Annotated in this window: 223 protein-coding genes and 3 tRNA genes (2 of these 226 cut by a window edge); 82 read left to right on the top strand and 144 right to left on the bottom strand. The window is 72.1% G+C overall.

Annotated features, from left to right (window positions below):
• Positions 1-493 carry the 3' portion of a YitT family protein gene (locus G8E01_RS02575; RefSeq protein ID WP_166315434.1) on the top strand. It extends 140 nt beyond the left edge of the window, so the window shows 493 of its 633 coding nt (coding positions 141-633); the start codon falls outside the window, past its left edge; the stop codon is at positions 491-493.
• Here the strand turns inward: G8E01_RS02575 and G8E01_RS02570 are convergent.
• Entirely contained in the window at positions 490-1,989 is a 1,500-nt protein-coding gene (locus tag G8E01_RS02570; RefSeq protein ID WP_166315431.1) for an MFS transporter, read from the bottom strand. The two genes, G8E01_RS02575 and G8E01_RS02570, sit on opposite strands and share 4 nt — an antisense overlap.
• 80 nt (positions 1,990-2,069) lie before the next feature.
• On the opposite strand from G8E01_RS02570, the gene G8E01_RS02565 reads away from it, so the two are divergent.
• Positions 2,070-2,609 carry a TetR family transcriptional regulator gene (locus G8E01_RS02565; RefSeq protein ID WP_166315428.1) on the top strand — a complete coding sequence of 180 codons (540 nt, stop codon included), beginning with the start codon at positions 2,070-2,072 and terminating at the stop codon, positions 2,607-2,609.
• A gap of 7 nt (positions 2,610-2,616) precedes the next feature.
• On the opposite strand, the gene G8E01_RS02560 is transcribed toward G8E01_RS02565, so the two are convergent.
• Both G8E01_RS02560 and G8E01_RS02555 read right to left on the bottom strand, forming a co-directional pair.
• On the bottom strand, positions 2,617-3,861 hold the full coding sequence (locus tag G8E01_RS02560; RefSeq protein ID WP_166315425.1) for a serine hydrolase domain-containing protein: 1,245 nt from the start codon (positions 3,859-3,861) through the stop codon (positions 2,617-2,619).
• A 39-nt stretch (positions 3,862-3,900) separates the two neighbouring features.
• On the bottom strand, positions 3,901-5,268 hold the full coding sequence (locus tag G8E01_RS02555) for an ATP-dependent DNA helicase (protein WP_166315422.1): 1,368 nt from the start codon (positions 5,266-5,268) through the stop codon (positions 3,901-3,903).
• A gap of 83 nt (positions 5,269-5,351) precedes the next feature.
• On the opposite strand from G8E01_RS02555, the gene G8E01_RS02550 reads away from it, so the two are divergent.
• Positions 5,352-6,434, top strand: a complete 1,083-nt coding sequence (locus tag G8E01_RS02550; protein ID WP_166315419.1) for a hypothetical protein — start codon at positions 5,352-5,354, stop codon at positions 6,432-6,434.
• A 4-nt stretch (positions 6,435-6,438) separates the two neighbouring features.
• Here G8E01_RS02550 and G8E01_RS02545 read toward each other — a convergent pair whose 3' ends face one another.
• From G8E01_RS02545 to ykgO, 15 genes are all read right to left on the bottom strand, one after another.
• Positions 6,439-8,412 (bottom strand): bifunctional copper resistance protein CopD/cytochrome c oxidase assembly protein, encoded by a 1,974-nt coding sequence (locus G8E01_RS02545; RefSeq protein WP_338100721.1) that lies wholly within the window; start codon positions 8,410-8,412, stop codon positions 6,439-6,441.
• Positions 8,413-8,510: 98 nt separating this feature from the next.
• Positions 8,511-8,798 carry an HU family DNA-binding protein gene (locus tag G8E01_RS02540; RefSeq protein ID WP_155049155.1) on the bottom strand — a complete coding sequence of 96 codons (288 nt, stop codon included), beginning with the start codon at positions 8,796-8,798 and terminating at the stop codon, positions 8,511-8,513.
• 259 nt (positions 8,799-9,057) lie between these two features.
• The gene (rpsN, locus tag G8E01_RS02535; protein WP_155049153.1) at positions 9,058-9,363 is read right to left on the bottom strand and encodes a 30S ribosomal protein S14; all 306 of its coding nucleotides are present in this window, start codon (positions 9,361-9,363) and stop codon (positions 9,058-9,060) included.
• A 2-nt stretch (positions 9,364-9,365) separates the two neighbouring features.
• Positions 9,366-9,536 carry a 50S ribosomal protein L33 gene (rpmG, locus tag G8E01_RS02530; RefSeq protein WP_155049151.1) on the bottom strand — a complete coding sequence of 57 codons (171 nt, stop codon included), beginning with the start codon at positions 9,534-9,536 and terminating at the stop codon, positions 9,366-9,368.
• On the bottom strand, positions 9,536-9,772 hold the full coding sequence (rpmB, locus tag G8E01_RS02525; protein WP_155049149.1) for a 50S ribosomal protein L28: 237 nt from the start codon (positions 9,770-9,772) through the stop codon (positions 9,536-9,538). The genes rpmG and rpmB overlap by 1 nt, the downstream gene beginning before the upstream one ends.
• Positions 9,773-9,936: 164 nt before the next feature.
• Entirely contained in the window at positions 9,937-10,914 is a 978-nt protein-coding gene (locus tag G8E01_RS02520) for a zinc-binding dehydrogenase (protein WP_166315416.1), read from the bottom strand.
• 106 nt (positions 10,915-11,020) lie between these two features.
• Positions 11,021-12,457 (bottom strand): hypothetical protein, encoded by a 1,437-nt coding sequence (locus G8E01_RS02515; protein WP_166315412.1) that lies wholly within the window; start codon positions 12,455-12,457, stop codon positions 11,021-11,023.
• Positions 12,447-13,196, bottom strand: a complete 750-nt coding sequence (locus G8E01_RS02510) for a TIGR03943 family putative permease subunit (protein ID WP_166315408.1) — start codon at positions 13,194-13,196, stop codon at positions 12,447-12,449. The genes G8E01_RS02515 and G8E01_RS02510 overlap by 11 nt, the downstream gene beginning before the upstream one ends.
• Positions 13,186-14,229, bottom strand: coding sequence for a permease (locus G8E01_RS02505; RefSeq protein WP_166315405.1), 1,044 nt, complete (start codon positions 14,227-14,229; stop codon positions 13,186-13,188). The genes G8E01_RS02510 and G8E01_RS02505 overlap by 11 nt, the downstream gene beginning before the upstream one ends.
• A 7-nt stretch (positions 14,230-14,236) precedes the next feature.
• The gene (locus G8E01_RS02500) at positions 14,237-14,629 is read right to left on the bottom strand and encodes a Fur family transcriptional regulator (RefSeq protein ID WP_166315402.1); all 393 of its coding nucleotides are present in this window, start codon (positions 14,627-14,629) and stop codon (positions 14,237-14,239) included.
• Between the two features lie 9 nt (positions 14,630-14,638).
• Positions 14,639-15,529, bottom strand: a complete 891-nt coding sequence (locus G8E01_RS02495; RefSeq protein ID WP_166315399.1) for a metal ABC transporter permease — start codon at positions 15,527-15,529, stop codon at positions 14,639-14,641.
• Positions 15,529-16,356, bottom strand: a complete 828-nt coding sequence (locus G8E01_RS02490) for a metal ABC transporter ATP-binding protein (RefSeq protein WP_166315396.1) — start codon at positions 16,354-16,356, stop codon at positions 15,529-15,531. The genes G8E01_RS02495 and G8E01_RS02490 overlap by 1 nt, the downstream gene beginning before the upstream one ends.
• 53 nt (positions 16,357-16,409) lie before the next feature.
• On the bottom strand, positions 16,410-17,387 hold the full coding sequence (locus G8E01_RS02485; RefSeq protein WP_166315393.1) for a metal ABC transporter solute-binding protein, Zn/Mn family: 978 nt from the start codon (positions 17,385-17,387) through the stop codon (positions 16,410-16,412).
• 31 nt (positions 17,388-17,418) lie between these two features.
• Positions 17,419-20,652, bottom strand: a complete 3,234-nt coding sequence (locus G8E01_RS12920) for an SNF2-related protein (RefSeq protein ID WP_166315390.1) — start codon at positions 20,650-20,652, stop codon at positions 17,419-17,421.
• A gap of 49 nt (positions 20,653-20,701) precedes the next feature.
• On the bottom strand, positions 20,702-20,824 hold the full coding sequence (gene ykgO, locus G8E01_RS02475) for a type B 50S ribosomal protein L36 (RefSeq protein WP_166315387.1): 123 nt from the start codon (positions 20,822-20,824) through the stop codon (positions 20,702-20,704).
• A gap of 66 nt (positions 20,825-20,890) precedes the next feature.
• On the opposite strand from ykgO, the gene G8E01_RS02470 reads away from it, so the two are divergent.
• Complete coding sequence (locus G8E01_RS02470) at positions 20,891-21,898, top strand: GTP-binding protein (RefSeq protein ID WP_166315384.1); 1,008 nt, start codon at positions 20,891-20,893, stop codon at positions 21,896-21,898.
• Between the two features lie 4 nt (positions 21,899-21,902).
• Here the strand turns inward: G8E01_RS02470 and G8E01_RS02465 are convergent, their stop codons facing one another.
• The 3 genes from G8E01_RS02465 to G8E01_RS02455 are packed head-to-tail and all read right to left on the bottom strand — an operon-like array spanning position 21,903 to position 25,331.
• Positions 21,903-23,216 carry a dihydrolipoamide acetyltransferase family protein gene (locus G8E01_RS02465; protein ID WP_338100802.1) on the bottom strand — a complete coding sequence of 438 codons (1,314 nt, stop codon included), beginning with the start codon at positions 23,214-23,216 and terminating at the stop codon, positions 21,903-21,905.
• 10 nt (positions 23,217-23,226) lie between these two features.
• Positions 23,227-24,207, bottom strand: a complete 981-nt coding sequence (locus G8E01_RS02460) for an alpha-ketoacid dehydrogenase subunit beta (protein WP_166315378.1) — start codon at positions 24,205-24,207, stop codon at positions 23,227-23,229.
• Positions 24,204-25,331: a thiamine pyrophosphate-dependent enzyme gene (locus tag G8E01_RS02455; protein ID WP_166315375.1), complete on the bottom strand. Its 1,128-nt coding sequence runs from the start codon at positions 25,329-25,331 to the stop codon at positions 24,204-24,206. The genes G8E01_RS02460 and G8E01_RS02455 overlap by 4 nt, the downstream gene beginning before the upstream one ends.
• A 137-nt stretch (positions 25,332-25,468) precedes the next feature.
• On the opposite strand from G8E01_RS02455, the gene G8E01_RS02450 reads away from it, so the two are divergent.
• Positions 25,469-27,163, top strand: a complete 1,695-nt coding sequence (locus G8E01_RS02450) for an AMP-binding protein (RefSeq protein WP_166315372.1) — start codon at positions 25,469-25,471, stop codon at positions 27,161-27,163.
• A gap of 50 nt (positions 27,164-27,213) precedes the next feature.
• Here G8E01_RS02450 and G8E01_RS02445 read toward each other — a convergent pair whose 3' ends face one another.
• On the bottom strand, positions 27,214-28,281 hold the full coding sequence (locus G8E01_RS02445) for a histidinol-phosphate transaminase (protein WP_166315369.1): 1,068 nt from the start codon (positions 28,279-28,281) through the stop codon (positions 27,214-27,216).
• 75 nt (positions 28,282-28,356) lie between these two features.
• Here G8E01_RS02445 and G8E01_RS02440 point away from each other — a divergent pair, with 75 nt between their 5' ends.
• Positions 28,357-28,755 (top strand): phage holin family protein, encoded by a 399-nt coding sequence (locus tag G8E01_RS02440; protein ID WP_166315366.1) that lies wholly within the window; start codon positions 28,357-28,359, stop codon positions 28,753-28,755.
• Here G8E01_RS02440 and G8E01_RS02435 read toward each other — a convergent pair.
• Together G8E01_RS02435 and G8E01_RS02430 are read right to left on the bottom strand one after the other, a co-directional pair.
• Positions 28,721-30,091: an alpha/beta hydrolase family protein gene (locus G8E01_RS02435; RefSeq protein ID WP_166315363.1), complete on the bottom strand. Its 1,371-nt coding sequence runs from the start codon at positions 30,089-30,091 to the stop codon at positions 28,721-28,723. The two genes, G8E01_RS02440 and G8E01_RS02435, sit on opposite strands and share 35 nt — an antisense overlap.
• Positions 30,088-30,342: a hypothetical protein gene (locus G8E01_RS02430; RefSeq protein ID WP_166315360.1), complete on the bottom strand. Its 255-nt coding sequence runs from the start codon at positions 30,340-30,342 to the stop codon at positions 30,088-30,090. Before G8E01_RS02430 ends, G8E01_RS02435 begins: the two co-directional genes overlap by 4 nt.
• A gap of 166 nt (positions 30,343-30,508) precedes the next feature.
• On the opposite strand from G8E01_RS02430, the gene purB reads away from it, so the two are divergent.
• A complete protein-coding gene (gene purB, locus G8E01_RS02425; protein WP_166315357.1) occupies positions 30,509-31,900 on the top strand; it encodes an adenylosuccinate lyase in 1,392 nt (463 codons plus the stop codon).
• Between the two features lie 36 nt (positions 31,901-31,936).
• Positions 31,937-32,533 carry a nucleoside deaminase gene (locus G8E01_RS02420; RefSeq protein ID WP_166315354.1) on the top strand — a complete coding sequence of 199 codons (597 nt, stop codon included), beginning with the start codon at positions 31,937-31,939 and terminating at the stop codon, positions 32,531-32,533.
• Between the two features lie 3 nt (positions 32,534-32,536).
• On the opposite strand, the gene G8E01_RS02415 is transcribed toward G8E01_RS02420, so the two are convergent.
• The 16 genes from G8E01_RS02415 to G8E01_RS02340 form a co-directional block, all read right to left on the bottom strand.
• The gene (locus G8E01_RS02415; RefSeq protein WP_240921223.1) at positions 32,537-33,325 is read right to left on the bottom strand and encodes an FHA domain-containing protein; all 789 of its coding nucleotides are present in this window, start codon (positions 33,323-33,325) and stop codon (positions 32,537-32,539) included.
• A gap of 39 nt (positions 33,326-33,364) precedes the next feature.
• A complete protein-coding gene (locus G8E01_RS02410; protein WP_166315351.1) occupies positions 33,365-35,161 on the bottom strand; it encodes a periplasmic substrate-binding domain-containing protein in 1,797 nt (598 codons plus the stop codon).
• A gap of 59 nt (positions 35,162-35,220) precedes the next feature.
• The gene (locus tag G8E01_RS02405) at positions 35,221-36,228 is read right to left on the bottom strand and encodes a hypothetical protein (RefSeq protein ID WP_166315348.1); all 1,008 of its coding nucleotides are present in this window, start codon (positions 36,226-36,228) and stop codon (positions 35,221-35,223) included.
• 4 nt (positions 36,229-36,232) lie between these two features.
• Positions 36,233-36,892, bottom strand: coding sequence for a protein TPRXL (locus G8E01_RS02400; RefSeq protein WP_166315345.1), 660 nt, complete (start codon positions 36,890-36,892; stop codon positions 36,233-36,235).
• Positions 36,885-37,535 (bottom strand): hypothetical protein, encoded by a 651-nt coding sequence (locus G8E01_RS02395; protein ID WP_166315342.1) that lies wholly within the window; start codon positions 37,533-37,535, stop codon positions 36,885-36,887. The genes G8E01_RS02400 and G8E01_RS02395 overlap by 8 nt, the downstream gene beginning before the upstream one ends.
• Positions 37,528-38,655 carry a hypothetical protein gene (locus tag G8E01_RS02390; protein ID WP_166315339.1) on the bottom strand — a complete coding sequence of 376 codons (1,128 nt, stop codon included), beginning with the start codon at positions 38,653-38,655 and terminating at the stop codon, positions 37,528-37,530. The genes G8E01_RS02395 and G8E01_RS02390 overlap by 8 nt, the downstream gene beginning before the upstream one ends.
• A 20-nt stretch (positions 38,656-38,675) precedes the next feature.
• A complete protein-coding gene (locus G8E01_RS02385) occupies positions 38,676-38,996 on the bottom strand; it encodes a hypothetical protein (protein WP_166315336.1) in 321 nt (106 codons plus the stop codon).
• Between the two features lie 77 nt (positions 38,997-39,073).
• Positions 39,074-39,361, bottom strand: a complete 288-nt coding sequence (locus G8E01_RS02380; RefSeq protein WP_166314820.1) for a WXG100 family type VII secretion target — start codon at positions 39,359-39,361, stop codon at positions 39,074-39,076.
• Positions 39,362-39,493: 132 nt separating this feature from the next.
• Positions 39,494-40,180, bottom strand: a complete 687-nt coding sequence (locus G8E01_RS02375; protein WP_166315333.1) for a hypothetical protein — start codon at positions 40,178-40,180, stop codon at positions 39,494-39,496.
• Positions 40,181-40,223: 43 nt separating this feature from the next.
• Entirely contained in the window at positions 40,224-40,850 is a 627-nt protein-coding gene (locus G8E01_RS02370; protein WP_166315330.1) for a protein TPRXL, read from the bottom strand.
• A complete protein-coding gene (locus G8E01_RS02365) occupies positions 40,847-41,491 on the bottom strand; it encodes a hypothetical protein (protein WP_166315327.1) in 645 nt (214 codons plus the stop codon). The genes G8E01_RS02370 and G8E01_RS02365 overlap by 4 nt, the downstream gene beginning before the upstream one ends.
• Entirely contained in the window at positions 41,488-42,234 is a 747-nt protein-coding gene (locus tag G8E01_RS02360) for a hypothetical protein (protein WP_166315324.1), read from the bottom strand. The genes G8E01_RS02365 and G8E01_RS02360 overlap by 4 nt, the downstream gene beginning before the upstream one ends.
• Before the next feature lie 12 nt (positions 42,235-42,246).
• Positions 42,247-43,476 carry a hypothetical protein gene (locus G8E01_RS02355; RefSeq protein ID WP_166315321.1) on the bottom strand — a complete coding sequence of 410 codons (1,230 nt, stop codon included), beginning with the start codon at positions 43,474-43,476 and terminating at the stop codon, positions 42,247-42,249.
• Positions 43,476-43,781 (bottom strand): flagellar protein FlgN, encoded by a 306-nt coding sequence (locus G8E01_RS02350; protein ID WP_166315318.1) that lies wholly within the window; start codon positions 43,779-43,781, stop codon positions 43,476-43,478. The genes G8E01_RS02355 and G8E01_RS02350 overlap by 1 nt, the downstream gene beginning before the upstream one ends.
• A 135-nt stretch (positions 43,782-43,916) precedes the next feature.
• Entirely contained in the window at positions 43,917-48,605 is a 4,689-nt protein-coding gene (locus G8E01_RS02345; RefSeq protein ID WP_166315315.1) for an FtsK/SpoIIIE domain-containing protein, read from the bottom strand.
• 46 nt (positions 48,606-48,651) lie between these two features.
• Positions 48,652-49,974, bottom strand: coding sequence for an RDD family protein (locus tag G8E01_RS02340; RefSeq protein WP_166315312.1), 1,323 nt, complete (start codon positions 49,972-49,974; stop codon positions 48,652-48,654).
• A 126-nt stretch (positions 49,975-50,100) separates the two neighbouring features.
• Here G8E01_RS02340 and G8E01_RS02335 point away from each other — a divergent pair, with 126 nt between their 5' ends.
• Complete coding sequence (locus tag G8E01_RS02335; protein ID WP_166315309.1) at positions 50,101-50,967, top strand: fused MFS/spermidine synthase; 867 nt, start codon at positions 50,101-50,103, stop codon at positions 50,965-50,967.
• On the opposite strand, the gene G8E01_RS02330 is transcribed toward G8E01_RS02335, so the two are convergent.
• The 3 genes from G8E01_RS02330 to aztA form a co-directional block, all read right to left on the bottom strand.
• On the bottom strand, positions 50,968-51,303 hold the full coding sequence (locus G8E01_RS02330; RefSeq protein WP_166315306.1) for an amino acid transporter: 336 nt from the start codon (positions 51,301-51,303) through the stop codon (positions 50,968-50,970).
• Positions 51,303-51,920 (bottom strand): acyl-CoA synthetase, encoded by a 618-nt coding sequence (locus G8E01_RS02325; protein WP_166315303.1) that lies wholly within the window; start codon positions 51,918-51,920, stop codon positions 51,303-51,305. Before G8E01_RS02325 ends, G8E01_RS02330 begins: the two co-directional genes overlap by 1 nt.
• Before the next feature lie 69 nt (positions 51,921-51,989).
• Entirely contained in the window at positions 51,990-52,604 is a 615-nt protein-coding gene (gene aztA / locus G8E01_RS02320; protein ID WP_166315300.1) for a zinc ABC transporter ATP-binding protein AztA, read from the bottom strand.
• 54 nt (positions 52,605-52,658) lie between these two features.
• Here aztA and aztB point away from each other — a divergent pair, with 54 nt between their 5' ends.
• The 4 genes from aztB to aztD are packed head-to-tail and all read left to right on the top strand — an operon-like array spanning position 52,659 to position 56,945.
• Positions 52,659-53,546: a zinc ABC transporter permease AztB gene (gene aztB / locus G8E01_RS02315; protein ID WP_166315297.1), complete on the top strand. Its 888-nt coding sequence runs from the start codon at positions 52,659-52,661 to the stop codon at positions 53,544-53,546.
• 35 nt (positions 53,547-53,581) lie between these two features.
• Positions 53,582-54,787: a YncE family protein gene (locus G8E01_RS02310; RefSeq protein WP_166315293.1), complete on the top strand. Its 1,206-nt coding sequence runs from the start codon at positions 53,582-53,584 to the stop codon at positions 54,785-54,787.
• Positions 54,784-55,710: a zinc ABC transporter substrate-binding protein AztC gene (gene aztC, locus G8E01_RS02305; protein WP_166315290.1), complete on the top strand. Its 927-nt coding sequence runs from the start codon at positions 54,784-54,786 to the stop codon at positions 55,708-55,710. Before G8E01_RS02310 ends, aztC begins: the two co-directional genes overlap by 4 nt.
• Before the next feature lie 26 nt (positions 55,711-55,736).
• A complete protein-coding gene (gene aztD, locus G8E01_RS02300; protein WP_166315287.1) occupies positions 55,737-56,945 on the top strand; it encodes a zinc metallochaperone AztD in 1,209 nt (402 codons plus the stop codon).
• Between the two features lie 121 nt (positions 56,946-57,066).
• Here the strand turns inward: aztD and G8E01_RS02295 are convergent, their stop codons facing one another.
• The 3 genes from G8E01_RS02295 to G8E01_RS02285 are packed head-to-tail and all read right to left on the bottom strand — an operon-like array spanning position 57,067 to position 59,238.
• Entirely contained in the window at positions 57,067-57,846 is a 780-nt protein-coding gene (locus G8E01_RS02295; protein WP_166315284.1) for an LLM class flavin-dependent oxidoreductase, read from the bottom strand.
• 56 nt (positions 57,847-57,902) lie between these two features.
• Positions 57,903-58,367 carry a GNAT family N-acetyltransferase gene (locus G8E01_RS02290; RefSeq protein WP_338100720.1) on the bottom strand — a complete coding sequence of 155 codons (465 nt, stop codon included), beginning with the start codon at positions 58,365-58,367 and terminating at the stop codon, positions 57,903-57,905.
• A gap of 7 nt (positions 58,368-58,374) precedes the next feature.
• On the bottom strand, positions 58,375-59,238 hold the full coding sequence (locus G8E01_RS02285; protein WP_338100719.1) for a LysR family transcriptional regulator: 864 nt from the start codon (positions 59,236-59,238) through the stop codon (positions 58,375-58,377).
• A 78-nt stretch (positions 59,239-59,316) separates the two neighbouring features.
• Here G8E01_RS02285 and G8E01_RS02280 point away from each other — a divergent pair, with 78 nt between their 5' ends.
• Positions 59,317-60,243 (top strand): EamA family transporter, encoded by a 927-nt coding sequence (locus tag G8E01_RS02280; protein WP_166315278.1) that lies wholly within the window; start codon positions 59,317-59,319, stop codon positions 60,241-60,243.
• A 4-nt stretch (positions 60,244-60,247) separates the two neighbouring features.
• Here the strand turns inward: G8E01_RS02280 and G8E01_RS02275 are convergent, their stop codons facing one another.
• A complete protein-coding gene (locus G8E01_RS02275) occupies positions 60,248-61,597 on the bottom strand; it encodes an anthranilate synthase component I family protein (protein WP_166315275.1) in 1,350 nt (449 codons plus the stop codon).
• A complete protein-coding gene (locus tag G8E01_RS02270; RefSeq protein ID WP_166315272.1) occupies positions 61,594-62,184 on the bottom strand; it encodes an anthranilate synthase component II in 591 nt (196 codons plus the stop codon). Before G8E01_RS02270 ends, G8E01_RS02275 begins: the two co-directional genes overlap by 4 nt.
• Before the next feature lie 56 nt (positions 62,185-62,240).
• Here G8E01_RS02270 and G8E01_RS02265 point away from each other — a divergent pair, with 56 nt between their 5' ends.
• The gene (locus G8E01_RS02265; protein ID WP_166315269.1) at positions 62,241-63,017 is read left to right on the top strand and encodes an aminotransferase class IV; all 777 of its coding nucleotides are present in this window, start codon (positions 62,241-62,243) and stop codon (positions 63,015-63,017) included.
• A 4-nt stretch (positions 63,018-63,021) separates the two neighbouring features.
• On the opposite strand, the gene G8E01_RS02260 is transcribed toward G8E01_RS02265, so the two are convergent.
• From G8E01_RS02260 to G8E01_RS02250, 3 genes are all read right to left on the bottom strand, one after another.
• Positions 63,022-63,501, bottom strand: a complete 480-nt coding sequence (locus G8E01_RS02260) for a hypothetical protein (protein ID WP_166315266.1) — start codon at positions 63,499-63,501, stop codon at positions 63,022-63,024.
• 73 nt (positions 63,502-63,574) lie between these two features.
• Entirely contained in the window at positions 63,575-64,528 is a 954-nt protein-coding gene (locus tag G8E01_RS13015; protein ID WP_166315263.1) for a CPBP family glutamic-type intramembrane protease, read from the bottom strand.
• A 67-nt stretch (positions 64,529-64,595) separates the two neighbouring features.
• On the bottom strand, positions 64,596-66,110 hold the full coding sequence (locus G8E01_RS02250) for a SulP family inorganic anion transporter (protein ID WP_166315260.1): 1,515 nt from the start codon (positions 66,108-66,110) through the stop codon (positions 64,596-64,598).
• Between the two features lie 130 nt (positions 66,111-66,240).
• On the opposite strand from G8E01_RS02250, the gene G8E01_RS02245 reads away from it, so the two are divergent.
• Both G8E01_RS02245 and G8E01_RS02240 read left to right on the top strand, forming a co-directional pair.
• On the top strand, positions 66,241-66,591 hold the full coding sequence (locus G8E01_RS02245; protein WP_166315257.1) for a helix-turn-helix domain-containing protein: 351 nt from the start codon (positions 66,241-66,243) through the stop codon (positions 66,589-66,591).
• Positions 66,592-66,629: 38 nt separating this feature from the next.
• Positions 66,630-67,760, top strand: coding sequence for a YcjF family protein (locus tag G8E01_RS02240; RefSeq protein WP_155049082.1), 1,131 nt, complete (start codon positions 66,630-66,632; stop codon positions 67,758-67,760).
• A 9-nt stretch (positions 67,761-67,769) separates the two neighbouring features.
• Here the strand turns inward: G8E01_RS02240 and G8E01_RS02235 are convergent, their stop codons facing one another.
• The 40 genes from G8E01_RS02235 to G8E01_RS02040 all read right to left on the bottom strand — a co-directional run bounded on the left by G8E01_RS02235 (position 67,770) and on the right by G8E01_RS02040 (position 100,901).
• Positions 67,770-69,389, bottom strand: coding sequence for a DUF726 domain-containing protein (locus G8E01_RS02235; protein ID WP_166315254.1), 1,620 nt, complete (start codon positions 69,387-69,389; stop codon positions 67,770-67,772).
• Between the two features lie 255 nt (positions 69,390-69,644).
• Complete coding sequence (gene dnaB / locus G8E01_RS02230; protein ID WP_338100718.1) at positions 69,645-71,033, bottom strand: replicative DNA helicase; 1,389 nt, start codon at positions 71,031-71,033, stop codon at positions 69,645-69,647.
• Positions 71,034-71,467: 434 nt separating this feature from the next.
• The gene (gene rplI / locus G8E01_RS02225) at positions 71,468-71,923 is read right to left on the bottom strand and encodes a 50S ribosomal protein L9 (RefSeq protein ID WP_166315248.1); all 456 of its coding nucleotides are present in this window, start codon (positions 71,921-71,923) and stop codon (positions 71,468-71,470) included.
• Positions 71,924-71,932: 9 nt separating this feature from the next.
• On the bottom strand, positions 71,933-72,187 hold the full coding sequence (gene rpsR / locus G8E01_RS02220) for a 30S ribosomal protein S18 (RefSeq protein WP_110588148.1): 255 nt from the start codon (positions 72,185-72,187) through the stop codon (positions 71,933-71,935).
• Between the two features lie 26 nt (positions 72,188-72,213).
• Positions 72,214-72,753: a single-stranded DNA-binding protein gene (locus G8E01_RS02215; RefSeq protein ID WP_155048892.1), complete on the bottom strand. Its 540-nt coding sequence runs from the start codon at positions 72,751-72,753 to the stop codon at positions 72,214-72,216.
• A gap of 9 nt (positions 72,754-72,762) precedes the next feature.
• Entirely contained in the window at positions 72,763-73,107 is a 345-nt protein-coding gene (gene rpsF, locus G8E01_RS02210; RefSeq protein ID WP_155048915.1) for a 30S ribosomal protein S6, read from the bottom strand.
• A 169-nt stretch (positions 73,108-73,276) separates the two neighbouring features.
• A complete protein-coding gene (locus G8E01_RS02205) occupies positions 73,277-73,990 on the bottom strand; it encodes an alpha/beta hydrolase family protein (protein WP_166315242.1) in 714 nt (237 codons plus the stop codon).
• The gene (locus tag G8E01_RS02200) at positions 73,987-74,481 is read right to left on the bottom strand and encodes a flavin reductase (protein WP_166315239.1); all 495 of its coding nucleotides are present in this window, start codon (positions 74,479-74,481) and stop codon (positions 73,987-73,989) included. Before G8E01_RS02200 ends, G8E01_RS02205 begins: the two co-directional genes overlap by 4 nt.
• Entirely contained in the window at positions 74,478-75,713 is a 1,236-nt protein-coding gene (gene kynU, locus G8E01_RS02195; protein WP_166315236.1) for a kynureninase, read from the bottom strand. The genes G8E01_RS02200 and kynU overlap by 4 nt, the downstream gene beginning before the upstream one ends.
• A 3-nt stretch (positions 75,714-75,716) precedes the next feature.
• The gene (locus G8E01_RS02190; RefSeq protein WP_166315233.1) at positions 75,717-76,571 is read right to left on the bottom strand and encodes a tryptophan 2,3-dioxygenase; all 855 of its coding nucleotides are present in this window, start codon (positions 76,569-76,571) and stop codon (positions 75,717-75,719) included.
• A gap of 73 nt (positions 76,572-76,644) precedes the next feature.
• The gene (locus G8E01_RS02185) at positions 76,645-76,944 is read right to left on the bottom strand and encodes a putative quinol monooxygenase (protein WP_166315230.1); all 300 of its coding nucleotides are present in this window, start codon (positions 76,942-76,944) and stop codon (positions 76,645-76,647) included.
• A gap of 10 nt (positions 76,945-76,954) precedes the next feature.
• A complete protein-coding gene (locus G8E01_RS02180; RefSeq protein ID WP_166315227.1) occupies positions 76,955-77,974 on the bottom strand; it encodes an LLM class flavin-dependent oxidoreductase in 1,020 nt (339 codons plus the stop codon).
• The gene (locus G8E01_RS02175) at positions 77,971-78,258 is read right to left on the bottom strand and encodes a TIGR04076 family protein (protein WP_166315224.1); all 288 of its coding nucleotides are present in this window, start codon (positions 78,256-78,258) and stop codon (positions 77,971-77,973) included. Before G8E01_RS02175 ends, G8E01_RS02180 begins: the two co-directional genes overlap by 4 nt.
• Positions 78,258-78,557, bottom strand: a complete 300-nt coding sequence (locus tag G8E01_RS02170; RefSeq protein WP_240921287.1) for a TIGR04076 family protein — start codon at positions 78,555-78,557, stop codon at positions 78,258-78,260. Before G8E01_RS02170 ends, G8E01_RS02175 begins: the two co-directional genes overlap by 1 nt.
• A complete protein-coding gene (locus tag G8E01_RS02165; RefSeq protein ID WP_166315218.1) occupies positions 78,557-79,804 on the bottom strand; it encodes an acyl-CoA dehydrogenase family protein in 1,248 nt (415 codons plus the stop codon). The genes G8E01_RS02170 and G8E01_RS02165 overlap by 1 nt, the downstream gene beginning before the upstream one ends.
• Positions 79,805-79,825: 21 nt before the next feature.
• Complete coding sequence (locus G8E01_RS02160; RefSeq protein WP_166315215.1) at positions 79,826-80,575, bottom strand: SDR family NAD(P)-dependent oxidoreductase; 750 nt, start codon at positions 80,573-80,575, stop codon at positions 79,826-79,828.
• The gene (locus G8E01_RS02155) at positions 80,572-81,351 is read right to left on the bottom strand and encodes an amino acid ABC transporter ATP-binding protein (protein ID WP_240921286.1); all 780 of its coding nucleotides are present in this window, start codon (positions 81,349-81,351) and stop codon (positions 80,572-80,574) included. Before G8E01_RS02155 ends, G8E01_RS02160 begins: the two co-directional genes overlap by 4 nt.
• Before the next feature lie 19 nt (positions 81,352-81,370).
• The gene (locus G8E01_RS02150) at positions 81,371-82,246 is read right to left on the bottom strand and encodes an amino acid ABC transporter permease (protein WP_166315212.1); all 876 of its coding nucleotides are present in this window, start codon (positions 82,244-82,246) and stop codon (positions 81,371-81,373) included.
• Positions 82,243-83,412 carry an acyl-CoA dehydrogenase family protein gene (locus tag G8E01_RS02145; protein WP_166315209.1) on the bottom strand — a complete coding sequence of 390 codons (1,170 nt, stop codon included), beginning with the start codon at positions 83,410-83,412 and terminating at the stop codon, positions 82,243-82,245. The genes G8E01_RS02150 and G8E01_RS02145 overlap by 4 nt, the downstream gene beginning before the upstream one ends.
• Positions 83,409-84,404 carry an LLM class flavin-dependent oxidoreductase gene (locus G8E01_RS02140; protein ID WP_240921285.1) on the bottom strand — a complete coding sequence of 332 codons (996 nt, stop codon included), beginning with the start codon at positions 84,402-84,404 and terminating at the stop codon, positions 83,409-83,411. The genes G8E01_RS02145 and G8E01_RS02140 overlap by 4 nt, the downstream gene beginning before the upstream one ends.
• Before the next feature lie 29 nt (positions 84,405-84,433).
• Positions 84,434-85,378 carry a transporter substrate-binding domain-containing protein gene (locus G8E01_RS02135; protein ID WP_166315203.1) on the bottom strand — a complete coding sequence of 315 codons (945 nt, stop codon included), beginning with the start codon at positions 85,376-85,378 and terminating at the stop codon, positions 84,434-84,436.
• Between the two features lie 140 nt (positions 85,379-85,518).
• Positions 85,519-85,860 (bottom strand): hypothetical protein, encoded by a 342-nt coding sequence (locus G8E01_RS02130; protein WP_166315200.1) that lies wholly within the window; start codon positions 85,858-85,860, stop codon positions 85,519-85,521.
• Entirely contained in the window at positions 85,857-86,450 is a 594-nt protein-coding gene (locus G8E01_RS02125; RefSeq protein WP_166315197.1) for an alpha/beta hydrolase, read from the bottom strand. Before G8E01_RS02125 ends, G8E01_RS02130 begins: the two co-directional genes overlap by 4 nt.
• Complete coding sequence (locus G8E01_RS02120) at positions 86,447-87,349, bottom strand: PaaX family transcriptional regulator (protein ID WP_166315194.1); 903 nt, start codon at positions 87,347-87,349, stop codon at positions 86,447-86,449. Before G8E01_RS02120 ends, G8E01_RS02125 begins: the two co-directional genes overlap by 4 nt.
• Before the next feature lie 47 nt (positions 87,350-87,396).
• Positions 87,397-88,251, bottom strand: coding sequence for a fumarylacetoacetate hydrolase family protein (locus G8E01_RS02115; RefSeq protein ID WP_166315191.1), 855 nt, complete (start codon positions 88,249-88,251; stop codon positions 87,397-87,399).
• Positions 88,248-88,652, bottom strand: coding sequence for a RidA family protein (locus tag G8E01_RS02110; RefSeq protein ID WP_166315188.1), 405 nt, complete (start codon positions 88,650-88,652; stop codon positions 88,248-88,250). The genes G8E01_RS02115 and G8E01_RS02110 overlap by 4 nt, the downstream gene beginning before the upstream one ends.
• A 23-nt stretch (positions 88,653-88,675) precedes the next feature.
• The gene (locus tag G8E01_RS02105) at positions 88,676-91,045 is read right to left on the bottom strand and encodes a bifunctional salicylyl-CoA 5-hydroxylase/oxidoreductase (RefSeq protein ID WP_166315185.1); all 2,370 of its coding nucleotides are present in this window, start codon (positions 91,043-91,045) and stop codon (positions 88,676-88,678) included.
• Positions 91,042-91,908, bottom strand: coding sequence for an acyl-CoA thioesterase domain-containing protein (locus G8E01_RS02100; RefSeq protein ID WP_166315182.1), 867 nt, complete (start codon positions 91,906-91,908; stop codon positions 91,042-91,044). The genes G8E01_RS02105 and G8E01_RS02100 overlap by 4 nt, the downstream gene beginning before the upstream one ends.
• Complete coding sequence (locus G8E01_RS02095) at positions 91,905-92,336, bottom strand: cupin domain-containing protein (protein WP_166315179.1); 432 nt, start codon at positions 92,334-92,336, stop codon at positions 91,905-91,907. The genes G8E01_RS02100 and G8E01_RS02095 overlap by 4 nt, the downstream gene beginning before the upstream one ends.
• Positions 92,337-92,360: 24 nt before the next feature.
• Positions 92,361-92,564 carry a hypothetical protein gene (locus G8E01_RS02090; RefSeq protein WP_166315176.1) on the bottom strand — a complete coding sequence of 68 codons (204 nt, stop codon included), beginning with the start codon at positions 92,562-92,564 and terminating at the stop codon, positions 92,361-92,363.
• 9 nt (positions 92,565-92,573) lie between these two features.
• Positions 92,574-93,914: a phenylacetate--CoA ligase family protein gene (locus tag G8E01_RS02085; protein ID WP_166315173.1), complete on the bottom strand. Its 1,341-nt coding sequence runs from the start codon at positions 93,912-93,914 to the stop codon at positions 92,574-92,576.
• 87 nt (positions 93,915-94,001) lie between these two features.
• On the bottom strand, positions 94,002-94,244 hold the full coding sequence (locus tag G8E01_RS02080) for a PLDc N-terminal domain-containing protein (RefSeq protein ID WP_166315170.1): 243 nt from the start codon (positions 94,242-94,244) through the stop codon (positions 94,002-94,004).
• Positions 94,245-94,345: 101 nt separating this feature from the next.
• Positions 94,346-95,113, bottom strand: coding sequence for a hypothetical protein (locus G8E01_RS02075; RefSeq protein WP_166315167.1), 768 nt, complete (start codon positions 95,111-95,113; stop codon positions 94,346-94,348).
• Positions 95,114-95,122: 9 nt separating this feature from the next.
• Positions 95,123-95,752: a TetR/AcrR family transcriptional regulator gene (locus G8E01_RS02070; RefSeq protein WP_166315164.1), complete on the bottom strand. Its 630-nt coding sequence runs from the start codon at positions 95,750-95,752 to the stop codon at positions 95,123-95,125.
• A complete protein-coding gene (locus G8E01_RS02065) occupies positions 95,749-96,507 on the bottom strand; it encodes a tyrosine-protein phosphatase (RefSeq protein WP_166315161.1) in 759 nt (252 codons plus the stop codon). Before G8E01_RS02065 ends, G8E01_RS02070 begins: the two co-directional genes overlap by 4 nt.
• Positions 96,504-97,346, bottom strand: coding sequence for a phosphonate ABC transporter, permease protein PhnE (gene phnE, locus G8E01_RS02060; RefSeq protein WP_166315158.1), 843 nt, complete (start codon positions 97,344-97,346; stop codon positions 96,504-96,506). The genes G8E01_RS02065 and phnE overlap by 4 nt, the downstream gene beginning before the upstream one ends.
• Positions 97,343-98,134: a phosphonate ABC transporter ATP-binding protein gene (locus tag G8E01_RS02055; RefSeq protein WP_166315154.1), complete on the bottom strand. Its 792-nt coding sequence runs from the start codon at positions 98,132-98,134 to the stop codon at positions 97,343-97,345. The genes phnE and G8E01_RS02055 overlap by 4 nt, the downstream gene beginning before the upstream one ends.
• A gap of 8 nt (positions 98,135-98,142) precedes the next feature.
• Positions 98,143-99,060, bottom strand: coding sequence for a phosphate/phosphite/phosphonate ABC transporter substrate-binding protein (gene phnD / locus G8E01_RS02050; RefSeq protein ID WP_166315151.1), 918 nt, complete (start codon positions 99,058-99,060; stop codon positions 98,143-98,145).
• Between the two features lie 154 nt (positions 99,061-99,214).
• A complete protein-coding gene (locus G8E01_RS02045; RefSeq protein ID WP_166315148.1) occupies positions 99,215-100,144 on the bottom strand; it encodes a hypothetical protein in 930 nt (309 codons plus the stop codon).
• A gap of 58 nt (positions 100,145-100,202) precedes the next feature.
• Positions 100,203-100,901, bottom strand: coding sequence for a GNAT family N-acetyltransferase (locus tag G8E01_RS02040; RefSeq protein WP_166315145.1), 699 nt, complete (start codon positions 100,899-100,901; stop codon positions 100,203-100,205).
• A 73-nt stretch (positions 100,902-100,974) separates the two neighbouring features.
• On the opposite strand from G8E01_RS02040, the gene G8E01_RS02035 reads away from it, so the two are divergent.
• The 4 genes from G8E01_RS02035 (at position 100,975) to G8E01_RS02020 (ending at position 104,588) form a co-directional block, all read left to right on the top strand.
• Entirely contained in the window at positions 100,975-101,565 is a 591-nt protein-coding gene (locus tag G8E01_RS02035) for an LOG family protein (RefSeq protein WP_166315142.1), read from the top strand.
• Positions 101,566-101,605: 40 nt separating this feature from the next.
• Positions 101,606-103,114, top strand: a complete 1,509-nt coding sequence (locus G8E01_RS02030; protein ID WP_166315139.1) for a hypothetical protein — start codon at positions 101,606-101,608, stop codon at positions 103,112-103,114.
• Between the two features lie 57 nt (positions 103,115-103,171).
• The gene (locus G8E01_RS02025) at positions 103,172-103,807 is read left to right on the top strand and encodes a phosphatase PAP2 family protein (RefSeq protein WP_166315136.1); all 636 of its coding nucleotides are present in this window, start codon (positions 103,172-103,174) and stop codon (positions 103,805-103,807) included.
• 109 nt (positions 103,808-103,916) lie between these two features.
• Positions 103,917-104,588 (top strand): YceI family protein, encoded by a 672-nt coding sequence (locus G8E01_RS02020; RefSeq protein WP_166315133.1) that lies wholly within the window; start codon positions 103,917-103,919, stop codon positions 104,586-104,588.
• A 4-nt stretch (positions 104,589-104,592) separates the two neighbouring features.
• Here G8E01_RS02020 and G8E01_RS02015 read toward each other — a convergent pair whose 3' ends face one another.
• Positions 104,593-104,958: a winged helix-turn-helix transcriptional regulator gene (locus G8E01_RS02015; RefSeq protein ID WP_166315130.1), complete on the bottom strand. Its 366-nt coding sequence runs from the start codon at positions 104,956-104,958 to the stop codon at positions 104,593-104,595.
• Between the two features lie 95 nt (positions 104,959-105,053).
• Here G8E01_RS02015 and G8E01_RS02010 point away from each other — a divergent pair, with 95 nt between their 5' ends.
• Complete coding sequence (locus G8E01_RS02010) at positions 105,054-105,905, top strand: SDR family oxidoreductase (RefSeq protein ID WP_166315127.1); 852 nt, start codon at positions 105,054-105,056, stop codon at positions 105,903-105,905.
• Between the two features lie 154 nt (positions 105,906-106,059).
• Here G8E01_RS02010 and G8E01_RS02005 read toward each other — a convergent pair whose 3' ends face one another.
• From G8E01_RS02005 to G8E01_RS01995, 3 genes are all read right to left on the bottom strand, one after another.
• Entirely contained in the window at positions 106,060-106,443 is a 384-nt protein-coding gene (locus G8E01_RS02005) for a DUF779 domain-containing protein (protein ID WP_166315124.1), read from the bottom strand.
• Positions 106,443-107,990, bottom strand: a complete 1,548-nt coding sequence (gene exaC, locus G8E01_RS02000) for an acetaldehyde dehydrogenase ExaC (protein WP_166315121.1) — start codon at positions 107,988-107,990, stop codon at positions 106,443-106,445. The genes G8E01_RS02005 and exaC overlap by 1 nt, the downstream gene beginning before the upstream one ends.
• Before the next feature lie 88 nt (positions 107,991-108,078).
• Positions 108,079-109,359: a helix-turn-helix domain-containing protein gene (locus tag G8E01_RS01995; RefSeq protein ID WP_166315118.1), complete on the bottom strand. Its 1,281-nt coding sequence runs from the start codon at positions 109,357-109,359 to the stop codon at positions 108,079-108,081.
• A gap of 142 nt (positions 109,360-109,501) precedes the next feature.
• On the opposite strand from G8E01_RS01995, the gene purL reads away from it, so the two are divergent.
• Genes purL through G8E01_RS01975 form a run of 4 tightly spaced genes read left to right on the top strand, consistent with a single transcriptional unit; the run spans position 109,502 to position 113,181 of the window.
• Positions 109,502-111,811, top strand: a complete 2,310-nt coding sequence (purL, locus tag G8E01_RS01990) for a phosphoribosylformylglycinamidine synthase subunit PurL (protein WP_166315115.1) — start codon at positions 109,502-109,504, stop codon at positions 111,809-111,811.
• Positions 111,811-111,990, top strand: a complete 180-nt coding sequence (locus G8E01_RS01985; RefSeq protein WP_166314092.1) for a hypothetical protein — start codon at positions 111,811-111,813, stop codon at positions 111,988-111,990. The genes purL and G8E01_RS01985 overlap by 1 nt, the downstream gene beginning before the upstream one ends.
• 4 nt (positions 111,991-111,994) lie before the next feature.
• Positions 111,995-112,687 carry a hypothetical protein gene (locus tag G8E01_RS01980; protein WP_166315112.1) on the top strand — a complete coding sequence of 231 codons (693 nt, stop codon included), beginning with the start codon at positions 111,995-111,997 and terminating at the stop codon, positions 112,685-112,687.
• A 20-nt stretch (positions 112,688-112,707) separates the two neighbouring features.
• Complete coding sequence (locus G8E01_RS01975) at positions 112,708-113,181, top strand: ASCH domain-containing protein (protein WP_166315109.1); 474 nt, start codon at positions 112,708-112,710, stop codon at positions 113,179-113,181.
• A gap of 98 nt (positions 113,182-113,279) precedes the next feature.
• Here the strand turns inward: G8E01_RS01975 and G8E01_RS01970 are convergent, their stop codons facing one another.
• From G8E01_RS01970 to G8E01_RS01960, 3 genes are read right to left on the bottom strand one after another with little or no spacing between them, the layout of a single operon-like run.
• Positions 113,280-113,771: a hypothetical protein gene (locus G8E01_RS01970; RefSeq protein WP_166315106.1), complete on the bottom strand. Its 492-nt coding sequence runs from the start codon at positions 113,769-113,771 to the stop codon at positions 113,280-113,282.
• Between the two features lies 1 nt (position 113,772).
• Positions 113,773-115,749 carry a primary-amine oxidase gene (locus G8E01_RS01965; protein ID WP_166315103.1) on the bottom strand — a complete coding sequence of 659 codons (1,977 nt, stop codon included), beginning with the start codon at positions 115,747-115,749 and terminating at the stop codon, positions 113,773-113,775.
• 26 nt (positions 115,750-115,775) lie between these two features.
• Positions 115,776-117,257, bottom strand: coding sequence for an APC family permease (locus G8E01_RS01960; RefSeq protein WP_338100717.1), 1,482 nt, complete (start codon positions 117,255-117,257; stop codon positions 115,776-115,778).
• A gap of 204 nt (positions 117,258-117,461) precedes the next feature.
• On the opposite strand from G8E01_RS01960, the gene G8E01_RS01955 reads away from it, so the two are divergent.
• Positions 117,462-118,943: an APC family permease gene (locus G8E01_RS01955; protein WP_166315097.1), complete on the top strand. Its 1,482-nt coding sequence runs from the start codon at positions 117,462-117,464 to the stop codon at positions 118,941-118,943.
• Between the two features lie 13 nt (positions 118,944-118,956).
• Positions 118,957-119,628, top strand: coding sequence for a helix-turn-helix domain-containing protein (locus G8E01_RS01950; protein ID WP_166315094.1), 672 nt, complete (start codon positions 118,957-118,959; stop codon positions 119,626-119,628).
• A 7-nt stretch (positions 119,629-119,635) separates the two neighbouring features.
• Here the strand turns inward: G8E01_RS01950 and ald are convergent, their stop codons facing one another.
• Entirely contained in the window at positions 119,636-120,733 is a 1,098-nt protein-coding gene (gene ald, locus G8E01_RS01945; RefSeq protein WP_166315091.1) for an alanine dehydrogenase, read from the bottom strand.
• A gap of 114 nt (positions 120,734-120,847) precedes the next feature.
• Here ald and G8E01_RS01940 point away from each other — a divergent pair, with 114 nt between their 5' ends.
• A complete protein-coding gene (locus G8E01_RS01940; RefSeq protein WP_166315088.1) occupies positions 120,848-121,357 on the top strand; it encodes an Lrp/AsnC family transcriptional regulator in 510 nt (169 codons plus the stop codon).
• A gap of 33 nt (positions 121,358-121,390) precedes the next feature.
• Positions 121,391-121,630: a hypothetical protein gene (locus tag G8E01_RS01935; protein ID WP_166315085.1), complete on the top strand. Its 240-nt coding sequence runs from the start codon at positions 121,391-121,393 to the stop codon at positions 121,628-121,630.
• A gap of 25 nt (positions 121,631-121,655) precedes the next feature.
• Here the strand turns inward: G8E01_RS01935 and G8E01_RS01930 are convergent, their stop codons facing one another.
• Positions 121,656-122,579 (bottom strand): NAD(P)/FAD-dependent oxidoreductase, encoded by a 924-nt coding sequence (locus tag G8E01_RS01930; protein ID WP_166315082.1) that lies wholly within the window; start codon positions 122,577-122,579, stop codon positions 121,656-121,658.
• Between the two features lie 66 nt (positions 122,580-122,645).
• Between G8E01_RS01930 and G8E01_RS01925 the strand changes: the two genes are divergently transcribed.
• Positions 122,646-123,221 (top strand): helix-turn-helix domain-containing protein, encoded by a 576-nt coding sequence (locus G8E01_RS01925; RefSeq protein WP_166315079.1) that lies wholly within the window; start codon positions 122,646-122,648, stop codon positions 123,219-123,221.
• Here the strand turns inward: G8E01_RS01925 and G8E01_RS01920 are convergent.
• Positions 123,209-123,613: a VOC family protein gene (locus G8E01_RS01920; protein ID WP_166315076.1), complete on the bottom strand. Its 405-nt coding sequence runs from the start codon at positions 123,611-123,613 to the stop codon at positions 123,209-123,211. The genes G8E01_RS01925 and G8E01_RS01920 overlap by 13 nt on opposite strands.
• A gap of 161 nt (positions 123,614-123,774) precedes the next feature.
• Positions 123,775-125,208, bottom strand: coding sequence for an argininosuccinate synthase (argG, locus tag G8E01_RS01915; protein ID WP_166315073.1), 1,434 nt, complete (start codon positions 125,206-125,208; stop codon positions 123,775-123,777).
• A gap of 87 nt (positions 125,209-125,295) precedes the next feature.
• Between argG and G8E01_RS01910 the strand changes: the two genes are divergently transcribed.
• From G8E01_RS01910 to G8E01_RS01895, 4 genes are all read left to right on the top strand, one after another.
• On the top strand, positions 125,296-125,823 hold the full coding sequence (locus tag G8E01_RS01910) for a hypothetical protein (protein WP_155048852.1): 528 nt from the start codon (positions 125,296-125,298) through the stop codon (positions 125,821-125,823).
• 43 nt (positions 125,824-125,866) lie between these two features.
• Positions 125,867-126,799, top strand: coding sequence for an ABC transporter ATP-binding protein (locus G8E01_RS01905; protein ID WP_166315070.1), 933 nt, complete (start codon positions 125,867-125,869; stop codon positions 126,797-126,799).
• The gene (locus G8E01_RS01900) at positions 126,796-127,986 is read left to right on the top strand and encodes an ABC transporter permease (protein ID WP_166315067.1); all 1,191 of its coding nucleotides are present in this window, start codon (positions 126,796-126,798) and stop codon (positions 127,984-127,986) included. The genes G8E01_RS01905 and G8E01_RS01900 overlap by 4 nt, the downstream gene beginning before the upstream one ends.
• A gap of 71 nt (positions 127,987-128,057) precedes the next feature.
• Complete coding sequence (locus G8E01_RS01895; RefSeq protein ID WP_166315064.1) at positions 128,058-129,344, top strand: adenylosuccinate synthase; 1,287 nt, start codon at positions 128,058-128,060, stop codon at positions 129,342-129,344.
• A gap of 9 nt (positions 129,345-129,353) precedes the next feature.
• On the opposite strand, the gene G8E01_RS01890 is transcribed toward G8E01_RS01895, so the two are convergent.
• Positions 129,354-130,466 carry an AI-2E family transporter gene (locus G8E01_RS01890; RefSeq protein ID WP_240921220.1) on the bottom strand — a complete coding sequence of 371 codons (1,113 nt, stop codon included), beginning with the start codon at positions 130,464-130,466 and terminating at the stop codon, positions 129,354-129,356.
• Between the two features lie 103 nt (positions 130,467-130,569).
• Between G8E01_RS01890 and G8E01_RS01885 the strand changes: the two genes are divergently transcribed.
• Positions 130,570-133,776 carry a S41 family peptidase gene (locus tag G8E01_RS01885; protein WP_166315058.1) on the top strand — a complete coding sequence of 1,069 codons (3,207 nt, stop codon included), beginning with the start codon at positions 130,570-130,572 and terminating at the stop codon, positions 133,774-133,776.
• 32 nt (positions 133,777-133,808) lie between these two features.
• Positions 133,809-134,111 (top strand): chorismate mutase, encoded by a 303-nt coding sequence (locus G8E01_RS01880; protein WP_155048846.1) that lies wholly within the window; start codon positions 133,809-133,811, stop codon positions 134,109-134,111.
• Positions 134,112-134,129: 18 nt separating this feature from the next.
• On the opposite strand, the gene G8E01_RS01875 is transcribed toward G8E01_RS01880, so the two are convergent.
• The 9 genes from G8E01_RS01875 to G8E01_RS01835 all read right to left on the bottom strand — a co-directional run bounded on the left by G8E01_RS01875 (position 134,130) and on the right by G8E01_RS01835 (position 142,365).
• Positions 134,130-134,852 (bottom strand): hypothetical protein, encoded by a 723-nt coding sequence (locus tag G8E01_RS01875; RefSeq protein ID WP_166315055.1) that lies wholly within the window; start codon positions 134,850-134,852, stop codon positions 134,130-134,132.
• Positions 134,849-135,757, bottom strand: a complete 909-nt coding sequence (locus G8E01_RS01870; protein WP_166315052.1) for an ABC transporter ATP-binding protein — start codon at positions 135,755-135,757, stop codon at positions 134,849-134,851. Before G8E01_RS01870 ends, G8E01_RS01875 begins: the two co-directional genes overlap by 4 nt.
• Positions 135,758-135,779: 22 nt before the next feature.
• Positions 135,780-136,106 (bottom strand): GntR family transcriptional regulator, encoded by a 327-nt coding sequence (locus G8E01_RS01865; protein ID WP_166315049.1) that lies wholly within the window; start codon positions 136,104-136,106, stop codon positions 135,780-135,782.
• A gap of 144 nt (positions 136,107-136,250) precedes the next feature.
• Positions 136,251-136,565, bottom strand: coding sequence for a monovalent cation/H(+) antiporter subunit G (gene mnhG / locus G8E01_RS01860; RefSeq protein ID WP_166315047.1), 315 nt, complete (start codon positions 136,563-136,565; stop codon positions 136,251-136,253).
• Positions 136,565-136,849, bottom strand: coding sequence for a monovalent cation/H+ antiporter complex subunit F (locus tag G8E01_RS01855; protein WP_166315044.1), 285 nt, complete (start codon positions 136,847-136,849; stop codon positions 136,565-136,567). The genes mnhG and G8E01_RS01855 overlap by 1 nt, the downstream gene beginning before the upstream one ends.
• Positions 136,846-137,427, bottom strand: a complete 582-nt coding sequence (locus G8E01_RS01850; protein ID WP_166315041.1) for a Na+/H+ antiporter subunit E — start codon at positions 137,425-137,427, stop codon at positions 136,846-136,848. Before G8E01_RS01850 ends, G8E01_RS01855 begins: the two co-directional genes overlap by 4 nt.
• Positions 137,424-138,980: a Na+/H+ antiporter subunit D gene (locus G8E01_RS01845; protein WP_166315038.1), complete on the bottom strand. Its 1,557-nt coding sequence runs from the start codon at positions 138,978-138,980 to the stop codon at positions 137,424-137,426. The genes G8E01_RS01850 and G8E01_RS01845 overlap by 4 nt, the downstream gene beginning before the upstream one ends.
• Positions 138,977-139,453, bottom strand: coding sequence for a Na(+)/H(+) antiporter subunit C (locus tag G8E01_RS01840; protein ID WP_166315035.1), 477 nt, complete (start codon positions 139,451-139,453; stop codon positions 138,977-138,979). Before G8E01_RS01840 ends, G8E01_RS01845 begins: the two co-directional genes overlap by 4 nt.
• Positions 139,450-142,365 (bottom strand): Na+/H+ antiporter subunit A, encoded by a 2,916-nt coding sequence (locus G8E01_RS01835; protein WP_166315032.1) that lies wholly within the window; start codon positions 142,363-142,365, stop codon positions 139,450-139,452. Before G8E01_RS01835 ends, G8E01_RS01840 begins: the two co-directional genes overlap by 4 nt.
• 120 nt (positions 142,366-142,485) lie before the next feature.
• Between G8E01_RS01835 and nucS the strand changes: the two genes are divergently transcribed.
• From nucS to G8E01_RS01820, 3 genes are read left to right on the top strand one after another with little or no spacing between them, the layout of a single operon-like run.
• A complete protein-coding gene (nucS, locus tag G8E01_RS01830) occupies positions 142,486-143,181 on the top strand; it encodes an endonuclease NucS (protein ID WP_166315029.1) in 696 nt (231 codons plus the stop codon).
• A 56-nt stretch (positions 143,182-143,237) separates the two neighbouring features.
• Complete coding sequence (locus tag G8E01_RS01825) at positions 143,238-143,906, top strand: HAD hydrolase-like protein (protein WP_166315026.1); 669 nt, start codon at positions 143,238-143,240, stop codon at positions 143,904-143,906.
• A gap of 16 nt (positions 143,907-143,922) precedes the next feature.
• A complete protein-coding gene (locus G8E01_RS01820) occupies positions 143,923-145,146 on the top strand; it encodes a hypothetical protein (RefSeq protein ID WP_166315023.1) in 1,224 nt (407 codons plus the stop codon).
• Between the two features lie 63 nt (positions 145,147-145,209).
• On the opposite strand, the gene G8E01_RS01815 is transcribed toward G8E01_RS01820, so the two are convergent.
• Positions 145,210-145,416: a cold-shock protein gene (locus G8E01_RS01815; RefSeq protein ID WP_166315020.1), complete on the bottom strand. Its 207-nt coding sequence runs from the start codon at positions 145,414-145,416 to the stop codon at positions 145,210-145,212.
• 392 nt (positions 145,417-145,808) lie between these two features.
• Between G8E01_RS01815 and G8E01_RS01810 the strand changes: the two genes are divergently transcribed.
• Entirely contained in the window at positions 145,809-147,998 is a 2,190-nt protein-coding gene (locus G8E01_RS01810) for an MMPL family transporter (protein ID WP_166315017.1), read from the top strand.
• Positions 147,999-148,016: 18 nt separating this feature from the next.
• Here the strand turns inward: G8E01_RS01810 and G8E01_RS01805 are convergent, their stop codons facing one another.
• The 3 genes from G8E01_RS01805 to G8E01_RS01795 form a co-directional block, all read right to left on the bottom strand.
• A complete protein-coding gene (locus G8E01_RS01805) occupies positions 148,017-149,018 on the bottom strand; it encodes a proline racemase family protein (protein WP_166315014.1) in 1,002 nt (333 codons plus the stop codon).
• Complete coding sequence (locus G8E01_RS01800; RefSeq protein ID WP_166315012.1) at positions 149,015-150,001, bottom strand: Ldh family oxidoreductase; 987 nt, start codon at positions 149,999-150,001, stop codon at positions 149,015-149,017. The genes G8E01_RS01805 and G8E01_RS01800 overlap by 4 nt, the downstream gene beginning before the upstream one ends.
• 77 nt (positions 150,002-150,078) lie before the next feature.
• Positions 150,079-150,162 (bottom strand) — tRNA-Leu (locus G8E01_RS01795).
• A gap of 136 nt (positions 150,163-150,298) precedes the next feature.
• Here G8E01_RS01795 and G8E01_RS01790 point away from each other — a divergent pair.
• The 7 genes from G8E01_RS01790 to pknB all read left to right on the top strand — a co-directional run bounded on the left by G8E01_RS01790 (position 150,299) and on the right by pknB (position 159,473).
• The gene (locus G8E01_RS01790; protein ID WP_166315009.1) at positions 150,299-151,039 is read left to right on the top strand and encodes an FhaA domain-containing protein; all 741 of its coding nucleotides are present in this window, start codon (positions 150,299-150,301) and stop codon (positions 151,037-151,039) included.
• Complete coding sequence (locus tag G8E01_RS01785; protein ID WP_166315006.1) at positions 151,036-151,569, top strand: FHA domain-containing protein FhaB/FipA; 534 nt, start codon at positions 151,036-151,038, stop codon at positions 151,567-151,569. Before G8E01_RS01790 ends, G8E01_RS01785 begins: the two co-directional genes overlap by 4 nt.
• A gap of 10 nt (positions 151,570-151,579) precedes the next feature.
• Entirely contained in the window at positions 151,580-152,929 is a 1,350-nt protein-coding gene (locus tag G8E01_RS01780; protein WP_166315003.1) for a PP2C family protein-serine/threonine phosphatase, read from the top strand.
• The gene (locus G8E01_RS01775; RefSeq protein WP_166315000.1) at positions 152,926-154,311 is read left to right on the top strand and encodes an FtsW/RodA/SpoVE family cell cycle protein; all 1,386 of its coding nucleotides are present in this window, start codon (positions 152,926-152,928) and stop codon (positions 154,309-154,311) included. Before G8E01_RS01780 ends, G8E01_RS01775 begins: the two co-directional genes overlap by 4 nt.
• Positions 154,311-155,771 (top strand): penicillin-binding transpeptidase domain-containing protein, encoded by a 1,461-nt coding sequence (locus G8E01_RS01770; RefSeq protein ID WP_166314997.1) that lies wholly within the window; start codon positions 154,311-154,313, stop codon positions 155,769-155,771. The genes G8E01_RS01775 and G8E01_RS01770 overlap by 1 nt, the downstream gene beginning before the upstream one ends.
• Entirely contained in the window at positions 155,768-157,585 is a 1,818-nt protein-coding gene (locus tag G8E01_RS01765) for a serine/threonine-protein kinase (protein ID WP_166314995.1), read from the top strand. Before G8E01_RS01770 ends, G8E01_RS01765 begins: the two co-directional genes overlap by 4 nt.
• A 79-nt stretch (positions 157,586-157,664) precedes the next feature.
• Positions 157,665-159,473, top strand: coding sequence for a Stk1 family PASTA domain-containing Ser/Thr kinase (gene pknB, locus G8E01_RS01760; protein ID WP_338100716.1), 1,809 nt, complete (start codon positions 157,665-157,667; stop codon positions 159,471-159,473).
• A gap of 9 nt (positions 159,474-159,482) precedes the next feature.
• On the opposite strand, the gene G8E01_RS01755 is transcribed toward pknB, so the two are convergent.
• Together G8E01_RS01755 and sigK are read right to left on the bottom strand one after the other, a co-directional pair.
• Complete coding sequence (locus tag G8E01_RS01755) at positions 159,483-160,280, bottom strand: anti-sigma factor (RefSeq protein ID WP_166314992.1); 798 nt, start codon at positions 160,278-160,280, stop codon at positions 159,483-159,485.
• On the bottom strand, positions 160,277-160,864 hold the full coding sequence (gene sigK / locus G8E01_RS01750; RefSeq protein WP_166314990.1) for an ECF RNA polymerase sigma factor SigK: 588 nt from the start codon (positions 160,862-160,864) through the stop codon (positions 160,277-160,279). Before sigK ends, G8E01_RS01755 begins: the two co-directional genes overlap by 4 nt.
• Before the next feature lie 213 nt (positions 160,865-161,077).
• Here sigK and G8E01_RS01745 point away from each other — a divergent pair, with 213 nt between their 5' ends.
• Complete coding sequence (locus tag G8E01_RS01745; RefSeq protein ID WP_166314988.1) at positions 161,078-161,746, top strand: fasciclin domain-containing protein; 669 nt, start codon at positions 161,078-161,080, stop codon at positions 161,744-161,746.
• A gap of 101 nt (positions 161,747-161,847) precedes the next feature.
• Positions 161,848-162,084 carry a cell division protein CrgA gene (locus G8E01_RS01740; protein ID WP_155048825.1) on the top strand — a complete coding sequence of 79 codons (237 nt, stop codon included), beginning with the start codon at positions 161,848-161,850 and terminating at the stop codon, positions 162,082-162,084.
• A gap of 314 nt (positions 162,085-162,398) precedes the next feature.
• Here the strand turns inward: G8E01_RS01740 and G8E01_RS01735 are convergent, their stop codons facing one another.
• Positions 162,399-163,304, bottom strand: coding sequence for a rhomboid family intramembrane serine protease (locus tag G8E01_RS01735; protein ID WP_166314986.1), 906 nt, complete (start codon positions 163,302-163,304; stop codon positions 162,399-162,401).
• A 48-nt stretch (positions 163,305-163,352) separates the two neighbouring features.
• Positions 163,353-163,910 (bottom strand): peptidylprolyl isomerase, encoded by a 558-nt coding sequence (locus G8E01_RS01730; protein ID WP_166314984.1) that lies wholly within the window; start codon positions 163,908-163,910, stop codon positions 163,353-163,355.
• 95 nt (positions 163,911-164,005) lie between these two features.
• On the opposite strand from G8E01_RS01730, the gene G8E01_RS01725 reads away from it, so the two are divergent.
• Together G8E01_RS01725 and G8E01_RS01720 are read left to right on the top strand one after the other, a co-directional pair.
• Positions 164,006-164,518, top strand: coding sequence for a DNA helicase (locus G8E01_RS01725; RefSeq protein ID WP_166314982.1), 513 nt, complete (start codon positions 164,006-164,008; stop codon positions 164,516-164,518).
• A 66-nt stretch (positions 164,519-164,584) separates the two neighbouring features.
• Positions 164,585-165,073 carry an aminoacyl-tRNA deacylase gene (locus G8E01_RS01720; RefSeq protein ID WP_166314980.1) on the top strand — a complete coding sequence of 163 codons (489 nt, stop codon included), beginning with the start codon at positions 164,585-164,587 and terminating at the stop codon, positions 165,071-165,073.
• A 6-nt stretch (positions 165,074-165,079) separates the two neighbouring features.
• Here the strand turns inward: G8E01_RS01720 and aroQ are convergent, their stop codons facing one another.
• Complete coding sequence (aroQ, locus tag G8E01_RS01715) at positions 165,080-165,517, bottom strand: type II 3-dehydroquinate dehydratase (RefSeq protein WP_166314978.1); 438 nt, start codon at positions 165,515-165,517, stop codon at positions 165,080-165,082.
• A gap of 79 nt (positions 165,518-165,596) precedes the next feature.
• Here aroQ and G8E01_RS01710 point away from each other — a divergent pair, with 79 nt between their 5' ends.
• Genes G8E01_RS01710 through G8E01_RS01700 form a run of 3 tightly spaced genes read left to right on the top strand, consistent with a single transcriptional unit; the run spans position 165,597 to position 168,546 of the window.
• Positions 165,597-167,327, top strand: coding sequence for a carbon starvation CstA family protein (locus G8E01_RS01710; protein ID WP_166314976.1), 1,731 nt, complete (start codon positions 165,597-165,599; stop codon positions 167,325-167,327).
• The gene (locus G8E01_RS01705) at positions 167,324-167,584 is read left to right on the top strand and encodes a cory-CC-star protein (protein ID WP_166314974.1); all 261 of its coding nucleotides are present in this window, start codon (positions 167,324-167,326) and stop codon (positions 167,582-167,584) included. The genes G8E01_RS01710 and G8E01_RS01705 overlap by 4 nt, the downstream gene beginning before the upstream one ends.
• A complete protein-coding gene (locus G8E01_RS01700) occupies positions 167,575-168,546 on the top strand; it encodes a TRC40/GET3/ArsA family transport-energizing ATPase (RefSeq protein WP_166314971.1) in 972 nt (323 codons plus the stop codon). The genes G8E01_RS01705 and G8E01_RS01700 overlap by 10 nt, the downstream gene beginning before the upstream one ends.
• Here the strand turns inward: G8E01_RS01700 and G8E01_RS01695 are convergent.
• From G8E01_RS01695 to G8E01_RS01680, 4 genes are read right to left on the bottom strand one after another with little or no spacing between them, the layout of a single operon-like run.
• The gene (locus G8E01_RS01695; protein ID WP_166314968.1) at positions 168,516-170,090 is read right to left on the bottom strand and encodes a threonine/serine exporter family protein; all 1,575 of its coding nucleotides are present in this window, start codon (positions 170,088-170,090) and stop codon (positions 168,516-168,518) included. The two genes, G8E01_RS01700 and G8E01_RS01695, sit on opposite strands and share 31 nt — an antisense overlap.
• On the bottom strand, positions 170,083-171,156 hold the full coding sequence (locus G8E01_RS01690) for a PLP-dependent cysteine synthase family protein (protein WP_166314965.1): 1,074 nt from the start codon (positions 171,154-171,156) through the stop codon (positions 170,083-170,085). Before G8E01_RS01690 ends, G8E01_RS01695 begins: the two co-directional genes overlap by 8 nt.
• A 32-nt stretch (positions 171,157-171,188) precedes the next feature.
• A complete protein-coding gene (locus G8E01_RS01685; RefSeq protein WP_166314962.1) occupies positions 171,189-171,965 on the bottom strand; it encodes a TSUP family transporter in 777 nt (258 codons plus the stop codon).
• A 52-nt stretch (positions 171,966-172,017) separates the two neighbouring features.
• Positions 172,018-172,962, bottom strand: coding sequence for an aldo/keto reductase (locus G8E01_RS01680; RefSeq protein WP_166314959.1), 945 nt, complete (start codon positions 172,960-172,962; stop codon positions 172,018-172,020).
• A gap of 67 nt (positions 172,963-173,029) precedes the next feature.
• Between G8E01_RS01680 and G8E01_RS01675 the strand changes: the two genes are divergently transcribed.
• A complete protein-coding gene (locus G8E01_RS01675; RefSeq protein ID WP_240921219.1) occupies positions 173,030-173,455 on the top strand; it encodes an SRPBCC family protein in 426 nt (141 codons plus the stop codon).
• A 25-nt stretch (positions 173,456-173,480) separates the two neighbouring features.
• Here G8E01_RS01675 and G8E01_RS01670 read toward each other — a convergent pair.
• From G8E01_RS01670 to dnaA, 9 genes are all read right to left on the bottom strand, one after another.
• Positions 173,481-173,553: transfer RNA gene (locus G8E01_RS01670), tRNA-Ala, on the bottom strand.
• A gap of 11 nt (positions 173,554-173,564) precedes the next feature.
• A tRNA-Ile gene (locus G8E01_RS01665) sits at positions 173,565-173,641 on the bottom strand.
• 154 nt (positions 173,642-173,795) lie between these two features.
• Positions 173,796-174,200 (bottom strand): DUF3566 domain-containing protein, encoded by a 405-nt coding sequence (locus G8E01_RS01660; RefSeq protein ID WP_166314953.1) that lies wholly within the window; start codon positions 174,198-174,200, stop codon positions 173,796-173,798.
• Complete coding sequence (gene gyrA, locus G8E01_RS01655) at positions 174,197-176,740, bottom strand: DNA gyrase subunit A (RefSeq protein WP_166314950.1); 2,544 nt, start codon at positions 176,738-176,740, stop codon at positions 174,197-174,199. Before gyrA ends, G8E01_RS01660 begins: the two co-directional genes overlap by 4 nt.
• 31 nt (positions 176,741-176,771) lie before the next feature.
• Positions 176,772-178,841 carry a DNA topoisomerase (ATP-hydrolyzing) subunit B gene (gyrB, locus tag G8E01_RS01650; RefSeq protein ID WP_166314947.1) on the bottom strand — a complete coding sequence of 690 codons (2,070 nt, stop codon included), beginning with the start codon at positions 178,839-178,841 and terminating at the stop codon, positions 176,772-176,774.
• A 119-nt stretch (positions 178,842-178,960) separates the two neighbouring features.
• The gene (locus G8E01_RS01645) at positions 178,961-179,455 is read right to left on the bottom strand and encodes a DciA family protein (RefSeq protein WP_166314944.1); all 495 of its coding nucleotides are present in this window, start codon (positions 179,453-179,455) and stop codon (positions 178,961-178,963) included.
• Positions 179,452-180,630, bottom strand: a complete 1,179-nt coding sequence (recF, locus tag G8E01_RS01640) for a DNA replication/repair protein RecF (RefSeq protein WP_166314941.1) — start codon at positions 180,628-180,630, stop codon at positions 179,452-179,454. The genes G8E01_RS01645 and recF overlap by 4 nt, the downstream gene beginning before the upstream one ends.
• 14 nt (positions 180,631-180,644) lie before the next feature.
• Positions 180,645-181,790, bottom strand: coding sequence for a DNA polymerase III subunit beta (dnaN, locus tag G8E01_RS01635; RefSeq protein WP_166314938.1), 1,146 nt, complete (start codon positions 181,788-181,790; stop codon positions 180,645-180,647).
• 589 nt (positions 181,791-182,379) lie between these two features.
• Complete coding sequence (gene dnaA / locus G8E01_RS01630; RefSeq protein WP_166314935.1) at positions 182,380-183,780, bottom strand: chromosomal replication initiator protein DnaA; 1,401 nt, start codon at positions 183,778-183,780, stop codon at positions 182,380-182,382.
• Positions 183,781-184,054: 274 nt separating this feature from the next.
• On the opposite strand from dnaA, the gene rpmH reads away from it, so the two are divergent.
• From rpmH to G8E01_RS01590, 8 genes are all read left to right on the top strand, one after another.
• The gene (gene rpmH / locus G8E01_RS01625) at positions 184,055-184,192 is read left to right on the top strand and encodes a 50S ribosomal protein L34 (RefSeq protein ID WP_155048808.1); all 138 of its coding nucleotides are present in this window, start codon (positions 184,055-184,057) and stop codon (positions 184,190-184,192) included.
• A 24-nt stretch (positions 184,193-184,216) separates the two neighbouring features.
• Complete coding sequence (gene rnpA / locus G8E01_RS01620; RefSeq protein ID WP_166314932.1) at positions 184,217-184,555, top strand: ribonuclease P protein component; 339 nt, start codon at positions 184,217-184,219, stop codon at positions 184,553-184,555.
• On the top strand, positions 184,552-184,902 hold the full coding sequence (gene yidD / locus G8E01_RS01615) for a membrane protein insertion efficiency factor YidD (RefSeq protein WP_166314929.1): 351 nt from the start codon (positions 184,552-184,554) through the stop codon (positions 184,900-184,902). Before rnpA ends, yidD begins: the two co-directional genes overlap by 4 nt.
• Before the next feature lie 6 nt (positions 184,903-184,908).
• On the top strand, positions 184,909-185,982 hold the full coding sequence (yidC, locus tag G8E01_RS01610) for a membrane protein insertase YidC (RefSeq protein ID WP_166314926.1): 1,074 nt from the start codon (positions 184,909-184,911) through the stop codon (positions 185,980-185,982).
• Entirely contained in the window at positions 185,979-186,458 is a 480-nt protein-coding gene (locus G8E01_RS01605) for a Jag family protein (RefSeq protein ID WP_155048807.1), read from the top strand. The genes yidC and G8E01_RS01605 overlap by 4 nt, the downstream gene beginning before the upstream one ends.
• A 5-nt stretch (positions 186,459-186,463) precedes the next feature.
• Complete coding sequence (gene rsmG / locus G8E01_RS01600; protein WP_338100715.1) at positions 186,464-187,105, top strand: 16S rRNA (guanine(527)-N(7))-methyltransferase RsmG; 642 nt, start codon at positions 186,464-186,466, stop codon at positions 187,103-187,105.
• A 28-nt stretch (positions 187,106-187,133) separates the two neighbouring features.
• On the top strand, positions 187,134-188,138 hold the full coding sequence (locus G8E01_RS01595) for a diacylglycerol/lipid kinase family protein (protein ID WP_166314923.1): 1,005 nt from the start codon (positions 187,134-187,136) through the stop codon (positions 188,136-188,138).
• Between the two features lie 111 nt (positions 188,139-188,249).
• Positions 188,250-188,741: a pyridoxamine 5'-phosphate oxidase family protein gene (locus G8E01_RS01590; protein ID WP_166314920.1), complete on the top strand. Its 492-nt coding sequence runs from the start codon at positions 188,250-188,252 to the stop codon at positions 188,739-188,741.
• A gap of 4,115 nt (positions 188,742-192,856) precedes the next feature.
• On the opposite strand, the gene G8E01_RS01585 is transcribed toward G8E01_RS01590, so the two are convergent.
• A complete protein-coding gene (locus G8E01_RS01585) occupies positions 192,857-193,471 on the bottom strand; it encodes a GNAT family N-acetyltransferase (RefSeq protein WP_166314917.1) in 615 nt (204 codons plus the stop codon).
• A gap of 179 nt (positions 193,472-193,650) precedes the next feature.
• Between G8E01_RS01585 and G8E01_RS01580 the strand changes: the two genes are divergently transcribed.
• From G8E01_RS01580 to G8E01_RS01565, 4 genes are all read left to right on the top strand, one after another.
• Positions 193,651-194,520 (top strand): ParA family protein, encoded by an 870-nt coding sequence (locus G8E01_RS01580; protein WP_166319678.1) that lies wholly within the window; start codon positions 193,651-193,653, stop codon positions 194,518-194,520.
• A complete protein-coding gene (locus G8E01_RS01575; protein WP_166314915.1) occupies positions 194,520-195,548 on the top strand; it encodes a ParB/RepB/Spo0J family partition protein in 1,029 nt (342 codons plus the stop codon). Before G8E01_RS01580 ends, G8E01_RS01575 begins: the two co-directional genes overlap by 1 nt.
• Before the next feature lie 70 nt (positions 195,549-195,618).
• Positions 195,619-195,876 carry a Rho termination factor N-terminal domain-containing protein gene (locus tag G8E01_RS01570; RefSeq protein ID WP_166314913.1) on the top strand — a complete coding sequence of 86 codons (258 nt, stop codon included), beginning with the start codon at positions 195,619-195,621 and terminating at the stop codon, positions 195,874-195,876.
• A gap of 52 nt (positions 195,877-195,928) precedes the next feature.
• The gene (locus G8E01_RS01565) at positions 195,929-196,279 is read left to right on the top strand and encodes a tryptophan synthase subunit alpha (protein ID WP_166314911.1); all 351 of its coding nucleotides are present in this window, start codon (positions 195,929-195,931) and stop codon (positions 196,277-196,279) included.
• A 70-nt stretch (positions 196,280-196,349) separates the two neighbouring features.
• Here G8E01_RS01565 and trxA read toward each other — a convergent pair whose 3' ends face one another.
• Both trxA and trxB read right to left on the bottom strand, forming a co-directional pair.
• Positions 196,350-196,673, bottom strand: a complete 324-nt coding sequence (gene trxA, locus G8E01_RS01560; RefSeq protein ID WP_155048801.1) for a thioredoxin — start codon at positions 196,671-196,673, stop codon at positions 196,350-196,352.
• 24 nt (positions 196,674-196,697) lie between these two features.
• Positions 196,698-197,657, bottom strand: a complete 960-nt coding sequence (trxB, locus tag G8E01_RS01555; protein WP_166314909.1) for a thioredoxin-disulfide reductase — start codon at positions 197,655-197,657, stop codon at positions 196,698-196,700.
• 183 nt (positions 197,658-197,840) lie between these two features.
• Here trxB and G8E01_RS01550 point away from each other — a divergent pair, with 183 nt between their 5' ends.
• On the top strand, positions 197,841-200,015 hold the full coding sequence (locus tag G8E01_RS01550; protein WP_166314907.1) for an alpha-galactosidase: 2,175 nt from the start codon (positions 197,841-197,843) through the stop codon (positions 200,013-200,015).
• 7 nt (positions 200,016-200,022) lie between these two features.
• Here G8E01_RS01550 and G8E01_RS01545 read toward each other — a convergent pair whose 3' ends face one another.
• Positions 200,023-201,051: a LacI family DNA-binding transcriptional regulator gene (locus G8E01_RS01545; protein WP_166314905.1), complete on the bottom strand. Its 1,029-nt coding sequence runs from the start codon at positions 201,049-201,051 to the stop codon at positions 200,023-200,025.
• 116 nt (positions 201,052-201,167) lie between these two features.
• On the opposite strand from G8E01_RS01545, the gene G8E01_RS01540 reads away from it, so the two are divergent.
• The 4 genes from G8E01_RS01540 (at position 201,168) to G8E01_RS01525 (ending at position 206,457) form a co-directional block, all read left to right on the top strand.
• Positions 201,168-202,079, top strand: coding sequence for a carbohydrate ABC transporter permease (locus tag G8E01_RS01540; RefSeq protein ID WP_240921218.1), 912 nt, complete (start codon positions 201,168-201,170; stop codon positions 202,077-202,079).
• 1 nt (position 202,080) lies between these two features.
• The gene (locus G8E01_RS01535) at positions 202,081-203,001 is read left to right on the top strand and encodes a carbohydrate ABC transporter permease (protein WP_166314901.1); all 921 of its coding nucleotides are present in this window, start codon (positions 202,081-202,083) and stop codon (positions 202,999-203,001) included.
• Positions 203,002-203,032: 31 nt separating this feature from the next.
• Positions 203,033-204,361 carry an ABC transporter substrate-binding protein gene (locus tag G8E01_RS01530; protein ID WP_166314899.1) on the top strand — a complete coding sequence of 443 codons (1,329 nt, stop codon included), beginning with the start codon at positions 203,033-203,035 and terminating at the stop codon, positions 204,359-204,361.
• Between the two features lie 104 nt (positions 204,362-204,465).
• Complete coding sequence (locus G8E01_RS01525; protein WP_166314897.1) at positions 204,466-206,457, top strand: beta-galactosidase; 1,992 nt, start codon at positions 204,466-204,468, stop codon at positions 206,455-206,457.
• A 77-nt stretch (positions 206,458-206,534) separates the two neighbouring features.
• On the opposite strand, the gene murJ is transcribed toward G8E01_RS01525, so the two are convergent.
• Together murJ and G8E01_RS01515 are read right to left on the bottom strand one after the other, a co-directional pair.
• Entirely contained in the window at positions 206,535-208,127 is a 1,593-nt protein-coding gene (gene murJ, locus G8E01_RS01520) for a murein biosynthesis integral membrane protein MurJ (RefSeq protein WP_166314895.1), read from the bottom strand.
• A complete protein-coding gene (locus tag G8E01_RS01515) occupies positions 208,124-210,187 on the bottom strand; it encodes a DUF6049 family protein (protein ID WP_166314893.1) in 2,064 nt (687 codons plus the stop codon). Before G8E01_RS01515 ends, murJ begins: the two co-directional genes overlap by 4 nt.
• Positions 210,188-210,357: 170 nt before the next feature.
• Between G8E01_RS01515 and galT the strand changes: the two genes are divergently transcribed.
• Together galT and galK are read left to right on the top strand one after the other, a co-directional pair.
• The gene (gene galT / locus G8E01_RS01510; protein ID WP_420826038.1) at positions 210,358-211,560 is read left to right on the top strand and encodes a galactose-1-phosphate uridylyltransferase; all 1,203 of its coding nucleotides are present in this window, start codon (positions 210,358-210,360) and stop codon (positions 211,558-211,560) included.
• The gene (gene galK / locus G8E01_RS01505; protein WP_166314889.1) at positions 211,560-212,759 is read left to right on the top strand and encodes a galactokinase; all 1,200 of its coding nucleotides are present in this window, start codon (positions 211,560-211,562) and stop codon (positions 212,757-212,759) included. Before galT ends, galK begins: the two co-directional genes overlap by 1 nt.
• Positions 212,760-212,892: 133 nt before the next feature.
• Here the strand turns inward: galK and G8E01_RS01500 are convergent, their stop codons facing one another.
• A complete protein-coding gene (locus G8E01_RS01500) occupies positions 212,893-214,422 on the bottom strand; it encodes a DUF7059 domain-containing protein (RefSeq protein ID WP_166314887.1) in 1,530 nt (509 codons plus the stop codon).
• 67 nt (positions 214,423-214,489) lie between these two features.
• On the opposite strand from G8E01_RS01500, the gene G8E01_RS01495 reads away from it, so the two are divergent.
• Positions 214,490-214,912: an organic hydroperoxide resistance protein gene (locus G8E01_RS01495; RefSeq protein WP_166314885.1), complete on the top strand. Its 423-nt coding sequence runs from the start codon at positions 214,490-214,492 to the stop codon at positions 214,910-214,912.
• A 29-nt stretch (positions 214,913-214,941) separates the two neighbouring features.
• Here G8E01_RS01495 and G8E01_RS01490 read toward each other — a convergent pair whose 3' ends face one another.
• The gene (locus G8E01_RS01490) at positions 214,942-215,478 is read right to left on the bottom strand and encodes a TetR/AcrR family transcriptional regulator (protein ID WP_166314883.1); all 537 of its coding nucleotides are present in this window, start codon (positions 215,476-215,478) and stop codon (positions 214,942-214,944) included.
• Positions 215,479-215,578: 100 nt separating this feature from the next.
• On the opposite strand from G8E01_RS01490, the gene G8E01_RS01485 reads away from it, so the two are divergent.
• Positions 215,579-216,376 (top strand): SDR family NAD(P)-dependent oxidoreductase, encoded by a 798-nt coding sequence (locus G8E01_RS01485; protein WP_205827197.1) that lies wholly within the window; start codon positions 215,579-215,581, stop codon positions 216,374-216,376.
• 37 nt (positions 216,377-216,413) lie between these two features.
• On the opposite strand, the gene G8E01_RS01480 is transcribed toward G8E01_RS01485, so the two are convergent.
• A complete protein-coding gene (locus tag G8E01_RS01480) occupies positions 216,414-217,466 on the bottom strand; it encodes a zinc-dependent alcohol dehydrogenase family protein (RefSeq protein WP_166314881.1) in 1,053 nt (350 codons plus the stop codon).
• Between the two features lie 55 nt (positions 217,467-217,521).
• On the opposite strand from G8E01_RS01480, the gene G8E01_RS01475 reads away from it, so the two are divergent.
• Genes G8E01_RS01475 through G8E01_RS01465 form a run of 3 tightly spaced genes read left to right on the top strand, consistent with a single transcriptional unit; the run spans position 217,522 to position 221,416 of the window.
• Positions 217,522-218,955, top strand: a complete 1,434-nt coding sequence (locus tag G8E01_RS01475) for a CCA tRNA nucleotidyltransferase (protein ID WP_166314879.1) — start codon at positions 217,522-217,524, stop codon at positions 218,953-218,955.
• 50 nt (positions 218,956-219,005) lie between these two features.
• Positions 219,006-220,193: a glycosyltransferase gene (locus tag G8E01_RS01470; protein ID WP_420826037.1), complete on the top strand. Its 1,188-nt coding sequence runs from the start codon at positions 219,006-219,008 to the stop codon at positions 220,191-220,193.
• Between the two features lie 23 nt (positions 220,194-220,216).
• Positions 220,217-221,416: a glycosyltransferase gene (locus tag G8E01_RS01465; RefSeq protein ID WP_166314875.1), complete on the top strand. Its 1,200-nt coding sequence runs from the start codon at positions 220,217-220,219 to the stop codon at positions 221,414-221,416.
• 1 nt (position 221,417) lies between these two features.
• On the opposite strand, the gene G8E01_RS12915 is transcribed toward G8E01_RS01465, so the two are convergent.
• The gene (locus G8E01_RS12915) at positions 221,418-221,546 is read right to left on the bottom strand and encodes a hypothetical protein (protein ID WP_277343607.1); all 129 of its coding nucleotides are present in this window, start codon (positions 221,544-221,546) and stop codon (positions 221,418-221,420) included.
• Positions 221,547-221,635: 89 nt separating this feature from the next.
• Here G8E01_RS12915 and G8E01_RS01460 point away from each other — a divergent pair, with 89 nt between their 5' ends.
• Both G8E01_RS01460 and G8E01_RS01455 read left to right on the top strand, forming a co-directional pair.
• Positions 221,636-222,619, top strand: a complete 984-nt coding sequence (locus G8E01_RS01460; RefSeq protein ID WP_166319674.1) for a helix-turn-helix domain-containing protein — start codon at positions 221,636-221,638, stop codon at positions 222,617-222,619.
• A gap of 81 nt (positions 222,620-222,700) precedes the next feature.
• Positions 222,701-222,809: the 5' portion of an ATP-dependent Clp protease ATP-binding subunit gene (locus tag G8E01_RS01455; protein ID WP_166314873.1), read on the top strand. 2,027 nt of this gene lie beyond the right edge of the window; only the first 109 of its 2,136 coding nucleotides appear in the window; the start codon lies at positions 222,701-222,703; the stop codon falls past the right edge of the window.

The raw sequence follows: 222,809 nt of genomic DNA, 5'->3' as shown, positions 1-222,809 counted from the left end.
CGCGGGGCTCGCCCTCCTCCTCAGCTACGCGACGCCCGTGCCCTTCGGCGTGTTCTTCTTCGCGATCAACGTGCCGTTCTTCCTGCTCGCCATCCGGAGCAAGGGGTGGGGGTTCGTCCTGCGCAGCGTCCTCGCCATCGCGCTCGTCTCCGCCGCATCGACGTTCCACGGATCCGCCGATGCGCTCGGCGCGCTCGCCCTCGACCCGTTCTACGCGGCGGTTGCGGGGTCCACGCTCGCGGGCGTCGGCGTCCTCATCTTCTTCCGCCACGGCGCGAGCATGGGCGGGTTCAACATCCTCGGCCTCGTCCTGCAGGAGCGGTTTCACCTGCGCGCGGGCTACGTGATGATGACGCTCGACACGATCGTGGTGCTCTCGGCCTTCGCCGTGGCGTCGTGGCCCGTCGTCCTCGCCTCGGGCCTCGGCGCCGTGATCATGAACCTCATCATCGCGTTCAACCACCGCCCCGGCCGCTACGTCGCGTCGTCCTAGCGCGAGCCCACCTCCGACGGCACGACCCGCCAGGACACGACCGCGGCGACCGCGACGAGGACCGCCGCCACGAGCGAGGTCTGCTGCATCGCGGCGGTGAACGCCTCGCGCCCCGCCGCGAGGAACGCCTCACCCGCCCCCGACGCCGTCAGCTGCGGCAGGGACTCGCCGGCGGCCTCGCGCACAGCAGCCGTCGCCCCCTCGGGGAGGGAGAGCGACGAGCGATAGATCGCGCCGTGCACGGACCCGAGAACGGCGATCCCGAGCGCGACGCCCAGCTCGTAGGCCATCTCCGAGATCGACGACGCGGCACCCGCGCGCTCGCGCGGCACGGACGTCACCACGGCATCGGTCGAGACAGCCGTCGCGAGGCCCACGCCGATCCCGATCACACCGAGCGCGAGCGCGAGCCCAACATAGCCGGGCTGGGCTTCGGCGAGCGCGAGGCCCGCGAGGCCGACCGCGGCCGCGCCGAGCCCCGCACCGAGCGCGCGCCCCCGTCCGAATCGGCGCACGATCCCGGCGATGAACGCGACGATCACGACCGCGCCGACCGACAGCGGCAGCTCGCCCAGCCCCGCGGTGAACGGCGAATATCCCCGCACGAGCTGGAGGTACTGCGAGAAGAAGAAGATGAGGCCGCTGAACGCGAACACCGACACGAGATTCGCGGCCACGGCGCCCGAGAATGCGGGGATCCGGAACAGCGTCATGTCGACCAGCGGCGTCGCCAGGCGGCCCTGACGCGCGACGAACACCCACCCCGCCGCGACGCCGAGCGCCAGGCCCGCCACCGCGCCCGCGCCGACGTCGCCCCGCGCGATCTGCTTGATCGCGAAGACCACCGGCACGATCGCCAGGACCGAAAGCACGGCGGAGGCGACGTCGATGGGCGCCCTGCCGGATCCGCGCGACTCGGGAAGGAGCACGGCCCCCAGCACGAGAACGACGACCATGACCGGGACGTTGATGAGGAACACCGCGCCCCACCAGAAGTGCTCGAGCAGGGCACCGCCCACGAGCGGCCCCGCGGCGGAGCCCACCGTGAATCCGACCGACCAGATCGCGATCGCGAAGGTGCGCTGCGAGGAATCGCGAAACAGGTCGCGGATGATGGCGAGGGTCGACGGCATGATCGTGGCGCCCGCCGCCCCGAGCAGCGCCCGCGCCGCGATCAGCGCGCCCGCCGTCGGCGCGAACGCGGCGACGATCGACGCCCCGCCGAAGGCGACCGAGCCGACCAGCAAGAGGCGGCGGCGCCCGACGCGATCGGCGAGGTTGCCCATCGTGACGAGGAGCCCCGCGATCGCGAACGAATAGGAATCCCCGATCCACAGCACCTCGGTCGCCGAGGGCGCAAGCGCGCGGGTCAGCGCGGGAATCGCGAGGGCGAGTACCGTCGCGTCGATCGCGAGCACGGTCACGGCGAGGGTGAGCACGCCGAGCGCGGTCCATTCGCGGGTTCCGGCCCGCCTCTCCCGAAGTGTCGTCGTCACGCCATTACTATACCAAACGGTCGGTACAGTAACTCGACGCCAGCGGATAGCCTGGAGCGCGACCCGTCGAGAGGATCCGCATGAACCGCCCCAGCGCAAAGCAGGAGGTCGCCGCAGCGGCCCTGCGCGTGGCCGCCCGCGTCGGCCTCACCGCCCTCACGTACGAAGCGGTCGCCGCCGAGTCCGGCAAGTCCAAGGGCGGAGTGCTCTACCACTTCCCCACGCGCGACGACCTCGCCCGGGCCGTCATCGAGCGGCTGATCGGCCTCTGGGAGGCGGACGCCGAGCGCCACCTCGGGGCACCGTTCGCCGCGGCCTCCGTCGCCGACCGTCGGGCCGCCTATCTCCTGTCCGCCATCGACACCTCGGGCGAGCTCGACCCGCTCGGCGACCTCTCCGCGCTCGTCGACGTCATGCACGACCCCGCCCTCGCCGCCATCTGGACGGCGTTCCGCGACCGCTGGGTAGGGGACATTTCCGCTCTCACGACGACACAGCAGATCGCTCTCGCCGCCGCGGACGGCATCTGGGTCGACGAGGCGATGCAGCAGGCGCCCTACCCGGCGAGCAGCCGCGACGCGGTCGTCGCGGAGCTCCTCCGCATGATCCGGGGCGACTGAGCCGCCGCTACTCCCCCTCGATGGGGCACACCGCCGCGGATCCGACGGCGCTGTGCGCCTGCTCCACTGTCCACGGGAACGTGGTGTCGGGCTGGCCGTCCCCCGGGACCTGCATCGCGATCGCCGCGAGCTCGCGCGCCAGCGCGCCCGCGATCTCGTCGCCCGCCGCCGAGTTGTTCAGCACGACAACGACCGTCAACCCCGTCTCGACGTCGCTGTACGCGGCAGTGCTGTAGCCGACCATCGCCCCCTGCTGCCCGACGAGGGTCCCGAGCATGAGGTCGCCACCGGCGGCGCGCACCCACTGATCGCCCTCCGGATCCGTGGGAAGCGAGTCCTGCCAGCGCAGCTCGACGTCGTCGCCGGATCCCACGCCCGCGGCGAGCGCGCTCGCGTAGTCGCGCAGGTCCGTCACGGTGGACACGACCCCCGAGTTCGCGTAGCCGAAGGTCGGCGACAGCTCCGTGACGTCGCGCGGCTCGCCCTCGCACGCGTTCTGTTGCTGCCCGCTCGACGTGTAGTACCCCGTGAACTCCACCGTGCCCGGAGCGTCGCCCGGGAGCGTCGTCGACGTGAGCCCCGCCGGCTCCGCGACGTAGGTGCGGTACAGCTCGCGCAGGCTCGTGTGCGAGGCGTTCTCCAGCGCCATGCCGAGGAGGAAGTAGTCGCTGTCGGAGTCGCGCCAGCTGTCCGCGGACGCCATGCCGCGCCCGAGGCCCTCGGCGACGAACTCGCGCGGCTCCCAGTTGCGGTCAAGGTTCGACAGGATCGACGACCAGCGCCCGTTCTGGGAGGGCCGCACCCCCGAGAGCCCGTCGCACAGGTCCTCGAGCGTCACCTCGGCCAGCTGCGGCGTGCTGGGGATGTAGGTCGTCACGGGGTCGTCGACGCTGACGGTGCCACGGTCGTCCAGGGCGAAGAGGACGTCGCAGGTCATCGAGCGGGTGATCTCGCCCGCGCGGAAGGTCATCGTCGCCGACGGGGTCTCGCCCGAGCCGATCTCGGTCTCGCCCACGCCCTCGACCCACTCGCCTGCCCACGGCACCCACACGCCGGCCACGGCGCCCGGCGCGCCCGCGCCCTGCATCGCGCGCTCGGTCGCGGCCTCGAGCTGCGCCGCGACGTCGTCGGGAAGCGGATCCGCGAGATCCGCCGGGTTCGGCGCGTCGTCCCCCGTGCATCCGGCCAGGAGCAACGCCCCGACCGCGAGGATGCCGGCCGAGGCGGCAAGACGACGAGACCTGAACACCATGGAACCCCCTGAAGACCGACTTCTCTCGAGTCTAGGTCGTCAGCCCGCGCGCATCGCGTCGCCCTGTTTCTCCCAGGCGTTGCGCATGAACCGGCGCACGTTCTCGTCGACGCGAATGTCGCTCGGGCGCAGCGGGCGGGAGAGGTAGAGCCCGTCGAGCGACGTCAGCCGCGAGAGCGCGACGTAGGTCTGGCCCGGCGCGAATGCGCCCGCGCCCAGGTCGACGACGGCGCGGTCGTAGGTCTTGCCCTGCGACTTGTGGATCGTGACGGCCCACGCGAGGCGCAGGGGAAACTGCGTGAACTCGGCCGCGACGTCGCGCGAGAGCTTCTTCTGGAACGGGTCGTACGCGTAGCGGTACTTCTCCCACACGGCGGGCTCGACGTCGAATTCCTCGCCGTCGACGTCGACGCGCACGCTGTCGCCCAGGATCCGCGTCACCGTGCCGATCGTGCCGTTGACCCAGCGCGGCGGCTCGCCCCCGCTCCCGATGTCGTTGCGCAAGAACATGACCTGCGCGCCGATCTTGAGCTTGAGGTTCTCGTCGGCGGGGTACGCGTCGCCGCGGCCGAAGTCGCCGTTGACCTCCGCAACCGCGGTCTGCTCGCGCCCCGGCAGGTCGGCGAGGTGCTGCGCGTTGATCTGGTTGACGCGGTCGTTGCGCGTGGCGAGCGTGATGACCGGGTCGTCGCCGTCGCGCGGCGGCGTGCGCGCGCCGGCCGCGTTGAGCGCCTCGGCGATCTCGGCGGTGACGCGCCCGTACCGGACCGCGTTCAGCATCGTCTTGAAGGCGTCGTCGTCCTGACGGTGAATCTGCGTGAGCTCGCGGATGTGGAGCTCGGCCCCGTGGCGCCCCATCTCGATGAGGCCGTCCCCCGCCTGTTCGCCGGCCCACACCTTCGCGTCGAAGAACCAGAACGACCGGTAGTGGTCGTCAATGTAGCGCGCCTCGTCTCCCCGGGGCGGGACGGGCGCGAGCTGGTACGGATCCCCGAACATCACGACCTGGACGCCCCCGAACGGTTCGCGCCGGCGCGCGCGGGCCTGGCGCAGCGAGCGGTCGATACCGTCCATGAGGTCGGCGTTGACCATCGACACCTCGTCGATCACGAGCGTGTCGATGGCGTTGAGGATCTTGCGCGTCGCGTCGGACTGATCGAGCTCGCTGTCGGCGATGAGGCCGATCGGCAGCTTGAAGAGCGAGTGGATCGTCTGGCCCTCGACGTTCAGCGCCGCCACGCCCGTCGGCGCGCACACGGCGATCTGCTTCCGGGTGTTCCAGGTGAGGTGGCGCAGGAGCGTCGACTTGCCGGTGCCCGCCCGGCCCGTCACGAACACGTGCTCGCGCGTGTCCTCGATGAGCCGGAACAGGGCCTCCTGCTCGGCGGAGAGAACGGGCTGGGCCATCCCCCCATCGTACGAGGGCACGGTCGTGCAACGACCGGGCCGGCCGACGGGGAGAACACAGCGCCCGTTCCTAGACTGTGTCCATGCCAGCCGGATCCGACGAGCGTCGCCGCGCGCGGCGCCCGCCGAGCCCGGCTCTGCGGGCGATCGCGGGCGTCGTGGCGCTCGCGATGCTGGCCGGCGCGATCGCGGTGGGCTTCCTCTCGCTCTACCGCGAGTTCTGGGGCCCCAGCGCCTTCGCCGAGCGCTACGTGCGCGCGATCGCCGACGCCGACGCGCAGGCCGCCCTCGCGATCCCCGGCGTGGCCCCGGAGTTCTCCGCCCTTGAGGACATCGGCCGGGGGTACGCCTCCGACGCCCTCCTGCGGGCGGACGCGCTCGCGAGCACGATCACGGACGTCCATGCCGTGGCCGAGGCACCGCTTCCGACCGACGAGGGCGAGGTCACCGTCGTGACCGTGGCGTACACGATCGACGGCGTGCGCGACGAGATGGTCTTCCGCGTCGAGCGCGCGGGCATGAGCGGCCTCGTCCCCGCCTGGCGCTTCGAGACGAGCCCGCTGTCGGTCCTCGACGTCACGGTGCGCGGGTCCTGGCAGTTCGCGGTCAACGGCTTCGAGATCGACAAGCGCCAGATCGCCCCGGAGGGCGTGGAGGCGGATCCGCTCGCTCCGGTGACCATGCTCACCTTCTCCCCCGGCAACTACGCGATCGCCGTCGACACGGCGGCGACCCAGGCGGATCCGCGCACGGTGCGCTCGGCGTCGCTCCTGGACCGCGTCGCGATCGACATCCAGACCACCCCGACCGACGAGCTCACGCAGGTCGTGGAGGACAGCGTCGCCGACTTCCTCGAGACGACGTGCACGACGCAGGCGGTCCTCCAGCCGCAGGACTGCCCCTTCAGCTACGACGCCTCGTGGGGCATCGCGCAGCCCGACATCTCGTGGACGATCCTCGACTACCCGCGCACGGCGCTCGTGCCCGACGGCGACGACTGGCGGGTCTCGCCGACGTCGGGCCGCGCGCACGTCACCCTCACGGTCCAGGACTACTTCACGGGCGCGCTCGTGCCCGTCGACGAGGACGTCTACTTCACGATGGTCGCCGAGGTCGACGTCGGCGACGACGGCAGCGTGCACATCACGATCGACCGCGCGACCTGACGGGTCAGAGGCCCCGGGCCTCGTCGCGCTCGGCGATCCGCGCAAGACGCGCGTTGTACTCCGCCAGCTCCGCGTCGCCCGTGCGGTCGGCGTGGCGGTCGCGGCGCTTCTGCTGCCGCTCGTCGCTGCGGCTCCACTGGATCGCCACCGTGATCGCCGTGATGACCGTCGGGATCTCCCCGATCGACCACGCGATCCCGCCGCCGGTGTACTGGTCGTCCATCGGTGTCGGCCCCCAGGCGCGCCCCATGGATCCGTACCACTCGGCGACCATGAGGCCCGACTGGCTCATGATCGCGATGCCGAAGAAGGCGTGCATGGCCATGACGACGATCAGGAGGACGAGGCGCCCCGCGTACGGCAGGCGCCACGGCACAGGGTCGATGCCCACGAGGGTCATCGCGAACAGGTACCCCGTGATGAGGAAGTGCGCCACCATCCACTCGTGGCCGAGGTGGTCGTAGAGACTCCATCGGAACAGGCCCGAGAAATAGAACGCCCAGAGGGATCCGATGAACAGCCCCGCGGCGACGAACGGGTTCGTGAGGACCTTCGCGACGGGGTTGTGGACGAGCCAGAGGATCCACTCCCGGCCCCCGCGCGTGCCGTCCTCGCGCTTGGCGATCGCGCGGCTCGCGAGGGTCACCGGCGCCGCGGCGACGAGCATCAGCGGGATGTCCATGCTGAGCAGCATGTGCAGCAGCATGTGCATGCTGAAGAGGTAATGCCCGTAGGCGTTCAGGGGGCCGTTCGTCACCCACAGCAGCTGTGCCATGCCGAGCATCCAGAACACCGTGCGGAAGACGGGCCAAGCGTCGCCGCGGCGCTTCAGGCGCCGCACGCCGAGGGCGTAGAACGCGATGCCGAAGATCCCCACGAGGAGCCACAGCGGGTCGATCTCCCACTGCGTGAACCACTCCGCGGCGGTGAGCTCCGGCGGGAGCGGCGCGTCGGTGAGGATCTCGGCGGGCGTCTGCAGCGCGGGCGGGATCTCGCTCACGGGCGGGGCCGATCGCGCGAGCGCGGCCGCGGCGCCCGACGCGACGCCCATGAACACGAGCTCGAGGGCGATCACCGCCCAGAACGTCGCGTTCTTCTCGGCGCTGCGGGCGATGAGGCGCCGACGGTACCAGGCTCCGAGCGCCCCCATCGCGACGAGCGCGGCGATCTTCACCACCAGCACGAGCCCGTACGCCGTCGTGACGAGCTGGGAGAGGTCGGCGATCGAGGCCAGCGAGCGCAGGTAACCCGAGATCGCCACGACGATGAACGCCACGAGCGCGACGGAGGAGTACCGCGCCAGCACGGCGCGCATTCGCTCGGGCGAGAGGGCCGGGCGGATCGCGACGAGCACGACGAGCCCTCCCAGCCACACGGCCGCGCCGATGACGTGCAGCGTCAGGGCGGTCACGACGAGGTTGTGGTCGGCGAGGTCGCCCGAGTGCCCCTGCGTGGCCATCGGCACGAGGCTCGCGACGGCCAGCGCGACCGTGACGAGCGTCGTCGTCCACCCGCGCACGGCGAACGCGAGGACGGTCACGATGCCGCCGGCGACGGTCTGGATCAGCCAGGCCTGGCCGATCTCGGTCGTCGTGAGATACTGCCCCAGCTGCGCGCCGAACTCCGAGCCGAGCGAAAGCTGCGGGTTGAACCCGCTCATGTAGTTCAGGAACGTCGTGGCGCCCGACGCGATCGTGAACGCGGCCGCGCCGATCGAGGAGGTGTCGAGCGCGACCCCGAACGCGCGCTCGTCGGGCTTCAGCGCGAACAGGGCGACGACGAGGGATCCGACCATCACGGATCCGGCGATGTTCACGGTCATCTTCGCGACCGGCAGGCTCCACCGCACGACGGCTCCCGGGTCCTGCAGCGCGAGCGGCGCGGCCCCGCCCGTCGCGATCAGCGCGGCGACGAGCGTGGCCCCGGCGGCGACGAGGAGGAGGACGGGCCCGGCGGCCCGCAGGGCGCGGGGAGTCACGCGACCGATCCTAGTTCGCGGCGCCTGGGCGTCTCTCCGAGAACGCGACGCGGGCGCCGCCCCGGAGGGTGGCGCCCGCGTCGCGAGACGTCGTCGTCTTACTTGACGGCAGCCTTGAGCTTCGAGCCCGCGGTCACCTTGACGCGCTTGCCGGCCGGGATGGCGATCTCGGCACCGGTCTGCGGGTTGCGGCCCGTGCGCGCGGCCGTGTCGACCTGCTCGAACGCGATCCAGCCGGGGATCGAGACCTTCGAGCCCTTGGCGACGGCCTCGGAGACGGTCGTGAAGAGCGAGTCGAGGACACCGGAGACGGTGGCCTGGCTCTGGCCGGTCGCGCTCGCGATGCTCGCGACGAGCTCGGTCTTGGTGATGTTCTTGTCGGCCATTGTCTTCCTCCATCGGCGCGGACGCGCCGTGACGAATCGTTGGACCGAGAGCGTGAACCCCCGGCTCGGTCGTGCGACCGAGCACAAAACTAACGCGGCTCGCCCGATTTCCGCGTATTTCCGCGGGATTCGGGCGATTCGACACGGCGTGTCGCCCGCGCGCGGGGCTCGTGTGGCACGTGTGACTGCCGGATCCCCCTGCACACGCGACAGGGCGGGACCCCCGGTATGGGGATCCCGCCCTGAGCGAGAGTCGTGCTTACCAGCTCGACTTGGTGATGCCGGGCAGCTCGCCGCGGTGCGCCATGTCACGGAAGCGGACACGCGAGATGCCGTACTTCGTGAGGACACCGCGGGGGCGACCGTCGATGACGTCGCGCGAGCGGACGCGGACGGGCGACGCGTTGCGGGGCAGCTTCTGCAGGCCCACGCGCGCGGCCTCGCGCTCCTCGTCGGACGCGTTCGGGTTGACGAGCGTCTTCTTCAGCTCGAGGCGCTTCTCGGCGTAGCGCGCCACGATCTCCTTGCGCTGCTCGTTGCGCGCGATCTTGCTCTTCTTCGCCATGATTAACGCTCCTCGCGGAAGTCGACGTGCTTGCGAACCACCGGGTCGTACTTCTTCAGCACGAGGCGGTCGGGGTTGTTGCGCCGGTTCTTCTTGGTCACGTAGGTGTACCCCGTGCCCGCGGTCGAACGCAGCTTGATGATCGGACGTACGTCCTGAGCCTTCTTCGCCATCAGAGCTTCACACCCTTCGCGAGCAGGTCCTTCACGACCGACTCGATGCCGCGGGCGTCAATGACCTTGATGCCCTTAGCGGAAACCGTCAGCGTGACCTTGCGGCCCAGCGACGGAACGTAGTACGTCTTCTTCTGCACGTTCGGGTCGAACCGACGCTTGGTGCGACGGTGCGAGTGCGAGACGTTGTGACCGAAGCCGGGGGTGGCTCCCGTCACCTGGCACACAGCAGCCATGGTTCACTCTCCTTCAATACCGTGATCCGAGAACGGATCACCCAAGATCTCTTGCCTGCGCAGACCGCGCCCCGCCCGTTTCCGGGCTGTGTTCGGGAAGCGACTGCACGAACTGCGCGCAGGAGTGCGCACAGCCAAACAAAGATCCTAGCACACCGGGCGTGTCACGGCCGCAGGAGCACCTTGCCCTCGCGGCCGGGCTCGGCGCTGGCGGCCGCCGCGGCGCGCGCGTCCTCAAGCGAGAAGACGCCGTGGACGGGGAGCGGCACCTCGCCGGATCCGACCCGCTCGAAGAGCTCCGCGAACAGGCGCGCCCGGGTCTCGGGATCCATCGTCGCGCTCACGCGGCTCCCCCAGAAGCCCTTGAGCGTCGCCTGCTTGAAGATGAGGTCGCCCGACGAGACGTCGAGGCGCCCGTCGCCCATGGCGCCGAACGACACGAGCGTGCCGCCCTCGCCGAGCAGCGCGAGCAGGTCCCCCGCCGCGCGGCCGCCCACCGAGTCCACGGCGGCGCGGGGAGCGGATCCGTCAAGGATCCGCTCGGCGCGCTCGCGCCAGTCGGGCTGCGCGGTCGAGACGACGTCCTCGATGCCCGCGGCGCGGAGCTCGTCGACGCCCGCGTCGCGGCGCACGAGCCCGAGGACGCGGACCCCGCGGGAGGCCGCGAACTGCGCCACGAGCCGGCCGACCGCGCCGTTGGCCGTGTTCTGGGCGATCCACTCCCCGGGACGGACGTCGAGGAAGTCGAGGAGGCTCAGGGCGCTGAAGGGCATCGCGATGAGCTGGGCGGCGGTCTCGTCGCCGATCGCGTCCGGCACCGGCACGAGTCCGGCCGCGTCGGCCAGGGCGTACTCGGCCCAGACGCCGAACGTGCCGCCAGTCGCGACGCGCTGGCCGACGCGCAGCCCCGTCACGCCATCTCCGAGAGCGTCGACGACCCCCAGGGCCTCCGTGCCGGCGCGCGCGGGCAGCTCGGGCCGATACCCGTACGTCCCGCGGATCGTCCACAGGTCGTGGTTGTGGATCGGCGACAGCACGACGCGGATCCGCGCCTGTCCCGGGCCGGGCTCGGGGAGCGGGACCTCGCGGGTCTGGAGGACGTCGACGGCCTCGCCGAAGGTCTCGTGCAGGAGTGCGCGCATGGGTGGTGCCTTTCTCTCGCGGTGGTCGGGGGTGCCCGGCCGCGGCGGGGACAACGCCCTGGTGCGGGCCGGTGTTCCCGCTCTCAGGGAGCTCCCCGCAGATTCCTCACCACGGGCCGACCTCGCACCAGCTCGGGTCGAATCCGGGCAGCACGTCGACTTCCTCGCCCGACGCGGCGTCATAGATCCGCGTCTCGACGGTCTCGGGGAGCGGCTGCGGCGCGTCGTCGTACGGGTTGCCTGCGACGTCCGGCGCGACCTGCACGGCCGCGTACTGCGCGCTCGGCGACGAGCAGACGCCGAGAAGCGCGTCGCCCTGCGCCACGGTCGCGACGTCGGTCGCGGCGCCGTCGGCGTCGACCTGGACGACGTGGACGTCCGTGGGGAGGCCGTCGACGAGCTCGGCGTAGGCGCGGAGCGTCCCGCCGTCGGCGGTCGGGATGATCTGGCTGAGGAGGCTCTCGCCCGAAAGCCCCAGGTCGACGTCGTCGAGGTCCGTCTGCTCGCCGGAGGCGAGGTCGAGCTCGACGAGCCGCCCATCGGCGAGCCCGACGAGGGCCGTGTAGGTCGAGCGCGCGACGCCCTCGATGAGGAGCGCGACGCCGAAGGTCGTCGGATCCGCATTCGTCGTGCGGTCCACGAGCGTGAGGTCGCCGTCGAAGTCGTTGAACAGCAGCGAGGAGGTCTCGGGCACGAACCGCCAGGTGTCGATGCTCGGCTCCTCGCCCCCGACTTCCACGGGCTTGAGCCCCGCGTCGGAGGTCTCGGCCGCGTCCCGCAGGGATCCCGTGAACAGCACGCTGACGCGGCCCGACTCCGCGCTGACGTCGCCGTCGGTGAAGGTGAAGCCCACGAGCTGGTCCTGCTCGGACACCTGCAGCGCCTGCACGTACCCGTCGCCCGGGAGCTCGAGCGGGACGGGATCCGCGCCCGGATCCGCCCGGTCGAGGACGAACACGCGCGTCTCGCCCTCCTCCACGACGCTCGCGACGAGGTAGCGGCTCGTCGCGCGAAAGTCGTCGATCTGCTCGGCGCGGAGCACGGCGACGGGATCCGCGTCGGATCCGACGGCGCGCGACGCGATGACGTCGTCGCCGTCGGGGTCGCGCTCGAGGGTGAGGACCTCCGCGCGCGGCGTCTCGAACGTCGTCGTCAGGTCGGCCGACGGGCCGCCGCCGACGCCCGTCACGCCGGACACCGTGATCGTGTAGCGCGTGGCCGCGTCGAGCGCCGCGGGGAAGCGCACGCCGACCGTGCGGCCCGCCGCGTCGACCGTGAAGTCGGCCTCGGGCTCGACGTTCACCTGCGCGGGGTCGATCGCGGACAGCGACTGGTTCGCGGTGAAGATGACGCGGCTCCCCGACTGCCCGATCGCGGCCGCGGGGTCGGCCTGGACGCTCGTCACGCGCGGCCCCTGCGACAGCCCGACCGCCGCGCCCGCGCCGCCGATCACGGCCAGCGCGGCGACGACGACCGCGAACGCGGCCGCGAACCGCCCGCGACCGCGCCGGCGGCGCCGAGCCCGGCGCGAGTCAGTACTCATACGGATCCTCGGGCTCGTCCACGCGCGTTACCGAGGCCGCCTCGATCACGAGACCGCCCGCGTCGTCGACGGCGACGTCGCCGACGAGCTCGATCCACTCCCCCGTCGCGAGATCGGCCGGGAGCCCTGCGCCGTCGGCGACGGGAAGCACGGCCGACTGCGCGTCGATCACGCAGTGGGTGATGACGAGCCGGCTCAGCTGCACGGATCCGTCATCCGCGGGGGTGACGAAGCCCGTCAGCCGGACCGTCTCGCCCGCGTACCGCTCGGGGCTCGTCGCCGTGGCGAACACGGCCGACCAGTCCCCGACGCCGAAGTCCGCCGTGTCGACGACGCCGAGCTGCACCTCGTCGGCGCCCGCGAACAGCACGGGCGCCCCGGTATCGCGCTCCATTGCGAGCTCGGCCGACAGGGTCGCGGGCGGGAGCACGAGCGCCGCGACCGCGACGCCCGAGGCGAGCACGCCCCCGACCGTCGCGGCGATCACCGCGGCCGGGGCGCCGTCGGCCCCGTCGTGCGCGTGGTCGTGGCCGTGGTCGTCGCGCTCAGCGCCGAGCGGCAGCGCGAAGGACAGCGCCGCGCCCGCGAGGAGGAGGACCGACATGCCCACGGCGAACCAGGCCTGCGAGGGGTTGATGTACAGCTGCAGCCGGCCCGTGACCGTCAGCCCCAGCGTCACGACGGCGAGGACGGCCGCGAGCCCGACGCCGAGCCAGCGGTTCGCGAGGTCAGAGAACAAGGTTCATCACCGTCCCGAGCGCGAAGGCGAACAGCAGCACGACGGTCACGATCCCCGCGATGACGCGGCCCGTGAACGTCGTGCGCAGCAGCGCGATCATCTTCACGTCGACGATGGGCCCGACGATGAGGAACGCGACGAGCGATCCGGTCGTGAACGTCGAGGCGAACGACAGCGCGAAAAAGCTGTCGACGTTCGAGCAGATCGCGACCGTCATGGCCAGGAGGATCATCGCGACGATCGAGAGCACGGGGTTCGAGCCGATCGCCACGAGCGCGCTGCGCGGGATGAGCACCTGGACGGCGCCGGCGATGGCGGATCCGATCACGAGCGCGGGCATGACCGCCCGCAGCTCCACGACGAACTGCGCGAGCGTGCGGCGGGCGCGCGAACCGGCCGCGTCGGCGGAGACCTCGCACGCGAGCTGGAAGCGGTCCGTCAGCATGGCCTGCGGATCCGGGTGGCGGCTGTACAGCCACGCGATGAGGAGCGCGACCGCATAGCCGCCCGCGAGGCGCGCGACGAGGATGCCGCTGTCGAACCCGAACGCCTGGTGCGTCGTGATGATGACGATGGGGTTGACGATGGGGGCCGCGACGAGGAACCCGAGGGTGTCCGCGGGGGTGAGCCCGCGCATCATGAGCCCGCGCGCGAATGGCACGTTGCCGCACTCGCAGACGGGGATGAGCATGCCGACCGCCGCGAGCACCATGCGCCGGGGCCACGCGCGCCGCGGCAGGAGGCGGTGGATCACGTCCGCGGGCACCCAGACCTGGATGACGATCGACAGGATCACGCCCAGCGCGACGAACGGCAGCGCCTCGATCAGCACGCTCAGCGCGAGCGTGAGCCCGTCCTGCGCGCGCGTGGGGAGCGGATCCGCGAAGATCCCCGGCAGGAAGGCATCGACCGCGAACAGCGCCGCGATCGCCGCGGCGCCGATGCCGACGAGCGTCAGCGCGCGGCCGCGCGTGCCGCGGTCCGCGCCCTGCGGGGCGTCCGGCCGGCGGGGAGGGGCGGGCGCGTGTGCCATGGGCCGGTCAGCCGCTCTTCGCGGCGCACTCCGCGCAGACGCCGAAGATGTCGACGACATGCTCGGCGTCGGTGAACCCGTGGGTCGACGCCGTCTCGCGCGCCCAGCGCTCGACCGCCGTCGCCTCGATCTCGACCGTGCGGCCGCACCGGCGGCAGATGAGGTGGTGGTGGTGACCGCTCGTCGCGCAGGCCCGGTAGAGGCTCTCGCCGTCGGGGCTCTGCAGGCTGTCGGCCTCGCCCGACTTCGCGAGGCCCGCGAGCGCGCGGTACACGGTCGCCAGGCCGATGCCGGTGTCGTCGCGGATCAGGGCGTGCAGGTCCTGGGCGCTGACGAAGCCGTCGCTCTCGGAGAGCGCCTCGCGGACGCGCTCTCGCTGCCACGTGTTGCGCTGAGCCATGCCCCGAGCCTACTTCGCCGCGCCCGCGGGCACGGTGTGCGCGCCCCGGTCCTCGTGCCGGATCCGCAGGGCGCGCTCGCGGCGCAGGGCCACGAGGCGGCACACGAGGTAGATCGCGAAAGAGATCGTCGTGATGTACGGGCTCACGGGGAGCGTCCCCGCGATCGCCAGGAGGATCCCGCCGACCGCCGAGACGAGGCCGAAGCCGGCCGAGAGGAGCGGCACGACGAGGGGGCTGTTGCTCACGCGCATGGCCGCCGCCGCGGGCGTGACGAGCAGCGCCATCACGAGGAGCGCGCCGATGATGTGAACGGCGGCCGCGACGATCGCGCCGAGCAGGATCATGAAGACGATGCTGAGCCCGCGGGTCGGCACGCCGCGCGCCTCCGCGGCCTGCGGGTCGAGCGACTCGAAGCGCAGCGGGTTCCACACGACGATGAGGCCGACGAGCACGAAGGCGCTGATGAGCACGAGCCAGCCGAGGTCGGGGTTCGACACCGACACGATCTGGCCCGTGAGCAGGCCGAAGCGGTTGGCCGAGCGCCCGCTGTACAGGGAGAGGAAGAGGATCCCGAGCCCGAGGCCGAACGGCATGAGCACGCCGACGATCGAGTTGCGATCGCGCGCACGGGATCCGAGGACGCCGATGAGGAGCGCCGCGACGAGCGCGCCGCCCAGCGACCCGACGACGACGGATCCGCCGAACAGTAGCGCCGCGGCCGCGCCCGCGAAGGAGAGCTCGCTGATGCCGTGCACCGCGAACGCCATGTCGCGCTGCATGACGAACACGCCGATGAGCCCGCCGACGATGCCGAGGGCGGCGCCCGCGATGAGCGAGTTCGTCATAAGCGCGAGGAGCGCGCCGTAGTCCTCGAACGAGAACACGTCCGACCAGCTCATCAGAACACCCCCGCCTCGTCCTCGTCGTGATCGTGTTCGTGATGCGGGTGGTGGGGCTCGGCGTCGGGGATCCCCGCCACGAGCAGGCGGCCCGCGGCGCGGATCACCTCGACCGGCGCGCCGTACAGCTCGGTGAGCACCTCGCTGCGGAGCACCTCGTCCGGGCTCCCCAGCCGGAAGCGCCCGCCCGCGATGTAGAGGATCCGGTCGACGACGCCGAGGATCGGGTTGACGTCGTGGGTGACGAACAGCACGCCGGCCCCGCGCTCGCGGCGCTCGCGGTCGATGATCTGGGTCACGGCGCGCTGGTTGGCGAGGTCGAGGCTCGACAGCGGCTCGTCGCAGAGCAGCAGCTGCGGGTTGTCCACGAGCGCCTGCCCGACCCGGAGCCGCTGCTGCTCGCCGCCGGAGAGCGCCCCGACGGCGTCGTCCGCGAAACGGTCCGCGCCAACAGCCCGGAGGAGCTCCGCCACCCGCGCGGCGTCGCCGCGGCGCGGGACGGGGAGGCCGAAGCGCGTCCCGTTCATGCCGAGCGCGACGAGGTCCTTTGCGCGCATGTTCGTGCCGAGCGGGAACGGGCGCTGCTGCGGGATGTACCCGACGCGGCGGTTGCCGCGGCGGACCGGGGCGCCCGCCACGCGGATCCGCCCCGCGCTCAGCTGCTGTAGGCCGAGGATGGAGCGCAGGAGCGTCGTCTTGCCGGATCCGCTCGGCCCGAGCACCGCGACGAACTCGCCGGGCTGCACCTCGAGGTCGAGGCCCTGCCACAGGTCGCGCCCGCGCAGCCGCAGCCCGGCGCCGGAGATCTGCAGCACGGGATCGGTCATCCCCTCAGTCTACCGCCGGACTGATAATCGTTCTCGCCCGTCGGGCGCGGCGCTCAGCCCGCGAGGGCGGCGTCGAGCGCGTCGACGTTGTCCGTCATCCACTCGACGTAGGTCGAGCCCTCGGGCAGCGTCTCGGCGAACTCGACGACGGGCACGCCCGCGTCGCCGGCGGCCTGGATGAGCTGGTCCGTCTCGGATCCGCCGGTCTGCGCGTTGACGACGAGCACGTCCACGTCGCCGTCCTCGATCGCCGTCAGCGCCGCGAGCAGCGTGGCGGGCGCGACGTCCTGCCCCTCCTCGACAGCCTCCGCGAAGCCCTCGGTCGTGACGTCCTCGAGGCCGGCCTCGGCCGCGAGGTAGCCGCCGATGGGCTCGGTGAAGAACACCGTGGCGCCCGCGTGGGCGTCCTGCACCTCCGCGATGCGACCCTCGAGCGCCTCGAGGTCGGCCCGCACGGCATCGGCGTTCGCGGCGATCGCCTCGGCGTCCTCGGGCAGGTCGGCCGCGAGGTGCTCCTCGAGCTCGGCGACGAAGTGCTCGATCGTGTGCGGGTCGTACCAGACGTGCTCGTTGAAGCCCTCGATGTGCTCGTCCTCGGAGTGCTCCTCCTCGGCGTGATCGTGCTCCTCCTCGGAGTGCTCCTCCTCGGCCTCCGCCGGGTAGGCGTCGCTCAGCTCGGCGACCGTGAGCACCTCGGCGTCGGAGCCGGACGCCTCGAGAAGGTCCTCCATGAACGCGTCGTAGCCGCCGCCGTTCATGATCACGAGGTCGGCGCCGTCGAGCGCGAGCTGGTCGCGCGCGGTCGCCTCGTACTCGTGCGGGTCCTGGCTCCCGGAGTCGATGATCGCCTCGACGCTCGCCGCGTCACCCGCCACCGCTTCCGCGAGCGACGCGTAGACGCTCGTCGACGCGACCACTGTGAAGGCGTCATCGTCGGCCGACGCTCCGGCCGAGCCGGACGCGCACGAGGCGAGCAGGAGGGCGGGCACCGCGATCAGGGGCGCGGCGAGGAGGGTACGACGGGTCTGCATGGCGCCATCGTACGCCGAATGAGAATCGTTATCAATCTCGTGGGGCGTCGCCGAGGATCGCCCGCAGGTCGTCGGGGCCGAGCGCCGCGATCGCCTGCGCGTCGGCGGATCCAAGCACGTCCTCGAACAGACGGCGCTTACGGTCCTGGAGCTCGAGAACCTTCTGCTCGATCGTGCCGGCCGCGATGAGGCGATAGACGACCACGGGGCGCTCCTGGCCGATCCGGTGCGCGCGGTCGACGGCCTGGGCCTCGGCGGCCGGGTTCCACCACGGATCCAGGAGCACGCAGTAGTCGGCCTCGGTGAGGGTGAGACCCACGCCGCCCGCCTTGAGCGAGATGAAGAACGCCGGCAGGTCGCCCGCGCGGAACCTCTCGATCATGCGCTCGCGCTGGCCCTGCGACGCGGATCCGTCGAGGTAGGCGTAGCCGATGCCGCGATCGTCGGCGACCTGGGCCGCGCGGCCGAGGAACTCCGTGAACTGGCTGAACACGAGCACCCGGTGGCCGTCGGCGACCACCTCGTCGAGGAGCGCGCCGAGGACGTCGAGCTTGGCCGAGGGCCCCTCGGCCCCCGCGAAGGCCGGGTCGAGGGCGTGCCGCCGCAGCGTCGTGAGCGACGCGAGGATCTGGATCCGGTTCTTCTCGACGTCCTCGAGGAGCCCGAGCAGCTTCTGTTGCTCGCGGCGGAACCGCTTCTCGTAGGCCCGGCGGTGCTCCGGCGCGAGCGGGACCTCGAGCACCTGCTCGGTCTTGGCGGGGAGCTCGGGGGCGACGGCCTCCTTCGTGCGCCGCAGAAGGAAGGGGCGCAGACGCGCGCGCAGCTCGGCGAGGCGGCGCGCGTCGCCCTCCCGGGAGATCGCGTGGTGGAAGTGCGAGCGGAAGTGCGCGCGGGTGCCGAAGAGGCCGGGCGCGACGAGGGCCGAGATGGCGAAGAGCTCCATGACGTCGTTCTCGAGCGGCGTGCCCGTGACCGCGAAGGTCGTCGGCGCCCCGATCAGGCGCGCGGCCGCGTGGCCGCGCGAGGCGAGGTTCTTCACCTGCTGCGCCTCGTCCAGGACGACGACGCGGAACCCCGCGGCCTGCAGCTCCTCCTGGTCGAGGCGGAGGATCGCGTAGCTCGTGACGACGAGCGTCGCGCCCTCTGTTGCCTCCGCGACCGGCGTGCCGCGCGCGCGGGTCGTCGCGGTGAGCGCGACCGGCGCGAGCCCGGGCGCGAACCGCGCGGCCTCCGCCACCCAGTGCCCCACTACGCTCGTCGGCGTGACGACGAGGAAGCGGGCGCCCGGCTCGTCGAGGCGCGCGTGCTCCAGCGCCGCGAGCACCTGGACGGTCTTGCCGAGGCCCATGTCATCCGCGAGGATCCCGCCCAGTCGGCTGCGCCGCAGCGCATCGAGCCACGCGACCCCGTCCCGCTGGTAGTCGCGCAGGACCCCGCGGAACGACGCCGGCGGATCGCGTCGCGCGAGCGTCTTCTCGCGGAGGTTCCGGAGCGCGTCGAACCACGCGCTCCGCTGCCGCGCGACGATGCCGATCTCGGCGAGCTCGTCCCAGAGGTCGACCCGGTAGCGCCCGATGCGAACCCGGTCGGAGGTCGGATCCTCGAGCGCGCGCGCCTCGGCGAGGATGTCGCGCAGCCGCGCGAAGTTCTCGCCGAGGAGCGGGAACGTCGTCCCGCTGAGCAGCGTGAAGTAGGTGCGACCGTGCGCGAGGGCGCGGATGAGATCGCCGGAGGCCACCGGCTCGCCCTGGATCGTCACGACGATGTTCAACTCGAACCAGTCGCGGCCCGATGCGTGGCCCCCGATCGTGACGACCGGATCCTCCGTCGCGAAGGTGTAGGTCGGCACCTCGTCGTGCAGCTCGACGCGCACGTCGTCGAGCCGGCGGAGCGCGGGGAGCACCTTGGCGAGGAACTCGACCGTCTCGTCGGGGCCGAGGTCGCGCGCGGGCGGGAGCGGGTCGGCCCGCCGGCGGGCGACCAGCCGCGCGAAGGCGCCGGCCGCGGCGTCGACGGCCGCGAGGATCTCGCGCTCAAGGACGGGATCGCGGACACCTCCCGGGCGCTCCCACTCCCAGTAGACGCGGGCGTGCGGATCCGCGTGCCGCACGGCGACGACGAGCGTCGGCCGCGGCGGCGCGGGGATTTCGTAGGACCCGTCGCTCGAGAACACGGGCGCGACCTGCCGCAGGCGCGGCAGGAAGTCGCGGGCAAAGTCGTCGAGGCGGTCGGCGGGGATCGAGAGGTGGCCGGCGCGGCCCAGCGCGTCGAACTCCGCGCTCGCCGGCTCCGCGAAGCGCGCGAGGGACGCGACCTGCCCGCCCGGGCCCCGCCGCGCGACCGCGACCGTGGGCGCGCCCACGACCAGCGGCCGCCCCGCGGCGGGCCCCGGCCCGGCGACGGCCTCCACCCACAGCCGGTCGCGGACCATGCGCAGGTCGATCTGCGGCTTCGCCTCCGCCTCCTCGAGCACCACGGCCGGCTGCCCCGCCCCGTCCGCGACGAACTCCACGCCCGCCGCGTGCGCGACCCCGAGCGCACGCCAGAGCCCCGCGCCCGGCAGCGCGTCGAGCCGGATCCAGTCGGGCGCACCCCACCCCGCGCCGTACCGCGAGCGGTGGCCGCGCGAGCGCAGGCGCTCCCCCACGGCCGCGAAGTTCTCGCGCGAGGCGTGCATCGCCTCGAGGTCGGCGAGGGCCCCGCGGCGGGGGTCGGCCGAGCGCTCCTCCGCGACGTCGCGCCACGACAGCCCCGTGCGGATCCACGCCCCGCGGGCCCCGCGCACGGCCGGTCGGATCGCGACGCCCGCGCCCTGCGGGTCGGCGGAGCCCGCGGCGCGCACCGCGAAGAGCAGGGCGATCTCGCCCGGGTCGTCCTCCGCGCCGGGCGGATCCTCGAGGACGCCGCGCAGCGCGCGCTCCCAAGGCTCGAGCGCGGTCCCCTCCGAGGCGTGTCCGCCCTCCCCGCCACCGCCGACGCGGAACGGATCCTCCCGCTCGGCGAGGACGATCAGCGCCGCGGCCGCGTGCGCGCACCGCCCGGCGCCGTCGTGCGGGCACCAGAACGCGATCGCGAACTCGCCGCCGTCATCCTCGGCCTCGACGGCGACCGCGAGGGACCCGACCGACACCAGGGCCGTCGACACCCGCCGGCCGAGCTCGCAGCGCGTCACGCGGATCGGCAGCTCGGCCGCCAGCATCCGCCCCGCGGCCACGTCGTCCGGCGCGAAGAGCGCGGAGACGGTGGCGGCGGTGAGAACGAGCACGGGCTCACCCTATGCGCGGCCACCGACACCGCGGCCGTGGGGCGGACGCTCAGCCCTGGCGCCCCTTGAAGCGCGGGTTCTGCTTGTTGATGACGTAGACCCGGCCGCGGCGGCGCACCACCTGCGCTCCGGGCTGATTCTTGAGGGACTTCAGGGACGCGCGGACCTTCATGGCAACTCCTTTATTGATAACGGTTCTCATTACTGTAGCTTGAGACACCACCCACGGAAGGACGCCATGACCCCCGTCGACACCATCGCCATCGTCGGAACCTGCACGCCGGAGCGGGCGCGCTACGCCGCCGACCTCGCGCGCGAGGGCGGCCACGAGCTCTTCGGCGCCGCGCGCCTCGGCGCGTCGCCGGATCCGCTCGACGAGGCCGAGGCGCTCGCCCCCTGGGCCGGCGCGGCGGGCGCCGTGATCGAGCTTCCGGCCGCCATCCCCGTGACCGAGGTCATCGGCCGGCTGGGGCGCCCCGAGTCGCCCGCGCGTCTCGCGGGCGTCATCGCCGTCGTCGACGCGCCGCACCTTCAGGCCGACATTGCCCGGGAGGACTATCTCGTGCGGAGGGCAGCGGACGGGGATCGCGAGTTCCGGGCCCGCGCGCTCGCGACCGTGACGCAGATCGAGTACGCCACCACGGTCGTCCTCGCCGGCTGGGACGCGCTCGCCACCGACGACCTGTCGACGACGCTCGCGCTCGTCAGCGCGCTCAGCCCGCGGGCGCGGATCCGCCTGCATCCCGCCCCCATCGGCGCGCGGGAGATCCCCGCACCCGGGGCCCCGGTCCACGAGCGGCCCGGGTGGATCGCGCTCCTCAACGACGAGCACGACCCGCACATGACGGATCCGCGCGTCCGGGCCGCGCGGTTCCACAACGAACGCCCGTTCCACCCCGAACGGCTCGAGCGCGTGCTCGACGAACAGGTCGAGCCCGGCGCGTTCGGCACCCTCGTGCGGTCCGCCGGGTTCTGCCGGCTCGCCACCCGCCCCGGCGTGACGGCGCACTGGGAGCACGTCGGATCCCTGCTCTCGCTGCCGCCCGTGGGCCGCGACGCCGACCTCGCCGACGACGAGGAGTTGCTCGCCGCCGGCCAGGACATCGCCCTCATCGGGCTCGACCTCGACGTCGCCGGCCTCCTCCGCGCGCTCGCGGGCGCGTGCCTCACGGACGCCGAGTTCGAGGCGGGCCCGGCGGCCTGGCGCGCCCTCGCGGATCCGTTCCCCGCCTGGGCCGAGGCGTAGCGCGTCAGTCGAGCAGGAGCGCCGGCTCCTCCAGGACGGCGGCGATGTCCGCGAGGAAGCGGCTGATCTTGTCGCCGTCGACGATGCGGTGGTCGAAGGATCCGGACACCGTCGTCACCCACGCGGGGCGCACCTCGCCGTCGACGACCCACGGCTTCTGGCGAATGGATCCCATCGCGACGATCGCGGCCTCGCCGGGGTTCAGGATCGGCGTGCCCGCGTCCATCCCGAACACCCCGATGTTCGTGATCGTGATCGTGCCGCCCGCCTGATCCTCGGGGGACGTCTTGCCGTCGCGCGCCGTCTGCGTGAGCGCCTGCAGCGCGACCGCGAGCTCGCGGATCGACAGGTCGTGCGCGTCCTTGATGTTCGGCACGAGGAGGCCGCGCGGCGTCGCGGCGGCGATGCCCAGGTTGACGTAGTTGCGCACCTGGATCTCGGCGCCCGCGTCCGTCTCGATCCACGCCGAGTTGATCTCGGGCGTGCGCTGCACGGCCCAGAGCAGCGCCTTCGCGAACACGAGCAGCGGCGAGACGCGCACGTCCGCGAACTGCGGCTGCTTCTTCAGCCGCGCCACGAACTCCATCGTGCGCGTGGCGTCGACGTCGGTCCAGACCGACACGTGCGGCGCCGTGTAGGCCGAGCCCACCATCGCGTTGGCCGTCGCCTTGCGCACGCCCTTGACGGGCACGGCCTCGTAGCGCGGATCCGCGGTCTTCGCGGGGGCGGGGATCCGCCGCTCGCGCTCCGCGGGCCACTCGGGCGTCGAGAGGTTGCGGAACACCGACGCCTGATCGGCGTGCCGGACGACGTCGTCGCGCGTGACCTCGCCGGACGGCCCCGTGCCCTGGACCTCGTTCAGCGCGACGCCCAGGTCGCGCGCGAGCCCGCGCACCGGCGGCTTCGCGATCACGCCGACCGCCTGGCGCACGGTCTTCTCGTGCGTGCGCGGCCGGCGGCGGGTCTTCGCCTCCGCGCCGCTGCCGTACCCCACGAGGACCGCGGAGTCGGACGCGTCCGCGGGCGCCTCGGGCGTCGCGCCGCCCTCGGAGGACGCGGCAGGGGCCTCCGCGGCCTCGGCCGGCGCGACCGTGAGGATCGGCGCGCCGACGTCGACCGTGTCGCCCTCGGCGACGAGGAGCTCGCCCACGACGCCCGCGAAGGGCGACGGCAGCTCGACGACGCTCTTCGCCGTCTCGATGTCGGCGATCGCGTCGTTCACGGCGATCTCGTCGCCCGGCTTGACCCGCCACTCGACGAGCTCGGCCTCGGTCAGGCCCTCGCCGACGTCGGGAAGGTGAAACGTCTCCATGCGGATCCTCCGGGTCTCAGTACGACATCGCGCGGTCGACGGCCTCGAGCACGCGGTCCGCGTCGGGCAGGTAGGTGCCCTCGAGTTTGGCAGGCGGGAACGGCACATCGAACCCCGAGACCCGCATGACGGGGGCCTCGAGCGAGTAGAACGCGCGCTCGGCGACCGTCGCGGCGATCTCGCCGCCGATGCTCGCGTGGCCCGGCGCCTCCTGCGCCCAGACCATGCGGCCCGTCGAGCGCACCGACTCGACGAGCGGGTCGTAGTCGATCGGCGACAGCGAGCGGACGTCGACGACCTCGCAACTCGTGCCCTCGCCCTCGGCGATCGCCGCGGCCTGGAGGAGAACCGACACCATGGCGCCGTGCCCCGCGAGGGTCACGTCGGTGCCCGGGCGCACGACGCGGGTGGCGTGCAGCGGCGCCGCGCGGCGATCCGTGTCGACCTCGCCTTTCTGCCAGTACCGACTCTTCGGCTCCAGGAAGATCACCGGGTCGTTCGAAGCGATCGCGTCCTGGATCATCCAGTACGCGTCGTTCGGCGTCGAGGGGCTCACCACGCGTAGGCCTGCCGTGTGGGCGAAGTACGCCTCGGGGCTCTCCTGGTGGTGCTCCACCGCACCGATGTGCCCGCCGTAGGGAATGCGGATGACGACCGGCATCGACAGCGCGCCCTCGTGCCGGTTCGTGAGCTTCGCGAGCTGCGTCGTGATCTGGTCGAACGCCGGGAAGACGAACCCGTCGAACTGGATCTCGATGACGGGGCGGAACCCCGTCATGGCGAGCCCGATGGCCGTGCCCACGATGCCGGCCTCCGCGAGCGGGGTGTCGAGCACCCGGCGCTCGCCGAAGTCGCGCTGAAGGTGCTCCGTGACGCGGAAGACCCCGCCGAGCTTGCCAATGTCCTCGCCCATGAGGAGGACGCGGTCGTTCTCCTCCATCGCCCGGCGCAGGCCAGCGTTCATCGCCTTCGCGAACGGCATCGTCTCGCGGCTCATGCCTCGCCCCCTTCGAACGCCGCCTCGTAGTCGGCGAGCCAGGCCGCCTGCTGCTCCATGAGGGGGTGCGGATCCGTGTATACGTGCGCGAACATGCTGCCGCGCCGGGGGGCGTCCATCTGCGCCACCCGCGTCCTCGCGTCCGCGGCGAGCGCCTCGCCTTCCGCGTCCACGTCGGCGAAGAAGTCGGATCCCGCGCCGCGGGCCGTGAGGAACGCGCGCATGCGGGCGATGGGGTCGCGGCGGGCCCACGACTCCTCCTCCTCGCGGGTGCGGTACTTCGTCGGGTCGTCGCTCGTCGTGTGCGCGCCCATGCGGTACGTCACGGCCTCGATGGCCCGCGGGCCGCCGCCAGCGCGCGCCTCGTCGAGGAACATACGCGAGACGGCATACGACGCGAGCACGTCGTTGCCGTCGACGCGGGCGCTCGGGATCCCGTACCCGGCCGCGCGGTCGGACAGCGGCGCGCGCGCTTGCGTCGACACCGGCACCGAGATGGCCCACTGGTTGTTCTGCAGAAAGAAGAGCTGAGGCGCCTGGTACGACGCGGCGAACACCATCGCCTCGTGCACATCGCCCTCGCTCGCGGCGCCGTCGCCGTAGTAGACGACGACCGCCTCGTCCGTCTCGGGGTCGCCCGTGCCCGTGCGGCCGTCGAAGGCGAGCCCCATGGCGTACCCCGCGGCGTGCAGGGTCTGCGTGCCGAGCACGAGCGTGTACAGGCGCGTATTGCCGTTGGCGGGATCCGTCGGGTCCCACCCGCCGTGCGTCACGCCCCGCATGAGGCCGAGGATGTCGACGGGGTCGACGCCGCGGATCCGCGTCACCGCGTGCTCGCGATACGACGGGAAGACCGTGTCCTGCGGGCGGATCGCGCGCGCGGATCCGACCTGTGCCGCCTCCTGGCCCAGGGACGGCGGCCACAGCGCGAGCTGCCCCTGACGCTGCAGGAGGGTCGCCTGGCGGTCGAACGCCCGGATCACGGCCATGTCGCGATAGAGCTGCTCGAGGTCCCGGTCGTCCAGGGCGTCGATGGCCGCGCGGTAGGGCTCGGCGTCGGGGGTCGGCGCGAACGAGCCATCGGGTTCGAGGAAGCGCACTACGGGGGTGTCTGCCGAAGTCACCCCTCCACGCTAGGCCCGCCCGCGCCGCCGCGGGCCAAGGCACGACCGACAATGGATATCCGGATCCGCTGTCGGATCCGCACGAACCCGCCCGAGGCATGCCGCGCGGGGCATTGCGCCGCGGATACGCTCGCGGAATGAGCGCAACCGAGTCTTACCGCGCCGCGCGCGACCAGCTCCTCGCCCTGTCGGGCGATCACGCCCGGGCGGCAGCCGAGTTTTCCTGGCCCGAGGTCGGGCCCACCTTCAACTGGGCGGTCGACTGGTTCGACCAGATCGCCGACGACCGCCCCGCGCTCGTCATCGTCGAGGAGGACGGATCCGAGCTCACCCGTAGCTACGCGGAGCTCTCGCGCGAGTCCGACGTCGTCGCGGACTGGCTGGCCGAGCGCGGCGTCGCCGCCGGCGAGCCCGTCATGCTCATGCTCGGCAACCAGGTCGAGATGTGGGTCGCGATGCTCGCGATCATGAAGCTCGGCGCCGTCATCCTCCCCACGACCACGGCGATCGGCGCGGAGGACCTCGCGGACCGCGTCACGCGCGGCGGCGTGCGGTGCGTCATCGCAAACGCCCGCGATACGGGGCTCTTCGCGGGGATCCCGGGCTCCTGGATCCGGATCAGCGTGGGGACGGCGGACGGCTGGACCGACCTCGCCGGCGCCGCGGGACGCGCGTGGGCGCCGCGCCCGCACCCCGGGACGGCGGCCTCGGCCCCGCTCCTGCGGTACTTCACGTCGGGCACGACATCTCGCCCCAAGCTCGTGGAGCACTCACAGGTGTCGTACCCCGTCGGGCACCTGTCGACCACCTACTGGATCGGGGTGCGCCCAGGCGACGTGCACCTCAACATCTCGTCCCCCGGCTGGGGCAAGCACGCCTGGAGCAGCTTCTTCGCCCCGTGGATCGCCGAGGCCACGATCTTCGTCTACAACTACCAGCGCTTCGACGCGGCAAAGCTCCTCCAGGAGCTGCGCGCGCGGGACGTCGCGACGTTCTGCGGCCCGCCGACCGTGTGGCGCATGCTCATCCACGCCGACCTCGGCGAGCGCCCCGCGGGGCTCCGCGAGCTCGTGTCGGCCGGAGAGCCGCTGAACCCCGAGGTGATCCAGCGCGTCGAGCGCGCGTGGGGCCTGACGATCCGCGACGGGTTCGGGCAGACCGAGACGACCGCGCAGATCGGGAACACCCCGGGGTCCGACCTCAAGCCCGGATCCATGGGCCGCCCGCTCCCCGGATACCCCGTCGCCCTCCTCGACACGGTCACGGGCGAGCGAATCGAGGGCCCCGGCGAGGGCGAGCTCTGCCTCGACCTGTCCCGCCCCGTCCTGCCGCTCATGACCGGCTACTGGGGCGACGAGGAGCGCACGGCCGAGGCGACGCGGGGTGGCTACTACCGCACGGGCGACATCGCCGCCCGCGACGCCGACGGGTTCATCACCTACGTCGGCCGCACGGACGACGTGTTCAAGGCGAGCGACTACAAGATCAGCCCGTTCGAGCTGGAGTCGGCGCTCATCGCGCACCCCGCCGTGTCCGAGGCGGCCGTCGTGCCGGCACCGGATCCGCTGCGCCTCGCCGTGCCGAAGGCGTACATCGCGCTCGCGCCGGGCCACGAGCCCACGGCCGAGACGGCGCGCGATATCCTCGCGCACGCCCGCGCCCACCTCGCGCCCTACCTGCGCGTGCGCCGCGTCGAGTTCTTCGATCTCCCGAAGACGATCTCGGGCAAGATCCGGCGCGTGGAGCTGCGCGCCCGCGAGGAGGATCCGCACCTCGACCGCTCGGGCGAGTTCCGCGACGACCAGTTCCCGGGCCTTCGCTCGCGCCCGTAGCCCCACAAGTCCACAATTCTCCGGTAAGTCTCCGCGTAAGACGCGGAGACTTACCGGAGAATTGTGGACTTAGCGACGTCGATGAGGGGGGCGATCGACGTGGCCTCGCCGACCGAGATGCGTACGCCGTCCGGGAACGGGCGAACCATGAGGCCCGCGTCCTCGAACGCGGTCGCCACGGCCGGATCCGTCGTCGGGAGCCACACGAAGTTCGACTGGCTGTCCGGCACATCCCACCCCGCGTCGCGGAGGCCGGCCACGAGCCGGTCGCGGCGCTCGACGAGCTCCGCGACCCGGATCCGCACCTCCGCGTCGCGCGCGAGGCTCGCCAGCGCCGCGTGCTCCGCCTGCGCCGTGACCGAGAGCGGGATAAGCGTCGCGCGCGCGGCGTCGAGGACGCGGGCGTCGCCGATCGCGTACCCGATGCGCAGGGCCGCCAGCCCGTAGGCCTTGGAGAAGGTGCGCAGGACGACGACGTTCGGGTGCGAGGCGAACACGCGCTGGCCGAGCCCATCGACGGCCTCCGGATCCGTCACGAACTCGGCATAGGCCTCGTCAAGGATCACGAGGACGTCGGCGGGCACGGCGGCGAGGAACTCCTCGAACTCGGCCCGCGTGATGATCGGGCCCGTCGGGTTGTTCGGCGTGCAGAGCACGATACAGCGCGTGCGGTCGGTCACGGCCGCGGCCATCGCCGGGAGGTCGTGGCGGCCGTCCGGCCGGTTCGGGACCTGCACGCTCGTCGCGCCGGCCACGAGCGTGAGGCTCGGGTACGCCTCGAACGAGCGCCACGCGTACACCACCTCGTCGCCCGGGCCCGCGGCGGCCTGCAGGAACGCGGCGATGAGCGAGACGCTCCCCGCCCCCACGAGCACGTCGTCGGCCGTCACGCCGTAGCGGACGGCGAGCGCCGCGCGAAGCTGCCCGGCCGTCGCGTCCGGGTACCGGTTGAGCGCGACCTCGTCGCGCACGGCCTCGACGACGCCGGGCAGCGGCTCGAAGGGGTTCTCGTTGCTCGAGAGCTTGAAGCCGTCGGCGCTCGCGGCGCGCCCCTGCCGGTAGGGCGGCAGCGCGGCGATCTCGGGGCGGACGCGGGGCAGAACGGGCTCGGTGCTCACGCGTCGATCCTACGCACGACGCGCGTTCGGCGAACGCGGGGCCCGCGCGCGGGCTTCTCCTGTCACACTGGCCGCATGGGGTTCATCATCCGCTCGATCGTCAACGGGTTCGCCATCTGGGTGCTCTCGCTGATCCCGTTCCTGCAGATCTCGGTCACGCCGTTCGCGCCGGGCCGCGACCTGCAGCTCATCCTGACGCTCGTCGCGCTCGGGGCACTGTTTGGCCTGGTCAACTCGATCATCGGCACGATCATCAAGATCGTCGCCTTCCCGTTGTTCGTCCTCACCCTCGGGCTCGTGTCGCTGCTCCTCAACGGCGTGCTCCTCATGATCACCGCGTGGGTCACGGACTTCTGGGACTGGGGCCTCGCCGTCGGCGCGTTCTGGCCGGGCGTGCTCGCGGGGATCCTCCTCAGCGTCATCAACTGGGCGTTCGGCATCATCCTGCGGCCCCAGCAGAAGCGCCGCCGGTAGCACCGCCCCGCTCCGCCGGCCCGCCCAGGCGCCGGCCCGGCGGGTCCTCCGGCGCGACGAAGATGAACCGCTCGACGCGGTCGGCCTCCCCCAGCGACGCATAGTAGGCGGCCGCGTCGCCCGCGCGCGGATCCCCCGAGTGCTCGAACGCCCACGCCGTCGACGCGTATGCGCTCACGCGGTGCGCGGGGATCGACCATTCGAGGAGGCCGAGGTCCTCCTCCGCGAAGGGCCGCCGCACGAGCGCGCTGCCGTCGCCGCCGAGCGCGGCCGGGGATCCGCCGTCGGCGAGCGCCGCGACGGGGTCGTCCTCGTGCGCGATCGTGAGCGCGACCGCGTCGCCGACGGGGATGTGGAGCGGGGATCCGACCGTCGTGACGCGCTGGACGTCGAACGCGCTGTCGGTCGCGAGGCGCTGCGCGATCATCGCCCCCTGCGAGAAGCCGACGGCGTCGACGACGTCTCCCGGCTCCGCGCCCGCCTCCTCGAGCGCCGCGACGACGAAGTCGTACCCCTCCCCGCCGGGCTCGCCCAGGTACAGGCCGAGGTTGTTGCCCCAGGAGAACGGATCCGTGTCGTCCCACGGCATCTCGCTCGAGCCGGCGATGTAGACGGCATACCGGTCCGGCGCCTCCGGCATCGTGTATCGCTCGACGAGAACCCGCTCGTTCATGTCGAAGCGAAAGATCCCCTCGGAGTTCGGGATGCGCGCGACGGCCTCGGCGAGTCCGGCCGGGGCGTGCCCCGGTCCCCGCCGAAACGTCATGGGCACGAGGCCGCGCGGGCCGCCGCCCTCCCGACGCCGACGCTCGGCCCGCGCCGGTTCGCCGAGGGACCCGCGCCCCATCCCGAGCGCGACGCGTCCCGCCGCGAGCACGGCAAGGAGCGTCGTGGCGGCGCGGGCGCCGGCGGGGCCCGCGTCCGACATGTGCTCGACGAGCGCGTCGCCGGCGAGCGCCCGCCACGCCGCCCAGAGGTGGTCGGCCTGGGCGGCCGCCTGGGGATTCGCGGCCTCGAGCGCGGACAGCTCGCGGTCCGCCGCCGCGGCGCCGGATCCGCCCATCGCGACCGCCGTGCGCAGCTCGACGATCTCGTACGCGTCGGCGGCCTGGGCGAGCCCCGTCGCGAGCACCTCGGCCTCCGCGGCCCACGCGTGCGCGGTGTCGGGGCGGGCGAGGCCGGGGCCGCCCGCGAGCGCGGCCTGCGCCCCGGCGCGGGCCGCGGACCCGGCGGCCTCGCGCGCGGTCTCGGCGAGCGCGCGCACGCGCTGCGCGAGAAAGCGCAGCTCCGCCGGGTCTACCGCGACGACGGCGCCGTCCGTCACCTCGAGGCTCACGTGAGCACCGCCCTATTGCCGGCCGCGAGCAGCTCCACGGCCGCGACCCTGAACTCCGCCGACGCCGCCGACGCCGCGTCGGCCAGCTCCTCGGCGCGCTCGCGGAAGGCCGTCCCGGCGCGCGAGCGCCACCCCGCGTCGTCCGCGACCGAGAACATCGCGCGCCCCACGACCGCCATCTCGTCGGCCGCCGCCGCGAGCTCGTCCCGCGCCCGCCACAGCGCCTCGGCCCTCTCGAGTCCCGTCATCATGGCCCCAGCCTCGTCGGCGGCCGCCCGCCCCGGCCCGCGGGGAGGGCGGATCCTCACACAACCCGGGTCGCGCGGGGGATGTGAACGAGCCGGGCCGCGGGATGTCCGCCCCGGCGCATAGGCTGGGAACTCCACTGCCCGCCTCGAACCGGAGGTGCCTTTTCCCATGACCGCCCTTCCCCCGCAGCCGCTCAGCCCCCTCGACGGCCGCTACCGCGCCGCGATGGGCACGCTGCCCGACTACCTGTCGGAGGCCGGCCTCAACCGCGCCCGCGTCGAGGTCGAGGTCGAGTGGCTGCTCCACCTCGCCGACAACCGCGTGTTTGGCACGGATCCGGTTCCCGTCGAGACGCAGGACAAGCTGCGCCTCGCGTACCTCGACTTCGGGCAGGAGGAGATCGACTGGCTCGCCGAGAAGGAGGCCGTCACGCGCCACGACGTCAAGGCCGTCGAGTACCTCGTGCGCGACCGCCTCGAGCGCCTCGGCCTCGGCCACCTCGCCGAGCTCACGCACTTCGCCTGCACGAGCGAGGACATCAACTCCACGGCGTACGCGCTCACCGTCAAGCGGGCTGTGCAGGACGGCTGGCTGCCGACGTTCCGCGAGGTCATCGAGAAGCTCCGCGCCGTCTCGCTGGAGCTCGCCGACGCGCCGATGCTCGCCCGCACGCACGGCCAGCCCGCGACACCGACGACGATGGGCAAGGAGCTCGGCGTCTTCGTGTGGCGGCTCGAGCGTGTGCTCGCCCGCATCGAGGCGACCGAGTTCATGGCGAAGTTCTCGGGCGCGACGGGCACCTGGTCCGCGCACCTCGCCGCGGATCCGCTGGTCGCCTGGCCGCAGCTCACGCGCGAGTTCGTCGAGGGCCCGCTCGGCCTGACCTTCAACCCGCTGACGACCCAGATCGAGTCGCACGACTGGCAGGTCGAGCTCTACGACCACGTGCGCCACGCGGGCGCCATCCTGCACAACCTCGCGCAGGACATCTGGACGTACATCTCACTCGGCTACTTCACGCAGATCCCCGTCGCGGGCGCGACCGGATCCTCGACCATGCCGCACAAGATCAACCCCATCAAGTTCGAAAACGCCGAAGCGAACCTCGAGATCGCGGGCGGGCTCCTCCAGACGCTCGGCCAGACGCTCGTCACCTCGCGCCTGCAGCGGGACCTCACCGACTCGACGACGCAGCGCAACATCGGCGTCGCGTTCGGGCACTCGCGCCTCGCGCTGACGAACCTGCTGGGCGGCCTCGACCAGATTTCGCTCGCGCGCGACGTGCTTCTGTCAGACCTCGACGGCAACTGGGAGGTGCTCGCCGAGGCGATCCAGACGGTGATCCGCGCCGAGGTCGTCGCCGGGCGCTCCGAGATCAGCGACCCCTACGCACTGCTGAAGGACCTGACGCGGGGGCACCGCCTGGGCGCGGACGACCTCGCGGAGTTCGTGCGCGGGCTGGACATCGGCGACGCCGCCAAGGAGCGCCTCATCGCGCTGACGCCGGCGACCTACACGGGCCTGGCCGAGAGCGTCGTGAAGTCGAAGATCGCGGGCTGACGCACCCCCGAAACACGCGGGTGGCAGGATCGGGCCATGCTCGATCCTGCCACCCGCTCCCGTCTCCTCGACGTCATCGAGGAGGACATCGTCCCCCTCACGCGCGCGGGCGTCGCCCGCGGCAACAAGCTCTTCGGCGCCGCGATCCTGCGCCGGGACGACCTGTCGGTGGTCGTCGCGGAGACGAACAACGAGATCGAGAACCCGCTCTGGCACGGGGAGATCCACGCGATCAAGCGCTTCCACGAGCTGCCCGCGGCGGGGCGCCCGGATCCGTCCGAGTGCCTGTTCCTCGCGACGCACGAGCCGTGCTCGCTGTGCCTGTCGGGGATCGCGTGGGCGGGCTTTGAGGAATTCGCCTACCTGTTTAGCCACCAGGACTCGGCCGACGCCTTCGCGATCCCCCACGACATCCGGATCCTCAAGGCCGTCTACGCCGTGCCGGACCCGGATCGCACCGAGCCCGCGCCCGGGCGGGACCTCTACAACCGCGACAACGCGTTCTTCACGAGCCACCCCATCGCGGGGCCGGCGGACCTGACGGACCGGATCGCGCGGATCGCGGGCACCTACGACGAGCTCTCGGCCACGTACCAGGCGTCCAAGGGCGGCGCGGGGATCCCCCACGCCTGAGGGCTAGTCGTCCTCGAGGTCGCCCGCGTCGAGCAGGGGCAGGTCGGCGCGGCCGACGAGCTGGGACGAGACCGCGTACTCCACGAGGCGCGCGCGGCGATTCATCGCGAGCTTGCCCGCGGATCCGCGTAGCCCCTGCACCCCCATGCGATCGAGCTTGTCGCAGACGTTGTCGAGCTTGCGGTTGAACTTGCTCATCGACCAGCCCAGCCGCTTGGCGGCGGTCGCGGACGACGGGAGGTCGCTCACCGACACGCCCTCGCGGCGCAGCATCGGCTCGGCCAGCGCCACGATGAGCTGCTTCTGCGACGGCGTGAGCCGGACCGGCATGACCGTCGTCTCGCCCGAGATCGACTCCTGCACCTGGCTGGACACGGCGTACTGCGCCGCCGGGGCGTTCAGCGCCACCTCGTAGGTCGTCGGCCCCGCCGTGAACACGACGACGCTGTGCTCGAACACGACCGGCAGGCGCGCGCCGGGCGACAGCCACGACTGCACGGCCCCGCCCGCGCTCGAGACGGTCGCGGACAGGCGCGATCCGATGTTCGAGAGCCACCACAGCCCCTCGGCGTAGGCCAGCTCGAGGAAGGTGCGGTGCAGGTAGGGGTTGTCGTCGACCTCGAGGTCGCCCTCGCGGCCGATCGTGAAGGACTGACCCGGCTGGACGACGTGGACCTCGCCCGAGAAGTCGACGCGAAGCGGCGGGGCGTCGCTGCGGGTCTCCCGCCCCGGCACGGCCGTGTCGGCATCGATCTCGTGCGAGACACCCATGTTCTGCTGCCCGTTCGTCATTCGTCCCCCGTTCACCTGCCATTGTGCCAAAGGCCGGCGTCAGAACAGGGATCCGTCCTCGCCCGATTCCTCGGTCGGCGCGGGCTCCGGCGCGCCGGCGGGGCGCCAGTCGACCGCCGTGCCGAGGACGGGCGCCACGCGGCCGCCGCGCGGGAGCACCGCCTCGAGGGACGTGTCCGCGAGCGCGACGATCGGATCCATCGCGAGCGGCACGGCGACCATCTGGTCGACGATCGTCTTCTCGATCGCGACGCGCGTGTCGCGCGCGGCGTACGGATCCGTCGTGTGCGCGAGCTCGTCGATGAGCGCGTCGCGCGCATCGCTCGTGGCCCCCGTCGCGTTGAGCGCACCGCCCGTGCCCCACACGGCGTCGATCTCGGCCGGGGTGGCGGGGATCGCCAGCCGCGTGATCTGCACGTCCCACTCCCCGCCGACCTCGACGACGCTGGCCGGGTCGGGGTTGCCGCAGTCGGCGGCCGCCCAGCCCGCCTCGGCGACCTGCGCGCGGAGCGCCTCGAACGCGGCCGTCGCGAACGCGGAGGTGCTGTCGTAGAGGACGCACACGGCGGAGTTCTCGGGGATCCCCGCGGCGATCCGCTCCTCCGCGGGCTCGCCGGTGCGGCGGAACGCGTCCGCGAAGCCGGCGTCCTCCTGCGCGATGTCGTAACCCTCGTCGCCCGGGGCGAACAGCACGGCGGAGGCCGCGGGGTACGCGTCCTCCCACGCGCCGGCGGCGGCGGAGGTGACGTCCGTTCGATCGAACGCGCGGAGGAACACCGCGCGAACGGCGGGATCGCTGAGCTTGCTGACCCCGTCGACCCGGGCGAGCAGCGTCCAGAGCTCGCCGCGGTCCGTGATGCTTACGCCGTGGTCGGTGCGCTCGAGGGTCCGGATCGCGTCGAAGTTCTCGTCGGTGGGGCGGACGGTCATGACGTCGTAGGCGTCGCCGAGGTCCGTCGGATCCTCCTCCGCGTCGCGCTGCAGGACGAGCGTCTCGTAGGCGGGGGTGCGCGTGCCGGTGTAGCGCGGGTTGGCGACGAGGGTGACCTTCTGGCCCTCCTCGTCCGGTCCGCCCTGTATGACGTCGATGGCATATGGCCCGCTGGAGAGCGTGAGCTCGTCCGCCGCGACGAGCCCGCCCTTGCCCGTGACTGCAAAGCCCTCGTTCCAGAGCTGGGCGATCTGCTCGAGCGCGGCGGCGTCGCGCCCGGTGATCGCCTCGATGACGGCGGTCTTCGCGGCCATCGGGTCGTCGATGCCGAGGGCGCGCTGGCCCACGACGTGGGCCGGGACCGCGACGTCGATGGCCGTCTGCCAGTCGATCACCGGCTCCGTGTAGGTCACCTCGATGCGCCGCGCGAACTCGTCGTATGCCGGGACCTCCTCGGACAGCGCGAGCCCCGTGTCGGCCGCGGCGAACTCGACGTCGGTCGCGGCGCGGAGCCCCCCGGATCCCGCCGCCCATGCGAGCATCAGGTCGGCGGCGTCGAGCGCGATGCCGTCCGACCACACGGGCTCCGCGAGGTCATAAGAGACGACCAGGCCGCCGGCCGACTCCTCTTCGATCGTGACCTGGCCGAAGTCCTCGTTCGCGACGAGCGCGCCCGATTCGACGGTCGCGAATCGCGCCCGCGTCAGCGCGGCCACGTCGAGATCGCCGGCCGTCCGCTCGGCGGCGACGGCCGGGTTTAGGGTCGTGAGCGGGCCCTCCCAGGCGACGGTGGCGACGGATCCCGCCACGACGGTTCCGGGGGCGGCCACCCCGCCGCAGGCCGCCAGCGCACACGCCGCGGCGATGGCCGCGGCACCTGACATCGCTCGACGCACGGCCCTCACCCCGCCAGCCTATGCGCACGCGCGCCCCGCGCCGATGGGCAGTTCTGCCCGCGGCGCCGTCACCACGGCAGGTTGTCGGTGACGACGAGCGCGATTGCCGTGGCGACGGGCAGAGTCACCGCGAGCGCGATGACGCCGACCTTCGATTGGCGCCAGCGCGAGACGCGGAGCGCGGGCGTGGATCCGGAGCGGGACCTCTCCCGCGCCGTCGCCCAGACCGGCCAGGTCGAGACGGACGCGGCGACGTCGTCGACGAGGCCCATCATCTCCGTCCACCACGCCGGATCCGGGCGGGACGCCAGGCGACGGGACGTGAGGAGCATGGTGTCCTCCACGAACTCGACGTCGAACCATCGCGCCAGGCGCCGGAAGCGCTCGCGATTCTCCGCGTCGAAGAGCGCCCGCGCCACGTCCTCCGCGCCCTCGGCCGCGTAGACCGTGAAGGCACGGCCCGCGCCGACGTCCACGACCTGCGAGGCGTGGGGCGGCAGCGGCATTCGTCGCTGCGTAACCTGCCGACGGTGTCCGGCCTCGACGACGATGTGCGGCAGACTCCCCGTCACGCGGAGGGCGACGTAACCGCATTGGCGCACGAACGTGCGCGGCCCGCCCTCCGTGAAGCGCAGGTTGCCGATCTCGACGGGACGCCCGCGGCGCCGGGTCGACACGACGAGGCTCCGGGCGTGGTCGCGGCCGTGCGTGAAGGCGGCGCCGCGGTACCCCGCCCCCGCCTTGCGGCGCGCGAAGGAGAAACCGTTGTCGGCGGCGAAGCGCTCCATCCGCAGCGCGCGCGCCGGGGAGGATCGCCGCAGTTCCAGGACGGGGATGATCGCGCCCACGATCCCGATCCCGCCGGGCATCCCCCACACAGGCCACCATGCGCGCTGCACGATAGCCATGACGACGCCGACCACGAGGAGGACGCCGCACACGCCGAGCAGCATCCACATCAGCTCGCGCCGGGACGAATCCTCGATCCCGGCGGACGCAGAACCGCTATCTGCCGCGCGCGCCTCCTCACGCGTCACGGGCGCCGTAAACGCGGTCACATCGATCGGAGTCTCCACCGCACTATCCTGCATGGCCACCTCCCACGGTGTCGGGTCGACGCCACCGCAGCGTGCTGACCATGAGGTCGAGAAACGCGTGCGCGGCGCGGATCGTCTCGTCGTCGCGCGGGATGTCCTCGGGGCGGCCGTAGCCCGCGACGAGCTCGAGCGCCCGCCGCCGGCGCGAGCCGGGGATCGGAGTCGCGTAGACGGTGGAACTCAACACGATCCGCTCCCCCTTTTCCTCACGGATCCGCTCGCGCTCGAACCGCAGGATCGACCGGTTTGCCTCCATCGGGCGCGCGCCCTCGGAGACGATGAGGCGCTTGACGTATCCGTCCATCTCCTCCGTCGTGGGAGCGGAGCGGATCGTGGCGACGATGGACGCCGGCACGGGGAACGCGACGTCGCTTCGCTCCCCCGTGGGGGCGAAATAGGCCACGACGTGCTGGGCGCGCATGTCGGTCATGGACTGACGCAGCATGCCCCGGAGCTGGACGAACGCGCGCATGCCGTCGGGGGATCCGTGTTCCATGAATCGCCGGCTGAGGCGCTTCTCGAGCGCCGCCTCTGCCTCCGGCGAGGGTTCGGACCGTTCCCACCCGCGCGGGAGCGTCAGCTCGAACTCCGGATCGGGCGTCGCCCCCAGCGCCGCGCGCAGGGATTCCCGCGCGTTAGTCATCTGCGCCTCCCGACGCGTCCTCGACCGCCCAGAGATCGCTGTTGGCCACCGTCACGGCGCCGGGGTCGGAGACAGAGAAATCCCGCCCGGCCGCATCCGTGAGCCGCACGGTGTCCAGAAGCGCCGCCAGCGCGGGTGCGGCCTGGAGGTATACCGCGAGGGGCGCCGGATGGATCCGCGCCACGAGCGTGGCGTCGCCGCGATCGAACACGACGACGCCGTCCAGTGCGTCCTCGCGGCCGACCTCCTCCGTGGGCGAGCGCCGGGTGTACTGCGTGCCGGCGCCGAGCGCGGCACTCGTGCACGGCGCTGCCGCGTAGCCGCGAGCGCGCAGATCCCGCCCGCCGCCGGGCGCGGCGAGCGAGAAGCTCACGCGGATCGGCCACTCGCCGGGAACGGGCCAGTCGACGACCTCGGCGAGCACGCCCCCCGGATCCGCCTCGATCATCGCGCGCACGACGGCCTCGGGGGCGAGCTCCGCGGCACGCTGGCCGGTCACTCCCCAGCGGGCCGCCAACGCCGACAGGATCTCCTCCGGCCACTCCGCGCGGCGCGCGGCATCCGCGGTGTGCGGCACGAGGGCCCACGAGGTCCCGCGCGGGTCGATCTGGAGCACGGCGCGCGCGCCGGCCGCGTCACTCACCGGCGATCACGCCCGCCGTCGAGTCGGCGGCGAGCTTCGTGCGAACGAGGTTCAGGAGGCTGTCGACGCCCTGGATCGTCTGACCGACGGAAGGCAGATCGAGCGCGCCGAGGCCGGCGAGATAGGGCGACAGCCCGCGGAACACGCCGCGCGAGACGTCGTCGGCCCACCCGGCCATGGGCCCGATGCGCGGGAGGAGCGCCCCCGCGGCGTCGCCGACGAGGTTCGCGGCGCCGCTCCCGAGGCGCGTGAGCGCGGGGAGGTCGAGGAGCGCGATGCCCTTGCCGATGTACCCGACCGGGATCGCGCAGGCGATGTCGATCAGCATCGTCTGGAGATCCGTCTCGCCCCGCGTGTAGCGCACGATGGAGATCACCGCGATCAGCCCGCCGATGATCGCGCCGAGCGCGAGGATGAAGGGGCCCGTGACGAAGATCGCGACGATGCCGACGACGAGCGCGGCGATCGTCAGGACGATGTAGGCGATCTCGAGGAAGTCGCCGAAGAACTCGTTCCACCCGTCGGCCGGGCCGTCCTCGTGCGCGTCCTCGATCGCGTCGATCGCCGTGTTCCAGGCGTCTTCCCAATCGTTGTAGCAGGCGTCCCACGCGTTCGCCGCGTTCATCCACTCCTGGAACGCGTCGTACTTCTCGCGGTTGTCCTGCGCGTCCCCCGCGGCGTTCGGGTCGTCGTCGGACGGCGAGGCGGTGAGGTCGCCGTCGCGGTCGCCCGGGAGCGTGTCGTACGCCTCCCACTTCTCGGACGCCAGCGTGTAGGCGCTGTCGATGTCCTCGGCGACGCTGTTCTCCAGGGTCCGCCCGTACGTGCGGATCGCCGAGGCCGTCGCGTAATACATCGACCCGGACTGTCCGAGGATCTCCCAGGTGTCGCCGACGAGCGCGCGCAGCTTGTCGACGGCCTGACCCTGCTGCCCGTCCTCACTCTCGGCCACCGCCTGCAGCGTGCGCGAGGCGGAGGTCATGTCGAGGGCGATGTCCACCATCTCCTGCGCGGCCGCGACCACGTCGCTCGCCGACGGCGCGAACTGCGCGATCCGCCGCCCCTCGGGGCTCGTCGGCCAGGTGACGTAGGAGCCGGGGCCCCAGCACATATCAGACATCTTCTCGCTCCCCCGAACGATCAGTAATCGGCATTGCCGGGCACGTCGGCCCCGGCCTCGAACTGCGCGGCGGCCTCGTCGTCGAACTGCGCGTACCCGTCGTGGATCTCCTGCGAGAAGTCGCGGATCGAGGTGAGGTCTTTCACGAGCGACTCGCGCTTGTCGTTCCAGCGGTCCTCGGTCTCCTCCGCGCGGTCGGTCAGCTCCGAGCGCCCGAAGGGCTCGCCGATGGCGCTGCGCAGCGCGCTGCCCTTGCTTCCCGTGTCCAGCTCGGTGATCATGCCCGAGAGCTTCTCGATCAGGCTCTCGAGCGTGGCGTAGCTGATGACGACATCAGGCATCGAAAACGTCCTCCCCCTCGGCGACGAAACAGGTCACGGCGAGACGGCAACCGTCTCGCCGCGACGCGTGCGGCGGTTCAGCCGCCGGCGAGCTGGTCGTCGAGGTCGCGGATCGCCTGCGCCATGTCGCGCAGCGCCGTGGCCATGTCGGTCACGCCGTCCGCGGCCTCCTTCATGCCGTTCGTGAGGTCCTCGTAGCCGTCGCGGAACTTGCCCGACGCCTTCTCCGTCTTGAACCCGTCCTCGACGAGGTCGTCGACGTGGCCCTGCAGCTCGTCCAGCAGCGAGTCGATCGACTCCTTGCCGTCGTCCAGCTTCGTGGCCGTCGACTCCATCTCGTCGTATGTTGCGCCGAAATCGCTCATCGGTATCTGCCCCCAGGTCGTGGATTCGGCAGCCCGATCGGGCCGCCTGAGAACAACCTATGCGCGGGCGGGCGGATCCGCGATGGGGAGAAGTGCCCATGCGGTGTGGGCGCCTTCCCGCACGGATCCGCGTCAGGCGCGGTCGAGGCCGCCCCAGGAGCCCAGAGGCGCGTTGATCGCCCGCAGGTACAGCTCATCGGAGACCAAGCCCCGCGAGCGCAGCACGTGGAGCACGATCGTGCGCTGCTTGAGGCGCGCGGCCTGCTCGACGTCGTTCGGATCCCCGGGCACCGCGGACGGCGGCGGTCCAGGCTTCGACACGGCAAAAACGCACACGGCGAGCACGACGCCCAGGACCACTGCGGCGATGGCCGCCCAGAAGTACAGAAGGGTGAGATCCCAGGAGGACCCGAGCGCCACTGCGAGCGCCGCGATCGAGAGCGCGGGAGCGAGAACGGCGAAGCCCCGGATCCCGCCCGTGGCGTGGCGGTCGAACACGACCCACCACATGAGCAGGGGCACCGCGATGATGGCGGCCCAGACCAGGGCGACGCTGCCCGACATCCCCGCGAGCGCCTCCGAACGCGTCGCGCTCGCAGCGGCGGCGAGCGCAACGCCGCCCGCGGGCGCGATCGCGCCGAGGACGACGAGGATCGACGCCGCGACGGTGCGCGCGCCGCGGCCCGTCGCCGGGTGGTCGCGCGATCCCTCGTCGGGGAGCGGCCGCGCGAGGACGGCGCGCTCGACGGCGCCGAGGTCGACGGGATCGGTGAACGGCTCCTCGCGCGCCCAGGTGTCGATGGTCTGCCGTTCCCTCACGGTCGACCGTCCTCTCTTCGGGTTCGCGGCGGTGCTGCGGTCCTCAGTGCGTCCGCGGCGGCACCCAGCGCAGCGTGGACACCATCATGTCGAAGAGGCCGTGGACCGTCTCGATCTGCGGGTCTTCGCGGTGCATGGTCGCGGGCCGGCCGTAGGTCGCCGCGAGCTCGAGGGCGCGCTGGCGGCGCGTGCCGGGGATGGGCGTGACGTAGAGGGTGGTCGCGACGACGATCTCCGCGCCGTCGTGCGTCTGACGTTCCTCGCGCTCGACCCGCACGACGCGCTTGTCCTCGAGAAGCGGGGTCCCGCCTTCGTGGGCGATGAGGTGCCGCACGTAGGCGTCGAGCGTCTGGTCGGGGCGACCGTGCCGGACGGTGGCGAGGACCGACATGGGCACGGGGAAGTACCCGCGATCGTCGTCGTTGAAGGGCAGGAACATCGCGACGACGCGATGTTCCCTCATCTGCGAGAACGCGTCACGAAGCAGCTGGCCGCCGGTCGCCATCATGTCGGGCATACCGTGCGCCATCGCGCGAGCGCGGATCGCGCGTTCGAACTCGCGCTCGGTGGTGTCGTCGGGCGATCGTCGCACCCATCCGTCCGGCAGCCGCAGCTCGAACTCGGGGTCCGGCCTCGCGCCGAGCTCCTCGCGCAGGGACATCCCACTCACGCGGCACCCTCCGCGCCGTCCGGCCACTCCGCGTCGCGATCCGTCACGAAGCGCGCGGGCGGCGTCGCGCGGAAGCGGCTGCCGTCGGCAAAGTCGATCTCGATCGAGTCGACGACCCCCTGCAAGCCCACGAGCGTCGAGAGGTAGAGCGCCTCCGGGGTGGGCTCGACGAACACCACGACGGCCATCTCGGCATCCGCGAACACCACGGCGCTCCGGAACATCGTCGTCGATTCGTCCCCGAGCGCCGCGGCGCTCGACCCGGTCGCGATATAGCCGTCGCCCATGGACAGCGACTCGTACGGCATGACCGTGTATCCGAGGTCCTCCCAGGCGGGAATCTCGTCGACCGCGACGCGGTTCATGCGCACGCGGCTCCGGATCGCGGCCGCGAACGGCCAGACCTCGAACACGAAGTCGTCCGCTCCGCGCACCTCGAGCGAGGCGTGCAACATGTGCTCGAGCACCTCCGCGCTCGCCGTCGTGTCGGTGCCGGACCACGCCTCGAGAATGCGCGCGGCCACCTCACCGGGCCAGGCGGCGCGCTCCGCGGCGTCCAGGTCGTCCGGGATCATGAGCCACCCCGGGTCCGTCGTCGACACGTTCATGGTCGCGACCCGCCGCCGAGGAGCCTCGGTCATGCGCGAATCTTCCCTCGGCGCGTGCGCCGCATCGTCCACAGGTCGCCCAGCGGCAGGTCGAGCGCTCGCGCCTGCGTCGTCTGATCGATGAATCCGCGGTCCCGAAGAACCTGCAACGCCTGCGCGCGCACGTCGAGGGCGCGGCTCTGCTCGTCCTCGGGCAGCTCCCGGAGCATATTCGCCACCTGATGATGGCGCGCGATCTCGACGGGGGGACCCTGCGAAAGAAGGGCGTGCGAGACAAGCACCACGAGCGCCAGCACGATGGTGAGGCAGGCGAGCACGAACGACAACACGCCCTCGCCCTCACCGGAGAAGTACCAGTTCAGGATCCCCGCGCTGGTCAGGAGCGCGATGACGGACCCGACGATCGCCATGTGGTCCCGGCTCCGGCCTCCCCGCACCCACGCGAGGAAGAAGAGCGTGAGGCCGACGATGCCCATCGCGAAGCTCAGGGGCATGAGGATGTCGCGCACGTCGTCGTCCATGGGCGCCGAGCTGAGCCCCGTGGACCCCATGATCCCCGGGATGGCACCCTGCGGGCCGATTGTCGCGAACGCCCCGAATGTGAAAATCGACAAGATTGCCGCGACGATTCTGAGGTTGTGCGCCCGGCGCGTCGGCGACCGGCCGTCGAAGGCCTCGTTCGCGATGTTCTCCTCGATCTCCGAGAGGCGGACGTGGGCGCGGCTCTCGACGCGCCGCGCGTAGGCCACCGCGTTCGGTTGCTTTTCGACGGACATCTCCCCAGCCTCTCAGAGGAAGTTGAGCCAGGGGTACTGGCTCTTCGGCGACTCGCCCTGCGTGGCCTTTTCGACGCGACCCCACCAGCTCACGGCGTTGTCGGCGACCGTCGTCGTCGTCTCGAGGAGGATCCCCGGGGTCATCTTCGCGCCGTGCAGGAATCCCTCCCCCAGCGACCGGAAGAAACCCGCGTCTCCCACATCCAATGCCGTGTAATCGTCGATCGTCTTGGTCCAGCCGTCCGGGGTATTCCCCGTGAGCGCCTTGACGAAGGAGCCGCCCCATCCGTTGAACGTGAACGGCTTCGCCCCCTCTGCAAGCTCATCGAACGCCTTCGTGTAGGTCGTCGGGTTCAGCGGGTTGCCGGTGAACAGGTCGTCGATTTTGTTAGCGGCCCCGTCGGGGAGCTGGCGGCCGAGCCGGCCGAGCTTGCCGAAGGGCACGAAGTCGACGAGCGCCCAGGCGACGCCGCCCCACCCCGCCTTGTTGTGCGGGTCGACGGCCTGCACGATCGCGACGACGAGCGCGGCCACCGACACCACCGCGGCGATGATTGCGATGACCGGGCCGCCGACGAAGAGGGCGACGATCCCGACGGCGAGGCCGACCCAGCCGAGCACGTCGCCGAACACCTTGAAGAAGGTGCGCCAGCCGCCGTCCTCGATCTCGCCGGCCATCTCGTCGGTGATCCCGCTGACGGCCGTGTCGAAGGCCTCTTCCCACGTGTCGTAGTACCCGTCGAACGCCTCGGCCTCGGCCTCCCATGCCTCGTAGGCGTCCTTCTTCGCCTGGTCCTCCTCGGCCTGCGCCTGCGCCTCGGGAGAGCCCTCGTCGGGCTGGAAGAGCCCGCCGGTGCCGCGGGGATCCACGCTCCCGGGGAGCGAATCGTAGGTCTGCCAAAGCCCCTCGCACTCGTCGACGGTGCCGTTCAGGGCGTACTTCACGTCCGCGAGCGCGACGCCGTACGCGGCGATGACCGGCCCCACCGGGGTGTAGAGGTCGCCGGCCTCGCGCAGCGTGGCGTACGAGTCACCGATCGTCTCGCGCAGCTTGTCGATCGCCTTCCCCTGGCCGCCCTCGGCGCGCGTGCTGATGACCTCGAGCACGGTCGCCGACTCGCTCATCTTCTCGCCGAGGCTCGTGATGGCGTTTCCCCGCTGCTCGATCGCAAACGGGTTCCCCTCGATCTTCTCGATGCTTCGTCCTCGCGGGGACGAATCCATTCCGCCGAAAAGTCCCATCAGCTCTCCTCAGGTGTCAGTGCGATCGCGGCGTCCGCGTCGAACTGGTCCGTGTTATCGATGACGGCCGTCAGGTGTTCGAGTACCCCGCCCAGCTGCTCGGCCAGGTTGTCGCGCTTGATGTCCCACCGCGTCTCGAAGTCCTCCACCCGGTCCTTGAGATCGCCCCGGCCGAACGGCTTGCCGATCTCGTCCTCGAGGTCCTCCGAGCGGTTGACCGCGTCGGCGAACTCCTCGGTGATGTCGGTGAGCTTCTCCTTGATGCTCTCGAGATCCTCGAGCGGGATGAAGAAGTCGTAAGCCATGCTGTCCCCCGTGCCGTCTGTTCAAACTGTCGATGAAGCGTGCCGCGACGTGCCCGCCTCGTGCGCGACGTCCATCTACCCAGAACGGTACGAGACGCGCGCCCGGCCGCCAATGGGCAGAACTGCCCGGCCGCGTCACGACTGCGGGCCCGCGGCCCGTTCCTCCTCCGCGCGCTGGGCCGCGAGGCGCGCTTCGCGGCGGGCCCGGCGCGCGGCGCGGGCGTCGGCGTCGGCCAGGCCCGCGGGCGGCGCGGGCGTCGTCTCCGCGGACGGCGCCGGAGCCGGCTCGGGCGCGCGCTCCGGCAGCCGGAACTCGCCGGCGGGCGCGGGCTGCTCGTCGTGCGCGACCGGCATCTGCAGGAGCACGGCGCGCCCCGCCTGCACGAACATGCCGCGCCCCTCGGGGAAGTCCGCGCGCTTGACGCGGCCGAACGGCACCTTGAAGAGCGTGTCGCCGTCGTAGGCGTCGGGCTTGAGGGCGATGCCCTGGCGCCCCGCCTTCCACTCGCCCATGACGCCGGATCCGCCACCCGCGCGCGTGACGTCGGCGTCGCCGATGAGCATGTGGTCGCTCTCCCCGATGGCCTTCAGCAGCGCGCGCATGGGGCGATCTGCGGGCCCGTCGGCCAGGTGCGGCATGTCCTCGCAGACGACGAGGATCCGGAACGGGATCGTCTCGTCCGCGACGATCTCGGCCAGCTCGGTGGCGAGCTCCTTTTCGTCGTCGCCGCGCGTGGCGCTGCGCACCCACGGGCGGAATTCGTTGAGCTCCGTGCGCCGGGTGCCGAAGTGGAACAGCTTCACCTCTGGGTCGAAGCGCTCCATCGCGATGATGAGCGACTTGAGCGCGTTCGTCTTTCCCGACGACGGCGGCCCCGTGACGATGAAGGACCCCGCGGGGTCGAAGCCGCGCGCCTCCAGCGTGTCGTCCGCGACGCCGAATACGGGCTGGCCGCCCGCGGTCGCGGGAAGCTCACGGATGTCGATGTCGGTCGGGAGGGATCCGATAGCGGGCGCCTCGCGGGCGCCCTCCTCGCGCAGCCGCGCCGCGAGCTGGTCGAGGCGCTTGGCCTGCTCGGAGGTGTTCGACGTGCCCCCGAGGACCGCCATCTGCACCTCGCTCCGGTCGACGATCGCGCGCCCGGGGGGCGACTGGTCGGTGAGCACGTCCTTGTCGGCGCCGAGCAGCGTGTACTGGTTGACGTCGCTCAGGCGCAGAATCACGCGCCGCGAGATGTTCGAGGCGACCGCCGTCGGCACCGCGCCGCCGCGATCCGCCGTGATGACGGCGTGCACGCCGAGCGGCCGGCCCTCGCCGAGGATCCGCATGAACTCGCGGTAGAACGGCGCGCGCGCCGACGTGATCTCCCACTCCTTCTTGAACTCGGGGAAGTTGTCCACGAGCAGGAAGATGCGCGGCAGGGACGGATCCACGAGGTCGCGGTACTCCGACAGGTTCGAGGCATGCGCGGCCGCAAACGCCTCGCCGCGCCGGTCGAGCTCGCGCCCGAGGGTGCGCAGGAGGCGCTGGATCCGCTCCGCGTCCTCGCCGTCGACGATGGAGCCGACGTGCGGGAGCTTCTCGAGCACGCCGAGGGCGCCCGAGGCGAAGTCGAGGCCGTACACCTGGGCGGATCCGAGCTCCGGCCGCATGCCGGCGGCGGTCGCGATCGACTTGAGCACGGTGGACTTGCCCGCGCCCGAGGTGCCGAACACAAGGAGCGAGCCGTCGCGATCCGGCGCGAACCAGGTCGCGAGCTGCTGCTGGCGCTCCGGGAGGTCGGCGAGGCCCAGCGGGATCCGCCCGTCGCCCTCCAGCGGCAGGTCGGCGAGGTCGATGACCTCGGCCAGGTCGTCGAGCCACGGCCGGCGGGGCGTGACGAGGCCGGCCCTCTCGTGCGCGCGGATGATCGTTCGCACGACGCGCTTTTGGTCGTTCGGCCCGAGATCCTCGTCGTGCGCGTCGCTCTCGGCCGGCCGCGCGGGCTCCCACTCGTGGATGGAACCGAAGCGCAGCTCGGCGGCCTTGACCTCGGCCGTCGCGCCCTCGTCCGTGCGCGTCCACCCGCCCGCGTACGCGGACTGGAACGGCGTCAGGCGGCCGGGGCCGGTCTTCGCGATCCCACGCCCCGGGAGGGACGGCGGGAAGGACGCGGCCACGGGGTCGTCGACGACGTCCTTCGAGTCGGCCTCGTCGGCCATGCGCAGCGCGACGCGGAGGTTCGTGTTCGCGCGGAGGTTGTCCTTGATCACGCCGGCCGGGCGCTGCGTGGCCATGATGAGGTGGATGCCGAGCGAGCGGCCGCGCTGGGCGATGTCCACGACCCCGTCGACGAACTCGGGCACCTCGCCCGCGAGCGCCGCGAACTCGTCGATCACGAGCACGAGCGCGGGCGGGGTCTCCGGGTCCTGGCGCTTCTCGAGCTCCAGGAGGTCCTTGGCCTTCTTCCGGTTGAACAGGTGCTCGCGGTAGTGCAGCTCGGCGCGCAGGCTCGTCAGCGCGCGGCGCACGAGGTGCGGGCTCAGGTCGGTCACGAGCCCCACGCAGTGCGGCAGCTCGACGCAGTCGGCGAACGCGGATCCGCCCTTGTAGTCGACGAACAGGAAGGTGACGCGATCGGGGCTGTGCGCGCTGGCGATGCCGAGGACCCACGCCTGCAGGAACTCGGACTTGCCGGCGCCCGTCGTGCCGCCGACGAGGGCGTGCGGCCCCTGGGCGCGCAGGTCGAGGGTCATCGCATCGCTCGCGCCCTGGCCGACGATCGCGCGGAGGTTGCCCGCCTTCTTCAAGCGCGGCCGCTCGGCGTCGGAGCGGTCGATGATCGTGTTGTTCTGCCGCCAGCGGTCGACGACGGCCTGCGGATCCTCCGCGATATCGGTCCCCACGAGCGACAGGAACATGACGGATCCGGGGATGTCGGACTCGTCGTGCACCACGGTGGAGGCGTCGACGACCGGCGCGAGGCGCTTGGCGAGCATGTCCATGTACGCGCCCGAGACGCCCTCGACGCGCGCGTGCGGGTAGGTCTCGCCCGAACGGACGATGCCCACGGTGACGTCGTCGAGGCCGTTGCTGACGTCCATGTAGCTGCGGCAGGCCGCCGGCAGCGACTCGACCGTCGGCGAGACGAACACGGCGTGCACGCCGACGTCGGCGCCGAGCTCGAGCACCTGCGTGAGCCGCGCGCGGTCGACGGGGGCGTCGTTCGTGACGAAGACGACCACCGAGATCCGCTTCTTCGCGTCCGTCTCCTCGCCCGCGCGGTGCACGTCGGTGCCGTACCGCATGGGGTTCCAGGTCTCGGAGAAGGGGCCGCGGTGCGACGGCGCCTTCACGAGGCGCGAGACGTACTCCTCGAGCGAGCTGAGCAGCGCGTTGGCCGTCGGCTCCGTGTCGGCGAGCGGGAGGTCGCGAAACGGGCTCGTCTCCGTGGAGGTGTGCGGCAGCCACTTGATCCACTCGAGCTGCGCGACCCACTCGGCGTCGGCGAACGCGACGGTCACGACCTCGTTCGGGGCGTGCAGGCCGAACACCTGCACGGCCAGGCCGCGCATCGCGTCCGCCGCGAGCGCCTCGGGCCCGGCGACGCCGATCGACCCCGCCGCCGGGAACGACTCGAGCACGGGCACGGCGTGCACGTCGCGGTAGCGCTCGCGCAGCCGGTCGACGCGCGCGATGTACTCGGGCAGGCCGTCCTGCGTCTCCTGCTCGCGGATCCCGTTGCGCGAGGGCGCCGTGCACGTGCCGAGCCGCACCGCGAGGAAGTTCCAGTGCTCGGGCCGCCTGGTCCAGAGCAGCGGTCCGAGGCGCATGGCGTGCTCGAAGACCTCCGCGACGGGCGGGACCTCCTCGTTGCGCGCGCGCTCCTCCTCCGGCTTCTCGAGGTAGAACGTCTCCTCGAGCGACTCGAACTGGCGCTCGAACAGCTGCAGCTCGTGGTTGCGCTTGTTCTTCGCCTGCATGCGCTGGTTCACGAAGTTCCCGAGCGCCATGAGCGGGGTCATGAAGATGAGCAGGAGCGCGCGCGGCCGCTCGGTGAGGAAGTAGATCGACAGCGCCATGATGATCGGCGCGACGAGGATCGTCCAGGGGAAGATCTTCGACAGCATCTCCGTCGGCATCCGCGGCGGCGTGTGTTCCACGCCCGGGTAGCGCACCTCGACGCGCGGGCTGCGGTTGAACCGCAGGCCGCCGCCGCGCTCGAGCACGGGGTCCGCGGCCTCCGCGTCGTATTCGGCGGAAAAGAACAACACGAGCGTGGATCCGCCGATCACGAACGGCTGGCCCGCCTCGAGGCGCACGCGCTGGACGGGCGAGCCGTCGACGACGACGCCGTTGGCGGAGTTGAGGTCGACGACCTCGATGAAGCTCGAGACCTCGAGGCGCGCGTGGCGGGCCGAGACCATCGGATCCGGCAGCGTGACGTCGTTCGAGCCGCCGCGGCCGATGAAGGAGTGGCCGTACGGGACGGGGAAGTCCTGGCCCTGGAGCGGGCCGTCGATCGCGCGGAGGACGGCCACGACCTGGCGGCCGTCGACGGCGCGCGCGTGGTGCGGGCCGAGGTTGTGGATCGCCGCGGCGAACCCGGATCCGATCGGCGCCTCGCCCATCGGGACGTCGGGCTGGAGCGGCTCGAGCCGGTCGGCCGTGGGCGGCGCGACGGCGAGCGTCAGGGTGTCGTCGGGGCCCGCGGCGACCGTGCGGGCGGGGTCGGCCTCGGCGATGTGCCGCGCGACGTCTCCCGCGGTGGCGGTGGAATCGGCGGTGACGACGATGTCGACGGGGTCGACCCCGGTTCGGTGCAGGGTGAGCTTGACCTTCACGCGGCAGCCTCCTTCGGCTGGGGGTCAGGGGCCGTGCGGGCGAGGATCACGCGCGCTCGATTCGGATCGTGCGGTCGCCGAAGGCGACGACGTCGCCCGGCTGCACGAGGACGGAGGTGCCGGCCGGCACGGGCCGCTCGGCCTCGCCGCGGCGGATCGAGGTGCCGTTCGTGGATCCCAGATCGCGGATCTCGACGCCGTCGGCGCGCGGCGCAAGCGCGACGTGCGTCTTCGAGATCGAGCGCGTGTCGTCCGGGATCGCGACGGGCCGCGCGCCTGCGAAGCCGCCGTCGCCCTGCGGGTCGCGGCCGACGAGGATCGGGCCCGCGAGCGCGAGCGCGCCGCCCGTGTCGAGGACGAGGCGGAACGCCGGCGCGGCCGGGGCGGGGTCGGCGGGGAGCGGGTCAGGCCGGGCGGCGGGCGCGGGCTCCGCGGGCCGCGGCGCGGGTTCGGCGTGCGGGGCCGGATCGACCCGGGGCGCGGGCTCCGGCGCGCGCGGGGCGGGAGCCGCGGGCGGGGCCGACGTGAGGTCGGCGGGCATCCCGAGCACGATCGCGGGGGCCTGCGGATCCGCCTGCCGCGGCGGCCGGGCGGCGAGCCCCACGGCCCCCTCGGCGCCGCGGCCCGCGCGCGCCACCCCGAGCACGCCCGCGCTCACCCGGCCCGCGGGGCGGTAGGCCTCCGGCGCGCCCGAGTGGGTCGCGAGGGACGGCAGCTCCGGCGCCTCGGGCGCCGCCTCCACGCGCACCATCTTGCGCGCGATCCGCATGCGCTTGTCGTCGTAGGGCTGCAGGCCGTGGCGCACGTCGATGAGCCAGACGCTCGAGGCGCGGTCGTGCCACGCGCGGCCGCGGCGCTCCGGATCCCACATGACCGACAGGAACATCACGACGTAGCCCGCCACCGGCACGAGCCCGGCCGCGCCCACGAGCACGCACCGCCACACGATGCGCCAGAAACCGGGCCGCTCGAGGGTGGCGACGTGAACGGTGCGCACCCCGACCGAGGCCTTGCCGATCGTGAACCCGCGGCGGCCGTGGAGGACGAGCTGGACGACCGCGAGGGCGAGCGTCAGGACCGCCGTCACGCCGGCCATGATCATCGCAAGGAGGAACTGGGGGTGCGTGAGGAAGCCATAGGCGCTCACCTCGGCGCGGAGGAAGAGCAGGACGAGCGGCAGCGTGCCGAGCGCGTAGGGGAGCTGCACCAGCGCGTAGATGGCGAGGTCGATCGCGACCGCGAGCGCCCGGCGACCGTAGGGGGCGGGGAGGATCCCGAGAGCCGCCGCGTAGGCGGGATCCGGGGTGCCGTCGGCGCGGATGCCCTCGATCTCGCGCTCGCCCTCGTCGAGCTCCCAGATCGTCGTCACGCGCCACCTCCCCCGGGTGCACGGGCGGCGGATCCGCCCGAGGGAACACGTTACCGATCGCGGGGCCGAATCGCGGTGGGGAGAAGTGCCCGCCGGGGCGCGCCGCGCGCGTGCGAGGATCGGGGCGTGGAGGATGGTGCGGCGAACGAGCTGACCCTGGCGGACGGGCGCGTGGCGCGCCTCAGCCCGCGAGACGGCGGCTGGACGCTCGTGATCGACGGCGTCGCGCAGTCGCACGTCGGCCCGCCGGGCCAGGCCCCCGTCCTCGCCTACGCGCGCTGGATGTCGGCCGCCATCGGCGGCGGCGCGCCCGTTCGGGCCGCGCATCTCGGCGGCGGCCTCCTCACCGTCCCCCGTGTCGTGGCCGACCGGCGGCCCGGATCCCGCCAGGTCGTGTGGGAGATCGAGCCGGCGCTCGTCGCGCTCGCGTCGGGGCGCTTCCCCGCGCCGGAGGGCGTCGAGGTGCGCGAGGCCGACGCGCGCGCGGCGCTCGAGACGGCGGATCCCGGATCCGCGGATCTCGTGACGATCGACGTGTTTGCGGGCGGACGGATCCCCCCGGCCTTTTCCTCGGTCGAGGCCGCCCGGGCGGCCCGGCGCGCGCTCGCCCCCGGCGGCCGGCTCGTCGTGAACTCCGTCGCCGGCGCGCCGCTGGAGTTCACGCGGCGCCAGCTCGCGGGCCTGCGCGAGACGTTCCCGCACGTCGCGCTGATCGTGCAGGGGTCCTCCCTCGGCGGCCTGCGCTTCGGCAACGCGTGCCTCGTCGCGAGCGACGCCGAGCTCGACGCGGAGCGGATCCGCGCCGAGCTGCGAGGCGACCCGTCCAAGGGCGCGCTGGTCACCGACCTCGACGGCATCGTCGACGATGCGGCGCCGCTCACGGACGCGGAGGCCCGGTGGTCGCCCGAGCCCGACCTCCCCGACGCGTCGCGCGCGATCGCGGCGCTCGACGAGATGTCGGAGGCCCTCCGGCGCCTCCTGCCGGGGCGGTAACTACTCGCGCGGGGCGTCGCTGGTCGCCTGGTCCGCGGATCCGTCGCCCTCGTCATCCTTCGGCAGGAGCACGGGGCCGTCGTGCGGCTTCGCGACGTCACGCGGATCCACGACGAGGAGCAGGAGCGCGAGCACGAGCAGCACGACAATGAAGACGATGCCCGCCATGATGGCGGCCATGCGCCACGCCGACTGGGCGATCTCGCCGCCGGATCCGGTGAACGCGCCCATCGACATCGCGGTCACAAACCCGGCGAACAGGGCGGCGGCGAGGGCGATCCCGATCAGCTGCACGGGCTTCATCAGGTCGCGGCGGGTGGGCTGCTTCTCGGTCATCAGGCGTCCTTCGACAGCGGCTTGTTCTGCGGCGTCGGCGAGAGCGCGCCGATCGCGAGGTACACGGCGACGAGGGCGGCCCAGCCGCCGAAGAGCCCCACGCCGATGATGGTCCCGGTCAGGGTGAACGAGCGCCCCGCCTCCTCGATCGCGTACTCGAGCGCGTACCCGGGCGAGACGACGAGGGAGACGGCCGCGAGGAGCACCGTGAGACCGCCGACCGCGATCGCGTCGCGCGCCTCGGGGCTCGGGCGCCGGCCGCGGGCGGCGATGCCCGCGATCAGCTCGACGGCGCCGGCGGCCGCGGCCCAGCCGACGACGACGATGTGGAACACCGCGGCGGGGTCGCCCGGCAGGAGCGTGCACAGCGCCCCCGCGATGAGGTAGAGAGCGGCGAGGACCCGCGACAGCGCGGGCGAGCGGCGCCCGCGCACGAAGAGCGCGTCGGCGAACAGCAGCACGGCGGTCGCATACGCAAAGATCTGGAACGCGGCGAGCGCGAACCCGGGCGTGCGGTCCTGCACGAAGGTGACCACGAGCGCCGCGGCGCCCGCGAGGAGAGCGCGGAGGAGGACGACGGCGCGATCGGCGGCCGGCGAGGTGAAGCGCACGGGCATGGGATCCTCACGGTTCTCAGGCGGGATGACCCCATCCTATTTGGCCGCGCGCTGGGAGGTGGCGGGGCGTCAGGCGACGCGGCGGCCGGCCGCGAGGTGGATGAGGCGATCCGCCGCCCGGACGTCCTCCTCGTCGTGGGTGACCCACCCGATCGCGCGGCCCCGCGCGGCCTCGTCGGCGAGAATCCGCCGGACGCGCGCGCGGCTTTCGGCGTCGAGCCCGGCGGCCGGCTCATCGAGGATCATGACGGGCGCGTCCTGCGCGATGCCCTGCGCGATGAGCGCGCGCTGGCGCTGCCCGCCCGAGAGAGCGTGGAACGAGCGCCGCGCGAGATCCTCCAGCCCCACCCGCCCGAGCGCCGCCTCGGCCCGGGCGCGCGCCTTTCGGCGGGGCAGCCGGCGCCGCCACGTGCCCATCTGGGCCACCTCGCGCACCGTGAGCGGCAGCGCCTCGGGCACCGCCGCGCGCTGCACGACGAGCGCCACGTCGCCCGGGCGCTCGACCCGCCCCGCCCGTGGCGCGCGCACGCCCGCGAGGATCTCCGCGAGCGTCGATTTTCCGGATCCATTCGCGCCCACGATCGCGGTGACGACGCCGGGCTCGAGCGCCGCGTCGACGTCGTGCAGGACGTCGACACCGTCGTAGGCGAAGCAGATTCCGTGGGCGCGGAGCGGGAGGGTCATCACCCTTTCAATGTAATTGATAACCGTTCTCATTGTCATGTATGGTCTCTCCTCGTGCTCCTTCTCGATCCGTTCGCCGCCGACTTCATGGCCCGCGCCCTCGCCGGCGGGATCCTCATCGCCGCAATCTGCGGCATCGTCGGCACCTGGGTCGTCACGCGCGGCATGGCCTTCCTCGGCGAGGCGATCGGGCACGGCATGCTTCCGGGCGTCGCCCTCGCCACACTCGCCGGCTGGCCCGTGCTCCTCGGCGGCGCCGCGAGCGCCGTCGCCATGAGCGCCGCGATCGGCGCGCTGCAGCGGCGCGGGCGGCTCTCCTACGACACGAGCATCGGGCTACTGTTCGTCGGCATGCTCTCGGCGGGCATCATCATCGTGTCCCACTCCGCGAGCTTCGCCACCGACGCGACCGTCATGCTCTTCGGTGACATCCTCGCCGTGCGCCCGGCGGACCTCGCGCTCCTCGCGGCCGCGCTCGTCGCGACGGCGGGCATCGCCTGGGCGATGCACCGCCCGTTCGTCGCGGCCGCGTTCGACACCCGCATCGCCGAGACGTTGGGGCTCCGCCCGCGCCTCGCGCAGGTCGCGCTCACGGGGCTCGTCACGCTCGCGATCGTCTCGTCGTACCAGGCGGTGGGATCCCTCCTCGTCGTCGGCATGCTCCTCGCGCCGGCCGTCGCCGCGGGCCGGTGGACGCGCACGATCCCCGCGACCATGGCGCTCGCCACGGCCTTCGGCGTCGCGGCCGTCTGGGGCGGCCTCCTCATCTCCTGGTACGCCGCGACGGCCGCGGGCCCCACGATCGCGGGCCTCGCCATCCTCCTCGCGGGCGCCTCGGCGGCGGCGTCGGCCGCGCTGCGCCGCACCCGCCGCACCCACGCCACCCACGCCCCGGGCGCCCCCGCGCCCGCCGATACTCCCGCCCCCGTCACCGCGGCATGAGCCGCACCCGCACACCCCGGCATCGAAAGCTCCACATGATCCGACGCACCCTCCTGTCCGCCACGGCCCTCGCCACCCTCGCCCTTGCGGGCTGCGCCTCCGGCGCCGCGACCGCCCCGTCCGCCTCCCCCGCGTCCGCGCCCGACGCGGGCCACGGCGCCGTCGACGGTGCGCAAGAGATGTCCGAGCCGCAGTCCCGGGTCCTGTCCGTCTCGGCCGAGGGCGAGGTCGGCCTCGTCGACCTCCTCTCGGGCGAGGAGAGCGCGTTGGGCCAGGTCGGCGCACCCGCCGGCGTCGCCTCGGACGGCCGGTTCGCCTTCGTGACGACCGCCGACGGCGTCGACATCGTCGACGGCGGCGCGTGGACGTGGGACCACGGCGACCACTTCCACTACTACCTCGCCGAGCCCCGCGTCGTCGGATCCCTCCCCGGCGACGGAGCCGCGCACGTCACGACGCCACCGCTGTCCTCGGCGGGCACGACGGGCGTCTTCTTCGCCGGATCCGGCGAGGCCGTCGCGCTCGACATGACCGCCCTCGACGACGGGGAGATCTCGGAGCGCTTCCGCGTCTCCACCGGCGCGACGTCCGGCGTCGTCGCCCCGGTGGGGGACGGCGCGCTCGTCGCGGTCGCTGACGGGCCGGGCGCCGACACCGCCACCCTGTACGACGCGTCCGGCGCGGCGGGAGAAACGGTCGCGTGCGCCGACCCGACGGGCGCCGTCACGACCCGCGTCGGCACGGCGGTCGCGTGCGCCGACGGCGCGCTGATCGTCACCGGCGGGGGCGCGGACGCCGCGATCGAGCGGGTCGCGCTCCCCGACGGCGGCGCGCTCGCGAGCGACTTCGCGGGGCGCAAGAACCGACCGACCGTCGCGGCGCTCGCGGACGACGGGGGCGTCTGGCTGCTCGACACCCGCGCCGCGGCCTGGACGCACGTCGACGTCGACGCCGAGCTCGGTCGCGTCGTCGCCGCGGACGACGCGGCGGGCCACCTCGTCGCCGTCGACGCCGCGGGGGCCGTGCGCGTGTTCGACGAGGCGGGTAAGGCGCTCGGATCCACGGATCCGCTCGTCGAGGATCCCGCCGGCGCGACCCTCACGGTCGACACGGAGCGCGCCTACCTGACCGCGCCCGGGGCGGGGCTCGTCTACGAGATCGACTACGCGGACGGCGCGCGCATCGCGCGCGAGGTCGCCACGCCCACCGCCCCTGACGCCGCGATCGAGGTCGGGCGATGACGGGCCGGAGGGTCCGCCGCGCCGCCGCGATCGTCGCCGGTGCCCTCGCGCTGCCCGCCGCGCTCGCGGGCTGCGGGGCGACCGCGGCCGGGGACGGCCCCCAGATCCAGGTGACGACGAACATCCTGGGCGATGTCACCACCCGCATCGCGGGCGACGAGGCGACCGTGACGACGCTCATGAAGCCGAACGCGGATCCGCACTCCTTCGAGATCTCCGCGCAGGAGGCGGCGAGCCTGCACGACGCCGACCTCGTCGTCTCGAACGGCCTGGGGCTCGAGGAGGGCGTCGAGCAGCACCTCGTCGCCGCCGAGGACGCTGGCGCCCACCGGTTCGTCGCGGGCGACCACATCGAGGTCGTCGCGTACTCGAGCGCGGACGCGCAGGGCCCGGATCCGCACTTCTGGACCGACCCGGCGCGCATGGTCGACGTCGTCGACGCGCTCGAGGAGGAGGTCGCGGCCCTCGACGGCGTGGATCCCGCGGCGATCGCCGACAACGCCGACGCGTACCGGGCCGAGCTCGCGGACCTCGACGACGAGATGGCCGCCGCGTTCTCCGCGATCCCCGCCGACGCGCGCCAGCTCGTCACGAACCACCACGTGTTCGGCTACCTCGCCGAGCGCTTCGACTTCACGGTCGTCGGCGCCGCCGTCCCGGGCGGCACGACCCTCGCGTCGCCGTCGGCCGCGGACCTCGCGGACCTCGCCGGCGCGATCGAGGAGGCCGGCGTCGCGACGATCTTCGCGGACTCATCCCAGCCCGAGCGCCTCATGGAGGTGCTCGCCTCCGAGGCCGGGATCGACGTGGCCGTCACCCCGCTGTTCACCGAGTCGCTCGCCGAGCCGGGCGAGACCGGCGACACCTACCTGTCCATGATGCGCGCCAACACCGAGCGCATCGCCCAGGGCCTCGCACCGTGAGCGCCCCACAGCACGAAAGGAACACCATGTTCACCAGGAGCACACGCGCCCTCGCGGGTGCGGCGTCCCTCGCGGCCGTCGCGCTCATCGCGACCGGCTGCGCGACCGGATCCGCCGGGGAAGGGTCCGCCGACGCCGGATCCGCCGCGGCCGCGGACGTCGCGGCCGGCGAGCGCCTCGCCGTCTCGGTCGCTGGCGAGGTCCTCGTCCTCGACGCCGAGACCCTTGAGGTCGTCGAGTCGTTCCCGTCGGAAGACTTCACGCGCCTGAACGCCGTCGGCGACGGCCGGAACGTGTTCGTCACGACCTCGGAGGGATTCCAGGTCCTCGACACGGCCACGCCGGAGCTCACCGACACGGTCATCGCCGCCGACGCGGCGGGCCACGTCGTCCGCCACGGCGGGAAGACCGTCCTCTACTCGGACGGCTGGGGCGAGACGACGATCCTCGACACGACCGCGCTGCTCGATTCGGACGGCGCCCTCCCCGAGACCACCACCTACGAGGCGGAGGAGCCGCACCACGGTGTGTCCATCGTCCTCGAGGACGGCACCCTCGTCACGACCGTCGGCGACGCGACGAGCCGCTCCGGCGCCGTCGCGCTCGAGCCGCACGACGACCACTTCCACGAGCTCGCCTCCTCCGACGCGTGCCCCGGCATCCACGGCGAGGGCACCGCGGCCGGCGAGGCCGTCATCTTCGGCTGCGAGAACGGCGCGCTGCTGTTCCACGACGGCGACTTCGAGAAGTTCGAGGCGCCGGACGAGTACGGCCGTATGGGCAACGCCTACGTCTCCGAGACGAGCCCGATCGTCGTCGGCGACTACAAGAACGACCCCGACGCGGAGGGCTACCTCCTCGGATCCGTCGCGCTGATCGACACCGCGGCCCACACGTACGAGGTCGCCGACCTCGGCGGCATCGAGTACACCTGGCGCGGCGCGGTCCGCGGACCGGAGGACCTCGCCTACATCCTGGGCACCGACGGCGCGATCCACGTGCTCGACCCCGCCACGGGCGACGTGACGGACGAGTTCCCCGTCATCGACGCGTGGGAGGGCCCGGCCGACTGGCAGGACCCGCACCCGGCGCTGACGACCGACGGAGCCGTCGCCTACGTCGCCGACGTGGCCAACGACCGCGTCGTCTCGGTCGACCTCGCCACCGGCGAGGTGCTCGCCGAGAGCGACGCCCTCCCGGCCGCGCCGAACGAGATGGCGGTCAACCTGGGCTGAGAAAGACCCGCGCGGATATGGGGATCCGCGCGCCGCCCCGCATGCGCGGGGCGAGGGGGCGGGATCCGCGGCGGATCCCGCCCCTTTCTCGTTCCCGCGCGGCGCGGTCCACCCGCGCGCGTCAGGCCCGGGCGCGCGCGAGCGGGAGGAACGCGAGGAACTCGTCCGTGCGGTCGCCGGGGGTGATGGCACGCAGGACGACCTCATCGACGGCCGCTGTGTAGGCGCCGAGGCGCGGCGCGATCTCCCCCTCGGGCTCGGGCGGCAGGACGGTCTCGCGCGCCGTCACGCCCAGCCGGGCGAAGTGGGCGGCGTACGCCGGGTAGCCGCCGTACCGGTCGGCCTCCTCCTCGAGGCGAGCCCGGGCAGACGGATCCGCGTTCGTCCGCGCGTACAGGACGACCTCCCCGGCGGGCTGGACGGCGTGGAAGGCCTCGGACTGCTCCCGGGCCGCCTCGGGCGTCAGCCAATTGAGCACGAGGGCGTCGGCGTGCCGCGCCGCGAGCTCGCGCATGCGCGGCCCCAGCGCGCCGAGCGCGAGCCGCGCATCGGTGCCCGCGCGCAGCTCGGCGAGGGTCTGCTCGACCGCCGCGAGCGCGCCGCGGCGCATCTGGCCGGATCCGATGCCGAGGGTCAGCCGGTCCGTCGGGAGATCGAGGCGATCGAGATCGTCGAGCAGCTCGCTGACCGAGCGGCGGTCGATCGGGATGACGCCCGTCGCGACGCGGAGGCTCTCCGTCTCGCGCGCGGCCGCCGCGGCGACCTCGAGCGCGTTCGTCCCGGGGGTTTCGTTGATCCAGAGGGTCCGGAAGCCCGCTTCCTCGAGGCGGGGCGCGAGCGCGGCCGCCTTCTTCGCGCCGAGCTCCCCGGCGATTCCCAACGACACGCGCCTGTGGTTCATCCGTCCACCCCACCGGACGCCCCCGGATCCGTCAACTCCGGGGGCCGGCGCGCGCGTCAGCCGAGGTCGAGCCGCATGAAGTGGGACAGCGGGTTGTCGACGTAGTCGCCGAAGGCGGCGCACGGGACGAAGCCCTCGCTGCCGTACAGGTGCCGGGCGGCGTCGAACGACGGGGCGGTGCCCGTCTCGAGCCACACCGACGCATAGCCGCGGGCCCGCGCCTCGGCGAGCGCGTGCCGGAGGATCCGCCGTCCGACGCCGCGGCCGAGGTGGTCGGCGTGCGTCCGGAACGACTTCAGCTCGCCGCGGCCGGGCCCGATCTCCGCAAGCCCGCCGACCCCGGCGAGGGCGTCGCCGTCCCACGCGGACCACAGCGTCACGCCGCGCGCGAGGAGCCGCTCGAGGTCGTACGCGTACACGAGCTCGGGGGCGGATCCGGCCCGCATCTCCGCGACGTGCCCCGCCACGAGGGCGCGGGTCGCGGGATGGGTCAGGTCGTCTTCGCGAATCTCGAGCGGCACGGACCCATTATCCGACCAGCGCGACGAAGGCCCGGGCGGCGGGGCTCGGGTCGGTCGCGTGCCAGGCGAGGTGTTCGACCCGCTCGGCCGCGCCCGTCGTCGGGATCGCCACGACGCCGGGGGCGCCCTCCGCCACGGCCGGGGCGAGCATCGCGACCGCGAGGTCCGCCGCGACGAGGCCGAGGATGTGATCGGCGTGCCAGGCCTCGAACGCGATGTCGCGGCGGATCCCGGCCGCGTCAAACGCGTGGTCCGTCTGCGCGCGGCCCGGGGTGCCGGCCGGGAAGTCGACGAACACGGATCCGTCCAGCTCGGCGATCGCGAGCCGCCGGCGGTGCGCGAGCGGATGGCCCGGGCCGAGGACCGTCACGAGGCGCTCGCGCCGGAGCTCGCGCGCGGCCACGCCCGCGGGCGAGACGTCGGCGCGCAGGCCGAGGAACGCGACGTCGAGATCGCCGCCGACGATCTGCGCGATCATCTCGTCGCTCGAGCCGAGGGACAGCTCGGCGCGCACGGCCGGGTGCCGCGCGCGGAAGGCGCGCACCGCCTGCGGGATGTCGACCGCCACGGTCGTCGGGATCACGCCGATCCGCAGCGTGCCGCGCACGACGCCCTGCGCCGCGGCCACATCGTCGCGCGCCCGGCGCACCGCCGCGAGCGCCGCCGACGCGTGCGGCAGGAGCGCCCGGCCCGCCTCCGTCGGGCGCGCCTCCCGTGCGCCGCGGGTGAACAGGCGCGCGCCGAGCTCGGCCTCGAGCGCGGCGATCTGGTGGCTCAGCGCCGACTGCGTGACGTGGCACGCCGCGGCCGCGCGGGTGAAGGATCCGTGCTCCGCGAGCGCGAGCACGTACCGAAGATGCTGCAGTTCCACGGATCCATGATCCGCGTTCATGATGCGGATGACAAGAATGCGTTGGACTCATGAGTCGCGCGACGCGAGCCTAGAGACATGCACCGGACCGCCACGCTCCTCCTCGCCGCCTTCGGGACCGCCACGTGGGGCACGACCTACGCCGTCACGACGGAGCTGCTGCCGCCCGGGCACCCGTACGTCGCCGCGCTCGTGCGCGCGCTGCCGGCGGGCCTTGTCGCGATCGCCCTGTCGCGGAGCCTCCCGCGCGGCCGCTGGTGGGGGCGCGCGTTCGCGCTCGGCGCCCTGAACATCGGGCTGTTCTTCCCCCTGTTGTTCGTCGCGGCCGAGCGCCTCCCGGGCGGCGTCGCGGCGGCCGCGGCGGGGCTCGGGCCTCTCGTGGCCATCCTCCTCGGCGGGCCGGTGCTGCACGAGCGGATCCGCCCCTCCTCGCTCGCCATCGCGATCGCGGGGGCCGTGGGCGTCGCGCTCGTCGCGCTCGGCCCGGCGGCGGGCCTCGACCCGATCGGGCTGGCGGCGGCGGTCGGCGGCACGACGGTCATGGCGCTCGGCACGGTCCTGACGAAGAAGTGGGGGCGGCCCGCGGGCGTGGGCGCCCTGGGATTCGCGGGCTGGCAGCTCACGACGGGCGGGATCGTCCTCGTCCCCCTCACGCTCGCGTTCGACGAGATGCCGAGCGCGATCGGCGCGCGGGGCGTCGTCGGCTACGCGTGGCTCGCGCTCGTCGGCGGGCTCGTCGCCTACACGCTGTGGTTCCGCGGCGTGCAGAGGCTGCCGATCGCGGCGTCGGGGCTGCTCCCCGCGCTGTCGCCGCTCGTGGCCGCCGCCATCGGGGTCGGGATCCTCGGCGAGACGTTCACCCCCGCGCAGGCGGCCGGCTTCGCGCTCGCGATGGCGGCGGTGATCGGCGGCCAGGTGTGGGCCACTCGCCCGGCCCGCGGCGCTCGCGCGGCGGGTGCCGCCCCGCGCGACGCCCGGACCGCGGAGGCCGCGCCCGTCGCGTAGCGCCTCAGGCCCAGGGGTGCGTGCGGCCGAACGCCCGGAGCACGGCCTCGGACTTCGCGATCGTCTCGTCGGCCTCCGCCTCCGCGTCGCTGTCGATCGTGATCGCGCCGCCCGTGCCGATCGTGGCGGTTCCGCCCGCGAGGACGGCCGTGCGAATGACGACCGACAGGTCGACGGATCCGCAGCGCGAGAAGAACCCGATCGCGCCCGCATACGCCCCGCGCGGGGCGCTCTCGAGCCGGTCGAGCAGCTCGACCGTGCGCCGCTTAGGGGCACCCGTCATGGATCCGGGCGGGAACAGCGCCTCGGCCGCGCGGACGCCGGCCGCCTCCCGCGGCAGGAGCTGGGCGGTCACGCTCGTCACGAGCTGGTGCACCGTGGCATAGCTCTCGACCGCCATGAGCCGCGGAACCTCGACGGATCCGGGCGCGCTGATCCGGCCGAGGTCGTTGCGCAGCAGGTCGACAATCATGAGGTTCTCGGCGCGGGTCTTCGGATCCGCGGCGAGCGCGTTGGCCACCGCCCGGTCGCGCGCCGGATCCGGATCGCGCCGGGCCGTGCCCTTGATGGGCTTCGTCTCGGCGCGGCCGCCCGGGGTGACGGCGAGGAAGCGCTCCGGCGAGCACGAGAGCACCTCGCGGCCCGAAAGCCGGAGGTAGGCCGCATAGGGGGCGGGGTTGCCGCGGCGGAGGCGGCGGTACGCCGCAAACCCGTCGCCTGCGAACGGGAACGTGAGGGCGTAGGTGTAGCAGGCCTCATACGAGTCGCCCGCCTCGAGCCAGCCCGTCACGCGCGCGAGGTCCGCGACGTAGCCCGCGCGGCTCACGCTCACCGAGGCCGGGCCGGCGGGGTCCGGCAGGGGCGGATCCGCGAGGTCCGGCGCCCGGCCCGCCTCCTCGAGCGCGCGCCGGACCCAGGCGCCGGCCTCGCGCGCCTCGGCCTCCGGGCCGACGGCGACCGCGTGGATCCGCCCCTCCTCGTGGTCGATCAGCAGGAAGCGGCTGAGGTGGACGAGCTCGGCGGCGGGGCCCGGGCCCCGCTCCCCCGTGCCGATCGCCTTCGCGCCGTACCCGACGGATCCGACGTACCCGCCCGCGAACGGGAGACCGGCGGGCGCGACGGGGTGGGCGGTCACGGCCGCCGCGAGCGCGTCCCAGACCGCGTCGTCGTCCGCCCGGATGACGTCGTCGCGCGGGGTCTCCGGGGCGCCCAGGAGCGACCAGCGACCCATGCCGTACGCGCGCTGCGCGCTGTCGAGCCAGACGGCGACGGGCCGGTCGCCATACAGGTGCGCGAAGATCGCGTCGGGGGCGTTCTCGAGCGGGCGGCTGTCCGAGAGGAGCGTCCAGGTCATCGCGGGGCCCGTCCCTGCGCGAGGAAGGCGCGGATCATGAGCCGCCCGTCCGGCGTGCCGATCGACTCGGGGTGGAACTGCACGCCCCACCACGCCGCCTCGGGCCGCTCCCCCGCCATCGGGGTCCCGTCGGCCGCGCGCGCGGTGATCCGCAGGGGAGACGGCTCGGCGACGACGAGCGAGTGGTAGCGGACGGCGTCGAACGTGCGGGGCACGCCGCGGAACAGGGCGGATCCGTCGTGCGTCACCCGCTCGACCCGCCCGTGCGCGGGGCGGGCGCGAACGACGGATCCGCCGAGCGCGACGGCCATCGCCTGGAACCCGAAGCACACGCCGAGCACGGGCACGCGGGCCGCGCCGAGCACGTCGAGACCGCGGCCGACGTCGGCGGCCTCGTGCGGCGTCCCGGGGCCGGGGCCGAGGACGATGTGGGTGAAGGAGTCGAGGCGCGCCGGGTCGACGGCGTCGTTCTGGACGAGGGTCGGCCGCGCGCCCGTCTCGGCCCAGACGAGCTGTTCGACGCTGCCGGTGTACGAGTCGTAGTTGTCGACGATGAGCACCCGGGGCGGGGCGGTCGCGTCGGTCATCCGCCCATTCTCCCCCGCCGCCCGCGGATCCGCCGTCCACGCGGCACACTGGGGGCATGCAGCAGCTCGACGGTGCGCCGGCGGATCCGGCCGACCTCGCTCCCCTCGCCCTCCTCGGCTTCGGGCACTTCACGACGATCGACGTCGACGCGGGGCGCGTGCGGGGCCTCGGCCTCCACCTCGACCGGCTCGCGGGCGACACCCGGGAGGTCTTCGACGTCGACCTCGACCTGGATCTCGTGCGGCACCGGATCCGCTCCGCGATCGCCGACGAGCCGGAGCGCGTGGTCGCGCGCATCACGCTGTTCGACCCCGCGCTCACGCTCGTGCGGCCGGGCGCCGACGCGCACCCGCGGATCCTCGTCACCCCGCGCCCCGCCCTCGCGCACGCCCCCGCGCCGCTCCGGCTGCGGTCCGCGCCGTTCGGGCGTCAGGAGCCGCGCATCAAGCACACCGGGCTGTTCGCGGCGCTGCGCCAGCGCCGGCTCGCGCAGCGCGCGGGGTTCGACGACGCGATCTTCGTGGATCCGTGGGGTCGCCTCGCCGAGGGCCCGACGTGGAACGTGGGCGTCGTCGCGGGCGGGGAGATCGTGTGGGCGTCGGGCGACGCGCTCCCCGGCGTCACCCGCGCGCTCCTCGAGGCGCACGCGGGCGGCCGCGTCGAGCCCGTCGGCCTCGAGCGGCTCGGCACGCTGGAGGCCGCGTTCGCGACGAGCTCGGGCGTCGGCGTCCGGCCGATCGCGTCGATCGACGGGGTCTCGTGGCCGACCGATCACCCGGCGTTCGACACGCTCCGCGCCGCCTACGCGGCGATCCCGGGCGAGCCGCTCTGACGCGTCAGAAGCGCCCCGCAATCTGCACGCCCGCGAGCGCGAGGCCCGCGAACAGGACGCCCCACAGCACGATCGAGATGACCTGCCAGAAGATCACGCGGTTCTTCGGCGCCCCGAACCCCACGATGATCGCGGAGGTGATCTGGCTGGGGAGGACGAGCTGGCCCAGCAGGCTCACGCCCGCAACGCCATAGCGATCGAAGCGCGCCTTGAGCTTCTGGCGGCGCGGGCTCAGCTCCTTCGGCTCCTGGTTCCGGGTCGCGGCGGAGCGGATACCGTGCGCCGACAGCACGAAGATCGTCATGGAGATGACGTTGCCGAGGACCGCCGCCGCCACGGCCACGACGGGCGGGATCCCCGCCAGCACCCCGACGAACGACCCCGCGTACGACTCCACGAAGGGGATCGCCCCGAGCAGGATCAGTCCCAGCCACTGCACGGCCGGGGGGAGGGATTCGGTAAACGACTGGAGCGATTCGATCATGTGACCAGTCCACCCGGCCGCGCAGGGGACCGCCTCCCCCGCACGGCGGATCCGCCTCCCCCGCCGGAACGGTTCAGGCGCCGGCGGCCCGGGGGTCCGGCCGCGGCGTCCAGTCGGGCGCGGGGCGGAACGCGCGCGTGAGGACGAGGATGACGATCGTTGCGGCCAGGAGGATCCACCCCGGGATCCCGACGGCGGATCCCCACAACGGATCCGCGCCCGCGCTCGCCCACCACAGCGGGTACGCGAAGGCGGTGTTGAGCGCGCCGTGCGCGACGGCGGCGGGCCACACGCTGCGCGTGGCGTAGCGCGTCCACTGCAGCAGCACGCCGACGAGCAGCGTGAACACGCACATGAGGGCGAGCCCGCCGGCGTCGGGGCGCGCGAAGTTGTAACCGAGGAGGATCACGGGGGCGTGCCACAGCCCCCAGACGACACCGATGATCGCGGCGGACGGCCAGAACCCCAGTGGGGCGAGCGCGGTCGTGAGGTAGCCGCGCCAGCCGAGCTCCTCGCCGAAGGCGAGCACGGTCGCCTGCACGATCGCCACGGGCGCGAGGACGAACTGCACGACGACGAACGTCAGGGTGTCGGGCCCGCCGATCGCCTGGAGCTGCGCGGCGAGCGCGGTCATGCCGGGATCGATCGGCGACCAGCCGGCGAGATGGGCGAGCGCCATGGCACCGAAGGCGATCGCGAACAGCGCGACGGGCGCGAAGAGGAACAGCGCGATCTTCCGCCCCACCGGGCGGAACGGGATCAGCCCGAGATAGCGGGCGCGGGATCCGCGGGGCACGGTCGCGAAAGTCACCGCGAGCGCCGCGAGCGTCGGCGTCGCCATAAGAACCGCGGCGCACACGGGGAACAGGGGCGAGCCCAGCCCGTCGCCGAGCCAGAGCGGCAGGCACACGAGCCAGCCGAGGCCCGCCGCGATCGCGAGGAAGGCCGCGACCGGGATCCACGGCACGCGCGCGGGCGGGATCCCCGGTCGGGCGTCGTGCGGGGAGAACAGGTCGGTGGCGTTCACGGTGCCATCGTCTCGCGGAGGGTGCCGCGCGCGCCTCCCCCGCAGGGCGGATCCGCGCCGGGGCGGCTCAGCCCTCGCCGCCGCCGAGGCCGCCCGAGAGGCGGCGGTGGAGGTCGCCGGGCGCGCCGTCCATGCCCTCGATCACGGCCGTCTTGCCGTGGGCGGCGTACTTCGTGACGACGGCGTCGAGCGCGGCGACGGTCGAGGCGTCCCAGACGTGCGACCGCGACATGTCGATGACGACCCGATCCGGGTCCTCCGCGTAGGCGAACTGCGTCGTGAGGTCGTTGCTCGAGGCGAAGAATAGCTCGCCCACGACCGCGTAGCGGGCTTCCTCCGCGGAGGCTTCGCGGGTCACGGTGACGAAGTGCGCGACGCGGCGGGCGAAGAGGACCATCGCGGCGAGCACGCCGAGGACGACGCCGACGGCGAGGTTGTGGGTCCACACCGTCGCCGCGACCGTGATGACCATGACCGCGGTCTCGCTCTTCGGCATGCGCCGGAGGGTCGAGAGGCGGACGCTGTGCCAGTCGAACGTGGAGGCCGAGACGACGACCATGACGGCCACGAGCGCCGCCATCGGGATGAGCGCGACGACGTCGCCGAAGACCACGACGAGAAGGAGGAGGAACACGCCGGCGAGGAAGGTGGAGATCCGCGTGCGCGCCCCCGAGGCCTTCACGTTGATCATCGTCTGGCCGATCATGGCGCAGCCGCCCATGCCGCCGAACAGGCCGGAGAGCACGTTGGCAACCCCCTGCCCGACCGCCTCGCGCGGCTTGCGGGAGTGCGTGTCGGTGATCTCGTCGACGAGCTTCGCGGTCATGAGGGATTCGAGCAGCCCCACGACCGCCATCGCGAGGGCGTAGGGGGCGATGATCCGGAGCGTCTCGAGGGTGAGCGGGACGTCGGGGAAGAGGAACGCGGGCAGGCTGTCGGGCAGCGCGCCCTTGTCGCCCACCGTCGGCACGTCGATGCCCATCGCGACGACGACGGCGGTGACGAGCACGATCGCCACGAGCGGCGCGGGCACGACCTTCGTCAGGCGCGGCAAGAGGAGGATCACGGCGAGCCCGACCGCGAACAGGGGGTACACGAGCCACGGCACGCCGATCAGCTCCGGCACCTGCGCGGAGAAGATAAGGATCGCGAGCGCGTTCACGAACCCGACCATGACGGAGCGGGGGATGAAGCGCATGAGCTTCGCGACGCCGACGAGCCCGAGGACGACCTGGATGAGCCCGCCGAGGATCACGGTCGCGAGGAGGTACTCGAGCCCGTAGTCCCGCACGACCGGGGCGACCACGAGCGCGACGGCGCCCGTCGCGGCCGAGATCATCGCGGGACGCCCGCCCGCGAACGCGATCGTGACGGCCATGACGAAGGAGGAGAACAGCCCGACCCGCGGATCCACCCCCGCGATGATGGAAAAGGCGATCGCCTCGGGAATCAGGGCGATCGCGACGACGAGGCCCGCGAGCACCTCGCGCGTGAGGATCCGCGGGCTCCGCAGCGCCTGCAGGACGGTCGGCTCGATGCGGTAGCGCGAGGACGGATCCTGCGCGGGAGTGACGGCGGTCATGCGGCTCCTCGGCAGCGCGCACCGGCGGCTCAGGTCGGCGCGGAAGAATGGGGCGTGGTCCGATCGGACCGGTTCAACCCTACCGTAACGTAAGGGTAGGGTTGAACGACGACCCGTCGACGGGAGAGCCATGACCGACGCGCCCCTCATGCACATCGGCGAGCTCGCGGAGCGCACGGGGCTCTCGCTGCGCACGATCCGGCACTACGACGAGGTCGGCCTCGTCAAGCCGTCGGGGCGGTCGGAGGGCGGCTTCCGCCAGTACAGCGAGGGCGACCTCGACCGGCTGCTGGTCATCCGGCGCATGAAGCCCCTCGGGTACTCGCTCGAGGAGATGGCGGCGCTGTTGGCGGCCGTCGACGGCACGGATCCGGACGCCCCGGCCGCGCTCGAGCGCTTCCGCGAGGACGCGCGCGAGCGCCGCGCGAAGCTGGCGCGGCAGCTGGACATGGCCGACGAGTTCATCGCGCGTCTCGGCTGACGCCCGTCGGGCGCGATAGGTTGCGGACCGGGGGTGCCATGAACGACACGAACGAGGCCTTCGTCGACGCGCACGACAAGGCCCGCCGGCGCTACGGGCGCTTCAACCTCGCCGTCGTCGGCGGCACGGGGGTGGGCAAGTCCTCCCTCGTCAACGCGGTGTTCGGCCGCGATCTCGCCCGCGTGGGCAAGGGGCTGCCCGTGACGGAGGGCGTGCACTACTACCACGACGACGTGCTGGGGATCTGGGACGTCGAGGGTTTCGAGATCGGGACGGCCACGTCGCCGGCCGAGGCGCTGCGCGGACACCTCGCGCGGATCGCGGCCCGGCCCGCGGAGGAGCAGATCTCCGTCGTCTGGTACTGCGTCGCCGCCCGCGCCGACCGCCTGACGAACGCCGACGTCGCGATGATCCGCGAGCTCGACGCAGCCGGGCTCCCCGTCATCCTCGTCCTGACCAAGGTGGAGTTCTCGCGCCACCCGGTGACCGGATCCGTTCGCCTCCCGCGCGACGTGGCGGAGTTTCGCGACTGGCTCGTGGATCCGCGCGATCACGACGGCAACCGGATCCCCCTCCCGGTGCACGCCGTCATCCCCACCGCCGCGCACGGGCCGCACGGAAAGGGCGCGGGGCCTGGGCTCGGTGAGCTCGTGGCCGAGACGCTCGCCCTCTCGCCGGAAGACGAGAAGGACGCGTTTCGCGTGGCTCAGCGACTCAACCTCCCCTGGAAGCGCAAGATGGCCCGGCCCATCATCGCTGCTGCGGCGGCTTCCGCTGCCGCAGCGACCGCGGTTCCCCTCCCCGTCGCGGATGCGACCGCCCTGGCGCCGATCCAGGTGACGATGATGGCGAAGATCGCGGCCGTCTACGACCTGAAGCTCACGTCCATGCTGTCGACGTCGACGATCGCGCAGCTGTCGGCGCAGATCACGGGCCAGGCGCTCGCGCGCAGCTTCCTCAAGCTCATCCCGGGCGCGGGTAGCGTCATCGGCAGCTCCGTCGCCTTCGCGCTCACCTACGCGATGGGCGAGGCGTGGGTGCGGGTGTGCGAGCGCGTGCAGGCCGGCAAGCTCGACCTCGCCCGCGTCGGCGACGCGTGGGAAGACCTCGGCCCCAGCGCCGGATCCGTCATCCGCGAGATGGCGACGAAGCGGATCCGGCGGGGGTAGGGGCGGGGCCTACTTCATGGCCACGTGAGTCAGGTAGTCCGAGTGCGTGGAAACCTCGTCGGAGACGTCCACGTTCTCGATCTTGCTCGACGCCGGTTGGAATCCTGACGATCCGGCCGCGACCTCGCCCGCCTGCGCCGTGCGATACAGGTAGTTCAGCACCCGATCGTTTGTCGAGAAGTAGCAATAGACACGATCATCCACCGCCGCGGTCAGCGCATCCCAGTTTCCGCGCGCGCCCATCGCCGCACCAAGGAGGTGCGCGGCCTGAATTCGGGGACCACCCGGCTTCGTTCCGAGGGTCTCCGCAGCAACAGCCATGACGCGGGCACCGAGGCTGTGGCCGACAAGCACGTACGATTCGGCGTCGGTGCGCGCCAACAGGTCGCCGAGGATGACACCTGTCTTGTCCGCGCGGCTCTTGGCGACATGCCAAGGATTCTTCGCGAGCTCCGCGGCGACAAGGGCAGGCCCGACAAGGTTCCCCAGGAGACGCGCACCCGCCTTCGTCGCGTGCATCGCCGCGGCCCGCGCCGCCACCGTGCCGGATGTCGAGGCAGCGGCATTGCCCACGAAGGCGCCGAGGTCCTTCAGTTCCTTTGCGCCCCATCGCACGCGGTAGACAGGCGAGTCGGGATAACGCGCGTCGACCACGTCCTTCCAACCGCCCCATCTCTCGCCCGCGCCTCCCGTGAGGAACCCGTTCGCCACAAGCACCGGCACACCACCTGCCCCAGGACGCAGGAGCTCGATGCCGAACGACTTGTCCTCGCGCAAATAGGCCGTCGATACTGAGGCTCCCAGTGCGCCGCCCACCGCGCCGCCCACCGCGGTCACGACGGCCGTTCCTCCGGCCATGCCAAGGCCGCCCGCCGCGATCGTCCCACCACCCAGCATGGCCAGGCCGTGGGACGTCGCCGCCGCGCCGGCATAGCCGCCGAACATCCCGAGCGAGCCGAGCGCGCCACCGATAGCTGGCGCGGCCAGGAAGGCGAGAGGGAGGGCCACTCCCGCCACCACCGCGCTACCCACGACGATCTGAGAAGCCCGCGCCAGGTCGGGCTTCTCGTACTTCAGGTACTCCTCGTAATCGTGAAGCGCACCGAAGGTCTTCTGCGCCTTCTCGAAGCCGGGGATGTCGCGCCGGTGTTCCGCGCAAAACCGCGGGATCCGCACGCCTCCCCGATCCCGCACAGCCATGTTCCGGCATCCGGGCGCAACGCACGGCAGCGTTGCCGCACCGCATCCCTGGCACACATAGACGGCGACCTGCCCGACCGGACGATTCGACTTGCGGTGCTCCGTCTCGAAGAAGCAGGACGAGCACCATGCATGTTCCACATCGAGTAGCGAGACGTCATCGGCGACATCCGCGATCCATTGCGCCAATTTGGCGAAGGACGCCGATTGCTTCTTCGCCTCGCTCCGTGCCCGATCTACGAGCTTGAGCGCGGCCTTCTGCGCGTCGGCCGAATCGAGGCGCAAGGCGTCCTCATTCGAGACGGTGCTGGCGGCGTACCAGCTCTTGCCGTACGCCCACAGGTTGTGCACGAGCGCGACGTTGTGTGCGAGCGGCCCGTCATCCTCCAGGTGCGGCTCCGCCTCGAAGACGTCGCCGCTGATGCCCAACCGAGCGCCTTGATCCGAAACTACCTCAACCCGAATTCGGGTCCCCTCGACAATGTGCGCATGAATTGAGCCAGCCATACGTAGATCGTGCCACGGGTAACACACGGCGGAATACCAGCGCCGATGCGCGCATTCGCCGCCGGGTGCAGATCGGCGCCATACTCCCGGTCGACGGAGTTACTCATAATTTTCGCGTCAAGAATTATGAGTAACTGCGCCCGCGAACATAAGGTCCACCCCGATCAGTAACCGCCCCTACTCGTCCCCGAACCCGCCGCCGTCCATGTGGACCATGTCGTGGAAGCGGCTGTAGTGGCCCTGGAAGGCAACCGAGATGTCGGCCGTGGGGCCGTTGCGGTGCTTGGCGACGATCAGGTCGGCCTCGCCGGGGCGGGTCTGCTTGTCGTAGACCTCGTCGCGGTGGAGGAGGATCACCATGTCGGCGTCCTGCTCGATCGAACCCGACTCGCGCAGGTCGCTCACCATCGGGCGCTTGTCCTGGCGCTGCTCGGGGCCACGGTTGAGCTGCGACAGCGCGATGACGGGCACCTGCAGCTCCTTCGCCATGAGCTTCAGCGCGCGAGAGAACTCCGAGACCTCCTGCTGGCGCGACTCGACGCGCTTGCCGCTCGTCATGAGCTGCAGGTAGTCGATGATGATCATCTTCAGGCCCACGCGCTGCTTGAGCCGGCGGCACTTCGCGCGGATCTCCACGAGCGTCATGTTGGGACTGTCGTCGACGTACAGGGGCGCGTCGTTGATCCGCCCGCGGGTCGAGGCGAGGGTCGTCCAGTCGCGCGAGTCGAGATCGCCCTTGCGGAGCTTCTGCAGCGGGATCTGGCCCTCGGCGCTCAGCAGGCGCATCGCGATCTCGGTCTTGCCCATCTCGAGCGAGAAGAAGATCGCGGGCTGGTCGTGCTTGATGGCGGCGGCGCGCGCGAAGTCGAGCGCGAGCGTCGACTTACCCATGGCGGGGCGCGCGGCCACGACGATCATCTGGCCCGCGTGCAGGCCGTTCGTCAGGCCGTCGAGCTCGGCGAAGCCCGTGGGCACGCCCGTCATCTCGCCGTCGCGGCCCTTGGCCATCTCGATCTCGTCGATCGCCGCCGACACGGCGATCTCGAGGGGAACGTAGTCCTCCGACTGCTCCTGCCCCGTCACGCCGTAGATCTCGGCCTGCGCCTGGTTGACGAGCTCGACGGCCTCGCCCTGCCCGTCGTACCCCATCTGCACGATGCGCGTGCCCGCGTCGACGAGGCGGCGCAGGAGCGCGCGCTCCTGCACGATCGACGCGTAGTAGCCGGCGTTGGCCGCCGTCGGCACGATCGAGGTCAGCGAGTGCAGGTAGTCGGCACCGCCGGCCTGCTGCAGGTCGCCCGTCTTGATCAGCTCGTCGGTGACCGCGATGACGTCGGTCGGCTCGCCGTGCGAGTAGAGGGAGAGGATCGCCTCGAAGATCAGCTCGTGCTTCGGGATGTAGAAGTCGGTGCCGCGCAGCGTCTCGACCACGTCGGCGACGGCGTCCTTCGACAGCAGCATGCCGCCGAGCGTCGACTGCTCGGAGAGCAGGTCGTGCGGCGGCGTGCGCTCGGCCTCGCGGCCGGAACGGCCCAGTCGCTCGGTGACCACCTCGTTGATCGACACGGACTTCCCCTCTCGCCTTCTCGGATCGCTCGCCTGCCCGCGCACCCGCGCGCGAGGACCATTCCAGCAGGCACCCCCGACATCCGAACGGCGCCGCTGCGGGCGCCGAAACGCGAGCCTACGAGGCCCTCCCCGTGCGCTCAATCCACCCTGTGGATAACTCTGTGGAGAGTCCTGGGTAAAACGCCGCAGAACCTGTGGACTGTGCCTGTGGAGAATGTGGGGAGAGGGCGGAGCGGATCCGAATTTCGCGCCTCTGAACAGGCTTTTCTTCTTCCCACACCCTGTGGACAGAAGTGTGGTTAAAGCCGGGCTTGAGACTTGAACACGCCCGGCGGCATGTGGATGAACCTCACGGTTTCACCCATGTTTCGGGCACGAAAAGGCGCCGTCCCGCACGGGGCGGAACGACGCCTTCTCGAATGCGGTGCGCGTTACTTCTTGAGCGCGACGACCTGCAGGGAGATGACCGCGGTCACGTCCTCGTGCAGGCGAACGAGCGCCTCGTGGTCACCCGTGGCCTTGATGGCCGAGGGGATCGTGACCTTGCGCTTGTCCAGCTCGCCGAGGCCGGCCGCGGACACGGCGGCGACGATGTCGGCGGGCTTGATCGAGCCGAAGAGGCGGCCCTCGGCGCCGGCCTTCGCCGACACCTTGACGCGAGCCTGCTCGAGCGACTGCTTGAGCGCCTCGGCCTCCTCGTGGGTCGCGATGGCGCGAGCCTTGCGGGCGGCGCGGATCTGCGCGACCTGCTTCTCGCCACCACGGGTCCACGCCACGGCGAACCCCTGGGGGATGAGGTAGTTACGGGCGTACCCGTCCTTGACCTCGATCACGTCTCCGGCGCTACCCAGGCCGTCGACCTCATGCGTGAGAATCAGCTTCGACATGGGATCTCCTTAGCGGCCCGCGCCCGCGTACGGAAGAAGGGCCATCTCGCGCGCGTTCTTGATCGCGCGCGCGATGAGGCGCTGCTCCTGCACCGAGACACCGGTGATACGACGGGCGCGGATCTTGCCACGCTCCGAGATGAACTTGCGAAGGGTCGCGACATCCTTGTAGTCGATGACGCCGACCCGGATGTGCTTCGCCGGGGCGGCGTTCTTGCCACCCTTGCGCGGCTTGCGGCGGTCGCCGCTTGACTTTCCAGCCATGATGGGTCCTTACGAAAAAGAAGAATTTAGAACGGGGTGTCGTCCGAGAACGACCCCGGGGTGCTCCACGCGTCGGCGCCGGTCGAGCCGGGCGTCGCCCAGGGCTCATCCGATGCCTGCTGCTGCGGGCGCTGCTGCTGGCCGCCGTATCCGCCGCCGGAAACCTGGCCGGCGTTGTTGCCGCCGCCGAAGTTTCCACTCGAGGCGGCGCGGGTGACCTGAGCTGTGGCGTAGCGCAGCGACGGGCCGATCTCCTGGACGTCCAGTTCGATCGACGTGCGACGCTCGCCCTCGCGCGTCTCGTAGTTGCGCTGACGGAGGTTGCCCTGCGCGATGACGCGCATGCCCTTCGTCAGCGAACCCGCGACGTGCTCGGCGAAGTCGCGCCAGACGCTGGCCCGGAGAAACAGGGCGTCGCCGTCCTTCCACTCGCCCGACGCGCGGTCAAACGTGCGCGGGGTCGAAGCGATCGTGAAATTCGCCACGGGGACGCCGGACTGCGTGTAGCGCAGCTCGGGGTCGGCGGTCAGATTGCCTACGACGGTGATGACGGTTTCGCCTGCCATGCTCCGACCTTAGGCCTTCGCCGCCGTCTTGCGCGCGGCCTTCGCCTCGGCCCGCTTGGCCTCGGACGCGACCATCGCAATGGCCTCCTCCGCGCGGAGGATCTTGGTGCGAACGACGTCGTCGGCGAGACCGAGCTGACGGTCCATCTCCTGCGTCGCCTCGCTCGTGGCGGTGAAGTTCACGACGGCGTAGATGCCCTCGTTCTTCTTCTGGATCTCGTAGGCGAACTTGCGCTTGCCCCAGATGTCCACGTTCTCGATCGTGCCCTCAGAGTCGGTGATGACCTTGAGGTACTTGTCGAGGTACGCGGGAACCTGGCGCTCGTCGACCGCCGCGTCGATGATGACCATCATCTCGTACTGGTGCGTGTGCGTCACTGTCCCACCTCCTTCGGACTCGAACGGACGCCGGGCATTTCCCGACGTCAGGAGGGTGTGTTGCACGTGTCCGCCGCATCTTCCGGAGTCGGATCGCGACAGACAACCTGAACAGTCTAGCCGAGATCGACCTGGAGAGCGACTGTCAGGAGTCGAGCGCCTCGAGGAGCGTCGCGAACGCGGCGTCGCGCGGGTCGATCAGCTCGTAGTGGCCCGTGCCCGGGAGGATCCGGATCCGGATCCGCGGATCGCGCGCCGCGTAGGCGCGCGCGTACGCCGCCGGCACCTCCCGGTCGTCGGCGCCATGGAGGACATGGACGCCCGCGCGCGGCACCGCGCGACACATCGGATCCGCCTGTGCCATGTCGCCCGAGCGCCCGACGAATGCGCCGGCCGCGTCGTTCGACAGGCGATCGCGATGCGCGGCCTGGAGGTCCAGCACCCCACCGAGCGACACCACGTGCTCCACGCCGAGCGCGTCGGCGACGATGAGGGCGAGGTGGCCGCCGGCGGAGTGCCCGACGAGCCGCGCCGCGGCGAGGTCCACGCCGCACACGCCCGCGGCGCGCCGCGTCACGCGCTCGAGGTCCCGCGCGGATCCCGGCCAGCCGCCGCCCGCCTGTCCCACGCGGAGGTACTCGGGGACGAGGACGACCCAGCCGCGATCCGCGAGCGCCGCCGCCAGGGGGCGCAGGTGCGTGCGGTCGTAGGCCGCCCGCCAGAATCCGCCGTGCACGAGCACGACGGATCCGCGCCGCTCGCCCCGCGGCAGGTAGAGGTCGGTGGCGTCGCCCGCGGTCTCCGTCCCGACGATGACGCGATCCGGCGCGCGCGCGACGCGGTCGAGGACGGAGGTCACTTCACGCTCGTGAACGCCGACTGGTGGAAGATGAGCGGGCTCAGGGCGGGGTTCAACCCGAGGTGCTCGACGCGGAGGAGCACGAGGTGGTGATCGCCGGCCGGCACCTCCGAGTACACCGTGCACTGCAGCCACACGGGCGCGCCCGTGAGGAACAGCGCGCCGGAATCCGCGTCGTGGGTCTCGACGCCATCGAATCGGCGGGCCTTGTCGCGCGACGCGATCTGGCGGCAGATGTCCGCGTGCTCCGTCGCCATCAGCGAGACACCGATGCGCTCGCCGGTGCGCACGCGCGGCCACGTCGTCGACGTGTTCTGCACGGCGAAGGACACGAGGGGCGGATCCATCGACACGCCCACGGAGAAGCTCGACGCGACGAGCGCCTCGCGCTCGTCGTCCACGATCGCTCCGATACAGGCGACGGCCGAGGGAAACAGGCCGAACGTCTGGCGCAGGAGCTGCGGCTCCGGCTCCAGCTGATCCAGGTTCACGAGCGCTCCTCCAGCATCATGGCGATGGTGCGGATGGCGTCGTCCACCTCGGTGAACGAGGTCGACAGCGGCGAAAGCCCCAGTCGGATGCCCGACGGCGGGCGGAAGTCGGGGATGACCCCGCGGTGCCACAGGTCGTCCATCATCCCGGCGAAGGCGGGGTGGTCGATCGTCACGTGCCCCCCGCGCACCGCGGGGTCGCGGGGCGAGGAAAGCGTCACGCCGTGCGGGGCGAGCAGCTCGTCGGCGAGAGCGATGGCGAACTCGGTCAGCGCGATTGACTTCTCGCGGATCGCCTCGATGCCCGCGCGCTCGATGAGGTCGAGCATGGACTCCATGGGGACCATGCCGAGGATCGGCGGGGTCCCGCTGATGAACCGGCGGATCCCGTCGGCCGGCTCGTATCCCTGCCCCATGGCAAAGGAGTCGCGCACGCCCATCCACCCCTGGATGGGCTGCGTCGCGTCGTCAAGATGCCGCTTCGCGACGTAGAGGAAGGCCGGTGAGCCGGGGCCGCCGCCGACGTACTTGTACGTGCACCCTGCGGCGAAGTCGACCCCGAGCGCGTCGAGCTCGATCGGGACGGCGCCGACGGAGTGGCACAGGTCCCACACGACGAGCGCGCCCGCCTCGTGCACCACCCGCGTGATCGCCGCCATGTCGGCGATGTAGGCCGAGCGGTAGGCGACGTGGCTCAGGATGACCGCCGCCGTGCGCTCCCCGACCGCCGACGCGACCTGATCCGGGGTCACGCCCGACTCGGGATCCGGGTCGATCCAGACGAGCGTGCGGCCCGTCTCGGCCGCGATGCCCTCGACGAGGTAGCGGTCCGAGGGGAAGTTGCCCCGGTCCACGACGATCTCCGAGCGGTCGGGCCGCGCGGCCACTGCCGCGCGCACGACCTTATAAAGCGACACGGTGGTCGACTCGCCGACGATCGTCTGCCCCGGCGCGGCGCCGATGAGGGCGGCGCCGATGCGGTCGCCCAGCGTGAGAGGCTTGTCGAACCACCCGGTGCCCCACCCGCGGATGAGATCGGTGCCCCAGTCGCGGGCGACGAACTCGCTCATGCGGTCCCGGAGGGCGGCGGGCGGGCGGCCCAGCGAGTTGCCGTCGAGGTAGGCGCGGACCGACGGATCGTCGGCGGCGACGAACTCGGCGCGGTAGGCGCGGAGCGGGTCGGCCGCGTCGAGCTCAGCGGCGACGGGCGCGGACGTGGGTGCGGTGGTCATCGATCAGCGTCCGATCTCGGTGCGTACGGCGAACAGCTCGGGGAAGAAGGTGAGGTCGAGCGCGCGCTGGAGGAACGGCACGCCCGAGGATCCGCCGGTCCCCTGCTTCATGCCGATGACCCGCATGACCGTGCGCAGGTGCCGGAATCGCCAGAACTGGAAGTTCTCCTCGAGGTCGACGAGCTCCTCGCAGGTCTCGTAGATCTTCCAGTTCTCGCCCGCCGCCTCGTAGATGCCGCGGAAGACGTCGACCAGCGCGTCCGAGCGCTCGTGGGCGGCGGTGACGTCGCGCTCGAGGAGCTCGCGCGGGATGTCGTATCCCTGCCGCGCGAGGAACCGCAGGAACTCGTCGTACAGGCTGGGCTGCTCCAGGAGCGCGGCGAGCGCGGCGCGCGCCGCCGGATCCGCGTCGAACACGCTCAGCATGCGCGCGTTCTTGTTCCCCAGCAGGAACTCGACGGCGCGGTACTGCCACGACTGGAACCCGGAGGACTGGGCGAGGTCGTCGCGGAACTCCGCGTACTCGCTCGGGGTCAGGGTGGCGAGCACAGACCAGGCCTCGGTCATCGTCTTCTGGATGTGCTTGACCCGCGCGATCTTCTTCAGCGCCCCGCCGAGGTCGTCGGCGATCAGCGCGTCCCGCGCCGCCGTCAGTTCATGGATGCACAGCTTGAGCCAGAGCTCGGTGGTCTGGTGCTGGACGATGAACAGCATCTCGTCGTGGTGCTCGGGTCGGCTGAGCGGGCGCTGCGCCGAGAGGATCTTGTCCAGCTCGAGGTAGGACCCGTACGTGAGCTTGTCGCGCAGGTCGGTGACGATGTCGTCCTCGAGCTCGCGCGTGTTGGCCGTGACTCCCATGCCGCACCCTTTCCGTTGATCGGATATGTCACAAGCATAACGAGCGTCGCATTACTGAGACATTACGTCGGCGCTACGGTCGCTCGACGACGTCCACGACGTAGCGGTGGAAGGCCGGCGCCGCCACCGCGTGCGCCGAGATGAACGCGGTCCACTCCGCGACGTGCGCCTGTCCGGTGTGCGTGCGGTGATCGTCCACCGATTCCCAGATCTCGAGCATGCGCAGGTACGACGGATCCGCCGTGCTCCAGGACAGCGCGTACTCGACGACTCCGGATTCCGCGAGACAGGCGGCGACGAACGCGTTCGCACGCTCCGTGACGACCTCCACGTGCTCCGGGGCGACCGCGATTCCGCCATAGACGTACAGCATGGGTTCTCCTTCAGTGGTGGTGTGACAGTTCGGCACGCAGCACGGGGAGGACCTTCTCCCCCAGCAGCCGCGTGGATTCGACCGTGTCCGGGCCCATCGGCGGACCAAACGAGATGTGGCGCACTCCGGCGTCCAGGAGCGCCCCGCACTGATCGATGACGTCGTCGACGCCGCCCGCGATCCCGAGGCGCATCATGTCGTCCGTGACGGACGCGATCGCGTCCTCCTCGCGCCCTTCGAGGACGAGGGCCTGCGTGCGGGCGAACTCGGCCGGGTCGAATCCGTTCTGCTCCAGCGCCGCCGTGGACAGCGAGCCGCTGTACTCCGCGATGTGCGTCGCGAGAAGGCGACGCGCGACGGCGCGATCGTCGGCGATCGAGACCCACGTGCACGCCGCGACGTCGAGGTCCGCCACGCGCCGGCCCGCCTTCTCGGCGCCGACCTTCAGCTGCTCCATGACGTGAAACACGTGCGACGGCGGGAGGCAGAGCGGGAGCGCTCCGTCGGCGTAGCGTCCCGTCATCTCGATCATGCGGGGCCCCATGGCGCCGACGTAGATCGGGACGGGGCGCGGGCGCTTCAGGACCGCCTGCTCCGTCCACCCGTGCCCGGCGCCGGGCACGCCCGCCGGGGAGCGGCCGTTCACGAGCTCCCGGATCGCCACCACGGCCTCGCGGGTGCGGCGCACGGGCGAGGCCGTCTCGATGCCCGCCCAGGAGAAGAACACCTCGGACCCCGCCCCGAGCCCCAGGAGGAAGCGGTCGCCCGACAGCTCCTGGAGGCCGGAGGCGTACGCCGCGATCTGAGCGGGGTGGAGGGAAACCGGATCCATGACGCCGGATCCAAAGCGGATCCGTGAGGTGCGCATGGCGATCGCCGCGAGGTAGACGAGGCCCGGGCTCCCGAAGATGTCATTGCCCGTCCAGACCTGGTCGAAGCCGACCTGCTCCGCGAACACGGCGCGGTCGACGATCTCCTGCGCGCCCGAGGAGCTCCCGATCCGCACGCTGAAGGTGGGTTCGCCGTTCATGCCGCCCCCTCCGCTCGCGCGGGCGCGGCCTCAATCCGCATCCGGACCGCCTCGGGCGGATCCGGGCATTGCAGCAGGGGCCGCGACTCCAGCCACGCCTCCAGGTCCTCGCCCTGGCGGCCCTTCACGAGCGGCACCACGGCCGCCACCGCGAAGACGCAGAAGGGCTGACCGTCGGGCATAGTGATGCCCTCGGGGCCGACCTCGAAGTGATCCCCGATCTCCATTCCGCAGGCCGAGTAGGCCATCTCCTCGAGCGTGCATCGCACGCGCTGGGTCTCCATCAGTCGTCGTCCTCTCGCGCGATCGCCTCGACCCGCATGACGAGGTTCTCCTCGGCATCCGGGCCGCAGATCAGGGGCTTGCGGACCAGCCAGTCGTCCGCCGGAAGGTCGTGCTGGCGCATCGTGATGATCGGGAGCACGACGGAGAGCGCGTAGGGGCAAAACGCCTGTCCGTCGGGCAACGTCATGCGCGATCCGTCGACCTCGAACCAGTCGCCCACCCGGGCCGTCCCCCGCGGCTTGTCCACGCGCACGACGGTGACGCGGACCCGCGGGCTCCCCGGCGATATCGCCGCCATCACGCGAAGGACCTCGCCCAGGCGGGGTCGCTCGGCAGCGTGAACGAGGCGCCGGGCGCGAGCGCGGCGGCGGCCATCGCGCCGAAGTGGGTGCGTCGCGAGCCGGCGTGCGCGAGCGCGCCATGGCTGTCGCGCACGACCCGCTGCATCGGGTTCTTGTCGAGGATCACGGCCGCCGAGGAGATCTCGGAGGCGAGGTCGACGGCGCGCTTCATCGACCGCGCCGCCATCGCGTTCGCCGCCACCATGCGCGTGCGCTGCACCGCGGTGAGCCCGGCGCCCGGGCGGAAGAGGACCTCGTCGGTGCGGCGCGCGACCTCCCGCACGCCCGCGAACGCGAAGTCGACCTCGCTCATCGCCTCTCCGAGCGCCTGCCGCGTCGCCGCGTCCACCTTGAGCGCGTCCGCGCCCTTCAGACGCCCGCGCACGAAATCGCCCGCGAGCTCGACGGCGTGGCGCGCGATCCCCAGCGCAACGCCCGTGAGCGCGAAGTGGGACACCTGCACGGCCTTGTCGAGCGGATCGCCGTCCGCCCGGTCGGGCGCCTCGCGATCGAACGAGTGGTGGGACGGCACGAACGCCGGCTCGGGAATCGCGAAGGACGTGCTCCCGGATCCGCGCACCCCCAGGACCTGCCAGTCGTGGGCGATCTCCACGGCATCGAGCGGGAGCCAGAATCCCCGGTGCACGATGGCCCCGTCGGCGCCGCGGACGGGCGTGCCGTCGCGGTAGACCTCGGCTCCGCCGATGATGTGCTCCGCGGTATAGCTTCCGGATCCCCAGCCCCACTGCCCCGAGACGAGGTACCCGCCCGGGACGATGTCGGCGCGCCCGCGCGGGTGGAAGGCGCCGGCCGTCGGCATATCCCGCGACGGGTACAGCTCCGCGTAGGCCTCGTCGCCCAGGCGGCCGGCATAGTACCCGGTCGCGTTCAGCACGCCGACGTTCCATCCGGCCGACGCGTCGACCGCCGCGACGCGCGCCGTGACCTCGACCTGCTGCTCGAGCGTCATCTCGACCCCGCCGCGGGAGGCGGGAAACGCCATCTGGAACACCCCGGCACCGCGCATCGCCGCGGCCGCGCGCTCCGTCAGGCAGGCGGCCTGCTCGATCGCGTCGGCCTCGCTCGCGATCAGCGGCAGGATCCGGTCGGTGTTGCGCAGGATGGCCGCGGCGCTGTCGGGCGCCTCGAGGCCGAGCCCCGTGGTGTCGGCGATCGCCGTCGGCATCGTCGATGCATTCGTCATCGTGTTCTCCTCACACACTCGTCAGGCGGCGATCGGCTCGCCGCCGGTGACCCATACGGTCTGGCCCGTGACCGCGCCCTGGGCCGTCAGCGCGACAATCGCGCGCGCCACGTCGTCCGGGCTCGGAAAACCGGGGAGCGCCATGCGCTCGAGCAGGCGGGCCGCCAGCTCGGCGTGCTCGACGTCGAGCGGCGTCTCGTCGGTCGGGTCGACGACCCGCCCCGGCGCCACGACGTTCACCGTGATGCCGTGCCGCCCCTCCTCCAGCGCGAGATAGCGCGCCAGCGTGGTCGCGGCGGACTTGGCCGCGCCGTACGCGCCGAACCCGGGGGCGGGCCGCGCCATCAGGGCGCCCGACACGTAGACGATGCGCCCCCACGCCCCGTCGCGCATCGCGGGCACGACGCCTGCGCAGAGCGCCTGGAACCCGAGCGCGCCGGAGAACTGCTCCCGGAGGATTCCCGGGGTCAGGTCGGCGACCGCCGCGACCTCCTGGCCCGGGTGCGCGGCGTCCACGACGACGTCGATCGGGCCGAGCGCCGCGACGGCTTCCGCCAGGGCAGCGGCCAGCTCCTCCGGATTCGTCAGGTCCGCGGATACCGCGATGGCGGGCGTCGGCAGGGACGCCGCGAGAACGCGCGCGTGGTCGATGCGGGATCGGCAATGCACCACGACGCGGGCCCCCTCGGCGGCCATCGCGCGGCAGGTCGCCGCGCCGATCACGCCCGCTCCCCCGGCGACGAACACGACGCGCCTCTCCAGGTCGCTCATCGGATCACGGCCGACAAGAAGCTCCCCGTACGCGGGTGCGCCGGGTTGTCGAGCACCTGCGCGGGCGGGCCGACCTCCACGATCTTGCCGTCGGCCATGAAAACGACGCGGTCGGCGACCTCGCGCGCGAATCCCATCTCGTGCGTCACGACGACGAGCGTCATCCCGCCCGTGCGCGCGAGATCCTTCATCACCGCGAGGACCTCGCCGACCAACTCGGGGTCGAGCGCGCTCGTGGGCTCGTCGAACAGCAGGACCTGCGGCCCCATGGCCACGGCTCGGGCGATCGCGACGCGCTGCTGCTGCCCGCCCGACAGCTGCGACGGGAACGCGTCCGCCTTGTCGCCCAGACCGACCCGGCGGAGCAGCTCGCGCGCGTGCTCGCGGGCCTCGGCCTTCGGGCGGTGCTTTATCTTGACGGGCGCGAAGGTGATGTTGTCGAGCACGGTCATGTGCGGGAAGAGGTTGAACTGCTGGAACACCATCCCGATCTCGACCCGCTGGGCGCACGCCTCGCGCTCGCGCATCTCGTGCAGACGCCCGCGCCGCTCGTGATACCCGATGAGCGACCCGTCGACGCGAATCGACCCGGTGTTGATCTCCTCCAGGTGGTTGATGCACCGCAGCAGCGTGGACTTCCCGGATCCCGACGGCCCGATGATGCAGACCGTCTCGCCCTCCTCGATCGCCAGGTCCACGTCGAACAGGACCTGCGTGTTGCCGTACCACTTGTCGACGCCGTCGATCCTGATCAGCGCGTCGGTCTTCTCGATCATCGTCATGGTCGTGCTCCTGTCACTTCGCGGCGGTGCGCTTTTCGAGGAAGTGCTGACCGACCGTCAGCACCGCGATCACGGCGAGATACCAGATCGTCGCGACGATCAGCAGCTCGATCGTGCGGAAGTTCGCGCCGGAGATGCCCAGCGCAATCGTGAGGAGGTCACCGCCGCCGATGACCGAGACGATCGCCGACGCCTTGAGCATGCCGATCAGCTCGTTCCCCATGGGCGGGAGCAGGACCTTCGCGGCCTGCGGCAGCACGATGTACCGCAGTGTGCCCAGGTAGGTCACCCCGAGCGCTTTGGCGGCCTCGTGCTGTCCGACGCCGATGGACAGGATCCCCGCGCGCACGACCTCGGCCATGTATCCGGAACCGGCGACGGCGAGCCCGACGACCGACGAGACGAACGGCGTCATCACCTCGTTGACGGGCACGGAGAAGAACTCGATGTTCGTGAACGGAATCGCCAGCGTGAAATCGGAGAAGAACAACCCGAGGTTCCCGACGAAGATCAGCAGCACGATCATGGGCACGCCGCGGAAGATGAAGATGTACACGGCCGCCACCGCGTTGAGCACGCGGGCTTCCGAGATCGCCATCACGCCCACGACGATCGCCAGGATGACGCCGAAGAACATGCCGAACACGGTCATGAGGAGCGTCGCGCCGAGGCCCTGGAAGATCGCGGGGCTCCAGAGGAACTCCCACACGATGTCCCACTGGATGTTCGGGTTGGTGGCGAGGCCCCACAGCATCGTCACGAGCGCGACGACGACGAGCGCGACGAACACGCCGCGGCCGTAGTGCCGGACCGGGACGACGTTGAGCTTCTTCGGCCGCGACGCGGCGACCTCCTCGCGCGGCGGGGCGGAGAGCTGGTGCGTGGTCATGCGGACTCCTCCAGAATCGTGCGGCCGACCGACACCCAGAGCGAGCGCGAGGTCGAGGCGTGCGCGGTGACGCCCGCGAGATCGCGTACGAGTTGCTCGAACGGGTTGCGCTCGTAGATGAGGGCGGATCCCTGCAGCTCGGCGCAGATGTCCACGACGCGGCGCGCCAGCTGCGTCGCAGCGGGCGAATCCCCGCGCGCCATGGTGGATCCGGACGGAAGCTCGCCGTCGCGGAAGATCACGTCGTCGATGGCGCCGACGCCCGCGTAGACGACGGCGCGCGCGGCGCGCGTGAGGCTCTCCGCCTCGCCGAGCAGCCCCAGGCGACGCGTGTCGTCGGCACCCTTGCGTCGCACGGCGGCAGTTGCGAGATCGACCGCGTGCTGCGCGATCCCGACGGGGATTCCCGCCATGGAATAGAAGGGCAGATCGACGACCTTGTTGAGCGGCTCGGCGTCGGCCTGCGGAGTGAAGTACCGGTCGAAGGAGTGGTGGCGCGGGATGCGCGCGCCGTCGACGCGGTACGATCGGCTCCCCGAGCCGCGGAGGCCGATGACGTGCCAGTCGTCGAGGATCTCGACCTCGTCGATGGGCAGCCACACGCCGAGAACGAGCGGCGAGCCGTCCGCCTTCATGACCTGCTCGCCGCCGTCGAAGACCTCGACGCCGGCGACGATGCGCTCGGACGCCATGATCCCGCTCCCGGTCATCCACGTGCCCGACACCACGAGCTCGTCGCCGTCGATGTCGGCGCGGCCGCGCGGGTGGAACGACCCGCACGTGGGAATGTCCAGCTCGGGGTAGAGCTCGGCGAAGGCTCGATCGCCGAGCCGCGAGGCATAGAAGCCCGTGGCCTGCAGGATGCAGAGGTTCCACGCGAGCGAGGCGTCGGCGCGCGCGAACGCCTCGACCATCTGCGTCTGCTGCGTCAGGGAGACCTGGGGGCCGCCGCGGCTCGCGGAGAACCCGACGCGATACGTCCCGGCCCGGCGCAGGGCCTCCCGCATGGGCTCGGTCATGAAGCCCTGCGCGTTCGTCTGCGCGGCCTCCGCCGCGGCCATCGGCACGAGCGCGCGCACGTTCGCGAGGATCGCCGCGCCGTCCGTCGGTTCGCGCAGCGCATCCCACGCGGTATCGCTCATCGTGGGCATCGTCGTCGAGGTCATGCGTACTCCTTCTCCACAGCAGGGATCACGTGCTCGCCGAGCACCCGAATCGCCTCCATCGGGTCGCGCCCGAGCGGGTGCCCGAACGAGAGATGTCGAATGCCATCACCGGCCAGCGCGAGGCACTGGTCGATCACGTCGTGTGCGTTGCCTGCGACGCCGAGCCGCAGCATCGCGTCGTCGACCAGGCGCACCGCCTCTTCGTGCCGGCCGTGGTCGGAGAGCCGCTGGATCTCGGCGAAACGGTCGACGTCGTATCCGGCCGCCGCGAGGGCCTCGCGCGACAGGGATCCGCAGTACCGCGCGATCCGGTCGGCGAGCATCGCGCGTGCCGCGGCGGCATCCTCGTCGATCGACACCCACAGCGCGCACGCGAGGTCGAACGGCGCGGGCTCTGAGCGCGCCGCCTGGCCGCGGGAGACCTGGTCGCGCACCCACCCGATCCGCTCGGGCGGGAGCGCGAGCGCGATCGCGCCGTCCGCGTGCCGCCCCGCCGCGCGGAGCATGTGCGGCCCCATCCCGCCGACGTAGATCGGCGTGCGGTGCGGCGAGGGCCGCTGCAGCCGCGCCGTGGTCGCCCAGCCCGCGTGGCCGTCGTCCGCAGGGGACCGCCCGTCGAGCAACGCGCGGAGCTCCTGGACCGCTCGGGCCGTGCGCGGCGCGGGCCGCTCGGCGGACATTCCCGCCCAGCCCAGGTAGACATCGCTCCCGGCCCCGAGGCCCAGGAGGTATCGCCCGCCGGACAGGTCCTGCAACTGACTCGCGAAGGAGGCGATCTCCGCGACGCTGAGGGAGACGGGGTTCAGGACGCTCGAGCCGACACGGATCCGGCTCGTGGAGTCCAGCGCCACGGTGACGGGCACGAGGCCCGACGGCTTGAACAGGTCGTTGCCGGTCCAGATCTGGTCGAACCCGACGCGCTCGGCGAGGATCGCGGCCTGCCGGAAGGTCTCGATCGGCGTACCGCTCGGGAGCCGCAGGCTCAGCGTCATCGCGCTCACGTCGGGTTCGACCTCTCGACTCAGTCGGCGATCTCGCCGACGGGGGTCTCGGTGATCGGGTTGATCGCGAGCTCGTCCCGGGAGATCCCGCCGACCAGGCCCCACTCCTCGATCAGCTCGTCGTAGGTGCCGTCGTCGATCAGGGCGCCGAGCGCCTCGTAGATGGCCTCGGTGAGCTCCGGCTGGTCCTTGCCGACCGCGATGCCCGCCATCGACGGGGGCAGCTCGTCGGATCCCGCGGTGAACATGGCGAACTCGTCGCCGTTGTTCGCCACCGCCTGGGCCTGCTCGTCTTCGCCGTTGATCCACGCGTCGACGGTGCCGGCGCGCAGGGCCTGCAGGGCGGCGGTGGCGCCCTGGTACTCGGTCATCTCGATGGCCGGCTCGCCCGCCTCCTCGCAGCGGTCGCTCGCGGCGCTGACGTACTCGACCTGGGTCGCGCCGACGGGGACCGCGATGTTCAGCCCGCACATCTCGTCGAGGCGGGCGAACGCGCCGTCGTCCTCGCCGCGGGTCAGCACGGCGTAGTCGCTCACCTGGAAGGTCACGAGGTCGACGATCGAGGTCTCGCGCTCCTCGGTGATGGAGACCTGGCCGAACAGCGCGTCCACGGATCCGGACTGGACCCCGGGGAGCTGGGCGGGCCACTGCAGGTTCTGCCACTCGACGTCGACGCCGAGCTGCTCGCCCATCGCGGCGGCGACATCCGGCGCGAAGCCGACCGGCGTGTTGGGGTCCGCGGGGTCGACACCGATGGTCGGCGGGGTCTCCCACAGGGCCCCGAAGCTGATGACCCCGGCCTCCTGCACGTCGGCGGGGAGCAGGTCGTAGAGCGGCGCGTCGTTCGCCGCGGCGGGCGCCGCGTCGTCGTCGGCGGTGCTCGCCGAGCAACCGGCGAGGAAGAGGCCGGACACGATCGGTACGGCAGCGAGGGCGAGGACAGTACTGCGACGGTGTTCACGCATTGTGAATCCTTATCGGTCAGGGAATCGGGAGGCAGGCCCGGTGCTCTCCTGCTAGGTCCATTCCTACCGACGCAATGTCACGTCACCGTGTCGCGGGATGACGGTCGTGTTTCAATATCACGACCATCGTCACGATTTCGTTAGGCGACGCGAACGGCGACGCCGCTTTCCCCGCCCGCCGCGCGAATCTCGCCCACGCGGTCGGCGTCGTCCAGCGCGCGCGGCGCGACGAGCGCCGCCTGATACTCGTGCCCGTACGCGTGCACGAACTCGACCACGTCGTCCACGCGCAGCGCGTTCTCCCCCACGCGCGGGAGCAGGCGCGCGTGGCGCCGCGACGGGCGCATTCCCGCGCCCGCGATGGCCGCGTCGACGGCCGCGTCCTCCTCGGCGGGAAGCGCGCCGACCGTCATGATGCCGAGGCGCACCCCCTCGGGGCGGAACACGGTGGCGAGCCAGTCGGAGGTGGGGGTGGGTGTCATGCCCGTCGTCCTTCGTCGTTGTCGGGAGCCGCGGTCCAGATGCCCGTCAGGCACCAGCTCAGCGCCTCCGGCCAGGGGCCGAAGCCGGCCGCCGCGTTGAGGTGTGCGCCGCCGCGGAGCGGAATCGAGCGCGCTCCGGCGCGGCGCGCGAGATCGCTCGCCCCGCCCGGGAGGTAGGGGTCATCGTCGGCCCACACGAGGTCCGGTCGGCGCTCGTGCGCGGCCACGACCGTCGCCGCGTCCTCGGGGGCCGGCCAGAACGCGGAGACGTCGCCCCCATGCGCGCCCGCCGCGGGCGGGGCGACGAGAAGCGCGCGCTCGACGCGGGGCTGCGCCGCGGTCGCGTCGACGCACATCCGCAGCCACAGCAGCACGCTGAGGCCATGCGCGACGACGACGGGACGATCGGCCCGCCCCACCGCGTCCCGCACCACGCGCGACCAGGCGTCGTATCGGGGAGACTCCGGGTCCGGCAGCGTGAGATAGTCGACCCGCCACCCGTGCTCGACCAGGCGCTCCGCCAACCATCCCTGCCAGTGCAGCGGCGCCCGACGGTGTTGCCACCCGTCGAGGAGGATCGCCGTGTTCACGCGATGCGCGCGGCGGCGCGCACACGCGCCGCGCGCCCGGGGTTGTCGATGCGCCGTCCCGTGACGGATCCGACGTACTCGGTGGCCGGCGCGCTATATGTCTCGCGCAGATCCTCGAGGAGCCGGCTCGTGTCGGATCCGGGCCAGTCGTCGGGCAGGAGCGAGGGGTGCAGCCCCGGATCAATGTAGGGGACGATGCGCCACGTGTCGATCGCCCGGATGTAGATCGCGAACGCCTCGCGGTCGGTCACGCCGGCGGGCGGGGGCACGTCGCGGGCGTGCAGGCGAAGGAAGGTGTCGTGGTGGGCGCGGATGGCGTCGAGATCCCACCACGCCGCCACGGTCTCTCGCGGGTCGCCCGTCACGATCGGGCGCTCGGCCACGAACGTCGTGCAGTCGTCGCGCACCCCCACCCGGCGCAGGATCTCCTCGATCTCGTCCGCGAGGAACGCGGGTGCGATCCAGAGTGCGGGCGAGACGAGCCCGCACCCGATCCACTCCAGCCGCTTGCGGAGCTGATGGCGCTGCGCGCGCCGCTCCTCGGGGATCGTGAACGAGATGAGGTACCAGCGGTCGTCCGCGCCCATGTTGCGCGGGTTGTACACGCGGCGATCGCCGCGCGCGAGCATCGGAACGGCCTGGTCGGCCAGCCGATACCCCGCGCCGCCGTCGCGCGTCTCGGCGATCAGGAGGCCCTTCTTCTTCACGCGCGCGATCGCGGTGCGCGCGCGGGCGTCCGAGATGTCGAGCGCGTCGAGGAGCTCCAGCAGGTGGGCGACGGAGATCCACCCGCCCATCTCCCGCAGGAAGATCGCGACAATCGTCCGGAGCAGCGACGTTGCGCTGCCCGGGCGCGACTCCATGTCGTCGAGGACCTCTCCGAGCGCTTCTTCCGTCATGCGTGGCACCATATCTCGCTTCGAACGGCCGTCAGGTTTCCGAGGCGTCACGATACCGAGAACGTCGGATCCACGACCTCGACGCGGTTGCGCACGGCGCCGACGCCCTCGATCGAGACCTCGACGGTCTCGCCGTCGGCGAGGTACCGCGGGGGCGTGCGCGCCGCGCCCACGCCGCCCGGCGTCCCCGTCGCGATGATGTCCCCGGGGCGCAGCGTCGTAATCCGCGAGATATAGGAGACGAGGGTGGCCGCGCCGAAGACGAGATCGTCCGTCGTCGAGCTCTGCACCGTCTCGTCGCCGACCCGCGTCGTGAGGACCGATCCCGCCGGCGCCTCGTCCGACGTCACGAGCCACGGCCCCAGGGGCGTCGTGGCCTCGAAGGTCTTCCCCTGCAGCCACTGCGTCGTGCGGCGCTGGTGAGCGCGCACCGTGATGTCGTTCATGACGGTGTACCCGGCGATCGCGCGCGCCGCGGCCTCGGGCGCCGCGAACCGCACGGTCTCCCCCACGACGACGACGAGCTCTCCCTCCCAGTCCAGGGTGTCGGCGGCCTCGCGCGGGATCCGGATCGGATCGCCCGCCCCGATGAGCGCGTCGGCGTACTTCGCGAAGAGCGTGGGGAACTCCGGCAGCTCGCGGCCCATCTCGAGGATGTGCGCGCGGTAGTTGAGGCCGACGCACACGATCTTGCTCGGCGCGGGGACCACCGGGGCCCACGCGTCGTCGGCGAGCGCGGACAGCGCGTGCGCCGTGCCCTGCGCCCGCTCGGCGATCCGGCGCCAGTCCGGCCGCGCGAGCAGAGCGCCGACGTCGGCCATGCCCTGGATCTCGACGGCGATGCCCGCCTCGACACGGACCGCGCGCGTGCGCCCGCCGATCCGGAGCGTCCCGAGCCTCACGCGCGCCCCGGCAGCACCGCGACGCCCGCGATCTCGATCTGCGCCTCGCGCTGCCATAGCCGCGTGACGCCGATCCCCGCCATCGCGGGGTAGTGCGCTCCAGCGAGCTCCCGCCACGCGCGCCCGATCTCGCGGCCGTGCGCCTGATAGTCCTCGACGTCGGTCAGGTAGATCGTGACGCTCACGAGGTCCTGCGGCTCCCCGCCCGCCGCGGCGAGCGCCGCGAGCAGGTTGGAGAACGCCTGCCGGAACTGCGCGACGATCCCGCCCGGGACGATCCTCATCTCCGCGTCGAGCGCCGTCTGCCCCGCGAGGTGCACGGATCCATCGCTCGCGGCGATGGCGTGGGAGAAGCCGGACGGCGCGGGCAGCGCGGGCGGGTTCACGATGGTGTGGGACATGGCAGCGAGCCTTTCTGGGGAGATCACACGAGGGCCGAGGCGAGGGGGTGCCACCGCGTCGCGCGCGGGGCCTCCGCGCGCCCGCGGACGAGTTCGAGCCGGGGCCGCACGGCGTCGGTGCGGCCCGTAGGTGGCTTGCGTCGGCCCGCGCGGAACGGTGCCGGCCAGCTCGCGCCCGGGCCCCGATAGTCCTGGTCGGCCGCGGCGTGCAGGGTCCACTGGGGGTCATAGAGGTGCGTGCGCCCCAGCGCGCACATGTCGGCGCGCCCCGCGAGCAGGAGCGAGTTGACGTCGTCGTACGACGAGATCGCGCCGACGGCGATCACGGGCACGCCGCGGGCCGCGGCAACGCGGTTGCGGATCGCATCGGCGAAGGGCGCCTGGTAGCTCCGCCCGAAGGCGGGCGCCTCGTCGCCGACGACCTGACCGCTCGAGACGTGGATCGCGGCGGCGCCGTGGTCGATGAAGGCCTCGGCGATGCGCACGGCGTCGTCCACCTCGTTCCCGCCCGGCGCCCAGTCGACGGCGGAGAGCCGCACCGTGACGGGCCCGGCCTCGCCGAACGCCTCGCGGACCGCGTCGAAGACCTCGAGCGGGAAGCGGAGGCGGTTCTCGGCGGATCCGCCGTACGCGTCGGTCCGCCTATTCGACAACGGCGACAGGAAGGACGAGAGCAGGTACCCGTGCGCGGCGTGCACCTCGACGAGGTCGAAGCCGGCGTCCGCGGCGCGGCGCGCGGCGGCGGCGTAGTCCGCCACGACCGCGTCCATGTCGCGTCGGGTCATCTCGCGCGGGGCCGCGCTCACGCCCTCCTTGTACGGCACGGACGACGGCCCCATCGTCTCCCAGCCGCCCTCCGTCAGCGGCTCGTCGATGCCCTCCCACATGAGGCGCGTGGATCCCTTGCGCCCCGAGTGCCCGAGCTGCGCTCCGATGCGAGCGGACGACTGCGCGTGCACGTAGTCGGTGATCCGGCGGTAGGCGCGCGCCTGTTCGTCGGTATACAGGCCCGTGCAGCCGAGCGTGATGCGCCCGTCCGCGGACGGCGCGATCATCTCGGTGAGGACGAGCCCCGCGCCGCCCGCGGCCTTCGACCCGAGGTGGACGAGGTGGAAGTCGTTCGCGACGCCGTCGCGGGCCGAGTACATGTCCATCGGCGCGACCGCGATGCGGTTGTCGACCACGAGCCCGCCGATCCGGATCGGCTGGAACATCGCGGGGGCCGCGCGGCCCGCGGGCACCGCCGCGGCGAAGGCGCGATCGGTGCGCTCGGCGAAGTCGGGGTCGCGCGGGCGCAGGCCGTCGCGGGTGATGCGCCGGCTGCGCGTGAGCAGGTTGAACGCGAACTGCCAGGGCTCCTGCTCGGCGTACTGCGCGATGTCCTCGAACCACTCGAGGCTCGCCTGCGCCGCGCGCTGCGTCGAGGCCACGACCGGCCGGCGCTCCGCGTCGTAGGCGGACAGGGCGGACGGCACGTCGGGGTTCTCGTGGAGCGCGGCGGCCAGCGCGAGCGCGTCTTCCAGGGCGAGCTTGGTCCCGGATCCGATCGAGAAATGCGCCGTGTGCGCGGCGTCGCCGATGAGGACGACGTTGTCGCGGTGCCAGGTCTCGGTCCGCACGGTCGTGAACTCGAGCCACTGGGAGTTGTTCGCGCGGAGCGCGTGCCCGCCGAGGTCCTCGCGGAAGATCTCCGCGATGCGCGCGACCGCGTCCTCGTCCGTGTCGCCCGGGCCGAGGCCCGCGGTCCGACCGAACCCGGCCCGCTCCCAGACCTCGGGCTCCATCTCGACGATGAAGGTGCTCTCCTCGACCGAATAGGGATACCCGTGCATCTGCATGACGCCCCACGGGGTGTGCTTGATGATGAAGGTGAAGGCCTCGAAGACGAGGTCGGTGCCGAGCCAGATGTACTTGGAGCGCCGGCGGTCCAGGCGCGCCCCGAAGTGATCGCTCCAGCGCTCGCGCGTGGGCGAGCGCAGCCCGTCGGCGGCCACGACCAGGTCGTATTCCGTCGCCAACTGCTCCACGTCGGGGGCCAGCGTCCGGTAGTGCACGACGACGCCCAGATCGGCGCAGCGCTGCTGGAGGATCTGCAGGAGCCGGCGGCGGCCGAGCGCCGAGAACCCCTGACCACCGACCGTGATGTCCTCGCCGCGGTAGCGGATGTCGATGTCGCTCCACTGCGCCATCTCGCGCGTCATCAGGTCGAGCGTGCGGGGGTCGGATCCGCGGATCCCCGCGATCGTCTCGTCGCTGAACACGACGCCGAAGCCGTAGGTGTCGTCGGGGGCCTTCCGCTCCCACACCTCCACCTCGCGGGTGGGGTCGAGCTCCTTCATCAGCGTGGCGGCGTACAGGCCCCCAGGGCCCCCGCCGATAACGGCCACTCTCACGATCGTTCCTCCGTAGTCGGGTTCAGGCGGATCACGCCCTGCTGGACGGCGCTCGCGACGTGGGTGCCGTCCGCGGCGTGGAACTCGCCCCGGACGGTGGCCCGCCCGGATCCGAGGTGGACGAGGTCGAGCGTGCACAGCATCCACTCGTCGGCCCGCACGTCGGCGTGGATCCAGAGAGCGTGGTCGGTGCTGGCGGTGACGAGCCCGGGGCGCGTCCAGTGCAGGCCGGTCGCCGACAGCGCGGGCTCGAGCATCGCGTAGTCGCAGACGTAGGCGAGCGCCGCGCGGTGCGCGGGCTGCCCGGCGGGGATCGCGGCGTCGGCGCGGATCCACACGCGCATCCGCTCGCCCCCGCCCGGGACCGGCCGCACGTACGGCGCGCCCTCGACGTGACGCAGCTCGAAGCCGCGGCCCGAGGACCAGTACTCGGCGGCGGGGCCGCGCTCGCCCGCGAGGGCCGCGGCGGCGCCCGGCACGTCGTCGGGCGCGGGCGCGGCCGGCATGGGGGTCGCCGCGGCGAGCGCGCTCTCCTCCCCCACGTGGAAGGACGCGAGGGTGACGGCGACGATGCGCTCGCCCTCGCGCGCCGTCACCTGGCGCGTCGAGTAGGAGCGCCCGTCCCGAAGGGTCGCGACCGAAATGTCCACGGATCCGCCCACGGTCGCGGGCGAGACGAAGAGGGTGTGCGCGGCGTTCAGGGCGCGGTCCTCGGCGACCGTGCGGGTGGCGGCGGCGACGGCCTGCGCGAGCAGGTCCCCGCCGTACGCCTTCGGCCACGGCACGGGCTGCGTGCGCCCGACGAACGCGTCAGCGCTCGTCGCCCGGAGGGCGACGGCGCCGGCGAAGGGGCCGCCGCTCACGCGCGCCGGAATCCCGCGAGCGCGGCGTCCGCGACATCGGGGAGGTTGACGACGATGTTGTCCGGGGTACGCGCCGTGAGCCACACGAGCTCCTCGGTCGTCGACATGTTGGCCTCGACGTGGGGCATGAACGGCGGCACGAAGACGAAGTCGCCCGGCCCCATGTCCACCCAGGTCGAGAAGTCGTCGCCGAAATAGATCCGCGCGCTCCCGCGCAGCACGTACCCGCCCGTCTCCGCCTCGCCGTGGTGGTGCGGGAGCGAGCGATACCCGGGTTCGTTCGAGACCTGCCCGAACCAGATCCGCGTCGCCGGCGTGTGCTGCGGGCTCACGCCCGACAGCCGCAGCGCCCCGCCGGAGTTCGGCGTCGCGTCGTGGAGGTCGTCGCCACGCGTGACGACGGGGACGGCGGTGTTCGTGGGGATCATCTCTGGACTCCTTCGCGGGGCGCGTCAGACGCCGTGGTCGATGAGGTGCTCGAAGCGCAGGCCGAGCCCGGTCGCCGCGACGCCCAGCGGCGCGATGGCGGCGAGCACGGCCGAGCGCGCGTTCGGCGCGAGGCCGGAGTCGCCCGAAAGCGCGACGAGCTCGTCGAGGGCGGCGAGGATCCGGCGCTCCTGCTCCGTGAGCGGGTGCCCGAGGAGATCGGTCGTCATGGCGGCTCCTTAACGGTTCGCGGGGCGCATGTCGGTCATGCGCTTGGCCTTGAGTTCGAAGCGCGGGAGGGCCCCGGCCTCGCGGCGCGAGACGTGGAAGTTCAGCCCCTCGTGCGCCTCGGCGAGCTCGAGCTTGAGCGCCTCTTCCAGGCCGGGCCAGGCGGCGTCGTCCATGGCCGTCACGGGCTCGACGTGGACCGTGACCTCGTCCCGGATCCCCACGCGCTCGATGTAGGTGTGGAACTCATCGATCAGCTCGAACTTGCGCACGATCTCCTCGACCGCACGCGGGTATACGTTCGTGCCGCGGATCAGCTTCATGTCGTCCACGCGGCCGAGGATCCCGCCCTCGTAGAGGTCCCACGTTCGCCCGCTCGAGGCGACCGTGTGCGGCACCTTCACGACGAGGTCCTTCGTGCGGTACCGGAGGATCGGGAGCGTGCCGCGCCCGAAGGAGGTCGTGACGCGCTCGCCCGGCTCGCCGTAGGGCAGCTCCTCGCCCGTGTCCGGGTCGACGACCTGCTCGATGAAGTGCCCCTCGATGATGTGCGTGCCGCCCGGCTGCTCCTGCGGCTCGAACATGAAGATCGTCCCGAGCTCGGTCATCCCCGCCGTGTCGTACGCCTTGGCACCCCACTGGCGCTCGATCAGGTCGCGCGTGATGGGCGGCGTGGGCTCTCCCGAGAGGATCACGGTGTGCACGGGCGAGTTCTTCAGGTCGAGCCCGAGCGCCTCCGCCTCCTGCGCGAGGCGCAGCGCGTAGGTCGTCGTGGAGGCCACGACGGTCACGCCGAAGTCGATGATCTGCTTCACGCGGCCGGCGGTGTTCTGCGCGCCGCCCGGGAGGGTGAGCGCGCCCATCTTTTCGAGCCCGTAGTGGAGCCCCCAGAATCCGATGAACGTGCCGTACCCGAACGCGACGTACGCGCGGTCTCCCGGCCGAACGCCCGCGCCCCACAGCCCGTAGCACCACATCTCGGCCGCCCAGGACCAGTCCTTCCGGCTGTCGAGCGCGCGCAGTGGCGTGCGCCCGCTCGTGCCGCTCGTCGTGTGGAGGCGAATCGCGTTGTCGGTGTTGTCCGACCCGGTGACGGGGAGCTCCCCGAACGGCGGGTGCGCGTCCTGGCTCGCCATCCACGCCTCGCGCTCGAGGAAGGGGATCCGCTGGATGTCGTCCCAGGACTTCAGCTGCTCGGGGCGAAAGCCCGCGGCCGCGAAGGTGCGTCGATAGAACGGGCTCCGGGCGTCCGCCCACTCCGCCGTGCGGCGCAGCTTCTCCAGCTGGAGGGCCCGCAGGTCCTCGCGCGGCAGCGTCTCGATCTTCGGGTTCCAGAACGGTTGTGAGTCCATGGCTCCTCGCTTCGTGAAGGTGCCCAAACCATATCGCGATCATGACGGCCGCCTCGGCGAGAGATGAACCCCGGTAAACCGGCCCTGCTACGACTGCCTGGAGTTCGCTGGCAGGACGGAACGGCGCCCCACCGCCAGCCACGCGACAGCGCCAAGCACCGGCACAAGCAGGACAAGAAGAGTCCAGATCCATGCCTGCAATGCGGTGAGATGCTTGGCCGAGCGGGCAAGCCCGATGAGCGCGATGACGGTGAGCGCGATCACGGCCGCAACGATCACCGACCACGCGATGTCATAGCCCGCGGGGACCAGGGGATTGTGGTCGTCCATACCGGGAATCTAGTCCCACGTCACGTTCAGCCACCAGGTCACGCTCCACCCCACATCGCCCTATGTGCGTGACGAATGTCGTCGGCGCACCCGCGCTCCGCTCACTCGAAGAGGAACCTCTCCCGCGCCGGGGCGCGCGCGGGCCGCGGTCGAAGGAGCAGGGCGAGGCCGCACGCGCACACCGCGAGACCGAGCGAGAGGAGCAGCGTCGCGAAGGGCGCGGGATCGGCGGGGAATCCGGAATCGCACCCCCACCCGAGCGGTAGCCATCGCCAGACGAGGCGCGCCGGCGCCGCCATGCCACCGGACGGAGGCGGCTCACAGGGCAGGGGCGGCGCCAGGGCGAGAACGACAGCGGCGGCCGCGAGCAGCATCCCCGCGCCGGCCCAGAGCGCGCCGACGCGCCGCCTCACCGGCGTCTCGCGGACCCCGGCCAGGCTCGCGGCGGCGACGCCACCTACCCAGGCCCAGACCGGACCGGCGGCCGCCGTGAAGACGCCGAGCGCGGTGGGGAGCGCGTAGGCCACGATCACCAGCGCCGCCTGGGCGCCGTTCCGGGCCTCGGCGATCGCGAGCGCGAGCGCCAGCGCGACGAGGGAGGCGTAGCTCGACACCATCGCGATCAAGCCCGCGTCCGTCCGCGACAGCGGCGGGCGGTGGCGCGCCCAGAGCGCCGCGGCGATCACGGCCGCAGCCGCCATCGCGGGCGCCGCCGCGAGCGCCGAGGCCGTCCACGGCCACCGGCCACTATCCGAGACAGTCAGAATCGTCGTGAGCGCCGTGACGACCGCCCACGGTGCCCCGATCGCGACGCTCGCGAACCAGAGCGCCCTCCCCCACGGCAATCGTTCCGCACGCGCCCCCGCCATCCGGCCACGCTACCCCGCGGCCTCATCGTCGCTCATGCCGCGCCAGGCGATCTCGAACGCGGCCCGGCAGCGGCGGAGCGTGGCGGGGTCCTCGAGCGAGGATCCGCGCACGACGGACTGGTAGTAGAAGACGCCGTTGATGAGGTCGATCGACGCATCGACGTCGAGGCCTGCGCGGAGCTCCCCGCGGCGCACCGCCTCCTCCAGCGCCTGCGTCATCGCCCCGCGGCGACGGCGCACGTGCGACGACCAGTAGGCCCGCTGCAGCTCGGGGTTCTCCATGACGAGGGCGAGGCGCGTGCGGAAGCGGCGCTCGCTGTAGCCGCGTCCGCGCGCGGCGGCGGGGTCGCCGAACAACACCGCCATGATCGCGTCCTTGACGTCGCCCGACAGGTCGAGCTCGATCGACGCGCGACCCCGGTCGAGCGCCGCCGCGATCAGCTCGGCCATGCTCGGCCACCGGCGATACAGCGCCGCGCGGGAAACCCCGCTGGCCGCCACGACCGCGTTGACGGTGACGGGCGTGCCGGCGTCGACGAGCGCGGCGACGGCGTCGAGGATCCGCTCGTCGTGCCCCTCGCGCCGCGGCCGGCCGGGCCCGCGCGCGGCGGGCCCGGCCGTGGTCTCGGCGATCGTCATGCCCGCGCGCGCTCGCGGAGCGTCGCCACGAGCCCGTCCGTCAGCCCCGCCTCCCGCAGCGGCACCAGCGGATCCGCGTAGCCGTTCTCGAGGTGCGCGAGCAGCTGGCGCATCGGCTCGGGCGAGAACTCCGCCCGCGTGGCGGCCTTCGCCGCGTCGGTCAGGTCGTAGCCGTGCTGCGCCATGATGGGCCCCATGACGGGCGCGAGGCGCTGCATGATCCGCGGCGAGTTCTCGCCCGTCCGGGCGTAGTCGGCGACGATCGCCTCGTGCGGCGCGCCGAGCGCGAGCAGCAGCGACGCCGCGAGGACGCCCGTGCGGTCCTGGCCCGCCGCGCAGTGAAACGCCGTGGCGCCCGGCGCGGTCGCGATGACCGCGAGCGAGGCCACGATGCGCGGCGCCGCCTGCTCATACATGCGGATGTACATCTGCCCGAACGACGCCTGGTCGAACGCCTCGGCGGAGGACCCCGCGTCGCCGACCGACGCCATGAACGGGAGGTGGTGGTACGTCACGGGCTGCTCGGCGAGCGCGCCGCGCCCCGTGAACGCGGTCTCCTGGTGCGATCGCAGGTCGATGACCGCGGCGAGCCCGCCGTCGACGAGGTCGGCCGCCGTCGCCGGGTCGACCGTGGCCAGGTCGTCGGTGCGGATGGCGAAGCCGGTGCGGACGGTGCCGCCGGCCATGGGGATTCCGCCGAGGTCGCGCAGGTTGACGGGCGCGCTGAGGGGGAGGTCGAGGACGTCGATGCTCATGTGATCTTCTTTCGGATGATGGCGCTGGCCTGGTCGATGATCGTGACGAGCACGACGATGCAGATGACCATGGCGCACAGGTGGCCGTATTCGTATCGGTTCATGGCCGTGGTCAGTTCGAGGCCGATGCCTCCCGCCCCCACGAGGCCGAGGATGGTCGCGCCGCGCACGTTGCCCTCGAACAGGAGCAGCGTGTAGCTCGTCAGCAGCGGGAGCGCCTGCGGCACGATGGCGTACTGGATGACCTGGCGCTTCGAGGCGCCCACCGACTCCATCGCGACGATGGGCCCGCGGTCGACGGCCTCCATGGCCTCGGCGAAGATCTTGCCGATGGATCCGAGCGATCCGATCGTCATGGCGAGGATGCCCGCGAACGGGCCGAGCCCCACGGCCGAGACGAACATGAGGGCGATGACGAGGTCGGGCAGCGCGCGAATGATGTTCATCGACCAGCGGCACGTGTAATACAGCCACGGCGGGGCGATGTTGCTCGCGGCGCCGAATGCGATCACGAGCGACAGGCCCGCGCCGAGCACGGTGCCGACGATCGCCATCTGCAGCGTCTCGAGGAGCAGCAGGAGGATCGTGTCGATCTTCGAGAAGTCCGGTGGGAACATGCGCGCGAGGAACTCGCCCATGTTGGCCGCGCCCTCCCCGAGCTTGCGGAAGTCGAACTCCGCGCCGTTGGCCGACCACACGAAGATGAGGACGGCGGCGGCGACGCCGACGACGAAGCGGGCCCGGGGGATCCGGAACGCGCGCTCCATGCGCTCGCGGGAGCGCTCGTCGAGCTGGGGCGGACGGATCCCGCCCGCGGGGGTCGTGGTCGTGAGGCTCACGCGCCCTCCTCCTCGTCGTCGGTGTCGTACACGGGCGCGAGTGCCGCGGCGTCGAGGGCGGCCGTGCGTCCGGAGACGACGATGCGCCCGTGGCGCAGGCCGACCACGCGATCGGAATGGGCGAGGGCGAGGGGCAGGACGTGCAGGCTGACGAGCACGGGGATCTTCTCCTCGCGCGCGATGGACTGCAGCAGCTCCAGGACGACGCGGCTCATCTTCGGGTCGAGGGACGCGACGGGCTCGTCGGCGAGGATGAGGCGCGGGCGCTGCATGAGGGCCCGCGCGATTGCTACGCGCTGCTGCTGTCCGCCGGACAGCGAGCGCGCCTCGTCGCCCGCCTTGTGCGCGATGCCGACGCGGTCGAGGAGCTCGAGCGCGCGCCGCCGGTCCGCGCTGCGGAAGGTGCCGAGCGCGTTGACCGCGCCCGCGCCGTAGAGGGATCCGGTCAGCACATTCGTCAGCACGCTGAGCCGGCCGATGAGGTTGAACTGTTGAAAGACCTGGCCGACCTCGGAGCGCAGCCGGCGCAGCTCGCCGCGGCGGAGGCGGGCGACGTCGTGGTCGCCCGCGCGGACCCGGCCGGAGCCGATGGGCGCGAACCCCGTGAGGGCCTTCATGAGCGTGGACTTGCCGGATCCCGAGGATCCGAGCAGCGCCACCGTCTCGCCGGGATAGAGGTCGAGGTCGACGCCGTCGAGCACGAGCGGCGCGTCCGGGGCGTAGCGGACGGCGAGATCGCGGATCTCGACGAGCGCCTCGCGGGCGGGCGCCGCGGTCGGGGCGGTCATGACGGCGCTCACTCGAGGTCCGAGATGTCGACGTCGGCGATCGCGGCGATGTCCACGAACGGCTGGAAGTACTCGGCGCCCGGCTCGATGACGGGCTCGGTGCCCTCGGGCATGCCCTCCATGTAGAGGCCGAGCTCGTCGCGGTTCGCGTCCGAGAAGACGACGGGGATCGCCTCGACGAGCGCCTCGCGCTTGTCCGCGCTCATGGACTGGCTGCCGAGGAAGGACATCGAGATCGGCATCGAGATGCTCTCGCCGATCGAGCGGGTCTCGCCCTCCTCGAACGGGAACATCGGGTTGTCCTGGCCCGCCATCGTCGGGAAGATCGTCGAGGTGCAGGCGACGTCGGCCTGGCCCTCCTGGAGCGCGATGAAGCTGCGGTCGTGCCCGCCCGAGAACAGCTCCTCGAAGTCCTCGCCCGCCGTCAGGCCCGCCGCGTCCAGCATGTGCGTGGGCATGAAGAAGCCCGAGCTCGAGGCGGGGTCGGCGAACGCCACGACCGTGTCGGGCGTGATGTCCTCGAGCGAGGTCAGCGGCGAGTCGTCAAGCACGAGGCACGTCGAGACGGGCTCGTCGGTTCCGGGCCACGCGACGAGCGAGTCGACCTCGCCCGTGTTCACGGCGAGGGCGGACGGAAAGCCGCTCATGACGCCGATGTCCTCGTGGCCCGCGCGCACGGCCTCGATCACGGCGGAGTAGCTCGGCACCTCGGTGACCTCGACGGTCATGCCGGTCTCCTCCTCGAGGAGCGCCTTCATGGCGTCGACGGGGGTCTCGACGGTCGGGTCGTCGCTGAGGGGCAGGGCGGCGAAGCGGATGACGTCGTCGTCCGCGGACGCGTCGCCGGCCGAGCCCGCGCAGCCGGTGAGGAGCAGCGCGGATCCTGCGGCGAGCGCGCAGGCGGCGAGGGGCGTGGACAGTCGCATGGGGAAGCCTTTCGCGAGGGGGGAGCCCCGAACGGGGACATCTCGAGAAAAGCGGCCGCAGGTGACGCGGAATTACGAGACCGGCAATACGGGAACCGAAGTCTCGATGAACGGCGGGTGACGGGATCCGCGGTCTCGCATCGGCGCGGGGGCGTCAGCGCCCCGGCCAGGTGAGGTCGGCGTCCTCGGGGATGCGGTGCGCCTCGAGGCCCGGATCCGCGACGAGCGCCGCGATCAGCTCCTCGGATCCGGCCACGGTCGTCGAGTCGAGGTCGATCTCGCTCGCGAGCACCCACGCCCGGTCATCGGGCCACACGAGGCTCGGCGAGTGCACGTGCAGCGGCTCGGCCCACGGCGCGGTGTCCGCCCAGGCGGGGTCCGCCCACTCCGCGGGCGCCGCGCGGAAGAGCACGTGCCCGCGGCCCGGCAGCTCCAGGCGCGGGCCGCGGGAGATCTCGTCCGAGAGCGCGCCCGGCTGCCACACGCCCTTGCGGAAGACGTTGTTGAACGCGTCGCGGTAGCTCTCGCGGAGGAACTCGCCGTGGTGGGCGTCGTCCCCGGCCGAGGCGGCGAGGATCCGCGAGGAGTGCGTGCCGACGAACCCCAGGAGCCCGCCCCAGCCCTCCCAGATCGCCGCGTACCCGGATCCCGGGGTGCCGGTGTGCGTCACGAGGTGCCGGGCGGCCGCGGCGAGCGCGGCGGGATCGAGCACGCCCTCCTCGGGGGCCTCGTACCGCCAGCCCGCGCCGTCGCGGAGGTCCGACTCGGGGGCCTGCGGGTCCGTGCCGACGAGGTGGTCCCACTGCGCGAGCGGGCCGGGGGTCGTGCCGAAGGCGCGGGCGACCTCGGACCACGACACGCGCTCGGCGTCGACCTCGGGGCACTCGGCGAGGAAGCGCTCCCACCCTTCCGCGTCCCCCTCCTCCGGCCACGCGCCGCGCACGGGGCGCTCGCGGAAGGCGGGGTGGAGGATTCGCGCGTAGGCGGCGAAGCCCCGCGGCACGAACAGCCCGATCGACCAGGTGTCGGGATCCAGGCGCTCGCGGATCCAGGATCCCGCGGCGACGTCGCTCGTCCACTCCATGCGCCCAGCGTAGAGGGGGTGTGGATCCGAGTCACGGTGACTCGGATCCGCCGCGGGCTCAGGGCACGCGCACCCGGATGAACGGGGTCTTCCGGCGGACCTCGAACCCGAGCTTCTCGTAGGCGGCGACGGCTCCGGTGTTGGCGGCGGAGGCGTGCAGGAACGGCCGATCGCCGCGCGCGCGGATGTGGGCGATGACGTCGAGGACGAGCCGGGAGGCGAGGCCCTGGCGGCGGTACGCCGCGTCCGTCGAGACGGCGCTGATCTCGGTCCAGCCGGCCGGGTGCAGGCGCTCGCCGGCCATCGCGACGAGGCGGCCCTCGCGGCGGATCCCGACGTAGCGCCCCAGCTCGTGCGTGCGGGCGAGGAAGGGGCCGGGCTGGTTGCGCCCCACGATCGCGAGCATGTCCGCGACGTCGTCCGCGCCGAGCTCGACGGCCGATGGATCGGCGGCCCCGGCGGCGCGGTCCGTCGCGACCAGCTGCAGGCCGTGACCGCGCGAGAGCTCGTCCCAGCCCGCGGGGAGGTCCGGGTCCGCGTGCGAGATGAGGAACTCGGATCCGGATCCGTGCAGCTCCCCCAGCGCGTCCCACACCCCGGGCTCGTCCCAGGACGCGACGCCCGTGAACGGCGAGACGTCGGCGGGGTAGGTGCGGGCGAGGTCGCCGCCCCGCGCAAACTCCGCGTGCGCGCCCGTGAGGGCGGACCAGGCGGGGGCGTCGAGCGCGGCGTCGGCGAGGGGGAGGGTGGTGCTCATGGGATCCCTTCGGGTGCGGCGTGGGGTGCAACCGTGGCACGCTACGCCGCATTCCCGCCCCTACGCTGGGAGCATGTCCGCCGTTACCCGCGTCACCGTCTTCACCGGATCCTCCCCCGGAGCCTCGCCCGCCTACCGCGCGGCGGCCGAGGAGGTCGGGTCGGCGATCGCCGCGGCCGGCATGGGCGTCGTGTACGGCGGCGGCAACGTCGGCCTCATGGGCGCCGTGGCGACGGCCGCGTCGCGGGCGGGCGGCGAAGTCATCGGCGTGATCCCGACCGCGCTGGTGGACAAGGAGCTCGCGCACGAGGACCTGACGCGCCTCGAGGTCGTCGACAACATGCACGAGCGCAAGATGCGCATGGCCAACCTGGGCGGGGCGTTCGTCGCGCTCCCGGGCGGCATCGGCACGCTCGAGGAGTTCTTCGAGGCGTGGACGTGGCTGCAGCTCGGGATCCACGACAAGCCGATCGCGCTGTACGACGTGGGCGGATTCTGGCGGCCGCTGCTCGAGATGATCGACCGGCTCGTCGCCGAGGGTTTCGTCGCGGCGCACTTCCGCGACGCGCTGATTGTCGCCGAGACGCCCGAGGGGCTCCTTGCGCAGCTCGAGGCCTGGGAGCGCCCGACGCCGAAGTGGGAGCAGCCCGCCGCGTCGGCGTGAGGGTCCCGGCGTTGTCGGGGGCATGGGGTATCACGGAGACGTGAGCCTCGACATCTACGCCCCCGTCATCCACGGGATCGGGGTGCGCAGCCACGAGGACTTCGCCGAGGAGTCGGTCGCGGCGATCGCCGCCCACCTCGACGCGTCGCCCACCGGGTGGAAGCGGGTGGAATGTCCCGCCGGCTGCACGCAGTTCGCGGCCGGACACGCGCACCTGCGCGGCGCCGACGGCCTCGGCCTCGTCGTGGATCCGCTGATGTGGTTCGACGTCGTCGACCAGCCGCCGAGGTGGCGCGTGGCGTGGTGGTTCCTGCGCGCGCTCTTCGTGCTGTGCGCCGTGCACCTGCTCGTGAACGGCCAGGTGCTCGCCGAGGGCCCTACGCGCCCCGTCCGCGACCTGCCGGCGTACCTCTGGCGGGCCGTGCGCGCGATGGCGTGGATCCTCGTCCTCGGCGCGTTCGCCGTCGCCCTCGCGCTGCCCCTCACCCTCGCGGTCGCGCTCGTGCCGAAGGCGCGCTCGCTCGCCGTCGACGCGCTGGGATGGACGAGCGACCCGGACACCCGCCGCGGCGTCTCGGACCGCGTCTCGTCCCGCGTCGCGGCCGTCGACGCCGCGCACACGGTGCTCATCGGCCACTCGCAGGGCGGCGCGATCGCCGCGAACATCTCGCGCGACCTCGATCCCGCCCGCACGACGCTCATCACGATGGGCACGGGGCAGGCGCTCCTCGCCCCCATCAGCGCGACGCTGCACGTGGGCTGGGCGTCGATCGCGGCGCTCGCGGCCTCGATCGTCGTCTACGTCGCCGCCGCCGCGGTGCTCATGCGGTGGCTCGTGGCGGCGGCCTTCGCGCTCGTGTCGACGGCGATCCTTGGCACGCTCGAGCTCGGCGCGGCGGCCTGGCGCGCCGCGAGCGACCGGGCCCAGGCGCTCGCGCACCTCGGGGAGGCGCGGCGGCTGGTCACCGACCTCGCGACGACCCTCGTCCTGTCCCCCGACGTGCTCGCGACCCTCCTGTCCATCCCGGCGATCGCCGCCGCGGTCCTCGTGTACGCGCGGATCTTCGCGCCCGCCGTCGCGGAGATCCGCGACCTCTGTCACCCGGCCGCGCGCGGGGTCGACCTGTGCGCGACGTTCGACTTCGTCTCGCACCCCTTCACGGTGCTGGGCGCGCGCCGGCGGATCCGCCGCGTCCCCCAGTCCGCGTCGATCGCCGACCACCTGCGCTACTTCCCCAACTCCACCGAGGTGCTCGCCGCGATCGACCGGGAGATCTCCACGCTCGGCGTCGGCCGCCCCCGCGACGCGGAGGCTGCCCGCGCGGGCCGGGAGGTGCGCGGCCTCGTCCGCGCGCTGCGCGTGACGCGCGCGATCGCCGCCGCGGCCGCCGCGACCGCCGGATTCCTCGCGACGGGCGCCCTCACGCCCGCGCTCGCGATCGGATACGTCGCCTACCTCGCCGCGACGGCCCTGAAACAGTGGCGCTGGACGTCCGCGCAGCGCGCGTTCCGCGCCGCGCGGGAGCGCGCCTCGGTCGCGGCCGGATAGAGCCTCCTCCGCGGTGCGGTGCCGGCGCGGCGCGCGCCAGACGCCATACTCGTTCACATGGATCCGCGACGACTCGGCTGGTGGGGCGTCGCCGCGCTCGCCCTCGCGACCGCGCTCGGCGTCATCCTCATGCTCGGGTACGAGGATCCGCCGGGGTTCGATCAGTGGTGGAACGACACGGTGATCCTGCGGCGCTCGGACGCCGCGATTGCCTTCGCGCAGGCGCTCGACCGGCTCGGCGGCGGCTGGTTCGCCGTCCTCGTCGCCCCACTGGGCATCATCGCGGCGCTCGTCATCGCTCGCCGCTGGCGCGGCGCGCTCTTCGCCGCCGGGTCCTTCGCGATGAGCGCCGTCGTCGTGCAGCTCCTCAAGAGCCTCGTCTCGCGCACCCGACCCGAGGACATGCTCGTCGCGAGCGACTTCGGATCCTTCCCCTCCGGTCACACGGCCAACGCCACGACCATCGCGGTCGTGCTCGTGCTCCTCTTCCCCCGCCTCTGGGTGGCGCTCGCCGGTGCCGCGTGGGTGCTCGCTATGGCGCTCTCGCGCACGCTGCTCTCCGTGCACTGGGCCACGGACACGCTCGGCGGGATCCTCGTCGGCGCGGGGGTTCCGCTCGTCCTCGCGGGGTTCCTCCTCCCCTGGGCGTGGCGCCACGCGCCGCGCCGCCCGCGCGCCGTCGCGCGCGAGTGAGGCCGCCGGCCGCCCCGAGGGCTCACAGAAAGTTCATCACCGACAGCGCGCACCCGCGCGCATCGACGGGGCATGATGGAGGCCCTCCCCGCCACCGAGATGAGGCCGCGTGACGACAAAGACGAAGATCCTGCTCGCCTCCGCCGCGGCACTCGTGGTGCTCGTCGCCGCGGCGCTCGTCGCGGGTCCCCGCATCTATGCGTCGTGGGCCGAGGGCCGCGCGGGCGACGCGCCCGCGAACACGATCGACGGCCCCGTCCCCGACGAAGCCGCGGAGTTCACGGGAACGCTCGCCGTGTCGGACGGATCCGTGGCGGGCTACCGCGTCGACGAGGTGCTCCAGGGCGAAGACGTGACGGTACGCGGGTCGACCGACCAGGTCACGGGCGAGGTCAGCGTCACCGACGGCACGCTGACGGCCGCCACGATCGAGGTCGACGTCGCCAGCATCGAGACCGATTCCGGGCAGCGGGACGCATATTTCCGCTCCACCGCGCTGGAGACCGATCTGTTCCCGACGGCGACGTTCACGCTCACCGAGCCCGCGGAGCTCGAGGTCGGGAGCGACACCGTGGTCCTCACGGGCACCTTCGAGATCCACGGGGTGACCCAGCCCGCCGAGGTGACGGCGGACGTCGCGGCCGACGGCGACATCGTGCAGGTGTCGGGCGCGATTCCGCTCGTCTTCGCGGACTACGGGGTCACCGCGCCGGACCTCGGGTTCGTGTCGGTCGAGGACGAGGGCAGCATCGAGTTCGCGCTCGTGCTGAGCGCCGAGTAGGGGCTCAGGGGCGCGCGACCATGGTCTCCGCGTGGTCCGCGACCCAACCGAGGAGAGGCAGCATTCGGCCCATCAGGTCACGCCCGAGCGGTGTGAGGCTGTACTCGACGTGCGGCGGCACCTGGGGTAGGGACTCGCGGTGCACGAGCCCGTCGGCGGCGAGCGTGCGGAGCGTGGAGGCGAGCATCTTCTCGCTAATGCCGCCGACCTCGCGCCGCAGTTCGCCCCAGCGCAGCGTGCCGTCGGACAGCGCGGCGAGCACGAGCACGCCCCACTTGCTCATGATGTGATCCAGCACGACGCGCGTCCCGCAGCCTTCGTCGAAGGTGCGGCGGGCGGATCCGCGGATCTCCGCAAAACTCACGCTCATGTGGGTACCTTACCCAAAAGTGGGTACCCGCGGACGGGAAGTGCGGCGGCCCGGGGCGCGTTGTCGCTCGTGACCGTCCACGAAAGGAACCACCCATGACGATCCTCGTTACCGGCGCCACCGGCCAGCTCGGCCGCCTCGTCGCCGACGCCCTCCTCGCCCGCGGCGCCTCGGCCGCCGACATTCGCCTCGGCGCGCGCGACGTCGCGAAGGCTGCCGACCTGGCGGAGCGCGGCTTCGAGGTCGCGCACCTCGACTACGACGACGCCGCCTCGGTCGCGAGCGCCGTCGCGGGGGCCGACACGGTGCTCCTCATCTCGGGCAGCGCGGTCGGCCAGCGCGTACCGCAGCACCGCGCGGTCATCGACGCAGCGGCCGCGGCGGGCGTGACGAAGCTCGTGTACACGAGCGTGACGAAGGCGACGACGACCGACCTGCTGCTCGCCCCCGAGCACAAGGCGACGGAGGAGGCGATCGCCGCGAGCGGCGTGCCCGCCGTCATCCTCCGCAACGGCTGGTACACGGAGAACTACGCGGGCGACGTCGCGCAGGCCGCTGCGTCGGGCGCCATCGCGAAGTCGGCCGGCGATGGCCGCGTCGCCTCCGCCGCGCGCCGCGACTTCGCCGAGGCCGCGGCCGTCGTGCTGCTCGAGGACGGCCACGTCGGCGAGATCTACGAGCTGGGCGGCGACGAGGCCTGGACGTTCGACGATCTGGCCGCCGCCGCGACCGAGATCACGGGGCGCGAGGTGGTCTACCGCCGGCTGACCCTCGAGGAGCAGACCGCGGCGCTCACCGAGGCCGGCCTCGACGCGGGCACGATCGGCTTCCTCACGGGCCTCGACCAGAACATCGCCGCGGGCGACCTCGCGTTCACGGACGGCACGCTCGCGCGCCTGATCGGCCGCCCCACCACGCCGCTCACGACGGCCCTCCGCGCGGCGTAGCCCCCTCCGTCCCGCCCCAAGTCCACATTTCTCCGACAAGTCTCCCCGCTGAGCGGGGAGACTTGTCGGAGAAATGTGGACATAGCACCTCGGGCGGCATGCACCAACGTCACGTACGGGGGCTTACGCACCCGGCGCGCCGGGGGTGGGACGCTCACGCCGGGTTGAGGGTGGCCGATTCCTCGTCCGTAAGGAGGCGGGAGCGAATGAGGAACCGCTTGCCCGTCGGGCCCTCGACGCTGAACCCGGCCCCGCGCCCGTCCACGACGTCGATCGTGAGGTGGGTGTGCTTCCAGTACGCGAACTGGCTCTCCGACATGAACACCTCGATCGGCTCGTCGAGCCCGACGTCGACGGATCCGAGCAGCACGTCGCTCGGCCCCGTCACGAACATGCCGCGCGGGTAACACATGGGGGCGGATCCGTCGCAGCACCCTCCCGACTGGTGGAACATGAGGGGCCCGTGCTGCGCCGTGAGCGAGCGCAGGAGGGCGGCGGCCTCGTCCGAGACCGCCACCCTCTCCGGCTTCTCGGTCATCAGAACAGGCCCGCGGGCCCCTCCGCGTAGGACACGAGGAGGTTCTTTGTCTGCTGGTAGTGCTCCATCATCTTGAGGTGGTTCTCGCGCCCGATCCCCGACTGCTTGTACCCGCCGAACGCGGCGTGCGCGGGGTACTGATGATAGGTGTTCGTCCACACGCGGCCCGCCTCGATCGCCCGGCCCGCCCGGTAGCACGTGTCCGCGCTGCGGCTCCAGACGCCCGCCCCGAGGCCGTAGAGGGTGTCGTTCGCGGTCCGGATCGCGTCGTCGTAGTCAGAGAAGCTCGTCACGGACACGACGGGTCCGAAGATCTCCTCCTGGAAGATGCGCATGTCGTTCGACCCCTCGAACACGGTCGGGGCGATGTAGAAGCCGCCCGAGAGGTCGCCGCCGAGGTCGACCGGCTCGCCGCCCGTGAGCACCTTCGCGCCCTCCTTCTTGCCGATGTCGATGTAGGACAGGATCTTCTCGAACTGGTCGTTGGAGGCCTGCGCACCGATCATGGTCGCGGGATCCAGCGGGTTGCCCTGCACGATCTTGCCCACGCGCTCGAGGCCCGCCCCGAGGAACCGGTCGTAGATCGACGTCTGGATGAGGGCCCGCGAGGGGCAGGTGCACACCTCGCCCTGGTTGAGGGCGAACATCGCGAAGCCCTCCTGCGCCTTCTGGAAGTACGCGTCGTCCGCGGCCGCGACGTCCTCGAAGAAGATGTTGGGGCTCTTGCCGCCGAGCTCGAGCGTCACGGGGATGAGGTTCTGCGACGCGTACTGCATGATGAGGCGCCCGGTCGTCGTCTCGCCGGTGAAGGCGACCTTGCGGATCCGCTTGTGCGACGCGAGCGGCGCTCCCGCCTCGATCCCGAAGCCGTTGACGATGTTCACAACCCCGGCGGGAAGGAGGTCGCCGATCAGCTCGAAGAGGAACAGGATCGACGCGGGCGTCTGCTCGGCCGGCTTGAGCACGACGCAGTTGCCCGCGGCGAGCGCGGGCGCGAGCTTCCACACCGCCATGAGGATCGGGAAGTTCCACGGGATGATCTGGCCGACGACGCCCAGCGGCTCGTGGAAGTGATAGGCGACGGTGTTCTCGTCGAGCTGGCTGAGGGATCCCTCCTGCGCCCGCAGCACGCCCGCGAAGTACCGGAAGTGGTCGATCGCGAGCGGGATGTCGGCGGCGAGCGTCTCGCGCACGGGCTTGCCGTTCTCCCACGTCTCCGCCACGGCGATCGACTCGAGGTTCTGCTCCATGCGGTCCGCGATCTTGTTGAGGATGATCGCGCGCTCGGCGGGGCTCGTCCGCTTCCACCCCTCGAAGGCCTTCCACGCGGTGTCGACGGCGCGGTCGATGTCGGCCGCCGTCCCGCGCGCGATCTCGGTGAAGGGCTTGCCCGTCACGGGCGTGATGTTCTCGAAGTACTCCCCGCCCGCGGGGTCGACGAACTCGCCGCCGATGTAGTGGCCGTATCGGGGCCGATAGCTGGCGCGGGAACCGGGCTGGCCCGGGGCCGCGTAGGTGCTCGAGACGCCTTCTTCGACAATGGTCATCGCTGTCTCCCTTGACTGCGTTGCGCGGCCTCGTCGCCGCGCTTTGGCGCCACGCTACGCCCGGGGAGGTTGCAAGCGGTTGCGGCGCCTACCCGCCGAGGGCCTCGAGGCGCGCGACGAGGCCCGCGCGCCGCGGCGAGCGCGCCGGGAGCATGCCGAGCGCGAGGCGCATCGCCTCCACGTCGTCCGCGCCCGCGTCCGTGCGCAGGTAGGCCAGCAAAGCGTCGGTCCCCGCGTCGTCCAGCATCGTCGCCCTCAGGGTGGCGCGGATCCGGTCCCGCAGCTCGGCGACGCCGGGCGCGAGGGATCCGGGGAGCGGATCCCCCTCCCACGCCGCGACGGCGACCCGGTGCGCGCCCCGGTCGAGCAGCGACGTCAGCCCCTCGGCGTCGGTCTCGAGCGCCCCCGCGAGGCGGTACGGGCGCGAGGCGATCTCGAGCCCCGGCGCGGCCCCCGCGAGGACGCGGCGCAGGCGCACCACCTCGGGCCGGAGGGTGCCGACGGCTCGCGGATCCCCGTACACCCGCTCCGCGAGCTGCTCGGCGGACAGGCCCGCGCGGTGGGTCGCGAGCATGAGGAGGATCTCCGCGTGGCGCGCGCTGAGCTCGAGAACGGATCCGCCCGCCTGCAGCGCCCCGCGGTCGCGCCCCAGCACGCGGAGGAGCGCGGGGGCCGCGGCCCGGCGCCGCGGGGGCGCGGGCTGCGCGCGCATGCGGGCGATGAGGAGGTCACTCTCGACGGCGCGGACGGTCGCGTCGACGAGCAGCTGGGCCTGCGGCGCCGCGGCCGGATCCCTCCCCGTGACGTCGATGACGCCGATGATCGCGCCCGTCTCCGGATCCCGCACGGGGGCGGCCGTGCACGACCACGGGCGCACGTGGCGGTTGAAGTGTTCGGCGCCGCGCACCTGCACGGAGCGCCCGAGAGCGAGCGCCGTGCCCGGCGCGGCCGTGCCGACGCGCGCCTCCGACCAGTTGGCCCCCTCGACGAACCCCGATTCCCCGACGAGCCGGCGCACGGCGCGGTCGCCCTCGATCCACAGCAGGCGCCCCGCGGCGTCGCCGATCGCGACGACGACGCCCGAGCCCTCCGCGTCCCCCGGCAGGAGGAGCCCGCGGATCGTGTCGATCACCGGAGCGAGCGGGTGCGCGCTGCGGTGGTCCGCCAGCTCCCCGCCCGCGAAGTCGAGGGTGGGCAGGCCGTCGGGCGCGACGAGCAGGCCGCGGGAGCGGACCCAGGACGCGCGCACGAGGTCGCGGACCTCGCCCAGGCGCGGATCCTCGTCGTGGCCGGCGAGCAGCTCGTCGCGCGCGCGCTCGATCGTTCCCCGCGGGGGCGTGGGTCCGGCATCGGCCCAGGGCGAGGGCATCGGCGCTCCGATCGACGGTGAGGGAGGCGGTGGCCCCGAGCGTAGGCGCTCCCCGGGCGGCGGTCCACCCCCTGCCACGCCCGGCGGCGCGCCCAACTAGACTGAAGCCGTCCCGCCCCACCGCACTCCTGGAGCCGCACGCGTGAGCATCGAACACGTCGCCGACACCGTCTCTGACGCCGCCGCCACCCCCGAGCGGGAGCAGCCCTACGAGGCCCTCGGCCTCAAGGCCGACGAGTACGCGCAGATCCGCGAGATCTTGGGCCGCCGCCCGACCTCGGGCGAGCTCGCGATGTACTCCGTCATGTGGTCGGAGCACTGCTCGTACAAGTCGAGCAAGAAGTACCTTCGCCGCTTCGGCGAGAAGGTCACCGACGAGATGCGCGAGCGCCTCATGGTCGGCATGGGCCAGAACGCTGGCGTCGTCGACGTGGGCGAGGGCTGGGCGGTCACGTTCAAGGTGGAGAGCCACAACCACCCCTCCTACATCGAGCCGTTCCAGGGCGCGGCCACGGGCGTCGGCGGCATCGTCCGCGACATCATCTCGATGGGCGCGCGCCCCGTCGCCGTCATGGACCAGCTGCGCTTCGGCGCGATCGACGACCCCGACACGGCGCGCGTCGTGCACGGCGTCACGGCGGGCATCAGCTCGTACGGCAACTGCCTCGGCCTGCCGAACATCGGCGGCGAGACCGTCTTCGACTCCTGCTACCAGGCCAACCCGCTCGTGAACGCGCTCGCGGTCGGCGTCATGCGCCACGAGGACATCCGCCTCGCGAACGCGACGGGCGTGGGCAACAAGGTCGTGCTCTTCGGCGCCCGCACGGGCGGCGACGGCATCGGCGGCGCCTCGATCCTCGCGTCCGACTCGTTCAGCGACGGCGGCCCGACCAAGCGCCCGGCCGTCCAGGTCGGCGACCCGTTCGCCGAGAAGGTCCTCATCGAGTGCTGCCTCGAGCTGTACGCGGGCGAGCTCGTCGAGGCGATCCAGGACCTCGGCGCCGCGGGCATCTCCTGCGCGACGAGCGAGCTGGCCGCGAACGGCGGATCCGGCATGAACGTCGAGCTCACGAACGTGCTGCTCCGGGACCCCTCGCTCACGGCGGAGGAGATCCTCATGAGCGAGTCGCAGGAGCGCATGATGGCCATCGTCGCGCCCGAGAAGCTCGACGCGTTCCTCGCCGTCACCGGCAAATGGGACGTCGAGACGAGCGTGCTCGGCGAGGTCACGGGCGACGGCCGCCTCGTCATCACGTGGGACGGCGAGACCATCGTCGACGTCGACCCGTCGACGGTCGCGGTCGACGGACCGGTCTACGACCGCCCGGTCGCGTACCCGGCCTGGCTCGACGCCCTGCAGGACGACTCGGCGGGAGCCCTGCCCCGCTCGAACGACCCCGCGGTGCTGAAGGACCAGTTCGCGCAGCTCGTCGGCAGCCCGAACCTCGCCGACACGAGCTGGATCACGAACCAGTACGACTACTACGTCCTCGGCAACACGGCCCTGTCGTTCCCGGACGACGCGGGCATGATCCGCGTCGACGAGGAGTCGGGCCTCGGGTTCGCGATCGCGACCGACGCGAACGGCCGGTTCTGCCAGCTGGATCCGTACGCCGGCGCCCAGATTGCGCTCGCGGAGGCGTACCGCAACGTCGCCGTCACGGGTGCCGTGCCGACCGCGGTCACCGACTGCCTGAACTTCGGCAGCCCCGAGAACCCCGAGGTCATGTGGCAGTTCTCGCAGGCCGTCGACGGCCTGTCGGACGCGTGCCAGGAGCTCGCGGTGCCCGTCACGGGCGGTAACGTCTCGTTCTACAACCAGACGGGCGACACCCCGATCCACCCGACCCCCGTCGTCGGCGTCCTCGGCATCATCGACGACGTGTCGCGCCGGATCCCGAGCGGCTGGCAGGACGCGGGCGAGAACATCTACCTGCTCGGCGTGACGGCGAACGAGCTGAGCGGATCCGCCTGGGCCGACGTCATCCACTCCCACCTCGGCGGCAAGCCCCCGGTCGTGGACCTCGACGGCCACAAGCGCCTCGCGGGCCTGCTGCAGGCGGCGCGCGACGAGTGGCTGATCTCGAGCGCGCACGACCTGTCCGAGGGCGGCCTCGCGCTCGCGCTCGCGGAGGGCGTGATGCGCTTTGGCGTCGGCGCCCGCGTGTGGCTGACGGAGCTCATGGAGCGCGACGGCGTCGACCTCGCCAACGCGCTGTTCGCCGAGTCGACCGGCCGCGTGCTCGTGACCGTGCCCCGCGAGGAGGACGTGAAGTTCCGCGGCCTGTGCGAGGGTCGCGGCTACCCCGTGCTCCGCATCGGCGTCACGGACACGGAGCCCGACCTCGAGATCCAGGACACCTTCACGTTCGCGGCCTCCGAGCTGCGCGCGATGTCCGCCGCGACCCTCCCGGCACACTTCGGCCCGACCGTCGCGGAGCCGGTGGCGTGATGGATCCGGAACGCGAGCGCCTCGAGGTGCCCCCCGAGCTCGAGGGCAGCACGGACGACATGGCCGAGTCGCGGCTGTATCGCCGCAACCGGCGGATCCGCGTCGTCGCCTGGGTCGTCGTGATCTCGCTGATCATCGCGGGCGGCGGATCCACGATCCTCCTCACCCTCTTCGGCTAGCGCCATGGAGGCGTTCTTCGATTTCCTCGGCGGATACTGGTGGCTCGCGTTCCCGCTGATGGGGGTCGTCGCGCCGCTCGGATCCTGGTGGTCGAAGAACCAGAAGGAGCGACACGAACGCCGGCTCGAGGTGATGCGCACGAAGGCCGAGCTGGCCCAGGCGCGGCCTGCAGACCCCCGCCAGCTCGCCGAGGACGAGGCCGCGGGGCGGCAGCGCCGCGTCGCCCGCCTCCTGGAGGCGCACGACGACGTGGCGCGCCGGTGGCTCGACTACGAGCTGGACCCGGCGAAGCTCATCGCCTTTCCCGCCATGAGCGACGGGCGCGACCCCCGCACGGCCGCCTTCCTGCGCGCCAAGCGGGTGGCCGACGGGCTCCGGCCCGCGTCGGCGGACGAGCGGATCGACGCGGAGACCTACGCTGAGTACCGCGACGCGGTGCACGACGCGGAGGTGGCGTTCGACGTCGCGGAGCAGGAGGCGCGCCGCGTGCGCGACTCCGGCTTCACGGAGACCGAGCGGCAGCGGCTCGCTCGCGCCCAGCAGCTCCTCTCGGTGGCGCTCGACCAGTCCGCGACGGCGGCCGAACGCCAGAGCGCCTACCGCCGGGTGCGCGACGAGCTCGACGGCCTCATCGTCCTCTCCGATGACGCCGTGGCGCACCTGAAGCACCGCATCGCGGGCGAGCTGTCGCCCTGACCCACCCCCCCCGGAGCACCATGCCGACACCCGCCGAAATCACCTCGTTCTGGGACGCCGCCCGCGCCGCGGTTCCCGCCCTCCCCGCGGATCCGCCCGCGCCCGATCGCGTGTGGGGCTTCGGCGCGACGGCCGCGCACGCGGACGGCCTCCTCGCGCTCGTGCTGGCCGGGACCAAGACCGGCACCGCCGGATACCTGTGGGAGTACGAGCAGACCGGCGAGACCGTCACGCGCGTCGGCGATCTCGACGTGATCCTCGACGGATCCGGGACGCCCCGCGCCGTGATCGAGACGACGGCGGTCGAGGTGGTGCCGTTCCGCGAGGTCACCGCGGAGCACGCCTTCGCCGAGGGCGAGGGCGATCGCACCCTCGCATCGTGGCGCGACATCCACCGCCGCTTCTACGAGAACTACGTGGACGTCGACCGCCCCTTCGACGAGACCATGCCGATCGTGTGCGAGCGGTTTCGGGTGGTGTTCCGCGCGGGCTGAGGCTCAGCTCGCCAGCGCGTAGCCGAGCGCGGCCGCGACGCCCGCGTTCGTGACGCGTCCGCCCCGCACGTTCAGCCCCCGGGCGAGGGGTGTGCCGCCTACGCGACGGCGGGCATGAGCGCCATGGCGGCGATCATCGCCGCCATCGAGGCGCGGTCGATGGCATGGTGCCGGCGGTCTCGCACGAGCGCCGTCGCGATCCAGCCCGCGTAGGCGAGCGCGGCGACCGCGGCCACGAGGCCGACCTCGGGTCCGCCGTGGTGATGCCCGGACGCGGATCCGCCGTGCACGCCCGCGCCGATGACGAGCAGCGCCATGAGCGCCACGCCCACGAGCCGCGGCGCGGCCTCCACGGCGGCGGCGCGACCCCCGCGGATCCGCGCCGCCGCACCGCCGGCGAGCGCCGCCGCCAGGAGCGCGGCACCCCACCACGCCGGGGAGAGGATCCCGGGTCCCGCCATGTCGAGCATCGCGAGGAGCATGAGGACCGCTCCGGCGACCGCGCTCACCGACGCCCGGGGGCGGGTGCGCGCGGCACACGCGACGCACACCGCCCCCGAGGCGACCATGACGACATGGAGCAGCACCATGTCAGTGGCAGTGGTCCTCGTGACCGTGCCCGTCGGACGGGGTCGCGCAGTGCGACGACGTCGAGGCGGGCGCGTTCAGGGCGGGGTTGCGGTCGAAGAAGCCCACGGGCTTCAGCGTGAAGCCCGCGTAGTCCACGGGCATGACGGGCCAGTCCTCCACGCGCGGGAAGTGCGTCAGGCCGAACGTGTGCCAGAGCACGACGTCCTCGCCGTCCAGTGGGCGGTCCGCCGCGGCGTAGGTCGGGAGACCGTCGGGCGTGCCGGTGACGGGGCTCTGGTTCACGACCTCGCCCACCGGCCACCGCTCGCCGTCCGCGTACTGGGTCACCCATAGGTGCTTCGTCGCGTACGCGGCGCGGTGCGCGATGGCGCTGGACGGATCCGCGAGCAGCAGCGGCTTGCCCTCCGGGTAGAGCGCGTACCCCGTGGGCTGGCCGAGGCGGTTCGTGCTCTCGGTGCTGGAGACGAGCCAGTGCCGGTCGACGAGGTTGTCCGCGATTCGCTGGGCGGACGACTCCGATGCCAGGCGGGTCTTCTTCTGCGCGAAGGCGTTGCCCCACGGGTTCTCGTCGCTGACGGGGACGCGCACGACGTCGACCTCGTCCACGGCGTTCGGGCCGCCGTCGATCGCCATGTCGAGCCGCGCCGAGAAGAGGTGCTGGTGCACCGGGGCTCCCAGCCCGGGCGCCATCTCCGTCGCGTACGGGTAGCCCTCTCCGGGGTACGCGGAGGTGAACACGATGCCCGTCGCCTTCGCCTCGAGCTGGATGGTGCCGTCGAGGTACAGGTACCAGTAGAACCCGTAGTCGTAGTTGCCGATCGTGACGAAGAAGGAGATCACGAGGCGGCGCTGGCGGCGCGTCTCGGCCATGCCGTTGAAGAGGTCGGTGTGCTTCCAGAGCACCCCGTAGTCCTCCTCGTGCAGGCAGATCGCGTTCTTGATCGCGCGCGGGGCGCCCTGCTCGTCCGCGACCATCGCATCGAAATAGGTGATCTCGCCGAGGCAGTCGCAGCCGAGCTCGAGCGAGTTCGTATACCGCCCGAAGATGTACTCGGCCTGGTCGAAGTAGTTGATCCACCGGCGGGCGGGCTGCGGATCGCCGTAGGGCACGACCATGTCCGCCACGGACGCGCGGTAGATGACGGGGCGCACGGTCTCCCCCTGGACCACGCCCAGCTGGTGGAGGATGAGGCCCTCGCGCGGGTCGAAGGAGTACCGGAACTCCCAGTCGGCCCAGCGGATGAGGTTGCCGTCGACCGTGAAGGACGCGCCCTCGGGCTGCGTGATCTCGATGGGCTTCATGTCGGCGCGCGGCGCGCCGTCGCTGTGCGGGGCCGCGTCCCACTCGGAGCGCTCGGCGGGAACGGGGTACTCGGCCGAGTCGATGACCTCGAACACCTCGTGGGTGACGAGGTCGACGTGGGCGACGAGCCCGTCCACGGGGTGGCCCCACGGGAGGTCCTTCTCGTCGTTTTGGACGAATCCCAGCACCCGGCACATCCGTCGCTCGGCCTCGGCGGGCCGGCCGAAGTTGCCCGGCGAGAGCGGCACGGCCCGCACCGTGCGCGGATCCACGCCACGGCGCTCCAGGGCCGCGGTCCATTCCGCGCTGGCGAGCAGCCACTCCTCAATGTCGATGAAGTCCTCGTCCAGAATCGCCGCCTGGCCCTGCGTGCCCGCGTCGATGTCGACCGTCGAGACCACTGCTCCCGCCGTGACGTCCACGACGACGATCGTGCCGCGGCCCGTCGGGAGGTCGACGAGCGTGACCTGCACGCGGCGGGTGATCGCGTCGCCCGCGCGGAAGGCGAGCACCTCGGCCTTGGGGGCCTCGAGGAGCGTCACGTGGGCGAAGCGCGTGTCGGACGTGACGAGGCCGGCGTCCGCGAGAATCTCGCGGGTCGCGGAGATCTCCTCGGCCGTGAGCACGTCGAGGGGGTGGGTGACGCCCGTCGTGCGGGGGATGTCGATGGTCATAATCGGTTCTCCTGGGGTCGGGGCGCTTATGCGCCCTCGGCGATGGTCGAGATGACGAGCTCGTACCGCTCGGGGTAACGGCGCTTCAGGATCCGCGCCTGCACGACGCCGATCAGCGGGAAGATGACGATGAGCGAGAGCAGGAAGACGCTCACGCCCCCGAAGACGGGGTTCCCGGCCGCGTCGGCATCGCCGACCATGAGCGGGAAGTAGGCGATGATGGCGACCGCGCACGCGATGAGGCCGGCGAAGCCGAGCGCGGGGGCGACGAGGGTGTTCCAGACCCGGCGGTCGGTACGGGTGCGGCGGAAGTAAACGATCACCGCGATCGACGTCACCGCCATGAGCAGGACGATCGCGAGGGTCGCGACGCCAGCGAACCACGTGAACACGTGCAGCACGGGATCCAGACCGAGCACCGCGAACAGCACGACCAGCACCGCGGCCGTCACCGACTGCACGAGCGAGGCGACGTAGGGCGAGGACTGGGTGGGGTGGACCCGCTCGAGCGCGGCCGGCAGCAGGCGCGCCGACGCCATCGAGTGCTGGTAGCGCGTGAGCACGTTGTGGAACGACAGGATGCACGCGAACATGCTCGTGATGAGCAGGACGTTCATGATGACCTGGCCGATCGGCCCGAGGTACTGGGCGGTCGTGAGGATCACGACGTTCTCGTAGTCCGCCGCGACCGTGGCGACCGCCTGCGACGGGCCCCAGGCCATGATGAGGCCCCAGCTCGCGAGCGCATAGAAGACGCCCACGCCCGCGCAGGCGATGTAGGTCGCGCGCGGAACGGTGCGATCCGGATCCTTCGCCTCGCTGCGGAACACGGCCGTCGACTCGAAGCCGATGAACGCCGCGATGGCGAACATGAGGCCGACGCCGGGGGCCCCGGAGAAGACGTTGTCCAGCGCGAACGGCTCGAGCGAAAGGCCCTCCGCGCCGCCCGTGAACACGACGGCGGCGACGAGCGCGAGCACAATCGCGACCTCGGCGAGAAGAAGCACCCCGAGCACCTTCGCGCTCAGGTCGATGTGGTTGTATCCCAGCACGCCCGTGAGCGCGACGATCGCGAGGCTGTAGAGCCACCACGGGATCTCCGGCCCGCCGAGACCCGACACCGTGCTGGCGAGCACGGCACCGATGTACCCGTACACGCACGCCTGAATGGACGTGTAGGTGAGGATCGCGAGCCACGACGCGGCGACGCCGGCCCCGCGCCCGAGGCCGTGGCCGATGTAGGTGAAGAACGCGCCCGGGCGCGGGATCGCGCGCGACATGGCGGAGAGGCCGACCGTGAACAGCACGAGCACGACGGCCGAGAACAGGTACAGGCTCGGGAATCCGACGCCGTTGCCGAGCAGGACGCCGAGCGGGGCGGCGCCGCCGACGACGGTCAAGGGCGAGGCCGCGGCGACGACCATCAGGACGATGGCGCCGACGCCGAGGCTGCCGGACAGCGCGCGGGGCTTTTCGGCCTCGCGCGGGGAGCGGGTGGTGGTGGTCACGAGGGGGCCTCCGACGGTCGGGAGTGGATGGTGCGGAGCGAGTCCGATCATGGCGCGCCGGCTTTGCCCCGCCGTTGCCCCGCCGTGACGTGACGTCGAGCGCAAACGGGACGGGGGTGTCTCATTTGGCGTGCGCACAGGCGACACGCGGCCGAAATCGCCGGGCGATACCGTTCCGGTGCGACGCCGAAAGGAGGCGGATCCATGGAAGAACTCGCTCGCGCCATCGCCCGCCCGGAACGCGTTCCGGGGGTGCGGGACGCCTCCGCGCTGTCCGGGCTCGCGCGCCGCACAGTCGGATTCTTCGACGTGCTCGGCCAATCGGTCGCGGGGCTCGCCCCCGCCGCCGCGGCGACGACCATTCCGGTGATCACCGTGGCCGTCGCTGCGGGCGGATCCGTGCTGTCGATCCTCATCGCCGCCGCCGTGGCGCTCGCGGTCGCGACGAGCGTGAACGTCTTCGCGCGGCGCGTCTCGGCCGCCGGCTCCCTCTACACGTTCATCGCGCTGGGTCTCGGCCGTCGCGCCTCCGTCGTCGGCGGCGCCGCCCTCCTCGTGGGGTACGGGTTCGTCGCCGTGTTCGAGCTGTTCGCCGCGGCGCACTTCCTCGTGTCGGCGCTGCCGATCGCGTCGGACGACCGCGTCGTGGGGGTCGTCGCGCTCGTTGTGCTGGGCGGCGCCTTCGCCTGGATCCTGCTCGGCGGGATCCGCCTGTCGACCCGCGTGACCCTCGTCATCGAGATCGTGACGGTCGCGGCGATCCTCGTCCTGGTCGTCTTCACCCTCGCCCGCGTCCCGGTGGACCCCGCGGCCTTCGTGCCGTCGACGGACGATCTGGCCCACCTCCCGTTCGGCGTCGTCATCGCCATGACGGCCTTCGTCGGCTTCGAGAGCGCGGCGTCGCTCGGCGTCGAGGCGAAGCGCCCGCTCGCGACCATTCCGCGCGTGCTCGTGTGGACGGTCGCCGCGGCCGGGGCGCTCTTCCTCGTCGTCGCGCTCGCGGAGATCTCCGCCTTCCGCTCCTTGGGGCTCCCCCTCGGCGAGTCCGACGCCCCACTGGGCGACATCGCGCACGCGTTCGGGATGGGCTGGGCGGCCACGGCGCTCGATCTGCTGATCGCCGTGTCGTTCTTCGCCGCCGCCGTCGCCGCCACGACCGCCATCGTGCGGGTGGTCTTCTCCATGGCGCACGAGGGCGTCCTCCCGGCGGCGATCGGCCGCACCTCGGCGCGCACGGGCGCGCCGCGGGGAGCCATCGTGATGGTCGTTCCCCTGCTCGTAGCCGTGCCGATCGCGCTGCGCGCGGCGGGGGCCGACCTGTCCCTCGTGATGCACACGGTGCTCGTCGCATCGGGCGCGGGCTTTATCCTCGCCTACGTGCTCGTGTGCGCAGGCGCTCCCGCGTTCCTCCTGCGGATCGGGGAGGCGACGTTCTGGCCGATCGCGCGCGCGGCCGCCGCCGCCGTCGTGCTTGGCGGCGCGCTCGCGACCTTCCTCGCGGTCGCGGGGTCGTCCCTGGGATACGGCGGCGTCGCCGCCTTCGCCGGGGCGCTGGGGGTCGTGATCACTGCGCTCGCCGTCGCGCGCCGCCGTTCCACGAGACTCGTCCGCGCCGTGCACGACGTCCCGATCTCGTCCGACCTGCTCGGCGGAGCCCCGACCGACGCGTCCGACGCCCGGGCGTAGGGCCGGGATCCGCATGACGCTGGGCGACGAGCAGGGACTACATGCCAAGCAGCCGCGGGCGATCCACTCGGCGTTCGTCGTGCTCGAGGAGGTGGCGCGCGCGGGTCCGGGCGTGACGGTCCGCGACCTCGTCTCCCGGCTCGCGATGCCCCGCGCGACGGTCTACCGTCTCGTGAACCTGCTGGTGCAGGACGAGTACCTCGTGCGCCTCGCCGACATTTCGGGGCTCGCGCTCGGGCGGAAGGTCGCCGATCTCGCCGGCGCCGTCGCCTCGCCCGCGCCGATCCGCGCGACGCGCGCCGTGCGGGCCGAGCTCGAGCGGATCCGCGGATCCGCGGGATCCCTGGCGGTGCACGTCATCGGCTTCGAGCGGGGCGCTCTCGTCGCGGTCGACCTCGACCCGCGCGCGCACGCGTTGCCCGCGGCGCTCGCGCGGGATCCGGACCGCTCGGCCGCCGCCCGCCTCAGGGACCTGCCGGCGGGCGAGGGGGCGGCGGACCTCACCTTCCAGATGGACGACCTCGTGCCCGGGCGCGCGTGCGCGGCCGTGCCCATCCGCGCGGAGGACGGGGCGATCGTGGCGGCCCTGTGCGTGGGCGGGGCGAGCACGGATCTCGACGACATCCTCCGCTTCGCGCGCGCAAGCCGCGAGGGCGCCGATCGCGTCGGCGCCCTCATCGCGTAGGCGGCGCTCAGCTCGCCAGCGCGTAGCCGAGCGCGGCCGCGACGCCCGCGTTCGTGACGCGTCCGCCCCGTACGTTCAGCCCCCGGGCGAGGGCCGGATCCGCCTCCGCCGCCGCGTCCCAGCCGGCGCGGGCGATCTTCTGCACGTAGGGCAGCGTCGCGTTCGTCAGCGCGTGCGTCGACGTCGCGGGGACGGCGCCCGGCATGTTCGCGACGCAGTAGTAGACGCTGTCGTGCACGGCGAACGTGGGCTCGTCGTGCGTCGTGGCGCGCGAGCCCTCGAAGCACCCGCCCTGGTCGATCGCGATGTCGACGAGGACCGACCCGGGCTTCATGCCCGCGACCATGTCGTCGGTGACGAGCTTCGGCGCCGCGGCGCCCGGGATGAGGACGGATCCGATCACGAGGTCGGCGCGCTCCAGCGACTCGGCGATCGCGTACCGCGTCGAGTGGCGCGTGACGAGCCCGTTGCCGTAGCGCGCCTCGAGGGCGCGCAGCCGGTCGAGGTCCACGTCGAGCACCGTGACGCGGGCGCCGAGGCCCAGCGCGTTGGCGGCCGCGTGCTCGCCCGCCACGCCGCCGCCGATGACGACGACCTCGGCGCGCGGGACGCCCGCCACGCCGCCGAGCAGCGTTCCGCGCCCGCCCTGCGCGCGCATGAGGTGGTAGGCGCCGACCGTGATCGACAGGCGGCCCGCGACCTCGCTCATCGGCGTGAGGAGGGGAAGCGACCGGTCGGCGCGCTGCACGGTCTCGTAGGCGATCGCGGTCGTGCCCGCGGCGGCGAGCGCGTCCGTGAGCGGCTTGTCGGCGGCGAGGTGCAGGTAGGCGAACAGCGTGAGGTCCTCGCGGAGGAAGCCGTACTCGCTCGCGACGGGCTCCTTGACCTTCACGATGAGCTCCGCGGCGGCCCAGGTCGAGGCCGCGTCGGGGAGGATCGTGGCGCCCGCGGCGGCGTAGTCGGCATCGGCGATGCGGGATCCGGCGCCCGCCCCCGCCTGCACGAAGACCTCGTGCCCGTCACGAGCGAGCGCGTCGACGCCGGCGGGCGTCAGGGCGACGCGGTTTTCGTTGTTCTTCACCTCGGTGGGAACGGCGATCTTCATGGGGGCTCCTCGTGGGGGGCGGACTGTCTTTGGAGAATCGCAGGCACTTCGTTTCTGGTGGGTAAACGCCGCAGATTCTTCTCTCCGGGCGCGCCCATGGTTAGAATTCGACGCATGACGGGCGAATCTCTCCCCCTGGATCCGAAGGTCCTGCGGCCGGTCTCGCTCGACGACACCGACCGCCAGATCGTGCGGATCCTCAGTCGCGACGCGCGCACCTCGAACGCCGACGTCGCGGCCGCCGTCGGCATCGCGCCGTCGACCGCGCATGCGCGCACGCGAGCGCTCGTGGACCGCGGCGTGATCCGCGGCTTCCACGCGAGCGTGGACCACGGCCGACTGGGGCGCGGCCTGCAGGCCATGATCGGGGTGACGCTGCGCGGCGGGACCCGACACGACAGCATCGTGACCTTCATCGACGAGGTGAAGGAGCTGCCCCCGGTGCTGCAGCTGTTCTTCCTCGGCGGGACGGACGACTTCATGGTGCACATCGCGGTCGCCGACTCGAGCGAGGTGCGGCAGTTCGTCGTCGAGAACCTCTCGACCGAGCCGTTCGTCGCCTCGACGCGGACGAGCATCATCTTCGAGTACCACCGTCGGGGCGTCGCCGCCGGCTTCCGGTGAGCGCGGGCGGCCGCGCCGGGCTACCCTGACGCCATGTCGAAGAAGGGCAAGAAGGCGAAGAAGCACGGCGGGTCGGCGAGCAAGAAGAAGCACAAGGCGAAGGCGAAGAAGCTGACGCCGAAGAAGAAGTGCTGCGCGTCGAAGCCCCGCTGCACGCGCTGCCCGATCCGCATGCTGAAGGAGGGGCGCCTGGATCCGGCCGACGCGAAGGTCCTCTTCGCCAACGCCCGCAACCGCTCCCAGCTCGCGCGCGAGGCAACATCGCGCCCCTGAGTCCGCGCGGCCCGAGGGGCGCCGGTCAGGCCGCGGCGACGGCGCGGTCCGTGTCCTCCTGCGCGAGCACGGCGTTCGCGCCGGCGCCGGCCATCGACCCGGCCCCCATCGACACGGGCACGTTCGCAAACGGGGCCACGACGCCGCCGGCGGCGAACACGCGCGGGTGGCTCGTGCGCCCCATCGCGTCGACGGCGAGTGGGGCGCCCGGGGCGTCCTGCCGCGCGAGGCCGAGACCATCGGCGAACCCGAGCGCAAGCTCCGGCTCCCCGCCGGCGAAGATCGCGCCCAGGTCGTAGGCGGATCCGTCGGCGGTGGTTACCGTGATTCCCCCGGACCGCGCCGCGACGCGCGTGACGGCCGCGTGCGCGACGCGAATCCCGCGCGCCCGGAATCGTCGCGCGACATCGTCGTCGAGCGGGCCGAGCGCGCCCGCGAACACCGTCACGTCGTCCGTGAGCTGGCGGACCAGCTGGGCCTGGTGGATCGCCGCCGGGGAGGTGGCGAGCACGCCGAGCGGCACGCCCGCCACCTCGTACCCGTGGCAGTACGGGCAGTGGAGGACCGTGCGCCCCCACTCCTCCGCGAGGCCCGGGATGGCGGGGAGCACGTCACGCACGCCCGTCGCGATGAGGACGGTGCGCGCCGCGTCCTCGCTGCCATCCGCTCGCAGCACGCGGATCCGCTCGCCCGCGTCCTCCAGCCGCGCGACGGTGGCGGAGGCAAACGCCACCCCGTATGCCGCCGCCTCGGCCCGGCCTGTGGCCAGGAGGGCCGCCGGGTCCGCGCCGTCCTGGCCGAGCACGCCGTGCATGTGGGCGGCGAAGCGGTTGCGCGGCTCGCCCGCGTCGATCACGAGCGTGCGGCGGAGGGAGCGGCCCAGCATCTGCGCGGCGCTCAGGCCGGCGACGCTTCCGCCGATGATCACGGTGTCCCAGGTGTTCGTCATGCCCATATCGTGGAGCGGGAATGCGATTCTTGGCAAAGAAACATGCCGAACTGGCAAACTATGGGGATGGACCCTATCCTGCGCCACGTCGGCCCCCGCCTACGCGCCGCGCGTCGCCGTCAGAACCGCACGATCGAGGAGCTCGCGTCGCGCGCGGGGATGTCGGCGAGCACGCTGTCGCGACTCGAGTCCGGTAAGCGCCAGGCCACGCTTGAGCTGCTCCTTCCCCTGACGCGGGAGCTCGGGATCCGCCTCGACGATCTCGTCTCCGCGCGCGGCGGGGATCCGCGGGTCCGCCGCCCCGCCGAGCGGCGCGGGAACATGACCGTCGCGCCGCTGACGCTCGCGCACGCGCCCGTCCAGACGTTCAAGGTGACCTACCCGCCCGCGGCCGAGGCGCCCGCTCCCCGCGTGCACGACGGCTACGAGTGGGCCTACGTGCTGAGCGGGACCCTCCGGCTCCTCCTCGACGGCGAGGAACACCTGATCGCGCCCGGCGAGGCCGTCGAGTTCGACACGCAACTCCCGCACAGCGTGAGCGCGACGATGGCCGGCCCCGCGGAGGTCGTCAGCATCTTCAGCGCCGCGGGCGAGCGAATGCACACCCACCGCCCCGAGCGGGCGCCCGATCAGCCGGCCTGACCACCCTCGATCATCCACCCCACGCCGAAGCGGTCGGTGAACTGCCCGAAGTAGCTGCCCCACGGCGCCTGATCGAAGGGCATCGTCACGTTCCCTCCGGCCGAGAGGCCGTCGAACGCGCGGCGCAGCTCGTCGGCGTCATCGCCGTACAGGATGACGTCGATGCGGGATCCGCCCCGCTCGCCCTCGCTGTCCGCCGCCATGATCGCGACGCCCTCGGAGACGTCGAGCTGGCCGTGCATGACCCAGTCGGGCTGGCCGCCCATGCCCTCCATGGGCATGTCGCTGTAGCGCGTGATCTCGAGCGAGCCGCCGAGCACGCCGTGATAGAACGCCAACGCCTTCGCGGCCTCGCCCGCGAAGCCGATGTAGGACGTGATCCGAACCGCCATGATGTCCTCCTCGCGTACGGCCGGGCCCGTCGCCCAGCCCCCGCGAGGATCATCCCCGACCCGCCCCGCACGCGAAAGGGGCCCGCGCCTAAGTCCACATTTCTCCGGTAAGTCTCCTCGCATGCGAGGAGACTTACCGGAGAAATGTGGACTTGTGGGGGTTAGTCAGTGCCGGCGTCGAACGCCGCCGCCTCGCCGACGCTGTCGAGCGCCTCGGCGGCGTCGGTGTCGCCCGGGGCCACGCTCTGCGTGATCGCGCGGGCCTCGCCCTGCTCGAGCTCGCCGATGAGGTCGCCCGTCGTGCCGCCGATCATGCCGCGGGAGACGTAGCCCTCGAGGCGGGCGCGCGAATCGGCGATGTCGAGGTTGCGCATCGTGAGCTGGCCGATGCGGTCGCCGGGGCCGAAGGCGGCGTCGCCGACGCGCTCCATCGACAGCTTCTCGCCCGCGTACGACAGCGCGGGGCCGGTCGTGTCGAGGATCGTGTAGTCCTCGCCGCGGCGCAGGCGGATCGTGACGGATCCGGTGATCTCGGATCCGACCCACTTCTGGATCGACTCGCGCAGCATGAGCGACTGCGGCTCGAGCCACCGCCCCTCGTACATGAGGCGGCCGAGCTTGCGGCCGAGCTCGTGGTAGGTCTCGAGGGTGTCCTCGTTGACGATCGCGTTGAGCAGGCGCTCGTACGCGATGTGCAGCAGGGCCATGCCGGGCGCCTCGTAGATGCCGCGGCTCTTGGCCTCGATGATGCGGTTCTCGATCTGGTCGCTCATGCCGAGCCCGTGACGGCCGCCGATGGCGTTGGCCGTGAGGACGAGCTGCACGGCGTCGGCGAACTCCTCGCCGTTGATCGCGACGGGGCGGCCGCGATCGAACGTGACGGTGACGTCCTCGGTGGCGATCTCGACGGCCGGATCCCAGAACCGCACGCCCATGATCGGGTCGACGATCTCGAGCGAGACGTCGAGGTCCTCGAGCGTCTTGGCCTCGTGCGTGGCGCCCCAGATGTTGGCGTCCGTCGAGTAGGCCTTCTCGGCCGAGTCGCGGTACGGGTAGCCGTGCGCGACGAGCCACTCGCTCATCTCCTGGCGACCGCCCAGCTCGCTCACGAAGCGCGCGTCGAGCCACGGCTTGTAGATCTTCAGGCGCGGGTTGGCGAGCAGGCCGTAGCGGTAGAACCGCTCGATGTCGTTGCCCTTGTAGGTGGATCCGTCTCCCCAGATCTCGACGCCGTCCTCCTTCATCGCGCGCACGAGGAGCGTGCCGGTCACGGCGCGACCGATGGGCGTCGTGTTGAAGTAGGTGCGCCCGCCCGAGCGGATGTGGAAGGCGCCGCACGCCAGCGCGGAGAGGCCCTCCTCGACCATGAGGGGCTTGCAGTCGATCATGCGCGAGTTCTCCGCGCCGTACTGCAGCGCGCGCTCCGGGATCGACGCGATGTCGTCCTCGTCGTACTGCCCGAGGTCGCCCGTGTACGTGTAGGGCACGGCGCCCGCGTCGCGCATCCACGCGACGGCGCAGGAGGTGTCGAGACCTCCGGAGAAGGCGATGCCGACGCGCTCGCCGACGGGCAGGTTCTCAAGGACATTCGACATATAACGAAGTCTAGACTTCCCCGTGAACTCCTGACGAAAGCGCGCGCGGCGCGAGTAGCCTGGGACGACACGCGTGTGGGAGGACTCATGGCCAGGAAACGGCGCGGCGGAATCGTGCTCGGCGCCCTCGGCGGCGTGCTCGTCCTCGGCGGCGCGGCGATCCTCGCCGGCGTCGCGTTCGCCCCCGAGCAGGTGGAGCGCACCTACGGCGCCGTCAAGACCTCGATCGACAAGACCGTCGACGAGGTCCAGGAGCAGGTCTTCGAGGAGCTCCCGACGGTGACCATCGGCGTCGAGGGCGGCCTGGCCGAGCTCGACCGGTGCGACGGCACCTTCACGATCATGCGGTCCTACGAGCGCGAGGGCGTGCCCGAGACGGGCGCGGCCCACAACAACTGCGGCGGCGACGTGCTGCTCGCGTGGGACGAGGGCCAGAAGATCCGCATCGCGGGCCGCGACGAGGTGTACGAGGTCGTCGACATTCGGTACACCTCCAAGATCTGGTCGAGCACCGACGACCTCGTCGGCCTCGGCGGCGACATCGCCCTGCAGAGCTGCTTCTACGGGGAGGACCGCATGAAGTTCGTCGGCCTCGCCCCCGTCGAGGAGTCCTGACCGGACATTGCTCCCCCGCGTGCGCGGCCGGTAGCGTGCGACCATGACCGGCACCAGCCACGCGGGCATCGAGGCACGCGGCCTGCGGCGCTCCTTCGGATCCGTCGACGCGGTGCGCGACGCGACTTTCGACGCGCGCCCGGGTCGGATCACGGGGCTCGTGGGGCCGAACGGCGCCGGCAAGACCACGCTCTTCCTCCTGCTGACCTCGCTCCTCGCCCCGGACGCCGGATCCGTGCGCGTCGGCGGGGCGGATCCCGTCACGGATCCGCGCTCCGTGCGGCGGATCCTCGGATGGATGCCGGATGCGCTCGGCACGTGGGACTCCCTCACGGCGCGCGAGACGCTCACGGTCGCGGCCCGGCTGTACGGCGCCCCGCGCGACGCGGCCCGCGCCCGGGCGGACGAGCTGCTCGGCGAGGTCGGCCTGGCGCCCCTCGCAGGCGCGAAGGCGCGGGTCCTGTCGCGCGGCCAGAAACAGCTCCTCGGGCTCGCCCGCGCGCTCGTGCACCGGCCGAGCGTGCTGCTGCTCGACGAGCCCGCGTCGGGGCTCGACCCCGCCGCACGCATCGCGCTGCGCCACCACCTGCGCGCGCTGGCGGACGCGGGCGCCACGATCCTCGTCTCGAGCCACGTCCTCGCGGAGCTCGACGAGATGGTCGACGACGCCGTCTTCCTCGCGGCCGGCGCCACGGTCGCCGCGCCCCCGCCCGCGACGCAGGTGCGCGAGTGGCGGATCCGCGGGCTCGGCAGCGCGGCGGATCCGGATTCCCTCCGCGCGACCATCGCCGATCTCCTGCCGGGCGTCGCGGTGCGGCTCGATCGCCACGACGTGCTGACAGGCTTCGCCGGCGAGGAGGCCGCGGCGAGCGCGCTCGCCCGGTTGGTGCAGGCCGGCGTGCCCGTCGCGGAGTTCGCTCCCGCCTCCGGCCGCCTCGAGAGCGCCTTCTTCGGCCTGCAGGGAGGCGCGCGATGAACGCCCGGCGCATCGGCGTCCTCGTCGGCCTCGACCTGCGCCAGCGCGTGCGCCGCCCCGGCTTCTACGTGCTCCTCGGCATCTTCTTCGTCGTCGTCTGCGCGATCGCGTGGCTCGGATCCCTCGTCTTCGGAGAGGCGGGCGGCGGGCGCGGCGTCGCCTCGATCGCGCTGTACGGCGTGCTCCTCATGGCCGTGCTCGTGACGCCCACCTTCACGGGCAACGCGATCAACGGCGAGCGCGAGCAGGCGACGCTCGCCCCCGTGCAGGTCACGCTCGCGACCACGCCGGAGATCCTCGCGGCGCGGTTCCTCGCCGGCTGGGCGACGGGGCTCGTCTATCTCGCGGCGGCCCTCCCCGTCGTGGGCTTCGCGCTCCTGGACGACGCGCTGTGGTGGGGCGACGGATCCGCGGGGTGCTTCGGGAGCGGCTGCCCGGCCGCCCCCGTGGCCGCGTGGGGGATCGCGGCGGCGATCCTCGTCCTCGCCGCCGAGGTCGGCGTCATCGCGGCGATCGGCGTCGGGCTCAGCGCGATCATCGCGAAGCCGCTGTTCTCGGTCGCCGCGACGTACCTCGTCGTCATGATGCTCGTCGTCGGCACCCTCATCGCGTTCGCGCTCGGCACGTTCGCCGTGCGCTCGCCCGTCGCGACCCTGACGGAATCGCCTCGGGAGGTCTACGTCTCCGACGGGCAGAACGCCGCGTACCTGCCCGACTGCGCCGACGCGGCCGAGCCCTGCCTCGAGGAGCGCCCCGACGTCTCCGACCGATGCGTGGCCGTCCGCGGGGCGCAGGAGGTGCCCCGCTACGACCGCGTGTGGTGGCTCCTCGCCGCGAACCCGTTCGTCGTCGTCGCCGACGCGACCCCCACGGCCTACGACCGCGCGGGCTACCCCGTCGACCTGTTCGGCCAGCTGAAGTACGGGATCCGCGCGGCGCAGCAGGCGCCCGATCTCGAGCAACAGGACTGGAGCGACCCGTGCGACGGCCGCGTGCAACTGCCGGGCGAGTACGTCGAGTACGGCGCCGACTCCCCCACGGCGCGCGAGGTCATCGAGGGCTCGGTGCCGACCTGGTTCGTGGGCCTCGGCCTGCAGGCGCTGCTCGCCGCCGGGCTCCTCGTGTGGGGCGGGTTCCGCACCCGGACCCCGGCGCGGCGGACGCCGCCGGGCAGCCGCGTGGCGTAGCGGATCCCGGGGCGTGCCCGCCCGCCCGATAGGATGAGATGTCCAGCACCCGATTCCCAGGGGGATGACCCATGCCAGCAATCGTGATCGTCGGAGTCCAGTGGGGCGACGAGGGCAAGGGAAAGGCCACGGACCTGCTCGGTGAGCGCACCGAGTGGGTCGTCAAGTTCAACGGCGGCAACAACGCCGGGCACACCGTCGTCGTCGGCGACGAGAAGTACGCCCTGCACCTGCTGCCGTCCGGCATCCTGTCCCCCGGCGTGACCCCCGTCATCGGCAACGGCGTGGTCGTCGACCTCGAGGTGCTGTTCCAGGAGCTCGACGCGCTGTCCTCGCGCGGCATCGACGTCTCGAAGCTCAAGATCTCGTCGAACGCGCACGTGATCACGCACTACCACCGGACCCTCGACAAGGTCACCGAACGCTTCCTCGGCAAGCGCCAGATCGGCACGACGGGGCGCGGCATCGGCCCCGCATACGCCGACAAGATCAACCGCGTCGGGATCCGGATCCAGGACCTCTTCGACGAGTCGATCCTGCGGCAGAAGGTCGAGGGTGCCCTCGACCAGAAGAACCACCTGCTGGTGAAGGTCTTCAACCGCCGCGACATCACGGTCGACGAGATCGTGACCGACCTGCTCTCCTACGCGGAGCGGGTGCGCCCCATGGTGGCCGATACGAGCCTGCTGCTCAACGACGCGCTCGACCGCGACGAGGTCGTGGTGTTCGAGGGCGGGCAGGCGACCATGCTGGACGTCGACCACGGCACCTATCCGTTCGTCACCTCCTCGTCCGCGACGGCGGGCGGCGCGGCGACCGGGTCCGGCGTGGGCCCGGGGCGCCTCGATCGCATCGTCGGCATCGTGAAGGCCTACACGACGCGCGTCGGCGCGGGACCGTTCCCGACCGAGCTGTTCGACGCGGACGGCGCGTGGCTCGCCGAGCGCGGCCACGAGTTCGGCACGACGACGGGGCGCGCGCGCCGCGTGGGTTGGTACGACGCGCCGATCACCCGCTACGCGACGCGCATCAACGGCATCACGGACCTCGTGCTGACGAAGCTCGACGTCCTCACGGGGCTCGAGAACATCCCTGTCTGCGTCGCGTACGACGTCGCCGGCGAGCGTTTCGACGAGGTGCCGGTCAACCAGACCGACTTCCACCACGCGACGCCCATCCTCGAGTCCTACCCGGGCTGGAGCGAGGACATCACGGGAGCGCGTACCTTCGAGGACCTGCCGCAGAACGCCCGCGACTACGTGCTGGCGCTCGAGGAAATGAGCGGCACGCGCATCTCCGTCATCGGCGTCGGGCCGGGCCGCGATCAGGTGATCGTGCGCCACGACCTCGTCGACTGAGCCGGGGCGTCACACCCGCGCGTCCTGGCGCGGGATGACGACCTGCTTGATGATGAGCAGGATCGAGGCCGTGACGGGGATCGCGATGAGCGCCCCGAGCAGGCCGAGGAGCGTCCCGCCCACGAGCGCCCCGATCACGACGAGCGATCCGGGGATCGCGATCGTGCGGTTCATCACGCGCGGCGTGAAAACGTATGCCTCGATCTGCATGTAGACGACGTAGACCGCGGCGAAGATCAGCGCCGAGACGGGGCTCGTGAACAGCGCGACCACGGATCCGATGATCCAGAACAGCACCGGTCCGATCAGCGGGATGAGCGTAATGCAGAACGCCGTCACGGCCATGAGCTGCGGGAAGGGTAGCCCGATCGCGAGGTGGACGATGAAGGTGAACACCGCGTTCATGAACGCGAGCGTGATCATCCCGACGAGATAGCGCCCGACCGATGCCGTGATCTGGTCCGTCATCCCCGTGATCGTCTCGCGCGAACGCGCCGGCGCGAGACGGATGAGCGCGGTCTTCATCGACGGCAGCGAGGCCACGAAGTACAGGCTCAGGACCACGACGATGAGGGATCCGGACAGTGCGGTCGCGATCGTCGTGCCGACCTGCAGGACTCCCCCGCCGATCGCGGCGAGGTTGGACGGCGAGGTGAGGAGGTTCTGCGCGTCGGAAATCAGCGTGCCGACCTGGTCGCCGAAGGTCTCCTCGGCCCAGGCGTACGTGTCGGACTCCTGGAAGTCGGCGACGAGGGTCGGCAGGTCGCGGATGAACTGCGAGATCTGTTCCACGACGGTCGGGATGATGAGCAGCAGGACGCCCGCGACGACGACGAGCACCCCGACCGTGACCGACACGATCGCCAGCGCGCGCGACATCCCGCGCCCCTCGAGCCAGTGCACCGCCGGATCGAGCCCCAGCGCGATGAACAGCGCCAGCGCGATGTACACGAACACGGTGGACAGGTTCGTAAACGCCAGGCCGAGCGCGACCGCGGCGAGGCCCCCGAGCGTCAGCAGGAAACCGGCGGCGAAGGGCCGTCGCAGAAAGGCCCAGAAGGTCCGGCTCGCGGGCGGATCCAGGGGGGTGTCGGTGCCGGATCCGGGGGTGGCTACGCTCATGCGCATCACTCTAGGGGGCGCGCCCCTCCCGCGCGGGTGGCCGCGCGATGAACGTCCGCGCGCGCCCCTGTCGGCGGGGTCGCGCGGCTTATACGTTGGCCCCATGAGCTCCGCGTACCTGCGCTATCCGCACCTCGACGCCGACCTTCTCACCTTCACCGCCGCCGACGACGTGTGGCTCGCGCCCGCGGCGGGCGGCCGCGCGTGGCGCCTCACGAGCGACCGGGCGCCCGTCGCCCACCCGCGGCTTTCGCCCGGCGGCGCGCACGTCGCGTTCGTCTCGCGCCGCGACGCGCACCCCGAGCTGTTCGTGGCGGACGTCGAGACCGGATCCGTCGAGCGGCTCACCTACGCCGGCGCCAGCCAGCTGCGCGTGCTCGGGTGGTCGGGCCCGGAGGCGGTCCTCGTCGCGTCGAACGCGGGCGAGGAGAACATGCGCCACACGACCGTGCGCGAGGTGAGCCTCGACGGCCGCGCCCGGCGCCTCGAGCTGGGAATGGCCTCGGGCGTCGCGATCGACGAGGCGCGGGGCACGGCGCTGTCGACGCCCTTCAGCCGCCCGCCGGCGTGGTGGAAGCGGTACCGCGGTGGCACGGCCTCGCGGCTGTGGCTGCGCGCGCCGGGAGGCGAGTGGGAGCGCCTGCTCGCGTCCGACGAGGCCTCCCTCGTCGATCCGATGTGGGTGGGCGGCGCGCTCGCGTTCGTCTCGGATCGGGCGGCGCGCTTCCCCGACGCCGCCGACGAGCAGGCCAACCTCTGGGTGCTCGACGACCCCCGCTCGGACGCCCCGCGCCAGCTGACCTTCCAGGGCCCGAACGAGGGCTACGTGCGAGACGCCACGACCGACGGGCGGCGCATCGCGTGGCACAGCCGCGGGCGGATCCGCGTGCTCGACTCCCTCGACGCCGCGCCGCGGGCCGTCGACGTGTCGCTCCCGGGCGCCGCGGTAGCTCCCGTCCCGCTCGAGCCGACGCGGGACCTCACGGACATCGCCCCGGACCACGGCGCGGGCGCGAGCCTCGTCGCCTGGCGCGGCAAGGCGTTCTGGCTGACCCACCGCGAGGGCCCCGCGCGGGCGCTCGCGGCCGACTCGGGCGTGCGCGTGCGCGAGCCCGTCGTGCTCGGCCAGACGGGACGCGTCGCGTTCGTCACGGACGCCGAGGGCGACGACGGGATCCAGGTCGCCGCCGTCGCGGGGTCGCGCGACGACGACGCGCTCCCGATCCTCACGGGGCAGCTCGGGCGCGTCCTCCACCTGGCCGCCTCGCCCGCCGGGGACCGGCTCGCCGCGATCTCGCACGACGGATGGATCCGTCTCATCGACGTCGCCGGCGGCACGGCCCGCGACGTGCGGCGCTCCGCGCAGGGGGAGGCGCTGACGCCGCGCTTCTCGCCCGACGGGCGGTACCTGGTGTGGTCCGAGCCCACCGCCGGCGAGGGCGAGCTGCACGCGATCTGGGCGCTGGACACCCGCGGCGACGACGGACCGGTGCGCCTCACGAGCGGCCGATTCCACGACCACAGCCCGGACATCACGCGGGACGGGCGCCACCTCGTGTTCCTCTCGAACCGCACGTTCGACCCGCAGTACAACGCCCAGGCGTTCGACCTGTCGTTCGCCGGCACGACGCGCGCCTGGCTGATGCCGCTGTCGGCCGAGGACCCGGTGCCCTTCGGGCCCGCCGCGGGCGGCTGGGCGCTGGCCGAGGCGCCCGCCGGATCCGCCGCCCCCGCGGCGCCCGAGAGCCCGGACCTCGACGCGGAGGGCGCCGAGGAGCGGATCGCGGCCTTCCCCGTGCCGTCGGCCGACTACCGGGGCCTGTTCGCGACCGCGGGCGGGGTGTGCTGGATCGCGGAGGGCGCCGACGTCGGCGAGCTGGGCGCCCGCCGCGCGGGCGTGCCGGGCGAGAAGCAGCCCGACCGCCTCGAGCGCTGGTCCTTCGCGGACCGCGAGGCGTGGACGGTCGTCGAGGGCCTCGACGCGGCCGCCGTGTCGGGCGACGGCGAGCGCGTCGTCGTCCGCTCGGGCGAGAAGGTCACGGTCGTGCGCGCGGCGCGGAAGGCCTCGGGCGACGAGGAGCCGGTCGAGGTGGACCTCGGCCGCCTGCGGTTCACGCGGGATCCGGCGGCCGAGTGGCGGCAGATGTTCGACGAGAACGCGCGCATCATGCGGGACCACTTCTGGCGCGCCGACATGGACGGCGTGGACTGGGACGCGGCGACCGAACGGTGGCGCCCGGTCGTGGCCCTCGCGCGCACCGACGACGACCTCACCGACATCCTGTGGGAGCACGTCGGCGAGCTGAACACGTCCCACGCCTACGTGATGCCGGCCGACCGGTCCGACCCCGCCGCGCGCCTCGGCTTCCTCGGCGCCGATCTCGCACCGGCGGACGACGGCTGGCGCATCGAGCGGATCCTCCCCGGCGAGTCCAGCGACCCGGGCGCGCGGTCCCCGCTGCGCCGCGCGGGCGTCGGGGCGCGCGAGGGCGACGTGATCGTCGAGATCGACGGCGCGCCCGTGGATCCCGTGCTCGGCGTCGGCGCGAGCCTCGTGGGCGCGGCGGACACGCCGGTCGAGCTCACGCTCCGCCGGGGCGAGGCCGACCGGCGGGTCGTCGTCGTGCCGCTCGCCGACGAGGAGGCCCTGCGCTACCAGGACTGGGTGCGCGTGCGGCGCGCGTACGTCGCGGCGGCGTCGGGCGGGCGGCTTGGATACGTGCACATCCCCGACATGCAGAGCGTCGGCTGGGCGCAGCTGCACCGCGACCTGCGCACGGCGTCCGACGCCGAGGGACTCATCGCCGACGTCCGGTACAACCGCGGCGGGCACACGAGCGAGCTCGTCATCGAGCGCCTCGCCTCACGCGTGGTCGCCTGGTCGACCGCGCGGCACATGGACGCGCCCGTCGCGAGCCCGGATCGCTCGCGGCGCGGCCCCGTCGTCTTTGTCGCGAACGAGTTCTCCGGATCCGACGGCGACATCGTGTGCGCCCGCGCGCAGGCCCTCGGGCTCGGGCCCGTCGTCGGCGCCCGCACCTGGGGCGGGGTGGTGGGGATCGATGGTCGCTTCGACCTCGTCGACGGCACGCGCGTGACCCAGCCGCGGTACGCCTTCTGGCTCGAGGGCAAGGGGTGGGGCGTCGAGAACCACGGCGTGGACCCCGACGTCGAGGTGATCCACTCGCCCGCCGACCTCTTCCGGCACGCGGATCCGCAGCTCGACCGGGCGATCGCGGAGGCGATCGCCCGGCTGGGCGCCGCCCCCGCGCAGACCGCGCCGTCGCTCCCCGCGCCGAAGGTGCGCTGAGCGGCGGCGCGGGCGCGCGCTACGCTCGAGGCATGAGCGAGACGCCCGACGAGACCATGGCCACGCTGCTGCGCCTGCGCGCGAGCATCGACAACATCGACGCCGCTCTCGTCTTCATGCTCGCCGAGCGATTCCGCTGCACGAAGCAGGTCGGCGAGCTCAAGGCGACCCACGACCTCCCCGCGAGCGACCCGGCCCGCGAGGAGCGGCAGATCGCGCGCCTGCGCGAGCTCGCCGACGAGGCGGACCTGGATCCGGAGTTCGCCCACAAGTGGTTCCGGTTCGTCGTCGCCGAGGTCATCCAGCACCACAAGCAGGCGGCCGGCGAGGCCTGACCGCGCGGCCCGCCGGGCTCAGACGGTCGCCCGCCGCAGCGTGGCGTAGGAGCCGAGCGCGAGGAGCGCGGTCACGGCGAGCCCCAGGAGCGTCAGGAAAAACGGCCCGAGCTCGACGAACCATCCGATGACCTGCGGCCAGGACTCCGTCCGCGTCGCGACGAAGATCCCCAGCACGAGCGCGAGCCCGAGCGCGACGAGGACGGCGACGAGCGGGAGGGTGCCGAAGCGCTTCCACACGGTCGCGCACCAGAACCCCACGACGTACAGCAGGAGCGTCGCCGTGAAGTAGGTCAGCCAGGCCGAGGCCCACCCCGCGTCGAAGATCCACTCCAGGTGCGCGACGTAGCCGTTCACCCCGTAGCCGTTCGTGAGGACCTCGATTCCCGCGAGCGCGAGGAAAATCGTGGCCATCATGGCCGCGCCGATCGCCCCGACGACGAGGGTCCCGAGGAAGAACTCGCGGCGCGTGACGCTCATCGCCTGCGAGAAGGGGAAGCTCAGGGTCATCGCCTGCACGCCGAGCGCGACGAAGTACCACAGCGGCGCGTTGCCCGCGCCGCCGTACATGCGCGTGCTGTCGTTGGGGATCATGGCGAAGACGAGGACGGCGACCAGCGCCGCCCCCGCGAGGATGATCAGCGGCACCCAGAGGAAGGACTGCGTGTTGATCAGCTGGAGGCGCACGACGCTCCAGACGCGGTGGGTGACGCGCCCCGTGGGCGCGGGCGAGACGGTCATCGTCGCGATCCTTCCGGGGTCGTGCCGGGGGCGAGAGATCCGGCCTGGGTCAGCCGCACGATCAGCTGCTGCAGGGGGACGGGGGCCAGCTCGAGGCCGGCTGCGCGGGCCTCAAGGCGCTCGGCCTCCGTGAGCCGGGCGTGCACGGTCGCCGCGGCGACGCCGCCGAGCTGCTCGCGGTGGATCACCTCGCGGCCGCGCGTGAAATCCTCGACGCGGCGGGCGTCGCCCGTGAGGGTTGTCGCCTCGGCCCGCGCATCCTCGGCGCTCTGATCCATGAGGATCCGGCCGCGGTCGATCACGATGACCCGCTCGATGAGGTTCGCGATCTCGTCGATGAGGTGGCTCGACAACAGCACGGTGCGCGGGTGCTCCGCGTAGTCGGCCAGGAGGCGGTCGTAGAAGATCTGGCGCGCGACGGCGTCGAGCCCCAGGTAGGGCTCGTCGAAGAAGGTGATCTCGGATCGCGCGGCGAGGCCGATGATCACCCCGACCGCCGACAGCTGCCCCCGCGAGAGCTTCTTGATGGTCGTCTTCATCGGCAGCTGGAACGCGTCCGCGAGCTCGTCGGCGACCGCCTGGTCCCAGTTAGGGAAGAACAGGCGCGCGGACGCGAAGGCCGTGCGCGCCGTCGCCTCGTCGGGATACTTCTGGCTCTCCCGCACGAAGCAGATGCGGCGCAGCACGCGCGCGTTCTCGTAGGGATCCTCGCCGAAGACCCGCACGGACCCGCTCGTCGCGAAGTTCTGCGCCGTGAGGATGGACATCGCGGTGGTCTTGCCGGCGCCGTTGCGCCCGAGGAAGCCGTAGATCGTGTCTCGCTCGATGTCGAAGCTGACGCCGTCGAGCGCGGCGACGTCACGGTATCGCTTCGTGAGGTCTCGTACCTGAATGACGGGGTCCATGGGATCCCTTTCGGTCGTGGTATCAGTGTGCGGTGCGCGACGCGCGCTCGCGGATCAGGCGGGCGACGTCGTCGGGGGGAAGGCCGAGCTTGCGGGCCTCCTCCAGGAGGGGCGCGACGAAGCGGTCCGCAAAGAGCTCCCGCCGCTCGGCGAGCACCCGGTCGCGGGCGCCGGGGGCGACGAACATGCCGATGCCGCGCTGTTTGTACAGCACGCCCTTGTCCACGAGCAGGTTCACGCCCTTCGCGGCGGTGGCGGGGTTGATGCGCGAGAACGCCGCGAGCTCGTTGGTCGACGGCGCGCGCTCGTCCTCGCCCAGCGTGCCGTCGACGATCTGGTCCTCGACCATCTCGGCGATCTGGATGAAGAGCGGCTTCGACTCGTCGATGGCGCCACCTCCTCGCGTGCCTTGGTTAGTTACTTAACTAAGTAACCACAGGACCAAGCGCGCGTCAAGCCCCGCCGTGGGCGCGGGAGCAGGAGTGCGAGCGGGTCAGTCGAGCTCGTCGACGACGAGCGTGTCGCGATCGATGCGCCCGTTGCGGTAGGCCTGGCGACCCACCATGTGGGCCGCCAGCGGGGCGACGGCCAGCTGGATCAGCACGATCGGCACGAGGAACGCCGCGACCGCCCACGACTGCAGCGCGACCGCGATGCCCGCCGCGATGAGCACGAGGCCCAGGATCTGCGGCTTCGTCGCGGCGTGCAGGCGCGAGGGAACGTCGCGGAAGCGCAGCAACCCGATCGCCGCGGTCAGGCACAACAGGGCCCCCGCGAGCGCGAGAACGAGGCCGATGATCTCGAGCATCACGCCCCCTCGTTCGTGGCGTCTCGGCGCGCGACGAAGCGCGCCACCGCGATCGTGCCGAGCGCGCCCGTGACGGCGATGGCGAGCATCACGGGAAGGGTGTCGGTGCGCTGGTGGACGATGGCCTCGACGCCCATGATGCAGAGCACCTCGGTGAGCAGCACGTCGCTCGCGATCGCGCGGTCGAGGATGGACGGCCCACGCACGATCCGCACGATCGTGAGCACCGCGGCGAGCGCGAACACCCCGACGATGACGGCGACGAGAACGGTCTGGACGGTCACGACTCCCCCTCCTCCGCGCGGCGGTCGGCGTACGGCCGGGCGCCCGATCGCACGAGCGCGAGCTCCTCGCGCGACCCGACGGCGCGCACGATCCGTGCTTCCCAGCGCATCCCGCTCGCGCGCGCGCGCTCGATGTCGCGGTCCGAGCGCACGCCGATGACGTGGAGGTACAGGATCCGCCGGGCCCTGTCCTCCTCGATGACGGTGCTGCCCGGCACGAGCGAGAGCGCCACGGCCGTGTGGGTCATGATGAGGTCGTCGTCAACGCGCAACGGCACCCGGACGACCGCGGTGCGCGGCGTTCCGGGGGCGATCGCGAGCCACGCGACCTGCAGAGCGCCCCATCCGAGCTCGGCGAGGAAGACGACGACCTCGACGAGAAGCCACAGCGGGTTGACGCGGCCCGTCAGCTCGGCCGCGGGCAGGCGGAACACCGCGGTGACGAAGATCGCGACGGCGATGCCCGTGAAGAAGGCGAGCCAGGTGAACTGGCCCCAGAGGAGCATCCAGATCGCGACGAGCCACGCGAAAAACGGCAGCTGCGTCCAGAAGTGACGGATCCAGGAACGGCGGGTCATGTGTCCTGCTCCACCCCCTCGAGCTGCACGAGGGAGATCGGCTGAAGCAGAGACTCGCCGATGCGTTCGCACACCTCGTAGATCGGCCCCGCGAAGACCGTCAGCGCAAGGGTCGCCGCGACCATCCCGATCGTCGCGGCCCCCATGATGCGCGGGATCGCGCGCCGCTCGCCCTGCGCGTCGGCGTCGGGCGCCTTCTCGAGGTACGAGATGCGGGCCTCGGTCTCGCTCGAGTCCTCCTTCTCGCGCCAGAAGGAGAGGTTCCAGGCGCGCATGAGCGCGTAGAGCGTGAGGAGGGAGGTGAGGATGCCCGCGCCGATCGCGACCCACATGATCGGCGTTCCCACGCCCGCGGCGGCCTTGAACAGCGCGTACTTGCCGATGAAGCCCGAGAAGGGCGGCAGGCCGCCGAGGTTGAGGGCCGGCACGAAGTACACGGCGGCGATGAGCGGGCTCGCGGCGACGAGGCCCTTGACCCGCAGGATCGAGGTGGACCCGGCGTAGCGCTCGATGAGACCGACCGCGAGGAACAGGGTCGTCTGCACCACGATGTGGTGGACCATGTAGTACACCGTCGCGCCGACGGCATCCTCCGTCGCGATGGAGATGCCGAAGATCATGTAGCCGACGTGGCTGACGAGCGTGAAGGAGAGGATCCGCTTCAGCTCGGCCTGCGCGATCGCGCCCAGGATCCCCACGATCATCGTGGCCACCGCGACGATCGCCAGGACCAGATTGAGGTTGCTGTCGTGGAACAGCTGCGTCTCGGTGCGGATGATCGCGTACACGCCGACCTTCGTCAGCAGCCCCGCGAAGACGGCCGTCACGGGGGCGGGCGCGGTCGGGTACGAGTCGGGCAGCCAGAACGACAGCGGGAACACGGCGGCCTTGATCGCGAAGCCGACGAGCAGCATCACGTGGAGCACCATCTGCACGTCCGGCGGGATCTCGACCATCCGCTCGGCGATCTGCGCCATGTTCACGGTGCCGAGCGCGCCGTAGATCACGGCGATGGCCGACAGGAAGATGATGCTCGAGACGAGCGAGACGACGATGTAGACGGTTCCCGTGCGGATCCGCGACTCGGTCGATCCGAGCGTGATGAGCACGTAGGAGGCCACGAGGAGGATCTCGAACCCGACGTAGAGGTTGAAGAGATCGCCCGCGATGAACGTGTCGAAGATGCCCGCCGCGAGGATGAGGTAGGACGGGTGGAAGATCGACACGGGGGTTTCGTCGTCGCCGTCGGCGGCGCCCTGCCCGACCGAGAACAGCAGGACCGCGAGGAGCACGATGCTCGAGACGGCAACGAGCAGCGCGGCGAGGCGGTCGACGTAGAGGACGATGCCGAACGGTAACGGCCATCCGCCCACCGAGACCGCGAGCGGGGTGCCCTGGTCGACCGCGACGAGCATGACGACGGCGAGGACGAAGGTCGCCGTGAGCGTCGCGACGGAGACGCCGACCTGGAGGCGGCGGTGGCGGCCCGCCAGCAGCGTGAAGGCCGCGCCGAGCAGCGGCAGCATGACGAAGAGGGGAACGAGGTTGCTCACGGCTCGCGCCTCGTCTCCTCGATGGCGGCCGTCAGGGGCGCGGCGGCGCCGTCCGTGAAGTCGGTCGTCTGCTCGTCGTCCACCTCCGCGGTCTCCTCCTCGACGTCGAGCGCGTCTTCCGTCTCCTCAGCCCGCTGCCGCACGGCGAGGTCCTCGGCGTCGTCGAGGACCGTGTCGGCCTCGCCCAGCTGCCACGACCGGTAGATGAGCGCGAGCAGGAACGCGCTCACGGCGAAAGTGATGACGATCGCGGTGAGCATGAGGGCCTGCGGCAACGGGTCGCTCGCGCCCTCGGCGCCGTAGAACGGCGAGACGCCCGGGAAGCCCATGACGATGAGGAGCAGGAGGTTCGTCGCGTTGCCGAGGAGGAGGAAGCCGAACAGGACCCGGGTCAGGCTGCGCTCGAGCATCGCGTACACGCCGAGCGCGTACAGCGCCGCCATGACGATCACGAGGGTTACGGAGACGCTCATGCGCGGGCCCCCTCGCTCATCTGGCGGTCGACCTCGGCGCCCAGCGAGCGCAGCACGTCCAGCACGAGGCCGATCACGACGAGATAGACGCCGATGTCGAAGAACGTCGACGAGACGAACTCGATGTGGCCGAGAACGGGCACGTCGGCCTCCCAGATGGCGCGGGTCAGCGGATCCAGGCCAAATAGCATCGGCGCGAGCGCCGTTCCCACCGCGATCGCGAGGCCGCCGCCGAGCAGGTGGCCGGCGTCGGTCGGCGCCGCGACGCCCAGCTCGTACGGCCCGCCGGCGACGTAGCGCATGACGAGCGCGAGGCCCGCGACGAGGCCGCCGGCGAAGCCGCCGCCCGGAAGGTTGTGGCCCGCGAAGACGAGGTAGATCGACACGACGATGAGGGTGTGGAAGAGGATCCGCACGACGACCTCAAGCATGAGCGCGCGCGAGCGCGCGCTCATCGCCTGCCCCCCGATGAGCCAGGCGCGCGGGTGGTCGGCGTTCTCGGGGGTCTGGACGCGGATTCCCTCGGTCGTCTCCACGAGCGGCGCGCGCCGCGCCGCCCGGCGGGCGGCCGCGGGCACCTTGCTCTTGACCTTCTTGCGCGCGGCCGTGAGCCGGTCGCCGCGGGCCGTGACGAACACGAGCGACGCGACGCCCGTGGCCGCGAGCACGAGGACGCTGAGCTCGCCCATGGTGTCCCAGCCGCGCAGGTCGACGAGCGCGACGTTGACGACGTTCTTGCCGTGACCGATCTCGTACGCGAGCTCGGCCCAGGCGGTCGACACGGGCTCCGCGATCCGCGCGCCGGTGGCCACGACCGCGACGACGGCCATCGTTGCGCCCACCGCCACGCCAATCAGCGCGCGCACGAGACGGCCCGCGGATCCGTTGTGGGTGCCGAGCCGGGCCGGGATCCGCCGCAGCACGAGCGAGAAGGCGACGAGCGTCACGGTCTCGATGAGCACCTGCGTCGTGGCGAGGTCGGGGGCGCCGGACAGGATGAAGAGCACGACCATGCCGAGCCCCGTCACCGAGACGAGCACGACGCCCGTGAAGCGCTTCTTCGCGCGCACGGCCAGGAGCCCCGCGGCGATCATGATCGCCGCGGCGACCGGCTGCACCGGGTGCTGCCAGGCGTCGAGGTGAATCTCCCACCCGCCGCCCGCGATCAACGCCGCGAGCTCGGCCGCGACGAGCACGACGAAGATCGTGCCGACGTAGACGGGCAGCGAACCGCGCTGAGTGCGCCGCGTGACCGCGACCGCGAGGCGATCGACGGATCGGGTGACGAGGTAGTACACGTCCTGGGCCTGGAAGGGCAGGATGCGACCCGTGCGGTCCCATCCCGTGGCGTTCACGAGCCAGAAGATGCCGCCGCCCGCCGCGAGCGCGAGCGCGGACAGCCCGAGGGCGGGCTCCAGGCCGTGCCAGAGGGCGAGGTGGTAGTGCCCCTCCCCCGCCGTGTCGGCGTAGGGCGCGAGCACGAGGTCGAGGGCGGGGACCGCGAGGCCGCCCGCCACCGTGAGCGCGGCCAGGACGAGCGGGCTGAAGATGAACCCGAGCGGCGGATCCGGCCACGCGGTGTCGGGCAGGCGCTCACCCTGCGCGTCGCGCTTGCGCCCGAACGCGCCCCACACGAAGCGAATGGCGTATGCCGTCGTGAGCATGGATCCGATCACCACGCCGACGAGGGCGATCCACCCCCAGACGCTCCCGGCCAGGGCGTCCTCGAGGAGCGCCGTCAGGGCGGCCTCCTTCGCGACGAACCCGAGGAGCGGCGGGACGCCCGCCATCGACGCGGCGGCGATGGTCGCGACGACCGCGAGGACGGGGGCCTGACGAAAGACCCCGCTGATGCGACGGATGTCGCGCGTGGACAGCTGCCGGTCGATGATGCCGACGACGAGGAAGAGCGCGGCCTTAAAGAGGGCGTGCGCGAGCACGAGCGCGATGCCGGCGAGCGCGGTGTCGCGCTCGCCGTACCCGACGACCATCGCGATGAAGCCGAGCTGGCTCACGGTGCCGTAGGCGAGGATCCGCTTGAGGTCGCTCTCGCGCATCGCCTGGAGGCCGCCGAGCAGCATCGTGAAAATCCCGAAGGACACGAGGAGCGGCTGCCAGGGCGCGGCATCCGCGAATCCCGGCGCGAAGCGCGCCAGGAGATAGATACCCGCCTTCACCATGGCCGCCGCGTGCAGGTAGGCGCTGACCGGAGTCGGCGCCGCCATCGCGCCGGGCAGCCAGAAGTGGAACGGGAAGATCGCGGACTTGCTGAAGGCGCCGACGAGCAGCATCACGAGCGCCGCGTCGATCAGCGCGCCCGTGGGCGGATCCTCGAGCATCGCGGCGATCGACGTCGTATCGGCCGAGACCACGAGGATGACCGCTCCGACGAACATGACGAGGCCGCCGAGGGTCGTCGTCATGAGCGCCTGGAGCGCGGCGCGGCGCGAGGCCGCGCGGGTGAAGGCGTGTCCGATGAGGAGGTAGGAGAGGACGCTCGTCATCTCCCAGAACATCACGAGCATGATGAGGTCGTCGGTGAGCACGAGCCCGTACATCGCGCCGGCGAAGGCGATGAGGACCGCCGCGAACCGGCCGATGCCGTCCTTCTTCCCGCGGAAGTAGACGGCGCAGTAGACGACCACGAGCACGCCGACGCCGGAGACGATGAGCGTCATGAGCCAGCTCAGGGTGTCCATCCGCATCGAGATCTCGATCCCGAGGGGGCGAATCCACTCGTATGACTCGAACGGAATGGATCCGCTGTGCACCCGGCCCGTCATCGCGATCGCGTGCACGAGGCCGGCGAGCGGCGCGAGGGCCGCGACGTAGAAGACGCGGGCGCCGAGGACCCGGGCGAGCGGGTGGAGCAAGAGCGCCACGACTCCGAACACGGCGAGGATCGCGAGCATGGGCGTCTCCTCGTCGTCGTGCCGGCGGCGGGTGGTGGCGGGTTTTCTATTCTATGGGCGGAATTTGATCCTGGGGCGAATGGCGCCGGATTGGCCGCTCCCCCGCGTTAGGCTCGCACGGTGCGCCTCGTCATCGCCCGCTGCTCCGTGGACTACGCGGGGCGCCTCAACGCCCACCTCCCGCTCGCGACCCGTGTGCTCATGCACAAGGGCGACGGCAGCCTCCTCATCCACTCCGACGGCGGCAGCTACAAGCCGCTGAACTGGATGAGTCCGCCGTGCCGCCTCGACCGCGGCGAGATCGACGAGGAGCTCGCGTCCGCCGGCGTCGTCGAGGTGTGGAAGGTGACCCACCAGAAGACGGGCGACGCGCTGACGGTGCGGATCCACGAGATCCTCAGCGACACCACCCACGACCTCGGGATCGATCCGGGCCTCATCAAGGACGGTGTGGAGTCGGACCTGCAGCGCCTCCTCGCGGAGCAGGTCGACCTGATCGCCGACGGCGCGACGCTCGTGCGCCGGGAGTATCCGACCGCGATCGGCCCCGTCGACCTCCTCGTGCGCGACGCGGCCGGCGTCGCGATCGCCGTGGAGGTCAAGCGCCGCGGGGACATCGACGGCGTCGAGCAGCTCACCCGATACCTCGACCTCCTCGGCCGGGATCCGCTCCTCACAGGCATCCAGGGCGTCTTCGCGGCGCAGGAGATCAAGCCGCAGGCGCGCACCCTCGCGACCGACCGCGGGATCCGCTGCGTCACCCTCGACTACGAGGCCATGAAGGGCATCGACAGCGGGGTGCCGACGCTGTTCTGACCGCGCCCGGCGCTTGCCGGGCGCCCGCCCGGCCGCGCGGTGCATAGGGTGGGGGCATGGCGAACTCTCCCTGGTCCTGCGTCCTCTGGGACGTCGACGGCACGATCGCGGACGCGTCCGCGGGGATCCTCCCCCGCGTCGCACGCGTGCTCGAGGAGATGGGCCGGCCGCCCATGGCCGACGATCAGGTGAACCTCTGGATCGGTCCGCCCATGCTCGAGTCGTTCCAGGCGCTCGCGGGCCTCGACCGCCGAGACGCGGAGCGCGCCGTCGCGCGCTACCGCGCGCTCGCCGGCGAGGACGGGTACGCCGAGTCGGTACGCCTCTATGACGGCGTCGCGGAGCTCGTGCGCGAGGTCCACGCCGCGGGGATCCCCCAGTCGACCGGGTCGACCAAGCCCGAGAACCAGGTGACCGCGATCCTCGCGCACTACGGCCTGGCCCCCGAGTTCGACGCCATCCACGGCGCCGTCCCGGACGCGGACGTGCTCGACACGAAGGCCCACGTGCTCGGCCGCGCGCTCGCCGACCTGGAGGCGAAGGGCATCGATGTCTCGCGCCCCGTCCTCGTCGGCGACCGGCATCACGACATCGATGGCGCGGCCGAGTTCGGCGTGCCCGTGATCTTCGCGCGCTGGGGCTTCGGCGCGCCGTCCGAAGAGGCCGGATCCATCGCGGCGGTCGATTCGCCCGCCGAGCTGCGCCCCCTGCTCATCGACGGCTGAGCGCCGAATGTGGGGAATGGGGGCCGCCGGCTGGCTCGTGAGCGCCGCGGTCGCTCTCGGTGTGCTCGTGGCCGTGGGGCTCGTCGCGCGGCGGATCGCCCGGACGGGGCCGCGTGCGCGGGCCCGGGCCCAGGAGGAGCTCGCGGAGCTGGGACGCGCCCTCGTCGAGCTCGACGACGCGGGCGAGGCGCTCGATCGGGAGCTCGCGCTCTCGGGCGCGCTGTACCGGGGGCAGCAGCCCGCGTCGCTGCGCCGCGCGCGCCTGGCAACGCATCACACGCGCGATGACGCCTTCGTCGCGTATCGCCGCGCGGCCGACCCGGCGCGGATCCCCGCGGAACGCCGCGCCGAGGCGCGGGCGACGCGCGCGCGGGTCGCCGACGCCATCGCGAGCGCCGGATCCGCTCGCGCCGAGAACGACGCGTGGGTCGCGCGGCACGCGCCCGCGGCCGACCAGTTGCGTGTCGCGCGGGAGCGGATCGACGCCGCGGCCGCGACGATCGGAGACCCCCGCGCGCTCCGCGCCGAGCTCGCCCGGATCGCGGACGAGAGCGAGTGGGAGGGCGTGGCGACGGCGGACGACGAGGCCCTCGGCGCGCTCGCCGACGCCGAAAGCGCCTACGCGGCCGCGGAGGCGGCGGATCCAGGGGCCCTGCGGGCGCACCTGATCGAGGTCGAGACGGCCCTCGAGCGCGCCGGGCGCGCCGCCCGCCTCCTCGAGGAGACCCACCGGCTCGTCGAGAACGCCTACCTCGCGATCGAGGACGAACAGCGCGCCGCCGCGTCGGCGATCCGGGCCGCCGCCGGGACGCAGAAGACCGTCACCGGCGAGCGCGCCCCCCGGGTGGCCGAGGCGATCCGCGTCGCGTCCGTCGCGCTGGACTCGGCCATGCGCGCCGCGGACCGCCGCCCCGTCACGGCCAACGAGCGCATCGCCCGGCTACGCGCGCGCCTCGACGACGCCCTGGCCGACCTGCGCACGGAACAGCAGCAGATGCGGGCCGCGCGCAGCGCGCTCCCCGGCACCCTCAGCGCGGCGCGCAGCGCGCTCGCGCGGTCGGAGACCTACGTGCGCGGCGCCGAGATCGACGCTCGCGTCGCGCTCGACCAGGCGCGCCGACACCTCGCGGTGGCGCGCCAATCGTCGAACGCAGTCGAGGCGCTCACGGCGGCGCGCACGGCCGTGGCCGACGCGCAGACCGCCGCCTCGCTCGCCCGGGACCGCGCCCGGCGCCGCTGAGAGACGACAACGCCCCGCACCTCGGGAGAGGTGCGGGGCGTCGCGGGTGTTCGCGCTTCGTCTTTAGAGCGGAACGATGTTGTCGGCCTGCAGGCCCTTGGGGCCCTGCGTGACCTCGAACTCCACGCGCTGGTTCTCCTCCAGCGAGCGGTATCCCTTGGTCTGAATCGCACTGAAGTGCGCGAAGACGTCCTGGCCGCCCTCGTCGGGGGAGATGAAGCCGAAGCCCTTCTCCGAGTTGAACCACTTGACGGTGCCCTGCGTGCTCATGTACTGCCGTTCTATCGGGGCGGATGTCGTCGCAATTTCACGTCGACGCCTGCCAACCTAGCCCACCAACATGGCGAAACAACAGGGCTCGCGCCGGATTCGTTGCCCGAACACGAAAACAGCCCTCACCGTCGGGGGGAAACAGTGAGGGCCGGACGACCGAGAGAGGACGTCTGCGACCAGAATACAGTCCGCCGGGCGCGCTGACGGCCCTTCCGAGGGGATCCGGCGGGTGAATAGCTCACCCACAGATTCACCCTGCACGCGCGTGCATACGGTGCAATACCGCAGGAAAGGTAGCTTCTGCTCTTTGTTATTACTAGATAGGCTAGATACTATCGATGTCGAGCGATAGCCGACGTTTTCCGCCTCCGAGCGACCAGGAGCACCCCATGTCCCGCCGCACGACTGCCCCCGCACCTCCCTCGGGCGATGCCGCCCCGCACCGCCCGCGCACGCGGGGCACGGCAGCCCGGATCATCCGCGTCGTGCTGCCCGCCCTCCTGATCCTCGCCTGGCTCGCCGGCGCCTCGTTCGGCGGCCCCCTCTTCGGCAAGGTCAGCGAGGTGTCGTCCAACGACCAGACGACCTACCTGCCCGAATCGGCCGACGCGACCGCCGTCCAGGAGGCGCGCGGCGACTTCTCGGATTCGGACGCCATCCCGGCGGTCGTCGTCTTCGTCGGCGACGACGAGCTGGCGGAGACCGATGTCGCCGCGATCGACGACGCGCTCGCGGAGGCGGCGGAGCTGGACGCGGTCGCCGGCGACGTCTCCCCCGCCCTCGTGTCCGACGACGGTCGCGCCGCGCAGGCGTTCGTCCCGCTCGACAGCGACGGCGAGCTCGGCGACGTCGTGGTCGAGCTCGGCGACGAGCTGCGCGCGAGCATGCCGGACGGCGTCGCGGTCTACGTGACCGGTCCGGCCGGGTTCTCCGCCGATCTGGCGGCCGGGTTCTCGGGCATCGACGGCCTGCTGCTCGGCGTCGCCCTCGCGGCCGTGTTCGTGATCCTCATCCTCGTGTACCGCTCGGCGCTGCTGCCGATCGTCGTGCTCTCGACGAGCCTGTTCGCGCTGTGCGTCGCGCTGCTGACGGTGTGGTGGCTCGCGAAGTTCGAGGTGCTGCTGCTCAGCGGGCAGACCCAGGGGATCCTGTTCATCCTCGTCATCGGCGCGGCGACCGACTACTCCCTCCTCCTCGTGGCCCGGTTCCGCGAGGAGCTGCGGGCGACGCAGGACAAGGGTGCCGCGGTGTTCCGCGCCGTCAAGGGGTCCTTCGAGCCGATCGTGGCCTCCGGCGGCACCGTCATCGCCGGGCTCCTCTGCCTGCTGCTCAGCGACCTCAAGTCCAACAGCACGCTCGGACCCGTGGCCGCCATCGGGATCGTGTTCGCGATGCTCGCGGCGCTCACCTTCCTCCCCGCCCTCCTGTTCGCGTTCGGGCGCGCCGCGTTCTGGCCGCGCGTTCCCCGCTTCTCCGAGAACCCGGCGCCCGCCCGCGCGGGGCTGTGGGAGCGGATCGCCGACGGCGTGCAGAAGCGGCCGCGCCGGATCTGGATCGGGACCACGATCGTCCTCGCCATCGGCTGCCTCGGCATCACGCAGCTCGACGCCTCCGGTGTGCCCCAGTCCGACCTCGTGCTCGGGGCGTCCGAGGCGCGCGACGGCCAGACCGCGCTCGGCGAGCACTTCCCGGGCGGATCCGGCAGCCCCGCGCTCGTCCTGACGCCCGAGGACGCTTGGGAGGACACCGCCGACGTCTTGCTCGAAGCCGAGGGAGTCGACGGCGTGACGATCGTCGCAGCGGACACGCCGAGCGGATCCGCCACCGTCACGCCCGACGGCCTCCAGGCCGCGGGCCCTCCCGGCACCCCCGCGCCCGAGCCGACGGTGTCGGACGGCAACGTCCTCCTGCAGGCGACGCTGACCGACGCGGCCGACTCCGAGGCCGCCGCGGACACCGTGCGCGCCCTCCGAGCGGACGTGCCGGACGGGGTCCTCATCGGCGGCGTCACGGCGACCGCGATCGACACGAACGACGCCTCGATCCACGACCGGAATCTCATCATCCCCGTCGTGCTCGCGGTGATCCTCGTGATCCTCATGCTGCTGCTCCGCTCGATCCTCGCGCCGGTGCTGCTCATGCTCACGACCGTGCTGTCGTTCGGCACCGCGATGGGGGTCTCGGGCCTGCTCTTCACCCACGTGTTCGACTTCCCGGGGGCGGATCCGGCGGTGCCGCTGTTCGGGTTCGTCTTCCTCGTCGCCCTGGGAATCGACTACAACATCTTCCTCATGACGCGCGTGCGCGAGGAGTCGCTCGTCCACGGCACGCGGGAGGGGATCCGCCGCGGCCTCACGGTCACGGGTGGGGTCATCACGTCGGCCGGGATCGTGCTCGCGGCGACCTTCGCCGCGCTCGGCGTCATCCCGATCCTCTTCCTTGCACAGCTCGCGTTCATCGTCGCGTTCGGCGTGCTGCTCGACACCTTCGTCGTGCGGACGCTCCTCGTCCCCGCGCTCGCGACCGACATCGGCCGCGGCGTGTGGTGGCCGTCGAAGCTCGCCCGCGGCGAGCGCTGAGGCGGATCCGCGGGGCCGTTACTCCACGGTGTAGCCGTGGGGGAACGGGTCCGCGGGATCCAGAAGGAACTCGGCGGTTCCCGTGATCCACGCGCGCCCCGTCACCTCGGGTCGCACGGCGCGCACCCCGCCCTCGCGCGTCTCCTCGACGAGGCGACCCGTGAAGCTCGTGCCGATGAAGGACTCGTTGACGAACGCGTCGCCGATTCCGAGTTGGCCGCGGGCGTGGAGCTGCGCCATGCGCGCGCTCGTACCCGTCCCGCCGGGCGACCGGTCGAGCCAGCCGGGGGAGTTGATGAGCGCGTGGCGCGAGCGCTGGGCGTCGGATCCGGGGGCCAGGAACACCACGTGCTCGCAGCCCGCATAGCCCGTGACGGGGTGGACGGGCCGGGCGTCCCGCTCGATCGCGCGCATGATCGCGGTTCCCGCCTCGGTCAGCCGCGCCGCGGATCCGCGCTCCACCTCCAGGCCGAGGCTCTCCGCGTCGACGATCGCGTAGAAGTTACCCCCGTACGCCATGTCGTACGTCACGCTCCCCAGCCCAGGAACCTCGACGCTCGCGTCCGCGGCGAGGAGGAAGGAGGGGACGTTCACGATCGTGGCGGATCGCGCCTCGCCGTCCTGCACCTCGACGCGCACGGTGATGAGACCGACCGGGGTGTCCAGGCGCACCTCGGTCACCGGCTCCGACACCTCGACCATCCCGGTCTCGACGAGCACGGTGGCGACGGCCATCGTGCCCGCCCCGCACATCGGCAGGACGCCGGTCACCTCGATGAACAGCACGCCCCAGTCGGCGTCCGGGCGCGTGGCGGGCTGCAGGATCGCGCCGGAGAGGGTCCCGTGCCCGCGCGGCTCGTTCACGAGGAACCGGCGCAGGTCGTCGCGCTCGGCGATGAACCGCTCGCGGCGCTCCGCCATCGTCGCGCCCGGCAGCGGCGCGACGCCGCCCGTCACCACCCGGACGGGGAGCCCCTCGGTGTGCGCCTCGACGGCCTGAATCGTGCGGCGCGACCTCATGCGGCGACCCCCGCCGCGTCCGCGAGCGCCCGGCGGATCCGCGGCTCCAGGAGGATCCGCTCCAGGGGCGGTCGGCGCCGGCCGAAGTCGGCCCCGTGCGCCTGAGCGAGACGCGCGAGGTGCGCCTCGACCCGTTCGGAGTAGCCCGCGTCGAACGCGTTCGGGTCGAGGGCAAGCGCGAACAGGCCGAGGCGCGGCGACTCCGACCCGCGGTCGAACGGGGCGGCCTCGCGCGAGAGCGCGCCGCCGGAGAGGACGGCGAGCAGCTCGATCATGAGCGCGATGTTGGATCCCTTCGCGCCGCCGAACGGCACGAGCGCCCCGTCGAGTGCGTCGCGGGCGTCGGTCGTGGGCCGGCCATCGCTCCCGAGCGCCCACCCCTCCGGCAGCTCCTCGCCGCGCGCGGCCGCGTCGCGCACGGAGACCCACGCCGTCTCGCTCGAGGCCTGGTCGAACGCGCGCACCCCGTCGGGGTGCGGGAGCGCGAACGCGAGCGGATTCGTGCCGGTGACGGCCGCCGGGGCGCCGAACGCGCTCATGAGGGCGGGCGAGTTCCCCGCGACGAGCGCCACGAGGCCGTCATCGGCGAGCCGACGGGCGTACCAGCCGAGCTCGCCGGCGGAGAAGGCGCCGCGAATCGACAGCACCGCCACGCCGCAGGACCGCGCGGCCGCATCGAGCTCGGGGAGCGCGGCCTCGAACGCGGCGTGCGCCGTGCCCTCGCGCGCGTCCGCGAGCACCGTGCCGACCAGGGGCCGCGTCACGACGGGATCCGCCTCGCCCGCGAGCCTCCCCTCGCGCAGCGCGGAGAGGTAGTCGAGGAGGTGCCCGGCGCCGACCGACGACCGCCCCCGGCGCTCGGCGGCCACGGTCGCGCGGGCCAGCACGTCCGCCGTCCGGGGCCCGCCGCCGGCCCCGCGCACCGCCGCGCGGCAGAGGTCTTCCAGCTCGTCGGGGGTCATGGTCTCGTCGCCCGTGCGCATATGACCCCACGCTACCGGGCCCGCCACAGCCGCCCGGGAACGAAAAAGCCCCGGCCAGATCTGGCCGGGGCTCGCTGTGCGCAAGGGGGGACTTGAACCCCCACGTCCGTAAGGACACTGGCACCTGAAGCCAGCGCGTCTACCGATTCCGCCACTTGCGCGCGTTCGCGCTACGCACGAACTCAACTTCCCGAGAATAGCATGTCCCCACGGGGCGCCGCGAATCGGACCGCTCCCGCGCGCCACAGCCGCCACCAGTACCATGACGCATACCCCGTACCGACACCGAGGAGCACCGTGGGATTGCTTGACAGCTTCGAGAAGGGCCTCGAGCGCGCCGTCAACGGCGCGTTCGCGAAGACCTTCCGCAGCGGCATCCAGCCCGTCGAGATCGCCGCGGCGCTGCGCCGGGAGATGGACACGAAGGCCGCCGTCGTCAGCCGCGAGCGGATCCTCACCCCGCACCGCTTCGAGGTGCGGCTGAGCGCCGCCGACGCCGAGCGCATGCGCGGCCTGGGCTCGGCGCTCGACGCCGAGCTGCGCTCCGTCGTCGAGAAGCACGCGCGGGCGCAGGGCTACAGCTTCTCCGGCCCCCTCTCGATCGAGGTGCGCGCGGCGGACGGCGTCGCGACCGGGACGATCGAGGTCGAGAGCTCCTCCCCCGAGGGGCAGGTCTCCTGGCAGGCGGCGCTCGACGTCGACGGCCGCCGTCACACCATCTCGCAGGCGCGCACCGTCATCGGCCGCGGCTCCGACTCGGACATCACGATCGCCGACTCGGGCACGAGCCGCCGCCACGTCGAGGTGCTGTGGGACGGCGAGCGCGCCATGGTTCGCGACCTGGGCTCCACGAACGGATCCAAACTCGACGGCCAGCGGATCCGCGAGGCGGGTCTCGCGGACGGGCAGACGATCACGATCGGCCGGACGAACATCGTCTTCCGCGTCGTCGCGACGGCGCAGCCGACGCGACGCCCGCTGCCCGACCAGCAGGACGCGACGCAGATCATCGACGCGTTCCGGGGAGGCCGGTCGTGAGCGAGCTGACCCTTTTCATCCTCCAGTACGGGTTCCTCCTGCTGCTGTGGGTGTTTGTCTTCATCCTGATCTTCGCCCTGCGCGCCGACGTGTTCGGCGGCCGCGTGCAGAAGCTGCCCGAGGCCCCGAGCGTGACGCGCGCGCCCGCGCCCGCCGGGCCCGCGGATCCGAACGCCCAGACCGTCGCGCACGACATCCCGCGCGCGGCCCAGGCGGCGCCCGCGACGGCGGGCACCGCGACGAAGATCGTCATCACCTCCGGCCCGAAGGAGGGCCTCGAGATCCCCCTCGGATCCGAGCCGCTCACGATCGGGCGCTCCTCGGACGCGGGCCTCGTGATCCGCGACGACTACACGTCCAGCCACCACGCGCGCCTCGTCCGGTACGCCGACCAGTGGATGCTGCAGGACCTCGACTCGACAAACGGAACCTTCCACGACGGCCACAAGGTCGCCCCGAACTCGCCCGTGGCCGTGACGGTGGGCGCGCCCATCAAGATCGGCGCGACGACGTTCGAGCTGCGGAAGTAGCCGACGACCGATGGTCTTCGAGGGATCCAGCGCCGCCATCTCCCACACGGGGCGCGTGCGGTCGAACAACCAGGACTCGGGCTATTCGGGCTCGAACCTCTTCGTCGTCGCGGACGGCATGGGCGGGCACGCCGGCGGCGACGTCGCCTCGGCGGTCGCGATCAGCCGCCTGCAGGCGCTCGACGAGCACTTCGACACCCCGGCCCGCGCCGAGGAGGCGCTCCGCGACACGATCGTCTCGACCGCGAGCGACCTCATCGACGTCGCCGCGCGCCGGCCCGAGCTCGCGGGGCTTGGGACGACCGTGAGCGGGATCATCATGGTCGACGAGTACGCCGTGATCGGCCACATCGGCGACTCGCGGATCTACCTGTTCCGCGACGGCGAGTGCACGCAGATCACGACCGATCACACCTTCGTGCAGCGCCTCGTCGAGACCGGCCGCATCACGCCGGAGGAGGCGCGCTTCCACCCCCGCCGATCCGTCCTGATGCGCGTCCTCGGCGACATGGACGCCCACCCGGACGTCGACACGTTCATCATGCCGACCCGGCCCGGCGACCGCTGGGTGCTCTGCTCCGACGGCCTCTCGGGCGTCGTCGACGAGGCGCACCTGTCGAAAACCCTCCGGCAGGAGATGCCGCCCGCCCGCACCGCGGACAGCCTCCTGAAGCAGGCGCTCGACGGCGGCGCCCCCGACAACGTCACGATCGTCATCGTCGACGTCGGCGGCCAGCACCCGCTCTACACGGGCACGCCGACGATCGTCGGATCCGCCTCGAACCCGAACGGCGTGGTCGTCCCCGCCTCCCGCTCACTGCTGCCCACGGGCTGGCTACACCCGACCCGCGCGGCCGCGAACGAACCGAGCCACTTCGAGCCCGACACGGAATACCTCGAGGAGCTCATCGCTGAGGACCGGCGCCGCACGCGCCGGCGCCGCATCGTCGGGATCGCCTCGTTCGTGCTCCTCATCGCGGCCCTCACGGCGGGCGCCGTGGCGTTCTACAGCTGGACCCAGACGCGCTACTTCGTCGGCGCCGACGAGGACAGCATCGTCATCTACCAGGGGATCCAGCAGTCCGTCGGCCCGGTCGCGCTCGCGACGCCCTACGAGGACACGGGGATCCTGCTCGAGGACCTCCCCGCCGCGTGGCGCGACCGGATCGTCGAGACCATCAGCGCGAGCTCCCTCGCCGAGGCGCAGCAGATCGTCGAGAACCTCAGCGCGCGGCTCGACGCCGGCACGGCCGACGAGGACGCGGATCCCGCCGACCTCGATCCGACGCCGAGCGCCACCCCCACGCCCACCCGCTCGGCCACGCCGTCGCCGACGCCCTCGGAAGGAGGCGACGAATGACCGACGTCACCCCCGACGAGAAGGCGAAGAAGGACCGCGGCGTCACGCGGGACCTGCGGCGGATCCGCGCCGCCCAGCGGCTCCGCAACCGCGAGCTCCTCCTCCTGATCGGCGCGATCGTGCTCACCGGCGGCGCGTTCGTGCTCGTGCAGTTCGGCGCGCTCGGCGAGATCCAGACGGGGATCCTCGTCGTCGTCGGCATCCTGTCGGCGCTCGCGCTCGCGCTGCACGTCGTGCTCCGGATCCGCGCCGCGCAGGCGGATCCGTTCCTCCTGCCCATCGCCCTGCTCCTCACGGGGCTCGGGTCGGCGATGATCTACCGGATCGACCTCTCGCTCGACACGGAGGCCGGCCAGCACCAGCTCGAGTACGCGATGCTCTCGGTCGCCCTCGCGGGCCTGACGGTCTGGTTCCTCGCGAACCACCGCGTCCTGTTCCGCTACACCTACGTGTTCGGCCTCACGGGCCTCGTGCTCCTCGTCCTGCCGTTCGTGCCCTTCCTCAACGGCGGCGGCAACGCGACCGTGTGGATCCACGTCGCGGGCTTCTACTTCCAGCCGGGCGAGATCGCGAAGATCTGCCTCGCGATCTTCTTCGCCGGCTACCTCGTGCGCACGCGCGACAGCCTGACCTCGACCGGGCGGCGGATCCTCGGGTTCACCTTCCCGCGCGCCCGCGAGTTCGGGCCCCTGCTCGTCATCTGGCTGGTCTCGATGGTCATCATCGTGGCGCAGCGCGACCTCGGCACGGGAATGCTCATCTTCGGCATGTTCGTCGCGATGCTCTACGTCGCCACGGGCAAGACGGGCTGGGTGCTCATCGGCGTGGGCCTCGCGGCCGCGGGCGCGGTCGCGGCGACCTTCGTGATGCCGTACGTCCACAACCGCTTCAACGCGTGGATCCACGCCTTCGACAACGAGCTGTACAACGACCCCGCGGGCGGCAGCTACCAGCTCGTCAACGGCATCTTCGGCCTCGCGCACGGCGGGCTGTTCGGCACGGGCCTCGGCCAGGGCCGCCCCGCCCTGACGCCCGTCGCCAACAGCGACTACATCATCCCCAGCCTCGGCGAGGAGCTCGGGCTCGTCGGGCTGTTCGCGATCTTCGCGCTCTACCTCGTGTTCGTCAGCCGCGGCGCGCGGGTCGGCGTGGCGGGCCAGGACGACTTCGGCAAGCTGCTCGCGGTCGGGCTGTCCTTCACGCTCGCGCTCCAGGTGTTCATCATGGTCGGCGGCGTCACCCGCGTGATCCCGCTGACGGGCCTGACGACGCCCTTCCTCGCGGCGGGCGGATCCTCGCTCCTCGCGAACTGGCTCATCGTCGCCATCCTCCTTCGGGTCAGCGACGCCGTACGACGTCAACCGAGGGCGGTGATCGGCTGATGACGAAGGAGATCCGTCGCCTGAGCATCATCGTGGTGTTCATGTTCGTGGCACTGTTCGCGTCGACGAGCATCATTCAGGTCGTGCACGCGGATTCGCTCGCGAGCGACCCGAACAACCGCCGCACCCTCTACGACTCGTACGAGGTGCGCCGCGGGCCGATCATCGCGGGCGGCACGCAGATCGCGCGATCGCAGTCGTCCGACGACCTCTATGCCTTCCAGCGCATGTACGAGGACCCGGAGATGTGGGCGTCCGTGACGGGGTTCTTCAACCCGGCCCTCGGATCGGCGTCCGGCATCGAGCAGGCCATGAACCAGGAGCTGTCGGGCTTCGCGAACTCCGCGTTCCTCGCGCGGCTCGAGCAGATCATCAGCGGCCAGGCGCCCCGGGGGTCGTCGGTCGAGCTGAGCCTCGATCCCGAGGTCCAGCGCGCGGCCTACGAGGCCATGGTGGGAGCGGGCTACTCGGGCGCCGTCGTGGCGATCGAGCCCGACTCGGGGCGCGTGCTCGGGCTCGTCTCGACGCCGGGATTCGACACGAACGCCCTCTCGGTGCACGACGGGGCCGCGGCGACGGAGACGTACGACGCGCTCGCGGCCGACGAGAGCGATCCGCTCGTCAACCGCGCGACGAGCCAGTGGTACCCGCCCGGATCCACCTTCAAGCTCGTCGTCGCGTCCGCCGCGCTCGCCTCCGGCGACTACACGCCGGACAGCACGTTCGACAATCTGTCGGCCTACGAGCTGCCCGGGACGTCGACGAACGTGTACAACGCCTCGCGCGGCACGTGCGGCGGCGGGGACGAGGTGACCCTCGCGACGGCCATCTCCCTGAGCTGCAACGTGCCCATGGCCGAGCTCGCCGTGGAGCTCGGGGACGAGGCGATCCGCGAGCAGGCCGAGAAGTTCGGATACAACGCCGACTTCTCGATCCCCCTCGCCGTGACCGCGTCGAACTACCCGGCGGACCTCAGCGACGACCAGACCGGCCTGACGGGATTCGGCCAGGGCCAGGTCGTCGCGACCCCGCTCGAGGTGGCGCTGACGACGGCCGGCATCGCGAACGACGGCGTCGTGATGCAGCCGACCATGGTGGACCAGATCCTCGGGGACGACCTGTCGGTGCAGGAGAGCACGACGGCGTCGGAGTGGGGCCGCGCGCTGGAGGCCGACGAGGCGAATGCCGTGACCGACATGATGGTCTCGAGCGTCGCGGAAGGCGCCGCGACGGGTGCAAGAATAGAAGGCGTCGACGTGGCCGGGAAGACGGGCACCGCGGAGAACGCCGACGGTGATCCGTACACCCTCTGGTTCACCGGGTTCGCCCCCGCGGACGATCCGCAGGTGGCCGTGGCCGTCGTGGTGGAAGACGGCGGCGGAGTAGGACAGACAGGTTCGGGAAACACGATCGCGGCTCCCATCGCGAAGAAGGTCATGGAGGCGGTGCTCGCACAATGAGGCCAACGCAAGGTGTGACGTTCGGTGGGCGATACGAGCTGATCTCCCGCATCGCCATCGGCGGTATGGGCGAGGTCTGGGAGGCGACCGATCACGTCATCGGGCGCACGGTCGCGATCAAGATCCTCAAGGACGAGTACATGGGGGATCCGGGCTTCCTGGAGCGCTTCCGCGCCGAGGCCCGCCATGCCGCGCTCGTCAACCACGAGGGCATCGCCAGCGTCTTCGACTACGGCGAGGAGAACGGATCCGCGTACCTCGTCATGGAGCTCGTGCCGGGCGAGGCGCTCTCGACGCTGCTCGAGCGCGAGAGCTCGCTGCCCTCGGACCAGGTCCTCGACTACGTGTCGCAGACCGCGTCGGCCCTGCAGGCCGCGCACGCGGCGGGGCTCGTGCACCGCGACATCAAGCCGGGAAACCTCCTCATCACGCCCGACGGGCGCGTGAAGATCACCGACTTCGGCATCGCGCGCATCGCCGACCAGGTGCCGCTTACGGCGACCGGTCAGGTCATGGGAACCGTGCAGTACCTCTCGCCCGAGCAGGCCTCCGGACACCCCGCGAGCCCCGCGACCGACATCTACTCGCTCGGCATCGTCGCGTACGAGTCGCTGGCCGGGAAGCGCCCGTTCACGGGCGAGTCGCAGGTCGCGATCGCGATGGCGCAGATCAACGACACCGCGCCGCCCCTGCCGGAGAGCGTGCCGGTCCCCGTGCGCCGCCTCGTCATGGCGATGATCGCGAAGAAGCCCGACGAGCGCCCGGCCTCGGCCGCCGCCGTCTCGCGCGCCTGCAACGCCCTCCGGCGCGGCGACCTGGAGGCCGCCGTCGCGGCGGCGCCCATGATCGCGGCCGCGGGAACCCTCGGCGACGACGACGCGATGACCCAGCTCCTCGGCGCCACAGGCGCGGCAACGACGATGATGCCGACGACGGCGGCGCTGCCGATGACCACCGAGGACGCCCCGGAAGAGAAGAAGAAGAAGCGCAGCCCGTGGACGTGGCCGCTCATCGCGCTCATCGCCCTCCTCGCGCTCGTCCTGATCGGCACCGTGTGGGGCATGGCGACGGGATTCTTCGGCGACGACCCCGAGCCAACCGCGAGCCCGTCGGTGTCGCAGACCCCGTCGCAGACGCCCACCCCGACGCCGACGCCGACGGTTGATCGGGTCGACGTCACGGCGTTAGGCCTCGAGGGCATGACGTGCGACGAGGCGAACCAGCGGGTCTCTGAAGAGAACGCGCAGATCACCCTGAACTGCGTGTCGGGCGACTCCGCGGCCAGCTCCGACCAGGTGGGTGTGATCTACAACGTCGACCCGGGCGGGTTCGTCGACCCCGGCACCGCGGTCACCGTCACCTCCTACGGCAACCTCGTCGACATTCCGGCGCCGAGCACGGCGCCCGCCTTCAGCGAGAGCGAGCTCGTTCGCGGCGAGGAGGCCCAGCTCAACTGGGCCTCGTACACGTGCCCGAGCGGGACGGGCTCCGTCTCGGCCTACAACGTCACCCTCTCCGGCGCGACCTTCTCCGACGGCTCGGAGTCGCAGTCGTTCGACCCGTCGACGACGTCGGCGACCGTCACGATCAGCGAGACCGATCAGTTCGTTTCGGCCGCCTACAGCGCGATGTGCTCGGGCACGGAGCAGCGCGAGTCGGGTCAGACGGGCATGGACGCCGTGCAGACCGTCGCCCCGCCCGCCGAGGAGACGCCGACGCCGACCCCCACGCCCACGCAGTCCTCGACCGACACCGAGTCGGACGAACCCGACGCATCGGACGAGCAGGCACCCGCGGGCGACGACCTCCTGTAGGGCTCGCTGAGAAGCAGCCGCCGCGCCCTCGGCTACCCTGGGCGAGACGGCGCACGACACGACTCGGGGAGGCCAACTCGTGGCAGACGAGCCGACGCAGGCGATGACGCCCCCCGTCCAGCAGAACCGCGTGCTCTCGGGGCGCTATCGCATCGACTCGCTCATCGGTCGCGGCGGCATGGCGAGCGTGTACCGCGGCTACGACCTCACCCTCGGGCGCACCGTCGCCGTCAAGGTCCTCCGCGAGGACCTCGCGGGGGACGCCACCTTCCGGTTGCGTTTCCGACAGGAGGCGCAGGCCGCGAGCCGCATGGCACACCCGCTCATCGTGCGCGTGTACGACGCGGGAGAGGACCTCGACGACGACGGTCGCGGCGGGACCCGCCACACGCCGTTCATCGTCATGGAGTTCGTGCGCGGCACGCTCCTGAAGGACGTCGCCGCGGCCGGCCCCCTCGGCGCCGAGGACGCCGCGCGATACGTCGACGGGATCCTCGAGGCGCTCGAGTACTCGCACCGCGCAGGCGTCGTGCACCGCGACATCAAGCCCGCCAACGTCATGGTCACGCCCGACGGCCAGATCAAGGTCATGGACTTCGGCATCGCGCGCGCGGTGAGCGACACGTCGGCCACGGTCGCCGAGACGACGACCATCCTCGGCACCGCCGCGTACTTCTCGCCCGAGCAGGCCAAGGGCGAGGCGGTTGACGCGCGCGCCGACCTGTACTCCACGGGCGTCGTGCTCTACGAGCTCCTCGTCGGGCACCCGCCGTTCCGCGGCGACTCGCCCGTGTCCGTCGCCTACCAGCACGTGCGCGAGGCGCCCGTGCCGCCGTCGCAGGCGCGCCCCGGCGCCCCCGCGCAGCTCGACAGCATCGTCTTGCGCGCGCTCGCGAAGGATCCGGCGCAGCGTTTCGACGATGCGGGGGCCTTCCGCGAGGCGCTCGACGCGGCCGTGGACGGCGACGCGATGTCGACGCGTCAGCTCGCCGCGCTGACCCACGAGCTCTACGGCGACCAGCACCAGGCACAGGCCGAGGCGCAGCACACCCTCACGCAGCTGTCGCGGGAGACGGGCGCGGCGCGGACGCAGTCGGGCCCGCCCGTCGCGTGGGTCTGGGCCGGCGTCGCGCTCGTCGCGGCGCTCGTCGTGGCGGTCGTGTTCTGGCTCGTGCGGATGGATCCCCTTGACCTGCGCGCGGCCGACACGGTCGACGTCGCCAACGTCGCCGACATGACCGAGGAGCGCGCGATCTCGGAGCTCGAGTCGGCGGGTCTGACGGTCACGACCGACTCGGAGCCGAGCGACACGATCGAGGAGGGCGTCGTGATCGGATCCGATCCCGCCGCGGGAACCTCCGTGACGATCGGATCCTCCGTCGAGATCATCGTCTCGGAGGGCCGGCTCGTCGTCGCCGTCCCGCAGCTCGTCGGGGCCAGCGAGGAGGAGGCGCGCGCCGCCATCACGGACGCGGGGCTCCAGGTGGGGCGCGTCGTGCCGCGCAACGACCCCGACGCCGAGGATGGCGCCGTGCTCGCCGCGCAGTCCGGCGGCGACCGCGTCGACGAGGGCGACGAGCTCCTCGAGGGCGCGACGATCGACCTCACGGTCGCGACCGGGCGCGTCACCGTCACCGATCTGCAGGGCTTCACGATCGACGCCGCGACCGCGGAGCTCGACTCGCTCGGCCTGACCGCCGACGTGATCGACGACGCGAGCTGCGAGGCCGCGGACACGCCCACCGTCCACTCCCAGTCCCCCGCCCCCGGGGACGTCGCCGTGCACTCGTCGGTGACGCTCACCCAGTGCACCGGAGAGCCCGCCGACGACGATCCCGGCAACAGCGGGAACGCCAGCGGCAACGGGAACGGGAACGGGAAGGACTAGGCGCGGATCCTACGAGGCGGTCTCGACCGCGACGATCGGGTCGCTCGTCGGAAGGCCCGAGTCGGATCCGCCGTGCTGCTCGACCGTGATCGCCACGAGGTCGCCCTCGTGCATCGTGCCCTCGAGGACCGCTTGCGCCTCGCTCGTGCCGTCGAACACGCCCGCCGGGATGGGAGCCCCGTCGCGAACGAACCACGCCTCGAACTGCTGGTCGTCGGCGATCTCCGGCAGGCCATCCGCCGTGAGAACGGCCGTGCCGGTCTCGGCCGACCAGTCGAGCACGACCGCGCCCCCGCCCGCCATCTCGGCCTCGGCGCGGGAGTGGTCGCCGGACTCGACGATCTGCTCCAGCGCGACCTCGGCGGGCGTGCGATCGAGCGTCTGTGTGAGCGTGAGGATCCCCGCCCCGATGCCGACCACGAGCACGACAGCAGCCGCGAGCGCGAAGAGCGTGCGGTGTCGTCGCGGCGCGGGCGCGGCGTGGGCCGCCGGCGCGGGGCGCGCGGTGACCCCGGCCGGAGACGGCGCGTCCGCATCGGCCGGGACGGCAATCGCCGCGTCGACCAGCGGATCCGCCGGCGCCTCCTGCGGACCGAGGTTCGCCATCAGGGCGTCCCGGATGCCGGACGGGGGCGCGACCTCCGGGATAGATTCGGCGAACGCCGCCGAGGTCTCGACCATCTCGTCGAGGATCCGCTGGCGCTGCGGGTCGCCCGCGGCCGCGTCGAGGAGCGCGCGCTCCTCCTCGGCCGAGAGCGCGCCGACGGCGTACCCGGCCGCGAGCTCCCAGAACTCATCCTCGTTCATGCGGGTGACACCCCCATTTCGTCTCTCAGGCGCATCATTCCGTCGCGCATTCGTGTCTTGATCGTTCCGAGCGGAGTCTTCAACATCTCCGAGATCTCGCGCTGGCTGTACCCGCCGAAGTAGGCGAGCGAGAGGGCCTCGCGCTGCGGATCCGGCAGCTCCCGCAAGGCATCGCGAGCCCGGCGCCCGTCGATCCGGAGCTCCGCGCTCTCGGCGACGCCGTCGTAGGGGACCGCCGTGTCACGGCGTCCGATCTTCTCGTCCCGCTCGGTGCTGGCTTGCGCCGAGCGGACCCGGTCGACGGCTCGGCGGTGCGCGATCATGAAGATCCAGGATCGCCCCTGGCCTCGGCCGGGCTCGAACCGTGCTGCGCGCTCCCAGACCTCGAGGAAAACGTCCTGCAGGACCTCCTCCGCCTGAGCCCGGTCGACGAGGACCCGGAGGATCACGCCGAACACGCGCGGGGACATGAGGTCATAGACGCGGGCAAACGCGTCGCGGTCGCCCTGCGCGACCTCGCCGAGGAGGTCGCCGACGGCATCGCCGTCGGCCGGGGGCGACGCGGTGTCGTGCTCGTGCGTCATAAGGACCAGCATGCCTCATCACCCCTCCCTTCCCGTACTGCCCCGCCCGGGGCTCACGAGGTATTCGTCGCGCCGGCGGATCCGGATGGGCGCGATATTCGTCGAACTTTTTCCCATCCGGTTTCGAACCGGCCCCGAATGACCGTTGAGGCCGCCAGACGGCGGCGACTCGCCCCCTCAGGGCGTGCAGAGCAGGACATCGAGGAGAATCACATGTTTCGCAACAGCGTGCGTATCGGCGGCGGACTGACGATGACGGCGGTGGCGGCACTTGCGCTCACCGGCTGCATGTCGGGCGGCGACACGGCAGACAACACGGCGGACGACCAGATGGAGTCCACCGCCCCCATGGAGGAGCAGGAGCCCAGCGAGGAGGCCATGGACCCGGCCGCGAACCTCGTCGGCCCGGGCTGCGCGGACTACGCGGAGGCCGTGCCGGACGGCGACGGCTCGATCGAGGGCATGGCGATGGACCCGGTCGCGACGGCCGCATCCAACAACCCGCTGCTCACGACGCTCGTCTCGGCGGTCTCGGGCGAGCTGAACCCCGACGTCAACCTCGTCGACACGCTCAACAGCGACGAGTTCACGGTCTTCGCCCCGGTTGACGACGCGTTCGCGGCCGTCGACCAGGAGACGCTGGACACGCTCTCGACCGACGCGGACCTCCTGACGTCGGTGCTGACGTACCACGTCGTCCCCGGCCAGATCGCGCCGGACGACATCGAGGGCACCCACGCGACCGTGCAGGGCGCGGACGTCGAGGTGACCGGATCCGGTGACGACTGGATGGTCAACGACGCCACCATCGTCTGCGGCGGCGTCCAGACCGAGAACGCGACGGTCTACCTGATCGACTCGGTCCTCATGCCCCCCATGTAAGACCGCGTCACCCGAATGCCCGTCCGCGCCATCGGCGCGGGCGGGCATTCTCGTGCGCGCGCGTCCCGGCGAGGACCGCCGCCTCCCGTAGAATGGCCCGCATGGCGCGAAAGAAAAACGAGGACGACGAGATCACCCACGTCCCGGGTGAGCCGCTCCCCAACCCCGCGTGGTTCAAGCCGGTCATGGTGGCCTTCTTCCTGCTCGGGCTCGCGTGGATCCTCGTGTTCTACCTCTCGAGCTCGCAGTTCCCGATTCCCGACATCGGCGCCTGGAACCTCGCGATCGGCGGCGGCCTCGCGTTCGTCGGCCTCATCATGGCCACGCGCTGGCGCTGACCCCCTGTTCTCCCGGGCGCCTGTCCCACCCCACGGTGGCGGCAGGCGCCCGTTTTCGTGCCGCCGCGCCCGCGAATGACAACGATGTGATTCCTCCACAGGGCCATCCCCACCTGTGAATAACACGCGTGTCATTCTCCCCAGCTGGGGACAGATCTGTGGATAACTCCGGGGATAACCCCGCGATATCCGTGGACAACGGGTGGATAAGCGGGGGACAACTCGAGGATTCTTGGGGACAGCGCGCTCCGTTCCGGGGATAAGTGCGCGGATCCTGTGGAGAGACCTGGGGACAACGCGCGCCCGCGCGGCGGTCAGGTGAGCGTGACGAAGCCCGTCAGCGGCGGGATCGCGAGGGCCGCGACGAGCACGACGCCGAGGCCGACCAGCAGCCCGATCTGCAGCCCGCGCTGGGTGCGCCGGCGGGTGCGCGTGAGGATGAGGCCGACGAGCGCGCCGACCGCGAGGCCGCCCACGTGCGCCTGCCAGGCGATGTTCATGCCCGGGAGGAACCCGATGACGAGGTTGATGCCGAGCACGACGAGCATGCCGGTCATGTTGGCGCCGGCGCGACGCCCGATGACGACGAGCGCGCCGAAGAGGCCGAACACGGCCCCGGAGGCGCCCACGACGGGCGTGCCGAACGACAGCAGGGCGACGGCGACGGACCCGCCCGCCGCGCTCAGCAGGTAGGTCGCGAGGAAGCGGCCGGATCCGAGCAGCGGCTCGAGCACGCGCCCCACCATCCACAGCGCGAGCATGTTGAGGGCGAGGTGCCAGAAGCTCGAGTGGACGAAGGCGGCGGTGAGGATCCGCCACGGCTGGAAGGTGCCCGACGCGTCGGGATAGATGAGCGGCGCCCAGAACAGGAGCCAGCTCTCGATGCGGAATCCGGGGACGACAGATCCGAGCATCTGCAGGAGATAGACCACGGCGGTGACGACGAACAGCGCCGTCATGACCTTGGTGTCGCCGGAGCCGAAGGAGGACAGCACGGATCCGCCGCCGCGCCCCCAGCGCCTCGCCGCGCGCTTCTGGGCGGGCGTGCGGTTCTTCCTCTGCTCCTTCAGACACTGCGGGCAGATCACGCCCACGGACGCCTGCGTCTGGCACTCGGGGCAGACGGTGCGCAGGCAGCGCTGGCACAGCACGAAGCTCTGCCTGTCCGGGTGCCGGTAGCAGTAGTTGTCGGGATTGCGGGAGGGCGTTGTCGACGTCACTGCGGGCCGGATCCGATCAGGCAGAGCTTCGCGGAGGAGGGGTGGGGGTCAGACCGTGGCGATGTCGATCGAGGAGATCACGACGTCCTCGGTCGGGCGGTCCATGGCACCGGTGGGAACCGCGGCGATCGCGTCGACGACCTTCTTCGAGGCGTCGTCGGCGACGGCGCCGAAGATCGTGTGCTTGCCCTGCAGCCACGGCGTCGGGTCGGTCGTGATGAAGAACTGCGAGCCGTTCGTGCCGCTCATCTTGCCCGTGATGGCGTTGGGGCGCTTGCCCGCGTTCGCCATCGCGAGGATGTAGGGCTCGTTGAAGTTCAGCTCGGGGTGGATCTCGTCGTCGAAGTTGTAGCCGGGCCCGCCGATGCCCTGGCCGAGCGGGTCGCCGCCCTGGATCATGAAGCCGGGGATGATGCGGTGGAAGACGACGTCCTTGTAGAGGGGGCCGGCGCCCTTCTCGTTCGTGCGCGGGTCCTGCCACTCCTTCTCGCCCGTCGACAGGCCGACGAAGTTGTCGACCGTGACCGGGGCGTGGTCGCCGAAGAGGTTGATGACGATGTCGCCGTGGTTCGTGTGAACGGTCGCGACGGCGGTGTGCTGAGTCATGCGTCCATTCTCTCAGAGAACCGCGATTGCCTCGCCGCGGAAGCGATCACCGTGGCAGGATGGACGAAAGTTCACCACTACGCGGGAGGGCACACGTGAGCGTCAGCCTCAGCAAGAAGCGCAAGAAGGAGCTCCGCAAGCTGCAGGGCACCGCCAACAAGGTGCTGGAGGCGCAGCGACAGGTCGCCGCCGAGGCCGCGGACATGGCCCGCGAGGCCGGACGCCAGCTGGGCGCCCTCAACCACGAGGTGCTGCAGCCCGAGGCGCGCAAGAAGTACCACGACTACGTCGAGCCGTACGTGGACAAGGCGCGGCCGTACGTCGAGAAGGGCTACAAGAAGAGCAACAAGTTCGTCGCCGCCACCGTCATCCCCGCCGCCGGCGGCGTGATCGGGCGCGCGCTCGGCGCGTACGACGCCGCGGCCGAGAAGCTCGGCCGGAAGACCGTCGTCGTGCCGCCGAAGAAGAGCACGAGCGCCGGCGCGGTCATCGCGGCCATCCTCGGCGTCGCGGCCGCCGTCGGCATCTTCGTCGTCGCGTGGAAGACGCTCGCGGCCGACGACGAGCTGTGGGTCGCCGACGAGCCCGTCGCGGCTCCCGACGCGTAAGTCACCCCGTCACGTGCGGGATCCGCTCTTGCGGGTCCCGCACGTTTTTCGTTTCCGAGAGGATCCATGAGCGCCGAAGACCCCACCCGCCGCGTGCGCGAAGCGGCCGCGGAGCGCGGCCTCGAGATCGACGTGCGCCCCTCCCCGCGCGCCGCCTCGCTCGAGGAGGCCGCCCGGCTGCGCGGGATCACCCCCGCGGACATCGTCAAGTCCCTCGTCGTCAAGGGCAAGGGCGACCAGTTCTTCTTCGCCCTCGTCCCGGGCGACCGGTCGATCTCCTGGCCCAAGCTCCGCGCCATCGTCGGCGTGAACAAGCTGCGGCTCCCCGAGGCCGCGCTCGCCCTCGCGGCGACCGGCTACGAGCGCGGCACGATCGTCCCGGTCGGGTCGACCACGGCGTGGCCGGTGTATGCCGATGAGCGCATGAGCGGGCGCCGGGTGTCGATGGGCGCCGGCGCGCACGGGTTCGCGATGTCCGTCGAGGCCGACGCGCTCATCGCGTCCTACGGCGCGACGGTCGCGGACATCACGGAGCCGATCGACGACATCCGCTAGAGGCTCCTACCCCACGATGCGCGCGAGCCGGCGCACGGCGAAGGCGTAGCCGTCGATGCCCGCGCCGACGATGACGCACTCGGCGAGGTCGCTGAGGTAGGAGTGGTGCCGGAACGGCTCGCGCGCGTGCACGTTGGTGACGTGCACCTCGGCGAACGGGAGCTCGACCGCCGCGAGCGCGTCGCGAATGGCGACGGAGGTGTGGGTGTAGGCGCCGGCGTTGATCACGATGGCCGCGCAGTCCTCCCGGGCCGCGTGGATCGCATCGACGATCGCGCCCTCGCCGTTCGACTGCACGGCGCGCGTGTCGAACCCGAGGTCCGCCGCCGTGCGCTCGGCGAGTTCCTCGACGTCCGCGAGCGTCGCGGATCCGTACAGTTCCGGCTCGCGCGTGCCGAGCAGGTTCAGGTTGGGCCCGTTGAGAACGAGGATCCGCCGCGTCATGCCCCCAGCGTATCGGCGCGAGACCGATAGGGTGAATGGACCAGACCACTTGCTGTCAGCGCCGACAGAAAGGCCTCCGATGGACTCCGTCGTCCTCCTCCTCGTCGGGCTCGCGATCTTCGCGGCCGGATACCTCGTCTACTCGCGCTATCTCTCGCGACGCGTGCTGCGGCTCGACCCCGCCTTCACGACGCCCGCGCACGAGAAGAACGACGGCGTGGACCACGTCCCGACGAACAAGTTCGTCCTCTGGGGGCACCACTTCACCTCGGTCGCGGGCGCGGCGCCCATCGTCGGCCCCGCCATCGCCGTGATCTGGGGCTGGCTCCCCGCCTTCTTGTGGGTCACGATCGGCACCGTGTTCTTCGCGGGCATGCACGACCTGGGCGCGCTGTGGGCCTCCGAGCGCAACAAGGGACGCTCGATCGGATCCCTCGCCGCGCGCTACATCGGGCGGCGCGGATCCGGCGTCTTCCTCCTCGTGATCGCGCTGCTGCTGCTCATGGTCGTCGCGGCGTTCGCGGTCGTCATCAAGGATCTGCTCATCGCGAACCCCTCGGCCGTCATCCCGGCCTGGGGCGCGATCCCCGTCGCGGCCCTCATCGGCATCGCGGTGTACAAGCTGCGCTGGAACCTGCTCGCGGTCACGATCATCGGCGTCGTCGCGCTGTACGGGCTCATCTTCCTCGGCGACCAGGTGCCCGTGGTGCTGCCGGATCCGATCCTCGGCATGAGCCCCGCGACCTTCTGGATCATCGCGCTGTTCGTCTACGCCGGGATCGCCTCGCTGCTGCCGGTCTGGCTGCTCCTGCAGCCGCGCGACTACATCAACGGCGTGCAGCTCTTCGTGGGCCTCGCGATCCTCTTCGTCGGGACCCTCGTCGCGGGCCTCGTCTTCGGCAACGGCTTCGTCGCGCCCGCCATCAACACCGCGGTCCCGGAGGGCACCCCGTCGATCTGGCCACTGCTGTTCGTCACGATCGCGTGCGGCGCGATCAGCGGGTTCCACGGCGCCGTCGCGAGCGGCACGACCTCGAAGCAGCTCGACCGGGAGCCGGACGCCCGCTTCGTGGGGTACTTCGGCGCGGTCGGCGAGGGCATGCTCGCGCTCGGATCCATCATCGCCACGACGGCCGGCATCTCGACCGTCGCGCGCTGGGAGGAGATCTACAGCGCGTTCGGCGCGGGCGGCGTGAACGCCTTCGTCGAGGGCGGCGGCAACATCATCGAGATGGGCCTCGGCCTGCCGCAGTCGCTCTCGGCGACCGTCCTGGCCACGATGGCCGTCCTGTTCGCCGCGACGACGATGGACACGGGCGTGCGCCTGCTGCGCTTCGTGTTCCAGGAGGCCGGCGAGGCGGTCGGCGTGCGCATGAACACGATCGTCTCGACCATCCTCGTGCTCGTCGTGAGCGTGGGCCTCGTCTTCAGCCAGGGCGTGGACGGATCCGGCGGCCTCACGATCTGGCCGCTGTTCGGCACGACCAACCAGCTGCTCGCGTCGCTGACGCTCATCATCGTGTCGATCATGCTCCTCCGGAAGCGGCGAAACGTCGTCGTCGCGCTCGTGCCGCTCGTCGTCGTGTTCGTCGCGGCGTTCTGGGCGGCGATCCTCCAGGTCGGGACGTTCTGGAACGGCGGCACCGACACGAACTGGCTGCTGCTCGTGCTGGACGTCGTCATCATCGTCGCCGCGGTCTGGGTCGCGGTGGAGGGGCTCACGGCCCTCCGGCGCGCGGCACGCGAGGATCCGGAGCCGGAGGACGCCGACCTGACCGACCACGTCACGGGCACCGTGCCGACGCGATGACCGGCGGGCGGTGGGCGCGGTTCCAGGACGGGCTGCGCGAGTTCTACGCGGGCCCGTACCGGCAGACGTTTGCGCGCGCACGGCGGGAGGAGGACGATCACTTCATGCTCGCCGTGCTCGCGGAGTCGCTCGGGGTCCCGGATCCCGCCGCCTACTACTCCGCGGAGCTCCTGCCCGCCGTCTACGACGAGTTCCACGACTGGCACCGCCGCGCGGGCATCCCGCGGAGCCCGCTCGAGTCGATCTCGTGCTGCTGAACCAGCTCGCGGGCCGGCGCGCGCTCTTCGTCGGCGGCAAGGGCGGGGTCGGCAAGACCTCGGTTGCCTCCGCGCTCGCCCTCGCGGCGGCGCGCGGGGGCGAGCGCGTGCTCGTCGTCTCGACGGATCCCGCGCACAACCTCGGTCACCTCTGGGAGCGCCCCGTCGGCGAGCGGCCCACGCCCCTGTGGCGGGGGGCGGGGCGGGTCGACGGGATCGAAATCGACCCCGCGGCCACGGTCGAACGCCACCTCGCGGCGGTCGGGAGCACCATGACGCGGCTGCTCCCCGAGCGCCTGCACGGCGCCGCCCGCGCCCACCTCGAGGCGGCGCGCGAGGCGCCCGGGACCCACGAGTCGGCCGCGCTCGAGGCCGTCGCCGACGCCCTCGCGATGGGGCTCGCCGAGTACGACCGCGTCGTGTTCGACACGGCCCCGTCGGGCCACACCCTGCACCTGCTCGCGAGCCCGGAGCGCATGACGACGTGGGCCGAGAACCTCCTGTCGAACCGCGACCGGTCGGAGCGGTTCTCGGCCGCGTACGGCGCGCTGGGCGGCACGCGCGACACGTCCGACCGCGACGCCGAGCTGCGGCGCGTGCTGCGGAGGCGGCGCGAGCGCTTCGCGGCGATGCGCGACGCGCTCGCGGATCCGCGTGTCGCCGGCTTCGTGCTCGTCTTCGTGCCCGAGCCGCTGCCGATCGCGGAGAGCCGCGAGGTCGCGGAGGAGCTCGCGCGCATCGGGATCCCGCTCGTCGCCGCCGTGGCGAACCGGCTCTCGCCGGAGGCGCTTCCGGCGCGCCGCGCCCGCGAGGAGGCGCTCCTTGCGGGCCTCGACCTCGGCGCGCCCGTCACGCGCGTGCCGCTGGTCGACGACCTCGTGGGCCTCCCGGCGCTCGACGCGATCGGCCCGCACCTCGGCGGGCCGGACCGTCAGAGCGGGCCGTCGACCGCCTCGTCGTAGGGCTTCGTGATCGGGTGCGGATCCGAGGCCTCCGCGACAGGCAGCGTCGCCGGCGGATCCTGCGGCACCGGCGTCGTCTCCGTCGTGCGGTACGCGGGCACGACCTCGAACGCGGCCGTCCCGGCGGCGCCCGACCCCCCGCGCGCCTTGGAGCGCAGCGCGACGCGACGCCCGCCGATCCGCGCGCGGAGCGGGCTCCCGAGGAAGATCCCGAGCGTCGCGCCCGCCGCGAGCGCGATGCCAATCATGCCCGCCGTGAACAGGGCGTCGAACGCCGCCATGAGCGCGGCCGTATCGCTGCCCGCCTCGACGACCCCGAGCAGTCCGCGGAAGACGGCCGCGCCCGGGACCATCGGGATGATCGCCGCCGTCGTGACGGCGACCGACGGGACCTTGAGCCGGTCGGCGACGAGGGATCCGACGAAGCTGGCGACGAGCGCGCCGCCGAACGACGCGGCCGACGACGGCGCGAGGAGCACCGTCCCGAGGAGGTACCAGCCGCCCCACCCGAGCAGGCCCAGGCCCGCACTGACCGCGATGATCCGCATGCCGGATCCGTTCATGATCGCCACCGCCGCGGCGATCACCACCGCCCCCACCGCCTGGCCGAACGCGGGTCCCATGGCCGTCGCCTCACTCGGCACCTCGAGCGACGCCCCGATCTGACCGGCGATCTCGAGGGCCACGAGGATCCCGAGAACCACGCCCATCGTCATGACCGTCAGGTCGAGCAGCCGCCCGCCCGCGGTGAGGGAGAACCCATCGATCGCGTCCTGCGCCGCGCCGACCACGGCGAGCCCCGCGAGGAGGAGGACGATGCCGCTCGAGACGACGAGGCTGGAGCGCACGCCGTCGAAGGGCTCGACGCCGTTCGCCCCCAGCCATGCCAGGAGCACGGTGATCGCCGTGAGGACGAGGGCGCCGACGATCTGGCTGAAGAACAGCGGGACCCGCGCCTTGCCGAGAAGGACCTGCGAGGTTGCGACACCGAGGCCCGCGAGGAACACGGCGAGGAGAATCACCCACCCCGCGCCGAACATCAGGGCCACGGCGACGGCGAGGAGCGCCTGCACGACGACCACGACGCCCGTGCGGTACATGAACGGCGTGCGCCGGATCGTGTGGAAGCGCGTGACGGCCTCGTTCAGCGGGAGCCCGCTTTCGATGTCGTTCACGAGGGCCTGGAGGCGCTGGAGCTTCGCGTGATCCGGCACTGCCGCGCGCACGACCTGCATGACGGTGATCGGGTGGCCCGTGCCATTGCGGTGGTCCGACAGCGTGACGGAGTTGAACGTGACGTTCGTGTGGACGCTCCGCAGCCCGTATGCGGCCGTGATCCGCAGGACGGCGAGCACGACCTCCTTCGCCGACGCGCCCACCGACAGCATGACCTCGGCAACGCGCATCGCGAGGTCGATGATGCGCTGCGCCATCGTCTCGTCGACGATCGGCAGGGCCTCCGTCATCTGGCGCTTCGCGGGATCGCTCCACACCGCGTTCTTGACGCCGTCGACGACCCGCCGCGCGCGATCGTGCTCAGCCATCTCGCCACCGTCCCGTCTCGAGGAAGTCGTTCATCCGCGCGCGGGCCGGGCCGATCTCGAGCCCCTGCTCCGCGACCCACGCGTCGCTGTAATAGGTGTTCTGGTACCGCGCGCCGCCGTCGCACAGGAGCGTCACGACGGATCCGGTGCGCCCCTCGTCGCGCATGCGGGAGATGAGGCGGAAGGCGCCCGCGAGGTTCGTGCCGGTGGATCCCCCCGCCCAGTGCATCGTCCGGTCGCGGAGGAGGCGGACCGCCGCGATGGATTCCGCATCGGGAATGCGCATCATCTCGTCGACGATCTCCGGGAGGAACGACCGCTCCATGCGCGGTCGGCCGATGCCCTCGATGCGGCTGCCGCGCCCGGTCTCGTAGCCGTGGTCGCCCGTGCGCCACGCGTCGTAGAACGCGGATCCTTCCGGATCCACGACCGCGAGCTGCGTCTCGTGCCGGTGGTACCGGAGGTACCGGCCGAACGTCGCGCTCGTGCCGCCCGTGCCCGCGCCCACGACGATCCAGGAGGGGATCGGGTGCCGCTCGCGCGTCATCTGGCCGAACACGCTGTCCGCGATGTTGTTGTTGCCGCGCCAGTCGGTCGCCCGCTCAGCGTACGCGAACTGGTCGAGGTAGTGGCCGCCGCACTCGGCGGCCAGCCGCTCGGCCTCACCGTAGACGGCCATGGGGTCGTCCACGTAGTGGCACCGACCGCCGGCGAACTCGATCAGGCCGATCTTCTCGGCGCTCGTCGAGCGCGGCACGACCGTGATGAATTCCAATCCGAGCATACGAGCGAAATACGCCTCGCTCACGGCCGTGGAGCCGCTCGATGCCTCGACGAGGGTGGTCTCCGGGCCGATCCGCCCGCCCACGAGCCCGTAGAGGAGGAGCGAGCGCGCGAGCCGGTGTTTCAGGGACCCGGTGGGGTGGACGGACTCGTCCTTGAGGTAGAGGTCGATGCCCCACTCGGGCGGAAGCGGAAACACGTGCAGGTGCGTGTCGGCGCTCCGGTTGGCGTCGGCCTCGAGGAGTCCGATCGCCTGGCTCACCCATGCCCGTCGCGCGTCCATGCCCCCGAGCGTAGTAGCCGTCGCCTGGGGGATCAGGCCCCGCTGAGGAGGTCGTAAGAGAGCTTCAGGATGAGCGCGGCGATGACGACAATGAAGACGATCCGGACGAAGCGGTTGCCGCGCGAGACGGCCATGCGCGCGCCGAGGTAGCCGCCGACGAGGTTCGCCGCGCCGACCGCGAGCCCGAGCCCCCACACGACGTGGCCGGCCGGGATGAAGAACAGCAGCGCGCCGAGGTTCGTGCAGAAGTTCGCGATCTTCCCGAGGGCGGACGCGGGCATGAACGCGTACCCGAGAACGCTCACGAGGAGGATGACGAAGAAGGATCCGGTCCCGGGTCCCAGGGCGCCGTCGTAGGTGCCGATGACGAGGCCGATGCCCGCCGCCCCCGCCACGTGGCGCCACCCGTGCCAGCGCTGCGTCGCGTGAACCCCCATCTGGGGCTTGAGGACAGTGAACGCCCCGACCCCGACGAGAATGACGAGGATGATCGGGGTGAACGCCTCGGCGGGGATGAGGGAGGCGATCGTCGCGCCGAGGACCGCGCCGAGGAGCGCCATGACGGCGAGCGGGATGGCGGTGCGCGGATCCGGCTTCACCCGCCGCGCGAAGGTCGCGGCGGCGACGGACGTCCCCATGATGCTGGAGAGCTTGTTCGTCGCGAGCGCCTGGATCGGCGCGAGGCCCGGGACGAGCAGGTACGCCGGGAGCTGGATGAGCCCGCCGCCGCCGACCACCGCGTCCACCCACCCGGCGAGGAGCCCCGCCAGGATAAGGAGGCAGAGGGTCAGCAGGTCGATCTCGGGCACTCACCCCAGCCTAGTTCGCGCCGCGGCCCGAGCCGGGCCGCGGCGCGTCGGATCACGGCACGCGCGCCGAGACCGCGTCGAGCGCCTCGCGCTCCGTGTCCGTCAGCGTCACGCGCGCGGAGTCGAGCAGCGCGGGCAACTGCTCGACCGTCCGCGCGCTCGCGATCGGCGCCGCGACGAGATCCTGCGCCGCGAGCCACGCCAGCGCGATGGCGGCCGGCTGGGTGCCGTGCGCGGCGGCGATGTCGTCGAGCGTGGCGACGACGGCGAGGCCCTCCTCCGAGAAGTACCCGTTCGCCATCTGCTCGCGCGAGGCCCCCGCCAGGTCCTCGCGGGTGCGGTACTTGCCCGTCAGGAATCCGCTGGCGAGGGCGAAGTACGGCACGACCGCGAGGTTCTCGCGCGCCGCGACGTCGGCGAGGGCGCCCTCGAAGTCGCGCCGGTGCACGAGGTTGTAGTGCGGCTGCAGCGCGACGGGCAGCGCGTAGCCGCCGGCACGGGCGATCCGGAACCACTCGTCGATCCGCTCGGGCGCGTAGTTCGACACCGCGACTGCGCGGACCTTGCCGGCCGTCACGAGCGCGTCGAAGGCGGCGACCGTCTCCTCGAGCGGCGTGTCCGCGTCGTCGAAGTGCGCGTAGTAGACGTCGATGTAGTCCGTCCCCAGGCGCTGGAGCGAGGCGTCGGCGGCCGCGGCGACGTTCTTCGCCGCGAGCCCCCGGAACTCGGGGTGCTGGCTGACCTTCGTCCCGATGACGACGTCGTCGCGATGTCCGCGCGCCGCGAGCCACGCGCCGATGATCGTCTCGGACTCGCCGCCGGAATTGCCCGGCGCCCAGGCCGAGTACGCGTCGGCCGTGTCGATGAAGTTGCCGCCGCCCGCCAGGTAGGCGTCGAGCACGGCGAACGAGGTCTCGCGATCGCTCGTCCATCCGAAGGTGTTGCCGCCGAGGGCGAGCGGGAAGACGTCGATGTCACTGGAACCGAGAATCGGCATGGGAGTCCTTTCCATCGTTGCGGTGACGCGTGTGGCGCCACACCTGCCCCAACGTCGCATCCGCGGCATGGCATTCCCGCCCGCCGGGTGCGACACTCGGCCCATGCGCTCGCGTCACCTCTCCCGCGTCATCGCGACCCCACCCCACGTCGTGTACGCCTACGCGGCCGAGCCGGACCATCTGCCCGACTGGGCGGCAGGTCTCGCCCGCTCCGCCGTGCGCCGCGAGGGCGACGATCTCATCGTCGACTCGCCCATGGGATCCGTGCGGGTCCGCTTCGTGGCGCCGAACGCCCTCGGCGTACTCGACCACGAGGTCGTGCTGCCCGGCGGCGAGAGCGTCTGGAATCCCGTGCGCGTACTCCCCCATCCCGCGGGCGCGGAGGTGGTGTTCACCGTGCGGCAACGCAACATGACGGACGCGCAGTTCGACGAGGACTGCCTCGCGGTCGAGCGCGACCTGGAGCAGCTCGCGCGGATCCTCGAGAGGTAAGGACCGGCGCCGGAGAGGGAGACTGTGGAGCCTAGGAGATTCGAACTCCTGACATCCTGCTTGCAAAGCAGGCGCTCTACCAACTGAGCTAAGGCCCCGCGGGAAGGGATGGTGGGGCTACCAGGACTTGAACCTGGGACCTCTTCATTATCAGTGAAGCGCTCTAACCGCCTGAGCTATAGCCCCGCGTGACAACCTGTCGGCGTCAACCTTCAAGAGCATACATCACGCGCCTCGCCGCCACCAATTCGGGCGCGGATCCCGGGCGTGCCGCACACGCCCCCGCCGCACGCGAGAGGGGCGGATCCGCCGGATCCGCCCCTCTCGTTCGCTCGCGCGGTCAGTTGGACGTGAAGCCCACGAGCAGGCCGCCCGTGACCTTGACCGCCATGTTGTAAATGCCCGCGGCCACCGCGCCGAGCACGGTGACGACGACGAGGTTCAGGATCGCGACGACGGATCCGAACGCGAAGACCTGCGGCAGTCCGACCGCCGCCTGGATCGAGAAGGCGCCGTCGCTGAAGCTCGAGACGAACTCGTCGACCTGAGCGATCAGGCCCGTCGACTGCACGACGAGGAACACGAGGAGGAAGGACACGAGCGTCACGATGGCCACGGCGATCGCCACGAGGAAGGAGAGCTTCACCGCGGACCAGAAGTCGACGTAGACGAGCCGCAGGCGCACCTGCTTCGAGGACGACTTCTGCGCGGACTTCTTCGCGAGCTTGTCAGCTACCGTGCTCATGCGTCACCTTCTGCGGATTCGGGAGCGGCGTCGGTCGCCGGCTCGTCGGTCTCGTCCTCACCCAGGCCCCGCTCGCTGTTGCGCGCGATCGTCAGGATGTGGTCGCCCTTGTCGGGACGCGCGAACACGACTCCCATGGTGTCACGGCCCTTGGAGGGCACCTCGGCAACGGCCGAGCGTACCACCTTGCCCTTGGCGAGCACGACGAGCACCTCGTCGTCCTCCGATACCACGAGGCCGCCCGCGAGCTCGCCCCGGTCGTCGTTGAGCTTCGCCACCTTGATGCCGAGGCCGCCGCGGCCCTGCTGCCGGTACTCGGCGATCGGCGTGCGCTTGGCCCAGCCGCCGTCGGTGACCGTGAACACGTACGTGTCGACGCGGGCGACGGAGGCGCTCAGCAGCTCGTCGTCCTCGCGGAACGACATGCCCTTGACGCCCGACGTCGAGCGGCCAAGCGGGCGCAGCGAGTCGTCGCCGGCCGCGAACTGCAGGGACATGCCCTTGCGGCTGATGAGCAGGATGTGGTCGTCGCCGTTGACCAGGAGCGCATCGACGAGCTCGTCGCCGTCGCGCAGGTTGATCGCGATGATGCCGCCCTGCCGGTTCGAGTCGTACTCCGTCAGGCGCGTCTTCTTCACGAGGCCGTTGCGGGTCGCGAGCACGAGGTACTCGGTGTCCTCGTAGCTCTTGAGCTCGATCACCTCGGCGATCTGCTCGTCGGGCTGCAGCGCGAGCAGGTTCGCCACGTGCTGGCCCTTCGCGTCGCGGCCGGCTTCGGCCAGCTCGTATGCCTTGACGCGGTAGACGCGACCCGTGTTCGTGAAGAACAGGATCCAGTGGTGCGTCGTCGTGACGAAGAAGTGCTCCACAACGTCGTCCGCGCGCAGCTGCGCTCCGCGCACGCCCTTCCCGCCGCGGTGCTGGCTGCGGTACAGGTCGCTGCGCGTGCGCTTGACGTAGCCCTCTCGGGTGACGGTGACGACGACCTCCTCCTCGGCGATGAGGTCCTCGATCGACACGTCGCCGTCGAACCCGGGGAGGATCTCGGTGCGGCGGTCGTCGCCGAACTTGTCGGCGATCGCCGTGAGCTCCGTCTTGACGATGTCGCGCTGGCGCGCGTCGCTACCGATGATGTCGAGGAAGTCGGCGATCTTCGCCTCGAGCTCCGTGGCCTCGTCGACGATCTTCTGCCGCTCGAGCGCCGCGAGGCGGCGCAGCTGCATCGCGAGGATCGCGTCGGCCTGCAGGTCGTCGATGTCGAGGAGCGCCTTAAGCCCCTCGCGGGCGTCGTCGGCCGTCTGCGACCGGCGAATCAGCGCGATGACCTCATCGAGCGCGTCGAGCGCCTTGAGATAGCCGCGCAGGATGTGCATGCGCTCCTCGGCCTTGCGCAGCCGGAACCGGGTGCGCCGGACGATGACCTCGAGCTGGTGGGTGATCCAGAGCGAGATGAAGCGGTCGAGCGGCAGCGTGCGCGGCACGCCGTCGACGATCGCGAGCATGTTCGCGCCGAAGTTCGTCTGCAGGTCGGTGTGCTTGTAGAGGTTGTTCAGCACGACCTTCGCGACCGCGTCGCGCTTGAGGACAACGACGAGGCGCTGCCCCGTGCGGCCCGAGGTCTCGTCGCGGATGTCCGCGATGCCCGTGACCCGCCCCTCGCGGGCGAGCTCGCCGATCTTCACCGCGAGGTTGTCGGGGTTGACCTGGTAGGGCAGCTCGGTCACGACGAGGCAGGTGCGGCCCTGGATCTCCTCGACGCTCACGACCGCGCGCATCGTGATGGATCCGCGCCCCGTGCGGTACGCCTCGTGGATCCCCTTGTTGCCGAGGATCTGGGCGCCCGTCGGGAAGTCGGGTCCGGGGATCCGCTGCATGAGGCCGCCGAGGACCTCCTCGCGCGGCAGCTCCGGGTTCTCCAGCGCCCACAGGGCGCCGGCCGCGACCTCGCGGAGGTTGTGGGGCGGGATGTTCGTCGCCATGCCGACCGCGATGCCGACGGATCCGTTCACCAGCAGGTTCGGGAAGCGCGCGGGCAGGACCGTGGGCTCCTGCGTGCGCCCGTCGTAGTTGTCCTCGAAGTCGACGGTCTCTTCCTCGATGTCACGCACCATCTCGAGCGCGAGGGGAGCCATCTTCGTCTCGGTGTACCGCGGGGCGGCCGCGCCCTGGTTGCCGGGCGTGCCGAAGTTACCCTGGCCGAGCGCGAGCGGGTAGCGCATCGACCACGGCTGCACGAGGCGCACGAGGGTGTCGTAGATCGCGCTGTCGCCGTGCGGGTGGTACTGACCCATGACCTCGCCGACGACGCGGGTGCACTTCGAGAACGACTTGTCGGGCCGGTACCCGCCGTCGTACATCCCGAAGATCACGCGGCGGTGCACGGGCTTGAGCCCGTCGCGCACGTCGGGCAGCGCGCGCCCGATGATGACACTCATCGCGTAGTCGAGGTAGCTGCGCTGCATCTCCGACTGCAGGTCGACCTGGTCGATGCGGCCGTGGTTGTGCCCGGCGTTGATGTCGGGGCGCTCTTCGTCAGTCATAAGTCTGTGTCTTCCTCGTTCGTCCGCTCGATCAGATGTCGAGGAAGCGGACGTCCTTCGCGTTGCGCTGGATGAACCCGCGGCGGGACTCGACGTCGTCGCCCATGAGGACCGAGAAGATCTCGTCGGCCGCGGCCGCGTCCTCGATCGTCACCTGGCGCAGGGTGCGGGTCTCGGGATCCATGGTCGTCTCCCACAGCTCCTCGGCGTTCATCTCGCCAAGACCCTTATAGCGCTGCACGCCGCCCTCGTTGCTCTTCGGCAGGCGCCAGCCGCGCGCGAGGCCCGCCTCGAGGAAGACGTCGCGCTCGCGGTCGCTGTAGACGTACTCGTGGTCGGCGTTCGTCCACTTCAGGCGGTACAGCGGCGGCATCGCGAGGTAGACGTACCCGGCCTCGATGAGCCCGCGCATGTAGCGGAAGAGCAGCGTCAGCAGCAGCGTCGTGATGTGCTGGCCGTCGACGTCGGCGTCCGTCATGAGGACGATCTTGTGATAGCGCGCCTTCTCGATGTCGAAGTCCGGCCCGATGCCCGTGCCGAAGGCCTGGATCATCGCCTGGACCTCCTTGTTGCCGAGGGCCTTATCGAGGCGCGCGCGCTCGACGTTCAGGATCTTGCCGCGCAGCGCGAGGATCGCCTGCGTGAGCGGGTTGCGCCCGTTCACGGCGGATCCGCCGGCCGAGTCGCCCTCCACGAGGTACACCTCGCTGATGGACGGATCCTTACTCGTGCAGTCCTTGAGCTTGTCGGGCATGGCGGCCGACTCGAACACGCTCTTGCGTCGGGCCGTCTCGCGCGCCTTGCGGGCGGCCATGCGCGCGGTCGCGGCGTCGATCGCCTTGCGCACGACGTTCTTCGCCTGCGCGGGGCTGCGCGCGAACCAGTCGCCGAGCTCGTCGGCGACGATGCGCTGGACGTAGCTCTTGGCCTCGGTGTTGCCGAGCTTCGTCTTGGTCTGGCCCTCGAACTGCGGCTCGCTGAGCTTGACGGAGATGACGGCCGTGAGGCCCTCGCGGACGTCGTCGCCCGTGAGGTTGTCGTCCTTCTCCTTGAGAAGGTTGTTGGCGCGCGCGTAGCGGTTCACGAGCGACGTCAGCGCCGCGCGGAAGCCCTCCTCGTGCGTGCCGCCCTCGTGCGTGTTGATCGTGTTGGCGTACGTGAACACGTTCTCGCTGTACGAGGTCGTCCACTGCATCGCGACCTCGAGCGCGATCTTGCGCTCGGTGTCCTCCGACTCGAAGCTGATGATGTCCTCGTGGACGCGCTCCGCCTTGCGCGCGCTGTTGAGGTAGTCGACGTAGTCCATCAGGCCGCGCTCGTAGTGGAAGACGTCGTGACGCTGCTGCGCGACGGGCGCGCCCTCCTCCGTCTCGACCTCCTCGGTCGAGGTGGGCCGCTCGTCGAAGAGCTCGATCTTCAGGCCCTTGTTGAGGAAGGCCATCTGCTGGAAGCGCGTGCGCAGGACCTCGTACTCGAACTCGACGGTCTCCGTGAAGATGTCGGGGTCCGGCCAGAACGTGATCGAGGTGCCGGTCTCGTCGGTCGGCTCGCCCTGCGCGACGGGCGCGGTCGGGACGCCGCCGGTCGTGAAGGACTGGCGCCACACGCTCCCGTCGGTGCGGACGACGGCCTCGAGGCGCGTCGACAGCGCATTGACGACGGAGGATCCGACGCCGTGGAGCCCGCCCGAGACCGCGTAGCCGCCGCCGCCGAACTTGCCGCCGGCGTGGAGGACGGTGAGGACGACCTCGAGCGTCGACTTCTTCTCGACCTTGTGCATGCCGACGGGGATCCCGCGACCGTTATCGACAACGCGTACGCCGCCGTCCTCGAGGAGCGTCACGGTGATCGTGTCGCAGTAGCCGGCGAGCGCCTCGTCGACCGAGTTGTCGACGATCTCGTACACCAGGTGGTGCAGGCCGCGCGGGCCGGTGGATCCGATGTACATACCCGGGCGCTTGCGGACCGCCTCGAGGCCCTCGAGGACCTGGATCTGGTCGGCGCCGTACTCGTTCGTCACCTTGCCGGAGCCCACGGATGCGCCGGTGCCCCCGCTCGCCGTCGTCGAATCAGGCTCGTTCCCGGGGGTCTCGCTCGTCATGTAGGTGTCGCTCCTTGTAGGTCGAACAGCGTCTGCCATTCTACCCGTTTCGGACGACGAAAACCGCGTAACAGGCCCTCTCGCGGGAGAAATCCCCCTCCGACGGGATGCGACCCGTCTTACCCGTACGTATCGCGCGGACCGCGGCCCTGAACGCGTCTGAAGCCATGTTTCCAGGTCGGCACGTCTGGCCCGAAGAAGCGAATCTCCTTCACGCCCGCCTCGGGGTACAGCTGAAGGATCCGCGTGAGGAACGCGGCGCGCAGCAGATGCATCTGCTTCGCGCGGGCCGTCGAGTCGCACCGGACGACGACGAGGCCCTGCGCGAACGTCTCGATGAAGGAGTGGGCGGCGTTGTCGTCGCCCGCGATCTCCTCCCAGTTGAGCGCCAGGTCCTCGCGTTCGAGCTGCGGCGCCCACCCGCTGGACGCGGTGAGGGCCGAGATGGCGTCGCCGAGCGGCTTCGGATCCCGCCCCTTCGCGAACGGCTGGCTGCCGTCCGGATCCCCGCGCCGCCGCTTCTTCCAGCGCGCCGCCTTGCTCAACGGCAGCCCGCGCAGGCGCAGGTAGGTCGCGATGGTCTCCGGCACGCCGGGGGGTCGCTCCTCGCTCATCGCGGCTCCTCCAGCGGATGCTCGGAGAGCGGCCCGAGGATCGCGCCGGCCTCGATCCGCACCGCGTCACGGCGGAGCGGATCCGGCAGGTCCCCGGCCACCGCCGCCGTCACGATGACCTGCTCGTAGTCGGCGACGACACCGGCAAGGCGCCCGCGCCGCGCCGCGTCGAGCTCGGCGAACACGTCGTCCAGAATGAGGATCGGGTCACCGCCGGGCGACTCGCTGCGCAGCAGCTCGGCCGACGCCAGCCGGAGGGACAGCGCGACGGACCAGCCTTCGCCGTGCGAGGCGTATCCCTTGACCGGCAGCCCCCGCAGCCGCAGGACGAGGTCGTCGCGGTGCGGCCCGACGAGGGTGAGGCCGCGCTCAAGCTCCTGCGCGCGCCGGTTCTCCAGTGCCTGGCGGAACTGGGCGGCCGTGTCGCCCGCGGCGGGGACGCCCTCGTCGATGTCCTCGCCCTCCTCGGGGTCGGATCCCCCGATCGACAGCGCCCACGCGAGCCCTGGCGCGTGATCCTCGCCCGCGATCGCGGCGTAGGCGCGGGAGACGGGGGCCGCGAGATCCGCGGCAAGGCGCGTGCGCGCGTCGATGATCTGGGATCCGAGCGCGACGAGCTTGTCGTCCCAGACGTCGAGGGTGCTGAGGCTCTCGGCGCGCATGCCGCGCGCCCGCGCGGACTTGAGCAGCGTGGTGCGCTGCTTGAGCGCGCGGTCGTAGTCGGCCATGACCGCCGCGAGCCGCGGCGTGCGCTGCACGAGCAGCTGATCCGCAAAGCGACGCCGGGACCCGGGGTCGCCGCGGACGATCGTGAGGTCCTCGGGCGCGAAGAGCACGACCTGCGCGTAGCGCGGCAGCTCGCTCGTGCGCACGGGGTTGCTCGAGATGCGCGCCTTGTTCGAGCCCTGCTTGTTGATCTGCAGCTCGAGGGTGACCTTGCGGGATCCGTGCGTCAGGCGCGCCCGGACGAACGCGGCCGATTGCCCCTCGCGCACGAGCGGCGCGTCGGCGGAGACCCGGTGCGAGCCGAGCGTCGCGAGGTACGCGACCGCCTCGGCCAGATTCGTCTTGCCCTGGCCGTTGCGGCCGACCAGCAGGTTCGTCCCCGGCCGAAGCTCGAGCTCCGCCTGCGCGTAGTTGCGGAAATCGACGAGGCTCAGGTGTTCGACGATCATGCGCCGAACCCGGCTTAGCGCAGCAGCAGGTTGGGCTGCAGCAGGTACTTGAAGTTGTCGCTCGCCGCGTCGTCGACCGAGGTCTGCGCCGTGACGAGGATGGGGCTGAGCTTGTTGGCGTTGTCGCTCGACGTGAACGTGATCCGCGCGAACTCGCTCTTGACCGCGCCGAGCGCGTCGAGCAGGTACTGCGGGTTCAGGCCCAGCGTGACCTCGTCTCCGCCCGTCAGAGTGGCGTCGACCGACTCGGACGCGCGCGCCTGGTCGCCGCCGGCGGCATCCATCGTGACCTCGTTCTGCGAGAACGTGAAGCGCAGGGGCGCGGAGCGATCGAGCACGAGCGCCACGCGGCGCACGGCCTCCGTGAGGTCGCTCGTCGACACGACGGCGTAGTGGCCGGTCTGCTCCGGGAACAGGCGGCGCACGGGCGGGAAGTTGCCCTTGATGAGCAGCGAGGTCACGGTCCTGTTGCCTGCCGTGAACGCGATGATCTCGCGGTCGCCGGATCCGGAAAACGCGACGGAGATGTTGCCGCCGTGCGAGAACGTCTTGCCGACCTCGGTGAGGGTGCGCGAGGGCACGAGGGCCTTCGCATTGGACTGGCTACCATCCCAGTCGATGTCGCGCAGCGCGACGCGGTAGCGGTCGGTCGCGACGAGGCTCAGCTGGTTGTCGTGGACCTCGAGCTGCACGCCGGTGAGCACCGGCGTGACGTCGTCGCGCGAGGCGGCGAAGGCCACCTGCGAGATCGCCGTGGCGAAGTCCTCACCCGGCACGAGGCCGGACTCGCCGGTGACCTCGGGGATCGCGGGGTATTCCTCGACGGGCATCGACGCGAGCGCGAAGCGAGCGGGGCCGCAGACGACGGCGACATTGCCATCGTCCTCGGTCGAGACCTCGATCGGCGCGTGCGGGAGGCGGCTCGCGATGTCGTTGAGGAGGCGGCCGTGGACGAGGATCGTGCCGGGCTCGTCAATGGTCGCTTCGATCGTCGTCCGCGCGGAGGCCTCGTAGTCGAAGGCCGACAGCGCCAGCGTGCCGTCCTCTCCCGCCTCGATCAGCACGCCCGCAAGGATCGGCTGCGGATTGCGCTGCGGCAGCAGCTTCACGACGAACGAGACCGCCTCGCTGAAGACATCGCGGTTCACGTGGAACTTCACGTAACTCCCCCTCATGTGGCGAAAGACCTGGCGCGACACGCAGGTGAGTGCTCGGAAGGAGCGCGGATGTCGCGGGAAACCCATGCTAGTGCGTCGGCCTGACGGTCCACGCCGCCGCCGGCGTCACGGTGATCGGGGGCCCTCTTCGAAAGAGAAATCTCTTAACAGCGTTAACGGCTGTGGAGAGTGTGGATAACTCTGTGGATCCGTGTCGGCAGTAAGGAATCACACGCGTGTGAGTTGTGGAATCGATGCGGAGGGGGTGGGGGAAGCGGATGACGCGGCGGAGCGACGTCCACGGCCGTTTTCACAAGCCGGGCGCGTGTCCTACACAGCTGGCAGGGCGTGTCTCCACAGTTATCCACAGGTTTTCCACACTGGGGAGAACCCTTAACGCCCTCGCCGCAGTCGTGTCAAGCGCGAGTTGGGGAATACGTCACCGCGCGTTCAGATGCGCCCGGGGAACGCGGGCGGAAAAATGCGGCAGGACCCCCGTCTTTGTCGACGGGGGCCCTGTGGATAACGTGTGGAAAAGTCGCGGGGTGCGAGGATCCGCGCGGGATGCCGCTGGGGACGGACGGGCGCGCCGTCAGCGACGACCCAGCTGCGCGGTGATCTCCTGCACCTGGTTGTACAGCTGCCGTTTCTCTTTCATGAGCTCGGTGATTTTCTTCGTCGCGTACATCACCGTCGTGTGATCGCGTCCGCCGAACAGCTGCCCGATCTTGGGCAGAGAGAGGTTCGTCCGCTCGCGGCAGAGGTACATCGCGATCTGCCGGGCCTGCGCGACCGCCTGCGCGCGTCCGGGGCCGTAGAGGTCCTCGACGGTCAGCTTGAAGTAGTCGGCCGACGCCTTGATGATGTCGGTCGGCGAGACGACGGTGTCCTCCGGCTTGTCGACGATGTCGCGCAGGACCCCCTCCGCCAGCTCGCGGGAGACCTCGGAACGGTTCAGGCTCGCGAAGGCCGAGACCCGGATGAGGGCACCCTCGAGCTCGCGGATGTTGGTCGAGACCATGGACGCGATGTACTCGATGACGTCCTCGGGGATATAGATCCGCTCGCTCGAGGCCTTCTTACGAAGGATCGCGATGCGGGTCTCGAGGTCGGGCGCCTGCACGTCGGTGATGAGGCCCCACTCGAAGCGCGACCGCATCCGGTCCTCGAACCCCGTGAGCAGCCGCGGCGCGACGTCGCTCGTGATCACGACCTGCTTGTCGTGGTCGTGCAGCGTGTTGAACGTGTGGAAGAACGTCTCCTGCGTCTCGGCCTTGCCCTGGAGGAACTGGATGTCGTCGATCAGCAGGATGTCGAGGTCGCGGTATCGCGCGTTGAAGGCCGCTCCGCGGTTGTTCGCGATCGAGTTGATGAAGTCGTTCGTGAACTCCTCGCTGGAGACGTAGCGGACGCGGACCCCGGGGAAGAGGTTCTGCGCGTAGTCGCCGATCGCGTGGAGGAGGTGCGTCTTGCCGAGGCCGGAGTCGCCGTAGATGAACAGCGGGTTGTACGCCTTCGCCGGAGCCTCCGCGACCGCGACCGCGGCGGCGTGCGCGAAGCGATTCGACTGTCCGATGACGAAGTTGTCGAAGGTGTACTTCGGGTTCAGCCGCGTCTCGCTGCGGGACTGGGTCTGCGGCGTCTCGATCGGGCGGGGCGCGGACCGCTCGGGCGCGGCCTCGCGGGTCTCGTCCGCGATCGGGTGCGGCTCCGGGATATAGGGCTGGTCGGCGAGCTCCGGGTTGACGACGACGCGAAAGCTCGTGACCTCGTCCCCGATGCGGCCGAGCGCGTCCATGATCGGCTCGCGCATGCGCTTGTTGAGCTGACCCGCCGTGAGGTCGTTCGGCACGTCGAGGTAGAGCGCGCCTCCCATGACCCCCTGGGCCACGGCGAGGTTCAAGAAGCCCTCGAGCTGCGGCGTGATCCGGTCGTCGTTCTCGAGCTCCGCGATGACCAGGCGCCAGATCGGCACGTCCGGGACGTCTGCCATCGGTCCACTCCCCTTTTGTACACAGCCTGTGGATAACTTCGAATACGCTAGTCATCCTGGCGCCGCCCCGCAAACGCGTCGGCGAGCGGATCCGCGTGTTGCGGCGGGCAAGCGGCCCGTCCTGTGGGGATACTGACAGGTTTGGCGCGCGGTTTGCGCCGCGAGCGGCGCCCGGCGTATTCTATTGCGGTTGACTTGTGCCCATCTCGGGCACCCCTGTACCCGTCTCCGGTCGACCAGTTCCGGTGACACGTCCTCCCGGAGTGAGAAGGCTATGAGCAAGCGCACTTTCCAGCCCAACAACCGTCGTCGCGCCAAGAAGCACGGCTTCCGCGCCCGCATGCGTACGCGCGCCGGCCGCGCGATCCTCAACGCTCGCCGCGGCAAGGGCCGCACCGAGCTCTCGGCGTAACGCCCCCTCGACGTCGCGACGGGTGTGCTCGGCAAGCCGCAGCGGATCACCCGCGGGATCGACTATCGCATGGTCGTCCGGCGGGGAGCGCGGCGCGCGGGCGAGACGCACGTCGTGCACGTCGTCGACACCGGCGAGCCCCGTCCGCCCCGCTTCGGCTTCATCGTGAGCAAGGCGGTCGGCAACGCCGTGACGCGCAACACCGTTCGGCGTCGCCTCAAGGCCATCTGCCTCGAGGCGACGCCGTCGTTGCGCCCGGGCGCCGACGTCGTGATCCGCGCGCTTCCCGCCTCGGCCGCGGCGCCCTTCGCAGACCTGCGGCGCGACGTCGCCCGCGGGCTCGCCCGGAAGGCCGGCGCGTGAGCGTCCTGCCGGCGTCCGCCGTCGGGACGGGGCGGATCCGCGCCGCCGACGCGGTCCGCGCGCTCCCGCTCGTGCCCCGCAACCTGGGCCTAGGCCTGCTCCTCGCCTACCGGGCGACGATCTCCCGCATCTATGGCGACGTCTGCCGCTATTACCCCTCCTGCTCGGCATACGCCGTGACCGCAGTGCAGCAGCACGGCCTCGTGAGAGGATCGGGGTTGGCCGCGGCGCGCATCGCGAGGTGCCATCCCTGGGCCGCGGGCGGCGAGGACGACGTGCGCCCGCACGCGAACTTCCGATACGACCTGACCCCCCGTGGCCTCGTGGTGCCGCGCCGAAAGGACTGACCCTCCGTGGACTTCTTCGGAACGATCCTCTTCCCGATCCGCTGGGTGATCGAGGCGATCCTCGTCGGGTGGCACTGGCTGCTGACGACCGTGGGAATGCCCAGCGCGGGCGGCCTCACCTGGGTCCTGTCGATCCTCGGAGTCGTCGTCGTCGTGCGACTGGCGATCTTCCCGCTCTTCGTCAAGCAGATCAAGAGCCAGCGAAAGATGATGGAGCTGGCGCCCGAGATCAAGAAGATCCAGACGAAGTACAAGGGAAAGCGCGATCAGCTGTCTCGCGAGGCGATGAGCCGCGAGACGATGGCGCTGTACAAGAAGCACGGCACGACCCCCGTCTCGGGCTGCCTGCCGATGCTCGTCCAGATGCCCATCTTCTTCTCGCTGTACTGGACGCTGCACGACATCAGCGTGTGGGCGGCGGCCGACGAGTCGGGCCTGAACTCGTGGCTGTTCACGGCCGAGCGCGTGCACGAGTTCAACGACGCGTCGCTGTTCGACATCGCGCCGCTGAGCATGACGCTCGTCGATCACTTCAACAACGGCATCGATTCGCTGCCGGCCGTGATCATGCTGATCATCCTCGTCGCGCTGATGATCTCCACGCAGTTCGTCACGCAGCTGCAGATCGTCTCGAAGAACCTCTCCCCCGAGGCGAAGACCGGCCAGGCGTACCAGATGCAGCGCATCATGCTCTGGATCATCCCGTTCGCCATGATCTTCTCGGGCGTCTTCTTCCCGCTCGGCGTTGTCACCTACTGGTTCTTCAACAACCTGTGGACGATGGGCCAGCAGTTCTACATCATCCACGAGAACCCGACGCCCGGATCCGAGGCCGCCAAGGCCCGCGAGGAGCGCCTCGCGAAGAAGGGCAAGGCCGTCAACGCCGCGGGCAAGGTCGTGCCGATGGCGGAGTACGAGCGCGAGCAGGAGGAACTGGCGCGCAAGGTCGAGGCCGAGCGCCAGGAGCGCGCGAAGCGCGTGCAGCCGAAGTCGGCGAAGCGCGCCAAGAAGGACCAGCAGCGAAACGCGGGCCCGGGCCCGCAGAAGTCCGGCCAGGGGTCGGCGGGAGAGAGCGCATGACGCACGAGGACACCCCGACCAAGGAGCAACTGGAGCGGGAGGGCGACGTCGCGGCGGACTACCTCGAGGGCCTGCTCGACATCGCCGACATCGACGGCGACTTGGAGCTCGACGTGCGGCAGGGCCGCGCGTACGTGTCAGTCGAGAGCGACGATGCGTCGCTTCGTCCGCTCGCGGATCCGGACACCGTCCAGGCGCTCCAGGAGCTCACGCGGCTCGCGGTGCAGCGGGAGACGGGCGAGTTCTCGCGCCTCATCCTCGATGTCGGGGGCTCGCGCGACACGCGTCGCGCCCAGCTGGCGGAGCTCGTCGATCAGGCGGTCTCGCGGCTGGACGACGGCGCCACCCAGGCCTCGCTGCCCGCGATGACGTCGTACGAGCGCAAGATCGTTCACGACATCGTGGCGGAACGCGGGCTCGTCTCGGAGTCGTACGGCGAGCGGGACGACCGGCACACGGTCATCCGCAAGGCCTGACGGCCGTGACGAACGACGCGCTCGAGCCGGAACCCGCCGAGGCGGCGGCGCTGTTCGGCGTCCGCATCGACCTCGCGCGGCGCTTTACGGTCGCCCTTGCCGAGCACGGCGAGGAGCGCGGGCTGATCGGCCCGCTCGAGGTGCCGCGGCTGTGGAACCGTCACATCCTCAACTCGGCGATCGCGGCGCCGCTGTTCCCCGCGGGCGGCCGCGTGGGCGACGTCGGGTCCGGGGCGGGCCTGCCGGGCCTCGTGCTGGCGATCGCGCGCCCCGACATCGAATGGATCCTTATCGAGCCGATGGAGCGACGCGTGGCGTGGCTCACGGAACAGGCGGACGCGCTCGGGCTCAAGAACGTGCGTGTCGAGCGGGCGCGGGCGGAAGAGGCGGGTCGCTACGAGGGCTTCCTGGACGCCGTGACGGCGCGCGCCGTGTCGGCCCTGCGCACCCTGATCCCGTGGACCGCGCCGCTCGTGCGCGACGGTGGTGAGCTGATCCTCCTCAAGGGACAGAACGCCGAGCGCGAGATCGACGCGGCGGCCAAGGCCGCGCGCAAGTACAAGCTGAGCGACGTGCGCGTGGAGATCCTCGGCGAGGGCGAGATCGCGGAGCCGACGCGCGTCGTCCGCGCGACCGTGCGCGCCTGACGCCGGCCGACCGCGGTAGCGTCGGGTCATGACGCTGCTCGGTCCCGGGGACGTGGCGATCCTGGCGAACCCGCGCGCGGGCGCCGGGAGGGCTGTGGCGACCGCGAGGGCGGCACGCGAGAGGCTCGCGCGGGCGGGGATCGCAGCCACGATTCTCACGGCCTCGACGGCTGCGGCGGTGTCCTCGCGCGTGCGCGCCGCACGAGACGGATCCGCTCGCGCGGTCGTCGCGGTGGGCGGAGATGGTATAGCCCACCTCGCCATTCAGGAGCTGGCGCGCGGGCCCGTCCCGTTCGGGATCATCCCCGTCGGCACGGGGAACGATTTCGCGCGCACGCTGGCGATGCCGCGGGATCCCGACGCGGCAGTGTCGCGCGTGGTGACGGCGGTGGCGACGGAACGCGTGCGCGACGTCGATCTCCTTCGCGTGCACCCGGAGAGCGGATCCGACGTGTGGGTGGCGGGGGCGACGTCGGCCGGCCTGGACGCGGCGGTGAACGCGCGAGCGAACGGGATGAGTCGCCCCCGTGGCGCCTCGCGCTACGTGTGGGCGGCGCTGCGCGAGCTCGCCGGGTACCGTGCCTGGGACTACGAGGTGGCCGTTCGGGGCATGGCGCTCTCGCCCGAGGAACTCGACCGCGTGGGCCGGTTTCCGGGCGTCGTCGGCGTCACCGCCGAGCAGGACGGCGGCGGCTATCGCGTGGACTGGCGCGCACGCGGGGCGCTTGTGACCCTGGCGAACGGGCCCACGATTGGCGGGGGCATCCCGATCGCGCCGCGCGCGTCGGCGACCGACGGACGCGCGGATCTGGTTCTGGCGGGCGACGTCGGCCGACGGGGAGCCTTCCCGCTGTTCGCCCGCATGCTCGTCGGGCGCCACACCTCGTCGGCGCGTGTCCTCGCGGGGCGAGCCCGCGGCATCGATATCGCCGCGGGCGGGGGCGCACCCCTCCCCCACGGCGACGGCGAGCCGCTTCCCGGCCTGCCCCTGCGCGTGCGGCTCGTCCCGGGCGCCCTGCGGGTGCTGGGATGAGCGCTCGCGCGCGACGCCAGGCCGGTCGCGTGCGCACCGCGCCATGTCGGGGGCCCGTGTGAGACTGACCGCGGAGATGTTTCACGTGAAACATGTGAGGGGGATCGCGGGATGTACGAGACGGACGAGGAGATCGCGGCGCTGGATGCGTTGCTCGCGGCGTCGCACGCGGGGGCGACGCGCCATCTGACGGACATCGTGTCCGGGGATCATCGATGGGGCGCGCGGCAGTTGCTCGCGCGTCTCGATGGCATGCGGGTCCTGAGCCTCGCCACGGTCACCGCTGGCGGCGAGCCGCGGGTGAGCGCTGTGGACGGCCACTTCCTCCACGGTGCCTGGACGTTCGGCACCGACGGATCCTCGGCCAAGGCGCGACATCTCGCCGCGCGACCCGCGGTGAGCGCGGCATGGATCGACGGCGAACGCACCGGATTCTTCACGCACGGGCGGGCCGTTCCGCTCGCCGACGACGAGACCGCGGTGTTCGCGCACTGGGAGCGGCACTACGGATCGGATCCGCGCACCTGGGGTGACGACATCCGCATGTTCCGGATCGTGCCGCAGTGGTGCGTCGCATACGCGGGGGATCCCCGCGCGGAGTAGCCGGGCGGATCGCCCGTCGGGGAGTCTGGCGTGCGTTCTTGGCCTCTCGGCGCGCCCGCGGGAGGCGCCCGCGCGAGCGCGGCTATGCGTCTCTCCCCCGGGTGCGGCAGTGGGCTTGGGTTGGCCCGCGCGCGGTGCGCTGGTGGCAGGTCGGGATCCGAGCGCGCGATGGAGGTGGGACGCGTGAGGCGGGGCAGGGGGCGGCGCGCGGTGCGCGGCGCGCGCGTCGTGGTCGTTCGCGATGGCAGGGCCCCGCGGGGGGTCCTTGCGGCGCGGTGGGGCGACGGACGGACGCGGCGCATCGGCCCTCTGTCGTCGCCATGCTGCCGAGTGAATGTTTCACGTGAAACGGTGGCGGTGGGGGTGGCGGTGTTCGTGGGTGCGGGCGCGGAGAGGTGCGTGTTCCCGCGGCGGTCCTCGTGGGCCGCGCGCCAGCGACTCACAGACCGCTGGGTCGGGCGAGGCCGTGCTGTTGACGGCGCTCCTGTCCCGGTGCGCCCCGCCCCCGCGTGCGAGGGGCGAGGCCCGTGCGCTCTTCTCAGAGCGCGATCGTCCGCCGACGCCGATTCGTTCAAAGGCGCTCTCGTGCTCGGGGGCGCGCACCTGGTACGCGACTGCGTGGCGGCGCGAGCGGCACGGGATCCTGCGCCCACAGGTATCCACCGGCGGGGTCTTCGGGCGCCCGGGCGCCCGGGCCCCCGGAGAGACGCGTGTGCCGGTCAGGGCCTCGCTGCGCGGCTCGGCTCCGTCGACGGTCGGCGGGCAGTGCGCGCGCTTCCTCCACCCGCGGCCGCCGTGGCTCGAACACCGTCGGCGCCTACCGCGGGCGGTGGGTGATGCGGAGGGCGGAGGGACATTCGGGGCCGCCCAGCTCGATCGTGACGGGTGTGCGCGTCCGTCCCAGTTCGCACAACTGGCCTTCTCCGGCGATGCGCCGGAGAACGGCGTGGGGTCGATGTTTCACGTGAAACTTCGGTGTTCGAGGGGGCTCCGCTCCCCCTGCCGGGGTGCGTCCCTCTCGGGTGGAGCGGCAGAGGTGCCGCGGGTGGCGGCGCGACGGCGCGGCGCTTCGCCTCGTCCTGAGCCTGAGCCTGAGCCTGAGCCTAAGCCTGCGCCGGGGTATGGACCTGGCCGTGTTCATTGTGCGACCCCTCGCGCGACCTCCGCTGGCCCTCTCGAACCGGTCATCTCACCGAGCGCGCGCGATCGCGACCCCGCCAGCCTGGCCGAGGAGGCCAGGGCCGAGCGGGTTCGAGCCCCGACGCCCCCGCGGAAACGCTCCTCCGTCCGACACGACCGGCGAGCGGCGCGTTGCGCGCGCCACCCCTCCCCCGCCCCGGCGGCTCATTGTTGTGCGCGGCAGGACGCTTTCGCCGCCTCTGTACGCGGCGCGTGAAAGGGGATGGCGCTCATCGGACGTCTGCGGCGTTGCCACGCGCTTGGCGCCGGTGACACCGGCGGGACCGCGCCCCGCATCCGGAGGCCACGGCGATCCGCCGCGTATTGGCACGCACAGCGTCCGTGGTGCGACGCGGACCATCGCGCGGCGTCCCGGCGACCCCCGTACGGCCCCGCCCCGCGTCGGAGAAGCGCTCCGCGCGCGGGGGTGATCGTCGGTGCGGGGCGAGGCCCGGGCGAGAGGTGGCTGACGCGGCAGCGGGTGCACTGCGACGGCGCCCAACGGGTCGCGAGACGAGGTGGTGACCGAGATTGACTCCGTTGGCGGCTGCTGTGGCGCCCCTCTGCGCGTGCCGGAGGGCGGCAATGCGCGCCCACTCGGCGGATGCGCGGCGAAGGAGGCCGGCTTTCACGGGGGGCATACCCCCGATCGAGGCGGAATCGGTTCGTGCGGATCATCGATCCCGTTCCCGTTATCGTGCGCCACGGCGTGGCGTGGCGGCGGGCTGCCCCCAGGCGCCCGATCTCCATAGCTGGCGGGGGGCCGGCTTCGTTTATGTTGCCAACCGTCAGCGCGGTGTGCGCGCGGCGCGGGGTCGCCTGGGCGGGGAGCGTGGTGGGGGCGCCGATCGGCGTGGCGGGCCTTTGCTGACGATGACCGCGAATGTTTCACGTGAAACATGACGGCGAGGCAGGTCGAATCGACAGGTCCTGACAGCGCCACAGGGCCGACTTGCGCGGCTTCACCTGCCATCGGCGGGTGCCCGAGGTGTGCCGCGCGTCGAGGGTGCGCGCCGCCGGGATCGTCGCTGTGCATGTGGGACGGGAAGCCCGCGTGTAGGGGTGGGGCGAAGATCCGTGCCCGATGGCCGCTGCGTCGGCGGGCCGACCACGGATCCGCTGGAGGAGAATCTTATGCGCGGCGAGATGATGTCCGTCGCGAGGCCGCGTCGCACGGCGCGGGGCGGGCGTGCACGAAGCCGTCGTGCACACGGGGGGAGGCGCCGCGCGTACGCTGGTCGGACGGTGCGCGCGGGCTGTGCCCGGATCCCCACCGCACACCCGGGCGGTGCCACTGCGGCCCTCCTCTCCGCCCGCTGCCCCTCCTCCACTTGCGGCGAGGGCTGCCCCTCCCCCCAGAGGCTGCGCTTGAACGTCGGCGGATCGGCGTGAAGCCTGGCTCTTGCGTTGGGTAGCGACCCGTCTCATGGCGATGCCGCGATCCACGACGAGAGTCGGCGTGCACGGCGCTGGCGCGCACAGGCCGCGACGTTCCCGATGCGCGTTGTGCGGCGCGCACTCCCCCGCACCCGCGAGTGGGCGGGATGGTGCCGGCGAGCGGCGCCTCTTCTTCCATGCCCTCGGGTCCGTGGAGGACTATAGGCGGCGGTTGGCGGCGCCGCTCAGGCCGCCGCGCGAGTGTTCCCGCCGGGGCGCGAGGGAGGAGGGGGTGCGGGGGGGTGGAGCGGCACGCCACACATCTGCGGAGGACATCGGCGCGCGGGCCGAGCGAGCGCATGTTTCACGTGAAACATTCTCTGAACGCGCGCCCCGTCGCGAAAGCCCGTCCGCGGGACGTGCGCCGGGGCGCGCGGCGTCGTCTACGGGGCGGCGGCGGACGGCGAGGCGAGAGCGAGGAGGCGCGGGCACAGGGACGATGGGTGGCGGCGTCGGGAGCGAGCTGACCGACAGCAGGCGCGCGAGCGGTCGGGAGTCTGCGGCGTGCAGCGCCGAATCGACCGAGCGCGTCAATGTTTCACGTGAAACATCCCGCTCGTTCGGCAGGGCGGGCCGCGCGGCACCGCGCGCCGGGCGCGAACGCGGGGGCGCCAGCGCTGTGCGTGGGCAACGACGCGGGCTCCTGCTCCAGGCGGGCCGCTGGCCGTGTTCGCGAGGGCGCGTTTCGTGACCGGCGGGTGTGCGCGGCCGGTGGATGCCCGTGCCGCTCCGACGGCTGGAGCGGGCGTCTTGCGTCTCACAGAGGTGGCTGTGGCGCCGAGGTGGGTGCGCGCCGCAGATGGGCGTTGGGCGTGTCCAGGAGAGCGAGAGGGGTGACCGGCGGGCGTGCGCCTACGGTACGTGACCGTGCCGCTCTGAGGAGCGGAGCGACCGTCGCGCATCCCGCGGTGGCGGGCGTGGCATGGAGGGGGCCGCGTCGTTGGGGCGGGTGCGGTGTCGAGACGGGCGCGCGCTGCAGGCAGTCGCTGCGCGTATCGACGAGGGCGTTATGGGACCGGCAGGCGTGCGCCTACGTTCCGTGCCGGTTCCGCTCTGATGGTCGGAGCGGGCGTCGCGCGTTCCGCAGAGTCCGTCGTGGGAACGAGGTGGGCGCGCGCCGCAGGCGGGCGCTGCGCCTATCGACGAGCGCGCGCTATTGGGACACCGGACCGTATGCGCCTGTGGTGCGTGCCCGTGCCGCTCTCACGAGCGGAGCCGGAGTCGCCCGTCCCGCAGAGGTAGCCCCGGCATCGACCCCATAGTGGCGGGAGGAGGCACCAGGTGCGAAGGGAGCCGTGCGGTACGCGCATGCGGCGTGTCTCGTCCGTCGAGACTCACCGGTAGCGGGGCCCCTGTCGGCGGGGCAAGCCTGGACGCCGCATGACACTAGGGAAGGAGGCCACGGCGGTGCGGGGCCCGATGTGTGAGGAGGAAAGCATGACGGCACGGCCTGGCGCGGGACGGGGCGGCCTCACGCGACCTCTCAGGGCGTGGCGCTCCTACGCGTCGCGCGATGTTTCACGTGAAACATCGCCGGATCCAGAGTGCGAGCGTGCCCGCCACTCGTCCGCGAGGATTGCATAGTCGACGCCGTCGATCCACCCGCGCGCGGCGTGGAAGGACGCCGACACCGTCAGCGCCTCCCGGCGCATGCCGAGCTTCTCCATGATGCGGATCGACGGGGCGTTGTCCGCGAACGCCGATGCCGTCACGCGCCGCACGCCGGCATGCACGAACGCGATCCGCAGCAGCTCCTCCCCCAGCTCCGTGCCCAGGCCGCGACCCGCGAAGCGCGGGTCGATCGTCCACCCGACCTCCGCCTCGCACCGCGCGACGGCGGCGGGGTCGGACCCGCCCTGGCCCCAGCCGTCCGCGACGGCGAGCTTTGCGTCCCCCACCAGTACGCCCGCGGCGCGCACCGCGAGCCCCTGCCCAACGAGTCTCGTCCGTGCGAAGCCCTCCCACGCGTCACGCGACGCGATCCACGTTCCCGTCCAGGTCGTGACCTCGGGGAGGCGGCGATACGCCCACGCTTCGTCCACGTCGCCCTCGGAGAACGGCGCCAGGGTCACGCGCGGGCCGGAGTGGGGCCAGAAGTCGAGGGAAGTGAGCATGCCTCCATTCTCCGTGAACGCGGCGCGCAGCGCCGATGTTGCACGTGAAACACCGCCGGCGCCCTGGGCGTGTTCGGGCAGCGCCGGGATAGAGTGGTCAGGTCGGCCTGGGACACGAAAGGACGAGCGTGAGTCAGCATTCCAGCGATATCGCTGCCGCCTTCGATGACAGCCCGATCATGCGGCAGCTGCAGGACCTGAGCGCCCGGCGGCGCCGCCTCGAGGAGGTGGACGTCGACTTCCCCGGTGGGACCCGCGTCATGACGGTGTCCAACCAGAAGGGTGGCGTCGGCAAGACGACGACGACCGTCAACATCGCCGCCGCGATCGCGGACCTGGGTGGCCGCGTGCTGGTGATCGATCTGGATCCGCAGGGCAATGCCTCGACGGCGCTGGGTGTCCCCCACACGGCCGACACCCCGAGCGTCTACGACGTGCTCATCAACGACCTCCCCATCGCCGAGGCGGTGCAGCAGAGCCCCGAGAACGAGCGCCTCTTCTGCCTGCCGAGCACCATCCACCTTGCGGGCGCCGAGATCGAGCTCGTGTCGCAGGTCGCGCGCGAAAAGAGGCTCGACACCGCCCTGCGCGACTACCTCGAGCAGCTCGATGAGCCCTTCGACTTCGTCCTGATCGACTGCCCGCCGTCGCTGGGCCTGCTCACGATCAATGCCTTCAGCTCGGCGGACGAGGTGTTTCTTCCGATCCAGGCCGAGTACTACGCCCTCGAGGGCCTGAGTCAGCTCCTGGGCAACGTGAAGATGATCCAGAAGCACCTCAACACGCGCCTCAAGGTGTCCACGATCCTCCTCACGATGTACGACGCCCGCACGCGCCTCTCCCAGCAGGTCGCCGACGAGGTGCGCGAGCACTTCCCCGACGAGGTGCTGCAGACGATGATCCCGCGATCGGTGCGCGTCTCCGAGGCGCCGAGCTTCGGCCAGACCGTGATCGCGTACGACGGCGGATCCGCGGGGGCGATCGCCTATAAGGAGGCGGCCGTGGAGATCGTGAAGCGCGGGGCACCCCGCAGGAAAGGGCGAAAGTAATGGCGAAGCGCACGGGCCTGGGGCGTGGAATCGGGGCGCTCATCCCCACCGGTACCGAGGCGCGCGAGCGCCCCGCCGACGTGTTCTTCGCGGGCTCCCCCGCGCTCGAGGAGGAGGCGCCCGCCGCGCCCGAGGCACCGAAGCGCCGGCCGGCGGCGAAGAAGGCTCCGGCGGCCGAGAGCCCGGCGGAGGTGCCGCTCACGGAGGTGCCCGGCGTGCGCCTCGTGCACGTCGACCCCCACGCGATCGTGCCCAACCCGCGGCAGCCGCGGACGCTCTTCGACGCGGAGGACCTCGCGGAGCTCGTGCACTCGGTGCGCGAGTTCGGGGTGCTCCAGCCGGTCGTCGTGCGCGACAAGAAGGACGGCACCTACGAGCTGATCATGGGCGAGCGGCGCACGCGTGCCTCGCGGGAGGCCGGTCTCGCCGAGATCCCCGCGATCGTCCGCGAGACGGCCGACGAAGACCTGCTGCGCGACGCGCTGCTCGAGAACATCCACCGCGCGCAGCTGAACGCGCTGGAGGAAGCGTCCGCGTACCAGCAGCTCATCAACGACTTCGGGATCACGCAGGAACAGTTGGCGGATCGGATCGGGCGCTCGCGCCCGCAGATCTCGAACACGATCCGACTGCTCCGACTGCCCGAGTCGGTGCAGCAGCGGGTCGCGGCGGGCGTCCTCAGCGCCGGGCACGCGCGCGCGATCCTCTCCCTCGACGGCGACGCCGACGGCATGCAGCGCCTCGCGGACAAGATCGTGAACGAGGAGCTCACCGTGCGCGGCGCCGAGACCGCGGCGAAGGTGATCCAGGCCGCGGGAACGTCGGCCCCCGCCGCTCCGAAGCGCCCCCAGGCCGGCGCGCGCCGCGCCTACCTCGACGAGGTCTCCGACAAGCTCGGCGATCGGCTCAACACAAAGGTAAAGATCGATCTGACCGCGAGAAAAGGCCAGATCAAGATCAGTTTCGCAACGATCCAGGACCTCAATCGGATCCTCGAGGAGCTCGGCGAATCCGGCTACGAGCAGTAGTCACGCCGGCCGGCATGTGACACCCTGTCCGGGCGGCGGCGATCGCCGCACGAAAGAGGAAGGAGCACGCATGCCGAATCCGAGCATCAAGGACGAGGAGCTGTACGAGAGCCTCCGCGAGGACGGCGCCTCGAAGGAAAAGGCCGCCCGGATCGCCAACGCCGCGGCGCGCGACGGGCGCTCGTCCGTGGGCCGCAAGGGCGGATCCGCGGACGACTACGAGGACCGCACGGTCGACGAGCTCCGCGACCGCGCGCGCGAGCTCGGGATCACGGGCCGCTCGCGCATGCGCAAGAGTGAGCTCATCGACGCCCTGCGCTCGCACTGATCACTCAGGCCCGACGGGCCGTGGGGCGCGCCGCGCGCCGTAGCCTGGAGGGGTGAGTTCCGAAGACCCCCTCCTCCCCCGCCGCGCGAGCGTCGAGGTGCTCCGTGCCGAGGCGCACGACGAGCTTTCGACGCTCATCCACGAGCGCCTGCGCGAGGGCGAGGATCCGTGGGACTTCATGGAGGACCTGCCGACGGTCGACGAACTCGTCGTGTTCATGCTGCGCGCGGAGCACATCGAGGCCGACGGCGGCCTGCGCCCCACCCACGCGCGCAACCAGCGCCTCCTCCGCCAGATCGCGGCGCAGTACCCCGACCTCTCGGCCGCGGTCTGGGGCATGCTCGGCGCCGAGAACACGCACCGGCGGTGGGACTCGGTCGTGCGGGTCCTCGGCGGCCGCTAAGCGGCGAGGCGCACACGACGAAGGGGGTGCCCGGAACGGATCCGGACACCCCCTTCGTCGCGCGGCGGGATTACTTCAGGAACTCGGCGAGGTCCTGCTCCAGCGCCTGCTTCGGCTTGGCGCCGATGATCGTCGTGGCCACCTCGCCGCCCGAGAAGACCTTCATCGCCGGGATCGACGTGATCTGGTACTTCATCGCAAGGTCGGGGTTCTCGTCGACGTTGAGCTTGACGATCGTGATCTTGTCGGCGTTCTCCGACTGAATCTGGTCGAGGACGGGCGCGACCATGCGGCACGGGCCGCACCATTCGGCCCAGAAGTCGACGAGCACGGGCCCGTCGGCCTGGAGGACGTCCTGCTCGAAGGTGGCGGAGGTGGTGACCTTGGCGCTCATAGTGGTTCTCCTTAGGGAAGTCGGTCAGGCCGTGACGGCCTCGGGGGTGGCGTGCGTGGCGTCGTCGAGCGCGGCGAGGTAGTGCTCGGCGTCGAGTGCCGCGACGGTGCCGCTCGCGGCGGCCGTGACGGCCTGGCGGTAGGACGGGTCGATGACGTCGCCCGCGGCGAAGACGCCGGGAACGGACGTGCGCGAGGAGCGGCCGTCGACCGCGATCGTGCCGTCGACGGTGAGGTCGAGGGTGTCGTGCACGAGGTGCGTGCGCGGGTCGTTGCCGATCGCGACGAACAGGCCGTCCAGGGCCAGCTCGCGCGTCTCGCCCGTCACGGTGTCGCGCAACACGACGCCCGTAAGGCCGCTCGCGCCCTGCAGCTCGGCGATCTCGGTGTTCCAGACGACCTCGATCTTGTCGTTGTCGAAGGCGCGCTGCTGCATGATCTTCGACGCGCGGAACTCGTCGCGGCGGTGGATGAGATAGACCTTCGACGCGAACTTCGTCAGGAAGGTCGCCTCCTCCATCGCCGAGTCGCCGCCACCGACGACCGCGATCGTCTTGTCGCGGAAGAAGAAGCCGTCGCACGTCGCGCACCAGGACACGCCGTGGCCCGACAGCTCGTCCTCGCGCGGCACGCCGAGCTTGCGGTACGCGGATCCCGTCGCGAAGATCACGGTGCGCGCCTCCAGCGTCTCGCCGGATCCGAGGGTCACGCTCTTGACGTCGCCCGCGAGGTCGAGCGCGGTCGCGTCGTCATAGACGACCTCGGCGCCGAAGCGCTCGGCCTGCTGCTGCATCTTGGCCATGAGGTCCGGGCCCATGACGGCCTCGGGGAAGCCGGGGAAGTTCTCGACCTCGGTCGTGTTCATCAGCTCGCCGCCGACCTCGACCTGGCTCGCCACGACGACCGGCGACAGGTTGGCGCGCGCCGCGTAGATCGCGGCGGTCCACCCGGCAGGACCGGATCCGATGATGATGACGTCTCGCACTGTCGCGGCCTCCTCAGGCGTTCGGTTCGTGTGCTGAAACCCATGCTACGGGCCCGGTATTCCCGGCGGGGTGGGAATCGGCGCCGTCCCGCCCGCGTGGCAGTTCGCGTTTCGCGCGCGGTGCGGCGAGACTCTTCCCTGTTCGAGACCCCGCGCGAGTCGCGCACCCCGTGAGAGGACCCCATGGCGGCTTCCCCTTCCCCCATCCTGCTGCGCGGCGGCGGCGCGTCGCTCGTGCTCGCGACCGACGGCGCGGTGCCCCGCATCGCCCACTTCGGCCGCGACGTCGGCGACCTGGGCGAGGAGGCCCTGGCCGCCCTCGTCGACACCTCCCACGTGGGGACATCCGGGTCCGAGCCGGACGTGGCGCGCCGCCTCGGCCTATGGGCGACGCAGCACGAGGGCTGGGTGGGAACGCCGAGCGTGGCCGGCCACGCCGACGGATCCGCGACGACGCCGCGCCCCGAGACGCACGCCGTCGACGTCGAGCGGACCCCCGAGGGCGAGTCCGTCACCGTGCGCCTGTCCGACGCGGCGGCCGGCCTGTCGCTGACGGTACGGATCGCGCTCGATCGGTTCGGGGTGCTCGCGATCGATCACGAGCTCGAGCGCCACGCGGGCGCCGCGGGCGCGTACGACCTCGCGAGCCTCGTCGCGCTCGTGCCGGTGCCGGAGCGCGCGGCCGAGCTCATGGACTTCACGGGGCGGTGGTGCCGCGAGCGCGCCCCGCAGCGCGCGCCCTTCACGATCGGCGCGCACGTGCGCGAGGGCCGACGCGGGCGCCCCGGGCACGACTCGCCGTTCCTTCTGATGGCCGGCACCCCCGGGTTCGGATTCCGCTCCGGAGAGGTGTGGGGCGCGCACCTCGCCTGGAGCGGCAACGGCCGGTACCTCGCGGAGCGCCTGCCCGAGGGGGCGGGCGCGCACGCGGGGATTCTCGGCCTGGGCGAGGCGCTCGCGCCCGGCGAGGTGCGCCTCGAGGCGGGCGACGCCTACCGCGCGCCGACCGCCGTGTACGTCTGGTCGGACGCGGGCCTCGACGGCCTCTCGGCGCGGCTGCACGATCGCCTGCGCGCCCGCCCCTCGCACCCCGCGGATCCGCGCCCCCTGGTGCTGAACACCTGGGAGGCCGTGTACTTCGACCACGACCTCGCGACGCTCACGCGCCTCGTCGAGGCCGCGGCCGAGGTCGGGCTGGAGCGCGTCGTGCTGGACGACGGCTGGTTCGGCGGCCGCCGGGACACGACCGCCGGCCTCGGAGACTGGGTCGTCTCGGACGCCGTGTGGCCGGGCGGGCTCGGCCCGCTCGTCGAGGTCGTGCGCGCGCACGGCATGAGCTTCGGGCTGTGGTTCGAGCCCGAGATGATCAACGCCGACTCGGACCTCGCCCGCGCGCACCCCGAGTGGATCCTCGGCCCCGCGGCGGGCCTCGGGGTCCCCATGCGCGGGCAGTACGTGCTCGACGTTTCGCACCCCGACGCGTGGGCCTACCTGCTCGAGCGCATCTCGGCGCTCGTCGCCGAGTACGGGATCGACTACATCAAGTGGGATCACAACCGCGAGGTCCTCGAGGCCGTCGCGCGCCGCGAGGGATCCGACCGACCGATCGTGGGGGCGCAGACCCGGGCCACGTACCGGCTCATGGACGCGCTGCGCGAGCGCCACCCCGCGCTCGAGATCGAGTCGTGCTCGGCGGGCGGCGCCCGCATCGACCTGGGCATTCTCGAGCGCACGGACCGCGTGTGGGCGTCGGACTGCAACGACCCCGTGGAGCGGGGCCGGATCGAGCGCTACACGGGACTCCTCCTGCCGCCGGAGCTCATCGGGGGCCACGTGGGCCCGCCCGCGGCGCACACGACGGGGCGCGCGACCGACCTCGGGTACCGGCTGGCCGCGGCGCTCATGGGGCACGCGGGCGTGGAGTGGAACCTGCTGGAGTGCTCCCCCGCCGAGCGCGCGACCCTCGCGGCCTGGGCCGCCCTCCACAAGCGCCTGCGGCCGCTCCTCCACGGCGGCCGGGTCGTCCACGCCGACGGGCTCGACGCGGGCGCCGCGCTCGACGGCGTCGTCGACGAGGGCACCGGCCACGCCCTGTTCCGTTGGAGCCGCACCGACTCCGCGCCCGCGACCCGCACGGGCGTCGTGCCGTTTCCCGGAATCGACCCGGAGGGATCCGTCGTCGTGCGGATCCTTGAGGACGCCGGCGCCGCGCGGCTCATGCAGGACGAGCCGCCGGCGTGGGTCGCCGCGGCTCGGCGGGGCCTCACGCTGCCGGCGGCGGCTCTGGCCACGGTGGGCCTGCCGTTGCCGACCCTGGCGCCGCAGCAGGCGATGCTGATCGAGGTGACGCGGGCGTAGGACGACGTCAGGCGCGCCGCCCCGCGGTGCTCTCGCGCAGGATGAGTTTCGTCGTGACGACGGAGAACGGATCCGGCGTCTCGCCGCGCGCGAGCGCGAGGGCCGCGGCGATGCAGCGGCGCCCGACGTCGGAGAACTCGTGGTGCACGGAGGTCAGGGGCGGGTCGTACGCGCGCGCGTCCGACGTGTCGTCGAAACCGACCACGTGCACGTCGTCGGGGACGCGCCTTCCCGCCTCCGCGAGCGCGCGGTAGAGCCCGAGCGCCATCTGGTCGTTGCCGCAGAACACCGCCGTCACGTCCTCGCGGCCGGCGATCCTACGCCCCTCGCGGTAGCCCGAGGCGACACTCCAGTCGCCCCGGAGCGGATCCGGTACCTCGCGCCCGGCCGCCTCGAGGGCGCCGCGCCACCCGTCGATGCGGCGGGCCGCCGGGCGGGACTCCTCGGGGCCCGCGATGTGCCACACCGTCTCGTGGCCGAGCGAGAGCAGGTGCTCCGTGGCCTGCCGCGCGCCGCCCTCCTGATCCGTGTCGACGACGACGCGGGCGCGGGGCGCATCCGGATCCATGTAGACCACGGGCACGCCGGGAGGGAGGATCTCGGCCGCGTGCGCGAGCTGCGGCGCCTCGAGGTTGAGGATGAGGGCGTCGACGGCGAGCTCCTGCAGGCGCGAGAACAGCCGGTCGACGTCGGCCTGGTTCGTGGCGTGCACGGGGAGCAGCGTGGTGGCGTAGCCCTCCTCCGCCGCGCTCAGCGCGATGGCCTCGATCGTGCGGACGTCGCCGATCGTCGACAGGGTCTGCGAGAGGACGCCGATCGTTCGGAAGGATCCGAGCTTCAGCGCGCGGGCGGCGCTATTGGGCCGATACCCGAGCTCGTGCATCGCGCGGATGACGCGCTCGCGCGTCTCGGGCACGACGGTGCCGGTGCCGTTGGCGACGCGGGAGACGGTCTGCGCGGACACGCCGGCGTGCTGGGCCACGTCGCCCATCGACACGCGCCGTCGCGAGCCGGGTGCTTCAGAGGGTGTGTTCATGGGGTGTTCGCTCAAGGTATCGGGCGGATGTGCGCCACGGGTGGCGAAATGGGCTATGTTTACGTAAACATTGTTGCAGAGCTCACGCGACGAAGCGGAGGAAGACCATGACGTCCATGCCAGCGACGCTCCCCCAGCGGGCGCCCGTCCGGACGCGGCGCAGCGCGCGCGGGCGGTGGACCGGCTGGGGATTCCTCGCGCCGTTCGCGATCGTGTTCGCGCTGGTGTTCATCGCGCCGATCCTCTACGCGATCTGGCTCAGCCTCTTCCGCAGTCAGCTCGTCGGCGGCACCGAGTTCGTCGGTCTCGACAACTACGTGCGCGCGTTCGGGGATCCGCAGCTCTGGGCGGGTGTGTGGCGCATCGCGCTCTTCCTGGTTGTCCAGGTGCCGGTCATGCTCTTCCTCTCGCTGCTCGCGGCCCTGGCGATCGACAGCGGGCGCCTCTACGGCAAGAGCTTCTTCCGGCTCTCGATCTTCCTGCCCTACGCGGTCCCGGCCGTCGTCGCCTCGCTGATGTGGGGCTTCATGTACGGCACGCGCTTCGGCCTCGTGGGCAACCTCAACGACATGTTCGGCTGGAGCCTGCCGAACCTGCTCTCGCCGGACCTGATCCTCGCGTCCATCGGCAACATCGTGACGTGGGAGTTCATGGGCTACAACATGCTCATTTTCTACTCGGCGCTGCGCGTGATTCCGACCTCGCTCTACGAGGCGGCGGCGATCGACGGCGCGAACCAGTTTCGCGTCATCACGGCGATCAAGCTCCCCGCGATCCGCGGCGCGCTCGTCATCGCGACGATCTTCTCGATCATCGGGAGCTTCCAGCTGTTCAACGAGCCGAGCATCATGCAGTCGCTCGCGCCGAACGCGATCACGACCTCGTACACGCCCAACCTCTACGCCTACTCGCTGGCGTTCGCGGGCCAGCAGCACAACTACTCGGCGACCGTCGCCATCATCATGGGCGTCATCACGATGATCGTCGCCTACGTGGTGCAGCTGCGCGGGATGCGGAAGGGATCCTGACATGAGCACGACGACCCTCGTCACCCTGCGCACGGGCGCGACCCGCACCGAGCGCCGCGGCCGGCTCGGCACGATCGACAAGCCGCGCCGCAGCGTGCTGCTGACGGTGCTCACTGCCATCATGGTCGTGTACTCGCTGCTGCCGCTCGCGTGGCTCGTGATCAACGCGTCGAAGACGCAGGCCGACCTCTTCTCGACCTTCGGCCTGTGGTTTGGCAACTCGTTCGCGCTCTTCGACAACATCGGCCGCGCGCTCACCTACGACGACGGCGTCTTCCTGCGGTGGTTCGCGAACACGTTGCTGTACGTCGTGGTCGGCGCGGGCGGCGCGACCCTCCTCTCGGTCCTCGGCGGGTACGCGCTGGCGAAGTTCAACTTCCCCGGGAAGAAGGCGGTGTTCGCCGTCATCATCGGCGCCGTCGCGGTGCCGGGAACGGCCCTCGCCGTCCCGACGTTCCTCATGTTCAGCGAGATGGGGATCACGAACACCCCGCTCGCCGTCATCATCCCCTCGCTCATCTCGCCGTTCGGCCTCTACCTCATGTGGACGTTCGCGAGCGAGGCGATCCCGGAGGAGCTCATGGAGGCCGCCCGCATCGATGGCGCGAGCGAGTTCCGCACCTTCTGGCAGGTGTGCCTGCCGCTCCTGACCCCCGGAACGATCACCGTGGCGCTGTTCACGATGGTCGCGACGTGGAACAACTACTTCCTCCCGCTGATCATGCTGCGGGATCCGGAGTGGTACCCCCTCATCATCGGCCTCAACCAGTGGAACGCGCAGGCCGCGACCGCCGGCGGCGAGGCCATCTTCGACCTGGTGATCACGGGAGCCCTGCTCACGATCGTGCCGCTGATCATCGCTTTCCTCTTCATGCAGCGTTACTGGCAGTCGGGACTGGCCGCCGGATCCGTGAAGGAATGACCCCCTCCCCTCGACGATGGAGTTGACACACATGCGCACTATCCGAACCACCCGCCGGCGCGTCCTCGCCGGCACCGCCCTCGCGGGCGTCGCCACCCTCGCCCTCGCCAGCTGCTCCGGCGGATCCGGCGGCGGCGACGTCGACACCGACGCGGCCCTCGAGGAGGGCGGCACGATCACGGTGTGGGCGTGGGAGCCCACGCTCGAGCCCGTGATCGAGGACTTCGAGGCCGACAACCCCGGCGTGACGGTCGAGCTCGTCAACGTCGGAACCGGCATCGACTCGTACACCGCGCTGCAGAACGCCATCACGGCGGGGCAGGGCCTGCCCGACCTCGTGCAGATCGAGTATTACGCCCTCCCCCAGTTCGCGCTCCAGGAGTCGCTCACCGACCTCACGGAGTTCGGCGCCGACGAGTACGACGGGGCGTTCGCGACGGGCCCGTGGGACTCGGTGCACTCGGGCGAGCAGATCGTGGGCCTCCCGATGGACTCGGGCCCCATGGCGCTGTTCTACAACAAGACCGTCTTCGACGAGTACGGCGTCGAGGTGCCCGCCACGTGGGAGGAGTTCGCCGAGGCCGCGGCCCAGTTCCAGGAAGCGAACCCCGACGTCTACATCGGCAACGAGTCCTCCGACGCCGGCTTCGCGGCGTCGATGATGTGGCAGGCCGGCGGCACGCCGTGGACCGTCGACGGCACGAACGTCTCGTTCGACCTGACGGGCGACGCGGGCGCGCAGGCGTACGCCGAGCTGTGGCAGGGCATGCTCGACGACGAGCTTCTCGCTCCGATCGAGGGCTGGACCGACGAGTGGTTCCAGGGCATGGCCAACGGCACGCTCGCGACGCTCCCGATCGGCGCGTGGATGCCGGCAAACCTCGAGAGCAGCGTCCCGGACGGATCCGGCGACTGGCGCGTCGCGCCCATGCCGCAGTGGACCGAGGGCGAGGCCACCTCGTCGGAGAACGGCGGCAGCTCGCTGGCGATCCCCGCGGACGCGGAGAACAAGGAGCTGGCGTACGCGTTCATGGAGTACGCGAACGCGGGCGACGGCGTCCAGACGCGCCTCGACAACGGCGCCTTCCCGGCGACCACGGCGGACCTCGAGTCGGACGAGTTCCTGAACCAGGAGTTCGAGTACTTCGGCGGGCAGAAGATCAACGAGGTCCTCGCGGAGTCGTCGGCGAACGTCGTCGAGGGATGGCAGTACCTGCCCTTCCAGGTCTACGCGAACACCATCTTCGGCGACTCGGTCGGCCAGGCCTTCCTCGGCGACGGGACGATCTCGGAGCAGCTCGGATCCTGGCAGTCGACGCTCGAGCAGTACGGCGCGGACCAGGGCTTCACGATCGAGTGACCCCGCCCCGCCGCTGACACCCCTCGGGTCGCCAGGAGCCGCGCCTCGCACGCGGATCCTGGCGACCCGCCCTCTTTTCACCCCGTTTCCCCGAAGGGATCCCCATGCAGACTCACCGCTGGCTCCGTACGCCCGAGGGCGCCGCGCCGCGCATCTCCTACGGAGCCGACTACAACCCCGACCAGTGGTCGCGCGAGGTGTGGGACGACGACGTCCGCCTCATGAAGAAGGCCGGCGTGGACGTCGTGTCCGTCGCGATTTTCTCCTGGGCGAAGCTCCAGCCCGCCCCGGGCGTGTGGGACTTCGCGTGGCTCGACGAGGTCATCGACCTGATGCACGCGAACGGCATCGGCGTGGACCTCGCGACCGCGACCGCGTCCCCGCCGCCGTGGCTCACGATGGCGCACCCGGAGGTGCTGCCCGTCACCGCCGAGGGCCACGTGCTCTCCCAGGGTGCCCGCCAGCACTGGCGGCCGACGTCGCCCGTGTTCCGCGAGTACGCGCTGACGGTCGTGGAGAAGCTTGCGGAGCGATACGGATCCCACCCCGGCGTCGTCGCGTGGCACGTGAACAACGAGCTCGGCTGCCACAACGCCTACGACTACTCGGACGACGCGGCCGCGGCCTTCCGCGCGTGGCTGGCCGACCGGTACGGCGACATCGCGGGCCTCAACCACGCGTGGGGGACGGCGTTCTGGTCGCAGGCGTACGGGTCCTTCGACGAGGTGCTGCCCCCGCGGCTGGCCGCGTCGTTCCCGAACCCCACGCAGCAGCTCGACTTCGCGCGCTTCTCCTCCGACGCGCTGATCGACTATCTCGTCGCCGAGCGCGAGGTGTTGAACCGCATCACGCCCGACGTCCCCGTGACGACGAACTTCATGATCACGGGCGGCACGCGCCACGCGGACTACGCCGCCATGGCGAAGGAGATCGACTTCGTCTCCAACGACCACTACGTGACCGCCGACCGCGACGAGCTTGCGTTCTCCGCGGCGATCACGAGCGGCGTGGCGGGGCACCGGCCCTGGTTCCTCATGGAGCACTCGACGAGCGCGGTGAACTGGCAGCCGGTGAACCGGCCGAAGCGGGCGGGGGAGCTCATCCGGGACTCCCTGACCCACGTCGCGCACGGCGCGGACGCCGTGTGCTTCTTCCAGTGGCGCCAGTCCTCGGCGGGCGCCGAGAAGTACCACTCCGCGATGGTGCCCCACGCCGGCGAGGACACGCGCGTGTACCGCGACGTCGTGGAGCTCGGGCGGATCCTCCAGGGCCTCGGCGACGTGGTCGGATCCGACCGCGACCCGGCGCAGGTCGCGATCCTGTTCGACTGGCAGTCGTGGTGGGGATCCGAGCTCGATTCGCACCCGACGGAGCTACTGGAGTACCGCCGCGAGGCGCTCGAGTGGTGGACGGCGCTGGCGAACCTCGGGATCCGCGCCGACGTGGTGCCCACCGACGCCGACCTGGCGGGATACCGCATGGTCGTCGCGCCCGTGCTCTACAGCGTGCCGGAGGCGCTCGCCGACACCCTCCGGGCGTACGCGACCGCCGGCGGGCACCTCGTGACCACGTACTTCTCCGGCGCGGTCAACGAGCACGACCACGCGTATCTCGGCGGCTACCCCGGCGCGTTCCGTGACCTGCTCGGGATCCGCGTGGAGGAGTTCCGGCCCCTGTTTGCGGGGGAGACGGTGCCGCTGTCGATCGGCACGAACGGATCCCTGTGGAGCGAGCCGATCGACGTCGTCGCCGGCGACGTCGAGGTGCTCGCGACGTACGAGCACGAGGAGCTGGGGGCCGCGGTCACGCGCCGGCCCGCGGGCACCGGATCCGCCGCGTACGTCTCGACGCGCCTGGGGCTCGACGGCCTCGCCGCGATCCTGCCGGAGCTCCTGTCCGGTGCCGGGGTGACCTCGGAGCTGCCCGAGGCGCTGCGCTCCTCGGTCGAGCTGGTCGTGCGCGCGGGGGCGAACGGCCGCGTGCGGTTCTTCATCAACCGCACCGACGACGCGGTCGACCTCGGGGGGGTCGCGACGGACTTCCTCTACGGATCCGCCACGCTCCCCCCGCGCGGCGTCGCGATCGCCCGCGGCTAACCCCGCGCCACGCAAGTCCACAATTCTCCGACATTTCATCGGGGAATCCCCCGATGAAATGTCGGAGAATTGTGGACTTAGCGTCGGGGGAGGCGGGCGCGGAGCGTCGCGGTGACGGCCGAGAGCTCGGGGGCGCGGAACACCGCGAGGAGCGCGGCGTAGATCACCGAGCACACCAGGCCGATCACGACGCACCCGGCCACGGCGCCGGCGAGGCCCGACAGCATCCACCCGCCGGGGCCGCCCGTCCAGAGGTACACCGCGTATCCCGCCGCCCCCGCGGGGAGCGCGGCCGCCGTGAAGCGGCCGATCGCCCAGACGTTGGGGAGCATGCCGAGCGGGCCGAGGTGACGACGCAGCAGCCACGACGCGAGGATGACCTGCGCCAGGCTCGCGACCGCCTGGCTGAACGCGATGCCCGCCGTCACCCAGGCGTCGCCGAGCAGCGCGCGGGCGGCGAGGGCCCCGGCGACCGCGAGGGCCGCCTGGAACGCCGTGAAGAAGAACGGCGTGCGGGTGTCGCCGTACGCGTAGAAGGCGCGCTGAATGATGAACAGGACCGCCATCGGCACGAGCCCGAACAGGAACCCGATGAGCACGGTCGCGGTGCCCTCCGCCTCGGCGGTGTTCGTGGCGAACAGGCGCGACAGCGGCACGGCCGCGGCCATGAGCGTGACGGCCGAGATCACGATGAGCATGCCGAGGACCCGGGTGGAGGTCCCGATGTCGGAGCGCACGTCGGCGTCGCGCCCCGCGGCCGCGTGCTCGCTCATGCGCGTGAAGTAGGGCGTCCCGATGCTCATGACGATGAGCGAGTACGGGAGCATGAAGACGAGCCAGGCGTTCTGCCACACCGTCACGGAGGCGTTCTCGCCCGACGCCGTCGAGATCATTTGCTGCTGCACCGCCGTGACGACGTAGCCCACGAGGAGCATGGCGATGCTCCACGTGGCGACGCGCCGCACCTCGCCGAGGCCCATGCCGCGCCAGCGGAAGTCGGGCCGCAGGTGTAGGCCGGTCTTGCGCCAGAAGATGACGAGGGCGATGGTCTGGGCGACGATCCCGGCGGTCGCGGTGCCGCCGAGGAGGGCGATGCTGCCCGGATCCCACTCCTCGATCGGCATGCTGCCGCCGCCGTAGATGGCGATGAATACGAGAAAGCCCGCGATCGAGACGATGTTGTTGACGATCGGCGTCCACGCGTAGGGCCCGAACACCCGGCGGGCGTTGAGCGTCTCGCCGATGAGCGCGAACATCCCGTAGAAAAACACCTGCGGGAGGCACCAGAGGGCGAACGCGACGGCGAGGTCGAACTGCGGACCCGAGTAGTGCGAGAACAGCGAGACGAGCAGGGGCGCCGCCACGAGCGCGACGGCGGTGACGCCGAGCATGACCACGGTGCCGAGGGTGAAGAGCTTCGACAGCTGCCGCTGGCCCCCGTCCTCGGCCGTCGACCACCGCACGATGAGCGGCACGAACACCGCCGTGATGACGCCGGTGGAGATCACCTGGAAGACGTAGTTCGGCAGGATGTTCGCGGTATAGAAGGCGTCGTTGGCGAGGCCGAACGCCCCGATCGCCGCGACGAGGACCATGCTCCGTAGGAGCCCCGTCACGCGAGAGGCGAGCGTGCCCGCCGCGATGATGGCGCTCGATCGTCCGAGGCTCATTCGCCCGCTTCCTGTATGCCGCTATCGGAGTGGTTGTCGGCGGCCTCGGACCGCAGCCGGCGACGCCGCCGCACCTGGCGGACCACGCCGATGCCGAGCAGGCCCGCGATGAGCACGCCGAACGCCGTGATCCCGATGCGCTCCCAATCGGCGCGCACGGTCACCGGCATGTCGCGCTCGGGCCCGATCACCTCTCCCGTGACGGCCTCGAGCCGATAGTGCACCGTGACGTCCCCGCTGCCGACGCGCGCCTCGATCGGGATCGTGACGCGGGTGGTGCTGTCGGGCTGCGCGACGACGACGGTGCGCTCCTCGATCGAGAGGCGGGGGTCGTCGGGCTCCGCGACAACGACGACGTTCGCCGGATAGGGCAGGTCGTTGCGGATCCACACGGGCATGGGCGCCTCGGGGCTGAGGAGCTGCACGGGCGACGGCTGCTGGATGTCGATCGCCTGCTGACGGTCGGTGTTGAGCGCGTCGAGCGTCTCGGCGGCGTCCTCCCACCCGTCGGGGTTCGTCGACCAGCTCACGGCGAGCAGTCGCAGAAACTCCGCGCGCGTCTGGCTGGTGAGCAGGCTCGGGTCCTCCAGCGCGGTCGCGATGTGCTGGAGCCCCGGGACGTCGGCGAGGTAGCCCGCGACGGCGGCGATGCGCGCCTCGTCCACCTCGTATTCCGCAAGGGGAATGGATCCGGATCCCGCGAGCGCGGACAGGGTTCGGGGCGTCGATGCGGGCGTGCCGAGCGCCGCGTCCACGGCGGCGTCGAGGCCGTCGGCCGTGACGTCGGCCTCCGCGTCGACGACGACGGATCCGGCCTGGTCGGTCGTGAGCGTGTCGGAGCCCATGCGGTCGAGCGCGAGGACGACGGGCTCGTCGTCCGCCGCGAGCCAGATCTCGGCGGTCGCTGCCGAGAGCGCGCGGTCGCGCTCGGCGGGATCGGCGAGGGCGGCGGCCGCGAGCAGGCGGTCCGAGAGCGCGTCGTCGTAGGCGATCGTGCGCTCGCCCAGCGCGGGCTCGCCGTCAGCGGTGTCGGAGGCCGGCACGAGCACCCGCGCGCCGTCGCCCGCCGTGATCGCGGCCGCGAGCTCGTCGTTCAGGGATCCGCTCGCGGGCCAGTACACGGGCGCGCTCGCGGTCTCGCCGATGTCGGTGAGGGCGTCGACGCCGGTCGCGTCCTCGCCCAGCCCCGCCGTGTACGCCGACAGGTCGTCGACCCCGAGCGGCGCGTCGAGCCCGGCGGCGACCTGCGTCGCGACGTCGGCGTCGGCGAACTGGAGGGCGAACCGGTCGTTCGGGAGCGCCATGAGGCGCGCGAGCCACGCGCTCGCCTGGGGCGGCGCGTCATCCCCTAGCGCGCGGATCGCGGCGGGGATCGCGGGGTCGACGGCGAGGATCGCGGAGGTGCCCTCCACGGCGTCGAGCTCGGCCGTGAGGAGGCCGGACTCGCCCGTGAGGGTCGCGAGGACGTCGGCGGAGTACACCCCCGTGGTCGCGACCGGCCCCGTGATCGGGACGACGAGCGCCACCGGCTGCGCGGATCCGCCCGAGACGATCATGACGGCGCGGGCGCCGGCGGGGATCTCCGGCCCGGAGTACGTCGCGAGCACGGGGTAGACGCCCGTCTCGAGGTCGGAGACGTCGACGCTCTCGCTGAGGTTCGTCGCCTCGCCGGCCCCGAGGTCGTTGGTCTCGATCGTCGCGATCTCCTCCGAGGCGTCGCCGCCGGCGCCCGACACCCAGGCCTCGACGGCCGCGGCGTCCGTCAGCGCGTCGCCGCGCCGGATGACGATCTCGGCCGCGTCGTAGGCCGCGTCGTCGGGGTTCGCGAGCCCGATGTCGAGCGCCGCCTCGTCGCCCGAGACGACGCCCTGGTCGCCGACGCGCAGCGTGACGGGCGGGAGGTCCGCGGCCTCCGGCGGCGCCTCGTCGGCGCTCGCGACCGACGTCGGCAGGGTCGCGGCGGTCGCGGCGCCCGGAGCGGCGACCGCCAGCCCGCAGCCCACGACGAGGGCGGCGCCGAGGGTGAGGGGGCGCCGCGTCCAGGAAGTCGAATCGTTCATAGGAGAGTCCGCGACCGCGAGCCGCGCTGACGACGAGTCTACGGACGGGCGCCTGTCAGGCCGCACAGGAGGAACGATGTGTTCCCGCCGCGCGGTCCGGCGTGCGCGGGCGGGGCCTGCGCGCTCGATAGGATCGGGCGTATCCCCCTCTCCATCCATCCCCGAGGACTATGGGAATGCCCGAAGACGCAGCAACCTCTTCTCTCGATGCCGTGACCTCGGCGACCGAGCTCACGGGCGGAGTCGTGCGCCGCGCGGCCCGCATGGCGGACGGACGGGAGATCCTCTACTTCGACGACCCGGGCACGGCGCTTCCGCCGGAGCGCGCGGTCGACGCGCGCGCGCTGGACCCCCGCCCCGCGACCGCCTCGATGCGTCGCGACGTGCTGACGGGCGACTGGATCACGATCGCCGCGAACCGCCAGAACCGGGCCATGCTGCCGCCGGCGGAGCTGGATCCGCTCGCCCCACAGACGCCGACGAACCCGTCCGAGGTGCCCAGCGTCTACGACGTCGCCGTGTTCGAGAACCGGTCCCCCGCGCTCGGCCCCGCGCTCGCGCGCGCCACGGGAGACGTGCCCGCCGGCGAGGACGCGCCCGAGGGCCTCGACGACCTCCGGGCGCCGGGCCTCGGCCGCACGCGCACGGCGATCGGCCGCTGCGAGGTCGTGTGCTTCAGCCCGGAGCGCACCGGATCCTTCGGCACCCAGTCGGTCACGCGTGCCCGGACGGTCATCGAGGCGTGGGCCGATCGCACGGCCGCGCTGTCGGCGCTGCCCGGGATCCAGCAGGTGTTCCCGTTCGAGAACCGCGGCGAGCAGATCGGCGTGACGCTGCACCACCCGCACGGGCAGATCTACTCCTACCCCTACGTGACGCCGCGCACGCAGGCGTTGCTCGGGCAGATCGAGCGCGAGGGCGCCGACCTGTTCGAGCGGATCCTCGACTTCGAGCTCGCGGGCGAGCGCGTCCTGATCGAGGCCGAGCACTGGGTCGCGTACGTGCCGTTCGCGGCGCGCTGGCCGGTCGAGGCGCACCTCGTCCCCCGCCGCCACGCGGCCGACTTCTCGGAGCTCACCTCGGCCGAGCGCGACGAGCTCGCCTCGGTCTACCTGCGCCTTTTGCGCGGTGTCGACGCGCTCTACGACACCCCGACGCCGTACATCGCCGCGTGGCATCAGGCGCCCGTGCACGTCGGGCGCGACAGCGTCCGCATGCACCTGCAGCTCACGTCGCCGCGCCGCGGCGCGGACAAACTCAAGTTCCTCGCCGGATCCGAGGCCGCCATGGGCGCCTGGGCCGCCGAGATTCCGCCGGAGACGGGCGCCCAGCGCCTCCGGGACGCCATCGCCCAGGCCGGGGAGGTCCTCTGATGACGCCGACCGCACAGTCCGCCGCCGCGCTGTTCGAGCGCCTGACGGGATCCGCCCCCGAGCGCATCTGGTCGGCGCCCGGCCGCGCGAACCTCATCGGCGAGCACACCGATTACAACGAGGGCTTTGTCCTGCCGTTCGCGATCGAGCACCGCACCTACGCGGCTGTCGGGCGCCGATCCGACGGCATCATCCGCGTCGTGTCGACCTTCGATCCGAACCCGGTCGAGGTCGCGATCGTCGAGCTCCAGGCGCTGTTCGGCGGCGACGCGGGCGAGGGAGTGCGCAGCGGATCCGTGCCCGAGTGGGCCGCGTATCCGCTCGGCGTCGCGTGGGCCGCGCTCGCCGCGGACGGCCAGGGCGCCACGCAGATCCCGGGCGTCGACATCGCGATCGCGTCGGACGTGCCCATCGGCGCGGGCCTGTCCTCCTCGGCGGCCATCGAGGGCGCGACCGCGGGAGCGCTCGACGACCTGTGGGGCCTCGGCCTCACGCCGCTCGACATGGCGAAGATCGGCCGGACCGCCGAGAACCAGGCGGTCGGTGCGCCGACGGGGATCATGGACCAGGTCGCCTCGATCATGGGCCAGACGGACGCCGCCACGTTCTTGGATTGCCGCACGCTCGAGACGCAGGCCGTCGACCTCGGCTTCGCCCGCGAACACCTCGCGCTGCTCGTGATCGACACCCAGGTCTCGCACTCGCACTCGACGGGCGGCTACCGCGACCGGCGCGAGGCCTGCGAGCGCGGCGCGGCCGCCCTGGGCGTCCCCGCCCTGCGCGACCTCACGGTGGGCGACCTCGATCGGGCGCGCGCCGTGCTCGACGAGGTGACGTTCCGCCGCGTCGCCCACATCGTGACGGAGAACCAGCGGGTCCTCGACACCGTGGAGGCGCTGCGGGCCGAGGGGCCCCGCGCGATCGGCGGCCTGCTCGTGGCCTCGCACGTGTCGATGCGCGACGACTTCGAGATCTCGGTTCCCGAGCTCGACACCGCGGTCGAGAGCGCCCTCGAGGCCGGTGCCGTGGGCGCGCGGATGACGGGCGGCGGGTTCGGCGGGGCCGCGATCGCGCTCGTCGACGAGGCGCGCCTTGAGCAGACCCGCGAGGCCGTGGCCGACGCGTTCGCCCGCGCCGGGTTCCGCGCGCCAAACCAGTTCACGGTCGTCCCGTCGCACGGCGTCCTCCGCGACGCCTGACGCCCCCGCGGGCCCGGCACGCCAGCGCCCGAACAACACAACGCGGTCAATTTTTTTGCGGACATGGCGCGGATCCGCGCCGCCGCGGCCGCCGGGCCGAAGATTGACTGCGTTGTGTTGCTGGCCGGGCGGGTCACGCGAGCGCGAGGAACCCGTCGACGAGGAGCGCGCGCACGGCGGGCAGGAGCGAGGCGGCGAGGGCGGCCTCGTCCACCTCGAGGATGTCGGCGAGCGCGGCGACGATCTGACCGACCGCGAGGTCGCCGTCGCACGCGCCCACGAGGCCCGCGAGGGCCGGATCCGCCTGGACCGAGCGCCCGAAGCCGCCGCCCTGGCGCAGCTCGATCACCGTGGGGTTCTCGGCGCCCGGCGTGTGATGGCGGGCCTCCGTGACGTCGGCGGCCACCCGAAGGCGGGCCCCCGCGAGCGCCTCGTCCGTGAGGGCGGCCTGGGCGTCGTGGGCGCGAAGCGCCGCCGCGAGGTGGGATCCGAGCGCGCCCTCCGACGCCACGGGCTGCGGGATGCGCTCGTACCGCGACAGCGTCGGGCCGGCGTCCGCGCGCCGGAGGAGGACGTACCCGAACCCGACCCCCGTCACCCCGCGCGCCGCGAAGTCGTCGAGCCAGGCGGCGAGCAGCCGGTCGTGCTCCGGGCTGCCCGGGGCCGTGCCCCCGTCGCGCACCCACATCTCCGCGTACTCGATCGGGTTGAGGCGCTCGCGCTCGATGACCCACGCGTCCAGGGGAACGGGGGACGTCTCGATCCAGCCGCGGATCCGCTCCAGCCCGTCCTCGCCGCCGCGCGACTCCCAGTTGGCGAGGAACTGCGCCGTGCCGCCGGGCACGAGGTGCGCCCCCACGCCCGCCACGACCTGCTGCACGAGCGCGTCGCCGACGAGGCCGCCGTCGCGATACTCGTAGGTGGGGACGCCCGCGATACGCGGGGTGATGACGAACGGGGGGTTCGACACGATCCGGTCGAACGTCTCGCCCGCGACGGGCGCGAAGAGCGACCCGAGGCGGGTCTCGACGGCGTCCACGCCGTTGAGGAGCGCGCTGATCCGCGCGAAGGCGAGGGCGCGTTCGCTGATGTCGGTCGCGACGACCGCGTCCGCGTACCTCCGCGCGCGGAGCGCCTGCACGCCGCACCCCGTGCCGAGGTCGAGCACCCGACCGGCTCGGTCGGGCAGCTGCAGGCCCGCGAGCGTGACGGAGGCCCCGCCGACGCCGAGCACGTAGTCCTCCGCGAGCGCGCCGGCTCCGAGGGCGAGCTCGTCGAGGTCGGCGGCGATCCACCACTCGCCGGGCCCCCGGTCGTCGTGGAACGACTGCGGGCGCACGGTCGCGCGCGGGCGCACCGCGTCGCCGTCGCGCTCCGCGAGCCCGAGGTGGACGAGGCCCGCGGATCCCGTGTCGGGGAGCGCCCGGTCGACGTCCTCGGCGGGCTGCGTCCGGCCGAAGACGAGCAGGCGGGCGAGCACCGCGGCGGGATCCGTCCGGTCCCTCAGCGCGCGTAGGGCCGGGAGGGCGAGCGTGCGGCCGATCGCGTCGTCGGCCTCCACTCCCCACGCCGCGCGCAGCGGCTCGGATCGGAAGTCGGCTCGGCGAAGGTCGCCGGCGAGCGCGCGGCAGAGGGCGGGATCCGGGTTCAGCACGGGATTCATTCTCGTTCATAGGAAGTTCCCACGCACGGTCCGCCGGGGCGCGGCGGATCCGTACCAGCCTGGGGTCATGGACGCTCTTTACACGACAGAAGCACTCGCCACGGGCGCGGGCCGCGACGGCCGCGTCGCGGTCGCGGGCACGGACCTCGACTTCGACCTCGCCGTTCCGAAGGCGATGGGCGGATCCGGCAACGGCGCGAACCCCGAGCAGCTGTTCGCGGCTGGCTACGCCGCGTGTTTCCATTCGGCCCTGCAGGCCGTGGCGCGCGGGCAGAAGGTCTCGATCGACGGCTCGTCGGTCGGCGGTCGGGTCTCGATCGGCTCGAACGGGGAGGGCGGCTTCGCGCTCGCGGTCGAGCTCGAGGTCGTCATCCCCGACGTCGAGCACGAGATCGCGCAGGGGCTCGCGGACGCGGCGCACCAGGTGTGCCCGTACAGCAACGCCACGCGGGGCAACATCCCCGTGACCATCTCGGTCGTCCATGACTGAGCGGATACGCGGGCCGCTGATCCCCCGGGTCAGCGGCCCGCGCCCGGCGCGAGCGCGCGCACGGCCAGGTCGACGGCGCGCTCGGCCGCGCGGGCGTCGTCCGGCTGCAGTGCGACGTGGAGCGCGACCATGCTCGTCGCGGTCGCGACGTCGTCGACCGTGACGGACGGATCCGCCTCCCCGCGCGCGAGAACCGCGCCGATGATCGCGCGGAGCCGCCCATCGAGCGCGGCGCCGCCGGCGGGCCGGGCGCGCAGCGCCTCAAGGATCGACGCCGAGACGCGGGCCTGCGCCGCGATCCGCTCGAGGAAGCCGCGGATGCCGAGGTCGAGTCCGTCGAGGGTGCCCAGGTTCTCGTCGAACAGCGCCACCGCGAGGTCGGCCTTGGTCGGGAAGTGGCGATACAGCGAGGCCTGCCCGACGCCCGCGCGCCGCGCGATGGCACTGAAGGGCACCTGGTAGCCCTCCTCGGCGAACAGCTCGCGCGCGGCGGCCAGGAGCGCCCGCCGGTTCTCGGCCGCGGCGGCGGGGCCGCGGTTGGCGGGGGTCTGGCGGGGCGCGGGCATGAGGCGTAGCCTATAACCGGACAGAGATGTCCGGTAGGCGTCGTCGCTCGACGGCGTCACGCGCGCCCCGGCCGCGGGGCATACCCGAAAGGACCAACACATGAGCGACATGGCTGCGCAGGGACCCGCCCTGCAGGAGTGGGACGAAGAGGTCATCTCCGGCCGGTTCGCGGGCCGCACGATCATCGTCACGGGCGCCGGGAGCGGCATCGGACGGGCGACCGCGTCGCGCATCGCGCGCGAGGGTGGTCGGGTCATCGCGGTGGACATGAGCGCCGAGGGCCTCGCCGCCTTCGCCGCCGAGCACGGCGACGCGGACGTCGTCACGGTCGAGGCGAACATCACCGACGCCGCCGCGATCGCGCGCATCGTCGAGGCCGCGGGCGAGCGCATCGACGGCCTCGCGAACGTCGCGGGGATCATGGACCGCATGCAGCCCGTGCACGAGGTCGAGGACGCGCTCTGGGAGAAGGTCTTCGCCGTGAACGTGACGGGATCCTTCCTCCTCATGAAGGCCGTCATCCCGGGCATGCTGGAGCGCGGCGCGGGCAGCATCGTCAACGTCGCGAGCGAGGCGGGGCTGCGCGGATCCGCCGCCGGCACGGCCTACACCGCCTCGAAGCACGCCGTCGTCGGCATGACGAAGAGCTCGGCCTACCTCTACGCGCTCTCCGGCTTGCGCATCAACGCCGTCGCGCCGGGCGCGGTGGCCACGGGCATCGAGGCGCCGTTCGCCTCGGAGTTCGCGGCGCCGCGGATCCAGCGCGGCATGGCGGCGATCCCCTCGATCGCGCAGGCGTCGCAGCTCGCCGCGTCGATCTCGTTCCTCCTGAGCGATGACGCGACGAACCTCAACGGCGTCATCCTGCCCTCCGACGGCGGCTGGTCGGCGGCCTAACGAGGTCGGGGCCCGCGGCAACGGCGGGCCCCGGCCCCTACGGGCGCAGCAGCGCCTTGATCGTGCGGCGCTCGTCCATCGCGCGGTAGGCGTCTGCCGCGTCGGAGAGCGCGAACTCACGGTCGAAGACGGCGCCGGGGGCGAGGGATCCGTCGAGCACCTCGGGCAGGATCTCCTCGACGTAGCTGCGCACGGGGGCGACCCCGCCCCGGACGCCGACGTTCGTCGAGAACATCGTGCGCATCGGCAGCTCCGGGCCGCCGTTCGGGACCCCGACGAACCCGACCTGGCCGCCGGGGCGGGCCGAGCGCAGCGCCTGGTCCATCGACTCCTTCGTGCCGACGCACTCGAGGACCGCGTCCGGGCCGATGCCGTCGAACATGTCCTTCAGGATGGCGACGCCCTCGTCCCCGCGCTCGGCGACGACGTCGGTCGCCCCGAAGGAGCGCGCCACGGCCTGCCGGTCCGCGTGGCGCGACATCGCGACGATCCGCTCCGCGCCCAGCCGCCGGGCCGCGAGCACCGCGGACAGGCCCACGGCGCCGTCCCCGACGACCGCGACGGTCGAGCCGGGCCCCACACCGCCCGAGACGGCCGCGTGGTGTCCCGTGAGAAACACGTCGCTGAGGGTCAACAGGCTCGGAATGAGCTCCGGATCCGGGGTGCCCGGCACGACCTGCAGCGTCCCGTCGGCGTGGGGCACGCGCACGAACTCGCCCTGGCCGCCGTCGGTCGCGTGGCCCCAGTGGTCCTCGCCGCCCCACCAGCCGAGCTCGAGGCACGAGGTCGTGACGCCGCGGACGCAGTTCGCGCACACGCCGCAGCAGTCGTAGAAGGGCGCGATCACCGTGTCGCCCACCCGCACACGGGTGACGCCGGCGGCGACCTCCTCGACGACGCCGACGAACTCGTGCCCGATGCGCCGGGGGACGTCGGGGTGCGTCACGCCGCGGTAGGGCCAGAGGTCGGATCCGCACACGCACGCGGCCGTGACGCGCACGACCGCGTCGCGCCCGGTGCCGCTGAGGACCGGATCCGGGACCTGCTCGGATCGGATGTCACGTTCGCCGTAGAGAAGGGTTGCCCGCATGCCTCGAGGCTAATCGCCCGGCGGCCCACCAGGCGCCCCCAGTACGCTGGAACCCATGCTCAACATGGCCGCCGGACTCGCGCGCCTCGGCGACCTCGCTGAGAATCCCGTCGTCGCCGAGCTCGCCCGCGCCTTCGCGGCCGCCGGGCACGAGCTCGCCATCGTCGGGGGGCCCGTGCGCGACGCGCTGCTCGGGCGCGCCACCCACGACCTCGACTTCACGACGAGCGCCCGGCCCGACGACATCCTCCGGATCGTCACGCCCATCTCGACGGCGCAGTGGGACATCGGCCGCGCGTTCGGCACGATCGGCGCGCGCGTGCGCGGCGAGCAGGTCGAGATCACGACCTACCGGGCCGACACCTACGACGGCGAGACCCGCAAGCCGGTCGTCGCGTTCGGCGACAGCCTCGAGGGCGACCTCGCGCGCCGCGACTTCACGGTCAACGCCATGGCGCTCGCGGTGCCGGAGGTGCGGCTCGTGGATCCGACCGGCGGCGTCGAGGATCTCGTCGCCGGGACCCTGCGCACCCCGATCGATCCGCGCGTGAGCTTCGGCGACGACCCGTTGCGGATGCTCCGGGCGGCCCGGTTTTCGGCGCAGCTCGGCTTTGACGTCGAGGCCGCAACGCGCCAGGCGCTCGAGGAGCTCACGGGCACGCTGTCGATCGTGAGCGCCGAACGGATCCAGGCGGAGCTCTCCCGCACCCTCGCGGAGACGGATCCGGTCCGGGGCGTGCGCGTCATGGTTGACACGGGGCTCTCGGGCGAGTTCCTCCCGGAGCTCGGCGACATGCGCCTCGAGGTCGACGAGCACCACCACCACAAGGACGTCTACGAGCACTCCCTGACCGTGCTCCAGCAGGCGATCGACCTCGAGCGCGAGCGGACCCCGGACGCCGCCCCCGACGTCGCGCTGCGGCTCGCCGCGCTGCTGCACGACATCGGCAAGCCCCGCACGCGCAAGCTCGAGCCGGGCGGCGCCGTGAGCTTCCACCACCACGACATCGTGGGATCCCGCATGGCGAAAAAGCGCCTGACGCGGCTGAAGTACGACTCGGCGACGATCTCCTCGGTCGCGCGGCTCATCGAGCTGCACCTGCGCTTCTTCGGATACGCGGAAGGCGCGTGGACCGACTCGGCCGTGCGGCGCTACGTGCGCGATGCGGGCCCAGAGCTCGAGCGCCTGCACATCCTCACCCGCGCCGACGTCACCACGCGCAATCAGCGCAAGGCGCGCCGGCTGGCGTCCGCGTACGACGACATCGAGAGCCGCATCGTGCACCTGCGCGAGCAGGAGGAGATCGACGCGATTCGGCCCGACATCGACGGCAACCGGATCCAGCAGATCCTGGGCATCTCGCCCGGCCCGGACGTGGGACGCGCGTACCGCTTCCTCATGGACCTGCGCCTGGACGAGGGTCCGCTGGGGCCAGAGGAGGCCGAGCGCCGACTCGTGGCGTGGTGGGCCGAGAACCCGTCTGGGTAACCCCCGAATGCCGGGGGCGCCTGCGGGATTCTCACGGGGCCGCCGGTAGCGTGGCGCTCGTGCCCGATTCCACGCCTCGCCGCCCGCTGACGGTCCTCCTGGGCTGCGACACGTTTTCGCCCGACATCAACGGCGCGGCGCGGTTCGCGGAGCGCCTCGCGGCGGGCCTCGTCCAGCGCGGCCACGACGTGCACGTGAGCGCGCCGAACCAGGTCTACCGCCGGGCGCGCCCCGGCACGGAGGTGATCGAGGGCGAGGCGGTGACGGTCCATCGCCTGCCGGCGGTCCCCCTCCCCTGGCACGAGTGGCTGCGCTTCGTGTGGCCGTGGCGCTCGAAGCACTACGCGCGCCGTGTGCTGGACCTTGTGCGCCCCGACGTCGTGCACATCCAGTCGCACATCGTCATCGGCCGCGGCCTCGCCCGCGAGGCCCGCAAGCGCGGCATCCCCGTGATCGCGACGAACCACGTCATGCCGGAGAACATCCTCGACTTCACGCGGGCGCCCGAGTGGTTCAATCGCTTCCTCGTGCGCGAGGAGTGGGCCGACGCGCGGCGCACCTTCGGCATGTGCGCGGCGGTCACCACGCCCACGCGTAAGGCCGCGGACTATCTCGAGAAGACCGTCGACGTCGCCGGCGTCATCCCCGTCAGCTGCGGGATCGATATGTCGCGGTACACGCCCGACCTCTCGCCGCGCGCCGAGCGGCGGATCGCCTTCGTCGGCCGGCTCACGAGCGAGAAGCGGGTCGAGGACATCCTGCGGGCGGCCGCCGCCCTCGACGGCGTCACGGTCGAGCTCGTGGGCGATGGCGACCAGCGCGCCGCGCTCGAGGCCCTCGCGGCCGAGCTGGGGATCGCGGACCGGGTCGAGTTCCACGGCCACGTCTCGGACGACGAGCTCCGCGCGACGTTGACCCGCGCCTCGGTGTTCGCGATCGCGTCGATCGCCGAGCTCCAGTCCATCGCCACGATGGAGGCGATGGCCTCCGGGCTCCCGATCGTCGCCGCCGACGCCGTGGCCCTCCCCCACCTCGTGAGCGACGGCGAGAACGGCTTCCTGTTCCCGCCGGGCGACGTGCCCGCGCTGACGGAGCGGATCCGCGCGGTCCTGGAGGCGAGCCCCCGCGAGTACGAGCGGATGCAGCGCGCCTCGCTCAGCCTCGTCGCGGTGCACGACATCACGCGCACGCTCGACACGTTCGAGGCGCTGTACCGCGGCGAGGAGCTCCCGGCCTGAGGCCGCGGGCGAGAGGGGCGCGCATGCACGTCGTGATGTTCGCCGACCAGCACGTCGAGACGTCGGGCGGCGCCCAGGTGGCGATGCGGCTGCAGCGGACCTTCCTTGAGCGCGCGGGGCACACGGTCACGATCGTCGCGCCGCGGCGGCACGGGCACGGCCTCCCGGGCGCCGCGGACGAGGGGTACGTGGACCTGCCGTCGATCGCGGTGCCGACGGATCGCGAGTACTCGGCCCTCTGGCCCGGCCGCCGGGCACTCGCCGCGGCCGAGCGGGGGATCGCGCGCCGCGTCGCGGCGGGCGCCCCGCTCCCCGATCTCGTGCACGTCCAGGCCGACTACTGGGGCGCGGTGCTCGGGTACCGCCTGGCCCGGCGCCTGCGGATCCCCGTCGTGCACACAATGCACAACCGCGTCGACGTCGGGCTCGCGGCGACGGTTCCGGCGCCGCGGCTCGCGCTGCGGCTCCTCAACGCGTGGCGGCGGCGGGCGCTCCCGGGGTCGGGGCCCGGATCCGACGGGTGGGGGTACCTCCGCGGCCTCGCCGCGGGCGCGGGCGCCGTGACCGCCCCCTCGCAGCACTTCGCGCGGCGCCTCGAGGAGCACGGCGTCTTCTCCCCCGTCGACGTCGTGTGGAACGGAATCGACGACGACGCGCTGGCGGCCGTCGCGCCGCCTGAGACCCGCGGCGGCCTCGTCTGGGTGGGGCGGATGAGCCCCGAGAAGCGGCTGTTGCCGTTCCTCGCCGCCTACGCGGACAGCGGCATCGTTCTGCCGGTCGAGGTCATCGGATCCGGCTTCGAGAGGAACGCGGCGGAGCGCCTGGTCCGCGAGCGCGGGATCGCGGATCGCGTGACGTTCGCGGGGCGCCTGCCGTACCGCGAGACGCTCGCGCGGATCGCGGGATCCGCGGCCCTCGTGCAGACCTCGATCGGATTCGAGACGCAGGGAATGACGCCGTTCGAGGCCGCGCAGCTCGGCACGCCGGCGATCGTGAGCGACCCGGACGTGGCCCGGGAGCTCGACGGGGCGTGCTGGGAGGTCGCGTCCGCCGCGGACGAGCGCGGCCGGGTCGCGGCGCTCGCCGCGGCGCTCGCGCGCGCGGCGGCCGACCTGGCGGAGGGCACCGCGCCGGAGCCCTCCGCGCGCGTGCGGGCCGAGTTCCTGCAGTCGTCCCGCACCGCCGCGATGATCGCGATCTACGCCCGCGTCCTCGGCCGCTGAGCTATCGCCCGTGCGGCCGGTCGTCGGTTCCGTGACGCGGCAGCCCGTAGCCGTCTCCCGGCAGCGCGAAGAGGGTGGCGGCGAGCCCCGCGAGGGCGAGGAGGGCGAAGGCGATTCCGGCGACGATCATGGCAGAAACGCTACGGTTGCGCGGATCCTGCCACGAGTGGCACGATCGACACTGTTCGCGTGATTTCTGCCAATGGGGAGGCACCCGTGATTCACACCGTGGCGTGTATCGCCCAGGAGGGCCTCGCGCCCTTCGAGTTCGGGGTCGCGTGCGAGGCGTTCGGGCTCGATCGCTCGGCGCAGGGGCTCCCCGTGTTCGACTTCCGCGTCGTGACGCCCGTGCCGGGCCGCATCGGCACGGACTTCGGCTTCTCCCTCCTCGTCGACGAGGATCTCGCGTTCGCGGACGTCGCGGACGTCGTCGTGGTCGCCGCGACGCCGCGCGCGTTCTGGGGCGGTCAGGATCCGCGCGTGCGCGACGTCGTCCGCCGCGCCGTCGCGCGCGGGGCCTGGGTGCTTAGCGTGTGCAGCGGGGCGTTCACCCTGGCGGACGCGGGTGTGTTGGACGGCCGGCGCGCGACGACGCACTGGATGCACGCCGATCGCCTCGCCACGATGTATCCGACCATCGAGGTGGACCCCGACGTGCTCTACGTGCAGGAGGGGCGGATCATCACGAGCGCCGGCACGGCCGCGGGCATCGACGCGAGCCTGCACCTCCTGCGGCAGGAGATCGGGGCGGAGGCGGCGAACGAGATCGCGCGGCGCATGGTCGTCCCCCCGCAGCGGGACGGCGGCCAGGCTCAGTTCATCGCCCGCCCGCTCCCGGAGCATGCCGGGGCGTCGCTGGCGCCCGTCGCGGACTGGGCGCTCGACCGGCTCGACCAGGAGCTCGGCGTGGAGGAGCTCGCGGCGCGCGCGCACATGTCGCCGCGGACGTTCGCCCGGCGGTTCAAGCGGGACTTCGGCGCGACGCCGGCGGCGTGGCTGGCGCGCCAGCGGGTGCTGCACGCGCAGCGCCTGCTCGAGCAGACCGACTTCTCGCTGGAGCGCATCGCCGCCGATTCGGGGTTCGGATCCGCGGCCGTGCTGCGTCAGAACTTCGCCCGCGTCCTCGGCCTCACGCCGACCGCCTACCGCGACCGCTTCCGGTGCGCGGAGCCCGCCCCGCGGGAGGCCGCGCCGGCCGCGTAGCGTGGCGCGTCGCGGGCGCGGGTGGTAAAGTTGAGTCTGCACGACTCAAGTTTTATCGCCGGCTGACACAAGGAGGACCCCATGCCCGCGAACCAGGTGCCGCAACAGGAGGAGCAGAGCGCCCTCGAGCAGTTCGGCATCAACCTCACCGAGCGCGCCCGCAGCGGCAAGCTCGACCCGGTCATTGGAC

It is taken from the genome of Microbacterium excoecariae (genome assembly GCF_011326725.1).
GTDB classification, from domain to species: Bacteria; Actinomycetota; Actinomycetes; order Actinomycetales; family Microbacteriaceae; genus Microbacterium; species Microbacterium excoecariae.
The sequence above is the reverse complement of the archived record's forward strand: the minus strand, read 5'-3'. Positions and strand labels throughout refer to the sequence as shown.

What these genes read in the sequence shown, in the direction of transcription:
- G8E01_RS01710 (WP_166314976.1), top strand. Translation starts at nt 165,597, where the DNA reads ATGGACTCCGTCGTCCTCCTCCTCGTCGGGCTCGCGATCTTCGCGGCC.
- G8E01_RS02390 (WP_166315339.1), bottom strand. Translation starts at nt 38,655, where the DNA reads ATGTCTGATATGTGCTGGGGCCCCGGCTCCTACGTCACCTGGCCGACG.
- G8E01_RS02275 (WP_166315275.1), bottom strand. Translation starts at nt 61,597, where the DNA reads ATGACCTGGACGCTCCTCTCGGACAGCCGCCCGCTCGAGAACGCCCCC.
- G8E01_RS01590 (WP_166314920.1), top strand. Translation starts at nt 188,250, where the DNA reads ATGTACGAGACGGACGAGGAGATCGCGGCGCTGGATGCGTTGCTCGCG.
- G8E01_RS02160 (WP_166315215.1), bottom strand. Translation starts at nt 80,575, where the DNA reads ATGAGCGACCTGGAGAGGCGCGTCGTGTTCGTCGCCGGGGGAGCGGGC.
- G8E01_RS02165 (WP_166315218.1), bottom strand. Translation starts at nt 79,804, where the DNA reads ATGACGAATGCATCGACGATGCCGACGGCGATCGCCGACACCACGGGG.
- G8E01_RS02130 (WP_166315200.1), bottom strand. Translation starts at nt 85,860, where the DNA reads ATGACACCCACCCCCACCTCCGACTGGCTCGCCACCGTGTTCCGCCCC.
- G8E01_RS01675 (WP_240921219.1), top strand. Translation starts at nt 173,030, where the DNA reads ATGGCATTCCCGCCCGCCGGGTGCGACACTCGGCCCATGCGCTCGCGT.
- G8E01_RS02550 (WP_166315419.1), top strand. Translation starts at nt 5,352, where the DNA reads ATGCCAGCCGGATCCGACGAGCGTCGCCGCGCGCGGCGCCCGCCGAGC.
- gyrA (WP_166314950.1), bottom strand. Translation starts at nt 176,740, where the DNA reads ATGACTGACGAAGAGCGCCCCGACATCAACGCCGGGCACAACCACGGC.
- G8E01_RS01910 (WP_155048852.1), top strand. Translation starts at nt 125,296, where the DNA reads ATGGCCAGGAAACGGCGCGGCGGAATCGTGCTCGGCGCCCTCGGCGGC.
- G8E01_RS01940 (WP_166315088.1), top strand. Translation starts at nt 120,848, where the DNA reads ATGACGGGCGAATCTCTCCCCCTGGATCCGAAGGTCCTGCGGCCGGTC.
- G8E01_RS01755 (WP_166314992.1), bottom strand. Translation starts at nt 160,280, where the DNA reads ATGAACGAGGATGAGTTCTGGGAGCTCGCGGCCGGGTACGCCGTCGGC.
- G8E01_RS01865 (WP_166315049.1), bottom strand. Translation starts at nt 136,106, where the DNA reads ATGGTCGAGGACCAGATCGTCGACGGCACGCTGGGCGAGGACGAGCGC.
- G8E01_RS02495 (WP_166315399.1), bottom strand. Translation starts at nt 15,529, where the DNA reads ATGAGCTGGTCGGACGTGTTCTCGTTCGAGGACTACGGCGCGCTCCTC.
- G8E01_RS02175 (WP_166315224.1), bottom strand. Translation starts at nt 78,258, where the DNA reads ATGGAGACCCAGCGCGTGCGATGCACGCTCGAGGAGATGGCCTACTCG.
- G8E01_RS02025 (WP_166315136.1), top strand. Translation starts at nt 103,172, where the DNA reads ATGGATCCGCGACGACTCGGCTGGTGGGGCGTCGCCGCGCTCGCCCTC.
- G8E01_RS02140 (WP_240921285.1), bottom strand. Translation starts at nt 84,404, where the DNA reads ATGACGCTGAGCCTGCGGCTCCCGAGCGGTACGCCGATCGAGACCTTC.
- G8E01_RS01720 (WP_166314980.1), top strand. Translation starts at nt 164,585, where the DNA reads ATGAGCGCCGAAGACCCCACCCGCCGCGTGCGCGAAGCGGCCGCGGAG.
- G8E01_RS01975 (WP_166315109.1), top strand. Translation starts at nt 112,708, where the DNA reads ATGCCGACACCCGCCGAAATCACCTCGTTCTGGGACGCCGCCCGCGCC.
- G8E01_RS02145 (WP_166315209.1), bottom strand. Translation starts at nt 83,412, where the DNA reads ATGACCTCGACGACGATGCCCACGATGAGCGATACCGCGTGGGATGCG.
- G8E01_RS02135 (WP_166315203.1), bottom strand. Translation starts at nt 85,378, where the DNA reads ATGCGTGAACACCGTCGCAGTACTGTCCTCGCCCTCGCTGCCGTACCG.
- recF (WP_166314941.1), bottom strand. Translation starts at nt 180,630, where the DNA reads ATGATCGTCGAACACCTGAGCCTCGTCGATTTCCGCAACTACGCGCAG.
- rpsR (WP_110588148.1), bottom strand. Translation starts at nt 72,187, where the DNA reads ATGGCTGGAAAGTCAAGCGGCGACCGCCGCAAGCCGCGCAAGGGTGGC.
- G8E01_RS01820 (WP_166315023.1), top strand. Translation starts at nt 143,923, where the DNA reads ATGGGGGCCGCCGGCTGGCTCGTGAGCGCCGCGGTCGCTCTCGGTGTG.
- sigK (WP_166314990.1), bottom strand. Translation starts at nt 160,864, where the DNA reads ATGACGCACGAGCACGACACCGCGTCGCCCCCGGCCGACGGCGATGCC.
- aztC (WP_166315290.1), top strand. Translation starts at nt 54,784, where the DNA reads ATGACGGGCCGGAGGGTCCGCCGCGCCGCCGCGATCGTCGCCGGTGCC.
- rpmB (WP_155049149.1), bottom strand. Translation starts at nt 9,772, where the DNA reads ATGGCTGCTGTGTGCCAGGTGACGGGAGCCACCCCCGGCTTCGGTCAC.
- G8E01_RS02055 (WP_166315154.1), bottom strand. Translation starts at nt 98,134, where the DNA reads ATGACCGCCCCGACCGCGGCGCCCGCCCGCGAGGCGCTCGTCGAGATC.
- G8E01_RS02090 (WP_166315176.1), bottom strand. Translation starts at nt 92,564, where the DNA reads ATGACGACCGATCTCCTCGGGCACCCGCTCACGGAGCAGGAGCGCCGG.
- G8E01_RS02360 (WP_166315324.1), bottom strand. Translation starts at nt 42,234, where the DNA reads ATGTCCGTCGAAAAGCAACCGAACGCGGTGGCCTACGCGCGGCGCGTC.
- G8E01_RS01800 (WP_166315012.1), bottom strand. Translation starts at nt 150,001, where the DNA reads ATGCGCACGGGCGACGAGACCATGACCCCCGACGAGCTGGAAGACCTC.
- G8E01_RS02295 (WP_166315284.1), bottom strand. Translation starts at nt 57,846, where the DNA reads ATGAACCACAGGCGCGTGTCGTTGGGAATCGCCGGGGAGCTCGGCGCG.
- G8E01_RS01475 (WP_166314879.1), top strand. Translation starts at nt 217,522, where the DNA reads ATGCTCAACATGGCCGCCGGACTCGCGCGCCTCGGCGACCTCGCTGAG.
- G8E01_RS02265 (WP_166315269.1), top strand. Translation starts at nt 62,241, where the DNA reads ATGCAGCAGCTCGACGGTGCGCCGGCGGATCCGGCCGACCTCGCTCCC.
- G8E01_RS02085 (WP_166315173.1), bottom strand. Translation starts at nt 93,914, where the DNA reads ATGGACTCACAACCGTTCTGGAACCCGAAGATCGAGACGCTGCCGCGC.
- G8E01_RS02355 (WP_166315321.1), bottom strand. Translation starts at nt 43,476, where the DNA reads ATGGGACTTTTCGGCGGAATGGATTCGTCCCCGCGAGGACGAAGCATC.
- dnaA (WP_166314935.1), bottom strand. Translation starts at nt 183,780, where the DNA reads ATGGCAGACGTCCCGGACGTGCCGATCTGGCGCCTGGTCATCGCGGAG.
- G8E01_RS01645 (WP_166314944.1), bottom strand. Translation starts at nt 179,455, where the DNA reads ATGAGCGAGGAGCGACCCCCCGGCGTGCCGGAGACCATCGCGACCTAC.
- gyrB (WP_166314947.1), bottom strand. Translation starts at nt 178,841, where the DNA reads ATGACGAGCGAGACCCCCGGGAACGAGCCTGATTCGACGACGGCGAGC.
- G8E01_RS01815 (WP_166315020.1), bottom strand. Translation starts at nt 145,416, where the DNA reads ATGAGCACGCAGGGCACCGTCAAGTGGTTCAACTCGGAGAAGGGCTTC.
- G8E01_RS01545 (WP_166314905.1), bottom strand. Translation starts at nt 201,051, where the DNA reads ATGAACACACCCTCTGAAGCACCCGGCTCGCGACGGCGCGTGTCGATG.
- G8E01_RS01535 (WP_166314901.1), top strand. Translation starts at nt 202,081, where the DNA reads ATGAGCACGACGACCCTCGTCACCCTGCGCACGGGCGCGACCCGCACC.
- G8E01_RS01965 (WP_166315103.1), bottom strand. Translation starts at nt 115,749, where the DNA reads ATGACCATCGACATCCCCCGCACGACGGGCGTCACCCACCCCCTCGAC.
- G8E01_RS02270 (WP_166315272.1), bottom strand. Translation starts at nt 62,184, where the DNA reads ATGACCGACGCGACCGCCCCGCCCCGGGTGCTCATCGTCGACAACTAC.
- G8E01_RS01515 (WP_166314893.1), bottom strand. Translation starts at nt 210,187, where the DNA reads ATGAACGATTCGACTTCCTGGACGCGGCGCCCCCTCACCCTCGGCGCC.
- G8E01_RS02490 (WP_166315396.1), bottom strand. Translation starts at nt 16,356, where the DNA reads ATGACCGATCCCGTGCTGCAGATCTCCGGCGCCGGGCTGCGGCTGCGC.
- galK (WP_166314889.1), top strand. Translation starts at nt 211,560, where the DNA reads ATGACGCCGACCGCACAGTCCGCCGCCGCGCTGTTCGAGCGCCTGACG.
- G8E01_RS01850 (WP_166315041.1), bottom strand. Translation starts at nt 137,427, where the DNA reads ATGACCCGCCGTTCCTGGATCCGTCACTTCTGGACGCAGCTGCCGTTT.
- G8E01_RS02350 (WP_166315318.1), bottom strand. Translation starts at nt 43,781, where the DNA reads ATGGCTTACGACTTCTTCATCCCGCTCGAGGATCTCGAGAGCATCAAG.
- G8E01_RS02515 (WP_166315412.1), bottom strand. Translation starts at nt 12,457, where the DNA reads ATGAGTACTGACTCGCGCCGGGCTCGGCGCCGCCGGCGCGGTCGCGGG.
- G8E01_RS01810 (WP_166315017.1), top strand. Translation starts at nt 145,809, where the DNA reads ATGTCCCGCCGCACGACTGCCCCCGCACCTCCCTCGGGCGATGCCGCC.
- G8E01_RS02150 (WP_166315212.1), bottom strand. Translation starts at nt 82,246, where the DNA reads ATGACCACGCACCAGCTCTCCGCCCCGCCGCGCGAGGAGGTCGCCGCG.
- purB (WP_166315357.1), top strand. Translation starts at nt 30,509, where the DNA reads ATGACCGCCCTTCCCCCGCAGCCGCTCAGCCCCCTCGACGGCCGCTAC.
- G8E01_RS02280 (WP_166315278.1), top strand. Translation starts at nt 59,317, where the DNA reads ATGCACCGGACCGCCACGCTCCTCCTCGCCGCCTTCGGGACCGCCACG.
- aztA (WP_166315300.1), bottom strand. Translation starts at nt 52,604, where the DNA reads ATGACCCTCCCGCTCCGCGCCCACGGAATCTGCTTCGCCTACGACGGT.
- G8E01_RS12915 (WP_277343607.1), bottom strand. Translation starts at nt 221,546, where the DNA reads ATGATCGTCGCCGGAATCGCCTTCGCCCTCCTCGCCCTCGCGGGGCTC.
- G8E01_RS02180 (WP_166315227.1), bottom strand. Translation starts at nt 77,974, where the DNA reads ATGAACGGCGAACCCACCTTCAGCGTGCGGATCGGGAGCTCCTCGGGC.
- G8E01_RS02520 (WP_166315416.1), bottom strand. Translation starts at nt 10,914, where the DNA reads ATGCGCGCACTCCTGCACGAGACCTTCGGCGAGGCCGTCGACGTCCTC.
- G8E01_RS01920 (WP_166315076.1), bottom strand. Translation starts at nt 123,613, where the DNA reads ATGGCGGTTCGGATCACGTCCTACATCGGCTTCGCGGGCGAGGCCGCG.
- G8E01_RS02095 (WP_166315179.1), bottom strand. Translation starts at nt 92,336, where the DNA reads ATGATCCCCACGAACACCGCCGTCCCCGTCGTCACGCGTGGCGACGAC.
- murJ (WP_166314895.1), bottom strand. Translation starts at nt 208,127, where the DNA reads ATGAGCCTCGGACGATCGAGCGCCATCATCGCGGCGGGCACGCTCGCC.
- G8E01_RS02040 (WP_166315145.1), bottom strand. Translation starts at nt 100,901, where the DNA reads ATGAGCACCACCCTCCCCCTCGCCGACGCCGCGCTCGACGCCCCCGCC.
- G8E01_RS02325 (WP_166315303.1), bottom strand. Translation starts at nt 51,920, where the DNA reads ATGCCCGTGCGCTTCACCTCGCCGGCCGCCGATCGCGCCGTCGTCCTC.
- G8E01_RS02185 (WP_166315230.1), bottom strand. Translation starts at nt 76,944, where the DNA reads ATGCTGTACGTCTATGGCGGAATCGCGGTCGCCCCGGAGCACGTGGAG.
- G8E01_RS01925 (WP_166315079.1), top strand. Translation starts at nt 122,646, where the DNA reads ATGGACCCTATCCTGCGCCACGTCGGCCCCCGCCTACGCGCCGCGCGT.
- G8E01_RS02310 (WP_166315293.1), top strand. Translation starts at nt 53,582, where the DNA reads ATGATCCGACGCACCCTCCTGTCCGCCACGGCCCTCGCCACCCTCGCC.
- G8E01_RS02245 (WP_166315257.1), top strand. Translation starts at nt 66,241, where the DNA reads ATGACCGACGCGCCCCTCATGCACATCGGCGAGCTCGCGGAGCGCACG.
- G8E01_RS01500 (WP_166314887.1), bottom strand. Translation starts at nt 214,422, where the DNA reads ATGAATCCCGTGCTGAACCCGGATCCCGCCCTCTGCCGCGCGCTCGCC.
- G8E01_RS01490 (WP_166314883.1), bottom strand. Translation starts at nt 215,478, where the DNA reads ATGCCCGCGCCCCGCCAGACCCCCGCCAACCGCGGCCCCGCCGCCGCG.
- exaC (WP_166315121.1), bottom strand. Translation starts at nt 107,990, where the DNA reads ATGACCATTGTCGAAGAAGGCGTCTCGAGCACCTACGCGGCCCCGGGC.
- rpmG (WP_155049151.1), bottom strand. Translation starts at nt 9,536, where the DNA reads ATGGCGAAGAAGGCTCAGGACGTACGTCCGATCATCAAGCTGCGTTCG.
- G8E01_RS01740 (WP_155048825.1), top strand. Translation starts at nt 161,848, where the DNA reads ATGGCGCGAAAGAAAAACGAGGACGACGAGATCACCCACGTCCCGGGT.
- G8E01_RS02420 (WP_166315354.1), top strand. Translation starts at nt 31,937, where the DNA reads ATGCTCGATCCTGCCACCCGCTCCCGTCTCCTCGACGTCATCGAGGAG.
- G8E01_RS02400 (WP_166315345.1), bottom strand. Translation starts at nt 36,892, where the DNA reads ATGACTAACGCGCGGGAATCCCTGCGCGCGGCGCTGGGGGCGACGCCC.
- G8E01_RS01480 (WP_166314881.1), bottom strand. Translation starts at nt 217,466, where the DNA reads ATGCGGGCAACCCTTCTCTACGGCGAACGTGACATCCGATCCGAGCAG.
- G8E01_RS02330 (WP_166315306.1), bottom strand. Translation starts at nt 51,303, where the DNA reads ATGACCGAGAAGCAGCCCACCCGCCGCGACCTGATGAAGCCCGTGCAG.
- G8E01_RS01585 (WP_166314917.1), bottom strand. Translation starts at nt 193,471, where the DNA reads ATGCTCACTTCCCTCGACTTCTGGCCCCACTCCGGCCCGCGCGTGACC.
- galT (WP_420826038.1), top strand. Translation starts at nt 210,358, where the DNA reads ATGGGAATGCCCGAAGACGCAGCAACCTCTTCTCTCGATGCCGTGACC.
- rplI (WP_166315248.1), bottom strand. Translation starts at nt 71,923, where the DNA reads ATGTCGAAGCTGATTCTCACGCATGAGGTCGACGGCCTGGGTAGCGCC.
- G8E01_RS01730 (WP_166314984.1), bottom strand. Translation starts at nt 163,910, where the DNA reads ATGACTCAGCACACCGCCGTCGCGACCGTTCACACGAACCACGGCGAC.
- G8E01_RS02240 (WP_155049082.1), top strand. Translation starts at nt 66,630, where the DNA reads ATGAACGACACGAACGAGGCCTTCGTCGACGCGCACGACAAGGCCCGC.
- G8E01_RS02485 (WP_166315393.1), bottom strand. Translation starts at nt 17,387, where the DNA reads ATGCAGACCCGTCGTACCCTCCTCGCCGCGCCCCTGATCGCGGTGCCC.
- kynU (WP_166315236.1), bottom strand. Translation starts at nt 75,713, where the DNA reads ATGACCACCGCACCCACGTCCGCGCCCGTCGCCGCTGAGCTCGACGCG.
- G8E01_RS01745 (WP_166314988.1), top strand. Translation starts at nt 161,078, where the DNA reads ATGTTTCGCAACAGCGTGCGTATCGGCGGCGGACTGACGATGACGGCG.
- G8E01_RS01885 (WP_166315058.1), top strand. Translation starts at nt 130,570, where the DNA reads ATGAGCTCCGCGTACCTGCGCTATCCGCACCTCGACGCCGACCTTCTC.
- G8E01_RS02500 (WP_166315402.1), bottom strand. Translation starts at nt 14,629, where the DNA reads ATGGCTCAGCGCAACACGTGGCAGCGAGAGCGCGTCCGCGAGGCGCTC.
- G8E01_RS01705 (WP_166314974.1), top strand. Translation starts at nt 167,324, where the DNA reads ATGACCGGCGGGCGGTGGGCGCGGTTCCAGGACGGGCTGCGCGAGTTC.
- G8E01_RS02415 (WP_240921223.1), bottom strand. Translation starts at nt 33,325, where the DNA reads ATGACGAACGGGCAGCAGAACATGGGTGTCTCGCACGAGATCGATGCC.
- G8E01_RS02080 (WP_166315170.1), bottom strand. Translation starts at nt 94,244, where the DNA reads ATGGACGACCACAATCCCCTGGTCCCCGCGGGCTATGACATCGCGTGG.
- G8E01_RS01695 (WP_166314968.1), bottom strand. Translation starts at nt 170,090, where the DNA reads ATGGCTGAGCACGATCGCGCGCGGCGGGTCGTCGACGGCGTCAAGAAC.
- G8E01_RS02075 (WP_166315167.1), bottom strand. Translation starts at nt 95,113, where the DNA reads ATGGCGGGGGCGCGTGCGGAACGATTGCCGTGGGGGAGGGCGCTCTGG.
- G8E01_RS01840 (WP_166315035.1), bottom strand. Translation starts at nt 139,453, where the DNA reads ATGAGCGTCTCCGTAACCCTCGTGATCGTCATGGCGGCGCTGTACGCG.
- G8E01_RS01890 (WP_240921220.1), bottom strand. Translation starts at nt 130,466, where the DNA reads ATGAGCGTAGCCACCCCCGGATCCGGCACCGACACCCCCCTGGATCCG.
- G8E01_RS02470 (WP_166315384.1), top strand. Translation starts at nt 20,891, where the DNA reads ATGACCCCCGTCGACACCATCGCCATCGTCGGAACCTGCACGCCGGAG.
- G8E01_RS02215 (WP_155048892.1), bottom strand. Translation starts at nt 72,753, where the DNA reads ATGGCAGGCGAAACCGTCATCACCGTCGTAGGCAATCTGACCGCCGAC.
- G8E01_RS01905 (WP_166315070.1), top strand. Translation starts at nt 125,867, where the DNA reads ATGACCGGCACCAGCCACGCGGGCATCGAGGCACGCGGCCTGCGGCGC.
- G8E01_RS01770 (WP_166314997.1), top strand. Translation starts at nt 154,311, where the DNA reads ATGACGAAGGAGATCCGTCGCCTGAGCATCATCGTGGTGTTCATGTTC.
- ald (WP_166315091.1), bottom strand. Translation starts at nt 120,733, where the DNA reads ATGAAGATCGCCGTTCCCACCGAGGTGAAGAACAACGAAAACCGCGTC.
- G8E01_RS01985 (WP_166314092.1), top strand. Translation starts at nt 111,811, where the DNA reads ATGGATCCGGAACGCGAGCGCCTCGAGGTGCCCCCCGAGCTCGAGGGC.
- G8E01_RS01575 (WP_166314915.1), top strand. Translation starts at nt 194,520, where the DNA reads ATGGCGAAGCGCACGGGCCTGGGGCGTGGAATCGGGGCGCTCATCCCC.
- G8E01_RS01550 (WP_166314907.1), top strand. Translation starts at nt 197,841, where the DNA reads ATGGCGGCTTCCCCTTCCCCCATCCTGCTGCGCGGCGGCGGCGCGTCG.
- G8E01_RS02065 (WP_166315161.1), bottom strand. Translation starts at nt 96,507, where the DNA reads ATGAGCATCGACGTCCTCGACCTCCCCCTCAGCGCGCCCGTCAACCTG.
- G8E01_RS01485 (WP_205827197.1), top strand. Translation starts at nt 215,579, where the DNA reads ATGAGCGACATGGCTGCGCAGGGACCCGCCCTGCAGGAGTGGGACGAA.
- G8E01_RS02505 (WP_166315405.1), bottom strand. Translation starts at nt 14,229, where the DNA reads ATGGCACACGCGCCCGCCCCTCCCCGCCGGCCGGACGCCCCGCAGGGC.
- G8E01_RS02170 (WP_240921287.1), bottom strand. Translation starts at nt 78,557, where the DNA reads ATGGCGGCGATATCGCCGGGGAGCCCGCGGGTCCGCGTCACCGTCGTG.
- G8E01_RS01900 (WP_166315067.1), top strand. Translation starts at nt 126,796, where the DNA reads ATGAACGCCCGGCGCATCGGCGTCCTCGTCGGCCTCGACCTGCGCCAG.
- G8E01_RS02440 (WP_166315366.1), top strand. Translation starts at nt 28,357, where the DNA reads ATGGGGTTCATCATCCGCTCGATCGTCAACGGGTTCGCCATCTGGGTG.
- G8E01_RS02190 (WP_166315233.1), bottom strand. Translation starts at nt 76,571, where the DNA reads ATGGGAGTCACGGCCAACACGCGCGAGCTCGAGGACGACATCGTCACC.
- G8E01_RS01605 (WP_155048807.1), top strand. Translation starts at nt 185,979, where the DNA reads ATGACGCACGAGGACACCCCGACCAAGGAGCAACTGGAGCGGGAGGGC.
- G8E01_RS02120 (WP_166315194.1), bottom strand. Translation starts at nt 87,349, where the DNA reads ATGACGGAAGAAGCGCTCGGAGAGGTCCTCGACGACATGGAGTCGCGC.
- G8E01_RS01530 (WP_166314899.1), top strand. Translation starts at nt 203,033, where the DNA reads ATGCGCACTATCCGAACCACCCGCCGGCGCGTCCTCGCCGGCACCGCC.
- G8E01_RS02460 (WP_166315378.1), bottom strand. Translation starts at nt 24,207, where the DNA reads ATGAGCCGCGAGACGATGCCGTTCGCGAAGGCGATGAACGCTGGCCTG.
- G8E01_RS02110 (WP_166315188.1), bottom strand. Translation starts at nt 88,652, where the DNA reads ATGTCCCACACCATCGTGAACCCGCCCGCGCTGCCCGCGCCGTCCGGC.
- G8E01_RS01970 (WP_166315106.1), bottom strand. Translation starts at nt 113,771, where the DNA reads ATGGTGCTGCTCCATGTCGTCATGGTCGCCTCGGGGGCGGTGTGCGTC.
- G8E01_RS02005 (WP_166315124.1), bottom strand. Translation starts at nt 106,443, where the DNA reads ATGACCGAGAAGCCGGAGAGGGTGGCGGTCTCGGACGAGGCCGCCGCC.
- G8E01_RS01980 (WP_166315112.1), top strand. Translation starts at nt 111,995, where the DNA reads ATGGAGGCGTTCTTCGATTTCCTCGGCGGATACTGGTGGCTCGCGTTC.
- G8E01_RS02385 (WP_166315336.1), bottom strand. Translation starts at nt 38,996, where the DNA reads ATGCCTGATGTCGTCATCAGCTACGCCACGCTCGAGAGCCTGATCGAG.
- G8E01_RS01870 (WP_166315052.1), bottom strand. Translation starts at nt 135,757, where the DNA reads ATGGACCCCGTCATTCAGGTACGAGACCTCACGAAGCGATACCGTGAC.
- G8E01_RS01540 (WP_240921218.1), top strand. Translation starts at nt 201,168, where the DNA reads ATGCCAGCGACGCTCCCCCAGCGGGCGCCCGTCCGGACGCGGCGCAGC.
- ykgO (WP_166315387.1), bottom strand. Translation starts at nt 20,824, where the DNA reads ATGAAGGTCCGCGCGTCCCTGAAGTCCCTCAAGAATCAGCCCGGAGCG.
- G8E01_RS01895 (WP_166315064.1), top strand. Translation starts at nt 128,058, where the DNA reads ATGCCAGCAATCGTGATCGTCGGAGTCCAGTGGGGCGACGAGGGCAAG.
- G8E01_RS01780 (WP_166315003.1), top strand. Translation starts at nt 151,580, where the DNA reads ATGGTCTTCGAGGGATCCAGCGCCGCCATCTCCCACACGGGGCGCGTG.
- G8E01_RS02070 (WP_166315164.1), bottom strand. Translation starts at nt 95,752, where the DNA reads ATGACGATCGCCGAGACCACGGCCGGGCCCGCCGCGCGCGGGCCCGGC.
- rpmH (WP_155048808.1), top strand. Translation starts at nt 184,055, where the DNA reads ATGAGCAAGCGCACTTTCCAGCCCAACAACCGTCGTCGCGCCAAGAAG.
- G8E01_RS02380 (WP_166314820.1), bottom strand. Translation starts at nt 39,361, where the DNA reads ATGAGCGATTTCGGCGCAACATACGACGAGATGGAGTCGACGGCCACG.
- G8E01_RS02565 (WP_166315428.1), top strand. Translation starts at nt 2,070, where the DNA reads ATGAACCGCCCCAGCGCAAAGCAGGAGGTCGCCGCAGCGGCCCTGCGC.
- phnD (WP_166315151.1), bottom strand. Translation starts at nt 99,060, where the DNA reads ATGCGACTGTCCACGCCCCTCGCCGCCTGCGCGCTCGCCGCAGGATCC.
- G8E01_RS01690 (WP_166314965.1), bottom strand. Translation starts at nt 171,156, where the DNA reads ATGGACGCGCGACGGGCATGGGTGAGCCAGGCGATCGGACTCCTCGAG.
- G8E01_RS02450 (WP_166315372.1), top strand. Translation starts at nt 25,469, where the DNA reads ATGAGCGCAACCGAGTCTTACCGCGCCGCGCGCGACCAGCTCCTCGCC.
- G8E01_RS02250 (WP_166315260.1), bottom strand. Translation starts at nt 66,110, where the DNA reads ATGACCGCCGTCACTCCCGCGCAGGATCCGTCCTCGCGCTACCGCATC.
- G8E01_RS01570 (WP_166314913.1), top strand. Translation starts at nt 195,619, where the DNA reads ATGCCGAATCCGAGCATCAAGGACGAGGAGCTGTACGAGAGCCTCCGC.
- G8E01_RS02035 (WP_166315142.1), top strand. Translation starts at nt 100,975, where the DNA reads ATGTCCGCCGTTACCCGCGTCACCGTCTTCACCGGATCCTCCCCCGGA.
- argG (WP_166315073.1), bottom strand. Translation starts at nt 125,208, where the DNA reads ATGTCGAATGTCCTTGAGAACCTGCCCGTCGGCGAGCGCGTCGGCATC.
- trxA (WP_155048801.1), bottom strand. Translation starts at nt 196,673, where the DNA reads ATGAGCGCCAAGGTCACCACCTCCGCCACCTTCGAGCAGGACGTCCTC.
- rpsF (WP_155048915.1), bottom strand. Translation starts at nt 73,107, where the DNA reads ATGATGGTCATCATCGACGCGGCGGTCGACGAGCGCCAGGTTCCCGCG.
- rpsN (WP_155049153.1), bottom strand. Translation starts at nt 9,363, where the DNA reads ATGGCGAAGAAGAGCAAGATCGCGCGCAACGAGCAGCGCAAGGAGATC.
- G8E01_RS01955 (WP_166315097.1), top strand. Translation starts at nt 117,462, where the DNA reads ATGGAAGAACTCGCTCGCGCCATCGCCCGCCCGGAACGCGTTCCGGGG.
- G8E01_RS01660 (WP_166314953.1), bottom strand. Translation starts at nt 174,200, where the DNA reads ATGAGCACGGTAGCTGACAAGCTCGCGAAGAAGTCCGCGCAGAAGTCG.
- mnhG (WP_166315047.1), bottom strand. Translation starts at nt 136,565, where the DNA reads ATGCTCGAGATCATCGGCCTCGTTCTCGCGCTCGCGGGGGCCCTGTTG.
- G8E01_RS01950 (WP_166315094.1), top strand. Translation starts at nt 118,957, where the DNA reads ATGACGCTGGGCGACGAGCAGGGACTACATGCCAAGCAGCCGCGGGCG.
- G8E01_RS01880 (WP_155048846.1), top strand. Translation starts at nt 133,809, where the DNA reads ATGAGCGAGACGCCCGACGAGACCATGGCCACGCTGCTGCGCCTGCGC.
- G8E01_RS02015 (WP_166315130.1), bottom strand. Translation starts at nt 104,958, where the DNA reads ATGAGCGTGAGTTTTGCGGAGATCCGCGGATCCGCCCGCCGCACCTTC.
- G8E01_RS01825 (WP_166315026.1), top strand. Translation starts at nt 143,238, where the DNA reads ATGGCGAACTCTCCCTGGTCCTGCGTCCTCTGGGACGTCGACGGCACG.
- G8E01_RS01765 (WP_166314995.1), top strand. Translation starts at nt 155,768, where the DNA reads ATGAGGCCAACGCAAGGTGTGACGTTCGGTGGGCGATACGAGCTGATC.
- G8E01_RS01930 (WP_166315082.1), bottom strand. Translation starts at nt 122,579, where the DNA reads ATGACGAACACCTGGGACACCGTGATCATCGGCGGAAGCGTCGCCGGC.
- G8E01_RS02010 (WP_166315127.1), top strand. Translation starts at nt 105,054, where the DNA reads ATGACGATCCTCGTTACCGGCGCCACCGGCCAGCTCGGCCGCCTCGTC.
- aztD (WP_166315287.1), top strand. Translation starts at nt 55,737, where the DNA reads ATGTTCACCAGGAGCACACGCGCCCTCGCGGGTGCGGCGTCCCTCGCG.
- G8E01_RS02560 (WP_166315425.1), bottom strand. Translation starts at nt 3,861, where the DNA reads ATGGTGTTCAGGTCTCGTCGTCTTGCCGCCTCGGCCGGCATCCTCGCG.
- G8E01_RS02155 (WP_240921286.1), bottom strand. Translation starts at nt 81,351, where the DNA reads ATGATCGAGAAGACCGACGCGCTGATCAGGATCGACGGCGTCGACAAG.
- G8E01_RS01935 (WP_166315085.1), top strand. Translation starts at nt 121,391, where the DNA reads ATGTCGAAGAAGGGCAAGAAGGCGAAGAAGCACGGCGGGTCGGCGAGC.
- G8E01_RS01775 (WP_166315000.1), top strand. Translation starts at nt 152,926, where the DNA reads ATGACCGACGTCACCCCCGACGAGAAGGCGAAGAAGGACCGCGGCGTC.
- G8E01_RS02430 (WP_166315360.1), bottom strand. Translation starts at nt 30,342, where the DNA reads ATGATGACGGGACTCGAGAGGGCCGAGGCGCTGTGGCGGGCGCGGGAC.
- G8E01_RS02260 (WP_166315266.1), bottom strand. Translation starts at nt 63,501, where the DNA reads ATGATCGAATCGCTCCAGTCGTTTACCGAATCCCTCCCCCCGGCCGTG.
- G8E01_RS01835 (WP_166315032.1), bottom strand. Translation starts at nt 142,365, where the DNA reads ATGCTCGCGATCCTCGCCGTGTTCGGAGTCGTGGCGCTCTTGCTCCAC.
- G8E01_RS01595 (WP_166314923.1), top strand. Translation starts at nt 187,134, where the DNA reads ATGACGCTGCTCGGTCCCGGGGACGTGGCGATCCTGGCGAACCCGCGC.
- G8E01_RS01580 (WP_166319678.1), top strand. Translation starts at nt 193,651, where the DNA reads ATGCGGCAGCTGCAGGACCTGAGCGCCCGGCGGCGCCGCCTCGAGGAG.
- G8E01_RS01680 (WP_166314959.1), bottom strand. Translation starts at nt 172,962, where the DNA reads ATGCCGATTCTCGGTTCCAGTGACATCGACGTCTTCCCGCTCGCCCTC.
- aroQ (WP_166314978.1), bottom strand. Translation starts at nt 165,517, where the DNA reads ATGACGCGGCGGATCCTCGTTCTCAACGGGCCCAACCTGAACCTGCTC.
- G8E01_RS01525 (WP_166314897.1), top strand. Translation starts at nt 204,466, where the DNA reads ATGCAGACTCACCGCTGGCTCCGTACGCCCGAGGGCGCCGCGCCGCGC.
- G8E01_RS01875 (WP_166315055.1), bottom strand. Translation starts at nt 134,852, where the DNA reads ATGACCGTCTCGCCCGCGCCCACGGGGCGCGTCACCCACCGCGTCTGG.
- G8E01_RS01805 (WP_166315014.1), bottom strand. Translation starts at nt 149,018, where the DNA reads ATGAGGTCGCGCCGCACGATTCAGGCCGTCGAGGCGCACACCGAGGGG.
- G8E01_RS01465 (WP_166314875.1), top strand. Translation starts at nt 220,217, where the DNA reads ATGCACGTCGTGATGTTCGCCGACCAGCACGTCGAGACGTCGGGCGGC.
- G8E01_RS01995 (WP_166315118.1), bottom strand. Translation starts at nt 109,359, where the DNA reads ATGCCCTCGCCCTGGGCCGATGCCGGACCCACGCCCCCGCGGGGAACG.
- G8E01_RS01495 (WP_166314885.1), top strand. Translation starts at nt 214,490, where the DNA reads ATGGACGCTCTTTACACGACAGAAGCACTCGCCACGGGCGCGGGCCGC.
- G8E01_RS02555 (WP_166315422.1), bottom strand. Translation starts at nt 5,268, where the DNA reads ATGGCCCAGCCCGTTCTCTCCGCCGAGCAGGAGGCCCTGTTCCGGCTC.
- G8E01_RS02045 (WP_166315148.1), bottom strand. Translation starts at nt 100,144, where the DNA reads ATGGAGTGGACGAGCGACGTCGCCGCGGGATCCTGGATCCGCGAGCGC.
- G8E01_RS02365 (WP_166315327.1), bottom strand. Translation starts at nt 41,491, where the DNA reads ATGACCGAGGCTCCTCGGCGGCGGGTCGCGACCATGAACGTGTCGACG.
- G8E01_RS02540 (WP_155049155.1), bottom strand. Translation starts at nt 8,798, where the DNA reads ATGGCCGACAAGAACATCACCAAGACCGAGCTCGTCGCGAGCATCGCG.